The 227,509-nt window shown below is 64.6% G+C and carries 208 protein-coding genes and 5 tRNA genes (2 of these 213 cut by a window edge); 139 read left to right on the forward strand and 74 right to left on the reverse strand.

The window, feature by feature from the left end; genetic code table 11:
• Positions 1 to 786, reverse strand: partial view of a LacI family DNA-binding transcriptional regulator gene (locus C8C99_RS05310; protein WP_056638434.1) — the 5' portion only. The gene continues 252 nt to the left of window position 1, outside the view; 786 of the gene's 1,038 nt are visible here — the first part of the coding sequence; its start codon is at positions 784 to 786; its stop codon lies beyond the left edge, outside the window.
• Between the two features lie 221 nt (positions 787 to 1,007).
• On the opposite strand from C8C99_RS05310, the gene kdgD reads away from it, so the two are divergent.
• The 3 genes from kdgD to gudD all read left to right on the forward strand — a co-directional run bounded on the left by kdgD (position 1,008) and on the right by gudD (position 4,392).
• Positions 1,008 to 1,919, forward strand: a complete 912-nt coding sequence (kdgD, locus tag C8C99_RS05315) for a 5-dehydro-4-deoxyglucarate dehydratase (protein ID WP_108625162.1) — start codon at positions 1,008 to 1,010, stop codon at positions 1,917 to 1,919.
• 96 nt (positions 1,920 to 2,015) lie between these two features.
• Entirely contained in the window at positions 2,016 to 2,990 is a 975-nt protein-coding gene (locus tag C8C99_RS05320) for a tripartite tricarboxylate transporter substrate binding protein (protein WP_056642690.1), read from the forward strand.
• 49 nt (positions 2,991 to 3,039) lie between these two features.
• On the forward strand, positions 3,040 to 4,392 hold the full coding sequence (gudD, locus tag C8C99_RS05325) for a glucarate dehydratase (protein ID WP_056642675.1): 1,353 nt from the start codon (positions 3,040 to 3,042) through the stop codon (positions 4,390 to 4,392).
• 104 nt (positions 4,393 to 4,496) lie between these two features.
• Here gudD and C8C99_RS05330 read toward each other — a convergent pair whose 3' ends face one another.
• The gene (locus tag C8C99_RS05330; RefSeq protein ID WP_056642672.1) at positions 4,497 to 5,987 is read right to left on the reverse strand and encodes a sensor histidine kinase; all 1,491 of its coding nucleotides are present in this window, start codon (positions 5,985 to 5,987) and stop codon (positions 4,497 to 4,499) included.
• 45 nt (positions 5,988 to 6,032) lie between these two features.
• Complete coding sequence (gene ompR / locus C8C99_RS05335; protein ID WP_015014739.1) at positions 6,033 to 6,764, reverse strand: two-component system response regulator OmpR; 732 nt, start codon at positions 6,762 to 6,764, stop codon at positions 6,033 to 6,035.
• Positions 6,765 to 6,981: 217 nt separating this feature from the next.
• On the opposite strand from ompR, the gene C8C99_RS05340 reads away from it, so the two are divergent.
• Positions 6,982 to 7,695 (forward strand): SIMPL domain-containing protein, encoded by a 714-nt coding sequence (locus C8C99_RS05340; protein WP_108627051.1) that lies wholly within the window; start codon positions 6,982 to 6,984, stop codon positions 7,693 to 7,695.
• Positions 7,696 to 7,814: 119 nt separating this feature from the next.
• On the opposite strand, the gene C8C99_RS05345 is transcribed toward C8C99_RS05340, so the two are convergent.
• Positions 7,815 to 8,597, reverse strand: a complete 783-nt coding sequence (locus C8C99_RS05345; RefSeq protein WP_108625163.1) for a 3-hydroxybutyrate dehydrogenase — start codon at positions 8,595 to 8,597, stop codon at positions 7,815 to 7,817.
• 116 nt (positions 8,598 to 8,713) lie between these two features.
• Here C8C99_RS05345 and C8C99_RS05350 point away from each other — a divergent pair, with 116 nt between their 5' ends.
• The 5 genes from C8C99_RS05350 (at position 8,714) to rimO (ending at position 14,461) form a co-directional block, all read left to right on the forward strand.
• Positions 8,714 to 9,682, forward strand: coding sequence for an alpha/beta fold hydrolase (locus tag C8C99_RS05350; RefSeq protein WP_108625164.1), 969 nt, complete (start codon positions 8,714 to 8,716; stop codon positions 9,680 to 9,682).
• Positions 9,679 to 11,892 carry a bifunctional (p)ppGpp synthetase/guanosine-3',5'-bis(diphosphate) 3'-pyrophosphohydrolase gene (locus C8C99_RS05355; protein ID WP_108625165.1) on the forward strand — a complete coding sequence of 738 codons (2,214 nt, stop codon included), beginning with the start codon at positions 9,679 to 9,681 and terminating at the stop codon, positions 11,890 to 11,892. Before C8C99_RS05350 ends, C8C99_RS05355 begins: the two co-directional genes overlap by 4 nt.
• 112 nt (positions 11,893 to 12,004) lie before the next feature.
• Positions 12,005 to 12,081, forward strand: a tRNA-Val gene (locus tag C8C99_RS05360).
• Positions 12,082 to 12,343: 262 nt separating this feature from the next.
• A complete protein-coding gene (gene phaR, locus C8C99_RS05365) occupies positions 12,344 to 12,922 on the forward strand; it encodes a polyhydroxyalkanoate synthesis repressor PhaR (protein WP_233247163.1) in 579 nt (192 codons plus the stop codon).
• A gap of 147 nt (positions 12,923 to 13,069) precedes the next feature.
• Positions 13,070 to 14,461: a 30S ribosomal protein S12 methylthiotransferase RimO gene (rimO, locus tag C8C99_RS05370; RefSeq protein WP_108625167.1), complete on the forward strand. Its 1,392-nt coding sequence runs from the start codon at positions 13,070 to 13,072 to the stop codon at positions 14,459 to 14,461.
• Positions 14,462 to 14,600: 139 nt separating this feature from the next.
• On the opposite strand, the gene efp is transcribed toward rimO, so the two are convergent.
• The 3 genes from efp to C8C99_RS05385 form a co-directional block, all read right to left on the reverse strand.
• Entirely contained in the window at positions 14,601 to 15,155 is a 555-nt protein-coding gene (gene efp, locus C8C99_RS05375; protein ID WP_056642658.1) for an elongation factor P, read from the reverse strand.
• Between the two features lie 140 nt (positions 15,156 to 15,295).
• Positions 15,296 to 16,438 (reverse strand): elongation factor P maturation arginine rhamnosyltransferase EarP, encoded by a 1,143-nt coding sequence (earP, locus tag C8C99_RS05380; RefSeq protein WP_108627052.1) that lies wholly within the window; start codon positions 16,436 to 16,438, stop codon positions 15,296 to 15,298.
• Between the two features lie 2 nt (positions 16,439 to 16,440).
• The gene (locus tag C8C99_RS05385) at positions 16,441 to 17,343 is read right to left on the reverse strand and encodes a LysR family transcriptional regulator (RefSeq protein WP_108625168.1); all 903 of its coding nucleotides are present in this window, start codon (positions 17,341 to 17,343) and stop codon (positions 16,441 to 16,443) included.
• 149 nt (positions 17,344 to 17,492) lie between these two features.
• Between C8C99_RS05385 and C8C99_RS05390 the strand changes: the two genes are divergently transcribed.
• The 11 genes from C8C99_RS05390 (at position 17,493) to C8C99_RS05440 (ending at position 28,429) form a co-directional block, all read left to right on the forward strand.
• Positions 17,493 to 18,698 carry a CaiB/BaiF CoA-transferase family protein gene (locus tag C8C99_RS05390; RefSeq protein ID WP_108625169.1) on the forward strand — a complete coding sequence of 402 codons (1,206 nt, stop codon included), beginning with the start codon at positions 17,493 to 17,495 and terminating at the stop codon, positions 18,696 to 18,698.
• Positions 18,695 to 19,675 (forward strand): hydroxymethylglutaryl-CoA lyase, encoded by a 981-nt coding sequence (locus tag C8C99_RS05395; RefSeq protein ID WP_108625170.1) that lies wholly within the window; start codon positions 18,695 to 18,697, stop codon positions 19,673 to 19,675. Before C8C99_RS05390 ends, C8C99_RS05395 begins: the two co-directional genes overlap by 4 nt.
• Positions 19,676 to 19,720: 45 nt before the next feature.
• Entirely contained in the window at positions 19,721 to 20,701 is a 981-nt protein-coding gene (locus tag C8C99_RS05400; RefSeq protein ID WP_108625171.1) for a tripartite tricarboxylate transporter substrate binding protein, read from the forward strand.
• Positions 20,702 to 20,780: 79 nt separating this feature from the next.
• Complete coding sequence (locus C8C99_RS05405; RefSeq protein ID WP_108625172.1) at positions 20,781 to 21,761, forward strand: tripartite tricarboxylate transporter substrate binding protein; 981 nt, start codon at positions 20,781 to 20,783, stop codon at positions 21,759 to 21,761.
• Between the two features lie 114 nt (positions 21,762 to 21,875).
• A complete protein-coding gene (gene uvrC, locus C8C99_RS05410; RefSeq protein WP_108627053.1) occupies positions 21,876 to 23,873 on the forward strand; it encodes an excinuclease ABC subunit UvrC in 1,998 nt (665 codons plus the stop codon).
• Between the two features lie 45 nt (positions 23,874 to 23,918).
• The gene (gene pgsA, locus C8C99_RS05415) at positions 23,919 to 24,485 is read left to right on the forward strand and encodes a CDP-diacylglycerol--glycerol-3-phosphate 3-phosphatidyltransferase (RefSeq protein ID WP_108625173.1); all 567 of its coding nucleotides are present in this window, start codon (positions 23,919 to 23,921) and stop codon (positions 24,483 to 24,485) included.
• 70 nt (positions 24,486 to 24,555) lie between these two features.
• Positions 24,556 to 25,650: a tartrate dehydrogenase gene (locus C8C99_RS05420; protein ID WP_108625174.1), complete on the forward strand. Its 1,095-nt coding sequence runs from the start codon at positions 24,556 to 24,558 to the stop codon at positions 25,648 to 25,650.
• 301 nt (positions 25,651 to 25,951) lie between these two features.
• Positions 25,952 to 26,224, forward strand: coding sequence for an HU family DNA-binding protein (locus C8C99_RS05425; protein WP_008906675.1), 273 nt, complete (start codon positions 25,952 to 25,954; stop codon positions 26,222 to 26,224).
• Positions 26,225 to 26,239: 15 nt separating this feature from the next.
• Positions 26,240 to 26,315 (forward strand) — tRNA-Val (locus C8C99_RS05430).
• A 60-nt stretch (positions 26,316 to 26,375) separates the two neighbouring features.
• Complete coding sequence (locus C8C99_RS05435; RefSeq protein WP_108625175.1) at positions 26,376 to 28,304, forward strand: SurA N-terminal domain-containing protein; 1,929 nt, start codon at positions 26,376 to 26,378, stop codon at positions 28,302 to 28,304.
• A 49-nt stretch (positions 28,305 to 28,353) separates the two neighbouring features.
• Positions 28,354 to 28,429 (forward strand) — tRNA-His (locus tag C8C99_RS05440).
• Between the two features lie 517 nt (positions 28,430 to 28,946).
• On the opposite strand, the gene C8C99_RS05450 is transcribed toward C8C99_RS05440, so the two are convergent.
• Positions 28,947 to 29,023, reverse strand: a tRNA-Arg gene (locus C8C99_RS05450).
• Positions 29,024 to 29,214: 191 nt separating this feature from the next.
• Between C8C99_RS05450 and ybaL the strand changes: the two genes are divergently transcribed.
• Entirely contained in the window at positions 29,215 to 30,954 is a 1,740-nt protein-coding gene (ybaL, locus tag C8C99_RS05455) for a YbaL family putative K(+) efflux transporter (RefSeq protein WP_108625176.1), read from the forward strand.
• A gap of 192 nt (positions 30,955 to 31,146) precedes the next feature.
• On the opposite strand, the gene C8C99_RS05460 is transcribed toward ybaL, so the two are convergent.
• The 4 genes from C8C99_RS05460 to C8C99_RS05475 all read right to left on the reverse strand — a co-directional run bounded on the left by C8C99_RS05460 (position 31,147) and on the right by C8C99_RS05475 (position 36,718).
• On the reverse strand, positions 31,147 to 33,018 hold the full coding sequence (locus C8C99_RS05460) for a M14 family metallocarboxypeptidase (RefSeq protein WP_108625177.1): 1,872 nt from the start codon (positions 33,016 to 33,018) through the stop codon (positions 31,147 to 31,149).
• Between the two features lie 131 nt (positions 33,019 to 33,149).
• Entirely contained in the window at positions 33,150 to 34,244 is a 1,095-nt protein-coding gene (locus C8C99_RS05465) for an endonuclease/exonuclease/phosphatase family protein (RefSeq protein WP_233247164.1), read from the reverse strand.
• Positions 34,245 to 34,290: 46 nt separating this feature from the next.
• Positions 34,291 to 34,995, reverse strand: a complete 705-nt coding sequence (locus C8C99_RS05470; protein WP_108625178.1) for a nucleoside-diphosphate sugar epimerase — start codon at positions 34,993 to 34,995, stop codon at positions 34,291 to 34,293.
• Positions 34,907 to 36,718, reverse strand: coding sequence for a DEAD/DEAH box helicase (locus C8C99_RS05475; RefSeq protein ID WP_108625179.1), 1,812 nt, complete (start codon positions 36,716 to 36,718; stop codon positions 34,907 to 34,909). The genes C8C99_RS05470 and C8C99_RS05475 overlap by 89 nt, the downstream gene beginning before the upstream one ends.
• 299 nt (positions 36,719 to 37,017) lie before the next feature.
• Here C8C99_RS05475 and ettA point away from each other — a divergent pair, with 299 nt between their 5' ends.
• Both ettA and C8C99_RS05485 read left to right on the forward strand, forming a co-directional pair.
• Positions 37,018 to 38,679, forward strand: coding sequence for an energy-dependent translational throttle protein EttA (ettA, locus tag C8C99_RS05480; RefSeq protein WP_108625180.1), 1,662 nt, complete (start codon positions 37,018 to 37,020; stop codon positions 38,677 to 38,679).
• A 59-nt stretch (positions 38,680 to 38,738) separates the two neighbouring features.
• Positions 38,739 to 41,249: a DUF1631 family protein gene (locus tag C8C99_RS05485; protein ID WP_108625181.1), complete on the forward strand. Its 2,511-nt coding sequence runs from the start codon at positions 38,739 to 38,741 to the stop codon at positions 41,247 to 41,249.
• 94 nt (positions 41,250 to 41,343) lie between these two features.
• Here the strand turns inward: C8C99_RS05485 and C8C99_RS05490 are convergent, their stop codons facing one another.
• The 15 genes from C8C99_RS05490 to C8C99_RS05560 form a co-directional block, all read right to left on the reverse strand.
• Positions 41,344 to 42,732 (reverse strand): TAXI family TRAP transporter solute-binding subunit, encoded by a 1,389-nt coding sequence (locus tag C8C99_RS05490; RefSeq protein WP_108625182.1) that lies wholly within the window; start codon positions 42,730 to 42,732, stop codon positions 41,344 to 41,346.
• Positions 42,733 to 42,961: 229 nt separating this feature from the next.
• Positions 42,962 to 43,369 (reverse strand): EF-hand domain-containing protein, encoded by a 408-nt coding sequence (locus tag C8C99_RS05495; RefSeq protein WP_233247165.1) that lies wholly within the window; start codon positions 43,367 to 43,369, stop codon positions 42,962 to 42,964.
• 99 nt (positions 43,370 to 43,468) lie between these two features.
• Positions 43,469 to 44,266: a lectin gene (locus C8C99_RS05500; protein ID WP_108625184.1), complete on the reverse strand. Its 798-nt coding sequence runs from the start codon at positions 44,264 to 44,266 to the stop codon at positions 43,469 to 43,471.
• Positions 44,267 to 44,639: 373 nt separating this feature from the next.
• The gene (locus tag C8C99_RS24350; protein WP_108625185.1) at positions 44,640 to 46,229 is read right to left on the reverse strand and encodes a methyl-accepting chemotaxis protein; all 1,590 of its coding nucleotides are present in this window, start codon (positions 46,227 to 46,229) and stop codon (positions 44,640 to 44,642) included.
• A 281-nt stretch (positions 46,230 to 46,510) separates the two neighbouring features.
• The gene (locus tag C8C99_RS05510) at positions 46,511 to 47,518 is read right to left on the reverse strand and encodes a P1 family peptidase (RefSeq protein ID WP_108625186.1); all 1,008 of its coding nucleotides are present in this window, start codon (positions 47,516 to 47,518) and stop codon (positions 46,511 to 46,513) included.
• Between the two features lie 144 nt (positions 47,519 to 47,662).
• A complete protein-coding gene (locus C8C99_RS05515) occupies positions 47,663 to 48,019 on the reverse strand; it encodes a copper-binding protein (protein WP_108625187.1) in 357 nt (118 codons plus the stop codon).
• On the reverse strand, positions 48,016 to 48,564 hold the full coding sequence (locus C8C99_RS05520) for a DUF411 domain-containing protein (protein WP_108625188.1): 549 nt from the start codon (positions 48,562 to 48,564) through the stop codon (positions 48,016 to 48,018). Before C8C99_RS05520 ends, C8C99_RS05515 begins: the two co-directional genes overlap by 4 nt.
• Before the next feature lie 16 nt (positions 48,565 to 48,580).
• The gene (locus C8C99_RS05525) at positions 48,581 to 49,078 is read right to left on the reverse strand and encodes a plastocyanin/azurin family copper-binding protein (RefSeq protein ID WP_108625189.1); all 498 of its coding nucleotides are present in this window, start codon (positions 49,076 to 49,078) and stop codon (positions 48,581 to 48,583) included.
• A gap of 14 nt (positions 49,079 to 49,092) precedes the next feature.
• Complete coding sequence (locus tag C8C99_RS05530) at positions 49,093 to 50,475, reverse strand: multicopper oxidase family protein (protein WP_108625190.1); 1,383 nt, start codon at positions 50,473 to 50,475, stop codon at positions 49,093 to 49,095.
• A gap of 1 nt (position 50,476) precedes the next feature.
• Positions 50,477 to 51,904 (reverse strand): TolC family protein, encoded by a 1,428-nt coding sequence (locus C8C99_RS05535; RefSeq protein WP_108625191.1) that lies wholly within the window; start codon positions 51,902 to 51,904, stop codon positions 50,477 to 50,479.
• A complete protein-coding gene (locus tag C8C99_RS05540; protein ID WP_108625192.1) occupies positions 51,901 to 52,332 on the reverse strand; it encodes a hypothetical protein in 432 nt (143 codons plus the stop codon). The genes C8C99_RS05535 and C8C99_RS05540 overlap by 4 nt, the downstream gene beginning before the upstream one ends.
• Before the next feature lie 105 nt (positions 52,333 to 52,437).
• Positions 52,438 to 52,890, reverse strand: coding sequence for a hypothetical protein (locus C8C99_RS05545; RefSeq protein WP_108625193.1), 453 nt, complete (start codon positions 52,888 to 52,890; stop codon positions 52,438 to 52,440).
• Positions 52,891 to 53,001: 111 nt separating this feature from the next.
• Positions 53,002 to 53,640, reverse strand: coding sequence for a YitT family protein (locus tag C8C99_RS05550; protein ID WP_056645840.1), 639 nt, complete (start codon positions 53,638 to 53,640; stop codon positions 53,002 to 53,004).
• 183 nt (positions 53,641 to 53,823) lie between these two features.
• Complete coding sequence (locus tag C8C99_RS24025; RefSeq protein ID WP_199226328.1) at positions 53,824 to 54,705, reverse strand: DUF3703 domain-containing protein; 882 nt, start codon at positions 54,703 to 54,705, stop codon at positions 53,824 to 53,826.
• Between the two features lie 3 nt (positions 54,706 to 54,708).
• On the reverse strand, positions 54,709 to 55,380 hold the full coding sequence (locus tag C8C99_RS05560) for a cation transporter (RefSeq protein WP_199226330.1): 672 nt from the start codon (positions 55,378 to 55,380) through the stop codon (positions 54,709 to 54,711).
• Between the two features lie 73 nt (positions 55,381 to 55,453).
• Here C8C99_RS05560 and C8C99_RS05565 point away from each other — a divergent pair, with 73 nt between their 5' ends.
• The 4 genes from C8C99_RS05565 (at position 55,454) to C8C99_RS05580 (ending at position 58,628) form a co-directional block, all read left to right on the forward strand.
• Positions 55,454 to 55,918 carry a Cd(II)/Pb(II)-responsive transcriptional regulator gene (locus C8C99_RS05565; RefSeq protein WP_108627056.1) on the forward strand — a complete coding sequence of 155 codons (465 nt, stop codon included), beginning with the start codon at positions 55,454 to 55,456 and terminating at the stop codon, positions 55,916 to 55,918.
• A gap of 157 nt (positions 55,919 to 56,075) precedes the next feature.
• Complete coding sequence (locus C8C99_RS05570) at positions 56,076 to 56,876, forward strand: ABC transporter permease (protein WP_108625194.1); 801 nt, start codon at positions 56,076 to 56,078, stop codon at positions 56,874 to 56,876.
• 40 nt (positions 56,877 to 56,916) lie between these two features.
• Positions 56,917 to 57,942, forward strand: coding sequence for an MlaD family protein (locus C8C99_RS05575; protein ID WP_369867094.1), 1,026 nt, complete (start codon positions 56,917 to 56,919; stop codon positions 57,940 to 57,942).
• Entirely contained in the window at positions 57,939 to 58,628 is a 690-nt protein-coding gene (locus C8C99_RS05580; RefSeq protein WP_369867095.1) for a hypothetical protein, read from the forward strand. Before C8C99_RS05575 ends, C8C99_RS05580 begins: the two co-directional genes overlap by 4 nt.
• Positions 58,629 to 58,772: 144 nt before the next feature.
• Here C8C99_RS05580 and C8C99_RS05585 read toward each other — a convergent pair whose 3' ends face one another.
• The 5 genes from C8C99_RS05585 to C8C99_RS05605 all read right to left on the reverse strand — a co-directional run bounded on the left by C8C99_RS05585 (position 58,773) and on the right by C8C99_RS05605 (position 61,639).
• Complete coding sequence (locus C8C99_RS05585; protein WP_108625197.1) at positions 58,773 to 59,150, reverse strand: hypothetical protein; 378 nt, start codon at positions 59,148 to 59,150, stop codon at positions 58,773 to 58,775.
• Between the two features lie 158 nt (positions 59,151 to 59,308).
• Complete coding sequence (locus tag C8C99_RS05590; protein ID WP_108625198.1) at positions 59,309 to 59,494, reverse strand: hypothetical protein; 186 nt, start codon at positions 59,492 to 59,494, stop codon at positions 59,309 to 59,311.
• A 585-nt stretch (positions 59,495 to 60,079) separates the two neighbouring features.
• A tRNA-Ser gene (locus C8C99_RS05595) sits at positions 60,080 to 60,169 on the reverse strand.
• Positions 60,170 to 60,254: 85 nt separating this feature from the next.
• On the reverse strand, positions 60,255 to 61,172 hold the full coding sequence (locus C8C99_RS05600) for an SPFH domain-containing protein (protein ID WP_108625199.1): 918 nt from the start codon (positions 61,170 to 61,172) through the stop codon (positions 60,255 to 60,257).
• Positions 61,173 to 61,213: 41 nt separating this feature from the next.
• Positions 61,214 to 61,639, reverse strand: a complete 426-nt coding sequence (locus tag C8C99_RS05605) for an NfeD family protein (RefSeq protein ID WP_056645827.1) — start codon at positions 61,637 to 61,639, stop codon at positions 61,214 to 61,216.
• A gap of 146 nt (positions 61,640 to 61,785) precedes the next feature.
• Between C8C99_RS05605 and C8C99_RS05610 the strand changes: the two genes are divergently transcribed.
• The gene (locus tag C8C99_RS05610) at positions 61,786 to 64,152 is read left to right on the forward strand and encodes an arginine/lysine/ornithine decarboxylase (protein ID WP_056645824.1); all 2,367 of its coding nucleotides are present in this window, start codon (positions 61,786 to 61,788) and stop codon (positions 64,150 to 64,152) included.
• A 177-nt stretch (positions 64,153 to 64,329) separates the two neighbouring features.
• Positions 64,330 to 64,890, forward strand: a complete 561-nt coding sequence (locus C8C99_RS05615; protein WP_056645821.1) for a fasciclin domain-containing protein — start codon at positions 64,330 to 64,332, stop codon at positions 64,888 to 64,890.
• A gap of 81 nt (positions 64,891 to 64,971) precedes the next feature.
• Here the strand turns inward: C8C99_RS05615 and C8C99_RS05620 are convergent, their stop codons facing one another.
• On the reverse strand, positions 64,972 to 65,835 hold the full coding sequence (locus C8C99_RS05620; RefSeq protein ID WP_056645818.1) for a DNA ligase: 864 nt from the start codon (positions 65,833 to 65,835) through the stop codon (positions 64,972 to 64,974).
• 95 nt (positions 65,836 to 65,930) lie between these two features.
• Complete coding sequence (gene fabI, locus C8C99_RS05625; protein WP_108625200.1) at positions 65,931 to 66,731, reverse strand: enoyl-ACP reductase FabI; 801 nt, start codon at positions 66,729 to 66,731, stop codon at positions 65,931 to 65,933.
• A 104-nt stretch (positions 66,732 to 66,835) separates the two neighbouring features.
• On the opposite strand from fabI, the gene C8C99_RS05630 reads away from it, so the two are divergent.
• From C8C99_RS05630 to C8C99_RS05645, 4 genes are read left to right on the forward strand one after another with little or no spacing between them, the layout of a single operon-like run.
• Positions 66,836 to 68,662: an extracellular solute-binding protein gene (locus tag C8C99_RS05630; RefSeq protein ID WP_108625201.1), complete on the forward strand. Its 1,827-nt coding sequence runs from the start codon at positions 66,836 to 66,838 to the stop codon at positions 68,660 to 68,662.
• Between the two features lie 18 nt (positions 68,663 to 68,680).
• A complete protein-coding gene (locus C8C99_RS05635) occupies positions 68,681 to 69,712 on the forward strand; it encodes a microcin C ABC transporter permease YejB (protein WP_108625202.1) in 1,032 nt (343 codons plus the stop codon).
• A 13-nt stretch (positions 69,713 to 69,725) separates the two neighbouring features.
• Positions 69,726 to 70,781 (forward strand): ABC transporter permease, encoded by a 1,056-nt coding sequence (locus C8C99_RS05640; RefSeq protein ID WP_199226331.1) that lies wholly within the window; start codon positions 69,726 to 69,728, stop codon positions 70,779 to 70,781.
• An 11-nt stretch (positions 70,782 to 70,792) separates the two neighbouring features.
• Entirely contained in the window at positions 70,793 to 72,409 is a 1,617-nt protein-coding gene (locus C8C99_RS05645) for an ABC transporter ATP-binding protein (protein WP_108627057.1), read from the forward strand.
• 139 nt (positions 72,410 to 72,548) lie between these two features.
• Here the strand turns inward: C8C99_RS05645 and C8C99_RS05650 are convergent, their stop codons facing one another.
• Positions 72,549 to 73,151: a lipocalin family protein gene (locus C8C99_RS05650; protein ID WP_108625204.1), complete on the reverse strand. Its 603-nt coding sequence runs from the start codon at positions 73,149 to 73,151 to the stop codon at positions 72,549 to 72,551.
• Positions 73,152 to 73,398: 247 nt separating this feature from the next.
• Between C8C99_RS05650 and C8C99_RS05655 the strand changes: the two genes are divergently transcribed.
• Positions 73,399 to 74,028, forward strand: a complete 630-nt coding sequence (locus C8C99_RS05655; protein ID WP_199226333.1) for a hypothetical protein — start codon at positions 73,399 to 73,401, stop codon at positions 74,026 to 74,028.
• A 132-nt stretch (positions 74,029 to 74,160) separates the two neighbouring features.
• The gene (locus C8C99_RS05660) at positions 74,161 to 75,321 is read left to right on the forward strand and encodes a DUF4382 domain-containing protein (RefSeq protein ID WP_108625205.1); all 1,161 of its coding nucleotides are present in this window, start codon (positions 74,161 to 74,163) and stop codon (positions 75,319 to 75,321) included.
• 323 nt (positions 75,322 to 75,644) lie between these two features.
• Here C8C99_RS05660 and C8C99_RS05665 read toward each other — a convergent pair whose 3' ends face one another.
• The gene (locus tag C8C99_RS05665) at positions 75,645 to 76,538 is read right to left on the reverse strand and encodes a LysR family transcriptional regulator (RefSeq protein ID WP_108625206.1); all 894 of its coding nucleotides are present in this window, start codon (positions 76,536 to 76,538) and stop codon (positions 75,645 to 75,647) included.
• Between the two features lie 106 nt (positions 76,539 to 76,644).
• Here C8C99_RS05665 and C8C99_RS05670 point away from each other — a divergent pair, with 106 nt between their 5' ends.
• From C8C99_RS05670 to C8C99_RS05685, 4 genes are all read left to right on the forward strand, one after another.
• The gene (locus C8C99_RS05670; protein WP_108625207.1) at positions 76,645 to 78,009 is read left to right on the forward strand and encodes an acyclic terpene utilization AtuA family protein; all 1,365 of its coding nucleotides are present in this window, start codon (positions 76,645 to 76,647) and stop codon (positions 78,007 to 78,009) included.
• 20 nt (positions 78,010 to 78,029) lie between these two features.
• Positions 78,030 to 78,392 (forward strand): hypothetical protein, encoded by a 363-nt coding sequence (locus C8C99_RS05675; protein ID WP_108627058.1) that lies wholly within the window; start codon positions 78,030 to 78,032, stop codon positions 78,390 to 78,392.
• Positions 78,393 to 78,436: 44 nt separating this feature from the next.
• A complete protein-coding gene (locus C8C99_RS05680) occupies positions 78,437 to 79,429 on the forward strand; it encodes a tripartite tricarboxylate transporter substrate binding protein (protein WP_108625208.1) in 993 nt (330 codons plus the stop codon).
• Between the two features lie 195 nt (positions 79,430 to 79,624).
• Positions 79,625 to 81,745 carry an alpha/beta hydrolase domain-containing protein gene (locus C8C99_RS05685; protein ID WP_108625209.1) on the forward strand — a complete coding sequence of 707 codons (2,121 nt, stop codon included), beginning with the start codon at positions 79,625 to 79,627 and terminating at the stop codon, positions 81,743 to 81,745.
• A 179-nt stretch (positions 81,746 to 81,924) separates the two neighbouring features.
• Here the strand turns inward: C8C99_RS05685 and C8C99_RS05690 are convergent, their stop codons facing one another.
• Positions 81,925 to 82,818, reverse strand: a complete 894-nt coding sequence (locus C8C99_RS05690) for a LysR family transcriptional regulator (RefSeq protein WP_108625210.1) — start codon at positions 82,816 to 82,818, stop codon at positions 81,925 to 81,927.
• 137 nt (positions 82,819 to 82,955) lie between these two features.
• On the opposite strand from C8C99_RS05690, the gene C8C99_RS05695 reads away from it, so the two are divergent.
• From C8C99_RS05695 to C8C99_RS05710, 4 genes are all read left to right on the forward strand, one after another.
• Positions 82,956 to 83,822 carry an MBL fold metallo-hydrolase gene (locus C8C99_RS05695; RefSeq protein WP_108625211.1) on the forward strand — a complete coding sequence of 289 codons (867 nt, stop codon included), beginning with the start codon at positions 82,956 to 82,958 and terminating at the stop codon, positions 83,820 to 83,822.
• Positions 83,823 to 83,884: 62 nt separating this feature from the next.
• Positions 83,885 to 84,331: a nuclear transport factor 2 family protein gene (locus C8C99_RS05700; RefSeq protein ID WP_108625212.1), complete on the forward strand. Its 447-nt coding sequence runs from the start codon at positions 83,885 to 83,887 to the stop codon at positions 84,329 to 84,331.
• 32 nt (positions 84,332 to 84,363) lie between these two features.
• Positions 84,364 to 84,648, forward strand: a complete 285-nt coding sequence (locus C8C99_RS05705; RefSeq protein WP_108625213.1) for a hypothetical protein — start codon at positions 84,364 to 84,366, stop codon at positions 84,646 to 84,648.
• A gap of 3 nt (positions 84,649 to 84,651) precedes the next feature.
• Positions 84,652 to 85,308 (forward strand): DsbA family protein, encoded by a 657-nt coding sequence (locus C8C99_RS05710; protein WP_108625214.1) that lies wholly within the window; start codon positions 84,652 to 84,654, stop codon positions 85,306 to 85,308.
• A 66-nt stretch (positions 85,309 to 85,374) separates the two neighbouring features.
• On the opposite strand, the gene C8C99_RS05715 is transcribed toward C8C99_RS05710, so the two are convergent.
• The 3 genes from C8C99_RS05715 to C8C99_RS05725 all read right to left on the reverse strand — a co-directional run bounded on the left by C8C99_RS05715 (position 85,375) and on the right by C8C99_RS05725 (position 87,592).
• Positions 85,375 to 85,941: an ATP-binding protein gene (locus C8C99_RS05715; protein WP_108627059.1), complete on the reverse strand. Its 567-nt coding sequence runs from the start codon at positions 85,939 to 85,941 to the stop codon at positions 85,375 to 85,377.
• Positions 85,942 to 86,169: 228 nt separating this feature from the next.
• Entirely contained in the window at positions 86,170 to 87,120 is a 951-nt protein-coding gene (locus C8C99_RS05720; protein WP_108625215.1) for an NAD(P)/FAD-dependent oxidoreductase, read from the reverse strand.
• Positions 87,092 to 87,592 carry an Rrf2 family transcriptional regulator gene (locus C8C99_RS05725; protein WP_108625216.1) on the reverse strand — a complete coding sequence of 167 codons (501 nt, stop codon included), beginning with the start codon at positions 87,590 to 87,592 and terminating at the stop codon, positions 87,092 to 87,094. The genes C8C99_RS05720 and C8C99_RS05725 overlap by 29 nt, the downstream gene beginning before the upstream one ends.
• Positions 87,593 to 87,785: 193 nt before the next feature.
• Between C8C99_RS05725 and C8C99_RS05730 the strand changes: the two genes are divergently transcribed.
• The 25 genes from C8C99_RS05730 (at position 87,786) to C8C99_RS05855 (ending at position 117,642) form a co-directional block, all read left to right on the forward strand.
• Positions 87,786 to 88,523: a class I SAM-dependent methyltransferase gene (locus tag C8C99_RS05730; RefSeq protein WP_108625217.1), complete on the forward strand. Its 738-nt coding sequence runs from the start codon at positions 87,786 to 87,788 to the stop codon at positions 88,521 to 88,523.
• Between the two features lie 373 nt (positions 88,524 to 88,896).
• Entirely contained in the window at positions 88,897 to 89,670 is a 774-nt protein-coding gene (locus C8C99_RS05735) for a cold shock domain-containing protein (protein WP_108625218.1), read from the forward strand.
• A 177-nt stretch (positions 89,671 to 89,847) separates the two neighbouring features.
• Positions 89,848 to 91,092 carry an ROK family protein gene (locus C8C99_RS05740; RefSeq protein ID WP_369867102.1) on the forward strand — a complete coding sequence of 415 codons (1,245 nt, stop codon included), beginning with the start codon at positions 89,848 to 89,850 and terminating at the stop codon, positions 91,090 to 91,092.
• Entirely contained in the window at positions 91,089 to 92,579 is a 1,491-nt protein-coding gene (locus tag C8C99_RS05745) for a sugar ABC transporter ATP-binding protein (protein ID WP_108625219.1), read from the forward strand. The genes C8C99_RS05740 and C8C99_RS05745 overlap by 4 nt, the downstream gene beginning before the upstream one ends.
• Positions 92,560 to 93,621 carry an ABC transporter permease gene (locus C8C99_RS05750; RefSeq protein ID WP_199226335.1) on the forward strand — a complete coding sequence of 354 codons (1,062 nt, stop codon included), beginning with the start codon at positions 92,560 to 92,562 and terminating at the stop codon, positions 93,619 to 93,621. Before C8C99_RS05745 ends, C8C99_RS05750 begins: the two co-directional genes overlap by 20 nt.
• 193 nt (positions 93,622 to 93,814) lie before the next feature.
• On the forward strand, positions 93,815 to 94,795 hold the full coding sequence (locus C8C99_RS05755; protein ID WP_108625220.1) for a substrate-binding domain-containing protein: 981 nt from the start codon (positions 93,815 to 93,817) through the stop codon (positions 94,793 to 94,795).
• A 172-nt stretch (positions 94,796 to 94,967) separates the two neighbouring features.
• Positions 94,968 to 95,978: a sugar phosphate isomerase/epimerase gene (locus tag C8C99_RS05765; RefSeq protein ID WP_108625221.1), complete on the forward strand. Its 1,011-nt coding sequence runs from the start codon at positions 94,968 to 94,970 to the stop codon at positions 95,976 to 95,978.
• Positions 95,979 to 96,033: 55 nt separating this feature from the next.
• A complete protein-coding gene (locus C8C99_RS05770) occupies positions 96,034 to 97,197 on the forward strand; it encodes a Gfo/Idh/MocA family protein (RefSeq protein ID WP_108625222.1) in 1,164 nt (387 codons plus the stop codon).
• A gap of 708 nt (positions 97,198 to 97,905) precedes the next feature.
• Complete coding sequence (locus tag C8C99_RS05775) at positions 97,906 to 98,757, forward strand: type II secretion system protein (RefSeq protein ID WP_056645753.1); 852 nt, start codon at positions 97,906 to 97,908, stop codon at positions 98,755 to 98,757.
• A 22-nt stretch (positions 98,758 to 98,779) separates the two neighbouring features.
• A complete protein-coding gene (locus C8C99_RS05780) occupies positions 98,780 to 99,607 on the forward strand; it encodes a type II secretion system protein (protein ID WP_108625223.1) in 828 nt (275 codons plus the stop codon).
• Positions 99,608 to 99,670: 63 nt separating this feature from the next.
• Entirely contained in the window at positions 99,671 to 100,594 is a 924-nt protein-coding gene (locus C8C99_RS05785; RefSeq protein ID WP_056645750.1) for a type II secretion system protein, read from the forward strand.
• Positions 100,595 to 101,098 (forward strand): hypothetical protein, encoded by a 504-nt coding sequence (locus C8C99_RS05790; RefSeq protein WP_056645747.1) that lies wholly within the window; start codon positions 100,595 to 100,597, stop codon positions 101,096 to 101,098. It abuts the gene before it with no gap.
• Complete coding sequence (locus C8C99_RS05795; protein ID WP_056645744.1) at positions 101,095 to 102,408, forward strand: hypothetical protein; 1,314 nt, start codon at positions 101,095 to 101,097, stop codon at positions 102,406 to 102,408. The genes C8C99_RS05790 and C8C99_RS05795 overlap by 4 nt, the downstream gene beginning before the upstream one ends.
• Positions 102,405 to 102,992, forward strand: coding sequence for a hypothetical protein (locus C8C99_RS05800; RefSeq protein WP_056645741.1), 588 nt, complete (start codon positions 102,405 to 102,407; stop codon positions 102,990 to 102,992). The genes C8C99_RS05795 and C8C99_RS05800 overlap by 4 nt, the downstream gene beginning before the upstream one ends.
• A gap of 133 nt (positions 102,993 to 103,125) precedes the next feature.
• Positions 103,126 to 104,922: a pilus (MSHA type) biogenesis protein MshL gene (gene mshL / locus C8C99_RS05805; protein ID WP_108625224.1), complete on the forward strand. Its 1,797-nt coding sequence runs from the start codon at positions 103,126 to 103,128 to the stop codon at positions 104,920 to 104,922.
• Positions 104,923 to 104,948: 26 nt separating this feature from the next.
• The gene (locus C8C99_RS05810; protein ID WP_158274162.1) at positions 104,949 to 105,962 is read left to right on the forward strand and encodes a M48 family metallopeptidase; all 1,014 of its coding nucleotides are present in this window, start codon (positions 104,949 to 104,951) and stop codon (positions 105,960 to 105,962) included.
• Complete coding sequence (locus C8C99_RS05815; protein ID WP_108625226.1) at positions 105,959 to 107,455, forward strand: ExeA family protein; 1,497 nt, start codon at positions 105,959 to 105,961, stop codon at positions 107,453 to 107,455. Before C8C99_RS05810 ends, C8C99_RS05815 begins: the two co-directional genes overlap by 4 nt.
• Positions 107,439 to 109,184, forward strand: a complete 1,746-nt coding sequence (locus tag C8C99_RS05820; protein WP_108625227.1) for a GspE/PulE family protein — start codon at positions 107,439 to 107,441, stop codon at positions 109,182 to 109,184. The genes C8C99_RS05815 and C8C99_RS05820 overlap by 17 nt, the downstream gene beginning before the upstream one ends.
• 22 nt (positions 109,185 to 109,206) lie before the next feature.
• Entirely contained in the window at positions 109,207 to 110,478 is a 1,272-nt protein-coding gene (locus tag C8C99_RS05825; protein WP_056645735.1) for a type II secretion system F family protein, read from the forward strand.
• A gap of 125 nt (positions 110,479 to 110,603) precedes the next feature.
• Positions 110,604 to 111,215 carry a hypothetical protein gene (locus tag C8C99_RS23805; RefSeq protein WP_146186014.1) on the forward strand — a complete coding sequence of 204 codons (612 nt, stop codon included), beginning with the start codon at positions 110,604 to 110,606 and terminating at the stop codon, positions 111,213 to 111,215.
• Positions 111,215 to 112,000, forward strand: coding sequence for a prepilin-type N-terminal cleavage/methylation domain-containing protein (locus C8C99_RS05835; protein WP_108625228.1), 786 nt, complete (start codon positions 111,215 to 111,217; stop codon positions 111,998 to 112,000). Before C8C99_RS23805 ends, C8C99_RS05835 begins: the two co-directional genes overlap by 1 nt.
• 22 nt (positions 112,001 to 112,022) lie before the next feature.
• Positions 112,023 to 114,350 carry a hypothetical protein gene (locus tag C8C99_RS05840; protein ID WP_233247167.1) on the forward strand — a complete coding sequence of 776 codons (2,328 nt, stop codon included), beginning with the start codon at positions 112,023 to 112,025 and terminating at the stop codon, positions 114,348 to 114,350.
• Positions 114,347 to 115,576: a type II secretion system protein gene (locus C8C99_RS05845; protein WP_108625230.1), complete on the forward strand. Its 1,230-nt coding sequence runs from the start codon at positions 114,347 to 114,349 to the stop codon at positions 115,574 to 115,576. Before C8C99_RS05840 ends, C8C99_RS05845 begins: the two co-directional genes overlap by 4 nt.
• Positions 115,573 to 116,883: a type II secretion system protein gene (locus C8C99_RS05850; protein WP_056645721.1), complete on the forward strand. Its 1,311-nt coding sequence runs from the start codon at positions 115,573 to 115,575 to the stop codon at positions 116,881 to 116,883. Before C8C99_RS05845 ends, C8C99_RS05850 begins: the two co-directional genes overlap by 4 nt.
• 27 nt (positions 116,884 to 116,910) lie before the next feature.
• Positions 116,911 to 117,642: a type II secretion system protein gene (locus C8C99_RS05855; protein WP_108625231.1), complete on the forward strand. Its 732-nt coding sequence runs from the start codon at positions 116,911 to 116,913 to the stop codon at positions 117,640 to 117,642.
• A gap of 81 nt (positions 117,643 to 117,723) precedes the next feature.
• Here the strand turns inward: C8C99_RS05855 and C8C99_RS05860 are convergent, their stop codons facing one another.
• Together C8C99_RS05860 and C8C99_RS05865 are read right to left on the reverse strand one after the other, a co-directional pair.
• The gene (locus C8C99_RS05860) at positions 117,724 to 118,077 is read right to left on the reverse strand and encodes a hypothetical protein (RefSeq protein ID WP_056645714.1); all 354 of its coding nucleotides are present in this window, start codon (positions 118,075 to 118,077) and stop codon (positions 117,724 to 117,726) included.
• Between the two features lie 261 nt (positions 118,078 to 118,338).
• Positions 118,339 to 119,805 carry a PLP-dependent aminotransferase family protein gene (locus C8C99_RS05865; RefSeq protein WP_056645713.1) on the reverse strand — a complete coding sequence of 489 codons (1,467 nt, stop codon included), beginning with the start codon at positions 119,803 to 119,805 and terminating at the stop codon, positions 118,339 to 118,341.
• A gap of 156 nt (positions 119,806 to 119,961) precedes the next feature.
• Here C8C99_RS05865 and C8C99_RS05870 point away from each other — a divergent pair, with 156 nt between their 5' ends.
• The 12 genes from C8C99_RS05870 (at position 119,962) to C8C99_RS05925 (ending at position 136,682) form a co-directional block, all read left to right on the forward strand.
• Positions 119,962 to 120,774: a c-type cytochrome gene (locus tag C8C99_RS05870; RefSeq protein ID WP_108625232.1), complete on the forward strand. Its 813-nt coding sequence runs from the start codon at positions 119,962 to 119,964 to the stop codon at positions 120,772 to 120,774.
• A gap of 14 nt (positions 120,775 to 120,788) precedes the next feature.
• Positions 120,789 to 122,069, forward strand: coding sequence for a cytochrome c (locus tag C8C99_RS05875; protein ID WP_108625233.1), 1,281 nt, complete (start codon positions 120,789 to 120,791; stop codon positions 122,067 to 122,069).
• Between the two features lie 60 nt (positions 122,070 to 122,129).
• Positions 122,130 to 122,531, forward strand: a complete 402-nt coding sequence (locus C8C99_RS05880; protein ID WP_056645705.1) for a thioredoxin family protein — start codon at positions 122,130 to 122,132, stop codon at positions 122,529 to 122,531.
• 201 nt (positions 122,532 to 122,732) lie between these two features.
• Positions 122,733 to 126,083 carry a DEAD/DEAH box helicase gene (locus tag C8C99_RS05885; RefSeq protein WP_108625234.1) on the forward strand — a complete coding sequence of 1,117 codons (3,351 nt, stop codon included), beginning with the start codon at positions 122,733 to 122,735 and terminating at the stop codon, positions 126,081 to 126,083.
• Between the two features lie 276 nt (positions 126,084 to 126,359).
• Complete coding sequence (rimP, locus tag C8C99_RS05890; protein WP_056645699.1) at positions 126,360 to 126,956, forward strand: ribosome maturation factor RimP; 597 nt, start codon at positions 126,360 to 126,362, stop codon at positions 126,954 to 126,956.
• A 79-nt stretch (positions 126,957 to 127,035) separates the two neighbouring features.
• On the forward strand, positions 127,036 to 128,520 hold the full coding sequence (gene nusA, locus C8C99_RS05895; protein WP_056645696.1) for a transcription termination factor NusA: 1,485 nt from the start codon (positions 127,036 to 127,038) through the stop codon (positions 128,518 to 128,520).
• A 24-nt stretch (positions 128,521 to 128,544) separates the two neighbouring features.
• On the forward strand, positions 128,545 to 131,418 hold the full coding sequence (gene infB / locus C8C99_RS05900; RefSeq protein WP_056645692.1) for a translation initiation factor IF-2: 2,874 nt from the start codon (positions 128,545 to 128,547) through the stop codon (positions 131,416 to 131,418).
• A gap of 32 nt (positions 131,419 to 131,450) precedes the next feature.
• Positions 131,451 to 131,822, forward strand: coding sequence for a 30S ribosome-binding factor RbfA (gene rbfA, locus C8C99_RS05905; RefSeq protein WP_056645684.1), 372 nt, complete (start codon positions 131,451 to 131,453; stop codon positions 131,820 to 131,822).
• A 3-nt stretch (positions 131,823 to 131,825) separates the two neighbouring features.
• Entirely contained in the window at positions 131,826 to 132,827 is a 1,002-nt protein-coding gene (gene truB, locus C8C99_RS05910) for a tRNA pseudouridine(55) synthase TruB (RefSeq protein WP_056645678.1), read from the forward strand.
• Entirely contained in the window at positions 132,824 to 134,647 is a 1,824-nt protein-coding gene (gene typA / locus C8C99_RS05915; RefSeq protein ID WP_056645675.1) for a translational GTPase TypA, read from the forward strand. The genes truB and typA overlap by 4 nt, the downstream gene beginning before the upstream one ends.
• 68 nt (positions 134,648 to 134,715) lie before the next feature.
• The gene (locus C8C99_RS05920) at positions 134,716 to 135,591 is read left to right on the forward strand and encodes a DMT family transporter (protein ID WP_108625235.1); all 876 of its coding nucleotides are present in this window, start codon (positions 134,716 to 134,718) and stop codon (positions 135,589 to 135,591) included.
• Positions 135,588 to 136,682, forward strand: a complete 1,095-nt coding sequence (locus C8C99_RS05925) for an enoyl-CoA hydratase/isomerase family protein (RefSeq protein WP_108625236.1) — start codon at positions 135,588 to 135,590, stop codon at positions 136,680 to 136,682. The genes C8C99_RS05920 and C8C99_RS05925 overlap by 4 nt, the downstream gene beginning before the upstream one ends.
• Before the next feature lie 40 nt (positions 136,683 to 136,722).
• Here the strand turns inward: C8C99_RS05925 and C8C99_RS05930 are convergent, their stop codons facing one another.
• The 4 genes from C8C99_RS05930 to smpB form a co-directional block, all read right to left on the reverse strand.
• Positions 136,723 to 137,616: an anti-sigma factor gene (locus C8C99_RS05930; protein WP_108625237.1), complete on the reverse strand. Its 894-nt coding sequence runs from the start codon at positions 137,614 to 137,616 to the stop codon at positions 136,723 to 136,725.
• A gap of 26 nt (positions 137,617 to 137,642) precedes the next feature.
• The gene (locus C8C99_RS05935; protein WP_056645657.1) at positions 137,643 to 138,194 is read right to left on the reverse strand and encodes a sigma-70 family RNA polymerase sigma factor; all 552 of its coding nucleotides are present in this window, start codon (positions 138,192 to 138,194) and stop codon (positions 137,643 to 137,645) included.
• A 34-nt stretch (positions 138,195 to 138,228) separates the two neighbouring features.
• Complete coding sequence (locus C8C99_RS05940) at positions 138,229 to 138,594, reverse strand: hypothetical protein (protein WP_056645654.1); 366 nt, start codon at positions 138,592 to 138,594, stop codon at positions 138,229 to 138,231.
• 200 nt (positions 138,595 to 138,794) lie between these two features.
• The gene (gene smpB / locus C8C99_RS05945; protein WP_056645651.1) at positions 138,795 to 139,268 is read right to left on the reverse strand and encodes an SsrA-binding protein SmpB; all 474 of its coding nucleotides are present in this window, start codon (positions 139,266 to 139,268) and stop codon (positions 138,795 to 138,797) included.
• A gap of 130 nt (positions 139,269 to 139,398) precedes the next feature.
• On the opposite strand from smpB, the gene C8C99_RS05950 reads away from it, so the two are divergent.
• A complete protein-coding gene (locus C8C99_RS05950) occupies positions 139,399 to 139,839 on the forward strand; it encodes a type II toxin-antitoxin system RatA family toxin (RefSeq protein WP_056645647.1) in 441 nt (146 codons plus the stop codon).
• Positions 139,832 to 140,197, forward strand: a complete 366-nt coding sequence (locus tag C8C99_RS05955; RefSeq protein WP_108625238.1) for an RnfH family protein — start codon at positions 139,832 to 139,834, stop codon at positions 140,195 to 140,197. Before C8C99_RS05950 ends, C8C99_RS05955 begins: the two co-directional genes overlap by 8 nt.
• Before the next feature lie 42 nt (positions 140,198 to 140,239).
• Here C8C99_RS05955 and C8C99_RS05960 read toward each other — a convergent pair whose 3' ends face one another.
• On the reverse strand, positions 140,240 to 140,776 hold the full coding sequence (locus tag C8C99_RS05960; protein WP_056645641.1) for a DUF4124 domain-containing protein: 537 nt from the start codon (positions 140,774 to 140,776) through the stop codon (positions 140,240 to 140,242).
• Positions 140,777 to 140,884: 108 nt separating this feature from the next.
• On the opposite strand from C8C99_RS05960, the gene guaB reads away from it, so the two are divergent.
• The 7 genes from guaB to C8C99_RS05995 all read left to right on the forward strand — a co-directional run bounded on the left by guaB (position 140,885) and on the right by C8C99_RS05995 (position 147,246).
• Positions 140,885 to 142,360 (forward strand): IMP dehydrogenase, encoded by a 1,476-nt coding sequence (guaB, locus tag C8C99_RS05965; protein WP_056645638.1) that lies wholly within the window; start codon positions 140,885 to 140,887, stop codon positions 142,358 to 142,360.
• 109 nt (positions 142,361 to 142,469) lie between these two features.
• A complete protein-coding gene (locus C8C99_RS05970) occupies positions 142,470 to 142,760 on the forward strand; it encodes a type II toxin-antitoxin system Phd/YefM family antitoxin (protein WP_056645636.1) in 291 nt (96 codons plus the stop codon).
• Positions 142,757 to 143,191, forward strand: coding sequence for a type II toxin-antitoxin system VapC family toxin (locus C8C99_RS05975; RefSeq protein WP_056645632.1), 435 nt, complete (start codon positions 142,757 to 142,759; stop codon positions 143,189 to 143,191). Before C8C99_RS05970 ends, C8C99_RS05975 begins: the two co-directional genes overlap by 4 nt.
• A gap of 12 nt (positions 143,192 to 143,203) precedes the next feature.
• Positions 143,204 to 144,823 (forward strand): glutamine-hydrolyzing GMP synthase, encoded by a 1,620-nt coding sequence (guaA, locus tag C8C99_RS05980; protein WP_056645629.1) that lies wholly within the window; start codon positions 143,204 to 143,206, stop codon positions 144,821 to 144,823.
• Positions 144,824 to 145,124: 301 nt separating this feature from the next.
• Complete coding sequence (locus C8C99_RS05985; protein ID WP_108625239.1) at positions 145,125 to 146,381, forward strand: site-specific integrase; 1,257 nt, start codon at positions 145,125 to 145,127, stop codon at positions 146,379 to 146,381.
• Positions 146,382 to 146,441: 60 nt separating this feature from the next.
• A complete protein-coding gene (locus C8C99_RS05990; RefSeq protein WP_108625240.1) occupies positions 146,442 to 146,717 on the forward strand; it encodes a hypothetical protein in 276 nt (91 codons plus the stop codon).
• A 4-nt stretch (positions 146,718 to 146,721) separates the two neighbouring features.
• A complete protein-coding gene (locus tag C8C99_RS05995) occupies positions 146,722 to 147,246 on the forward strand; it encodes an AlpA family transcriptional regulator (RefSeq protein WP_108625241.1) in 525 nt (174 codons plus the stop codon).
• Positions 147,247 to 147,264: 18 nt separating this feature from the next.
• Here the strand turns inward: C8C99_RS05995 and C8C99_RS06000 are convergent, their stop codons facing one another.
• Complete coding sequence (locus tag C8C99_RS06000; RefSeq protein ID WP_233247315.1) at positions 147,265 to 147,639, reverse strand: AlpA family transcriptional regulator; 375 nt, start codon at positions 147,637 to 147,639, stop codon at positions 147,265 to 147,267.
• Between the two features lie 573 nt (positions 147,640 to 148,212).
• Between C8C99_RS06000 and C8C99_RS06005 the strand changes: the two genes are divergently transcribed.
• From C8C99_RS06005 to C8C99_RS06020, 4 genes are all read left to right on the forward strand, one after another.
• Complete coding sequence (locus C8C99_RS06005) at positions 148,213 to 148,782, forward strand: hypothetical protein (RefSeq protein WP_108625242.1); 570 nt, start codon at positions 148,213 to 148,215, stop codon at positions 148,780 to 148,782.
• Between the two features lie 77 nt (positions 148,783 to 148,859).
• Positions 148,860 to 149,699: a competence protein CoiA gene (locus tag C8C99_RS06010; protein WP_108625243.1), complete on the forward strand. Its 840-nt coding sequence runs from the start codon at positions 148,860 to 148,862 to the stop codon at positions 149,697 to 149,699.
• Between the two features lie 336 nt (positions 149,700 to 150,035).
• The gene (locus C8C99_RS06015) at positions 150,036 to 151,967 is read left to right on the forward strand and encodes an ATP-dependent endonuclease (RefSeq protein WP_108625244.1); all 1,932 of its coding nucleotides are present in this window, start codon (positions 150,036 to 150,038) and stop codon (positions 151,965 to 151,967) included.
• Positions 151,964 to 153,883: a UvrD-helicase domain-containing protein gene (locus C8C99_RS06020; protein ID WP_108625245.1), complete on the forward strand. Its 1,920-nt coding sequence runs from the start codon at positions 151,964 to 151,966 to the stop codon at positions 153,881 to 153,883. Before C8C99_RS06015 ends, C8C99_RS06020 begins: the two co-directional genes overlap by 4 nt.
• 84 nt (positions 153,884 to 153,967) lie before the next feature.
• Here C8C99_RS06020 and C8C99_RS06025 read toward each other — a convergent pair whose 3' ends face one another.
• Entirely contained in the window at positions 153,968 to 154,882 is a 915-nt protein-coding gene (locus tag C8C99_RS06025; protein WP_108625246.1) for a bacteriophage abortive infection AbiH family protein, read from the reverse strand.
• Positions 154,883 to 154,889: 7 nt separating this feature from the next.
• Positions 154,890 to 156,125 (reverse strand): hypothetical protein, encoded by a 1,236-nt coding sequence (locus C8C99_RS06030; RefSeq protein ID WP_146186015.1) that lies wholly within the window; start codon positions 156,123 to 156,125, stop codon positions 154,890 to 154,892.
• Positions 156,126 to 156,320: 195 nt separating this feature from the next.
• Between C8C99_RS06030 and C8C99_RS06035 the strand changes: the two genes are divergently transcribed.
• The 3 genes from C8C99_RS06035 to C8C99_RS06045 all read left to right on the forward strand — a co-directional run bounded on the left by C8C99_RS06035 (position 156,321) and on the right by C8C99_RS06045 (position 159,546).
• Positions 156,321 to 157,148 carry a DUF932 domain-containing protein gene (locus C8C99_RS06035; RefSeq protein WP_108625248.1) on the forward strand — a complete coding sequence of 276 codons (828 nt, stop codon included), beginning with the start codon at positions 156,321 to 156,323 and terminating at the stop codon, positions 157,146 to 157,148.
• A gap of 66 nt (positions 157,149 to 157,214) precedes the next feature.
• Positions 157,215 to 159,272, forward strand: a complete 2,058-nt coding sequence (locus C8C99_RS06040) for a ParB/RepB/Spo0J family partition protein (RefSeq protein ID WP_108625249.1) — start codon at positions 157,215 to 157,217, stop codon at positions 159,270 to 159,272.
• Positions 159,273 to 159,333: 61 nt separating this feature from the next.
• Positions 159,334 to 159,546, forward strand: a complete 213-nt coding sequence (locus C8C99_RS06045) for a hypothetical protein (protein WP_046543538.1) — start codon at positions 159,334 to 159,336, stop codon at positions 159,544 to 159,546.
• A gap of 168 nt (positions 159,547 to 159,714) precedes the next feature.
• Here C8C99_RS06045 and C8C99_RS06050 read toward each other — a convergent pair whose 3' ends face one another.
• Entirely contained in the window at positions 159,715 to 160,383 is a 669-nt protein-coding gene (locus C8C99_RS06050) for a hypothetical protein (protein ID WP_061289688.1), read from the reverse strand.
• 901 nt (positions 160,384 to 161,284) lie between these two features.
• Here C8C99_RS06050 and C8C99_RS06065 point away from each other — a divergent pair.
• Positions 161,285 to 161,599, forward strand: coding sequence for a DUF736 domain-containing protein (locus tag C8C99_RS06065; RefSeq protein WP_108625250.1), 315 nt, complete (start codon positions 161,285 to 161,287; stop codon positions 161,597 to 161,599).
• 395 nt (positions 161,600 to 161,994) lie between these two features.
• Here the strand turns inward: C8C99_RS06065 and C8C99_RS06070 are convergent, their stop codons facing one another.
• Both C8C99_RS06070 and C8C99_RS24315 read right to left on the reverse strand, forming a co-directional pair.
• On the reverse strand, positions 161,995 to 162,288 hold the full coding sequence (locus C8C99_RS06070; RefSeq protein ID WP_108625251.1) for a helix-turn-helix domain-containing protein: 294 nt from the start codon (positions 162,286 to 162,288) through the stop codon (positions 161,995 to 161,997).
• 66 nt (positions 162,289 to 162,354) lie between these two features.
• Entirely contained in the window at positions 162,355 to 162,477 is a 123-nt protein-coding gene (locus C8C99_RS24315) for a hypothetical protein (RefSeq protein WP_255411681.1), read from the reverse strand.
• A gap of 34 nt (positions 162,478 to 162,511) precedes the next feature.
• Between C8C99_RS24315 and C8C99_RS06075 the strand changes: the two genes are divergently transcribed.
• The 9 genes from C8C99_RS06075 (at position 162,512) to C8C99_RS06125 (ending at position 169,999) form a co-directional block, all read left to right on the forward strand.
• Complete coding sequence (locus tag C8C99_RS06075) at positions 162,512 to 162,859, forward strand: DUF2958 domain-containing protein (protein ID WP_108625252.1); 348 nt, start codon at positions 162,512 to 162,514, stop codon at positions 162,857 to 162,859.
• Positions 162,860 to 163,204: 345 nt separating this feature from the next.
• On the forward strand, positions 163,205 to 163,999 hold the full coding sequence (locus C8C99_RS06080) for a DNA -binding domain-containing protein (RefSeq protein ID WP_108625253.1): 795 nt from the start codon (positions 163,205 to 163,207) through the stop codon (positions 163,997 to 163,999).
• Between the two features lie 83 nt (positions 164,000 to 164,082).
• Positions 164,083 to 164,373, forward strand: coding sequence for an AlpA family transcriptional regulator (locus tag C8C99_RS06085; RefSeq protein ID WP_108627063.1), 291 nt, complete (start codon positions 164,083 to 164,085; stop codon positions 164,371 to 164,373).
• 26 nt (positions 164,374 to 164,399) lie between these two features.
• Complete coding sequence (locus C8C99_RS06090) at positions 164,400 to 165,233, forward strand: replication initiator protein A (RefSeq protein WP_046543531.1); 834 nt, start codon at positions 164,400 to 164,402, stop codon at positions 165,231 to 165,233.
• Positions 165,234 to 165,501: 268 nt separating this feature from the next.
• On the forward strand, positions 165,502 to 166,140 hold the full coding sequence (parA, locus tag C8C99_RS06100; protein WP_108625255.1) for a ParA family partition ATPase: 639 nt from the start codon (positions 165,502 to 165,504) through the stop codon (positions 166,138 to 166,140).
• A complete protein-coding gene (locus C8C99_RS06105) occupies positions 166,137 to 166,421 on the forward strand; it encodes a chromosome partitioning protein ParB (protein ID WP_108625256.1) in 285 nt (94 codons plus the stop codon). The genes parA and C8C99_RS06105 overlap by 4 nt, the downstream gene beginning before the upstream one ends.
• The gene (locus C8C99_RS06110) at positions 166,418 to 166,975 is read left to right on the forward strand and encodes a DUF2840 domain-containing protein (protein WP_108625257.1); all 558 of its coding nucleotides are present in this window, start codon (positions 166,418 to 166,420) and stop codon (positions 166,973 to 166,975) included. Before C8C99_RS06105 ends, C8C99_RS06110 begins: the two co-directional genes overlap by 4 nt.
• On the forward strand, positions 166,972 to 167,568 hold the full coding sequence (locus C8C99_RS06115; protein WP_108625258.1) for a S26 family signal peptidase: 597 nt from the start codon (positions 166,972 to 166,974) through the stop codon (positions 167,566 to 167,568). The genes C8C99_RS06110 and C8C99_RS06115 overlap by 4 nt, the downstream gene beginning before the upstream one ends.
• Before the next feature lie 448 nt (positions 167,569 to 168,016).
• Entirely contained in the window at positions 168,017 to 169,999 is a 1,983-nt protein-coding gene (locus C8C99_RS06125) for a relaxase/mobilization nuclease and DUF3363 domain-containing protein (RefSeq protein ID WP_108625259.1), read from the forward strand.
• Between the two features lie 47 nt (positions 170,000 to 170,046).
• On the opposite strand, the gene C8C99_RS06130 is transcribed toward C8C99_RS06125, so the two are convergent.
• The 7 genes from C8C99_RS06130 to C8C99_RS06160 are packed head-to-tail and all read right to left on the reverse strand — an operon-like array spanning position 170,047 to position 177,577.
• Entirely contained in the window at positions 170,047 to 170,835 is a 789-nt protein-coding gene (locus C8C99_RS06130; RefSeq protein ID WP_015014605.1) for an enoyl-CoA hydratase/isomerase family protein, read from the reverse strand.
• Positions 170,836 to 170,868: 33 nt separating this feature from the next.
• Entirely contained in the window at positions 170,869 to 171,651 is a 783-nt protein-coding gene (locus C8C99_RS06135) for an SDR family NAD(P)-dependent oxidoreductase (protein WP_015014604.1), read from the reverse strand.
• Between the two features lie 30 nt (positions 171,652 to 171,681).
• Positions 171,682 to 172,482, reverse strand: coding sequence for an enoyl-CoA hydratase/isomerase family protein (locus C8C99_RS06140; protein WP_043565471.1), 801 nt, complete (start codon positions 172,480 to 172,482; stop codon positions 171,682 to 171,684).
• A complete protein-coding gene (locus tag C8C99_RS06145; RefSeq protein ID WP_015014602.1) occupies positions 172,479 to 173,660 on the reverse strand; it encodes a thiolase family protein in 1,182 nt (393 codons plus the stop codon). Before C8C99_RS06145 ends, C8C99_RS06140 begins: the two co-directional genes overlap by 4 nt.
• Before the next feature lie 28 nt (positions 173,661 to 173,688).
• Complete coding sequence (locus tag C8C99_RS06150; protein WP_015014601.1) at positions 173,689 to 175,356, reverse strand: long-chain fatty acid--CoA ligase; 1,668 nt, start codon at positions 175,354 to 175,356, stop codon at positions 173,689 to 173,691.
• Positions 175,353 to 176,429: a CaiB/BaiF CoA-transferase family protein gene (locus tag C8C99_RS06155; RefSeq protein WP_015014600.1), complete on the reverse strand. Its 1,077-nt coding sequence runs from the start codon at positions 176,427 to 176,429 to the stop codon at positions 175,353 to 175,355. The genes C8C99_RS06150 and C8C99_RS06155 overlap by 4 nt, the downstream gene beginning before the upstream one ends.
• 2 nt (positions 176,430 to 176,431) lie before the next feature.
• Positions 176,432 to 177,577: an acyl-CoA dehydrogenase family protein gene (locus tag C8C99_RS06160; RefSeq protein WP_015014599.1), complete on the reverse strand. Its 1,146-nt coding sequence runs from the start codon at positions 177,575 to 177,577 to the stop codon at positions 176,432 to 176,434.
• A gap of 194 nt (positions 177,578 to 177,771) precedes the next feature.
• On the opposite strand from C8C99_RS06160, the gene C8C99_RS06165 reads away from it, so the two are divergent.
• Positions 177,772 to 178,812, forward strand: coding sequence for an AraC family transcriptional regulator (locus tag C8C99_RS06165; RefSeq protein WP_015014598.1), 1,041 nt, complete (start codon positions 177,772 to 177,774; stop codon positions 178,810 to 178,812).
• A gap of 335 nt (positions 178,813 to 179,147) precedes the next feature.
• Positions 179,148 to 180,197, forward strand: a complete 1,050-nt coding sequence (locus C8C99_RS06170) for an MBL fold metallo-hydrolase (protein ID WP_015014597.1) — start codon at positions 179,148 to 179,150, stop codon at positions 180,195 to 180,197.
• A 188-nt stretch (positions 180,198 to 180,385) separates the two neighbouring features.
• On the opposite strand, the gene C8C99_RS06175 is transcribed toward C8C99_RS06170, so the two are convergent.
• Positions 180,386 to 180,817 carry a hypothetical protein gene (locus C8C99_RS06175; protein WP_051022544.1) on the reverse strand — a complete coding sequence of 144 codons (432 nt, stop codon included), beginning with the start codon at positions 180,815 to 180,817 and terminating at the stop codon, positions 180,386 to 180,388.
• A 113-nt stretch (positions 180,818 to 180,930) separates the two neighbouring features.
• Here C8C99_RS06175 and C8C99_RS06180 point away from each other — a divergent pair, with 113 nt between their 5' ends.
• The 26 genes from C8C99_RS06180 to C8C99_RS06305 all read left to right on the forward strand — a co-directional run bounded on the left by C8C99_RS06180 (position 180,931) and on the right by C8C99_RS06305 (position 210,054).
• Complete coding sequence (locus tag C8C99_RS06180) at positions 180,931 to 182,298, forward strand: MFS transporter (protein ID WP_012436225.1); 1,368 nt, start codon at positions 180,931 to 180,933, stop codon at positions 182,296 to 182,298.
• Positions 182,299 to 182,322: 24 nt separating this feature from the next.
• Positions 182,323 to 184,104 (forward strand): acyl-CoA dehydrogenase, encoded by a 1,782-nt coding sequence (locus tag C8C99_RS06185; protein ID WP_108625260.1) that lies wholly within the window; start codon positions 182,323 to 182,325, stop codon positions 184,102 to 184,104.
• A gap of 24 nt (positions 184,105 to 184,128) precedes the next feature.
• On the forward strand, positions 184,129 to 184,878 hold the full coding sequence (locus tag C8C99_RS06190; RefSeq protein ID WP_015014594.1) for an electron transfer flavoprotein subunit beta/FixA family protein: 750 nt from the start codon (positions 184,129 to 184,131) through the stop codon (positions 184,876 to 184,878).
• Complete coding sequence (locus C8C99_RS06195; RefSeq protein ID WP_015014593.1) at positions 184,879 to 185,811, forward strand: electron transfer flavoprotein subunit alpha/FixB family protein; 933 nt, start codon at positions 184,879 to 184,881, stop codon at positions 185,809 to 185,811.
• A gap of 17 nt (positions 185,812 to 185,828) precedes the next feature.
• Entirely contained in the window at positions 185,829 to 186,743 is a 915-nt protein-coding gene (locus tag C8C99_RS06200) for a LysR family transcriptional regulator (RefSeq protein WP_015014592.1), read from the forward strand.
• 25 nt (positions 186,744 to 186,768) lie between these two features.
• The gene (locus C8C99_RS06205) at positions 186,769 to 186,999 is read left to right on the forward strand and encodes an EexN family lipoprotein (RefSeq protein ID WP_015014591.1); all 231 of its coding nucleotides are present in this window, start codon (positions 186,769 to 186,771) and stop codon (positions 186,997 to 186,999) included.
• A 217-nt stretch (positions 187,000 to 187,216) separates the two neighbouring features.
• On the forward strand, positions 187,217 to 189,217 hold the full coding sequence (locus C8C99_RS06210) for a conjugal transfer protein TraG (RefSeq protein WP_015014590.1): 2,001 nt from the start codon (positions 187,217 to 187,219) through the stop codon (positions 189,215 to 189,217).
• Positions 189,214 to 189,678 carry a ribbon-helix-helix protein, CopG family gene (locus C8C99_RS06215; protein WP_015014589.1) on the forward strand — a complete coding sequence of 155 codons (465 nt, stop codon included), beginning with the start codon at positions 189,214 to 189,216 and terminating at the stop codon, positions 189,676 to 189,678. The genes C8C99_RS06210 and C8C99_RS06215 overlap by 4 nt, the downstream gene beginning before the upstream one ends.
• Positions 189,675 to 190,712: a P-type conjugative transfer ATPase TrbB gene (gene trbB / locus C8C99_RS06220; RefSeq protein WP_015014588.1), complete on the forward strand. Its 1,038-nt coding sequence runs from the start codon at positions 189,675 to 189,677 to the stop codon at positions 190,710 to 190,712. The genes C8C99_RS06215 and trbB overlap by 4 nt, the downstream gene beginning before the upstream one ends.
• Positions 190,709 to 191,092, forward strand: coding sequence for a TrbC/VirB2 family protein (locus C8C99_RS06225; protein WP_043565466.1), 384 nt, complete (start codon positions 190,709 to 190,711; stop codon positions 191,090 to 191,092). The genes trbB and C8C99_RS06225 overlap by 4 nt, the downstream gene beginning before the upstream one ends.
• On the forward strand, positions 191,089 to 191,385 hold the full coding sequence (locus C8C99_RS06230) for a VirB3 family type IV secretion system protein (protein WP_015014586.1): 297 nt from the start codon (positions 191,089 to 191,091) through the stop codon (positions 191,383 to 191,385). Before C8C99_RS06225 ends, C8C99_RS06230 begins: the two co-directional genes overlap by 4 nt.
• A 10-nt stretch (positions 191,386 to 191,395) precedes the next feature.
• Complete coding sequence (gene trbE, locus C8C99_RS06235; protein WP_015014585.1) at positions 191,396 to 193,834, forward strand: conjugal transfer protein TrbE; 2,439 nt, start codon at positions 191,396 to 191,398, stop codon at positions 193,832 to 193,834.
• Positions 193,831 to 194,559, forward strand: a complete 729-nt coding sequence (gene trbJ / locus C8C99_RS06240; RefSeq protein ID WP_015014584.1) for a P-type conjugative transfer protein TrbJ — start codon at positions 193,831 to 193,833, stop codon at positions 194,557 to 194,559. Before trbE ends, trbJ begins: the two co-directional genes overlap by 4 nt.
• A gap of 12 nt (positions 194,560 to 194,571) precedes the next feature.
• Positions 194,572 to 195,915 carry a P-type conjugative transfer protein TrbL gene (trbL, locus tag C8C99_RS06245; RefSeq protein ID WP_015014583.1) on the forward strand — a complete coding sequence of 448 codons (1,344 nt, stop codon included), beginning with the start codon at positions 194,572 to 194,574 and terminating at the stop codon, positions 195,913 to 195,915.
• An 18-nt stretch (positions 195,916 to 195,933) separates the two neighbouring features.
• On the forward strand, positions 195,934 to 196,638 hold the full coding sequence (gene trbF / locus C8C99_RS06250) for a conjugal transfer protein TrbF (RefSeq protein WP_015014582.1): 705 nt from the start codon (positions 195,934 to 195,936) through the stop codon (positions 196,636 to 196,638).
• Positions 196,635 to 197,627: a P-type conjugative transfer protein TrbG gene (gene trbG / locus C8C99_RS06255; RefSeq protein ID WP_015014581.1), complete on the forward strand. Its 993-nt coding sequence runs from the start codon at positions 196,635 to 196,637 to the stop codon at positions 197,625 to 197,627. Before trbF ends, trbG begins: the two co-directional genes overlap by 4 nt.
• Before the next feature lie 2 nt (positions 197,628 to 197,629).
• On the forward strand, positions 197,630 to 198,892 hold the full coding sequence (locus tag C8C99_RS06260) for a TrbI/VirB10 family protein (RefSeq protein ID WP_015014580.1): 1,263 nt from the start codon (positions 197,630 to 197,632) through the stop codon (positions 198,890 to 198,892).
• Entirely contained in the window at positions 198,889 to 199,167 is a 279-nt protein-coding gene (locus tag C8C99_RS06265; protein WP_015014579.1) for a DUF2274 domain-containing protein, read from the forward strand. Before C8C99_RS06260 ends, C8C99_RS06265 begins: the two co-directional genes overlap by 4 nt.
• Before the next feature lie 255 nt (positions 199,168 to 199,422).
• Complete coding sequence (locus tag C8C99_RS06270) at positions 199,423 to 200,634, forward strand: ABC-three component system protein (protein ID WP_015014578.1); 1,212 nt, start codon at positions 199,423 to 199,425, stop codon at positions 200,632 to 200,634.
• Between the two features lie 2 nt (positions 200,635 to 200,636).
• Positions 200,637 to 201,131, forward strand: a complete 495-nt coding sequence (locus C8C99_RS06275) for a three component ABC system middle component (protein ID WP_043565464.1) — start codon at positions 200,637 to 200,639, stop codon at positions 201,129 to 201,131.
• On the forward strand, positions 201,131 to 203,113 hold the full coding sequence (locus tag C8C99_RS06280) for a DUF3732 domain-containing protein (RefSeq protein WP_015014576.1): 1,983 nt from the start codon (positions 201,131 to 201,133) through the stop codon (positions 203,111 to 203,113). Before C8C99_RS06275 ends, C8C99_RS06280 begins: the two co-directional genes overlap by 1 nt.
• Before the next feature lie 282 nt (positions 203,114 to 203,395).
• Complete coding sequence (locus C8C99_RS06285; protein WP_142145392.1) at positions 203,396 to 204,421, forward strand: hypothetical protein; 1,026 nt, start codon at positions 203,396 to 203,398, stop codon at positions 204,419 to 204,421.
• A 46-nt stretch (positions 204,422 to 204,467) separates the two neighbouring features.
• Positions 204,468 to 206,192 carry a hypothetical protein gene (locus tag C8C99_RS06290; RefSeq protein ID WP_015014574.1) on the forward strand — a complete coding sequence of 575 codons (1,725 nt, stop codon included), beginning with the start codon at positions 204,468 to 204,470 and terminating at the stop codon, positions 206,190 to 206,192.
• 28 nt (positions 206,193 to 206,220) lie between these two features.
• Positions 206,221 to 207,990, forward strand: coding sequence for a hypothetical protein (locus C8C99_RS06295; protein ID WP_015014573.1), 1,770 nt, complete (start codon positions 206,221 to 206,223; stop codon positions 207,988 to 207,990).
• A 417-nt stretch (positions 207,991 to 208,407) separates the two neighbouring features.
• Positions 208,408 to 208,878, forward strand: a complete 471-nt coding sequence (locus C8C99_RS23810; protein ID WP_056645626.1) for a 2'-5' RNA ligase family protein — start codon at positions 208,408 to 208,410, stop codon at positions 208,876 to 208,878.
• A gap of 105 nt (positions 208,879 to 208,983) precedes the next feature.
• Positions 208,984 to 210,054, forward strand: a complete 1,071-nt coding sequence (locus C8C99_RS06305; protein WP_108625262.1) for a DUF6352 family protein — start codon at positions 208,984 to 208,986, stop codon at positions 210,052 to 210,054.
• A gap of 106 nt (positions 210,055 to 210,160) precedes the next feature.
• Here the strand turns inward: C8C99_RS06305 and putA are convergent, their stop codons facing one another.
• Positions 210,161 to 213,907, reverse strand: a complete 3,747-nt coding sequence (putA, locus tag C8C99_RS06310; RefSeq protein WP_056645620.1) for a trifunctional transcriptional regulator/proline dehydrogenase/L-glutamate gamma-semialdehyde dehydrogenase — start codon at positions 213,905 to 213,907, stop codon at positions 210,161 to 210,163.
• Positions 213,908 to 214,046: 139 nt separating this feature from the next.
• Between putA and C8C99_RS06315 the strand changes: the two genes are divergently transcribed.
• From C8C99_RS06315 to rlmD, 3 genes are all read left to right on the forward strand, one after another.
• Complete coding sequence (locus C8C99_RS06315) at positions 214,047 to 214,520, forward strand: Lrp/AsnC ligand binding domain-containing protein (protein WP_056645619.1); 474 nt, start codon at positions 214,047 to 214,049, stop codon at positions 214,518 to 214,520.
• An 89-nt stretch (positions 214,521 to 214,609) separates the two neighbouring features.
• Complete coding sequence (locus tag C8C99_RS06320; RefSeq protein WP_199226337.1) at positions 214,610 to 214,903, forward strand: hypothetical protein; 294 nt, start codon at positions 214,610 to 214,612, stop codon at positions 214,901 to 214,903.
• Between the two features lie 59 nt (positions 214,904 to 214,962).
• A complete protein-coding gene (gene rlmD, locus C8C99_RS06325) occupies positions 214,963 to 216,426 on the forward strand; it encodes a 23S rRNA (uracil(1939)-C(5))-methyltransferase RlmD (protein WP_108625263.1) in 1,464 nt (487 codons plus the stop codon).
• A 71-nt stretch (positions 216,427 to 216,497) separates the two neighbouring features.
• Here rlmD and C8C99_RS06330 read toward each other — a convergent pair whose 3' ends face one another.
• Positions 216,498 to 216,872: a hypothetical protein gene (locus tag C8C99_RS06330; protein WP_108625264.1), complete on the reverse strand. Its 375-nt coding sequence runs from the start codon at positions 216,870 to 216,872 to the stop codon at positions 216,498 to 216,500.
• 113 nt (positions 216,873 to 216,985) lie between these two features.
• Entirely contained in the window at positions 216,986 to 217,681 is a 696-nt protein-coding gene (locus C8C99_RS06335) for a Bax inhibitor-1/YccA family protein (RefSeq protein ID WP_015014565.1), read from the reverse strand.
• A gap of 222 nt (positions 217,682 to 217,903) precedes the next feature.
• Between C8C99_RS06335 and C8C99_RS06340 the strand changes: the two genes are divergently transcribed.
• Positions 217,904 to 218,311: a heme-binding protein gene (locus C8C99_RS06340; RefSeq protein WP_108625265.1), complete on the forward strand. Its 408-nt coding sequence runs from the start codon at positions 217,904 to 217,906 to the stop codon at positions 218,309 to 218,311.
• Between the two features lie 251 nt (positions 218,312 to 218,562).
• On the opposite strand, the gene hemP is transcribed toward C8C99_RS06340, so the two are convergent.
• The 9 genes from hemP to C8C99_RS06385 all read right to left on the reverse strand — a co-directional run bounded on the left by hemP (position 218,563) and on the right by C8C99_RS06385 (position 226,245).
• The gene (gene hemP, locus C8C99_RS06345; protein WP_199226339.1) at positions 218,563 to 218,787 is read right to left on the reverse strand and encodes a hemin uptake protein HemP; all 225 of its coding nucleotides are present in this window, start codon (positions 218,785 to 218,787) and stop codon (positions 218,563 to 218,565) included.
• A gap of 260 nt (positions 218,788 to 219,047) precedes the next feature.
• Complete coding sequence (locus C8C99_RS06350; RefSeq protein WP_015014562.1) at positions 219,048 to 219,461, reverse strand: biopolymer transporter ExbD; 414 nt, start codon at positions 219,459 to 219,461, stop codon at positions 219,048 to 219,050.
• A 3-nt stretch (positions 219,462 to 219,464) separates the two neighbouring features.
• Positions 219,465 to 220,181 (reverse strand): MotA/TolQ/ExbB proton channel family protein, encoded by a 717-nt coding sequence (locus C8C99_RS06355; RefSeq protein ID WP_015014561.1) that lies wholly within the window; start codon positions 220,179 to 220,181, stop codon positions 219,465 to 219,467.
• 25 nt (positions 220,182 to 220,206) lie between these two features.
• Entirely contained in the window at positions 220,207 to 220,896 is a 690-nt protein-coding gene (locus C8C99_RS06360) for an energy transducer TonB (RefSeq protein ID WP_056063828.1), read from the reverse strand.
• A 104-nt stretch (positions 220,897 to 221,000) separates the two neighbouring features.
• Positions 221,001 to 221,273, reverse strand: a complete 273-nt coding sequence (locus C8C99_RS06365) for a bacterioferritin-associated ferredoxin (RefSeq protein ID WP_015014559.1) — start codon at positions 221,271 to 221,273, stop codon at positions 221,001 to 221,003.
• A gap of 136 nt (positions 221,274 to 221,409) precedes the next feature.
• Positions 221,410 to 222,552 (reverse strand): alpha-hydroxy acid oxidase, encoded by a 1,143-nt coding sequence (locus C8C99_RS06370; protein ID WP_108625267.1) that lies wholly within the window; start codon positions 222,550 to 222,552, stop codon positions 221,410 to 221,412.
• A gap of 120 nt (positions 222,553 to 222,672) precedes the next feature.
• Positions 222,673 to 223,365, reverse strand: a complete 693-nt coding sequence (locus C8C99_RS06375; protein WP_108625268.1) for a Fe2+-dependent dioxygenase — start codon at positions 223,363 to 223,365, stop codon at positions 222,673 to 222,675.
• A 66-nt stretch (positions 223,366 to 223,431) separates the two neighbouring features.
• Positions 223,432 to 225,654, reverse strand: coding sequence for a TonB-dependent siderophore receptor (locus C8C99_RS06380; protein WP_108625269.1), 2,223 nt, complete (start codon positions 225,652 to 225,654; stop codon positions 223,432 to 223,434).
• A 270-nt stretch (positions 225,655 to 225,924) separates the two neighbouring features.
• Positions 225,925 to 226,245 carry an SWIB/MDM2 domain-containing protein gene (locus C8C99_RS06385; protein WP_015014555.1) on the reverse strand — a complete coding sequence of 107 codons (321 nt, stop codon included), beginning with the start codon at positions 226,243 to 226,245 and terminating at the stop codon, positions 225,925 to 225,927.
• Between the two features lie 443 nt (positions 226,246 to 226,688).
• Between C8C99_RS06385 and rraA the strand changes: the two genes are divergently transcribed.
• Positions 226,689 to 227,210 carry a ribonuclease E activity regulator RraA gene (rraA, locus tag C8C99_RS06390; RefSeq protein WP_056645595.1) on the forward strand — a complete coding sequence of 174 codons (522 nt, stop codon included), beginning with the start codon at positions 226,689 to 226,691 and terminating at the stop codon, positions 227,208 to 227,210.
• Positions 227,211 to 227,279: 69 nt separating this feature from the next.
• On the opposite strand, the gene C8C99_RS06395 is transcribed toward rraA, so the two are convergent.
• Positions 227,280 to 227,509 carry the 3' portion of a DMT family transporter gene (locus C8C99_RS06395; protein ID WP_233247317.1) on the reverse strand. It continues 682 nt past the right edge of the window, so 230 of the gene's 912 nt are visible here — the last part of the coding sequence; the start codon falls outside the window, past its right edge; its stop codon occupies positions 227,280 to 227,282.

The following is a 227,509-nucleotide window of genomic DNA, read 5'->3' on the forward strand; positions in this document are numbered from 1 at the left end:
GTCCGAACTGCAGAACACCGCGTCGATGTCGGGCACATCGGCCAGCAGCGCAGCCAGCCCCGCGCGGCCGTCTGCATGGGTGGTGGGCGATTTGCCCAGCCGCACGGCGGGCGGGCGCAGGCCCAGGCGCAGGGCGGCCGCTTCAAAACCCTGGGCTCGTCGCGCGGCGCGTTCGTCACCGCCACTGAGCAACGCCAACCGCTGCCGCCCCTTGACAAACAGGTGCTCGCACACGGCGGCGCCCAGCGCTTCGTGGCGCAGGCCCACCAGCATGTCGATGGGGGTGTCGGTGAAGTCCCAGGTTTCCACCACGGGAATGCCCGAGGCCATCAGCAGCCGCCGCCCATCGGGCGAGTGCATGACCCCCGTGAGCACGATTCCGTCGGGCCGCCGTCCGACGATCGCGCGCAGCAGTTCGTCTTCGCGTGAATGCGCGTAGCCCACCTGGCCCACCATGACCTGAAAGCCGCGCTGCTCCAGCGCATCGGTGAGGGCCTGCACCATTTCACCGAACAGCGGCCCTGTGAGTGTTGGCACCAGTGCGGTGACCACGTGGCTGCGTGCCGAACGCAGCCCGCCCGCCACCAGGTTGGGCACGTAGCCCAGGGCAGACACCGCTTCCTGAACACGTTCCCGCGTCCGCTCAGACACCTGCTGCGGCGTGTTGATGGCGCGCGAGACCGTGATCATCGACACGCCTGCCCGTTCGGCTACTTCGCGCAGCGTGACGGCAGGGCGATCACGGCCGGTGAGCGGGGCGGGGCGGGCCGGGTCAGAAGCGTGCATGGGGGTGGAGTCTAAAGGGGTAACGCGCCCGGTCGGTGTTGCTTGCAACGCCGCGCAAGGTCTGTGAGGCAGGAGATTGTTGAATAAGGGTTTTTCCTATGTTGTCTGATGATGTTAACGTTAACATTTGCGTATTCCGCTGACATTTTGCCGATTCAGGTCATAAACATCCAGCTTGTACGACCTTTTGCTTTCTTCCTAACCACCGCCTGCTTTTCACCATGACCCCGCAAGAACTCAAAACCATCATGGGCTCCGGCCTGCTCTCGTTCCCCATCACCGACTTCGACGAGCAGGGCAACTTCCGCCCCAAGACCTACATCGAGCGCCTGGAGTGGCTGGCCCCCTATGGCGCCAGCGCCCTGTTTGCCGCCGGCGGCACGGGCGAATACTTCTCGCTCTCGGGCCCCGAGTACAGCGAGGTCATCAAGACGGCGGTGGAGACCTGCCGGGGCAAGGTGCCCATCATTGCCGGTGCCGGTGGCCCCACCCGCACGGCCATTGCCCATGCGCAAGAGGCCGAGCGCCTGGGTGCCCACGGCATCCTGCTGCTGCCGCACTACCTGACCGAAGCCGGGCAGGAAGGCCTGATCGAGCATGTGGCCCAGGTTTGCAACAGCGTGAAGTTCGGTGTGATCGTCTACAACCGTGACCGCACCAAGCTCACGGCCGAGTCCCTGGCCATCCTGGCCGAGCGTTGTCCGAACCTGGTGGGGTTCAAGGATGGTGTGGGCAATATCGAGACCATGTCGTCCATCTACATGAAGCTGGGGGACCGTTTCTCGTACCTGGGCGGCCTGCCCACGGCCGAGGTGTATGCAGCCGCCTACAAGGCGCTGGGCACGCCGGTGTATTCGTCAGCCGTCTTCAACTTCATTCCGAAGACCGCGATGGAGTTCTACCAGGCGGTGGCGAGTGACGACACGGCCACGCAGCACCGGCTGCTCAAGTCGTTCTTCATGCCGTACCTGGCCATCCGCAACCGGGTAGAGGGCTATGGGGTGTCGATCATCAAGGCGGGTGCGCGCATCGTGGGCCATGACGGTGGGCCGGTGCGGGCGCCGCTGGTGGACCTCAAGCCCAGCGAGATGGAAGAGCTCAAGGCGCTGATTGACAAGCTCGGGCCGCAGTAACGACGGGCCACACCCCCCGCAGAAATCCAAGGATCGAGGCCCCGCAAGAGGGCCACCGACCGCCACCCATTACCTCCGGAGACTTTCACCATGTTCATGAAGAAATTGCTGCTGGTTGCCAGCGCCTGCAGTCTGGCCTTGGCCGCATCGGCCCAGACCGGCACCCCTGCCGCTTGGCCTGAAAAGCCTGTCACGATCGTTGTTCCCTTCCCTGCAGGCGGTTCCACCGACATGGTGGCCCGTGCCATGGCCGTGAACATGGGTGACAAGCTGGGCCAGAACTTCGTGGTGGACAACCGCCCCGGTGCCACGGGCACGCTGGGGGCCGGCATGGTCAAACGCGCGCCGGCCGATGGCTACACGCTGCTGGTGTCTTCACTCGGTGCCTTCGTCGTGGCGCCGCACCTGCTGAAGACCGTGCCGTACGACGCGCTCAAGGATTTCGACTACATCACCGTGCCCGTGCAGGCACCCAATGTGCTGGTGGCAGCCCCGGGCCAGAAGGCGCGCACCGTGAAGGAGGTGATCGCCCAGCTCAAGGCCAACCCGGGCAAGGTGAGTTTTGCGAGCTCGGGCAATGGTTCGTCGGACCACCTCTCGGCCGAAGTGTTCTGGCAGCAAAGCGGCACTGAGGGCCTGCACATCCCCTACAAGGGCGGCGCACCGGCCATCAACGACCTGCTGGGCGGGCAGGTGGAGTTCTCGTTCCAGAACGTGAACGCGGTGCTGCAGCACATCCGTGCGGGCAAGCTGCATGCCATTGCCGTCACCGGCGACAAGCGCAGCCCCGTGCTGCCCGACGTGCCCACCCTGGCCGAGGCTGGCGTGGCCGGTGCCGAGGTGTACTCGTGGCAGGGCATGGCCGCGCCCAAGGGCCTGCCGCCAGCAATCAAGAAGAAGCTGTCGGACGCCGCTATCGCCGCCATCAACGACCCTGCCGTGAAAAAGCGCATGCTGGACCAGGGCCTGGAGATTGTGGGCAGCACGCCCGAAGCCTTCACTGCCTACCAAGCGCGCGAATTCGCCCGTTGGAAGACCGTGATCGAAACCCGAAAGATCACCGCTGATTGAGTTCTACCAGGGGCGCCTTTGTGTTCCCCATTCTCGTTTCCCGAACACCATGACCAACTCTTCCCATCCTTCTGCCACCAGCACCCCCCTCATCACCGAGCTGCGCGTGGTGCCCGTGGCGGGCCACGACAGCATGCTCATGAACCTGAGCGGCGCGCACGGCCCGTTCTTCACACGCAACCTGCTCATCTTGCGTGACAGCGCAGGCAACACCGGGGTGGGCGAGGTACCTGGCGGCGAGAAGATCCGCCAGACCATCGAGGACGCGCGCCCGTTGATCGTGGGCCAGCCCGTGGGCCACCACAACGCCGTGCTCAATGCCATGCGCGCCCAGTTTGCCGACCGCGATGCGGGCGGGCGCGGCCTGCAGACCTTTGACCTGCGCATCACCATCCATGCCGTGACGGCGGTGGAATCGGCCTTTCTCGATCTGCTGGGCCAGCACCTGGGCGTGCCCGTGGCCGCGCTGCTGGGCGACGGCGTGCAGCGCACCTCGGTGCAGATGCTGGGCTACCTGTTCTATGTGGGCGACCGTACCCAAACCGACCTGGCCTACCGCACCGAGCCTGGCGCCGACAACGACTGGTTCCGCCTGCGCAACGAAAAGGCCATGAATGCCGAGGGCATCGTGCGCCTGGCCGAGGCCGCGTACCAGCGCTACGGCTTTGCAGACTTCAAGCTCAAGGGCGGTGTGCTGCGGGGCGAGGAAGAGGTCGAGGCCATCCGCGCGCTGCACGAGCGTTTCCCAGACGCGCGCGTGACGCTGGACCCCAACGGTGGCTGGCTGCTGAAAGATGCCATCCGCATCACGCGCGACCTGCATGGCGTGATGGCCTATGCCGAAGACCCCTGCGGCGCCGAAGGCGTGTTCTCGGGCCGTGAGGTGATGGCCGAGTTCCGCCGCGCCACGGGCCTGCCCACCGCTACCAACATGGTGGCCACAGACTGGCGCGAAATGGCGCACAGCCTGGCCCTGCAGTCGGTGGACATCCCTCTGGCTGACCCGCACTTTTGGACCATGGCGGGGTCGGTGCGCGTGGCGCAGATGTGCCAGGCCTTTGGCCTGACCTGGGGCTCGCATTCCAACAACCACTTCGACGTGTCGCTGGCCATGTTCACCCACGTGGGCGCCGCCGCCCCGGGCCGCGTGACGGCCATCGACACGCACTGGATCTGGCAGGACGGCGAGCGTCTGACCAAACAGCCGTTCCAGATCAAGAATGGTTTCATTGACCTGCCCCAAAAGCCCGGCTTGGGCGTGGAACTGGACATGGACGAGGTGGAGCGCGCGCACCGCCTGTATTTGCAGCATGGCCTGGGCGCACGCGACGATGCGATGGCAATGCAGTACCTGATTCCAGGCTGGAAGTTCAACAACAAGTCGCCCTGTATGGTGCGTTGAAGCCGGGCACCGCGTGACCGAGGCCGCCCTGCGGTACCGAGGTCCGGCAAAAAAAAGCCCTCCAGTGGAGGGCTTTTTGCATGGCCCGGGGCCGGGTATTTGTATTACGCCACCCGGTCCTCCGCCCGCCGCCGGGGCAGCTGGCGCTTGACGGAGGGCCGTTGCAGGCGCTGCTTGGGGTCCGTGCCTTCTGGCAGGCTGGTGGCACGCTGCAGTTGCAGGTGGGCTACCAGGCCGCCGGTGCTGGAGTTGGCCAGCGCAAAAATGCCGCCCATGCGCTGCACCGTCTTGTCCACAATCGACAGCCCCAGGCCCGCACCCGCCGCTGCAGTGCGCGCCGAGTCGCCTCGGAAGAACGGCTTGGTGAGGTTGGACAGTTGCTCGGGCGGCACGCCAGGCCCATGGTCGCGCAGCTTGATGAGCACCCAGTTCTCGCGGCTTTTGGCTGCAATGTCCACGTTGGTGATGCCCGTGTCATTGTTCTTGCCATAGCGCCTGGCGTTTTCCAGCAGGTTGGAGATCACCCGCGCCAGTTCCACTTCGTCCGCCAGCACGTTCAGGTCTTCAGGCACCGCCATGGTGATCTGCAGCTCGCGGTGGTCTTGCACCGCGTACACACACGATGACACCACCGCATGCAGGTTCACAGGCGTGAGCGTCACGTGGTCGGGCCGTGCGTAGTCCAGGAACTTGTCGATGGTGGCGTCGAGCTGAACGATGTCGGCCACCATGTGCTCGCGGGCCACTTCGTCGGTCACGCTCATCTCGGTTTCGAGCCGCAGGCGCGCCAGGGGCGTGCGCAAGTCGTGCGAAATGCCTGCCAGCATCACGGCGCGGTCCTGCTCCAGCTTGGCCAGCTTTTGGGCCATGCGGTTGAAGCCGATGTTCACCTCGCGGATTTCGCTGGTCACCACTTCTTCGTCGAGGTGGCTGGCAGCAAAGTCACCGTCTTTGACCCGGTTGGCCGCATACGACAGCTGCTTGAGCGGGCGGTTGATGAGCCGCGCAATCGCAGCGGCACCGGCCAGCGACAGCGCGGCGGCCGTGATCAGCCAGATCAGCCAGGTGCGCCCGCCCGCCGGGCTGAAGCGCGAACGATCCATCAGCAGCCAGTTGGGGTCGCCATTGATGTTGAAGCCGACCCACAGGCCGTTTTCTCCGTTCACGCTTTGCGCCACGATGGTGTCCGGGCCCAGGCGCATGGTCAGCTCGTCGGTCAGGCGGTTGCCCAGGGCCGTCGGGTCGAGCAGTGCGTATTTGTCCTTGGGCTCGCGCGGCAGGATGCGGACCCCTTCCTGGTCGGCCATGGTCTTGATCAGCGACACGCGCGCGATGGCGTCGGAGTGCACCAGCGCCGCGCGGCTCAGGTTGACCAGCGACGCAATCTGCTGTGCTGTCTGCAGCGTGCGCGGTTCAAACTCCAGCGCGCGCAGGGTCTGCAGCCACGCCAGGATGCTGCCCACCAGCAGCAGCGCGAGCAAAAAGAACGTGCGCCAGAAAAGGTTCAGACCCACGCGCGCACGTTGTTCCCGTGCCCGCCGAATGGCCTCCAGCGGGGCGGGGCTGGTAGCGTCGGAGGGGGCGGTGACAGACATTCGGGACGAAGATCTGGGCTTGCCCTCGGTGTTGGCCATGGGCTATCAGCTCGTTCCGTCCGGCACAAACACGTAGCCCACACCCCAGACGGTCTGGATGTAGCGGGGCGCTGCGGCGTCCACTTCCACCAGCTTGCGCAGGCGCGAGACCTGCACGTCCAGGCTGCGGTCAAAGGGCTCGAACTCGCGGCCGCGTGCCAGCAGCGCCAGCTTTTCGCGCGACAGGGGCTGGCGCGGGTGGCGCACCAGGGCCTTGAGCATGGCGAATTCGCCAGTGGTCAGGGGCAGCTCTTCGCCGTTGCGCTGCAGCGCGCGCGTGCCCAGGTCGAAGGTGAAGGGGCCAAAGGTGACGACTTCGTTGTCGCCCGAGGGGGCGCCCGGGGCTTCTTGAGCGGGGCGGCGGCGCAGCACGGCGTGGATGCGGGCGAGCAGCTCGCGGGGGTTGAAGGGCTTGCCCAGGTAGTCGTCGGCACCCACTTCGAGGCCCACGATGCGGTCCACGTCCTCGCCCTTGGCGGTGAGCATGATGATGGGGGTGCGGTCATTGGCAGCGCGCAGGCGGCGGCAGATCGACAGACCGTCTTCGCCGGGCATCATCAGGTCCAGCACGATGATGTCCACCGTTTCGCGCAGCAGCAGGCGGTTGAGGGCCTTGCCGTCTTCGGCAACCATGACTTCAAAACCCTCTTGGGTGAGGTAGCGGCGCAGCAGGTCGCGGATGCGGGCGTCGTCGTCCACTACCAGAACTTTGTCGGTGCGATTGGGTGTTGTGGCCATGTTGATCTCAAGTCCAATTTGTAACAGAGCCAATTCTGACCAGTTGGAACGCCGAAGTTCGGGTTTGAGGGCCGGGTTTGACCAACTGTTACAAGTTTTGCCCAGCTTCGCACCTCGTGCGACAGGGCTTTGTCAAGGGCGTAGCGCACTGCGGTTAAGGTGGTGCCCCGCACCCCTGGCAACCGGGGCGTGCACCGATGACAAGGACCGCGTGATGATGAAAAATACTACCAAATTGATAGCTATATGCTCAATGATTACCTGCGCTAGCGGCGTTTTTGCCCAAAATGCACCCGCCCCTGAGCTGCGCAACGTGGTGCAGCTGTCGGCCACGGGCACGGTGGAGGTGCAGCAAGACCTGCTGGTGCTCAACCTTGCCACCAGCAAGGAGGCCGCCGATGCCGCTACCGTACAAACCCAACTCAAGCAGGCGCTGGATGCTGCACTGACCGAGGCAAAGCGCAATGCGCAGCCCGGACAGCTGGACGTGCGCACCGGTCCGTTCGGGCTTTACCCACGCTACGGCAAGGACGGCAAGATCAACGGCTGGCAGGGACGTGCCGAACTGGTGCTGGAGGGGCGTGACTTTGCACGCATCACGGCCACTGCCGGCAAGATTCAGACCCTGACCATCAGCCAGGTCGCGTTTGGCCTGTCGCGCGAAGCACGCGCCAAGGTGGAGTCCGAGGCACAGACCCAGGCCATCGAGCAGTTCAAGGCCCGTGCGGCCGAGCTGGCCAAGGGTTTTGGATTTGCCAACTACAGCCTGCGCGAAGTGGCCGTGAACAGCAATGAGATGTCGCCCGGCCCTCGGCCCCGCATGATGGCCGCCGAGGCCAAGGCGGCGTCTTTTTCAGACTCTGCCGTGCCGGTCGAAGCGGGCAAGGCCCAGGTCACGGTGAACGTGTCGGGCTCGGTGCAGATGCGCTGAGGCCCCTGCGCCACTGGGTGAGGCCTGTTTGAAGTAAAAATGGCTGCAAGCGCTAGTGCAATAAGCGCTGGCAGCTATCAAAAATAGAGCTAAATGCTCTGTGCCGGCTCCGCGCAGGCTTACTGCGCAGCCCAGCCCCCGTCCATGTTCCAGGCCACACCGCGCACGTTGTTGGCCGCGGGGGAGCAGAAGAACACGGCCAGTTCGCCCAGCTCTTCGGGCGTGGTGAACTGCATCGAAGGCTCCTTCTCGCCCAGCAGCAGCTTCTTGGCCTCTTCGTTCGAGATGCCGTGTTCGGCGGCCTTGGCGTCCACCTGCTTTTGAACCAGCGGCGTCAGCACCCAGCCGGGGCAGATGGCGTTGCAGGTCACACCGGTGGCGGCGTTTTCCAGCGCGGTGACCTTGGTCAGGCCCACGATGCCGTGCTTGGCGGCTACATAGGCGGACTTCTGGGCCGAGCCCACCAGCCCGTGTACCGACGCCACATTGATGATGCGGCCCCAGTTGGCGCTCTTCATCGCGGGCAGGGCCAGGCGCGAGGTGTGGAAGGCGCTGGTCAGGTTGATGGCGATGATGGCGTCCCAGCGTTCGACGGGGAAGTTCTCGACATTGGCCACATGCTGGATGCCTGCGTTGTTGACCAGGATGTCCACGCGGCCGAACTGGCTGGCGCTGTACTTCATCATGTCTTCGATGTCGGCCGCCCGGCTCATGTCGGCGCCGTGATAGGCCACCTGGGCGCCCGCGGCCTCACCGGCGGCCAGTACTTCGGCACGGGGGCCATCCACATCGCCAAAGCCGTTAAGCACGATGTTGGCACCCTGGCGCGCCAGGGCCTTGGCGATGCCAAGACCAATGCCGCTGGTGGAGCCGGTGACGAGGGCAGTTTTGCCTTTCAGCATGGGAGTCTCTCCGAATGAATTACGATGCGACGACAAGAAAAAGTCGGCACTCAAGGGCAAGCGATGGGTGCCAACGACCACAGCATTATCGAGCGCTGCCCCCGGATTTCGCACCCATGATTGAACCTACGCTGAACTACGTACTGTGCCCAGGCCCCGCGGCCGCGCCGGAGACTCCAGACCGCGCACCCGCTCCCGCACAGCAGCACCGCATGGCGTACTGGGAGTGGAATGCCACCGGCAACCCGGCGCACCCGCACGTCATCGTCTGCGTGCATGGCCTGTCGCGCCAGGGGCGGGATTTCGATACCTTGGCCCGCGTGCTGAGCCAGCATGCCCGGGTGGTCTGCCCCGACGTGGCGGGCCGAGGCCGCAGCGATTGGCTGGCCGACCCCATGGGCTACCAGATTCCCCAATACGCGGCGGACATGCTGGCATTGCTGGCGCAGTTGCACCAGCAAGCCCCCATCACCACGCTGGACTGGGTGGGCACGAGCATGGGCGGGCTCATCGGCATGGGCATCACCGGCCAGCCGGGCCTGCCCTTGCCGGTGCCTGTGCGCCGGCTGGTGTTGAACGATGTGGGGCCTGTCATCCAGTGGCAGGCGCTGCAGCGCATCGGGCAGTATCTGGGGCAGCCCGCACGTTTTGGTTCGCTGCAGCAGGCGGCCGACGCGATGTGGGCCATCTCCACCAGCTTTGGCCCCCACACGCCCGCCCAGTGGCTGGACTTGTCGCGCGCCATGGTGCGCGAGCTGCCCCAGTCCGCCGGAGGAGGCCTCACATTGCACTACGACCCGGCGATTGCCGTGCCGTTCAAGACGCTGACGCAGGAGGCTGCGGCGGCGGGCGAGGCGGCGCTGTGGCAGCTGTATGACCACATCACGGCCCAGACGCTGCTGTTGCGTGGTGCGCAGTCCGACCTGCTCTCGCGCGAGACGGCGCAGGCCATGGCGCAGCGCGGGCCCCATGCCCAGGTGGTGGAGTTTGAGGGTGTGGGCCACGCGCCCACGCTGGTGGCGCCCGACCAGGTCGCCGCAGTCGCGGATTTCCTGCTGACGGCAGAAGGCGCTGTGGCCGGATGAAAACCAACCCTCCTGCGCCAGCGTCTCTCACCCCCCAGACCGACGCCGTCCCCCAGCTCATCGCAGCCACGGCGCACACCCTGCCGGAGCAGGTGAACGCACTGGCGCGCGCACGCGCGTTTGCCGAACCCCTGATGGCGGGCGAGACGCTCGACTCTGGCGAGAACACGCTGGCCCACGCCGATGCGGTGGCCGCCATCCTCAAGGGCATTGGCGGCTCCGAAGCCATGCAGGCGGCCAGCTATCTGGTGCATGCCTGCATCCACCTGAACAAACCCGAAGAAGTCATCGCCAAGGCGTTTGGTGCCAACTTTGCCGCGCTGGCGGTGGAGACCACCAAGCTGATGCGCGTGCAGCAGCAGGCCCGCGCGGCCGCACCGCTGGACGACCCAGCCGTGCAGACGGAGAACGTGCGCAAGATGCTGCTGGCGTTCTCGCGCGACCTGCGTGTGGTGATGCTGCGTCTGGCCTCGCGCTTGCAGACGCTGCGTTTTCATGCGGCCAGCAAACGCCCCGTGTCGCCCAGCCTGGCGCGCGAGTCGCTGCAGGTGTTTGCGCCGCTGGCCAACCGCCTGGGTATCTGGCAGGTGAAGTGGGAGCTGGAGGATCTGTCCTTCCGCTTTCTGGAGCCCGACACCTACAAGGAAGTGGCCCGCCTGCTTGACGAAAAGCGCGGCGAGCGCGAGGTCTACATGGAGCATCTGCGCGCGCGGCTCGAATCCGACCTGCGCGCCCGCAGCATCAGCGCCACTGTGGCGGGCCGCCCCAAGCACATCTACAGCATCGTCAAGAAGATGCGCGGCAAGTCGCTCAACTTCGACCAGGTGTTCGACATCCGCGCGCTGCGCGTGGTGGTGCCCACAGTGAAGGACTGCTACGCCGCTCTGAGCTGGGTGCACGAGCAGTTCAAGCCCATCGTGGAGGAGTTTGACGACTACATCGCCAAGCCCAAACCGAACGGCTACCAGTCGCTGCACACCATCGTGCGGGACGACAACGGCAAGCCCATCGAGATCCAGATCCGCACCCAGGCCATGCACGAACACGCCGAGCACGGCGTTGCAGCGCACTGGGCCTACAAGGAGGCGGGCGCCAAAGGTTATGCGGGTGTGTCTGCGACGGGCGAGTACGACGCCAAGATCGCCGTGCTGCGCCAGCTGCTGGCGTGGGAACGGGACCTGGCAGGCGCATTGCCCAACCGGGGCTTGTTCGAGGACCGCATCTACGTGTTGACCCCTGATGCGGCTGTGGTAGAGCTGCCCCAGGGCGCCACCCCGGTGGACTTTGCGTACTCGGTGCACACCAGCCTGGGCCACCGCTGCCGGGGCGCCAAGGTCGATGGCGTGATGGTGCCGCTCAACACGCCCCTGCAGAACGGGCAGACGGTCGAAATCTCCACCGTCAAGGAAGGGCGCCCCTCGCGCGACTGGCTCAATGCCGAGCTGGGTTATCTCACCAGCAACCGTGCCAAGGCCAAGGTGCGTGCCTGGTTCAACGCCCAGGCCACGCACGAGACGGTGGCGCGGGGCCGCGAGGCGGTGGAGAAGCTGCTGCAGCGCGAGGGCAAGACCGCCATCAAGCTCGACGACCTCGCCGTGCAGCTCGGCTTCAAGTCGGCCGACGCATTGTTTGAAGTGGTGGGCAAGGACGAGTTTTCGCTGCGCAATATCGAAACGGTGCTGCGCCCGCCCGAGCCCGTGCTGCAGCCCGACGACTACCTGCTGCTCAAGAAAACGCGCACCAACGATGCAGCCCCCAAGGGCGGTGTGCTGGTGGTGGGGATCGATTCGTTGATGACGCAACTGGCCAAATGCTGCAAGCCCGCGCCGCCGGACACCATCCGCGGCTTTGTCACGCGCGGCAAGGGGGTGAGCGTGCACCGTGCCGACTGCAGCAACTTCCGCGAGATGGCGGCACGCAATGGCGAGCGCGTGATCGAGGTGGAGTGGGGCGTGCCCAAGCCTTCGGCGTCGGCGGCGGTGTACCCGGTAGACGTGGCGGTGGAGGCTGCTGATCGCCAGGGCCTGCTGCGCGACATCTCGGAAGTGTTTGCCCGCGAAAAAACCAATGTGATCGGCGTGCAGACCCAGTCCGTCAAAGGCACGGCCTGGATGACCTTCACGGTGGAGGTGTCTGATTCAGGCAGGCTGAACAAAGTGCTGGGCATCGTGGCCGGGGTGCAGGGCGTTCGGTCGGCCCGCCGCCGTTGAGAGGCGGACGGGCGGGATCCGCGGGCCCGCGCCTTGGCGCTTTGTGTGATTTGTCGCGCGATGGCCCCGAGTGGCTGATTTTTATGGCTATAATCGTGGTCTTGATAACGACAGGCGCGTAGCTCAGCTGGTTAGAGCACCACCTTGACATGGTGGGGGTCGTTGGTTCGAGTCCAATCGCGCCTACCAAGTTTTTGTCTGAAAGAAACCAGCTTTCGGTACCAAAAAAAACTTGGCAACAACACCTCTATCGGTGTTCACGCAGCAAGCCACCGCAAGGTGGCTTTTTCGTTTCTGCTTCTTTCTTCCCTTGCCAGGGGCTGCTGGAGGTGTTGTGCGCTAAAGGCCGCACGGCATACGGCGTCTCACGCATCAGTCGCCCACGCGACACTTTGATGCCCGGCATCATCAGGGTATTCCTTTGCCGCTGCGGCGCGGCAGTCTCCCTAGAATGTGCTGCACTGCAATACATGGGTTTGAGCCCGAGGAGTTCGTTGTGTCCGAACCGAAAAGCGCTGTGTCCAAGTCGGCCCAGCGCGTCATCAAGAAGTACCCCAATCGCCGTCTGTACGACACAGACACCTCCACCTACATCACGCTGGCCGAGGTGCGCCAGTTGGTGATGGACCACCAGAACGTAGTGGTGCGCGACGCCAAGACGGGCGAAGACCTCACGCGCAGCATCCTGCTGCAGATCATTCTGGAAGAAGAGGCCGGCGGTGCGCCCATGTTCACCGAAGCGGTGCTGGCCAACATCATCAGGTTCTATGGCCATGCCATGCAGGGTTTCATGGGCGCGTACCTGGAGAAGAACGTTCAGGCATTCACTGACGTGCAAACCAAGCTGGCCGAGCAGTCGCAAAGCGTGACGCCCGAGATGTGGGCGCAGTTCATGAACCTGCAGTCGCCCATGCTCAAGGGCATGATGGGCAACTACGTCGAGCAATCGCAATCCATGCTCACGCAGATGCAGGAGCAGATGCAAAAGCAGACCGAGCAGATGTTGGGCGCGTTTGGCATCAAGCGATGACCCGCTGAGTGGCCCGCGCGGCGGAGTGGCCCTTGCGCGTGGCTAGCTGGCCTGGGTAGTGCCCGTTTCAAGGTTGCACAGGGGCAAATAGGGCGCTGAATCGGCAGCGCCACCCGCTCCACGCCGGAACTGGGACAATAGGGGGATATGAGCGAAGCAATTGCCCCCACCAAAACACCCAAAGTCGGATTTGTCAGCCTGGGCTGCCCCAAGGCGTTGACCGATTCGGAACTGATCCTCACGCAGCTGAGCGCCGAGGGTTACGAAACCTCCAAGACCTTCCAGGGTGCGGACCTGGTCATCGTCAACACCTGCGGCTTCATTGATGATGCCGTGAAAGAAAGCCTGGACACCATTGGCGAAGCCCTGGCCGAGAATGGCAAGGTCATCGTCACCGGCTGCCTGGGTGCCCGCGCCGGCGAAGATGGCGGCAACATGGTGCGCCAGATGCATCCCAGTGTGCTGGCCGTCACAGGCCCCCACGCCACGCAGGAAGTGATGGACGCCGTCCACCTGAACCTGCCCAAGCCCCACGACCCATTCATCGATCTGGTGCCCGGCAGTTTTGGCATTGCGGGCATCAAGCTCACGCCCAAGCACTACGCCTACCTCAAGATCAGCGAGGGCTGTAACCACCGCTGCACCTTCTGCATCATCCCTTCGATGCGCGGCGACCTGGTGTCGCGCCCTATCGGCGATGTGCTCAGCGAGGCCAAGGCCTTGTTTGAAGGTGGCGTGAAAGAGCTGCTGGTCATCAGCCAGGACACCTCGGCCTATGGCGTGGACGTGAAGTACCGCACCGGCTTCTGGGACGGCAAGCCCGTCAAGACCCGCATGCTGGAGCTGGTGCAGACGCTGGGCGAGATTGCCGAGCCCTACGGCGCCTGGGTGCGCCTGCACTATGTGTACCCCTACCCGAGCGTGGACGAAGTGATCCCGCTCATGGCCACGGGCAAGGTGCTGCCTTATCTGGATGTGCCCTTCCAGCACAGCCACCCTGACGTGCTCAAGCGCATGAAGCGCCCCGCCAGCGGCGAGCGCAACCTGGAGCGCATTCTGCGCTGGCGCGAGGCCTGTCCTGAACTGGTCATCCGCAGCACCTTCATTGCGGGCTTTCCGGGCGAGACCGAAGAAGAGTTCCAGCACCTGCTCGACTTTGTGCGCGAGGCGCAGATCGACCGCGCAGGTTGCTTTGCCTACAGCGATGTGACCGGCGCCGCCGCCAACGAGCTGCCCGGCATGCTGCCGATGGAAGTGCGCGAAGAGCGTCGCGCGCGCTTCATGGCGGTGGCCGAAGAGGTGTCGATTGCCAAGCTGCAGCGCCGCGTGGGCGCCACCATGCAGGTGCTGGTGGACCACGCTCCCGCCCTGGGCCGCAAAGGGGGGGTGGGCCGCACCTATGCCGACGCGCCCGAGATCGACGGCACCGTGCAGTTGTTGCCGCCCGAGAAGATCAGCAAGACCATGAAGGTGGGTGAGTTCACCAAGGCGCGCATCGTCGGCGTGCAGGGGCACGACTTGGTGGCGCAGCCCATTTGATTGCTATCTAATTAATAGCAATACGCCCATGGCGCACTAGCGCATGGGCTTGAAACCATCAAAAAAGGCTTCCCGAGGGAAGCCTTTTTCTTTTGGGTGATCTCCTGCGAGGGAGATGGGCTGTAAGCCCTTGCTGCCCTTAGACGCGCTTGCGGTATTCGCCGGTGCGGGTGTCGATTTCGATCTTGTCGCCTTGGCTGACGAACAGGGGCACAGGCACTTCAAAGCCGGTGGCGATCTTGGCGGGCTTGAGCACCTTGCCGGACGTGTCGCCCTTGACGGCGGGTTCCGTCCAGGTGATTTCGCGCTCGACGCTGGTGGGCAGTTCGACCGAGATGGCCTTGCCGTCGTAGAACACCACTTCAACGGTCATGCCGTCTTCCAGGTAGTTCAGCGAGTCGCCCATGTTTTCGGCTTCCACTTCGTACTGGTTGTACTCGGTGTCCATGCACACGTACATGGGGTCGGCGAAGTAGGAGTAGGTGCACTCCTTCTTGTCCAGGATCACGTTGTCGATCTTGTCGTCGGCCTTGAACACGACTTCGGTGCCGAAGTTGCCGATCAGGCTCTTGAGCTTCATGCGCACGGTGGCTGCACCGCGGCCGCCGCGGGCGTATTCGGTCTTCAGGACCACCATGGGGTCCTTGCCGTGCATGATGACGTTGCCGGCGCGGATTTCTTGAGCGATTTTCATAGCAAGTTGCTTGGGTTGGGGCCGCTCAACGCGCGGGCTGACAAACCACCTGGTTTGCACGCCGATGCATGTTCTGCGGCGAAAGTGCGCGGGGCGCGGGCACTGACATGCCGCACCTGATTTGCGCAAAGCCTCGGATTTTACCGTTTTTCGGCGACAAAGCCCAAAAGTTGCGCCACAAGGTTGTCTTGCGTCAGCAGGCGTGCACGGGCCGCCCGGGTGCAGCGCGTCCACTCGGCCAGGGTGTTGTCGTCGGGCCATTGCAGCGGCGCGGCGTCCAGCCCGTTCCAGGTGGCGTGGAATCGCCGCAGCGACTCAGGGGCTTGCAGCCAGTCCAGAAAGGCCCAGAGCTTGTCGTGGTGGGCGTTGTCATGCTGGGGGTAGATGTGCCACACAAACGCCTGCCCGGCCCACAGTGCGCGCACCAGAGAGTCCTCGCCCCGCACGGCGTTGAAGTCGCAGGCCCACAGCATCTCGTCAAACGCCGCCTGGGGCCGGTGGGGAAGGAAGGACATGGACAGCAGCCCCTGCTGGCCGTGCAGGGGTTGTCGCTCCTGATCGCCCTGGGTCTCGGCCAAGGCGGCCCGCACTGCGGCGGCCGGGCGGCCGGGCGTGACCAGCAACTGGGTGGGCCGCAATGCGCATTGGCGCAGCAGGTCGGCCAGCGCGGGGGGCTCGTAGCAAAACAGCGACACCCAGCGCGTGCCCGGTGTCTCGTCGCCCATGCCAAACTGGGCCCGGTGCTCCGCGCGCCATGCGCTGCGATCAAACGCCTCGCGCTGCTCCATCAAGTGGGGCTCGCGCAGCAGGCCGCCGGTGCCGGCGGTAAAGCCGGGGTAGAAGAACCAGCGCGTCCACCCCGACGCCGGGCCCGACAGGATGGGCGAGGGCAGGCGGTGAGTGCGCTCCACGTAGGCCTCGGCAGACAGGTATTCCAGGTTGATCCAGACAGGTTTTGGGCATTTTTGGCCAGAAGCGCTAGTGGAATATGCGCTATATGCTATGAATTCGGGAGCAATGTCGCAGCCGAACGCCTCCACCATCACGTCGGGTGGCGGTTCGTTCGGGCCCGGCGGTGGCGTGCCCCAGCGTTTTACTTCCACACCGGGGCAGCCCTCCGGGGTCATCCATTCCAGCGCCGATGCATCGTCCACCCACAGGCGCACGCGGTGCCCCAGGCCCGCCAGCTGCGCCACCAGGCGCCAGCACACGCCGATGTCGCCAAAGTTGTCGATCACGCGGCAGAACACGTCCCATTGCAGGGCGGCGAGGGGGCGGTGCATGGTCATGGGGCGGGCGCGGGTGGTTGCGCGCGCAAATGGTCCACCAGCAGCTGCGCCACGCTGGAGAGGGATTCTTCCGAGCGTACGCACAGCATCAGTTGTCGGTGCGCCCACGGCTCGTTCAGCGTGACCACGCGGATGGGCTGCGAGCCCTTGTACAGCGCGGCGCTGCCACGCGGCATCACGCCCACGCCCAGGCCGGCGGCCACCATCAGGCAAAGCGCGTCGTAGCTGGTGACCTGCATGCGCAGCCGTAGCTGCAGGCCGGCCTCGGAGGCCGCGCGGGTCAGCTGGTTGTTGATGGCGCTGCCCGGGTGTGCGCCCACAAAGTCGTAGGGCAGGGCGTCGGCCAGCCGGGCCGACTTGCGCCGTGCCAGCGCATGGCCCGTGGGCACCACCAGCACCAGCTCGTCGGTGCGATAGGGCAGCTGCACCACGCGGTCGCCGTACTGGCCCTGGTTCAGGATGCCCACATCGGCTGCGTTCTCGGCCACGGACTGGGCGATGGCCGTGCTGATCTGCTCCTGCAGCCGCACGTCCACCTGCGGGTGCAGCGCCATGAAGCTCTGTAGCTGCGCCGGCAAGAACTGCGTGATGGCCGAGATGTTGGCCACCACCCGCACATGGCCGCGCACGCCCGCTCCGTAGTCGCGCATCTGGCTGGCAATGCCGTCCAGGTCGTTGAGCACACCACGCGCCAGGTTCAGCAGCGCATAGGCGGCAGCCGTGGGCTCGGTGCCCTTGTTGCTGCGGGTGAACAGCGCCACACGCAGCGCGTCTTCCAGGTCGGCCAGGCGGCGGCTCACAGCCGATGCGGCGATGTGCTCGCGCGCAGCAGCGGCGGCGATGGTGCTTTCTTCCATCACGGCCACAAACAGGCGCAGGGAGACGGGGTCGAGTTTCATGGAGGCCTGATGGTAACAAGCGCAGCCACTGCCATGCCGGTTTGCGATGGCATCTTGTTGCTTGAGCGATTTACGGCCCCGCGCGCCCTGCGCATCATTCGCCCCGAGCCACCCCAGCGTGGGGCTGGCCGCAGGAGACAACCCCACCCATGGATTCCATTGCTTCCCCCGCCGCACTGCAAGGCGTGCGTGTCATCGAAATGGGCCAGCTCATTGCCGGGCCGTTCTGCGGCAAGACGCTGGGCGAGTTTGGCGCCGACGTGATCAAGATCGAAGCCCCCGAAACGGGCGACCCCCTGCGCAACTGGCGCCTGATCAAGGAAGGCACTTCCGTCTGGTGGCAGGTGCAGTCGCGCAACAAGCGCTCGGTGGCGCTGGACCTGCGCCAGAAGGAAGGCCAGGACATCGCCCGCCAGCTGATTGCCGAGGCCGATGTGCTGGTCGAGAACTTCCGCCCCGGCACGCTGGAAGGCTGGGGCATGTCGCCTGAGGAGTTGCACCAACTCAACCCCGGCCTGGTGATGCTGCGCATTTCCGGCTACGGCCAGACGGGCCCCTACCGCGACCTGCCAGGCTTTGGCGCCATTGGCGAGGCCATGGGCGGCCTGCGCCACCTGACCGGCGAGCCCGGCCGCGTGCCGGTGCGTGTGGGCGTGTCGATTGGCGACACGCTGGCGGCGCTGCACGGCACCATCGGCGTGCTCACGGCGCTGTACCACCGCAAGGTCAACGGTGGCAAAGGCCAGGTGATTGACGTGGCGCTGCACGAGGCGGTGTTCAATGTGATGGAAAGCCTGATCCCCGAATACAGCGCCTTTGGCGCGGTGCGTGAGGCCGCAGGCAGTGCGCTGCCGGGCATTGCCCCCAGCAACGCCTACCCCTGCACGGACGGCTGGGTGCTGGTGGCAGGCAATGGCGACAGCATTTTCAAGCGGCTGATGGATGCGATTGGCCGGCCTGACCTGGGTGCTGCGCCGGACCTGGCCAACAACACCGGCCGCGTGGCCCGCGTGGAAGAGATCGATGCGGCGATTGGTGCCTGGAGCGCGCAGCGCACCGTGCAGCAGGTGCTGGATGCATTGGGCGCCGCCCGCGTGCCCGCTGGCAAGGTCTACACCGCCAAGGATATTGCCGAAGACCCGCACTACCGTGCCCGCGACATGCTGCTGACCCAGCAGACGCGTGACGGCTACAGCGTGGAGGTGCCGGGCATCGTGCCCAAACTCTCGGCCACGCCGGGCACCATCCGCAGCAGCGCGCCGCACCTGGGTGACGACACCGATGCGGTGCTGGCAGAAATGGGGCTCAATGCCGAGCAGATTGCGTTGCTGCGCAGCAAAGGAGTGGTGCAATGAACGTACCCAGCACCGTTTGGCAAGGCGCAGGCCGCCGCATCCACATGCAGGAAGTGGGCCTGCGCGACGGACTGCAGATGGAGAAGACCTTTGTTTCCACCGAAGACAAGATCGCGCTGTGCAATGCGCTGTCGGCGGCAGGGCTGTCCAAGATCGAAGTGACCTCATTCACATCGCCCACCGCCATCCCCGCGCTGAAAGACGCCGAGATCGTGATGCGCGAGATCACGCGCCGCCCTGGCACGGTCTACACGGCGCTGGTGCCCAACTTGCGCGGGGCAGAGCGTGCCATCGAGTCGCGCACGGACGAGCTGAACCTGGTCATGTCCGTCAGTGCCACCCATAACCTGGCCAACCTGCGCATGACGCAGGAGCAGTCGTTTGCGGCACTGGCGCAGGTGGTGGCCCTGGCGCAGGGCGCCAACGTGGCAGTGAACGTGTCGCTGTCGTGCGTGTTCGGCTGCCCCATGGAAGGCGATGTACCCGAGGCCAATGTGTTTGGCTGGGTGCAGCGTTTTGTGGACCTGGGCGTGCGCGGCATCACGCTGTGCGACACCACGGGCATGGCCTACCCCACGCAGGTGCACCAGCTCACGGCGGCAGCCCGCGCGCGCTGGCCGGGGGTGGAGTTCACCCTGCATTTCCACAACACGCGGGGCATGGGGCTGGCCAATGTGCTGGCGGCCATCGACGGGGGTGCTGACCGGTTCGATGCGTCGCTGGGTGGCCTGGGCGGTTGCCCCTACGCGCCGGGCGCCAGCGGCAATGTGTGCAGCGAAGAGATCGTGCACGCGCTGGCGCTGATGGGTTATGACACGGGCGTGGACCTGGCCCGGTTGGTGGCCGCCGCGCAGCAGTTGCCTGCGCTCATCGGCCACGACATTCCGAGCCAGATCGCCAAGGCGGGGCCGCGCTTGACGCTGCACCCGGTGCCTGCCGATTTCGATGCCATCCGCGAAAGAGCGCTGTCCCGCTGAAAGCGGGCGCGCCTGCATCCCCCATCACCACAGGAGACAAAAACCATGAGCTTCCCCGCCCCACTGTCACGCCGCCTCTTCACCGCTGCCGTGTTGTGCTCTGCCGCCTTCGCGGCGGGCGCGCAGGACAAATACCCGTCCAAACCCATCACCGTGGTCGTGCCCCAGGCTGCGGGCGGTGCCAACGACGCTATTGCGCGTGTGGTGGCGCAAAAGCTCGGCGAGCAACTGGGCCAGAGCGTGATCGTGGAAAACCGCCCTGGAGCCGGCGGCACGCTGGCCACGGGCACCACCGCCCGCGCGCGCAACGATGGTTATACCCTGCTGCTGACGGCCGACAGTGCCCATGTGATTGGCCCTGCGCTTTACAAGAACCCTGGCTTTGATCCCGTCAAGGACTTCACGCCGGTGGCGCCTGTGGCCACGGCGGGGTATGTGCTGGTTGCGCATCCGTCCTTCCCGGGCAACACAGTGGCGGACCTGGTGTCGCTGGCCAAGGCCAGCCCCGGCAAGTATTCGATTGCCTCTGCGGGCAATGGCACGCTGAACCATCTGATTGGCGAAATGCTGCAAAAAGCCGCAGGCATCCAGCTGCAGCACATTCCCTACAAGGGCTCGGCCGCAGCTGCCACCGACGTGGTAGGCGGTCAGGTGCCGCTGTCGGTGCAAAGCCTGCCGTCGGCCATTGCGTTCATTAAGGCCGGCAAGCTCAAGGTGCTGGGCGTGGTCAATGAAAAGCGCGTGGCGGCTCTGCCCGACGCTCCCACCATTGGCGAGACGATCAAGGGCTTTGGCCAGGCGCCCTGGTATGCGCTGTTTGCTCCGGCGGGCACACCCGCGCCCATCGTCGCGCAACTGCAGGCCGAGGTGGCCCGCGCGCTGGAGCACAAGGATGTGGTCGAGAAACTGGCCACTGTGGGCTGCGAGCCCTTCAAGGGCACGGCAGCGCAACTGGCGGCGCTGGTGCAGTCCGACCTGCCCAAGTGGAGCCGCGTGGTCAAGGACACGGGCGCCACGGTGGATTGAGCCGTGCGCCGCTGTCTGCCCCTGCTGCCTTTTTGACATTCAGACTTTTCACAACAACGACAACGGAGATATCGCTTTCATGAAAACCACCCGCAAGCAGTTCACCACCCTGGCCCTGGCCGCACTGGCCACGGGCTTCATCGGCCACGCAGCTGCGCAGGGCGCCTACCCCACCAAGAACGTCACCATGGTGGTGCCCACCGCCGCCGGCGGCACCACCGACCTGTCGGCCCGCATGTTGGCGCAGGCCCTGGCGCCGGTGCTGGGCCAGTCGGTCATCGTGGACAACAAGGGCGGTGGCAATGGCAACATTGCGGCCAGTGCGGTCAAGCGGGCCGAGGCTGATGGGTACACGCTGCTGATGCAGTACTCGGGCTACCACGTCATCTCGCCCCACATCACCAAACAGAAGCAATGGGAGCAGAGCGACTTCCAGCCCGTGGCCAATGTGATCTCGGCGCCGCAGATCATCGTGGTGCGGGCCGACCTGCCGGTGAAGACGCTGCCCGAGTTAATTGCCTACGCCAAGGCCAACCCCGGCAAGCTCAACTACGCCTCGTCAGGCAACGGCTCGCTGCAGCATGTGACGGGTGCCATGCTGGAGCAGCAGGGTGCCATCAAGATGGTCCATGTGCCCTACAAGGGCACAGGCCCCGCGCTGCAGGACCTGCTGGGCGGCCAGGTGGACCTGACCTTTGGCACCGCGCCGCCCTTCATGCCCCACATCGCCAGCGGCAAGCTGCGTGTGCTGGCCGTGACGGGCAAGCAGCGCCTGCCCAGCCTGCCCGATGTGCCCACCACCGCTGAGGCGGGCTACCCCAAGGTCGATGCCACCTCGTGGTTTGCGGTGTTTGCCCCGGCCGGCGTGCCCAAGGCCGTGGTGGACAAGCTCACGGCCGATATCCGCACCGTGGTGCAGAACGCGGCCTTCCAGCAGAAGGCGCAGGAGCAGGGCGCCACGGCCGACTACCAGACCCCGGCACAACTGGGCGATAAGGTGAAGGCGGATCTGGCCAACTGGGCGCAGGTGGTGAAGACCTCGAAGATCGAGGCGGAGTGACCGAGGGGCGGTGTTTTTGATCAAAATGGCTGCCAGCGCTAGTTGAATAAGCGCTGGCAGCTATTTATTTGATAGTGAATGGGGCAGGCCGCGCCCGAGGCCACAATACGCGCCATGTCCCATTCCGAAGAACTCCTCGCGCAGGTGGCTGCGCTGCCTGCGCTGCCGGGCGTGTACCGCTATTTCGACGCGCAGGATGCGCTGCTGTACGTGGGCAAGGCGCTCAACCTCAAGCGCCGGGTGTCCAGCTACTTCCAGAAGAACCATGGCGGCACCCGCATCGGCCACATGGTCAGCAAGATCGTGCGCATGGAGACCACGGTGGTGCGCTCCGAGGCCGAGGCATTGCTGCTAGAGAACAACCTCATCAAGACGTTGAACCCCAAGTTCAACATCCTGTTCCGCGACGACAAGAGCTACCCCTATCTGAAGATCACCGGCACGCCGGGCGCGCACACACGGGGCGATGCGCCGGGGCAGGTGTTTCCGCGCATGGCTTACTACCGGGGCGCGGTCGATAAAAAGCACCGCTACTTCGGTCCATACCCCAGCGCCTGGGCCGTCAAGGAAACCATCCAGTTGCTGCAAAAGGTCTTCCGGCTGCGCACCTGCGAAGACACGGTGTTTGCCAATCGCACACGGCCCTGTCTGCTGTACCAGATCAAGCGCTGCACCGGGCCCTGCGTGGACCTGATTTCGCCCGAGGCCTATGCCGCTGACGTGTCGCACGCCGAGGCGCTGCTGCGCGGCGAAACGCAGGAGCTGCTGCAGGCGCTGGAGGTGCGCATGATGGCGCATTCGGACAAGCTCGAATTTGAGCAGGCGGCCGAGGTGCGCAACCAGATCCAGGCGCTGTCGCGCGTGCTGCACCAGCAGTCCATCGAGACGGTGGATGACAAGGATGTGGACATCCTGGCTGTGCGTGTGCAAGGCGGCCGCGCCTGCGTGAACCTGGCCATGGTGCGCGGTGGCCGCCACCTGGGCGACCGGCCGTACTTTCCGGTGCACGTCGAAGATGCGGCGGCGGTGTTTGAGGAAGAGGGTGGCGATGGCGCAGACGAGGCGGTGGCCACCCCGTCTCGCCCCGCGCGCCCGGTGGAGGCGCTGGTACTCGAAGCCTTCATCGCCCAGCACTACATTGGCGTGCCCGTGCCGCCGTTGCTGGTGACCAGCGTGCCCGTGGACAAAGCATTGCTCGACGCGCTGACCGAACAAAGTGGCCTGCGTGTGAACGCCATCCACCAGCCCCGCGAACAGCGCCGTGCCTGGCTCGACATGGCGCAGAAGAACGCTGACCTGCAACTGGCGCGGCTGCTGGCCGAAGAAGGCTCGCAGCAGGCCCGCACGCGGGCGCTGGCCGAGGCGCTGGATTTGCCGCCCGAAGACCTGGAGCAGCTCACCATCGAGTGTTTCGACATCTCGCACACGGCGGGCGAATCCACCCAGGCGTCGTGTGTGGTGTTCCATCACCACAAGATGCAGAGCAGCGAATACCGCCGCTACAAGATCGAGGGTATCACCGGCGGCGATGACTACGCCGCCATGCGCCAGGTGCTCACACGCCGCTACAGCAAAGTGGTGGAGGCGCAGCGTGAGGAGGGGGGCATCGACTTTGCCGCACCCGACGCGGAAGCAGGCGCGTCCACCCGCAAAGGGGTTGCCCGCCTGCCCGACCTGGTGCTCATCGACGGCGGCAAGGGCCAGGTGGGCGTGGCGCGCGAGGTGTTCACCGCGCTGGGGCTGGACCTGACCCGCATCGTGGGGGTGGAGAAGGGCGAAGGCCGCAAGGTGGGCCTGGAAGAACTGGTGTTTGCCGATGGCCGTGAGAAGGTGTACCTGGGCAAGGACTCTGCGGCACTGATGCTGGTGGCGCAGATCCGCGACGAGGCGCACCGCTTTGCCATCACGGGCATGCGCGCGGCACGCGCCAAGGTGCGTGTGGGCGGCGGGCAGCTCGAAGAAATTGCGGGGGTGGGCCCCAAGAAGCGCGCGCGGTTGCTGCAACGTTTTGGCGGGGTGCGGGGGGTGGCGTCCGCGAGTGTGGAAGACCTGGCCACCGTGGATGGCATCTCGCGTGAGTTGGCAGAAGAAATTTACAAGGCCTTGAGATAAGCCCCATGTGCCGTTCCACGGCCGTGCCGTGACACAATCGCCGCCATGTTCTGGACTATCCCCACCTTGATGACCTGGACGCGCATCGTCGCGATACCTTTGATCGTGGGGGTGTTCTACGCGCCGCTGGACCCGGCCATGCGCAACCTCATTGCCACCGTGATGTTCGTGGTGTTTGCCGCCACCGATTGGCTGGATGGCTATCTGGCCCGCAAGCTCAACCAGACCTCGTCCTTCGGCGCCTTCCTCGACCCCGTGGCCGACAAGTTTCTGGTCTGTGCATCGCTGCTGGTGCTGGTGCACCTGCAGCGTGCCGATGTGTTTGTAGCGCTCATCATCATCGGCCGCGAGATTGCGATCTCGGCCCTGCGCGAGTGGATGGCGCAGATCGGCGCGAGCAAGAGCGTGGCCGTGCACATGATTGGCAAGGTCAAGACCACGGTGCAGATGCTGGCCATCCCCTTCCTGCTGTACGACGGACGCCTGTTTGGCGTGATCGATACCGGCGTGTGGGGCACCTGGCTCATCTGGGCCTCGGCCGTGCTCACCGTCTGGTCGATGGTGTACTACCTGCAGAAGGCGTTGCCCGAGATCCGGGCGCGCGTCAAATAGTTCTCAAGTCTTTGATGCCTAAGGCGCTTGATAGATCAGCGCAGGCAGCTATATTTTCAGGAGCATCTGAATGGCGAAGCATCGCATTGCAGTCATTGCCGGTGATGGCATTGGCAAAGAGGTCATGCCCGAGGGGCTGCGTGTGCTGGACGAGGCTGCGCGCAAGTTTGGCATTGACCTGCACTTCGACCACTTCGACTTTTCGAGCTGGGACTATTACGAAAAGCACGGCAAGATGCTGCCCGACAACTGGAAGGACCAGATCGGCGGCCACGAGGCGATTTACTTCGGCGCCGTGGGCTGGCCCGAAAAGATTGCCGACCATGTCTCGCTCTGGGGCTCGCTGCTGCTGTTCCGCCGCGAGTTCGACCAGTACATCAACTTGCGCCCCGCGCGCCTCATGCCCGGCGTGATTGCGCCTGTGGTGCGCCGCGACGGCAGCCCGCGCCTGCCCGGCGAGATCGACATGCTGATCGTGCGCGAGAACACCGAAGGCGAATACTCCAGCATCGGTGGTCGCATGTACGAAGGCACGCCGCGAGAGATCGTGATGCAGGAGACGGTGATGTCGCGCCATGGCGTGGATCGCGTGCTGAAGTTTGCGTTTGAACTGGCCCAGTCACGGCCCAAGAAGCACCTGACCAGCGCCACCAAATCCAACGGCATCGCCATCACCATGCCCTACTGGGACGAGCGCGTGGCCGAGATGGCCAAGGCCTACCCCGATGTGAAGGTGGACAAGTTCCACATCGACATCCTCACAGCCCACTTCGTGCAGCGGCCCGACTTCTTCGATGTGGTGGTGGCCAGCAACCTGTTTGGTGACATCCTTTCGGATCTGGGCCCGGCTTGCACCGGCACCATCGGCATCGCGCCCAGCGCCAATCTGAACCCCACGCGCACCATGCCGTCGCTGTTTGAGCCGGTCCATGGCTCGGCGCCTGACATTGCAGGCAAGGGCATTGCCAACCCCATCGGGCAAATCTGGTGCGGCGCCATGATGCTGGACTTCCTGGGGTACCGCGCTGCGCACGATGCCATGCTGGCTGCGATTGAGGCCGTATTGCAACCCGGTAGTGGTGCTCCGCGCACCCCGGACTTGGGTGGCACGGGCACCACGCAGGAGGTGGGAAAAGCCATCGCGCAGGCGCTCGCGGCCCGTTGAGTACGGCTGGCTGCGGGGTGTCAATACGGAATGCTGCCGATACGGCGTGTTTGAGACAAAAACCCCCGCCAAGCCCTGTCGCAGCGTGAAATACGACTAGAATTCAAAACAACGCTGACGCAAAACAGCGTGTTGTATTGACACTCTGAAACTCGATGGCTTTAATCTGATGCAGCAGCCACTGCTGTGTATGCCAGTCATTCCCCCGCCTGTTTTTCACCAGCCCACGGCTGTGCTTTCAGGCGTGTGAAGACCAGATATCCGCGAGACATTCCATTAACTCTTTTCCGAGAGGCTTCTTGTGAACAAAACCGAATTGATCGAGCACATCGCTACCAACGCCGACATCTCCAAGGCCGCTGCTGCGCGTGCCCTGGAATCCACGATCGAGGCTGTCAAGAAGACTCTCAAGAAGGGCGGCACTGTGTCGCTGGTCGGTTTCGGTACCTTCGCTGTGGGCAAGCGTGCTGCCCGCACCGGTCGCAATCCCCGCACTGGCGCTACGATTAAAATCAAAGCTGCTAAAGTTCCGAAGTTCCGTCCTGGCAAGGCATTGAAAGATGCCTTGAACTGAGGATCAGTTTAGGTGGGGTCCTTAGCTCAGTTGGTAGAGCGGCTCCTTTACACGGAGTAGGTCGGCGGTTCGAGACCGTCAGGACCCACCATCACCGAACAAAGGCGAACGCAAGTTCGCCTTTTGTTTTTTGCCTTCTGAAAGATCGACCATGTTTGAATCCATCCGCAAGCACTCCAAGATCGTGATGATCTTCTTGTTCTTGCTGATCATTCCTTCGTTTGTGCTGGTGGGCATTGACCGCAACTACTTCTCTGAAAAGAGCCCGGTGGTGGCACGTGTCGATGGCAACAACATCAACCAGACGGACTGGGACAATGCCCATCGCATGGAGACGGATCGCATTCGTGCCCAGTCTCCCTCGGTCGATCCCAAGTTGCTGGACTCGCCCAGTGCCCGCTATGCCACCCTGGAGCGTCTGGTGCGTGATCGCGTGCTGGCGGCCGCTGCGCAGAAGATGCACCTCGTGACCAGCGATACCCGTCTGGCCCGCAGCCTGCAGGAAATCCCAGCAATTGCCGGACTCAAGCGAGCCGACGGTACGCTGGACGCCGATGCCTACCGCGCCCTGGTCGCCGCACAAGGCCTCACGCCCGAAGGGTTTGAGGCCAATGTGCGCCGCGACATCTCGGTGAACCAGGTGATGGGTGGCGTGATGAGCACCGCGTTCGGTTCTGATGCGCAGGTCAAACTTGCACTGGATGCTTTGTACGAGCGCCGCGAGATCCAGGTCGCCCGTTTCAATGCCGCCGACTTTGCGGGCAAGGTCACTCCCTCGGAGGCAGACCTCGAGGCTTACTACAAGGCGCATCCCGCCCAGTTCCAGCAACTGGAGCAGGCAGCCATCGAATACGTGGTGCTGGACCTGGACAGCGTACGGGCATCCATCACCCTGGGTGAAGACGACCTGCGCACCTATTACAAGGAGAACGTGGCCCGCATGATGGCGAAGGAAGAGCGCCGCGCTAGCCACATCCTTGTGAATGCCGCCAAGGACGCACCTGCTGCAGACCGTGAAAAGGCCAAGGCCCGCGCCACCGAACTGCTGGCCCAGGTGCGTAAGGCACCCGGCAGCTTTGCCGAGGTGGCCAAGAAATCTTCCGACGACAAGGGGTCTGCAGTGGCGGGCGGTGACCTGAACTTCTTTGCCCGGGGCGCCATGGTCAAGCCATTCGAAGAAGCTGCTTTTGCGCTGAAAAAAGGCGAGATCAGTGACCTGGTGGAATCCGAGTTCGGCTATCACATCATCCAGCTCACCGACATCAAGACACCCCGCCAACCCACGTTCGAAGAACTGCGTCCCACCCTGGAGGCAGAACTCAAGCAGCAGCAGGCACAGCGCAAGTTTGCCGAGGTGGCAGAGTCTTTCACCAACGGGGTGTACGAACAGGCCGATAGCCTGCAGCCCGTGGCAGGCAAGCTCAAGCTCAAGATCCAGACCGCCAAGGGCGTGACGCGAACTCCCGCTGCAGGCGCCAAGGGGCCTTTGGCCAATGCCAAGTTCCTCGAAGCACTCTTTGCCACAGACTCTCTGCAAAACAAGCGCAACACCGAGGCCGTGGAAGTAGGCCCCAGCCAGATGGCTGCTGGCCGTGTGACCACTTATACCCCCGCGCTCACACTGCCTTATGACGAAGTGAAGACCCGTGTCCGCACCTTGTACGTGGCCGAAAAGTCTGCCGAACTCGCCCGCAAGGAAGGTGAGGCCAAGCTCGCTGCGTGGAAGGCCGCTCCGTCGTCCGCCACAGGCCTGGCAGCAGCCACGGAAGTATCGCGCGAGCAAACCCAGAACCTGCCACGCGCGCTGATTGACGCAGCCCTGCGGGCGCCCACCGACGCGCTGCCAGGCTGGACAGGTGTGGATCTGGGGGCGGCTGGTTATGCTGTGGTCAAGGTCACCCGCGTGGTGCCGCGCCAGGTCCCTGATGCACAGCGCGCGCAGCAAGAGCGTCAGCAATACGTGCAGTGGCTGGCGACTGCCGAGGGACTGGCTTACTACGAACTGCTCAAGCAGCGCTTCAAGGTGCAGATCAAGGCACCCCGTCCCGAAGCTGTGACGACGGTGACTGCAGAAAATTAAGCGATTTGACGTCCGGGGGTAAAAAACCGGGCTATAATGCAAAGCTACGGTGGCTGTAGCTCAGTTGGTAGAGTCCAGGATTGTGATTCCTGTTGTCGTGGGTTCGAGCCCCATCAGCCACCCCAAACAGTAAAGCGCTGCAGCAGAAATGCTGCAGCGCTTTTTGCTTTTCAGCGCGTGGTTTTGCCTGTGTCTATCTCCTAGGTTGTATTGCGCCGCAGTGGATTGTTTCTTATCCATTGCTCCGTCGTCTGCGCACCAGGGGCTCGCAGGGCGCATACTGCATGCACTACCTTTCGGGAGAATTTTTGATGAGCCTTGTGATTCGCGACGCGTCGCCCAGTGAAAAACGCGGCAACGCCATGTCTGCGGCCCTGGCCAAAGAGCAACTGCAGTATGCGGTCTAGATCGTGCGCGAGGTATTGCCGCAAAGTGCGGGGGACGCCGCACTGATCGGCGCCGTCACGCAGGCCATTGCCATGAATTACGCCGCTGTACCACAGCCGAACCGTTGAGGGGTCGCGCAACGCGGTGCCTAGGTCGTTATCAGTCCAACGTGAGCGCGTCGCCAGGCTGTTCCACTCTGGCGGGCAGAGGCCTGGATTGGATGAGCGCGGAATTGGAGAGCTGCTGCCATGCGGCTGGCCTGCCCGGAGGGACTCGAACCCCCGACCTATAGCTTAGAAGGCTATTGCTCTATCCAGTTGAGCTACGGGCAGATTGATGTTGGGCAACTGTGTTGCCTGGCTTGCGGAGTGTCCGCAACTGCATGGTGCAGGGCGCCAATCATACCCGCCCTGGCCATCGCCCCTCGCGGCGCAGGTAGTTCGATTTCGGGGCCTGGTATGGCGATGCGGTTATAACTGGGCCATCCGCTTTGTTGCCCGCCGCCTCACTGGAGCACTTGCCCATGCCACACAGCGTCACGCTGATCCACACCATTGCTGCCGCCCTCGGCTTGGCGTTGGTGTTGGGTTTTCTGGCGGCCCGTCTGCGGCTGCCGGCGCTGGTGGGGTATCTGCTGGCGGGGGTGGCCATTGGACCGTTCACTCCCGGTTTTGTCGCGGATGCGGCCCTGGCCAGCCAGCTGGCGGAGATCGGCGTGATGCTGCTGATGTTTGGCGTGGGCCTGCATTTTTCGTGGGGCGACTTGCTGGCGGTGCGCAAGATTGCCGTGCCGGGTGCGGTTGTCCAGATGATCGTGGCGACATCTCTGGGCATGGCGCTGGCCACGTGGTGGGGCTGGGGCGCGGGTGGGGCCCTGGTGTTTGGCCTCGCACTGTCGGTGGCCAGCACGGTGGTGCTGCTGCGTGCGCTGGAGACCCTGGGCATTCTGGATAGCTACACCGGGCGCATTGCGGTGGGCTGGCTGGTGGTGGAGGACTTGGCCATGGTGCTGGTACTGGTGCTGCTGCCACCGCTGGGGGGATGGCTGGGCGGCAGCGCGGGGGCAGACCTGGATGCTGCGCAGCTCTGGCGCACGCTGGGGTGGACTCTGCTGCAGGTCGGCGGGTTTGTGGCGCTGATGCTGCTGGTGGGGCGCAGGCTGTTTCCTTGGCTGCTATGGCAAGTGGCACGCACCGGATCGCGTGAGCTGTTCACGCTGTGCGTGGTGGCCGCGGCGGTGGGCATAGCGTTTGGATCGGCCGCGCTGTTTGGTGTGTCGTTTGCGCTGGGGGCCTTCTTTGCAGGCATGGTCATGCGCGAGTCCGAGTTCAGCCACCGTGCGGCGCACGAGTCTCTGCCCTTGCGCGATGCCTTTGCGGTGCTGTTTTTTGTGTCGGTCGGCATGCTGTTCAACCCTGCGGTCTTGTGGGAGCGGCCGCTGCAGGTGCTGGCGGTGGTCGTCATCATCATGCTGGGCAAGACGGTGGCCGCTGCCGGCCTGGTGCTGGCGTTCCGGTATCCACTCAACACGGCGCTCACCGTGTCAGCCAGCCTCGCGCAGATCGGTGAGTTTTCATTCATTCTGGTTGCGCTGGGCTCCTCTTTGGGACTGCTGCCGCCAGAGGGTGCCAGCCTGGTGTTGGCGGGGGCTCTGTTCTCCATGGCGCTCAACCCGTTGTTGTTCCGTGCCATCGCCCCGTTGCAAGACTGGCTGCGTGCCCGGTCCGCGTTGGCCAGGCGGTTGGAGCAGCGCGATGACCCTTTGGCCGAACTCCCGACGAGCACTGATTCGCGCTACCTCGCGCGGCAGGTGGTGCTGGTGGGGTATGGCCGGGTAGGGCGGCGCGTGGCGGCAACGCTGGCGGCCAATGACATTCCGTTTGTGGTGGCGGAGCAGAACCGAGAGCTGGTGGAGGCTTTGCGGGCCGATGGCGTGGCGGCCGTGTTTGGTGATGCGGTGGAGCCGGCCGTGCTGATCCAGGCGCACATTGCGCGGGCCGCCATGCTGGTGGTGGCTACACCGGACGCACTGCAGGTGCGCCAGATGATCGAGACGGCGCAGACCCTGAACCCGGGCATCGACATCGCGGTGCGCAGCCACAACGAGGACGAGGCCCAGCGGCTGGTGCAGGAGTTCAGCCATGCCCAGGTGTTCCTGGCGGAAGATGCCCTGGCCCAGGCGATGTCACGCCATGTGCTGGAGCGCGCAAGGGATCGGCAGGCGCTTGCCACCCGGCCAGCACCCCTGCATGGACCGGCATGATTTGAAGAGAATCTGCCTCTTGTGCTAGAAAAATATGCCTGAATAGCTATCTAATTGATAGCGACCTGGCGCCCGCAGTTGCAGGTGCGTTGCCCGTTCTCGGTGGCGTACACGCGGGGTGTCTCCATCTGGCCCAATGGAGGAGCGACTCCCAACCCCTGGGTCATGCAGGGGTGTGCTGCAAGCCCTTGATCAATCCGTTTCTTCAAACACCAGTGATGGCACCGCCATCACACGGGCGCTCTGGCCCAACTCCTGGATGAGGTGGTTGGCAAAGTAGCTGTTCTGCGTGTCGGGCTCCAGCGCAGCCACGGCCAGGTTGGCACGCGGCTGGTTCAGGGGCACATAGAAGCTGCCAGCAGGCGCGTCGATGGCGCTGCGCAGGGTGGACACCTGCACGCGCACGATGTCGCTGCTACCGGCAATGGTGCCGATCACGTCCTGGCGGTTGCCAGCTTCGCGCGCGGTTTCGCGGTAGCTCTCTGCCAGCACGGAGCCGGGCTCTGCCACCCGCATGACCTGGATGCCCAGCTGGCGCAGGCGTTCCACGGCCGCACCTGCGTCCGCCGACAGCCAGTAGCCGCAAGGTCGCGCACGTACCTTGGTGTTGCGCAGCGTCAGCGATGAGTTCCAGTCCACGCGGATGCTGCGGTCGGCGCCCGTCTCGGGGTCCAGAAAATCAAGGTCGCGCTGGGTGGGCGTGGCCTCGGCTTCGATGACCACCTGGTCGCGGCAGGCCAGCGCACTCACGTCACGGGCCACGAACGAGCGCACCTGCTCCAGGTTGGCGGCGCGTTCGGCGGTGGTGCGCAGGGCGCTGGCGATGGCGGTGACCTGCGCATGCACGCGGCGCTGGATGTGCATGCGGCCAATGCCCACGCCACGGGTCTCGATCAGCAGGCTGACCGTGTTCTTCAGGCCGTGGACGTTGCGCCCCGTGTCGGGCTGGGTGCCGCCCATGGAGATGCGCTTGTCCTGCAGGTTGGTCGAGGTGGTGTAGTACCAGTCACTCGTCAGGCCCTGGGCCTTGAGGGCGGTCACCATGGGCTGGTGAAACCACTCCTGTGACGCCTTGGTGAGGAACTCGGGGTAGTTGGCGGTGGTGGTGTATTGCAGCAGCGCGTCGTAGCGCTGGATGGCGTTGAACTTCTGCAGATAGCGGCCCACCACGGTGTATTCGTGGGCGTCCACGACCAGGATGGGCCGGTAGTCATTGATGACCTGCGCCACGGCACGGGCCTCGGGGGTGTTGAGCAACAGGTGGTCGCGGTTCATGTCCACGCCATTGGCCGTGACGCGGGTCGCTACCTCGGCGCCATCGGGGTTAGCGCGGGGCACCACCACCACGTTGATGCGGTCCAGCAGCGGCTCAAGCAGGCCCTGGGCCAGTTCGCGGCTGAGGACCAGCAGGGCTTCGCTGCCGGCAGGTTCGTCGCCATGCTGCTGCCCGATCAGCACAACGGTGGGGCGCCCGCTCTTGTCCAGGCTGGCGGGGTCGGTGCCAGCGGCACGGGTCAGCAGCAGCCCCTGGATGGGCTCACCGCGCTGCGAGGTGCCGACTTGCAGCAACTGCGTGCGTGTGCCGCCACGGGGCACGGCGTCGGTCAGGGCGCGCAGCCATTGGCCCAGCTCGGCATTGGTGGTGAATGCCCTGCGGTCAGCACCCAGGCCTGGCGTGCTGTAGACCACCGACGGGTTGGGGAACCGTGCGGCCACTGCATCGCCATAGGGCGGCGCCATGGGCGCTTCGTCGCGCACCACCAGGGGGGCGGAGGGGGGCAGGGGGCTGGCCACCACGGCAGAGCGGGGTGGCGGTACCTGCGCCGGCGTCTGCTGCCCCAGAGGCGCGGGCACCACCGTGCCTTGCTGTACGCGCGGCAGCGGCGCGGGGGCGCTGCGCTGCTGGGCTGTGGGGTTGGATGGCCAAGGGGGCAGCGGGGTGCTGCCGCAGGCGGTCAGCAACAGCGCAGCCAGCGTAGCCGGGGCAGCACAGCGCGTGATCCTGAGTACGTGACGGGGGAGCAGGGCGGCGTCGGCGCTGCGCTGGAAATTGTGCTGGGTCATGGTGTGGCTGCCAAGGAGAGCCCCTGGGACGGGGCGAGTGGGGCGCTTTGTACGTGGATGTTACCTGTGCGCACCCACCCATTCCTGTCAGCGTACATCCCGTTGCAAACCGGGGAGACCATCAAAAGGCTCTAAGGCCGAGTAGCGCTGTGGATGCCCGCGGAGGCATCGGGGGGCGAGGGCGGTGGGCCTGGGGGCAGCGAAGGGCTGGGCAGCTTTAGGCGCAGCAGGGCGCGCACAAAGCCATGGTCCGAGCGTGTGCGGTCCCGTCCTTCGTGCAGGTGGTCGTTGAAGTAATCCACGCGGTGCACGTCGCCCACGCTGTTGCGGCCATTCGGCAGAAACTCTTCGCTGACAAGGATCTGGTCCAGCACATAGGGCGCGCCCTGGTGGACGTGCGAGTAGGCCACGTCCTTCTTCAGGGCCGCGTCGCCCTGCAGGTCGTAGGCATTGAACAGGGCTACGTCGCGGGCAGACCGGTCATAGGCAATGTCGGTGGTGGCGCAGATCAGCTGCGTGGTGACGCTGTCGGGGGTGTCGTTGAAGTCACCCAGAACCACCAGTGGCACGCTGGTCCGGTGCAGCAGATCGATCACCAGGCAACGCAGGGCCATGGCCTCGGCGCCGCGCATGATCAGCGAGCGCAGTGACGCCAGCGCCACCACTTTGCGGTCATCCCGGTCCTCGGTGGGCTGGCCCTGTGCATCCTGCAGAAACTTGGGGCGCTTGGATTTGAGGTGGGCGGTGAGGACGTTGACGGTCTGGCCATGCTTCATCCGCAACGTGGCCACCAGCGGCGGGCGCTCGAAGCGCGTGTGCTGGCCAATGCCAGGCACGTCCACCTGAAATCCTGGGGGAAAGTCGGCAAAGGACTGCATGGCCTCGACCTTGAGCCGCGTGGCCAGCCCTACCCGGGGTGTGCCCTGCGCGCCGTGCTGGGTGCCATCGTTTTCAGCACCCGGCACAGTCACAAAGTCATAGCGCAAGCCGCTGCGACCCAGCGCCCCTTTGAAAGCGGCATCGTCCCAGACCTCCTGCACGGCCAGCACGTCCGCGTTCAGAGCCCGAAAGCGCTCGCCCAGCCAGGTGATCTTGCGTTCAAACTCGGTCTGGCTGTAAGGGTCTTGGTTTTCGTAGAACAGACGTCCAGGATTGGCCAGGTTGAGCACATTGCAGGTGGCCACCATCAGGGTGTCCAGCGGCTGGGAAGGTTCGTTGGGGCGCATGAAGGGCGGGCAGCATCGGCAAGGTCGCGAAGGCTGCAGCCTCGAATCAACCGGCCTGCAGCGCCTGGCCGGACAGCACTTGCAGCCCGGGTCGGCCCGACTGTACGGCATCGACCAGCGCACGGGCCACGTCAGCACCCGGGCGGGCACGGTAGTTGGCGGGCAGGATCGGATTGAGCCACTGAAAGAGCCTGAGCGACAGGGACTCTGCGGGCCGGTGGGCCTGCTGCAGCGCCCGGCGTTCGCCCATCAGCAGGGACGGGCGTGCGATGACGAGCGTCTCAAAACCCAGCTGTTGCAGGTCGCGCTCCACCTCGCCCTTGACGCGGTTGTAAAAGATGCGCGACTGCGCATGGGCGCCCATGGCGGTGACCACGCCGCAGCGGGTGGCGCCAGCAGCGCGCGCCGCGCGGGCGGTGGCCATGACGGCGTCGTAGTCCACCGCGCGAAACGCACTTTGACTGCCAGCGGCAGCCATGGTGGTGCCGAGGGTGATGTACACGTCATCCACCGGCGGCAAGGCGGGCAGCGCCGCAAAATCCACCGCGTGCAGTTGCACGCGGGGATGGCTCAATGCGGGTGCTCGCCGCCCCTTGGCATACAGCACATGGATGGCAGATCCCACTGCGCCCACAGCATTGGCCGGGGGCGCCTTGCGCGTATCAGCGGTTGAAAGAGCCGCGAGGACCGCCTGGCCCACGAGACCCGTTGCCCCGGCCACCACCGCCACCCGCGCCTGATCCACCGCCATAGCCGCCACCTCCAGAGTTGCGATAACCGCCACCACCACCACGGCGACCGCCGCCGCCCATGCTGTCTACGCTGGTGCGCATCGGGTCAGGCTGACCACCCGCCGAGTGGCCCGAGTGGCGGTTGCCGGGATTGCTGTGGCCCGAGTGTGTACCCAGGTGGGCGTTGGCACGTGGAGGTTGCGAGTCGTCGTAGCGATTGCCGCCACCGCCGCCTTCGTACCCACCGCCGCCGGAGCGACCGCGGGCTGGAGCCTGGCCGCCAGCACGTGCGCCGCCGCCCTGGCCACCGCCACCGGCACGGCCACCACGCGGGCCATTGCCGCCGCCACTGGTTGCTGCACCGCCACCGGCACGCCCGCCACGGCCACCGCCGCCATTGCCACCACCGGCTGGGCGGGGACCGCGTTCGCCGCCACCGTTGCCAGCACCCTGGCCGGCCTTGTTGGTGCGGATGCGTTCCATCATTTCGCTGCGGGCTGCCTTGGCGGCCGCCTGCATCACGTCACGGCTCGGGGGCTTGCCAGCGCCGCCCCAGATGGTCTGGCGACCCATGGCGATGGGCTCGGCCTTCTCGCCTGGCTCGGGGCCAAAGCCTTCGATGACTTGCACCGGAATCTGCTGCTTGGTGAAGCGCTCGATGTCCATCATGAAGCCTTCCTCGTCCATGCAGACCAGGCTCACGGCTTCGCCCGTGGCGCCTGCGCGGCCCGTGCGGCCGATGCGGTGCACGTAGTCTTCGGAGACGTTGGGGATTTCGTAGTTGACGACGTGCGGCAGGTCATCAATGTCGATGCCGCGCGCAGCGATGTCGGTGGCCACCAGGGCGCGAATCTCGCCGCTCTTGAAGCCTGCCAATGCCTGCGTGCGGGCGCTCTGGCTCTTGTTGCCGTGCAGGGCCATGGCCTGCACGCCATTCTTGGTGAGGAATTCGGCCACATTGTTGGCGCCGAACTTGGTGCGCGTGAACACGAGCACCTGGCTCCAGTTGTGTTGCTGGATGATGTGCAGCAGCACCTGCTTTTTCTTGCCGCGGCCCACGGGGTGGATCACCTGCGAGATGCGCTGCACCGTGGTGTTGCGCGGCGTGACCTGGATGCTTTGGGGGTTCTTGAGCAGGGTATTGGCCAGCTCGCGGATTTCGTCGCTGAAAGTGGCCGAGAACAGCAGGCTTTGCTTGTCTTTGGGCACGAGAGCCAGGACCTTCTTCACGTCATGGATGAAGCCCATGTCCAGCATGCGGTCGGCTTCGTCCAGCACCAGCACCTGCACGGTGGACAGGTCCAGGAAGCCCTGCTGCTGCAGGTCCAGCAGGCGGCCAGGGGTAGCCACCAGGATGTCCACGCCGCGCTTGATGCGGTCGATCTGCGGGTTCATGCCCACACCGCCGAAGACCACGGTGGAGTTGATATCGAGGTACTTGCCGTACTCGCGCACGGACTCTTCGACCTGGGCAGCGAGTTCGCGGGTGGGGGTCAGCACCAGGGCGCGGATGCCTTTGCCGCCAAACTTGTTCTTGGGCGCCGTGCCTTGCGAGAGGCGGTGCAGCATGGGCAGGGTGAACGCAGCGGTCTTGCCGGTGCCAGTCTGCGCGCCAGCCAGAAGGTCGTGACCTTCCAAAACAGCGGGAATGGCCTGGGCCTGAATGGGCGTGGGGGTTTCATAGCCCGTTTCGTGCACGGCCTTCAGGATGGCAGGAGCCAGGTTCAGTTCGTCAAATGTCATGTCGTTGGATGCGCCCGTCCGGGGCGCTGGGTATCCGCCTGTCGTGCAACCGGGAGGTTGCTGAGCCAGTCTCAGGCTGATGAGGTTCAGGATTGGGAGCCCGGAAGCGTGGCTTCCTTCGTCCCCAGCAGTGTGCTGATGTGGCGGGCAACTGGAGCCCACAACGAAGGGTATTGTCGCATGGACCGATAATCCAGGGTTTGAGAGCGCGTTCAGCGTCTTTTGGGATCGCACAAAATGACCCGCTGAACCCGCTCTGATGCAGATTTCCTGCCCACCATCGCAAGCTAGAACCCTCCATGGCCCAATACGTTTATTCGATGAATCGCGTCTCCAAGACCGTGCCGCCCAAGCGGCAGATCTTGAAGGACATCTCCCTGAGCTTCTTCCCGGGCGCCAAGATTGGCGTGCTGGGTCTGAACGGCTCGGGCAAATCCACGCTGCTGAAGATCATGGCGGGCGTGGACAAGGAGATCGAGGGCGAAGCCATCCCGATGCCGGGCATCAAGATCGGCTACCTGCCGCAGGAGCCACAGCTCAACAACGAGCACACGGTGCGCGAAAGCGTGGAAGAGGCCATGGGCGAGGTGTTTGCCGCCAAGGCCAAGCTCGAAGAGGTGTACGCCGCCTACGCCGAGCCCGATGCCGACTTTGACGCCCTTGCTGCAGAGCAGGCGCGCCTGGAAGCCATCATCGCCACCGCTGGCACTGACTCCGAACACCAGCTCGAAATCGCTGCCGACGCGCTGCGCCTGCCCCCGTGGGATGCCAAGGTTGGCCTGCTGTCGGGTGGCGAAAAGCGCCGCATTGCGCTGTGCCGCCTGCTGCTGTCCAAGCCCGACATGCTGCTGCTCGACGAACCCACCAACCACTTGGACGCCGAGTCCGTGGACTGGCTGGAGCAGTTCCTGCACCGCTTTCCTGGCACCGTGGTGGCCATCACCCACGATCGCTATTTCCTGGACAACGCGGCCGAGTGGATCCTGGAACTGGACCGGGGCTACGGTCACCCCTACAAGGGCAACTACAGCACCTGGCTGGACCAGAAGCAGGCCCGCCTGGAGTCCGAAAACAAGGGCGAGGAAGCCCGCGCCAAGGCCCTGAAGAAGGAACTGGAGTGGGTGCGCCAGAACGCCAAGGGCCGCCAGGCCAAGAGCAAGGCGCGTATCGCCCGCTTCGAGGAACTGAGCGACTACGAATACCAAAAGCGCAACGAGACGCAGGAAATCTTCATTCCTGTGGCCGACCGCCTGGGCACCCAGGTCATCGAGTTCCACAATGTCACCAAGTCATTTGGCGATCGCGTGCTGATCGACAACCTGTCCATGACCATCCCGGCAGGCGCCATCGTCGGCATCATCGGCCCGAACGGGGCTGGTAAATCGACGCTGTTCAAGCTCATCGCGGGCCGCGAGCAGCCTGACAGCGGTGAAGTCGTGATTGGCTCGACCGTGAAGATGGCTTTTGTGGACCAGCACCGCGATGCCCTGTCGGACGACAAGACCGTGTGGGAAGACATCTCCGGTGGCCTGGACATGATCAACATCGGCAAGTTCACCATGGCCAGCCGGGCCTACGCCGGGCGCTTCAACTTCAATGGCGGCGACCAGCAAAAGAAGGTGGGCATGCTGTCGGGTGGTGAGCGCGGTCGCCTGCACCTGGCCAAGACGCTGATCGCTGGCGGCAACGTATTGCTGCTGGACGAGCCCTCGAACGACCTGGACGTGGAAACCCTGCGTGCACTGGAAGACGCTTTGCTCGAATATGCGGGCACAGTGTTGGTAATCAGCCACGATCGCTGGTTCCTGGACCGGATCGCCACACACATCCTGGCCGCCGAGGGTGACAGCCAATGGACGTTCTTTGACGGCAATTACCAAGAGTACGAAGCCGACAAGAAGAAGCGCCTGGGTGAAGAAGGTGCAAAGCCCAAGCGGATGCGTTTCAAGGCCCTCAAATAAGAGCCGAGGTCAAGTAGGATTGCATCTGGAAACCTCTTGCCCGATTTCTCCTCCCCACCATGTCCCTGCCCGCATCGCGTCTGAGAGTTGTTTTTCGCGCCTGCGTTGTCAACGCCGTTCGCGGGGGCGAGGCCCTGATGGGGCAGCTGGTCAAGGTCACCCAGACCGCCTTGACCAGCGAGGAGTCGAGTAGCCGCAATGTTCAGCAGCGCAATGTGCTGAGCGACGCGCTGCACCTGCTCAAGGAGCACGAGGCGGCGCTGATCAAGGGCTACCCCATGGCCCTGCTCGAGATCTTTGCCGAAGGCCCCGCGGCGACCAAGGGCCGCAGCTCGGCCGACGATACCGGCATGGATTTTGGCGAGCTTTCGCTCATGGACGAAAGCGAAATGCAGGCCCAAGTGGAGCTGTCCAAGGCGCAGCAATCGGCCCTGCACGCCACCGACGCCGTGCTGGCAGAACTCAACACGCTGGTGAGCGCTGCGCAAGGCTTGCGCAGCGTGCAACCCGAGCGCAACCCCCTGCGACCCGAGAGCTACATCCGTGCGCTGCAGCAGGTGGTGGGTGAGACCGGCGTCTCGGCCGAAGTCCGCCAGCTGTGGATGCAGCACATGCGCGACCTGATGGGCAAACTGCTGGCTGAAGAATACAAAAAGACTTCCCAGAGCTTGCGCGATCATGGTGTGCAGCCTGTGGGCTACGCGGTGGCGGGCAGCCCTTCGGGGGCCTCGCGTGGTGCAGGAGGGCCTGGCACGGGTTACGGTGGGTCCGGCTATGGTGGCCCGGGCACGGGTTATGGCGGCGGTTATTCCGGGTATGGCCCGTCGATGAACGCGCCCATGGGCGACTACGGCAACACGGGCTACGGGCGCGGCATGGGCCCCGGCACGGGCTGGAGCGGTGAGTCCCAGCAAGGTGCCATAGGCTCCCTGGATGCCGCCGAAGAGGCATTGCTCACCGTGGGCATCCTGCGCCAGATGCTGGCGGGCGGTGATCCGTTTGCACCCCAGGTCTATGGGGCGGTGCCCGCCCAGGCAGTGGTTATGCCCGTGGACCCCCGCGCGGGCGCAGCCAGCGCCCAATCGTCGCTGGCGGGGGGCTACTACCCCTCGGGCGCGGCGGCGGAGGCCGCGGAAGACATGGCCCAGCTGGAGCGCTTGGTGGGGCGTCTGGCCGGTGGCGGCGCGGTCAGCCATTCGGGTTCGTTGCCCGTGCCGCTGGCGGGTTGGCGCAGGCCTGGCGTGTCGCCGGTGGTTTATGCGACCATGCCCATGGAGGCCGCAACCCAGTCCACTGCCATGGCGGTGGAGGTGGTGGGGCGCATGATGGCCAACATCGCACAGGACGCCCGTTTGCTGGCCCCCGTGCAGCAGGCCGTCAAGAGCCTGGAGCCCGCGCTCAAGCAGCTGGTGCACCACGACGGCCGGTTTTTTACCGACAGCAATCACCCAGCACGCCGCCTGCTTGACGAGCTGACACAGCGCAGCCTGGCTTTCACCGCCGAGACAGAGCCCGGCTTCAGTGGTTTCATGCGGCTGGTGACCGAGGCCGTGGGCCATCTGTCGGCCCACGAAGTCAAGGACGCGGGGCCCTTTGACACCGTGCTCAAGGCGCTGCAGTCCGCCTGGGATACCCAGGAGCAAAGAGTCAAGGCCCAGCAGGAGGCCGAGCAGAAAGCGAAACTGCAGGCCGAGCAGCGGGAGCTGCTGGCAGAGAAAGTTGCTGCCGATATCCGCAAGCTGCCCGATGTGGAGCGGGTACCCACGGATGTGCTGGATTTTGCAGCGGGCCCCTGGGCCGACGTGGTCGCGCTGGCGCATGTGATGCGCAGCGATGACAGCCAGGACGATGACCCGAGCGGGTACCTGGCGCTGGTCCCGGTGCTGCTGTGGACTGCACAGCCCGACCTCACGCGCCAGGAGACCGACCGGCTCAACGAGGCCATCCCCGGCTTGCTGGCCAAGCTGCGCAAGGGCCTCAAGACCATCAATTACCCTCCCTTGCAGACCAGTGCGTTCTTGCAGCGGCTGGTGGCATTGCACCAGGCGGCTTTTGAAAAGTCCGCAGCACCCCCCACGGCAGAGTCTGAAGCGGTGACGGCTGCGCCAGAGCTGTCTGAATCGTCCGAGGCATCGGTGTCCGCACCGCAGGACAGTGCCCAGGCACCGCTGGATGCTCCCGATCCCTACGCCGACTTTGTCATCGGGGCGTGGGTGGAACTGGTGACCAACGGCCGGGTAGTGCGTACCCAGCTCACCTGGGCCAGCCCGCACCGCACCCTGTTTTTGTTCACTGCGCCCGACGCCAGCACCCAGTCCATGACCCGCCGCATGCGCGACAAGCTGGCGGCTGAAGGCTCGCTGCGCGTGGTGCCTGCCTTGCCCCCCCGGCCCGCCAAGCCAGTGGCTCGCGCCTCGGGTTCGGCAGAAGCGGGTGCCGCAGATCGCCGGTCGTCCGATGGGCGGTCGGGCTCCAGCTCCAGGGCAGCACCACTTTCCAGGTCCGCACCGCTGTCCAAATCAGCGTCCCTGGCCCCGTCTTCGGGTTCCAAGTCCTCTAAAAATCGCTGAGCGCCAGGATCTCCACTGGCGGCTGCCCGCGCCGCACGGCGCAGGCCGTTCCATCGGCTTTGTGCACTGCCCGCTGCGGGGTGGTGCCTGGGCTCTATGCCTCTGTACCCGGCAAATCCCCGCCCGTGGCACCTGGATGGGCAGTGCTGCCGCTGGCCTCTGACGCGCGCAACAGCTTCTTGCGCACCAGATGGATGTGGTTGCGCAGCGCATACAGTTCATCGGCGTACGACAGAGGCACGCTCACTTTTTCGGCCTGGGCTTCCAGGCCATCCAGGGTGCGCAGCAGGGTTGCAGGGTCGCTTTTGCCCATCTCCAGGTCGTTTTCGATCTCGCGCAGGCGGCCATACCAGCGGAACACCCGTGACCGCACCCGGAACTGGTAGAGCGGCGGCACAATGCGCGACAGGGGCAGCATGATCGCCAGCAAGATACCCAGCACCAGCCACATGCGCTCGATCAGGTTGGCCAGCCAGAAGGGCAGATAGCGCTGCAGTATGGGCACCGGCTCGTTCATGGCGCGGTCGCCCTCCTTGGCAATCGGCAGCTCGCTGCCCCGCGTGTTGGGGAACTCCCGCGCCCGGTTGAACCAGCCGGCGCCGCTGTGCAGCTTTTGGGCGTTCTGGGCAAACAGGGTGAGCAGGGCGGGGTGCGTGCCGTCGCGCGCCAGCAGGGATGTGGTGGTGGCCACGAGCCGGACATCGCGCTGGGGCACGTTGGCCGCAAGGTCCACCACGCCGCGCGGCAGCGTCACGGGCGTGAGGAATGGAAACCGCCGCGCGTAGGCCTCGTGCTGCGCAAAATCCAGCAGTTGCACGCCGGGTGTCTGCAGCAGCATCTGCACCATCAGCGATTCGGGCGCAGACGCAAACACCAGGGCGTCGAGCCGGCCCGCCAAAAACTCTACCGTTGCGGGCGTCTGTTCCAGGCGAGACAGCTTGACCGTACCGGGCTCCACCTTGTTGGCCTGCAGCAGGCGCTCCATCAGCGTGGGCACGCCGCTGCCCTCCGACCCGACATTGACCCGCCAGCCGCGCAGCTGCCGCAGGCTATCGAGCCGGGGTGCGTTGTGCATGCGCTCTGCCGCGTCGGTGCGGTAAAACAGCCACAGCGGCTCCACAAACAGGCTGCCCAGCGATACGAGGTTGTCCGGGTCATCGGGCTGCAATTCAGCCGTACCACCCTGCACAAAGGCCACATCAGCCTGGCCGTCGCGCAGCAGCTGCAGGTTGTGCGACGAGCCCTCGCTGGGCAGCAACACCACGTCGATCCCATCGACGGCCAGTGCCTTCTGGTACCGCTTGCCAAACTCCTCATAGGCACTTTGTGCGGGGCCGGTGGCCAAGGTCACGGTCTTGGGCGGATTGGGGTTGAGCCACCAATAGGCCAGCACCAGCAGCCCGACCGCCAGGAAGGCGAGGGGGCCCGCCGACACAATCAGATCGCGCAGGGTGAGAAAGGTGTTGCGAAAGGCCTGGGGCATGGGGGATGGACGAACGGAGAGAAAACAGGGCGAAAGCGGGCGGCGGCATGCCAGGATGGGGCGACAGCGCAAACGGGTGGTTTCGGCGCCCTATCGCGCAATCAGCGATTGCCGGTGGATTATCCAGGCAGGCACTGCGGCGACGCGCACCCGCGCTTGGCATCACGCATTGGTAATCGCCCCGGCCTTGGATAACGGGACGACGGGAGCCGCCGACCAACCAGGGTGTCTACTGCGGCATGCGCTTGCGCTGGCGCTCGTAGGCCATGCATTCCTGCCGTGAGAGCATATCGTTCTGGTCCACATCCGCCGCCTCGAAGTAGGCCATGCGCGCCTGCACCACCTCTGTAAACGACAGCTTTCCGTCACCGTCCTTGTCGGCTGCGGCCAGCCGCCTCAGCTGGCCTTTACCGATTCGCGGCAACTGGCTGAGGTAGGAGAGATGGACGTAGCCCTCTGCATCGGGCCCCAGGCTGTGCCAGCCCTGCACGATGTCCTGGTGAAACTCGTCCAGCGACACGTTGCCGTCGTGATTGAGGTCGGCCGCCGCGCAGATGGCCTGCAGCCGGTGGGTGAGGGTTGAGGCCACCGGTTGGTGGGCTTTGGCAGGGCGGGGTGGCGTGGTAGGTGACGACACGGGGGTATCGGCCGCGGTGGCGGTGGGTGTCGCCGTTGCCAGTACTAAGGCGCAAGCACCTGCGCAAATCGAGTGGAGGGCTTTTTGCATACGGGCTCCTTACCACCACCAGCGTTGGCTGGGGCTGCGGTTGCAAGGCCACACCATCGTGTGCGCCCCAGGGCGGACCTGGCCTGCATCCACATCCAGGCATTTGCCAGTGAGTTGGCTCACGATTTGTCCACCCCGGGTGGACCAGTTCTGGCTGCGCGAGCCCGAGCAGGGCCACAGCACCACCCGTGCGCCATCCCGTGGGTCGCCGCGGTCCACGTCCACGCACAGATCGCGCACCCGGATTTCGCCACCGCGCCCCACCGCAAAACGCTGGGACGCCGTGCCGTTGCATTCGTACACCTGCAGGGTGGTGCCGGGCTGGAACTTGCCGCCCCGCACGTCTAGGCACAGGCGGCCATCCACTCGGATCTCACGACCCCAGTCGCCGCCCTGTCCGGGGTAGTCAGGGTACTCGGGGCGCCGGTCGTCGTCGTGACGGTTGTGGTTGGCCAGCAAGGCAATGCCGGCAATGGCGGCCACGGCCGCTGCTGCAGCGCCGGCATTGGAGCCGCTGTTGTTACCAGAGACGTAGGTGCGCGTGATCCTGAAGCGACCACCGCAGCCGCCGTTGGTCCACAACTCGCGGTTGGTGAGGTCGTAGCCCCAGGTCCGGTTGAAGCGGCACGCTCCCTGGGTTTGTTCCACCAGGTCCACCTGGGTCACGTCGTCCGCCAGGCGGTAGGAGGTGTAGCCACCACTGGACTGCAAATCCACCCACTGGTCCTGCGCCTGCGCTGGCAATATGCCCACGAGCAAGGGCAGGCACAGCAGCCACGCACGTTTCTGAAGCGTCTGGTCTCTCATGGGTTCGCTCTCCTTGTTCCGATCTGGGGCTGCAGGGACGAGGGTGGGGCAGTCGGACCCAGCTTCTGGGCACTGTCCACGATCTGCATCATAGGGCGGTCAGCCGCCATCAGTCCGATGACCACTCACATCATCAAAACATCAAAATGGCCCACACGCTCTCACTGGTGCTGATTGCCGAGGGTGTCTAGGCGCGGGATCAGATGGGACGTTCTGATCGCGCGGGGTGCGCACCAAGCCCCGGACTGCGGGGCTGGGCGCGCCATGCCCTTGGGGGACGTGCTGGCGCAGCTTCGCGCGGCACAGTCCCTCCGCCAACCGCAACGCCATCAGAATCTATTCCGGTCTTCACCGGTTCTTCGGTGACTCCAGGTCACTTGATCAGCAATGCGGACCCGCTGCCGTGAATTCGAAAGACCGCCACCGCATTCACAAGGTCATCGGCCTGCCCGCGAAGGCTGGCCGCTGCGGCAGCCATCTCTTCCACCAGGGCCGCGTTTTGCTGTGTGGCCTGGTCCATCAGCGTGACGGCCTCGCCCACCTGCGTGACCCCCGAGCTTTGTTCGGAGCTGGCAGCGCTGATCTCGCCCATGATGTGCGTCACATTGCGGATGCTGGTCACTACCTCGGTCATGGTGTGGCCTGCCTTGTCCACAAGGGCCGTGCCATGCTCCACGCGGCCCACACTTTCGGTGATCAGTTGCTTGATCTCCTTGGCGGCGGCGGCACTGCGCTGGGCCAGGTTGCGCACCTCACTGGCCACCACGGCAAAACCCCGGCCCTGCTCGCCCGCGCGGGCGGCTTCCACTGCGGCATTCAGCGCAAGGATGTTGGTCTGGAACGCAATGCCGTCGATCACACTGATGATGTCATTGATCTTGCGGCTGGAGTCGTTGATGTCCTTCATGGTGGCGACCACCATGGCCACCACTTCGCCCCCTTGCTGTGCGACGGTTGAGGCCGAATGCGCGAGCCGGTTCGCGTTGATCGCGTTGTCCGCGTTCTGCTTCACGGTCGAACCCAGCTGTTCCATCGATGCCGCAGTTTGCTGCAGCGCACTGGCCTGCTGCTCGGTGCGCATTGACAGGTTCTGGTTGCCCTGCGCGATCTCGGCGCTGGCGGTCGATACGCTCTCCGATCCCTGGCGTACTCCTGCCACCAGGTTGGACAGACTCCGCCGCATGGCTTCCATCGAGGCAACGACCGAAGCGATCTCGTCCTTGCCTTGGGCCACCAGCGGGTTGGCCAGGTTGCCCCGCGCAAACTCCTGCGTCGCCTGGCTTGCCTCGCTCAGCGGCCGGACGATGGAACGCGTGGTGGCCACGCCCAGCACACAGGCAAACACCACCATGGTGATGCTGAGCAGGATCAGCTGAAACCGCAGCGATTCAAACTGATGCATCGATTCCTGACTGGCACGTTTGCTGATGGCGTCGCTCTCGGTCAGGAAGGCCTCGATGCCCGTCACCAGTTTGGTCAGCAGGGGGCGGCATTCTTCGTTGATTTTCTTGATGGCCGCATCCTTTTCTCCCAGGCTCCCCAGCCGGGTGATCTCCAGCGCCACAGGGCCATAGGCCGCCTCGGTGTTCTTGATTTCGGCCAGCAGCTTGTTCAGGGGAGCGGTTTCCGGGGGGCCGGCCTTGAGGGCCTCTTCCACTCCCTGGAGTGCCTTGCCCATGCCTTCATGTGCTACCCCAATGCGCCGGGTTTCCGCCTCAGCATCTTCCTTGGAGCCCGCGATCACCAGGTTGCGTGCAGACACGGCCCGAGCATTGGCCGCGTCAAGGACCCGGTTGCCCAGGCTTTTGATCACGTTCAGGTGATTGACCTGGTTGTCCAGGCTCTCCTGCGTCATGGACTCTCCACGGATGCCCATGATGGCTACCAGGATCAGTGCACAGGTCAGGACCACATAGCCAATGCCAAGACGCGTCTTGATGCTCAGGTTTTGCAGGAGATTCATGCAATGGGCCCTTCAGATGGTGACAACGATGATGCGCTTTTGTGGGCTAAAGCGCCATGTTTTCTATCTTTTGTGAGCAAGTAGCCACACGCGCTCAGGTAGCGCGGGGCGCCACGGCGCGTCACGACCCTTGATCCTGGGCTGCTTTTCCGCACCGTCAAGGTTTTTTTGACTGCGCAGGGCAGTGCTTCGTACGCCGCCCGCTGGGTTGCCGGATGCCGTTGCTGAGAGCCTGGAGTGCCTTCAGTGCATTGGGGCAGTGCAGCGCCACCCGGTGGGCCTTAGCCCAGTTCAGCAGCGGATGGCAGGTACAAGCCCTCTGCCGTGGTGATGGCCCGTGCAGCCCGTGCCGCCCGCGCTGTGGCAATGGCCGTGGCCTCGGCTGCCATGGTGGCCAGCACCATCATGCCCAGGCTCTTGCCCGCGCGGCCGGTGCCCAGGCTGAACAGGGTGTCGCCATCGGACATGGTGTGCACCGGGTTGATGCTGCGTGCCAGGCCATCGTGCGCTGCTACGGCCAGGCGATGGGCCTGCACCTTGGTGATGACCGCGTCGGTGGCGACCACGCCGATGGTGGTGTTGGTGCCCGCCAGCAGGGGCTGGGGCGGGTCGCCGCGTAGCAGGGCGCGGCGTGTGTCGCGCAGACGCAGGCCGTCGTCGGTGCGGGCTCCGGCAATGACTTTTGCAGTGTCCGGGTCGATCACGTCACCCAGCGCATTGCAGGCGATGAGCGCTCCCACCGTGACGCCATCCACGGTGACAGAGGCGGTGCCGATGCCTCCCTTCATGGCACGCTGGATGCCGAAGATCTTGCCCAGGGCCGCGCCGGTGCCTGCGCCTACGTTTCCTTCGGCCGGGTCAGCGGTGGATGCAGCATCGCACGCGGCATAGCCTGCAGCGGCGTCGGGGCGGATGCGCATGTCGCCCACCAGCAGGTCGAACAGCACGGCGGCGGGCACGATGGGCAGGCGGCCCACAGCCACGTCAAACCCCACGCCGCGCTCTTCGAGCCAGCGCACGGCGCCGGTGGCGGAATCCAGCCCCCAGGCGCTGCCACCCGCGAGCATGATGGCGTGCACCTTGTCCACCAGGTTGGAGGGGTGGAGCAAATCGGTCTCGCGCGTGCCAGGGGCTGCCCCTCGCACATCCACCCCAGCCACGGCACCCTCGCGGGTGATGATGACGGTGCAGCCCGTGGGGCGGCGGGTTTCGGTGAAGTGGCCGACCTCGATGCCGGCCACGCGGGTGATGCTGCCAGCATCGCCAGCCAGAACTTGTTGAGAACTCATGGCCGGTGATTATGGTGTCCTGCCGCCCCTGCAGGCCCGCGTGTGCTCAAGGCGACGCTGAATAGGGTTGCGCAATGCGGCGAGCCAGGGATGCGCCGTGCGCGGGGTACTGGTTCCCCGCCGCCTGCCGCCTCGGCGCTGTGGTCAGGGCGCCTTTTCGATCCGAGTGACCTGGTAGGTGCCGTTGACCCGCTCTGCGCGAAAGCGCACCTTGTCACCCGCTTTGAGGTCGCCCAGCACGCTGGCATCCGACACGCGGAACACCATGGACATGGCGGGCATGTCCAGGTTCTTGATTTCGCCGTGGCGCAGGCTGACGCGCAGGGTGCGCGGGTCCCAGCGGGTGATTTCGCCCTCGCTCAGCTCCGCCGACGGCACCGCGGGGGCTGCATGGTGGCCACTGTGGCTGTCGGAGGCTGCAGCGGCGGGGGCTTGCGCCAGCGCGGGCGCCGCGCCCAGGGCGAGCAGGGCGGCGGCCAGGGAGATGGAGATCAATTTCATGTGGATGCCTTCTTGTGGTAACTCTTGAAGATGCGGGTGCTGCCGTCGTGGGCCACCAGCAGCACGTCATAGGGGTCGCGACGGTCGCCATACACGGCGCCATCCATGCCCGGTGAGCCCACAGGCATGCCTGGCACCGTGAGGCCCAGGGCTTTGGGTTTTTGCTGCAGCAGGGCGCGCACGTCGCTGGCGGGCACGTGGCCTTCCACCAGGTAGCCGCCCACCAGCGCGGTGTGGCATGAGCCCAGCTTTTGCGGCAGTCCCAGGCGCGCGCGCACGGCGTTGTTGCCGGTGTCGTGGATGGTGACGCTGAAGCCGTTGGCCTCCATGTGGGCGATCCAGTCGTGGCAGCAGCCGCAGTTCGGGTCTTTCCAGACCTCAACCGGCGTGGCAGTGGTTGTGGCCGCGCGGGACAGTTGCGGCGCCAGGGCGAGGGCCGCGCCCGCGCCCAGCCAGGGCAGGGCTTTGGCGAGCCACTGGCGGCGCGAAGGGAGGGTGGCGGCGTAGGCGGACGCGGATGCTGATCGGTGCTGGCGAGTGGTCATGGCGTTTCTCCTGGCGTTATTTGTTGCGGGGCAACACGGTGATGGTCCCGGTCATGCCAGCCTGGTAGTGGCCGGGGATGAGGCAGGCAAAGTCAAAGTTGCCCGCGCGGTTGAAGTGCCACACGATGTCGCCGGCCTTGCCTGCCGCGACATGGGCCATGTAGGGTGCGTCGTGTTCCATGCCGGGGTGCTTTCTCATCAGCTCGGCGTGCTGCTCCAGTTCGGCCTGGGTGCCGATCACGATCTCGTGCAGCACCTGGCCCCGGTTGGTCGCGCGCAGCCGCACGGTGTCGCCTTCGCGCACTTCGATGTGGCTGGGTGAAAAGCGCATGTCGTCGCCCATGCGCACGGTGATGGTGCGGCGCACGGCCTTGGCATCGCCTGCAATGCCCCAGTCCTTCTGCTCCTTGACCACCGGGGCTGCGGTGGCGTGGTGGGGCATGTTTTCATGCCCAAAAGCGGTGAATGCGCCAGTGCATATTGCGCATGCTGCTATAAATTTGATAGTTTTCATGGTGATCGTTGGTTTCAGTGTTGATGGCCGCTCGCTGCGGGCTTGCGTGCGCTGGCGGCGGCAGGGGCGGTGCCCGGGATGTCCGTGCGTGCGGGGCGTGGGGTGCTGGCGGGCGCACCCTGCCACTCAAAGGCCTGGGTGCCTGTCGGCTGCTTGAAGGCGCCGGGGTCGATGTAGCTGCCTGCGGGCTGGTCGGCGCGCACCTTGAGGGTGGTGAACATGCCGCCCATCTCCAGCGGGCCAAAGGGGCCGGTGCCGGTCATCATCGGGAAGGTGTTGTCGGGCAGCGGCATCTCCATGGCACCCATGTCGGCCATGCCGCGCTCGCCCATCACCATGTAGTCGGGCACGATCTTCTGGATCTTGCCGACCAGGCCCCGATGGTCCACGCCGATCATGCTGGGCACGCTGTGGCCCATCGCGCCCATGGTGTGGTGGCTCTTGTGGCAGTGCAAGGCCCAGTCGCCCGGCTCGTCGGCAATGAACTCCACCTGCCGCATCTGGCCCACGGCGATGTCGGTAGTCACCTCGGGCCAGCGCGCGCTGTGGGGCACGGGGCCGCCGTCGGTACCGGTCACTTCGAATTCGTGCCCGTGCATGTGGATGGGGTGGTTGGTCATGGTGAGGTTGCCCACGCGGATGCGCACCCGCTCGCCCTGCCGCGCCACCAGCGGGCTGATGGAAGGGAACACGCGGCTGTTCCAGCACCAGATGTTGTGGTCCAGCATGGTGTTGACCTTGGGGGTCATGCTGCCGGGCTCCACGTCAAAGGCGTTGAGCAGGAAGGCGTAGTCGCGCTGCACCTTGGCGATCTGCGGGTGACTGCCCTTGGGGTGGGTGATCCACAGGCCCATCATGCCCATGGCCATCTGCACCATCTCGTCGGCATGGGGGTGGTACATGAAGGTGCCGGGGCGGCGCGCCACGAACTCGTACACAAACGTCTTGCCCGGCTGGATGGCGGGCTGGGTAAGGCCACCCACGCCGTCCATGCCATTGGGCAGGCGCTGGCCGTGCCAGTGGATGGTGGTGTGTTCGGGCAGTCGGTTCGTCACGAAGATGCGCACGCGGTCGCCCTCGACCACCTCGATGGTCGGGCCGGGGCTCTGTCCGTTGTAGCCCCACATGTTCACCATGAAGCCGGGCGCCACCTCGCGGACCACGGGCTCGGCCACCAGGTGGAACTCCTTGACACCCGCATTCATGCGCCAGGGGGCGGTCCAGCCGTTCAGGGTGACCACCGGGTTGTAGGGGCGGCCCGTGGGCGGGTGCAGCGGGGGGGCGGTGTCGGCGCTGGACTGCATGGCGGGTTCGGGCAGCGCGGCCAGGGCCACGCGGCTGACGGAGGCTGCGGCCACGGCCGTGGCGGCGCCAGAAAAGAAATTGCGGCGGTTCATGTCAGTGGCCTTGTGGGGTGCTGGAGGCTGCGGCGCCGGAGGTGAGGCCCTGCAGGGCACCTGGCGAGGTACCCGTCAAAGTAAGTTGCAGGTCGGTCTCGGCCAGCCAGAAATCGCGCTGCGCTTCGATGGCATTGGCCACGGCCTGCGTGCTGTTGCGAGCTTCGGCCAGCATGTCCCACACGCTGGCCAGCATGCCGTTGTAGCGCAGCGTGGTTTCGTCGCTGATGAGCTGGCGCAGGGGCACGACCTCGGCCTGCTGCTGGCGCGCCAGGTCGAGGGCGGTGCGGTAGGTGAGCCAGGCGGCGCGTATCTCGCTGCGGGCGCGCACGGCGGTGTCTTGCAGTTGGGCGGCACTTTGCTCCACCTGGGCCTGCGCACGGGTGCGGGCTGCGCCGCCCCTGTCAAACAGAGGCAGCGGCAGCTCGATCTCCCAACCGCGCTTCACGTCGCTGCTGCCGGTGTCGCGCTCGGTGGTGGTGTTGCGGCTGTAGGCCAGGCCGATGTCGCCAAACACGGCGCCTGCACGGCTCCAGCCCTGGCGCACTGCCTGGGTGTCGAGCTGGCGGCGGGCGGCCTGCACATCCAGCCGCTCACGCAGGGCGGTGGCTTCGATGCCGTCGGCGGGCAAGGCGGTGGCGGGCAAGGGGGGCAGCTGTGCTGCCAGCTGGTATTGCGCCTGCGCGCCCCACACGCCCAGGCGCCAGTTCAGGTCTTCGCGGGCGGTGGCGGCGGCCAGGCGGGCGCGGGCGCGCTGGCTGTTGGCCTCGTGCAGCACGGCTTGCTCGCGGGCCTGCTGCAGGCGGCTCCAGTTGCCCACCTGCGCCATGCGGCGTGCCAGCTCGGCTCCCACCTCGGCGGCTTCGACCATGCGGTCGTGCGTGGCAGCCACCTGCTCGGCAGCCACGGCGCGCAGCCAGGCGCGGCGGGTGTCTGCGGCGAGTTGCGCCACGTCCTGTGCGGCTTGCAGCGTGGCAATCTGCAGGCGCTCGGTCTCGTGCTGGGTGCGCCAGGGCAGGGTGATGAGGTCCATCAGGCCAAAGGCCAGAGTGCGTTCGATCTCGCGCTCCTGGCTGGTGGTGAAGCGCCCCAGGGTCAGGTGCGGGTTGGGCAGCGTGATGGCCTGCACGCGCTCGGCATCGGCCACGCCCAGAGCGGCCAGCCGGGCTTGCAGGCCGGGGTTGTTGAGCAGGGCAATGCGCACGGCGGCGTCCTGCGTGAGGGGCTGGGCCAGCCAGCCATTGATGGACTGCTGCGCCTGTGCCCGGGCGGCGGGATCGGTGGCGGGCAGGGCAGCCTGGGGCACCCCGGCGGTACGGCCTGCCGTGAGTGCGGCCACGTCGCTGCGCAGGCCATCAGGCGATACGCTGGCGCAGCCTGCCAGCAGGGCGGCAGCGGCCAGCACGGAGAAACAGCGTGCACCGGTCATGGCTGGCCTTTCTGCAGAGGGTGGGGGCGGGGTGCGGCTCCATGGCCCCCATGGTTGCCATGCTGCATTCCCTGGTGCAGGGGGGGCTGAGGTACTGCTGTGGCCGTTGCGGGCGCAGAACTGGGGGCGGCGGTGGCGCTTTGTGCTTCCCAGGCCACGATGTCTGCGTGGCCGCGCGGGAACGCACCCACAGCCTCATGCGCCTGGCGCCAGGCCTGGGGTGTGGGCAAGGTGTCCACCAGCGGAGGCTGTTGCGGCATCGCCGCGTACGTCAGGGGCGCTGTGGCTGCGTCGGCGCGGGCCGCGTCAAGGGCGGATGGGCTCTGGGCTTGCGCCAGCAAGGGGAACAACAGGGTAAGGCATGCCAGTCGCGTCGGCCACAACTGCGAGGGCGACGGCGAAGACAGAAAAACGGCGGGGGCGCGCATGGCGATCTCCAGACAGCGAACGAACAAAACATGGCGCTGCCGCCCTGACGGCCCCGTTGCTGGGGGCCGCTGGGGCCGTGGCAGACGCACTTTGGGCGTCGAAGGTCAGGCGATGGGTGGTTTGACGACCTGCGCCGCAGGGACGCTGTCAAACTGCGCGGAGGCGAGAGGGAGCAGGGCTCCCGCTGAAAGAGGGATGGGGGTCAGCGACGCGGGCAGACCCAGCATGGCCGAGTGGCAGATTTCGCAGGCCGAGCAACTGGCGCTGTGGTGGTCGTGGTCGGCGCCGCCGGTGCTCGCGTCCTGGCAGGCTGTTGCGTGGCTGGCGGCGGCTTCATCGGAGTGGTGGTCATGGTGGCCGTCATGACCACCATGGGCGCCTCCCCCGGCTTGCTCATCGTGGCCGGAAGCCGCCTGGTGGTCCTGGTGCAGGGCCGTGGTCTGGTGCGCGGGGCCTGCTGGCAGCAGCGGTGCCACGATGCCTGCTGCCATGGCGGTGCCCGTCAGGCCCCGAAGGACCAGCACCACCATCAGCAGGAAGAAAAAGCCGCGACGCATCCTGCAATGATACGGCGCGTGGGCGAAGGTTCCCCCTGCGCAGCCAGCGGGGGCTGGCAGGTGCCGTTGCACAACCCGGGGACGAGCGTTTTGTGTGCCGCGCTACGCTGGCTACACCGCCATGTAGCGGCCCGGCCGGTGGTTCATGGCCAGCACCAGGTTGAGAGCTACGGCACCCGCAATGGACCAAGCCACACGCAGGGGCTCCACTGTCCACAGCGCCAGCAGCACGATGCAGCAGTCCACGGCCATCTGCACCTTGCCCGCGCGCCAGCCATAGCGGTCTTGCAGGTACAGCGCCGCAATGCCCACACCACCCAGGCTGCAGCGGTGGCGGAACAGCACCAGAAACCCCGTGCCGGTGATGAGCCCGCCCGCAATGGCCGCATACAGCGGCTGCAACTGCGCAAACTGCAGCAGTTGCGACTGCAGCTCGGTCAGCAGCGACAGCAGCAGCACGGCGAGAAAGGTCTTGACCGTGAAGGCCCGGCCTAGCTTGCGCAGTGCCAGCCAGTAAAACGGCAGGTTGAGCACAAAGAAGATCTTGCCAAAGCCGATGCCTGTGGCGTAGTGCAGCAAAAACGCCAGCCCCGCCGTGCCACCCGTGAGCAACCCCGCGCTGGTGAAAAACGCCACCCCCACCGAGATCAGCAACACCCCGGTGAAGATGGCCACGGCGTCTTCCGTCAGGCTGTGGGGCACGACCAGGGGGGCAGGCGCTGCAGGGGCGGTAGGGGCTCGGGAGGACATGGGCAGAGTGCAGGGGAATAGAGGCGGGGCGTGCCGCCCCCAGGGCAAACAGGCGCGCGCAAGCGATGGATTGAACCACGCAAGCTCTATGCCGGCCTTGTCGTGCGTCAAATGGCGGGTAGCGGGCTGCCAGGCACACAGCAGCCATCGACTCCTGAATTGATAGCTGTCAGGGCATGAAAATCAAGCGCTACCGCCACTTTTTTGCCCAATTTTGGGCGGAGGCAGGCTGGCAGCCGCCATCGCTTCGTTGATCAACCGTGTGACGCGCGGCTGCGGCGCCATGGGCACCAGGGCACTCACCCGTGCCCGGCCGGTGTTGCCGATGGGCAGCCGCGCCAGTGTGTGCCCCAGCGGCACCAGGGCCAGCCGCAGCCTCTGTCCACCGGCCTCGCGCATGTCCCGCAACTGCAGTGCGTAGCGCAGCATGGCCGTGTGCGACCGCCAATGCAGGGACAGCGTGGTCTGCCCCAGCACATGCGCGGCCTCTAACCAGCGCCAGCGGGTGGCAGAGGGCGCGCCGGCGTCGCTCGCAAACGCTGCCAACAGGTGGTCGAATGCGCGCTGCGTGTGCAAGGGGTCAGCCATGGGCTCCGCCGCGTGGCGCGCCGCCAGTTGGCGCCAGCGCCGTTGTCGGTGCCGGTAGAACACCTGGGCAAACGCCGCGCTCAGGGGCGTCATCAGCCAGGGCAGGTGGCGCGCGACCACGTCAATGTCGTCGGTGTAGAGCGTGCGACCACTAGGCAACGGCTGCAGCGTGATGCGGTGGTCCCAGCGCCGCATCAGCGTGCCCTCGCCGTTATCGCGCAGCGTGGGCCAGGCGCCGGCCTGCGCGGGGGGCTCGACGGAGATGCGCACGGTTTGGGTGCCCAGGGGCAGCAACCCCAGCAGCCGCATCTGCAACGGCAGATCCCCGGGAGACCAGTGGGTGGGCCAGGGTGCGCCGCCGGGGCGCTTGAACCGCACCAGCGGCGCCGTGATGTGGCGGAACACTGCAGTGCTTTGCAGTTGCGCAGCCACCCATTCGGGCGGTGCATTGAGCGGGGTGGACAGGCGTACGCGCATGGATCAGTGCCCGTGGGCTGCGGGGGCGCCTGCGGTGCTGGCCAGCTCTTGCCGTGCGTGGCGGATCACGCTCCAGCCGCCGCTGATGGCCAGGCCCGCCATGACGGCCGCCACCACCAGGTCGGGCCACGCCGTGCCCGTGCCCAGCACCCCCAGCGCGGCCGCCATCACGGCCAGGTTGCCCAGCGCGTCGTTGCGGGTGCACAGCCACACGCCGCGCATGTTGGCATCGCCCTCGCGCCAGGCGTAGAGCAGGGCGGCCACACCCAGGTTGGCCGCCAGCGCCAGCAGGCCCACGCCACCCATGGTGAAGGGCTCGGGCGGCACCCCTTGCCACACCCCCCAGGCCACCCGGCCGATCACGAACACGCCAAATGCCAGCATGCTGGCCCCTTTGAGCAGCGCGGCGCGTGCCCGCCAGGTCAGCGCCATGGCCAGCACCCACAGCGACAGGCCGTAGTTGGCCGCGTCGCCCAGAAAGTCGATGGCGTCGGCCAGCAGCGACGCCGAGCCCGACTGGGTGCCCGCGCCCAGCTCCACCACAAACATGGCGGCGTTGACGATGAGCGCAATCCACAGGATGCGGCGGTAGCGCGGGTCTGCGCTGGCGGGGGCGTCGTGGCTGTGGCCGGGGGCGCTGTGGTCGTGGGGGCCGTGATGGCAATGGGCGGACATGGTGTTTTCTCCTGGCGGTTTTTGATAGCGATGGCATCATTAGAAACCTTGAAGTCACTTGAAGGTCAAGCCCATGGACCCCCACGCTGCACAGTTCCGTATCGGCGAGGCCGCCCAGCAGTCCGGCGTGTCGGCCGCCAACATCCGGTATTACGAAAAAGAGGGGCTGCTGCCGCCCGGCGCGCGCGGCGACAACAGCTACCGCCTGTACAGCAGCGCCGACGTGCACCAGCTGCGTTTCATCCGCCTGTGCCGCGCCATGGACATGTCACTGGACGAGGTCAGGACCTTGCTGGCGCTGGACTGGGACAGCAAGACGGACTGCCATGCCGCCTGCGATACGCTGGATGCACACCTGGTGCATGTGCGCACCCGCCTGGCCGAGCTGCAGGCGCTGGAGGCCGACCTGCAGGCACTGCGCAGCCGCTGCGATGGCGCGGACGCCACCTGCCACATCATCGAAGCGCTGCATGCGCGGGCTGACGCGCAGCCTGTGGGCGCCGTCGCCATGCCCAGCCAGGGCAAGCGCCATGTGTGAGCAGTTGTTGTTCGACGTGGCGGTGTGGGTGCTATTTGCTATTTAATTGATAGCTTCTCAGGCATATCCTTCTAGCGCTACCGCCCAAAAATGGCCCAACTATCTCCCGAAGCCTGCCATGGGCTGCCCTAGCGCATGCCCCCGCTATGATCCGCCCATGATCTCGCGCCTTCCCGGCCTCTCCCTGCCCGAACGTGTGTGGAACACGGCGCGGCGCTGGGCGGTGGCCTGGTGGCGCATCCTGTATCTGGGCGCGGTGGTGCTGGTGCTGGTGTTGTCGCCGTCCAGCTACGGCAAGGGCACCCGCCGCGCGCTGGCCCGGCACCTGTACCTGGACACCGCGCCAGTGCTGCTGGGCTTCACGGTGCTGGCGGCGCTCATCAGCCTGGTGCTCACGCGCATTGTGGTGGTCACGGCGCTGAGTTATGGCCTGTCGCGCTACGCGCTGGAGATGGTGATCCGCGTGCTGGTGCTGGAGCTGATCCCGCTCACGGCCGCCTTGTTTGTGGCCATGCGCTGCACCATCCCCAACGGCTCGCAGCTCGCGCACTTGCGGCTCACTGGCCGGTTCGATGCGCTGCGCCGCCAGGGCGCCGACCCGGTGCGCATTGAACTGCTGCCCCGCGTGATTGCCGGGGTGTTTGCCTGCGTCACGCTGGCTGCGCTCAGTTGCGTGGTGGCGCTGGTGCTGGCCTACCTGGGGGTGTACGGCTTCAACACCGCGGGCCTGTCCAGCTACACGCGCATGTTCGGCCAGGTGTTTTCGCCCAGCGTGACCATGGTGTTTGTGCTCAAGACCCTGTTCTTCAGCCTGGCCGTGGCGCTGATTCCCATGGCGGCTGGCCTGTATGACAGCGGTGAGCGCACGCAGCCCGACTCGGAACTGGGCGGCCTGGCCCGCATGTTTGCGGTGCTGCTGTTGATCGAGGTGGCCTCGCTCATGGGCAACTATTACTGACGGCCCGCGCCGGTCGTACCTACCCGCATAACCCCACGACATGAACGACCACCCTCCCAACCCATCGCATGGCCCCACTGCGCCTCCTGCCGGGACGGATATGCCTCCGGTCGAGACCCTGCGCCCGGTGGCCTATCTGGAACTCAAGGCTGCCGCACTGCTCCTGTTCACCCTGGCCCTCATCGTGGGCTCGGGCCTGTACCTGCTGTATGCGCGCGGCGCTTTCGAGCCCACACAGACGCTGGTGCTGACGGCCGATGACTCCGAAGGCGTGGTGGTGGGCATGGACATGACCTTCTCGGGCTTCCCCATTGGCCGCGTGCGGCGCATCGAGCTGGCCGAATCGGGCAATGCCCGCATCCTGGTGGACGTGCCCCGCAAGGACGCGCACTGGCTGCGCCAGTCCAGCGTGTTCACGCTGGTGCGGGGCCTGGTGGGGGGCACCAACATCCGGGCGTACTCCGGCATCCTGACCGACCCCGCGCTGCCCGATGGCGCGGTGCGGCCCGTGTTGCGCGGCGACGCAACGGCGGAGATCCCGCAGCTCATGGCCACCGCGCGCGAGCTGCTGACCAACCTGAACGCCCTGACATCGCCCGACGCCGCGCTGGGCAGCACCCTGACCAACGTCAAGGCCCTCACCGAGCGCCTCAACGGCCCAGGTGGCGCTCTGGGCGTGCTGATGGGCAACGAAGCGGACGCGAAAAGGATCGTGGCCACCCTGGAGCGCACCAACGCGCTGCTGGCGCGGCTGGACGGCATGGCCGCCCGCGCAGACAAGCAGGTGTTTGGCAGCGAGGGCAACAAGGACGCGCTGGTGCCCGAAGTGCGCGCCACCGTGGCACAGCTCAATGGCCTGCTGGCCGACACCCGCACCAGCCTGAAGAAGGTGGATGCGGTGCTGGTGGAGGCCCAGGCCATCGGTGCTAATGCCCGCGAAGCCACTACCGACCTGGGCGCGCTGCGTGCTGAGGTCGAAAGCAATCTGCGCAAGGGGGAAAGCCTGGTCAACGAGATCAACCGCAAATGGCCCTTTGCACGCGACACGGAGCTGAAGCTGCCATGAACCCCTCCGCTGTACCTCGCTCTCGGGCCGCGTTGCGGCTCCTTTCCGTTGGCTGTGCCTTCGCGTTGGTTGCGTGTTCCAGCCAACCCCCGGTGCCCGACTGGCAGATGAACGCCCAGGGCGCGTCCCAGAAGGCCATCGAGGCCTACCTGTCTGGCAATGCGCGCGTGGAAAAGCTCGAATGGGACCGGGCCCGCGCCGAAGTAGCGCGCACGGGCCGCCCCGATCTGCTCGCCCGCCTGGAGCTGATGCGCTGCGCCGCCCAGGTGGCGAGTCTGGTGGCTGAGCCCTGCGAGCGCTTTGAGGCCTTGCGGGCCGACGCCGCCGCCCCCGAGCAGGCCTACGCCGACTATCTGGCGGGCCGCGTTCAAGCCGGCCAGGTGGCACTGCTGCCACCGGCGCAGCGTGCAGCGGCAACGTCAGGGGATGCGACCAGCCTGGCAGGCATTGCTGATCCACTGTCGCGGTTGGTGGCAGCGGGCATGCTGCTGCAGATGGGGCACGCCAGTCCTGCCGTGATCGCCACGGCCACCGGTACCGCGTCCGCACAGGGCTGGCGCAGGCCGCTGATGGCGTGGTTGTTGCTGCAGGTGCAAAGGGCAGAAGCTGCCGGGGACACGGCGGCGGCCGCTGCGCTACGCCGCCGCGTGGCTGTGGTGGAGCAATCGGGAGTGCTGCCGCGCTAGGGCGGCCGGGCGCTTCGTGCCGGTTGGGTGCGGGTGATGGGCGGGACGCCCATAAGAAAAAGTGACGTTCAACCCCGGCCTGCAAGGGTGCCGCAGGTCAGCCCGAGGCCGCAAGCGCGCTCTTTGCCACTGGCCGTGGGTTCATCAGCGCAGGCGCGCCTGCAGCTGGGTTTCGATGTTGTCGCGCTCCATCGCAAACTGCTGGGGGCTGATTTCATTCGACTCCAGCTTGCGCGCTACGGACAGCAGCAGCACGGTGTTCTCGAGACGGGTGTCCTGCTGCAGCGAGGGCGGCAGGGCCGTCAGGCGGTCGAAGCTTTGCTTGTACAACTCGCTCCAGCTCATGGCACCTGCCTGGGCCTGGGCCGTGGCACTGTCGTACCAACGCGAGAATTCATCCAAGGCGTTGTCGCGGGGGCTGGAGCAGCCCACCACAGCGGCCAACAACACCATCGAGCCCCACAATTTTGGGTAGTGAATCAAGGAAAAACGGTTTGCAGAGATGCGAAAACGTGTGGTCACGATCGTCCTCCATTCCAGAATGCCACCGAAAACACCCGGTGTGCAGCGTCGAATGGTACTCCGATGCTATGCTTTTTGCTACTGTGTTGCTGTTTGGACCCACACACGCTGCAGCGCAGCGCCAATCCCTTTGAAAGGCATTACCGGAGCGCTACCGATCAGCGGTCCAGAAAGCTCGTGGACAAAATCTGATCCAGCCCCGTGAGCCCATGCGACATGGAGTCCACAGACTGCACAGCCACATCCGGCATCAGCAGCGACACCGCTGCCAGCACTGCCAGCACCACAGTCCCGATGAACGCGACCAATGCGCGCGCTCCCGGCGGTAAGGAATGGCGTTTCATGGTGAAGTCCTTTTCAGCAAAAAAAGGTGAGGGGCCGCAATGACCTCCCAGCGCAACCTCAATGGCTGCTGGCTAGGATTTCAGCAAAGTGCCGCAGTTCCGCGTGTAAGACAAGTGCCATACCAGCGCTCTATGGGCAACTGTTACGGCCTGTTGCCTTTACAAACCTGATGGAAACGTTCCTGTCGCTGCGTCTGCTGGGGGGCCGTGCAGAACCTGAGGATCTAAGCGGATGCAGCCTGGCGTCATGGACCCTCAGCGTGCTCTATTTGCTCGCTTCAGAGTTGGTGGATGCCCATCGAACGGCGGTGCATAGGGGCACACATGGCTGCCTACCGCAGCGCCGCCGTCTTCCACATTCCGACGCACACCAATGTCACTGGATCGGGGTCGCTAGGCCCCAGCAGATGCCAATGGGCTCAAGACCGCATCAGAGTGCGCAGGACCTCGGGGATGTTTGGTCGCCGGCGTGCCGGGCCGAGCGTTCAATGAACGCCCTTCAGCGCGCAGCTGGGGCGCATGGGCGTACAACAGGCAAACCCACAACAAAAAACCCAGGTGACCGAAATCACCTGGGTTGATATGTGGCGGAGAGGGCGGGATTCGAACCCGCGGTGGGGATTAGCCCACACACGCTTTCCAGGCGTGCGACTTAAACCGCTCATCCACCTCTCCGAAGCCCTCGATTATAGCCACAGGATTGGGGGCATTCAGGTCGTAGATCCGCGTCCCCTGAAAATTTCTATCGACTGGCGTCCCATCAGCCCGCTTTCTGCGATGTCTGCACCATCTTCATTGCCGAACCGATCAACGCCGACACCTCGGTCATATTGCTGGGCACGATGAGGGTGGTGGTGGCGTCTGACGCGACCTGGCTGTAAGCGTCCACGGCCCTTTCGGCCACCTTGAGCTGCACCGCCTGCTCGCCGCCGGGCTGGCGGATGGCGGCGGCCACGCGTTCGATGGCCTGGGCGTTGGCGTCGGCCACGGCCTTGATGGATTCGGCCTCGCCCTGGGCCTTGTTGATGACGGCCTGCTTTTCGCCCTCGGAGCGGGCGATGAAGGCCTCACGCTCGCCTGTGGCGATATTGATCTGCTCCTGGCGGCGGCCTTCGGAGGCGGCGATCAGTGCGCGTTTTTCCCGTTCTGCAGTGATCTGGGCCTGCATGGCGTGCAGGATTTCCTTGGGTGGAGTCAGGTCCTTGATCTCGTAGCGCAGCACCTTCACACCCCAGTTCAGTGCAGCTTCGTCGATGGCCTGCACCACCTGCGCGTTGATGATGTCGCGCTCTTCAAAGGTCTTGTCGAGTTCGAGCTTGCCGATGACCGAGCGCAGCGAGGTCTGCGCCAGCTGGGTCACGGCCGTGATGTAGTTGCTGGAGCCGTAGCTGGCGCGCATCGGGTCGGTGACCTGAAAGTACAGGATGCCATCCACCTGCAGCTGCGTGTTGTCGCGCGTGATGCAGACCTGGCTGGGCACATCGAGCGGAATTTCCTTCAGGCTGTGCTTGTAGGCGACCTTGTCCACGAAGGGAATCAGAAAGTTCAGCCCCGGGGTCAGCGTACCCGCATATTTGCCCAGGCGTTCCTTGACCCAGGCGTTTTGCTGGGGCACGACCTTGACCGAGCGGGCGATGAAGATCACGGCAATGATCAGGAGGACGATGGCAATTTCCATGAGAAGCCTTTCTGGGAGGTTCGGTAAAGGATCTGCGTTGCTTACAGCGGGTCCACCAGCAGGCGATTGCCCACCAGTTCAGCGACACGGTGCATGCCGGTCGAGGGGGTGACCCCAGGGCGGTGGATGGCGGTCCATTGGGCGCCCCGGTACTTCACGGTGGTGGTGCCGTCGGGGTTCCAGCTCTCGATGTGGATGGTTTCGCCCACATCCATGTTCACACTGCGGTCCGCGCGTGCCGACGGGTCGCCAGGGCGTTTTTTCCGCAGCAAGTAGCAGGCCACGACGGCCCCGCCGCCCACGATGGCGGCCGACACCATCTGCAGCGCGGACGCCAGGCCTAGATGGGCGGCCAGGGCGGCGGCGACCAGCCCCAGGGCCACCATCAGCAGATAGAACGTGCCGGTGAGCAGTTCTGCCACGACCACGGCCCCCGCTGCCAGCCACCAGATGGTGGATGCCTCCATGTCGAACCTCCTCGTGTGGTTGTGTTTGTTGCACCACATTCTGGGTCAAAAGAATGGCAGTTCAAAGGCGCGTCAACGTTATTCCTTACACTTCGCGCCTATTTCGTTTTTTGGCCGGGCAGGCCACGGCTCCCTGGAGGCTGCGCATGAAGTTTCGCTTTCCCATCATCATCATCGATGAAGACTATCGTTCCGAGAACACCTCGGGGCTTGGCATTCGTGCGCTCGCGCAGGCCATCGAGGCCGAGGGCTTCGAAGTGGTCGGTGTCACCAGCTATGGCGATCTCTCGCAGTTTGCCCAGCAGCAAAGCCGTGCCAGTGCTTTCATCTTGTCCATCGACGATGAAGAGTTCACCGTGGGCGAGGGGCTGGACCCCATCGTGCTGAGCCTGCGCAACTTCATTGGCGAGGTGCGGCGCAAGAACACCGAAGTGCCCATCTATGTGCACGGCGAGACCAAGACCAGCCGCCACCTGCCCAACGACATCCTGCGCGAGCTGCACGGCTTTATCCACATGTTCGAGGACACCCCCGAATTCGTGGCGCGCCACATCATCCGCGAAGCCAAGAGCTACCTCGAAAGCGTGCAGCCGCCGTTCTTCAAGGCGCTGCTGGACTACGCCGAAGACGGCTCGTACAGCTGGCATTGCCCCGGCCACTCGGGTGGCGTGGCCTTCTTGAAGAGCCCCGTGGGCCAGATGTACCACCAGTTCTATGGCGAGAACATGCTGCGTGCCGACGTGTGCAATGCGGTGGAAGAACTGGGCCAGCTGCTGGACCACAACGGCGCCATCGGCGAGAGCGAGCGCAATGCGGCGCGCATCTTCAACGCCGACCACTGCTTCTTCGTGACCAACGGCACTTCCACCTCCAACAAGATGGTGTGGCACCACACCGTCGCCCCGGGCGACGTGGTGGTGGTGGACCGCAACTGTCACAAGTCCATCCTGCACAGCATCATCATGACCGGCGCCATCCCCGTGTTCATGAAGCCCACGCGCAACCACTTCGGCATCATCGGGCCCATCCCCCAGAGCGAGTTCGAGCCCAAGGCCATCGAGGCCAAGATCAAGGCCAACCCCTTGCTCAAGGGCGTGGACGCCAAGAAGGTCAAGCCGCGCGTGCTGACGCTGACGCAGTCCACCTACGACGGGGTGCTCTACAACACCGAGACCATCAAGGGCATGCTCGATGGCTACGTGGACAACCTGCACTTTGACGAGGCCTGGCTGCCGCACGCGGCTTTCCACCCGTTCTATGGCAGCTACCACGCCATGGGCAAGAAGCGCACGCGCCCCAAGCATTCGGTGACGTACGCCACGCAGTCCATCCACAAGCTGCTGGCCGGCATCAGCCAGGCATCACATGTGCTGGTGCAGGACTCGCAGACCACCAAGCTCGACCGCCACCTGTTCAACGAGGCGTACCTGATGCACACCAGCACCAGCCCTCAGTACAGCATCATCGCCAGCTGCGATGTGGCCGCCGCGATGATGGAACCGCCCGGCGGCACCGCGCTGGTGGAAGAAAGCATTCTCGAAGCCCTGGACTTCCGCCGTGCCATGCGCCAGGTGGAGGAGGAGTTCGGCAAGAACGACTGGTGGTTCAAGGTCTGGGGCCCTGAGAAGCTCACCGACGAAGGCATTGGCCGTGCGGAGGACTGGATCATCCGCAGCGACAGCAAGAGCAAGAAGGGCAGCAAGTGGCACGGCTTCGGCCAGCTGGCCGACGGCTTCAACATGCTGGACCCGATCAAGTCCACCATCGTCACGCCCGGCCTGAGCCTGGACGGCAAGTTCGACAAGACCGGCATCCCCGCATCGATCGTGACCAAATACCTCGCCGAGCACGGTGTGGTGGTGGAGAAGACGGGCCTGTACAGCTTCTTCATCATGTTCACCATCGGCATCACCAAGGGCCGCTGGAACACGCTGCTGACTGCGCTGCAGCAGTTCAAGGACGACTACGAGAAGAACCAGCCCATGTGGCGCATCCTTCCCGAGTTCTGCCAGCAGCACAAGCGGTACGAGCGCATGGGCCTCAAGGACCTGTGCCAGCACGTGCACGAGATGTACGCCAAGTACGACATTGCACGCCTGACCACTGAGATGTACCTGTCGGACCTCACGCCGTCCATGAAGCCCTCGGACGCGTATGCACACATCGCGCACCGCACGACCGAGCGTGTGGAGATCGACCACCTGGAAGGCCGCATCACCGTGGGCCTGGTCACGCCGTACCCGCCGGGCATTCCGCTGTTGATTCCGGGCGAAGTGTTCAACAAGAAGATCGTGGATTACCTCAAGTTCGCGCGCGAATTCGCCAAGCTGTGCCCCGGCTTCGAGACCGACATCCACGGCCTGGTAGAAGTGGAAGACGAGAACGGCCAAGTGCGCTACTACGCCGACTGCGTGGCAGAGCAAGGCAAGCCCGGCAAGAACCCCAAGCCGCTGGCAACTGCCAAGAACCTGGTACAGGTGGGCGACGACGGTCCCTACGGACGCAACGTGTAAGCACTGCCTTCGCGCTGGTGCATGGGTGCACCAGCGTCTCGAAAATCGCTCCCCCGGCACGACTGGCGGAGCGATTTTTTTTGCGCTTGAATCCGCAGCGGGAGTGGGGCCGTATTGACTGTCAGCCGCGTGATTCTCATGCGGTGACTGTCTTCACAACCCCCTCAGGAGATTTTCATGACCCTTCGATTCAATGCCCGCCTGGCCACCATCGCTCTGACTGCTGCCATGGCGGCTGCCGCAATGCCTGCCATGGCGCAGGTCATGGTGGGTGGTGCGCCCATGCTGGCCAGCAAGGACATCATCGACAACGCTGTGAACTCCAAGGACCACACCACGCTGGTGGCAGCGGTCAAGGCGGCAGGCCTGGTAGAGACGCTCAAGGGCCCCGGTCCGTTCACCGTGTTTGCGCCCACCAATGCGGCATTTGCCGCCCTGCCGGCCGGCACGGTGGACACGCTGCTCAAGCCCGAGAGCAAGCCCACGCTGACCAAGGTGCTCACCTACCACGTGGTGGCTGGCAAGTACGACGCTGCCGCGTTGTCGAAGATGATTGCCGATGGCAAAGGCATGGCCAGCCTCAAGACGGTGGCGGGTGGCACCCTCATGGCCAAGGCCAGCGGCAATGCCATCATGGTGACGGACGAAAAGGGCGGTACAGCGACGGTGACGATTGCCGACGTCTACCAGTCCAACGGTGTGATCCACGTGGTGGACAAGGTGTTGTTGCCCAACTGATGAGCGAGGCAGCCCGCCCGCCTGCGATGTTGTATGGGCGGGCTGTAGGGGGTGAAGCCGCCGGGGGCGGTGGCTGTCCCGTCAGCGGGTGGGCGGCATGTCGTCCCGCACGCGCACAAAGCTCGCGAAGCGCGGCACCCCGCTGTCGTGGGTGCCCCTGAAGCGGTAGGTCACCCAGCTGCCCACGGGCGGCGGGTGGTCGCGCTCCGCATCGGTCAACCCTGCGCCCAGCCGGAACCGTTGGCCCGAAGGCATCTCCACCACCAGGGCGCCCAGCCGCCCGGAGTGGCGGCCCTGGCCGGGCAAGTGGGCGACCACGCGGGCTTCGGCGTCTTCGTGCGTCTTGACCTTGATGAGGTCGTCACTGCGGCCTGCGCGGTACATCGATGCGCCCCGGTGCAGCATCAGTCCTTCGCCACCCGCACGCACGGTGCGCAGCAGCAGCTTTTGCAAAGCGGCGTCGCTGGCCACGCGCTGCTGTGACACGGCCTGCACCCATGGCTGGTTCAGCGACTCTACGAGCTTGTTCAGTGCGGGCAGGCGCTGGTCAAACGTGCCGCCATGCGAGGGCAGGTCAAACACCATGAAGCGCATCTCGCGCCAGGCGGCATCGTCCGGCTGCTGCTGGCGCACGGTGGACTGGGCATGGCTGAACCGGCCGCGTCCTGCCCACAGCTCGCCGTCCATGGGCGTGTCGGGCCAGCCGGCGGTGAACCAGGCCGGTGCCGCCACGGTTTCACCACCCCGCGTGTGCAGCGTGTGGCCGTCCCAATAGCCGCGCACGCCATCGTATTTCTCGCTCACCCAGTAGTCCGCAAGGCGCATGCCGGGGTGGTACACATTGGCCAGCAACAGGGCCGGTGCATCGGCGGCCCAGGCCTGGGGTGTGGTCAGTGCGGCCAGGGGCGCGAGGCCCAGCCAAGCCAGGCAGTGTCTGCGGAGCATGATGGATGTGCTATCAAAAAAATAGCTTCTAGCGCATGTTCTATCAGCGCTAGAAGCCTGTTTTGTGCAAAAAGGCTGTGAGCCCGTTGCTCGGATTACACCTGGTCGGCGCTCAGGCCAGCGGTCTGGCTGAAGCCGCCGTCCACATAGGTGATCTCGGCCGTCATGCCCGATGCCAGGTCCGACAGCAGGAAGGCCGCCACATTGCCCACGTCTTCAATCGTGACGTTGCGGCGCAGGGGCGAAGCATCGGCCACGCGGCTGAGCAGTTTGCCAAAGTCCTTGATGCCGCTGGCAGCCAGCGTCTTGATGGGGCCTGCGCTGATGCCGTTGGCGCGGATGCTGCGGCCGTCTTCGGTGCGGCCCACGGCCTCGGCCAGGTAGCGCACGCTGGCTTCCAGGCTGGCCTTGGCCAGGCCCATGGTGTTGTAGTTGGGTATGGAGCGCAGCGCGCCCAGGTACGACAGTGTCAGCAGCGACGCCTTGTCGTTCAGGTAGGGCAGGGCCGCCTTGGCCATGGCCGGGAAGCTGTAGGCGCTGATGTCGTGCGCGATGCGAAAGCCTTCGCGGCTCAGGCCGTCCAGAAAGTTGCCCGCAATCGCCTCGCGGGGTGCAAAGCCGATGCTGTGCACGAAGCCGTCAAACTTCGCCCAGGTCTGCGACAGGTCCGCAAACATGCGCTCGATCTGCTCGTCGCTGCCCACGTCGCAATCAAAGATCAGCTTCGAGTCGAACTCGGCTGCAAAGTCGGTGATGCGGTCCTTGAAGCGCTCGCCCACGTAGCTGAACGCCAGCTCGGCACCTTGCTCGTGGCAGGCCTTGGCAATGCCGTAGGCGATGGAGCGGTTGGACAGCACGCCCGTGATGAGCAGCTTCTTGCCGGACAGAAAACCCATGTGAAATCTCCTTGTGGAATAGCGGAATGCAGGCTTGGTGCCCGGTGCATGTGGATATGCGGCTTCGGCTGCAAGCCCCTGCGAACGTAGTGCAGAATTGTCGCATGCGGTTTTGGCTGGCTTTGTTGCTGATGGGGTGTGCTGTTCCAGCGTGGGCAGCGCATGCGTATGCCTTGTGGGGCGCGCCGCGCTATCCGGCGGGCTTTTCGCATTTCGACTATGTGAATCCCGATGCCCCCAAGGGCGGTGAATTGCGGCTGGTCAGCAACCTGCGCGTCTCCACTTTTGACAAGTACAACCCGTTCACCATCAAGGGCAACGCACCGGCTTACCTGTCGTCGCTGATGTTCGACTCGCTGCTGGTGGGCTCCATGGACGAGACCGCAACCGGCTACGGCCTGCTCGCCGAGGACGTGGAGGTCGCCCCCGACGGACTGTCTGCCACCTTCCGGCTACGGCCTGAGGCGCGCTTTCACAATGGCAAGCCGGTGCTGGCCCAGGACGTGAAGCACAGCTACGAAACGCTGGTAGGCCCCTTCACCTCGCCCTCTTACAAGACCTTGCTGATCGAGGTGGCGGGCGTGGATGTGATCAACGACCGCACCGTGCGCTACCGCTTCAAGCAGCCCAACCGGGAGCTTCCCATCACTGTGGGGGGCTTGCCGGTGTTCAGCCGCGACTGGGGCGTGGAAAACGGCAAGGCCAAGCCTTTTGACCAGGTGGTGATGGACATCCCCATCGGCAGCGGCCCCTACAAGATCGGGCCTGTGCGGTTTGGCAAGGACATCACCTATGTGCGCGACCCGCAGTACTGGGCGCGCGACCTCAATGTACGCAGGGGCACGGCCAACTTCGACCGCATCCTGGTCAAGATCTACAAGGACAACACCGCGCGTCTGGAGGCCCTGAAGGCGGGCGAGTTCGACCTCATGCGGTTCTTCAGTGCGGGCGACTGGGCCCGCCGCGTCACGGGCAAGAAGTTCGACACTGGCGAGCTGGTCAAGGGCGAGTTCAAGCACAAGCTGCCATCGGGCTTTCAGAGCTACGTGCTCAACACCCGCCGCCCGCTGCTGCAGGATGCGCGTGTGCGGGAGGCGCTGGGCCTGGCGATGGACTATGAGTGGATGAACCGCCAGATGTTCTACGGCGCCTACCAGCGCGTGAACGGCCTGTTTGGCAACACAGCCTGCGAAACCAGGGGCAGCCCGTCGCCCGAAGAACTCGCGCTGATGGAGCCCTACCGCAAAGACATTCCTGCGGCTGCGTTTGGCCCCATGACCATGCCCCCCCGCACCGACGGCGATTCGTCACTGCGTGCCAACCTGCGCCGCGCACAGGCTTTGCTGAAAGAGGCAGGCTGGGAGGTGCGCGATGGCGCACTGCGCAACGCGAAGGGTGAGGCCATGGAGCTGGAATACATGGACAGCAACGAAGGCGGTGTTCGCACCATCACCCCCTGGATACGCAACCTCGAAAAGATCGGTGTCACGCTGCGATTCCGCTCCGTGGACTTTGCGCTGTACCAGCAGCGGCTGCAGAAGTTTGACTTTGACATCACCTCGCTCGCGTTCCAGGGCACCAACAATCCGGGGCAGGAATTCGCCGACATGTTCGGCAGCCAGGCGGCCGATGTGGAGGACTCCGGCAACTTCGCAGGTGTCAAAAATCCGGCGGTGGACGCCATGATCAAAGCCATGACGTCGGCCAAAACGGAGGCCCAGTTGCTGCCTGCCTGCCACGCGCTGGAGCGCATGATTGCGCACAGCCACTACCTCATTCCGCAGTGGACGGCGGCCACGCACCGCATGGCCTACAACGCCTGGCGCCTGGCCAAGCCTGCAGCGGTGCCGCCGTATTCGAGCGGCGAAGGCTGGGTTATCGACACCTGGTGGGCGCGCATGCCGCCACAGACCGCGCCCGACAAAAAATAACCACCCGCCAGCCCGCCCATGTTTGCCTACATCCTCAAGCGCGTGTTGCTGATGCTGCCCACCTTGCTGGGCGTTCTGTTGCTGACCTTCGTGGTGATCCAGTTCGTGCCGGGCGGCCCCGTGGAGCAGTACATGGCCGAAGCCAAGGCCGGCGTGGGCGGCGGGGGGGCTGAAGGCGGCGGCCTGAGCTACCGGGGCGCGCAGGGCGTGGACCCCAAGCGGCTGGAGCAGATCAAGGCCTTGTACGGCTTTGACAAGCCTGCGCATGAACGCTTCATCCAGATGCTGGGCCAGTTCGCGCGTTTTGATCTGGGCAAGAGCTTTTTTCAGAACAAGGACGTGTGGCAACTGGTGGCAGAGAAGCTGCCGGTCTCCATCAGCCTGGGCCTCTGGACCTTCTTCATCAGCTACCTCGTCGCCGTGCCGCTGGGCGTGGCCAAAGCGGTACGGGCCGGGTCGCGGTTTGACCTGGTGACCACGCTGCTCATCCTGCTGGGCTACGCCATCCCGGGCTTTGTGCTGGGCGTGGCGCTGCTGGTCATTTTTGGCGGGCAGTTGCAGTGGTTTCCGCTGCGGGGGCTTACGTCGGCCAACTGGGACGAGCTGACCTGGGGCGCGCGCATCGTGGACTACTTGTGGCACATCACGCTGCCGGTCATTGCCATGGTGCTGGGCAGCTTTGCCGTGACGGCCATGCTGACCAAGAACGCGTTCCTCGAAGAGATCCGCAAGCAGTATGTGCTCACGGCCCGTGCCAAGGGCCTGAGCGAGCGCCAGGTGCTGTGGAAGCATGTGTTTCGCAATGCGCTCATCCCCATCATCACCGGCTTTCCGGCCGCCTTCATCGGGGCGTTCTTTGCGGGGTCGCTGCTCATCGAGACCCTGTTCTCGCTCGACGGCCTGGGCCTGCTCAGCTACGAGAGCGTGATCCGCCGCGACTACCCGGTGGTGCTGGGCACGCTGTATTTGTTCACGCTGATCGGGCTGGTCACCAAGCTCATCAGCGACCTTTGTTATGTGTGGGTGGACCCGCGCGTGAAGTTTGACTAGCCCGAACGCACCGATGGCCCCGATGAGTCCTGCTGCTACCCCGATTTCACTCTCCCCGTCCCGCCGTGCCTGGCTGCGCTTCAAGCGCAACCGCCTGGGGTACTGGAGCCTGCTGATCTTCTGCGCCCTGGTGCTGGTGAGCCTGTGCGCCGAGCTGGTCAGCAATGACAAGCCACTCATCGTGCGCTACGAAGGGCAGACGTACTTCCCCATGCTCAAGGACTACCCCGAGAAGACCTTTGGGGGTGACTTCGAGACCCCCACGGACTACCTGGACCCCTTCATCAAGGAGCGTCTCTCCGCGGGCAGCAATTGGGCGCTGTACACCTTGAACCCCTACGGTCCCAACACGCTCAACTACTTTGCCAAGGCGCCCAACCCCTCGGCCCCCACGGGCGACAACTGGCTGGGCACGGACGACCGGGGACGCGACCTGCTGGCGCAGTTGCTGTACGGCTTCCGCGTGAGCGTGCTGTTTGGCCTGGCACTCACCACCACGGGCGTGCTGCTGGGCGTGATCACCGGGGCCATTCAGGGCTTCTTTGGCGGCAAGACCGACCTGGCGTTCCAGCGCTTCATTGAGATCTGGGGCTCCATGCCCGAGCTGTACCTGCTCATCATCTTCAGCGCGGTGTTTGCGCCCAGCATTGCGCTACTGCTCATCTTGCTGAGCCTGTTTGGCTGGATGGGCCTGTCGGACTATGTGCGGGCCGAGTTCCTGCGCAATCGCCAGCTGGACTACGTGAAGGCAGCCCGCGCCCTGGGCGTGAGCAACAGCCAGATCATCTGGCGCCACATCCTGCCCAACAGCCTCACGCCGGTGGTCACGTTCCTGCCGTTTCGCATGAGCGGGGCCATCCTGGCGCTGACCTCGCTCGATTTTCTGGGCCTGGGGGTACCGCCGGGCACGCCCTCGCTGGGCGAGTTGCTCAGCCAGGGCAAGAACAGCATTGATGCGTGGTGGATCTCCCTGTCCACCTTTGGCGTGCTGGTGGTCACCTTGTTGTTGCTGACCTTCATGGGGGACGCGCTGCGCGATGCCCTCGACCCGCGAAAGGCAGACCAGTGACCGCCACGGCCATGACTCCTTTGTTGCAGGTGCAGGACCTGCATGTGCGCTTCGGCTCCAAAGAGGTGGTGCGCGGCGTCAACTTCACGTTGGCCGCAGGCGAAAAGCTCGCGCTGGTGGGCGAGTCCGGCTCGGGCAAGACCATCACCGCCCTGAGCTTGTTGCGCCTGGCGGGCAATGCCGCCATCACCGGCCAGGCCCTGCTGCAAGGGCGGGGCGACCTGCTGGCGATGACCGAGCGCGAGATGCGCGGCGTGCGCGGGGGCGATATCGCCATGGTGTTCCAGGAGCCCATGACCGCGCTCAACCCGCTGATGACAATTGGCCAGCAGATTGCCGAGATCCTGCTGCTCAAGAAGGGCCTCACCGGTGCCCAGTGCGCGCAAGCCGCCATCGATCTGCTGGCGCAAACCGGCATCCCCGAGCCTGCGCGTCGCGCCAACAGCTTTCCGCACCAGCTCAGCGGCGGCCAGCGCCAGCGCGCCATGATCGCCATGGCCCTGGCCAGCAGCCCCAAGCTCTTGCTGGCCGACGAGCCCACCACCGCGCTCGATGTGACCCTGCGCGGCCAGATCCTGGACTTGTTGAGCGACCTGCAGCGCCAGACCGGCATGGCCGTGCTGCTGATCACGCACGACCTGAACCTGGTGCGCCGCTTCGCCGATCGCGTGGCGGTGATGGAGCAGGGCGTGCTGGTAGAGCAGGGGCCGGTGGCCGAGGTCTTCGGCGCACCCCAGCATGCCTACACCCGCCGCCTGATCGCCAGCCAGCCGCGCCGCGACGTGATCGAGTCCGACCCGCCCTCAGGCACCGCGCCCGTGGTGCAGACGCAAGACCTGCGCGTGGTCTACCCCACGCCGCTGCCGGGCATCAAGGGCTGGTTCCAAAAGGGCGAGTTTGTGGCGGTGCAGGGCGCCACCTTGCAATTGCTGCCCGGCCAGACGCTGGGCGTGGTGGGCGAATCCGGCTCGGGCAAGTCCACGCTGGCCCAGGCCATCCTGGGACTGCTGCCCTCGACGGGGCAACTGCAGGTGGGGGGGCAGGCGTGGCAGCAGCCCGCCATGCGCAACACGCCCACCAACCAGCAGCTGCGTCGTCGGGTGCAGGTGGTGTTCCAGGACCCGTTTTCGTCCCTGTCCCCGCGCCTCACGGTCGAAGAGATCGTGGGCGAGGGCCTGAAGGTGCATGAACCCGCGCTCACCGTGGCCCAGCGCCGCGCGCGTGTCGAGGCTGCGCTGGAAGAGGTGGGCCTTACCGAGGCGCAGTACCCGCGCCTGCTGGAACGCTATCCGCACGAGTTTTCGGGCGGCCAGCGCCAGCGCCTGGCCATTGCACGCGCCCTCATCGTGCAGCCCCAGGTGCTGGTGCTCGACGAGCCCACCAGCGCGCTCGATGTGACCATCCAGCAGCAGGTGCTGGGCCTGCTGCAGCGGCTGCAGAAAGAGAAGGGCCTGAGCTACCTGCTGATTACCCACGATGTGGATGTGATCCGCGCCATGGCGCACGATGTGGTGGTGATGAAGGATGGCGCCGTGCTGGAAGGCGGCAGCGTGGCCGATGTGCTCGATGCGCCCCAGCACCCCTACACCCAGCGGCTGGTAGCGGCAGCCACTGTGCCTGGTGGGTAAATTTCGATCCAAATCTGCTGCAGGCGCTAGTGAAATATGCGTCGAATGCTATCAAATTTGATTGTTCGGCACCGTCGGCAACGCCGTGATGCCCCTGCACCTCGTCTCCCTGATGCGGGCACGCCCCGCCGTGCGCCGCTCAGGTCCTGACGGCTGCACGGCGCGCATGCTGCTCCGCGGCGGGCTGTGCCCAGACGATCTTGCTCACATCCACCCCCAGGGCCTGTGCGCGCTCCATCAGGTGCTCGCGCACATGCCAGGGCAGGGTGGGGGTGCGTGACAACACCCACACATAGTCGGTGCTGGAGCCCACCACCATGGCCCACTGGTAGTTTTCGTCCAGCGCCACCACGTTGTAGCCGCCATAGAACGGCCCGAAGAACGACACCTTGAGGGCGGCACGGTCTGGGCTGCCCACAAACTCGGCGCGACCCTCGGCCTCTTTCCACTGCTTGCGCACCGGGTCGTACCCCCGGTTCACCACCTTGATGGTGTTGTCGGCGTTGCGGCTGTAGGTGGCGGTGGTGAGGGACAGGCCCCGCTCGAACGAGTTTTCGATCCGGGCGACCTCGTGCCAGTGCCCCGCGTAGCGATCCACATCAAAGCCTGCCACGGGCTGGATGCCCTCCGGCGTGCGAGGGGTGGAGCAGGCCGAAAGCACCAGCAGGGCCACCATGGCGGTGGCGCCTCCGACCAGCAGGCGCCAGTGGGCGCGGGGCAGCAGGCTGCGTCGTGAGTGCATGGGGTTCTCCTGAAGGGTAAAAATGAGACGCCTTGGCCTCAGGCAGGGGGAAGGCGCTGGCTGGCACAGTGCCCGGCCGGTGTCTCAATGTAGGCAGAGGCAACGCCGCCGTTTGTAGGTGGGTGCTGGCAACCGGTGTCGGCGTAGGTGGGCGCAAGCGTCGGGCCCATGTCCCAACCAATCCGCCTGTGCGGTTGCGTACCTTGCGCCGCCGTGAAAAGATGCCCCCACCCCTTCAGGAGTTGCCATGTCCCTTCCCGTACCTTCACGCTTGCCTGGGGCGCGGGCCCCGTCTGCAGAGGGGCTGGCCTTTGACATTGCCGCGCTGTACCGGCGCGCGCATGGGCAGGTGGTTACGCCGGGTACCGTGGTCACGGCCCTGCATCTGGGGCACGAACGCAGCCTCATGGCCACTGGGCAAGATCCTGCGTCACCCTCGGTGGTGTTGGAGCTTGCCCTGGGTAGTGCACAAACTGCGCGCGACTTTTTTCGCAAGGCACTCCCCACGCCGCTGGAGCTGGAAACCGCCATCGCCTGGGTGGAGGACGAGGTCCATGCCGCTCACCGACGCCACCATGACTGGGTGGCCGACAACGTCGCCGTGGTGACCTGTTCCACAGACCCTTCCCTCCACGAGGTGGCGACCTTGGCGGGAATCGCCCAGGGGCCCACGCGGGTGCTGCCGCTGGACGCGATGGAGCGGCTGTTCAATCGCCTGGCCGCCGTAGCGCAGGGTCGCCCTGCGGCGCACGAGGGATTGCCCGAGCGCGCGGACTTTGCGGCCACCGTGCTGGTCCTGCGCGAGCTCATGCATCACATGCCTTTTGCGGCCGTGGTGTTGCTGGAGGCCGACAGCCTGCCATCTGCTCCCGGGTGAGGGGTGTTCAACAGCCAACGGTTTGGGCTTCGTCCTACAGGTCGGTCGCGAAGAGTTGCCTACATTCGCGGATGTGAATATTTCACATTTCATGTGATCCCACTTGGCAACATCTTCTGAAAGAGGCTCCCCATGACCGCGTACCCCTGTGTTCGAACTTTTCTTGGTGTCATTGCCTTGGCAGGACTGGCTGCTTGTGGAGGCGGTGGCGGTGGTGGGGATGCAGGGGGGACGGGCACCTTGCGCATGGCCCTCACCGATGCACCCAGCTGCGGGTACTCTGCCGTCAATGTCACGGTGGAAAAAGTCCGGGTCCACCAGAGCAGCAGTGCTGCAGAGACCGACGCAGGATGGTCCGAGATTGTGCTGAGTCCGGCGCGCCGCGTGGATCTGCTGACCCTGACCAACGGTGTCCTGATGGAGCTGGGCCAGGTGCCGTTGCCCACCGGCAAGTACACGCAAATGCGGCTGGTGCTGGCCAGCAACTCGGGTGCCAACCCGCTGGCGAACTCCGTAGTCCCCACGGGCCAGGCAGAAACCGCGTTGAAGACGCCCAGCGGCCAGCAGTCCGGGGTCAAGGCGAACGTGAACATCGACATTGCCGCCAACAAGATGGCGGACTTCGTGCTCGATTTCGATGCCTGTAAATCCGTGGTGTCGGCGGGCGCCTCCGGTCAGTACCTCCTCAAGCCCGTGGTGTCGGTTATCCCGCGCTATATCTCGGGGGTGCAAGGCTATGTGGAGCCCGGGGTGGGGGCCAGCGTGTCCTTGCAGTTCAACGGTGAACTGGTCCGTGCCACAACGCCTGACAGCACCGGCAAGTTCTTGCTCCAGCCCGTGGCACCGGGCAACTACACGCTGGTTGTGGCAGGTGCAGGCCGCACCACCACGGTCATCGCCGGGGTGCCGGTGGTTGCTGAAACGGTCACGCCTGTGGGCACCAGCACGGCGCCACTGAGCATCCCGCAATCGCCTGTGGCAACGCTGCAGGGCACAGCGCCTCTGGATACCCAGGTGCGGGTGCTGCAGTCGCTCACGTCCGTGGGTACGATCGAAGTGGCCGGCCGGGGTGTGGATGGAGTGACCGGGACGTACAGCTTTGCCGTACCCACGCTCGCACCGCGCGTCGCACCTTATGCTGCACCCCCCAGCGGCCTGACCTTTGCGGCCGATACGGCAGCGGCTGGTCGGTATTCCGTGCAAGCGCGCCTGGCAGGTTTTGCAGACAAGACCCAGACGCCGCCTGTGCTGAACGCAGGGGACGTGCAAACCGTAGACTTCCGCTTCCCTTGAGTGAAGACAGCCCCTTGGGCCAGACCGTCACGCGGTGGGGCCCGAGGCGTTTTCTCTGGTGAAGGCTGCGCAGCCGCTGCCCTCACCACCCAGCCCTGTCGGCGATGCATCGCTGTCAGGGCTGATCTTTTTGGTGAGCGCCGACGCGCCGCAGGCTGTTCGAAAAAAAAGCTGCCCGAGGGGGTGGGGCGAAATCGGCCGATGAGCGTGGAGCGTGGCCGCCCCGGCTGCTTGCATGGGCACGAGTCCGTGCGGCGCGTCCGAGGTGCCCACTCCTTCGTGTGCGCTCCCACCTGACCCCCTGCGAGATCGCCAACAGGCTCTCAGGGTCTGAGCTTCATCACCAGCGCATACAGCGCCTGCGCCGCCATCGACAGGCTTTCGTCCCGCCGTCGCACCAGATAGATCTGGCGCGTCAGCCCCGGCAGCGACAGCGGCCGCGTGACCAGCCCCGGCTGGTCAAAGTGGAACAGCGTGAGCGCAGGCACCACGCTGATACCCAGCCCCGCGCGCACCATGCCCATCACGGTGGCCAGCTGCTCCACCTCCATCAGCGTGTGCATGGCCTGCGGGTGCAGGGCGGCCTCCAGGTACTGGCGCACGCTGCTGGTGCGCGCCAAGTGGATGAAGGGCCATGCGGCCAGGTCCTGCGCGGTGATGGTCTTGCGGCGGCGGGCGAGCGTGTGGTCGGCCGGGCACACCAGATAGAAGTCGTCGCTGCAAAAGGGCTCGGCCTGCAGTGCGGGCGTGTCGGCGCGGATGGCGGCCAGCGCAAAGTCCGCATGGCCGCTGGCCACGCGGTCGATGCAGGGCTCGGACAACACATCGGCAATGTCGATCTCGATGCCCGGGTGGGCCGCGCTGTACTGCGCCAGCACGCCCGGCAGCCAGCCTGCCGCGAGCGACGGCAGCAGCGCCACGGCCACACGCCCGCGCTGCAGCGTGGCGGCGTCGCGCACGGCGGCCAGGGCGGTGGTGATTTCGGCGCGGATGCGGCGGGCCGACTCCAGAAAATTCTGCCCCTCGGGGGTCAGGTCCACATGCCGTGTGCTGCGGTCAAACAGGCGCAGGCCCAGGTCGTCCTCCAGCGCGCGGATGAGGGCGCTGAATGCGGGCTGCGACAGGTGGCACAACGTAGCGGCGCGCGTGAAGCTGCGTTGCTCGGCCAGCGCGAGGAAGGCGTCGAGCTGGCGGCTGGAGAGGTGGGGGGCGCTCATGCAGGACTGGTGTAATTCATCTGATTTTCAGATGGATTCATCGTAACAATCGATTTCACAGAATACCGCCATGTTCCTACATTCATGGTCAGGAGACAACGGATTCATGCCGAACGACCAAAAAACCAAACTGCTGGTGGGCTGCGCCGCCGGCTTCTCGGGCGACCGCACCGACGCGGCCTTGCCCGTGGTGCAGGCGCTCATCGCCAGCGGCCAGCCTGCGGTGCTCATCTTCGAGACCCTGGCTGAGCGCACGCTGGCCCTGGCCCAGCTGGCGCGCCGCACCGACCCCGATGCCGGTTATGAACCCCTGTTGGTGGACCTGCTGCGCCCCGTGCTGGCGCAGTGCCTGGCGCACGGCGTGCGCATCGTCAGCAACTTTGGCGCGGCCAACCCGCACGGCGCCGCGCGCCGCATCCACGCGCTGGCGGCTGAGCTGGGCCTGGCCCGTCCGCGCATTGCTGTGCTGCAGGGCGACGACCTGAGCGGCCCTGAACACCGCGCGCTGCTGCAGGGCGCGCTGGGCAGCGCGATGCCCACCGAGCCCATCGTCAGCGCCAATGCCTACATCGGCGCGCAGGTCATTGCCGATGCGCTGCGCGCCGGTGCCGACATCGTGGTCTGTGGCCGTGTGGCCGACCCATCACTGGTGCTGGGCCCGGCGCTGGCGCACTACGACTGGGCGCTGGACGACTGGGACCGGCTGGCCCGCGCCACCATGGCCGGGCATTTGCTGGAATGCGGCGCACAGGTCACAGGCGGCTACTTTGCCGACCCTGGCTATAAGGATGTGCCGGGCCTGGCGCACCTGGGCTACCCGATTGCCGAGATCGACGCCAATGGCCACTGCACCATCACCAAGCCTCCGAGCACGGGCGGCTGCATCACCGAACGCACGGTGAAGGAACAGCTGCTGTACGAGCTGCACGACCCGGCGGCCTACCTCACGCCCGACGTGGTGGCCGACATCACCACCGCCCGCGTGACCACCGTAGGCACCGATACCGTGAGGCTGGAAGGCGTGCAGGGCCACGCGCGGCCTGCCACGCTCAAGGTCAACGTGTGTTTTGAATCCGGCTGGTTTGCCGAGGGCGAAATCTCCTACGCCGGCCCGCGTGCCGAAGCCCGCGCACGGCTGGCGGGCGAGGTGCTGCGCGAGCGCTTGCAGGGCCTGGGCCCGTTGCGCATCGACCTGATTGGCGTCACCAGCATTTTTGGCGACGACACCAGCCGCTGGCTGGATACACCCGCCCACAGCAACGACGAAGCAAGCGATGTGCGCCTGCGCGTGGCCCTGCAACACCGAGGCCACGCCAGCGCCCAGCGCCTGGTGCGAGAGGTGACTGCGCTCTACACCTGCGGCCCCGCAGGGGGCGGCGGCGTGCGCACGGCGATGCGGCCGCGCCTGGGCACCGTGTCGTGCCTGGTGCCGCGCGAGGCGGTGGCCGTTTACTTCGAGATGGTGGATTGAGGACTCAAGCCATGACCACTATGCACCCTACCGTCACTGTTCCCTTGTATCGCCTGGCCCACAGCCGCACCGGCGACAAAGGCAACCGTTCCAACATCAGCGTCATCGCCTGGCACCCCGCGCTGTGGGATGTGCTGGTCGATCAGGTCACCGAAGCCGCCGTGGCGCAGCAGTTTGCGCAGCGCCGCCCGCGCCAGGTCACGCGCTACCTGCTGCCGCAACTGCAGGCCATGAACATCGTGCTGGACGACGTGCTCGACGGCGGCGTGAACGATTCGCTCAACCTCGACAGCCACGGCAAGGCGTTGAGCTACCTGCTGCTCGATATGCCTATCACTGTGCCCGCCAATCTGGCGCCGCATTTTGGCGGTCCCACGGCCTAGACCTCCCCTTTCGCTTTTCATCCATACCAACACCAGGAGACAACATGACCCATTCATCCCCCCGCCGCGCTCTGCTCGCCACTGCCGCCGTGCTGGCGCTGGGCGCACTACACGCCCCCGCTGCGCTGGCCCAGGCAGCCGGTGCCTACCCCGCCAAGGCCATCACCTTCGTCGTGCCCTTTGCTGCAGGCAGCGCCACCGACCAGCTGGCCCGCGCGCTGGGCCAGTCGATCACCAACGACACCAAGCAGCCCGTGGTCATCGACAACAAGGCGGGCGCCAGCGGCATGATCGCCGCGTCGGCCGTGGCCAAGTCGGCGGCCGATGGCTACAGCGTGCTCATCACCACCAACACCACCCACGCCGCCAACGAGCACCTGTACAAAAAACTCTCGTACGACCCGGTGAAGGACTTTGCACCCGTCACCGGTCTGGGTAAGGGCGGCCAGGTGCTGGTGGTCAACGCCAGCGCGCCGTACAAGAACGTGGGCGAGCTGCTGGCCTTTGCCAAAAAGAACCCCGGCAAGCTCAGCTTTGGCAGCGGCAGCTCATCGAGCCGCATGGCGGGCGAAATGCTCAAGCAGCTGGCGGGCGTGGACATCCTGCACGTGCCCTACAAGAGCAACCCGCTCGCCATCACCGACCTGCTGGGCGGGCAGATCGACCTGATGATCACCGATACCTCCACCGGCGTGCCGCAGGTCAAGGCGGGCAAGCTGCGCGCGCTGGGCTACTCCACGCAAAAGCGCAGCAACCAGCTGCCTGACGTGCCCACCATCGACGAGGCGGGCGTGAAGGGCTACGACATGGGCTACTGGTTTGCGGCCTACGTGCCAGCCAACACGCCCGCGCCCGTGGTGGCGCGCCTCAACGAGCTGCTCTTGGCCGCCACCAAGAGCGCGGCGGCCAAGAGCTTCTACGACAACGCCGGCTCCGAAGCCTGGACCACCACGCCCGATGAACTCGCCAAGTTCCAGTCCGCCGAAACCCAGAAGTGGGGCAAGGTGATCAAGGCCGCAGGTATCGAGGCCGAATAAGCCACCGGCCCACCCACAGGCTCACCAACCAGGCCCACCCACCGGGCCGTTTCATTCCCGTTTTGCTTCTCTCAGCCTGCCTTGGTTGGCAGGTCTGGGCGAAGCCTTGCCCGCGCGCAGCGCAACAGACGCTGCCGTTTTGTTCCAGAGCCGTTTCAGCGGCCCGCACCACCACCATCCAAGGAGACAGACACCATGAAACCTCTTCGTGCATTCGGAAAACTCGCGCTGACGGCCGCCGCCGCAGCCGCCATCACCGCCTGCGGGGGCTCCAGCAACGATGCGTCCAAGGGCCCGGCCCTCAAGCTGGCCATCACCGCCACCGAGGCCTTCCCCGGCACCTACGGCGAAGTGGGTGAATATGAGCGCGTGACCGGCACCATCAGTGGCGAGGTGGACCCCAAGGACCCCAAGAACGCCGTCATCCAGGACCTGGCGCTGGCGCCCACCAACGCCAACGGCATGGTCGAGTACCAGGCCGACTTCGTCATGCTCAAGCCCAAGAACATGGCCAAAGCCAGCGGCGTGCTGCGCTACGACGCACCCAACCGCGGCAACATCCTCACCATGCTCAACCCCACGGCCACGCCCAGCGATGCGGTGTATCTGGAGCGCGGTTACGTGATGCTCTATTCCGCCTGGCAGGGCGACGTGCCCAAGAGCACCGCCGCGCGCCTGACGGTGACCGTGCCCGTGGCGAAGAACAAGGATGGCAGCAGCATCACCGGCCCCTACCGTGCCGAGCTGGTGCCCGCGGCCGCCAGCCCTGCCATGACGCTGCCCGGCGGCGTGTTCAACGGCACCATGATTCCGTACGAGCCCGCCAGCCTGGACAACACCCAGCCCGGCTACTCGCTCACCCGCCGCGCCAACGAGACCGATGCACGCGTGCCCGTGCCTGCCAGCGACTGGAAGTTCGCCACCTGCGACACGGGCACCAATGCCTTCCCCGGCACGCCCAGCGCCACCAGCGTGTGCCTGAAGGGCGGGTTCGACCCGGCCTATCTGTACGAGCTGGTCTATGTCGCCAAAGACCCCAAAGTGATGGGCGTGGGTCTGGCCGCGTTGCGCGACACGGTGAGCTTCTTCCGCAGCAAGGCGGCCGATTCCAGCGGCACCCCCAACCCGCTCGCAGGCCGCATCACACACACGCTGGGGCAGGGCACCTCGCAGTCTGGCAACGCCATGAAGACCTTTCTGCACCTGGGCTTCAACCAGGCGCTGGATGGCGGCAAGGTGTTTGACGGCATGTACGCCCACGTGGCGGCACGCCAGACCAACATCAACACGCGCTTTGCCGTGCCCGGTGGCGGCGGTGGCCTGCGCACCGACCACACCGCCTTCGGCCAGACGGCACCGCGCGGGCTGGACAAGGACTACATGGACGACATCAGCGGCCGCCAGGGCGGCGTGATGAAGCGCTGCGCCGCCACCAACACCTGCCCCAAGTTCTTCCTGGGCCTGTCGGGCACTGAGTTCTGGCAGCTGCAAGGCTCACCCGTGCTGACCGACGCCAACGGCACCAAGGACCTGGCGCAGCCCGACAACGCCCGCATCTACTACTACGCCAGCACCCAGCACGGCGGGGCAGGGGGCACGGCCAGCATTGCCTATGCACCCACGCGCGCCACGTACCCCACGGGCACGGTGGTGCAGTTCAACGACAGCTTCCGCGCGCTGTTCCTCAACCTGGAAGACTGGGTGGTGCGCGGCACGCAGCCACCCGCCAGCCAGGTGCCCAAGCTGGCCGACGGCACGCTGGTGCGGCCTGAGGCACTGGCCTTCCCGGCCATGAAGGGGCTGACCTGGGCGGTGGGCGGCGTGCAGACGCCCATTCCGGACTTCAGCTATCGGGGCCTGTACAACAACTTCCCGCTGTTCGACTTTGGCCCGCAGTACATCCCACAGGACGAGGCCGGCATTGCCACCGTGCTGCCCCCGCGCAACCTGGGCCGCGACTACGCCATCCTCGTGCCGCAGGTCGATGCCTCCACAGGCCTCACCCGCACAGGCATCCGCAGCGTGGAGGCGCGTGCGCCGCTGGGCACCAGCATCGAGTTCAACTACGTGGCCACGCCCGGCATCACCGATTTGGCCAACCTCACGGGCAGCTTCATCCCCTTCCACAAGACGCGCGCCGCGCGGCTGGCAGCGGGCGACGCACGTCCTTCGCTGGAGGAACTGTATGGAACGCAGGACGGCTATGTGGCTGCGGTGACGCAAGCCGCGAATGACCTGGTGGCGCAGCGCCTGCTGCTGCAGCGCGATGCTGACCTGCAGATTGCGCGCGCCAAGGCCGCTGCCGTGCTGCCCTGATGTGAAGTGACGTGACGGCACGCACGGCCGCGTGCCGTGCTGTCCCCTGAAGGCCCCCAAGCCCTTTCTGACAAGGGTTGGGGGCATTTTTTTTAGCCAAGGTGGCCGGATGCGCTGGAACAACATGCCTGAGTAGCTATCAAAAGCGTAGTAGCTGTGTGTGGCCTGGCCAGCCACCCTCACCAAGGCACCCCCGCAAACCGCTCCACCAAAAAGTCCAGCAACGCTCGCACCGCAGGCGACAAATGTCTGCGCGACGGGTACAGCGCATAGATCGTCATCACCGGCAAGTCCCACTGTGGCAGCACGGCCTGCAGCTCGCCGCTGTGCAAATACGGGTTGACCAGATACGTCGGCTGCATCGCAATGCCGCCGCCCGCCAGCGCTGCGCGCATCAGCGTGGTGGCCTCGTTGGCGCTGAAATGGCCGCTCACGCCCACGCGCTCCACCACCTCGCCGCGCGTCAGCTGCCACACGCTTTTGCCAAAGTTGGCATAGCTCAGGCAGCGGTGCTGCGCCAGGTCGGCGGGTTGCTGCGGCACGCCGTGCACGGCCAGGTAGGCGGGCGATGCCACCAGTACCGAATCACACCGCGCCAGCGGCCGGCCGATGAGCAGCGGGTCGGGCTCGGCGCTGATGCGGATGGCCAGGTCGATGCGCTTTTCGACCAGGTTTAGCGAGCCCTCGCTCGCGTCCAGGTCGATCTTGAGCTGGGGGTGCTGCGCCAGAAAATCCGCAATCGCCGCACCCATCTGCGCAAACGCAAATGACACGCTGCAGGTCAGCCGCAGCTGGCCGCGCAATGCGCCCTCGGTGGTGGTGGCGGTTTCTTCTTGGAGGTCTTGCGACAACGCCAGCATCTGCTGACAGCGGCGCAGCGCGTGCTCGCCCGCGTCGGTCAGCGTCACGCTGCGGGTGGTGCGCTGCAGCAGCCGCGCCTGCAGCCACTGCTCCATCTCGCCCACGTAGCGCGTGACCATGGCACGCGACATGTCCAGTTTGTCGGCCGTGGCACTGAAGCTGCCGCTGGTGGCGACTTCGGCAAACACATGCATGGCGGTCAGGCGGTCCATAACGTGAAAGTTTTTGGGTTATTTGATCGAATGGTGAAACAAATATGCGCGAATTATAGGGTTTATTAGATCGATTGGCGCAAATAAACTTCATCCCGTCCTCTGCACAACCTCTCAAAACCCCTGGAGAAACCACCATGTTCCGCACCACCCTCATCGCCGCCACCCTCGCTGTTGCCTTCACCGGCGCCCAGGCTGCCCAGCCCCTGCAGGTCAAGGTCTACAACGCCGACGGCAACAGCTTCAACGTCAACTCCACGCTGGTCTATGGCGACAAAGAAGCCATGGTGATCGACGCAGGCTTTACCCGTGCCGACGCGCTGCGCATTGCCGCCAACGTGCTCGACAGCGGCAAAGAGTTGAAGACCATTTATGTGAGTCAGGCCGACCCCGACTACTACTTTGGCGTCGAGACGCTGAAAGAAATCTTCCCCCAAGCCGACGTGGTGACCACGCCCGCCGTGCTGGAGAAGATCAACGCCAAGCTCGCCGGCAAGCTCGCCTTCTGGGGCCCCAAGATGGGCGCCAACGCGCCGCGTACGCCCGTGCTGCCCAAAGCCCTCAGCAGCAGCACGCTGAGCGTGGACGGCCAGACGGTGGAGATCCGTGGCACCACGGGCCCGCTGGCGCACCGCCCCTATGCGTGGATTCCTTCCATCAAGGCCGTGGTCGGCAACATCGGCGTGTTCGGCACCAACATGCATGTGTGGACGGCCGACACCCAGACCGTGGCAGAGCGCAGCGCCTGGGTGGCTCAGCTCGACGAAATGGCCGCCCTGCAGCCCACCGTGGTGGTACCGGGCCACATGCCCGCAGGCACGGCGCTGGACGCCAGCAACGTGACCTACACCAAGAGCTACCTGCAGGCGTTCGAGAAAAACGCCGCCGCTACCAAGACAAGCGCCGAACTCATCGACGCGATGAAGAAGGCCTACCCCGCAGCGCCCATGGGCCTGTCGCTGGACATCGGCGCCAAGGTCAACAAGGGTGAGATGAAGTGGTAAGCAGCCCCCTGAATGGCCGCACACAACGTTTTCCCACCCCTGTACTCACCCAAGGAGTTCCCATGAAGCCCGTCAAGACCTTGCTCGTTGCCGCATCGCTCGTGGCAGCCTTTGCGTCCGCCAGCGCCTTTGCCCAGACCACCAACAAAGACATCGTGGTGGCCGGCATGAAGGGCCTGTTCATCACGCGCGACGCGTCGGTCATCGACAAGTACTGGTCGCCCGGCTACATCCAGCACAACCCCGCCGTGCCCAATGGCGCCGAGGTGCTGCGCGGATGGATCAAAAGCCTGCCGCCCGACTTCAAGTACGAGCCGGGCATGGTGGTGGCCGAGGGCGACCTGGTCATGATGCATGGCCGCTACTCGGGCATGGGCCCCAAGCCCATGGTCGGGGTGGACATCTTCCGCCTGTCCGGTGGCAAGATCGTCGAGCACTGGGACGTGCTGCAGCAAGAGGTCACCCCCACCGCCAGCGGCAACCCCATGTTCACCCAGCCTGCCAAATAAACCCGAACCTCCTACGGAAGGAGCACCAGATCATGATCGCCATCCACCCCCTTCACCAGGTCCTGCAGCACCTGCACGCCGGGCGCTGGAACGCGGCGCACGATCTGGTGCAGCACGACGGCTCCATGCTCGCCGCCTGGCTGCACGGCATCTTGCACTTGCAAGAGGGCGACCTGGAAGACGCCGAAAACTGGTACGACCGCGCCGCCCGCCACTTCCGCAGCCGAGGCACGCTGGCCCAAGAAATTGCAGCGTTTGAAGCCGCACTGGCCGCCTCTACACCGCCTGATTCTGAAGATTCTGAAGAGAGACCCTGACCCATGCCCTCCACGCCCCCCGTCACCGTGACGTACCTGTTCGACCCCCTGTGCGGCTGGTGCTACGCCGCTGCGCCCGTGCTGGCCCGCTTGCAGGCCACGCCCGGCGTGCAGGTGGCGCTGGCGCCCACCGGCCTGTTTGCAGGCGCCGGCGCCCGGCCCATGGACGCGCAATTTGCCGCCTACGCCTGGGCCAACGACCAGCGCATCGCGCAGCTCACCGGCCAGCCGTTCAGCCAGGCCTACCGCGAACAGGTGCTGGCCCAACCCGCTGGGCGTTTTGACTCAGGCCCCGCCACGCTGGCCCTCACCGCCGTGGCGCAGACCGAGCCCGCACGCGAGCTGGAGGCACTGCAGGCGTTTCAGCGTGCACGCTACGTGGACGGGTGCGACACCACAGCGCCCACCGTGCTGGCCGATGTGCTGGGCACCCTGGGCCTGCATGCTGCTGCAGCGCTGGTGCGCGAACCCACCGATGCCCTGCGCTCCGCCATGCTGCAGCGCGTGGCAGCCGCCCGTGCCGACATGCAAGCCCTGGGCGCACAAGGCGTGCCACAACTGGCAGTGGGCGACGCCGCCACCGGCCGCCGCCGCGTGCTGGGCGGCCAGGCCCTGTACGGCAACTTTGATGCGCTGTTGCAGCAGGTGACCCAGGCCTGAGCGGCGCGACCGCCGCAGCGCCGGGCCGCTGCGGCAGATCGCAGCCTGGCCTGCGCCATGTCTTCTTCAAGCCCTGTGGTCTGCCACGGGCACCCACACTACGCTGCGGTTCGCGCACTCCACTTCGTCCGGCGGCTGCCACAGGTCGCTGGCCAGTTCAAAGATGTGCGGTGGCACCACCATCGAAAACGTTGCGCCCTGCTCAGCATTGCGCCGCAACACACGCTCGCGCCGCACCTCGCGCGATGCGTCCAGCACATACACCACCATGACATCGGCCCATGGCCCCATGCGGGCGTAAAACGCATCGCGCTGGTGCTGCTGGATCAGGCCCACCTCCAGCACTACATCGCCACCCGTGTTCAGCACGGCCTCGGCCGTCTTCCAGATCTGCGCCAGACAGCGCAGCGTGCGGGGCACGTACCAGGCCATGACGTCCGAAGTATCGGGTCGGTCGGCTGAAAACAGCGTGGCCATCCAGTCGTCCAGGTTTAGCGGGACGGCGCGGTGCTGCTGCACCAGCTGGCGGGCAAAGGTGGACTTGCCTGCGCCCACGGGGCCGATGACCAGGTGAATGCGAGGGCCTGTGCGGGCAACGGCTGCGACGGCGGCGTGGCTTGAAGCGGTGTGCATGAGAAAGGGCTCCCAAAAAAGCAAAAAGCCCTCCCTGCAAGCAGAGAGAGCTTTCCATGCGATAGACGAAAAAAAGCCCTCGACAGTGGTGGAGGGCTTTGCGGTTCGCTCCGATCTCAAGGATCAGATGTGAGGTGGGCAGTGTAGGCGGCCGGTACGGGCTGCGTCAATCTGGCGCTGTTCCTGTACGCAAAGGTCTGGAACAGCGCCCTTGGCCCTGCACAACTTTCAGCCGCCAAACACCAGCGCCTGGTGCGCCCCCACACCCGCCAGCACCCCTTCGGCCGATGCCAGCGTGGCGTTGTGCCGCATCAGCGTCAGGTCGCCAGCGGCATACACGCCGGGCACGGTGGTCATCTTGTTGGCGTCGGTGCCGATGTACGGGCCCATCGGCCCATCGTCGAACGCGCAGCCCAGTTGCTCGGCCAGCGGGCTGGCGGGGCGGGTGGTGGCGGCCACATACAGCGCAGCCAGCGGCACCACGCGCGCATCACCGCCACTGGTGGCATGCAGCCGCACGGCCTGCAGCGCCTGGCCCGGGCCCTCCAGCGCGGCGATGGGTGCTGGCTCGATGGCAATGCCCAGCGCCAACAGCCGCTCGCGCTCGGCGCTCTCCAGCGTGATGTCGCCATTCAGAAAGAGGGTGGTCCGGCCCCAGTCGGCAATCAGCTGCGCGTGCATGGCGGAGCCTGACGAGTGGTACAGCACGCCCAGCCGCTGGCCCGCAAACTCATAACCGTGGCAATACGGGCAGTGCAGCACCGATGCGCCCCAGCGCTCGCGCAGGCCCGCAATCTCGGGCAGACCATCTTGCACGCCAAAGGCCAGCACCAGCTTGTGGGCCTCCATGGTGGCGCCATCGTCCAGCACCACTTCAAACCCGTTCTCGGGTGACCCCGCACTGTGCTGCGGTGTGGCAGACACGGCAGTGCCCTGCCGCAGCGTCACCGTGGGGTAGGCCGCCAGCTTGCGCCGCGCCTGCTCGATCATTGCCAGCGGCGGCTCGCCGTCTTGCCCGAAGAAACCGTGCGACGCCGCCGCAAACCGGTTGCGCGGCTGGCCTGCGTCCACCACGCACACCCGCCGCCGGGCGCGCGCCAGCTGCATCGCGGCCGACAGGCCCGCAAAGCTGCCGCCCACCACGATCACGTCAAACGCCTGGGTGCTTGTCGTTGTCATCACTGCTACTGCCGTCGCCATGCTCAATCTCCTTGTGCCCGTGGCACCCGGCCACCATGCGTTCATGAAACTCGGCCGACAGCTGCGCCAGCGTCACCGCACCCAGCCGCGCCAGCAGCGCCTCTTCGGCCGCCTGGTAGGCGTCGGTCAGCGCGCGGTTCACCGCTTGTTCGACGATGCAGCCGGGGCTCTCCACCCTGTTGCCCACCGCCAGCAGCGTGGGCGCGCCCAGTGCCTCGTAGATGTCGCGCAGCGTGATGTCGGTGAGCGGGCACGACAGCACCCACCCGCCGCCATGCCCCTTGGCCGATGTGACAAAGCCCGCATAGCGCAGCCCCGCCATCAGGCGGCGCACCACCACCGGGTTGGTCTGCATGGCCTGCGCCATCGCCTCAGACGTGGCGGGCCCCTCCATCTCTGCCATATGCAGCAGCGCGTGGAGAACGTTGGAAAGTCGGCTGTCTCGTTTCATGCAACATTAAAAGTTGCGTGATGTTAACATGCACCGAAAAGCCGCGCTTGGCGTACAGGTTGCTATTAATTGAGTAGCTGCTACCGCGTATTGCACTAGCGCTTGCGGCCCATTTGACTCAAAAAATGTGTCCATGGGCCGCCATGCCCCAGTGAGGCCCGCTCGCCAGCACCACCGTCACACCACCTGCCCCATGACCCACCCCCACACCCCGTCCGCCTTCACCGACCCCGCCGCCGTCGCCCGATACGCCGAAGGCCCCCGCCGCAACGTGCCCGGCTACGACAGCCTGCTGCGCATGTCGCGCATCCTGCTGGCCGAGCGCGTGCCCGCCAATGGCCGCGTGCTGGTGGTGGGCGCAGGCGGTGGGCTGGAGCTGGAAGACATGGCGCTGGCACACCCCGGCTGGCGGTTTGACGGCGTGGACCCCAGCCAGCCCATGCTGGGCCTGGCGGCGCAGCGGCTGCAAAGCGCGGGCGTGGCAGGCGACCGCGTGGCGCTGCACCACGGCTACGTGCAGAGCGCACCGGCCGGGCCGTTTGATGGCGCCACGTGCCTGCTGACTTTTCACTTTGTGCCGCGCGAGGAGCGCGTGCCCATGCTGGAGGAGATCCGGCGGCGGTTGAAGCCCGGCGCGCCGCTGGTGGTGGCGCATCTGAGCGTGGCGGATGGGGCAGGCCCTGGCGGTGAGGGCGAGACAGGGGAGCGCGATCTGTGGCTGTCGCGCTATGCCGCTTTTCAGGTGGCGTCCGGCGTGCCGCCGGAGCATGCTGCCAGGGCGCGGGACAAGGTGGCTGCGGAGCTGGCGGTGTTGATGCCGGAGGAGGATGAGGCTGTGCTTCGCGAGGCGGGGTTTGGCGATGTGCGGATGTTTTATATGGGGTTTGTGTTTAGGGGGTGGGTGGGGTTGTCGGACCTGGAGTATCAATAGCGAAAATCGGGCTCAGTGAGATCCGTTTTTGCCGACGATTTCAAGTCCGACAGCCTCCACGTTTTGCTGGCAATGGTAGTTGCCTTGCTAAAGTTCCGACCTGCCTGGGCGCGAGCGCATTGCCTATGACCCACTTCAGAAAAGGAACCATGGTCATTGAAATCTACATCTCGAACTGAGTGAGGTATGCACACCCAAGTTCAAGTGGCGGTTGATCGTCACGTCAATATCTAGGTCATTTCCATCCTGGGCTGAAATTCGTCTTTGGACGAACAGACACAGTAGCGCGTTGCGCTTCACCTCCAGCAATCAACCTGGTTTCAATCGTTAACTGCGAACCCCACGGGCAACCATCCCCCAACTTTTGAGAGCTATGCAAGGAAAAATCAAAACATTTACCAGGGAAAAGGGCTTTGGCTTCATCAAGGGGGATGACGACAAGGACTATTTTTTTCACATCAATTCGTTTGTGCACTCGCCTCCCGAGGTATTGGGTGATGGGAGCGTTGTTTCCTTCGATCCGGTGCCCACCCCGAAGGGTTATCGGGCCGAACGCTGCAAGGTAGTTGAGCTGGTATCCATGGGTTATGAGGGACCAGGTTACCTTGAGATTCTGATTTCCAAGACTGACACCATCAGAGGGTGGGAGCTGATTGAAGTCAGCGATTGGTTCATCTGCTCAATGACGACCAAGGACAAGCTCGCCGCAGAAGATCACATCAAGTTTCGGGCTGCATCGGTTGGTGGCAATGCTCTCATTGATTTTCGCTGCGAGCGCGAAACCGAGAGCGAGGGGAACTATAAGTACTCGGTCTTCACTTGTTACGGACGCCCAGCGTTCGCAGCAAGAAGGCGTGTAGGCGGTACTCTGGATGTGACTAACAGACTCACCATTAATATGCTGGCGCAGCGGCTGAAGCAGCAGCTCACCGATGAGCGCACTATGAATCTTCGCCAAATCAAAAGGATGTGGACAGTGCTGTCGGTCAGCATGATCGCATTGATATTCGTGCTTGGCTATTTGGGATATCTGGGATTTGCTGCCGCGATCTGCGTGGCCCTGCTTATCTACGGAGCTTCTTTTGCGCGGAATCGCCGCGATACCACCGGATGGCTGGCTAAGGTTCCTAAAGTCGACGCGTCGTAACCGACCGTTTAGCGGCAAGCCCAAGCTTAGTGATTAGCGCTCCACGGTCGGATATCTCAACTTTCACCTAAATTAGGTCAAAGTTCAGTCTTGCCCGGCCAAAGTAGACCGCATAGCATCCCTGTCAAGCACCCACTCCCATGAGGTGCTGCACAAAAACATGACAGGAGACAAGCCTTGCCATCCACCCGCTGGAGTCACTGCGGCGCCGAAGATCTGGGCGTCTTGCAGACCATCTTCTGGTCCGCAGGTGCGTCGCGCAATGCGCTGGCGCAGCGCCTGGCCTATTCCAAGAGCAAGGCCAACGCCATGGTCGCGGCGCTGCTGGACGAAGGCCTGCTCGACGAGGTGGGCCTGCAGGAATCTTCTGGCGGCCGGCGGGCCGAGACCCTTCGATTGAGCGAAACCCTGGGCGTGGTGATTGGTGCCGACCTGGGCGCGACCAGCATGCAAATCGCCGTCATGCGGCCCGACATGACGGTGCTGGCGCGGCACCGCGAGCCCATTGATGTGCGCCAGGGGCCGGGCGTGATCCTGGCGCGGGTGCGGGGGCTGATGCGCGAGCTGTTGGCGCGCTGCGGGCTGGCCCCCAGCCAGGTGATTGCCATTGGCATGGGCGTGCCGGGGCCGGTGGATTTTGAAAGCGGGCAGCTCGTCAACCCGCCGCTGATGCCCGACTGGGACGGCTTTTCGATCCGCGACTACCTGCGCGAGGCGTTTGCCGCGCCGGTGTTTGTGGACAACGATGTGAACCTGATGGCGCTGGGCGAGATGTACCGGCTGCAGCGCAATCTGCCCAACTTTCTGGTCATCAAGGTGGGCACGGGCATTGGCTGCGGCATCGTGTGCCACGGGCAGGTGTACCGGGGCGCCAATGGCTCGGCGGGGGACGTGGGCCACATCTGTGTGGACCAGCACGGCCCGCGCTGCCACTGCGGCAACCAGGGCTGTGTGGAGGCCATGGCCGCAGCGCCCGCCATGGCGCGTATGGCCATCGAGGCCGCGCAGCGCGGCGAAAGCGCGCTGCTGGCCGAGCGGCTGCAAAGCACGGGCACGCTGACCATTGAAGACGTGGCCCAGGCCAGCCGCACGGGCGATGTGGCGGCCAACGCCATCATCCAGCGCGCGGGCAGCCTGGTGGGGCAGATGCTGGCGTCCATCGTCAACTTCTTCAACCCGTCGCATGTGTTCATTGCGGGGCGGGTGACGGACATGGGGCCGCTGTTCCTCGCGTCAGTGCGGCAGAGCGTGTACCACCGGTCGTTGGCGCTGTCTACGCGGCACCTGGAGATTCAATACGCGCCGCTGGCCGACGATGCGGGCGTGGTGGGTGCGGGGGTGCTGGCGATGCAGGAGAGCCTGTCGCGTGCGGGCTCTGTGGCGGGTGCGGGCACAGGCGCTGGTGTGGGGGCTGTGCGATGAGCGTGGCCGTCGAGTTCCGGAACGTGACCAAGGAGTTTGGCCCGGTGCGCGTGCTGCACGGGGTGGACTTTGCGCTGCAGCCGGGCCGCGTGTACGGCCTGCTGGGCGAAAACGGCGCGGGCAAGTCCACGCTGATGAAAATTCTGGCGGGTTACGAGAGCCAGACCACCGGCGAGGTGGTGGTGGACGGCGCGGTACGCGCCCCGGGCGGCGGATCGCGCGCGGCCGAGGCGCAGGGCATTGTGTTGATCCACCAGGAGTTCAACCTGGCGGACGACCTGACGATTGCGCAGAACATCTTTCTGGGCCATGAGATCAAGCGCGGGCTCTTTCTGGATGACAAGGCGATGCGCGAGAAGACGCGCGAGGCGCTTGCCAAAGTGGGCCTGCCGCTGGACCCCGACACGCGGGTGCGAAAGCTCATCGTGGCCGAAAAACAGCTGGTGGAGATTGCCCGCGCGCTGGCCCGCAATGCGCGCCTGCTCATCATGGACGAGCCCACCGCTACGCTGACCCCCGGCGAAACAGAGCGCCTGTTTGCGCTGATGGCCGGGCTGAAGGCCGCAGGCGTGACCATCATCTACATATCGCACAAGCTCGACGAGGTGGAGCGCGCCACCGACGAGGTGGTGGTGATGCGCGATGGCCTGCTGGTGGCGCGCGAGCCCACGGCCAGTGTGACGCGGCGGCAGATGGCCAACCTGATGGTGGGGCGTGAGCTGGCGGACTTGTTTCCGCCCAAGCTGCCTGCGCCGGAGGGGGGCGCACCGGCCATCCAAGTGCGCGGCCTCACGGTGCCGGGCTGGGCGGAAGAAATTGGCTTTGAGGTGCGGCGCGGCGAGATTCTGGGGTTTGCAGGCTTGGTGGGGGCGGGACGCACTGAGCTGTTTGAAGGCTTGCTGGGCCTGCGCCCGCGCACGGCGGGCACGGTGGAGATAGCGGGCCAGCCCGTGCAGCTGAAAAGCCCGCGCGATGCTGCGCGCCATGGCCTGACGTACCTGAGCGAAGACCGCAAGGGCAAGGGCCTGCATGTGCACTTTGGCCTGCGGCCCAACCTGACGCTGATGGCGCTGGAGCGCTACGCCAAGCCTTGGCTTGACCCGGCCGCCGAGCAGGCTGCGCTGCGCGATGCGGTGCAGGAGTTCGGCATTCGCACCGGCTCACTCGATGTGCGCGCGTCGTCGCTATCGGGCGGCAATCAGCAAAAGCTGGCGCTGGCCAAGGTGCTGCACCCCGGCCCCAGCGTGGTGGTGCTGGACGAGCCCACGCGCGGCGTGGACGTGGGCGCCAAGCGCGAGATCTATCACCTGGTGCAACGCCTGGCAGAGCAGGGGCTTGCGGTGGTGGTGATTTCGTCTGAACTGATGGAGCTGATTGGCCTGTGCCACCGCGTGGCGGTGATGCGCGCCGGGCGGCTGCAGACCACGCTGCAAGCACCGCATTTGACCGAAGAGGAGTTGATCGCCCATGCCACAGGCACCCGTTAACGTACCGGCTGAAAACGCCGCAGCCCCGCAGGCAGGCGGCAGCCGCCATGCTGCCGCCACCGCTGCGGGAGCCACGGGCGTCAGCGCCTGGTGGGGCAAGCTGCACGGCCTGGGCCCGGTCATTGGTCTGGTGCTGCTGTGCATTGCGGGCACGCTGCTCAACAGCAACTTCGCCACGTATGACAACGTGATGAACGTGCTCACCCGCACGGCCTTCATCGGCATCATCGCGGTGGGCATGTGCTTCGTCATCATCTCGGGCGGCATCGATTTGTCGGTGGGGTCGATGGCGGCGCTGATCGCGGGCTCGGTCATCCTGTTCATGAACGCGATGGCGCCCGTGCTGGGCTCGCCCATGGCGGCCGTGGTGGTGGGCATGCTGCTGGCGGTGGTGCTGGGCGCGGTGTTCGGGCTGGTGCATGGGCTGCTTATCACCAAGGGGCGCATCGAGCCCTTCATCGTGACGCTGGGCACGCTGGGCATCTTCCGCGCGTATCTCACGTACTTCTCCAACGGCGGCGCGATCACGCTGGAGAACGACCTGTCGGACCTCTACAGCCCGGTGTATTACGCCAACCTGCTGGGTGTGCCGATTCCGGTCTGGGTCTTCTTGCTGGTGGCTGTCATCGGAGGTGTGATCCTGAATCGCACAGCCTATGGCCGCTATGTGCAGGCCATCGGCTCCAACGAGCAGGTGGCGCAGTACGCGGCGGTGGATGTGCACAAGATGAAGATCCTCACGTACATGCTGCTGGGTGTGTGCGTGGGCATCGCCACGCTGCTGTACGTGCCGCGCCTGGGCTCGGCATCGCCCACCACAGGGCTGCTGTGGGAGCTGGAGGCGATTGCCGCTGTCATCGTGGGCGGCACCGTGTTGAAGGGCGGGGCGGGCAGCATCACCGGCACGGTGGTGGGCGCGATCCTGCTCTCGGTCATCAGCAACATCCTCAACCTCACCAGCATCATCAGCGTGTACCTGAATGCGGCGGTGCAGGGGTTCGTGATCATTGCGGTGGCCTTCATGCAAAGGGGCAAGCGGTGACGGAGTGGCCGGAACAACTCTCCTGGCGTTGTTGCTGTGTCTTGCCGTGCTACTCGCACTGTCTGCGACACAGCGCCTAGCCAGGACCGCTTCGCTGAGTTTTCCAGCCACTCTTTGCGTGCATTTGTTTTTCAAGGTGTTCCCCAGCCGGCCAGCTTCCATGGCCATATTCCAAAGCAACAGGAGACAACGCATGAACAGCCAACTTTCTTCATTCACCCGCCGCCTGGCCTTGTCGGCCGTGGGCGCGGCCGCGCTCGCATTGGCCGCCCCCGCCATGGCGCAGGCCAACAAGACGGTGGTGGGAGTGGCCATTCCATCGGCCACGCACGGCTTCACGGGCGGCATCGTGTACTGGGCCAACCAGGCCAAGAAGGATCTGGAGAAGGCCCACCCCGGCCTGCAGGTGATCGTGAAGACCGCAGGCGGCGCGCCCGAGCAGGCCAACCAGCTGCAGGATTTGGTCACGGTGAACAAGATCAACGCGCTCGTCATCTTCCCGTTTGAATCGGCCGCGCTGACCAAGCCCGTGGCGCAGCTCAAGGCCAAGGGCGTGTACGTGACGGTGGTGGACCGGGGCCTGACCGACACCAGCGCGCAGGACGCGTATGTGGCGGGTGACAACACCGCGTTCGGCAAGATTCCGGCCGAGTACATCGCCAAGGCGCTGGGCGGCAAGGGCAACGTGGTGGCCATGCGCGGCATTGCGACCACGCTGGACAACGAGCGCATGGATGCGTTCAACAGCGTGCTGAAGAACCACCCCGGCATCAAGCTGCTGGACGCCAAGTACGCCAACTGGAACCGCGACGATGCCTTCAAGGTGATGCAGGACTATCTGACCCGCTTCCCGCAGATCGATGCGGTGTGGGCGGCCGACGACGACATGGCCGTGGGCGTGCTCAAGGCCATCGAACAAGCCAAGCGCAAGGACATCAAGCTGGTGTTCGGCGGCGCGGGCGCCAAGGGCATGATCAAGACGCTGATGGACGGCAGCAACCCTCTTATCCAGGCCAATGTGTCGTACAGCCCCAAGTTCATCTACGACTCGATCAAGCTCACGGCCGAGGCGCGCATCAAGGGCGAGAAGCTGCCGGCCAACACCATCATTCCGTCGGTGCTGATCACCAAGGAAACGGCGAAGGACTTTTACTTCCCCGATTCGCCGTTTTGATTCGGACAACCCCCTGAGTCGCTTCGCGCCTTCCCCCTTCTCTCGAACTACTGCGTAGTTCGGGAAGGGGGACACCGCCAGCGCGGCGGAGCGGCCCTTGCGCGGCGGTCCTGGCCTAGGCCACGCGAGAACGACCACCTTAGCCCTAACTGCCAATCGCCCTGGAGTCCCCATGCCAAGACCCGTCACCCTCTTCACTGGCCAGTGGGCCGACCTGCCTTTGGCTGAACTCGCGCCCTTGGCCAAAAGCATGGGCTACGACGGCCTGGAACTGGCCTGCTGGGGCGATCATTTCAACGTGCAAGAGGCGCTGTCGTCGCCCCAGTACGTCAAAGACAAACACGCACTGCTGGCCCAGCATGGCCTGCAGTGTTTTGCCATCGGCAACCACCTGGTGGGCCAGGCCGTGTGCGATCTGATTGACGAGCGCCACCAATCCATCCTGCCGCCGCATGTGTGGGGCAACGGTGAACCCGAGGGCGTGCGCCAGCGCGCAGCGGCCGAGCTGGCCGATACGGCGCGCGCGGCCGCAGCGTTCGGCGTGAAGACGGTCACGGGCTTCACGGGCTCGTCGGTGTGGCATTCGATCTATGCCTTCCCGCCCACCACGCAGGACTATTGGGACAAGGGCTTTGCCGACTTCGCCAAACGCTTCGGCCCCATCCTCGATGTGTTCGAGCAGCACGATATCAACTTTGCGCTCGAAGTGCACCCCACCGAGATCGCGTTCGACATCGCCTCGGCCGAGCGCGCGATTGCGGCGGTGGGAGGCAACAAACGCTTCGGCTTCAATTACGACCCGAGCCACCTGGCCTACCAGGGCGTGGACTACATCAAGTTCATCCGCCAGTTTGGCAATCGCATCTACAACGCCCACATGAAGGACGTGTGGTGGGGCAAGGGCGACGGCACGGTGGGCGTGTTCGGCGGGCACACCAGCTTTGGCGACGCGCGGCGGAACTGGGACTTTCGCAGCGTGGGGCGCGGGATGATCGATTTCGAATCCATCATCGTTGCGCTCAACGACACCGGCTACCAGGGCCCGCTCTCGGTGGAGTGGGAAGACAGCCGCATGGACCGTGTGCACGGTGCGACCGAGAGCGCGGCGTTCTGCAAGCGGCTGGATTTCAAGCCCGCCGCCGGTGCGTTTGACGCCGTCTTTGTGCGCGACAAGCAGGCCTAGCCGCTGCCCATTTCTGAACCCCATAACAACAACACAGCGAGCAAAGGCGTTTCGTATGTCCAGTCCCCAAAAGCTCCGCTACGCCATGGTCGGTGGCGGCCACGGCGCGTTCATCGGCGCGGTGCACCGCAAGGCGATGGCGCTCGACGGCCAGTTCGAGCTGGTGGCCGGCGCGCTGTCATCCTCGCCCGAGCGGGCCCGCGCATCGGGCGCCGAGCTGGGCCTGGCAGACGACCGCAACCACGGCAGTTGGCAGGACCTGCTGGCCGACGAGCTGCGCCGCTCCGCGCATGAGCGCATCGACCTGGTGAGCATCGTCACCCCCAACCATGTGCACCACCCGGTGGCGCTGGCGTTTGTGCAGGCGGGCTTTCATGTGGTGTGCGACAAGCCGCTGGTGCACACCAGCGTGCAGGCCGACGAGCTGGTGGCGGCCGTGAAAAAGGCAGGCACCGTGTTCGGCGTGACCTACAACTACACCGGCTACCCCATGGTGCGCGAGGCGCGGCACCTGGTGCACAGCGGTGCGCTGGGCACACTGCGCAAGATCACCATCGAATACAACCAGGGCTGGCTGGCCACGGCGGTGGAAGAGGGCGGCGCCAACAAACAGGCCGACTGGCGGCTGGACCCGGCGCGCAGCGGCAGCGCAGGCACGCTGGGCGACATCGGGTCACACGCCGAGAACCTGGCCGCCACCGTCACCGGCCAGCACCCCGCCTGGGTGTGCGCCGACCTCACCACCTTTGGCGCCGGGCGCAGGCTGGACGACGACGCCCAGCTGCTGCTGCGCTACGACAGCGGCGCGCGTGGCTTCATCGTGGCGTCGCAGGTGGCGGGGGGGCTGGAGAACGACCTGCGCCTGCAGGTGTCGGGCACGCTGGGCACCATCACCTGGCGGCAGGAAGAACCCAACCAGCTCATCCACTCCCCCGTGGACGGCCCGCGCCGCATCCTCACGCGCGGCTCACCCTGGCTCAGCCCGGCCGCGCTGCGCGCAGGGCGCATTCCGGCGGGCCACCCGGAGGCCTTCATCGAAGCGTTCGCCAACGTCTACCTGGGAGTGGCCGCCGACATCCGCGCACGGCAGGCAGGCACGGCGGCCGACCCACTGCACGCCGACTACCCGCGCGTGGAAGACGGCGCACGCGGCGTGCGCTTCATCGAGCGGGTGGTGGCGTCAGCGGCCAGTGAGCAGAAGTGGACGGCGGTCGTCTGAGCCGCAGTAGTTGCCGGCCCCAAAAATCGCCGCGCGGTCGCGCGCGCTAGCTGCTCGCACGCCCCACTGAAGTTGGGGTTACGTGCTGGGCGGCACGCGCCGTTGAACACGGTGTGGGTTCGACGCAGTCCATTGCAAGCGCGCGGCTTGCGGGGGCATGCCGTGTCGGCGTCTCGTCCGCAGCGCAGCCTGATCCTGACGCCTGGTGGGTCAAGGCCTTCGAGCGCATCAAAAGCAGCCTTCCGCAGAGGCGCGCAACAACGTCTGCGCGTCCGGTGCATGCAATGGCCTCCGATGAGGCAGCAGGCCAGTAGCCAACCGATTTTTTACCTAGCAAAAACCCTCAAAAGTCCTGATTTTTTAAATAGCAAATTCCTATTGAAATCTGCGACTAATTGTTTGTTTTTGTTGCTGTTGTGTCACTAATACATACGCACTATGGCTATGCGGGATCACTTGCGCGATGCTTGCGCACCGTTTTTTGAAAACAGTCAGTAAACAAAATTTGGCAATAAGTCATTGATTTGTATGAAGAATCGATGCGAAAAATTTGGCATCGATCGCTACAAATCGGAGGCTGCAGACGTTCGCAGCGTGGCGGTCAGAGGGTGCGAAACGCGCCTTTTGTTGGTGTCATTTTTTAATTGTTTACTTTCGTTACGTTTAGTAGTCTGCGCGCTCACTCTTTTTTCAACGCCTGAGGAAATCATGCGATCACTTTTCCCCGTCCTGCCTGCTCGGCGCACGCGCTGTTCTCCCGGTACCCGAGCGACGCAGGGTGGTTTTACCCTTGTGGAATTGGCCGTTGTGCTGGCGGTTATCGGCCTGATCATCGGCGCCGTGGCCATCGGCAAGGACGTGCAGCGCAACGCCGAGTACACCAAGATCAAGAACAAGTTCGTTGACCAGTGGGAGCAGGCGTACAACCAGTACTACCAGCGCACCGGCGTGGTGGTGGGTGACAGCCAGACCTCACCGCGCATCATGGTGAACGGAGCCGCGTATGTGGCTGGCGGCACCAACCCCACGTCGGGCGGAGACATGAGCGCTGCGGCGCTGCCTCCGCCAGTCTGTGCACATGCACCCGAAGCCGATGCAGTCATTCGTGACGCTGCAAATGCCTTTGTTGCGAACACCAATGATTTGCGCCAGTACATGACGCGGGCGGGCATCCGCATGCCCCCGGGGCGTGCAGAGGGGCAAGAGGACCTGTTTGTGTACACCGACACCAACGGTTCACCCCAGGAAATCCAGGTGTGCTTTCAGTGGAACCGACCGAGCAGCGCCGAAGGCGCGGGCAACGTGATGGTGATTGCTGGCCTCACCCCTGATCTGGCCCGCATGCTGGACCAGATGATCGACGGCAAGCCCGATGCGCAGGAAGGTCGCTTTCGTCTGAGAGGGGTGGCCAACGGAACGCCCAATGGACCCGGTGTTGAGTGGTCTGCCAACAACTCCTATGGCCGTGGAGCCGCTGCCACCACTGCCACCGGCGCTGGCAACACCCGCGATGAAGAACAGGTCATCACCCTGACCGCCATCTACAAGATGAACCAGTAATCAGGGCGAGGAAAACAACATCATGAACCAAGTATTCAAGAACCTGACCCGCCGCCCGCGCTCCGTGCGCCAGCAGGGTTTCACGCTGGTTGAGCTGGCGGTTGTGCTGGCGGTTATCGGCCTGATCATCGGTGCCGTGGCCATCGGCAAGGACGTGCAGCGCAACGCCGAGTACACCAAGATCAAGAACAAGTTCGTTGACCAGTGGGAGCAGGCGTACAACCAGTATTACCAGCGCGCTGGTGTGGTGCTGGGTGATAGCCAGACTGCGCCCCAGAACATGGTCAACGGTGAGCAATTTGTCGGGGGGGGCGCGCGGTCCGGCCGCAACATGACAACCGTCACGCCTCCTGGCGCCATCTGCGACAAGTCCCTTGGCCAGGGCATGACGGCCCGCGCTGGTGATCGCACCGATCTGCGTACGTTGATGACCCGGGTGGGTGTGCGCATGCCTCCGGGCCGTGCCGAAGGGCTGGAAGACCGCTACGTCTATCTCGACACCAACGGCAACCCCCAGGAAGTACAGGTGTGCTTCCAGTGGAATGTGCCTTTGTCGAGTGGCTCTGCTGCGAATGCGGTGGGTGACGGTGCAGGCAACGTGATGATTATCACGGGTCTGACGCCTGATCTGGCCCGCGCGCTGGATCAAATGATCGATGGCAAGCCCGATGAGCGCGAGGGGCGCTTCCGCCGCCAAGGTGTGCTGAACAACGCCGGTGGCACCACCCCCAATGCCCCTGGACAGGAATGGCAGGCTTCCAATCGCGACCAGTTCGGTACCAGCAATGACCGTGCCTTTGACGAGGACCAAATTGCCATCGTCACGGCCATTTATCGCATGAATCAGTGATGCGGCGCGAGCTTCTCACTCCTTGACTCTTTACGTAACTTATTCCCCTCGTCGGAGGTTTCAATGACAAAGATGCAATCGTTTCGCAGGTTGGGCCGCAAGGTCCAGCAGGGTTTCACGCTGGTAGAGCTGGCCATTGTGCTGGCCGTGATCGGCTTGATCATTGGTGCCGTGGCCATTGCCAAGGATGTGCAGCGCAACGCTGAATACCAGAAGGCCGTCAACAAATTTGCTTACCAGTGGAAGATGGCGTACGACCAGTACTACCAGCGCACGGGTGTGGTGGTGGGTGACTGCCAGCAAGCGCCGACCTACATGGTGGATGGCTCTGAAACCTCGATCAACAACGGGAGCGCCTGCACGCGAGCAGGCTCCATGGCCGTTCCAGGCATTCCCGCCAGCTTCACGGACCGTGGTCGCAAGATCTGCTCGGGCCAGGGCTATGCGGCGAACACGGTGGGCGCAGGCGACACCACACTGGCGTCGGTGAATCTGCGCGAGCTGATGACCCGCGCTGGTGTGCGCATGCCCCCTGGCCGGGGCGAAGGGCATGAAGACCGCTTCCTCTACATCGACTCCAACGGCAACCCGGCCGAACTGCAAGTGTGCTTCCAGTTCAATGATGCAGGCGTCGCAAGCGGGGCAGGCAATGTGATGGTGATTCGTGGCCTGACGCCTGACCTGGCACGGTTCATGGACCAGGTGATTGACGGCAAGCCCGACTCCCGCGAAGGCCGTTTCCGCATCCAGGGCCGCCCCCAGCAGACCGCATCCACCGAAGCCAATGCACCGGGCACCCAGTGGGAGGCCAACAACACGCAAGGCGTTGCTATCAACGTAGGTGGCAACAGCACTCAAATGAACACGAGCGATGCGCGCTCGCCGGTGGTCAATGCCGCAGGGAATGCGGGTGGCACAGCCGGGGGCCGCACGTTTGACGAAGACCAGGTCATCTTGCTGACCGCCCACTGGATCATGGAGCAGTAATTGAACGGCACCCGTACGCTCAAGCTGGCCTGCCTGGCGCTGGCCACTGCCCTGCTCGGCGGTGGAGCCTGGTTGGCGCAGCGCGGTCTCAAGCAACTGGCTTGGGAGCGCCAGCAATTCGCTCAGTTGCAGCAGGGGCTTGAAAGCGCCCGCAGCCTTGTGCCTGAAGTGCAGCGGCGCGAGCAACTGGTGCGTTCTATCAAAGACGTTTCGCAGCAGGTGGAGCGCATGGGCTTTGACCCTTCCCAATGGGGTGAACGCAGGCTGCGCCGGGCCGTAGCCCCGGCGACGCGGGTCGAGGCTGCCCAATTTCTGGGTGAGCTGGGCCGCGGCGGTGCGGGGCAGATCTTCGTGGCCGATGTGTTCGACATCGCCACGGTGTCTCCCGAGGCCAGCCTGTTTCATCCGCCCATGCCTGGTGACATGGGGCTGTTGCTTGGTGTCACGGGCACGCTGCACTTCCAGACGGCGTCTGTCTCCCCATCGCCCAAGGTGACTCCATGAGTGCAGAACACGTGTATCGCATCGCCAGCTCCGGCTGGCTGCACTGCCACGGGCATCAGGTGGAAGAGGTTCCGGCCTGGCCCCGCCTGACGCACAGCGCGCTGGTCGTGTTGGACCTGGACGATGTCTATACCGACGTCTGGCGTTTTGAGGGCAAGACCGAATACGCTGCCGCCCTGGTGGAAAAACGGGTGCGCACGCAGGGTCTCGTCGAGGGAGCCGCCCACGTGGTGGTGCATCGCTTGGTCAAGCTGCCCGGTGGCTTTCAGGTTTTCTTCTCGGCCATATCACTGGATCTGTGGCAGCGCTGCACGCAGTGGGCCAAAGAGCAGGATGACCATTGCCTGGTGATGATGGCAGGGGGGCTGCTCTGCGATGGCGTGAGCTCTGGCAATGCGCGCGTGATGCTGACGCAGCGGCGGCTGATGTGCTTCGTGCAATCCGAAGAAGGCATGGTCTTCGGCTCCACCCAGGCACTGGGGTCTGGTCCTTCCGCCATGGCCAGCGCAGCCCAGGTACTGACCAGCAACCACGGTGCGTTGTTGACGCGGTTGGGGGCAGAAGCGGTGGAGTGGGGCACGCTGTGGTCCACCCAGCCGGCGGACGTGGACACCTGCGTGGCTGCTGTCCGCAATGTGGCGGGTGGATCGCCGGTGGTCATGCATGCGCAAGAGATGACTCTGGCCTCAGAGCGTGTACACACGGTTCTGCCACAGCTGGCGCGTCAGTCGGCAGGCCGTCACGCGCTGAACCCTAGCCTGGAGCGGGTGGCATGGCGTGCAGAGCGCTGGGTGGCCCCCATCACAGTGGTGACGGCGCTCGTAGGTGTCGTCCTGGCCATTGCGGGTGTGCTCGTCGGTCAGCTGGCTGACCAGCAGCGCAGCGCAGGGCAGGGCCAGCGCGCTGAAATGGAGGCGCTGCAAAGTCGCATCCAGGCGGTGTCGTTGGTGGAGGCACCACAGAAGCTTTTGCCTGTGGCCGAGTTCTCGCGCACGCTGGACGAGGGCGCACGCCATGACCCGGTGGCGTTCATGGCCGTCTTGAAGGCCGCGTCCAACAAGGACATTCGTATCCAGCGCGTACGCCTGGAAACCACGGGTTCATTGGGCAGTGCCCAACCTCGCGGCCGAGCCTTCCGCGTGGACGGCGTGGTCGCGCCCGGAGCCTCGGCTTCGGTGACGCGATGGGTGTCGCAGATGGCCGCTGCCGGCTGGACGCTCAAGGCCGTGGACCCCACCTACACGCTGCCCGGCGCCTTCTCGTATGAGTTGGTGGCCAGCGCAGCTGCTCCAGGAAATGTGAAACCATGAAATACGCGGCTTTACTTCTCAATGGGCTCGCCATTTTGCTGCTGGGTTGGGGGCTGTACGGCGTGTTCCAGCTCACCCAGGCACGCACCCCGTCGATGCGCCCGTTGACCATTGAATTGACGCCTTTGCCGGCTGCGCTGCGCACCGATCAGGCACGCGTGACCGAAGCCTTTGGCGCCATGGCCCGCATTCAGGCCCAGACGGCTACCGCTGGTACCGATCCTCAGCGGCTGATCGCGCTCCCGCTGCCAGGCAGCGACGTGGTGGGCAGTGTGCAGATGCCTCGCCGTTCCTTGTCATTGCACCTGGATGACCTGGCTTCCGAAAGGCAGTCGGTGGTGATTGACGGCCAGTTGGCCCGCCAGGGGGCTCGCCTGGAGGGGGGCGGGCGTGTGGTGCAGGTTCGCCCGAGCGAAGCAGTGGTCACCGAGCGCCTGGGGCGCCAGACGCTGACATTGCCTCAGGGCGACCTGCGGGTAGGCACGCTGCGGTGGCCCGATGGCTCCCTGGCGAGCGTCAATACCCAGGAGTTTCGCGCCGGCCTGCCGGGGGGCCAACCGGCCCCCATCAAGAGCCTGCCATGACCACGAAGACCCGCTTGAAGCAGGTGCGCAGCTTGGCTGCACGGTGCGATGAGCACGTTGCATTGCGTGCTCTTGCCGGCTTCTCCTCATGACTATTTCAAGAAATCACGCTAGTAGCGCCAAGGACAGCGACATGAACAATCCTCCGTTTTTCAAGCCTTTGGCGCTGGTATGTGCCGCTCTGGTGCTGGCTGGGTGCGCCAGTTCGTCGCCCCGCAGCGCCTCCAGCCTGCCCCCGCCAGACACCAAGGCGGCAGACCAGATGCGCGAGCATGCAGCGCAAGAGGCGCAGCGCCTGCTGGTACATCAGCAGATGCTGTTGGCCGAGATCAACAAGACCGCTGCTCCCCCGGTCATTGCGCCGATGGCTCCGGTGTTTGATCCGCTGGAGGGCAAGTTGATCAACGTGGCCATGTCCAGGGCAAGCATCAGCCAGATCCTGAGCGCCTTTGCCGACGCCGGGAATCTGAACCTGATCGTGGACCCCAACGTGCTGAAGGGTGGTCAGCTTGCCGACATGCACCTGCGCCAGGTGACCCTGCGCGAAGGTTTCAACGAGGTGCTGCGTACCTATGACGTGGCGGGGGAGTTCCGGGGCAACACCCTGCGGGTGAACCTGACCGAGGAAAAATTCTTCGCGCTGAACTTCCTGAACACCAAGACCAGTATCCAGATGGGCTCTGGCGGCAACGTGTTTGGCAGCAGCAATTCGGGCAGTGGGGGTGGAAGCGGCAGTGGTAGCAGTGGTGGAGGCGGTTCGGGTGCCCAGCAGGGTAGCCTGACCATGGCGGGTTCCGGCGGCGGCAGCACCGATCCGTACCAGGAAATCGAAACGGCCCTCAAGTCGGTGTTGGGTGATGCGAACCAAGACCGCCTGGCCCAGCAGCAAATGCAGCAGCAGAACCTGAGCATGACGACGCCAGGCTCTACTCCACCGGCCTGGATCGGCGGGGTCAACCCGACGCGTCCGGCCCAGTTGCCGCAGGCGCCCCTGGCCACGATGAATGAAGACAGTGGTTTCACACTGAACAAGATGACAGGTACGCTGTATGTGAAGGCTCGTCCTTCCAAAATGCGCGCCGTTGAGAAGATGCTGGCACAGGTGCACAAGGTGCTGGGCAAGCAGGTGTACGTGGAGGCGCAACTCATTGACGTCCAGCTGTCGGACAACTTCGAGTTTGGTGTGGACTGGACTTCCTTGCGCAGCCGTCTGGCCGCGGGATTTGGCTCATCGCCCATGCAGCTGGGCGGCAGTTCGGGCTCGTTGCCCAATGCTGGCACCGGCTACCCGTCGCGAGCCATCTCCATTCCCGCAGCGCTGATTGGCAGCGTGGCTGGGCCCGCGCTGGGCGTGTCCTACCAGGGCAGCAACTACGGCATCGTGATCAACGCGCTGCGCTCCTTTGGCAACCTGAAGGTGCTGTCCAACCCCAATGTGCAAGTGCGTAACGGCACGCCCGCATTGCTGTCGGTGGGCACCAGCTCTCGCTATGTCTCTCAGTCTGCATCCACGCAGACGGTGCCTGGCGGCGGAGCGTCCACCACCTCGTCGAGCGTGCAGACCGACACCGTGTTCTCCGGTGTCATGGTGGGCGTGCTCCCCATGGTGCGCGACGATGGCCGCATCGAACTGCTGCTCAATCCCATGCAGAGCGATGTGGACCCAGCCAGCCTGCAACTGGTGGCGGTGGGCGGGGACAACCTGGTCTCACTGCCCAAGGTGAGCTACAAGGGGCTGACCACCACCCTGAACGTGGGAGACGGTGACGTGGTGGTGGTGGGTGGTTTGATCGACCAGCGCAGTTCCAACAACGACCGTGGTGCGCCTGGTGTATCCGACGTGCCGCTGCTGGGCAAGTTGTTCGGCAATGAGAACAAGGTGCACGGCAGCCGTGAACTGGTGATCGTGTTGCGGGTGCGTGTGCTATGAGCCTCATTCACGATGCGCTGAAATCCATGGATGCGCCTCAAAATTCCCAGCCTGCCATGGCCAAGGCTCCCAAGGCGGCGGTGCGTGGCCGTCCTGCGTGGCTGGACGCCATGCTGGCTTTTGCCATCGTGTTGGGTGCGGGCATTCTGGGATGGTTTGTGTGGCAAACCCAGATGAAGCCGAAGGCGGACCCTCTGCCCATGGCTGCTGCACCGACTCCCGCTCCCGCGCCGGCCCCTGTGGTGGTGACGCCTGCCGTCACAGAGACTGCCGCGCCAGGAACTGCTTCTGCCATGCCAGCGCCGGCCGCAACGGCCGTTGCTGCGGCCGTACCTGCACCTGCAACGGCGGCAGTACCTGCTGATGTGACGGCAACTGCTGGCGGTGCCCCTGCGCCCGTGGCTGTGTCGGCCCCCGCAGTGGCCGTCGTGGCTGCTGGTACGCCTTCGCCGTCGCCATCCACGGCTCCCATGGCCGCGCCCGCTCCAGTTGCAGCGGTTGCTATGGAGCCTGCCAGCCCGAAGTCGGTAGTGGTTGCGAGCCAGCGCAGTGACGCCGCCACGGCAGCGGCTCCCGCAGCGACCCGCCCTGGCCAGACGCGGCAGGCGCGCAGCATGAGCCGTTCCAATGCCGCTGCTGCCTCCGCACCCGCGTCAGCGCCAGTGGTGGATGACACACCGGTGGAACTGCGCTTCGCCCGTTTCGTTGCTGCCATGAAAGAGTCTCGCGGGGCAGATGCTGAACGCGAGTTGGCCGCGCTGAAGGAGCGACTGCCTGCAGGATCGTTGGGGCTCTTGCGTGCGCAGGCCTGGTTTGACCTGCGTGCCGGGCGTGATGCGGCGGCGGCCGATGGCTACCGCGCCATTCTTGATCGCATGCCCGGGGATGAGGAGGCCTCCATCAATCTCGCCAGCATCCAGTCTCGCCAGCAAAAGCCAGAAGAAGCCCGGGCCACGCTGGATGCTTCCTTGCGTCTGCAGCCGGATTCCGCTGCGCTGCGAGCCGCCCTGGCACAGTTCACTCCCGCTGCCCGGCAATGACAGCCAGTTCCATCTATGCCACGCTGGGGTTGTCACGCAACCCGTTTCCGCCTACGCCGGACGCGGGTTCGTACTTCTTCACGCCGCGGCTGGAGGAGGACTTTGCGGAGATCGTGCACTGCATCGAAGCCCGCAAGGGTTTCGTCCTGCTGACCGGAGAGGTGGGGCTGGGTAAAAGCACGCTGGTGCGGCGTCTGCTGGATACGCTCAGTGGCAAGAACTGCCATTCGGCGCTCATCCTGAATACCTTTTTGCAAGACAGCGCTCTGCTGTCCGCCGTACAAACGGATTTTGGCCTGCTCCCTTCGGATTCCGTGGAGCAGGGGCTGGCGCGACTGACCGAATTCTTGATCGCAGGGCACCAGGCGGGCGACATCAACCTGCTGGTGATTGACGATGCGCAGAACCTGAGCGTGGAATCGCTGGAGCTGGTGCGCTTGCTGTGCAACCTGGAAACCGGGCAGGAAAAGCTCCTGCAAATCCTGTTGGTGGGGCAGCCCGAGCTGGAAGAGACCCTGGCGACGCCTGAGCTGCGCCAGCTCAAGAGCCGCATCATCAAACACGCTCGCCTGTCAGGCTTGCAAAAGGACGAGATCACCCGCTATTTCGATTTCCGCGTCAACGCGGCCGGAGCGGAAGGGCGCCTGTTCATAGAGCCTGATGCTGCAGACGTCTTGCACCGGGCCACACAAGGCAATCTCCGACGCATCCATCTGGTGCTGGATCGCTGCCTGTACGGGTTGGCCAGCACGCGGGCGTCCGTGGTCACGTCTGCGCTCGTCCAGCGTGCCGTAGCCGATTTGCCCGCTCTGGGGGAAGAGGCCACGGCGGTAGCCAGAGTGACTGGTGGCCATCGCGGTCGCAAGGCGTGGGTTCTGGCAGGCCTGTTGGCTGGAACCTCGGCCACGGTCGCGCTCGCCGGCTGGGGGTTGGTGTCCCAGCCAACGGAGCACCCCACGCCCGTGGCCGCAGAGGCGGCGGCAGTCCGCGCGCCAGAGCCTGCCCGCTCATCTGTGACCATCGAGCCTCCGGCATTGCCGCCGGGCGCGGGTTCCGTTGCTGCGACTGCGATGGAGCCGATCCCATTGAAGGGGACGCCGCCGTCTGGCCAGGCCTGCGAAAGCCAGCTGAAAGCTGCTGCAACGGCCGATGAAGTGGTGCACATCTATCGCCTGCCCGAGGGCATGGCAGACAGCCTGAAACCCACCGCCCGCCTGTGTCGCTTCAATGTGGACAAGGAGTCCTGGGTTGCGTGGCTGGGGCGTAACAACGCACGCCATATCCAGGCCGCTGAGCAGGCCACGCGCAAGGTGCAAGGCAAGCTCAAGAGCATGGGCCTGTTGGACAAACGTGAGCCTGATGACGGCTTTTTTGGTTCGAAGACTGGAGAGGCGTTCGCCCGCTTTCAACAGCAGCAGGGCCTACCCCCGACGGGCAAGCCTGACGAACTGACTTTCTTACTTCTGGAGCATCAGGATGCATCCCCCCGCTGAATCATTGCTGGAGGCCTCGGGCCAGTTGCAGCCCACTGGCGCCACGGCGGAAGATCGCCTGGCGGTGCTGCGCGACAAGAGTCCTTCGTTGGGCGCTGCCTTGGTCAAAGCAGGCTTGGTGTCTGCAGTCGCCATCGACTACGTGCTGCAAAAGCAGAAAATCGAAAAGGTGCCCATGGGCAACCTGCTGGTGGAGCTTGGCTTTGCGAGCGCCAACGAGGTGGCTCGCCAGCTCGCCGGCCAGCGCGGGCTGCGCTTTGTCAATGCCGACGAAATGCCTGAGCCCGACACCGCAGTGGCGGGTATCTTCAACCGCTCGTTGTGCCTGACCTACGGCTTCTTGCCGGTGCGGGAAAACGACGAAGGCCTGATCGAGGTGGTGTTGGGTGACGCGCAGCCTGACACGGTGACGGAACTCGTGCAGCGCAAGCTGGGCAAAGGGTGCCATTTTTTCCAGGGCGAGTTCGACAGTGTTGCCCAGGCCATTCAGCAGCACTACTACTTTGCCGAGCATCCACCCGCACGCCTGATCGAGAGCGAAGTCCGCAAGCTCGAAGCCGACGTTGACCGTGCTTACAGCCCCGCGCGATTGCTGGAGCACATGCTTCACCTGGCCTTGCGCGAACGGGCGACCGACATCCACCTGGCCCCCACTGCGCGCAGCCGTTCCGTGCTGCTGCGTGTGGACGGCGTGTTGCGGCCGGTGTTTGCGCTCTCTCCCGCCCTTGACCGCCTGGTGGTGTTCGTCAAGCTGCAGGCCGATATGGATGCCAGCGAGCAGCGCTTGCCCCAGGACGGCAGTTTTACGGCCCAGGTGATGGAGTGCAACTTCACCATCCGCGTATCGACGCTGATCTCCGAATTTGGTGAGCGCATGGTGATGCGCCTTCTGCCTGAGCGCAGCAACCTGGACAAGTTGGCGGATCTGGGCTTTCTCGAAGAGGATGTCGCGGTCATGGCCAAGGCGTTTTCGCGCCCGCACGGCCTCATCCTGATCACGGGCCCCACCGGCTCCGGCAAGAGCACTACGCTGCACGCTGCACTGCGCATGCAGCCTCTGATCGAGCGCAATGTTTTGACCGTGGAAGACCCCGTGGAGTACCGCGTTCCCGTCGCTTGTCAGACCGAAGTGAACCGCCGCGCCGGATACGAGTTTGCCAACGCGATGCGGCACTTTTTGCGGCATGACCCGGACATCATCCTGGTGGGTGAAATCCGCGACTCCGAGACCGCGCGCGCTGCGCTCGACGCATCGTCCACCGGCCATCTGGTGCTGTCCACATTGCACGTGGGCAGCATTTTCGGTGTCATGCCTCGCCTTAAGCTGCTGGGTGTGGACGCCGAGACAATTGCCGAGAACCTGGTTGCAGTCATCAACCAGCGGCTGGTGCGCCGCGTCTGCCCGCATTGCGCCAAACCGCGCCTTGCGACCGATGATGAGCGCCGCTGGCTTGGACAGGGCGCCGCCGGTGAAATGGTGCAGGTGTTTCACGGCGTGGGCTGCCACCACTGCCGCGACACAGGGTATCTGGGGCGACTGCCTGTGTACGAAATGCTGATCGTCAACCGCGATCTGGCCGATGCCATCGCCTCGGACGCCACGCGTGCCGAAATGCGGCAACGTGCGCTGGCTGCGGGCATGCGTCCGATTCTGACTCTGGCGCGGCATCGGGTGCTGGCGGGCGAGACCACCATGGACGAAATTCTCCGCACGGTGGGCGAGGACTGAGCCGCTCCGGCGGAAGCATTGCATGGCCAATCTCAACACTTACTACTACCGCGTGCTGTTGCCCCACGGCAGCGTGCGCTCGGGCCTGTTGCGCCTGGCGGTCAAGCGCGATTTGTCTGCCCGCATGCGGCTTGAAGCCGATACCGATGGCACGGTGATCAGCCTCTGGCGCTTTCCTGCCTGGCTGTCTGTGGTGGCTGATGCGCTGATGCATCTGTTCCGTCAGCAGGTGCGCAGCGAAGACCTTGCTGGCTTTCTGCGTGACCTGGGCCTGATGATGCGCGCTGGAGTGCCCGCACTCGACGCACTGACCACCTTGGTGGAAGAGAGCCACAGCGCCGGCAACGCTGCCATCGCAGCGGTGGCCCGCAACATGCGGGACGACCTGAACGCGGGGGTGGGAATGACCGAGGCTTTCAACCGCCACCCCAACATATTTCCCGAGACGGTGCGCAACCTGGTGTCCATCGGCGACCAGACCGGCACGTTGGACCGCATGCTGGGCGAAGCTGCCGAGCACGTCGAGCGCATGATCAACATCCGGCGCGACATCAAGACGGCATTGATCTACCCCGCGTTCGTGTTTGCCTCCATCATCGGTGTGGCGATCTTCTGGATCTACTACGTGGTACCCAACATGGCACGGCTGTTCAAGCAGCTGCAGGCCAAGCTGCCGCCAATCACGGAAGGTCTGGTGGCATTCGCGGACCTGCTGTCCACCCATCTTCCCTGGGTGCTGCTGGTCACGACCATCGTGGTGTCGATCGGGGTCATTGCGTTCAGGCGTTCCGAGCGCTTCCAGCTCGCCACGTACACCCTCTTGCACCGCCTGCCCATCGCCCGCACGTTGCTGGTTTCCTCGGGCATGGCGCACATCACGGAGCACCTTTCGATCCTGGTGCGCGCGGGGGTGGACATGGTGTCGAGTCTGCGCGTGCTGGGCCGTGCAACCAAGAACCGGTACTACCGCACGCGCCTCATCCATGTGGCGGAATCCGTATCGCGTGGGGAGTCGGTGTCATCGTCGATGCGGCGCGTAGGCGGGTTTCCCGCGATGGCTGTACGGATGATCTCCGTCGGCGAAGAGTCCGGTAGCCTGGACCAGCAGCTCTCGCATCTGGCGACGGACTATCGCAAGCGCCTGGAGGTGCTGGTGAAGTCGCTGGCAGAAATCCTCAAGCCCTTGATCATCCTGATTGCTGGAGGCTTGTTCCTGTTCCTGATTGTTGCGCTGTTGCTGCCTGTGTACGACCTGGTGCGGCAGTCGGTCAACCAAAGCATGGGGGGAGGGTGAATGCGCGGCATGGTGACGTCCATCACGCCTCGTGGTTCACGGGGTGTGCATTTGTGCAGACTCACGCAGGTTGAGCCTTGTCCATCGCTGGCCGAGGTCTGCCTGTCGGTGCGGGTGGGGTTGCAATGAAAAAGCCCGTGTTGATTGGCGGTGGTCTGGCCGTGCTGGTGCTCGTTATCGTGTTCTTCGCCGGATGGACGGCGGGAGGGGGGGGCGGCGCACATTCAGTGGCACCGCCTCCACCGTCGGTAGCGGCGCCGCCATCCCGCCAGGAGGGCGCTGCCAGCATTGCCTCCCGTTCTGCCGATGCCGCCGCGTCGTCCGCGCAGCCCCTGTCCGCAGGGGGCTCTACCGCAACCTCGTCGGCTGCACTTTCACCGGATGACCGTCGCAAGCGTCTGGCACAGGTGCGTTCGGATATCACGGCAATGATGTCCAGCGGAGCGCTCAGTTCGCCCGAGAAAGCCCTGGCACTCATCAATGAGCTCGAGCAGCTGTCGCCAGGAAACACCGATCCGCGCTACTTTCAGACGCTTCGGAACATGCTGGAGAGCACCTCCAAGATCCAGGCGCTCAACACGGAGCTGCAGCGGATTTCGGGCAGTTCCAAGCCCGAAGACCTTGTGCGTCGCCAGGAGGTATTGAGTCAGTTGCAGCAGATCAGTACGCGCATCAGTGCAGATGCTGCAGATCTGCAGTCCACCGTGCGACGGCCGGCTGCAGCGGGGAAACCGTGATGATGGGGGGACCCTTGTTGCGGGCCTGTGCTCGTATGCCCAGATTGCAGGCGGGCTTTTCCTTGATCGAGCTGAGTGTTGCGCTGGTGGTGGCGGGCCTTTTGTCGTGGGCATCCTTCAGCGCGTACGAAACCGTCTCTGCACAGCAGCAGCTTGAAAGAGGGCGGGCGCAGGCGCAACAGTTGCAATCGATCTTGCGCGCTTTTGCGCTTCGCTACGGGCGCCTCCCTTGCCCCGACGTGGGTGCCGTGGCGAATGGCTATGAGTCGCTGACGGCTGGAGAGTGTTCCACTGGCAATCAGTTGGGCTGGTTTCCGTACGTCAGTCTGGGGTTGGAGATTCCGACGCTGGAGCACCGTGCACGCTATGCCGTGTTTCGTGCAGCCAATGCAGATCCATTGCTGGACGCGGATCTGGCGGTCTCCAAGGAGCGCAACGGAGATTCCGTCAGCGATGCCAACTACCTGGACGTCACGGACTTGATCGCTGCGCTGGTGAATGCGGCCGCCCTTCCCCTGTCTACCGGTCGTGCCTATCTCACGGGAGATGGAGGCGCTGCCGGGGCCATTGATTGCGCGTCCAACGCTGTAATGCCGGCGGCTTATTGGGTGGTGGTTCCGTTGCAAGACAGGGACAACGATGGTAGCCGCCTCGATCCTCCCCATACGAGCAGCAGCCTGTGTGCAGCCAGTCCTTCTGCCCCACTGAGGTTTGCTTCGGATGACGTGGTGGTGGCCGAGTCGCCCGCACAGTTGGCAGGCTGGCTGCGCGTGAGTTTGCCGTAGCCGCATTCGAGACCCATAGCTCATGTTCATGCAGATACTTGCCTTTGCTCACCTGGCTGGAAGGCCCTCGCAGGAGGTGCCAGGTCCTGGTGTGGACGCTTTCGAATTGCACGGGCTGCATTCTGGGCAGAAGTGCTCGCTTGCGGTCACTGGCACTCGATGCAGCAGGGGTGTTTCGCGCTCAAGCTCGCGCGGCTTTGGGATGGTGCAGGTGCTGCTGCTCATTGCCGTGCTGGCTGGGCTCGCGACCATGGGTTACCTTCAATGGCGTGAGCGTTCTGCGGTGGAGTCTTCTCGCCAGGAGCGGCAGGCGCTGGCCCAGGCGGACCGCGCCATCGTCACGTTTGCCACCGTCATGCGGCGTTTGCCTTGTCCAGACACCAACCGCGATGGCGTGGAAGACTGCGGCGCAGGCGACCAGAAGGGCTGGCTGCCTTCGGTGTCGCTGCGATTGGCCGGGGCCGACCCCGGTGTCGATGTGGGGCAGTTGCGTTACCTTGTGCAGCGAGGCGGCGGAGCGAACGATCTGACCGTGCTGGACGACGCATGGCGACCTCTGGAATACGACACCACAGGCAAGACCTATGCGTCCATGCGTGCGACCACCGCGACGGGGGGAGACTATCAGGCGGACATCCTCACGTTAGCGGACCTTTGTCAGCGCCTGGACGAGGGCCGCAAGACACCATATGCGGCTGGTATGGCGGAGGTGAGATCCACTCCCGTTCGCACAACAGCGTACGCGCTCGTTCATCCGGGTAACGACGATGCGGACGGGAATGGATCACTGTTCGATGGAGCGAATGCCTCTGCCGACAGTGCCGTGGAAGACCCCACCCGTCGGCCATTGCTCTCGCGATACAACGATATCGTGCTGGAACGTTCTTACGCGAGCCTGCTTGCCGGGCTGCACTGCGCTCCCCTGATCGACTCCATCAATACCGTGGCATTGGCGCACGATGTAGTGCTCCAGGTGGATGACCTCAAGACCGGCAACATCGCTGCGGCAAAGCAAGCCATCGTTTTCGCTGCCCTGGGTGCGGCGATCACAGCGGCAGATATGACGGGCACGATCCTGGGGGGTATTGCAGATGCGGGCAATGCTGCTGTGGAGTGGGCGATTTGCGCGGCGACCCTGGGGCTGGCGGTGAACGCCTGTGCGGCGGCGCCACAACACACTGCGGCCGTAGCGCTGACCGGGGGAGTGCTGTACGCCAACGGCGTTTCGGTGGGGCTGAATGTTGTGGCTGCTGTGATGGCGGGCAATGCGCTGGCGCTGGCGGACAGCTCGGTGGACGCGTCCACGCTCACATGCCCGTCCACCGACTACACGCAAGCACTCGCGGCTGCGAAGAAGGAATGGGACGACGCTGTGGCAGACCGCAACACGCTCATCACAAAAATCAACGACAAAACCAACGAGCTGAATGCAGCCAATGTTGCGCGTGCCAATGCGATCAACAATCTGGTGGCGCAGGTGCGCGCAGGAGGTACCTCCACCAGCATCGACTCCCGCATACAGCCCGTCCTGGATGCAGCAACCAACTGGGAGTCGAGCAATTTCTCCTTGACCGCCGCCACAATGCGCCGCGACAACTATCAGACGGCGGTAACCCAGTGGACCAATCAAGTGGCTACCTACGCCAACATGCTGGCCAACCGCACCGCGATGATCTCCCAGCTCAATGCCGATATTGCGACGCTGGATGCACAAATTGCCGCTGCGACCGACCCGGCGGTGAAGGCGGCGCTGCAGAAGCAAAGGCTGGAGAAGACCTCGCAGTTGACCCTTCTGAACGACCCTGTTGCCTTGCAAGCGGAGTACGACAAGGCGGTGACCGAACGGAACAACGCGCAAAGCAACCTCACTGCAGCTCAGACTGATCTATCGGCCGCGCAGGCAAGCGTCGGATCTGCGCAAACGAGTTTTCAGACAGCCTATTCCAACTTGCGCAATGCGGGGCGGTACACCATTTTTGTAGGTGGGGTGGCCACATGGGTTGGATGCACCACCACGTCTTCTGGCGTCTGCCAGTCGGGTGACGTAGTGACATCTGGGGGTATTCAGGCGGCGTTGGTGGATCTCTTCGGTGGTTCGTCGGTCAGCCCGGACCCTGATGCCAAGTACCTGAAACCTATCAAGCTGCAGAGGGAGCTCAATGCCCTGCAGAGCCAGCTTGGCGAGGCCAACAAGCGGGTGACCGATGCCAAAAACATATATGACCAACTCAAGACACAGGCTGACAACCCTCCTCCTTGCAACATCACTGGCAAGGGTGTGACACCCATGCCCCCGAGCGCAGCGTTGGACATTCTCATCAAGGTGGACGAGAAGGGGGGTACGCGATGAGGTACTCCCTGAAAAAAAAGAGCGGCTTCTCCTTGGTGGAGTTGGCCGTCGTGATGGCGATCATTGGCATCGTCGGCCTCTTCGTATGGCGATGGGTGGCGTCCACCCGTGAGCCGATGCAGCGGCCTGCCATGCTGCGGCAGTTGGGAGAGGCTCAGGCGGCGGTCGAGGGTTTTGTACTGGCCCACCACCGGTTGCCATGCCCGTCGGCCAACACCGGTGGGAGCGAGGCTTGCGGCGATGCCACGGCGGTGAGATTGCCCTGGAGAAGCCTGGGGCTGAGCAGCAACTTCGGACTATTTCACTATGGCGTGAACCGGGGGGCGGGACTTGACCTGGCCGCCGCACCCGCTGCGGCCGTGTCGCCAGACCTGAACATCGACTTCACGGGCATGCCGGTGATACCGACTTACCCCACGTTCTCGCCGCCGATTGCAGCGTCAGCCACAGTCACCGCTGCGGCTGCCCGGGCACAAGCAGCCATCACCGCAGCCAGCGCTCGCCGTGCGGTGGTCAACGGGCTGGATTGGTGCCGGGTGCTGCGCAGCTTCGCTGCCAACTCGGCAGTGGCCGGCACACTCACTGCTGGCAATGTGTCTGACAGCATGCCGGTGGCTTACGTGCTGGTACATCCGGGCGAGAACAACCAGTTTGACGGCAACAACGCGGTGGGCGCCAGCGCGACCTGGCGTTTTGATTTTCCGGGCCGGCCCCAGGATGCGAACTACGACGACTTGACTCTGGCCGTAGGCCCCGCCGATCTTGATGCACGCATTGGCTGCGTGGGGCGGCTGAGCGAGATGCAGGCCACAGCGCAAGGTGCTTATGCGGCGTACGACAGTGCGCGCGTGATGCAGGAATATTGGTCTTTGCGGGTGTTTGACATCACGGCGGCGGAGTCAGCGGTGCAGTCCGCCGAATCCGGTGTCGCCACGGCGGCTTTGGCCCTGGCTGTGGCAACTGCCAGCGGTGTGATCAGTATCGCGTCGGCCGCCAATTCAGAGGGCGTTACCGCGTTTGTAGTGGGCATCGCTGCTGCCAACTTGGTCGTGGCCATTGCGCAAACCGTGTACGCAGCCAAAGCGCTCGATGAAGCGAAGGCCGCGCTACAGGTGGCCAAGGAGAAACAAGCTGCCACCGATGCCTATGCTGCGCAGATTTATGACACGTTCACGCAAACATTGGCCAACGCCACCAAGTTGGATGTGAAGGGACTCAACCCATGAAGCGCCGCATGCAGGGATTCACCCTGGTCGAGATTTCGGTCATCTTGCTGGCACTGGGTTTGATACTGCCAGGGGCCATCGTTTTCTGGCAACTGTCGGAGCGCCAGCGCGTCACCACGGTGCAGGTGGATGCGCAACAGCAAACACGCGATGCCTTGGTGGGTTATTTGCACTCGAACTATCGCCTGCCTTGCCCGGCAGCTGATACGGCAGGGGTCGAGTCCTGCACGGAGGGTGCGGGCTTGCGCCAGGTGGGCTTCGTGCCCTGGCGCACGCTGGGTCTTCCCCGTCCCGAGGCCGGTGCTCTGCGCTACGGTGTTTACAGAGAGCCCTCCGCCACCGCGCATGAGGACCGGGATCTGGCGACCGCCGTGGATCGCATGAACCCGCTGCGCGTGCGCACGCCCAATCCCAAGCCACAGAACCAGGATGCGCCCAACGACAAGGCACCACCGATCCCTTCGGTGTCCACGGTCCAGTTGGGGATGACCCAGTCCGGCAACGATGCAGCCCCCTTGAACCCGGCATGCAACCCGTCAAACAGTCCGCCTTGCCCCCTGGGAGTGGCGAGGGCTGTCAATCTTGTGGATGTCTGCCTCGCGCTCAACACGGCGAACGACGCGCTGGTAGCGCCTGCCGGGCGGCTGGCCGCCAAGATGCTGGGAACCCGGCGTTCCGTGGCCTTTGCCCTTGCTGCGCCCGGCATGCTGGATGCTGATGGAGACGGAAAAGCGTTCGACGGCGCGAACGCCACGGCCAGTTCAGCCGACCCGACCTTTGAGGCTCCTGGCAAACCGGTGACCGATGCCTATGACGACTCGGTGGTGGCACCCAGCCATGCAGAGCTGTTTGGCGAACTGCACTGTGGTGCCGCCTTGTCCGCCATATCGCACGCGCATTTCAACGCCGCCACCGGGGCGTTTGTGATGGAGCGGGCCTTGTACGACTACCGCGATCAACTGTTTGTGGCCGTCAAGCTGGCCGAGGCCAATGAGGCGGCAGCCTTTGCAGGGGTTGCCGGTGCAGCGGCGGGCGCTTTGGGCGCGGCCAAGGAGATGGTGTCAGCAGTGGCCGATACGACGATGAGTGCAGGCGCCCGGGCCGTGCAGATAGGGCTGGCCGCAGCCGGCATTGTGGCGGCTGCCGTGGGCGTGGGGCTGTCGATTGTGACCACGGGGCTGGCAACCGCGGCACTGATCGAGGCAAAGCAGGTGCACTCGGACTTCGCCACGCGAACCACTGCCATGACGGAACTGGCCATCTCCATCAACAACAACACGCTGAAGGCGGACGCCATTGGCTACTGATACTTTTTGCTCAAAGAGCGACACACCATGACAACGAAACCCACAAACCATTGCGCGCCGTCCGCGGGGCGGCAGCGCGGTTTTTCGCTTCTTGAACTGAGCATTGCCCTGGTGGTGATTGGCCTTGTGCTGGGCGCGGTGGCGGTAGGCCGGGACTTGCAGCGATCTGCGGCAAATCAACGCCTTTCCACCGACTTCATTCAGGGCTGGCAGCTGGCCTACGAGGCGTTTTTTAACGGCGTCGGCTACCCACCGGGGGACAACCCCACCAACCCCACAGGGCGCATCAATGGCAACAGCGCCACTCCCGGTACAGAGCTGTGTGGCAACACAATGATCAATGCGTTCTTGGCCGCCGGCATTCGGCTGCCATCGGGACGCACCGAGGGTCAGCAAGACCGTTATGTGTACCTGGACAGCAACGGCAACCCCCAGGAAGTGCAGGTGTGTTTCCAAAGCGTGAATTGGGCGGAGCCCGATACCACGGTGGGCAACTACGTGACGCGGCCCCGTAACGTGATGGTGATTCGCGGCACCACGTTCTCGCTGGCAGCTGCGTTGGACCAGCAGATCGATGGCAACAGCGACGCGCGTTTTGGCCGGCTCCGGGACGTTTCGCTCGCGAACGACACCACGGCCAACACGCCGGGGAAAATCTGGCCCATCGACGACCGCATGGCGTTTGGCAGCACTACGCCCACGTCGCTCGATGAGTCGCAAGTGGCCATCACCACTGCCTTGTTCAAGATGATGCGTTGATGCCCGGTCAGTGCGCCAAGGGCGCAGGGCTTGTGAGCTTCTGCACCCCCTTGCCGCCCTGGGCTCACTCTGGTTGCGGGGTCACACCCCGGCCAGCTGAAACCGCTGGTCAAAATTCATCTTGCCCAGCACGCGCAGCGCCGCGTTGCGGGTGGCGTTGTCCACCTTGCTGATGTCCAGGCTGTAGCGCTTGGCGGTGGACACCACGTCCACGCTCTGCTGGCCCCATTGCACGGCCACCAGCAGGGCGGGGCGGTGGCCGGTCTCGGCACTGCCGACGGACACGCCGCGTTGCTCGGGGCGGAGCATGAATTCCAGGCGGGGCGTGCGCACCAGGGTCAGGCGGTTGGCCCCCTGGGGCCCGAGGGCAAAAGACACGACCCAGTCGTCTTCGTCTTCGACCATGAGGAACGGGACCGGCTGGTGTGAGGCCATGGTGTGGGAGAGGAGGGTGGTGCGCGGGACCGGCTGAGCCGCCCGGTATGGGCGGCGATCAGTATGCCGAGGCGTGTGTGCGGTGGGGGCGGTAGGAACCCGGAGTTGGGTGCAACCAACGCAGGCGCCGCGCGTCAGTTTGGAGAAAGCTGGATTTGGTGGCGGGTGGTGGTGCCGTGGCGGAGTGTTTTTGGAGTCTCTCATGCCGGTTTTTTCGCCAAATTGCCGGAATGTGCTTGTGGAAAAAAGCCAGAAAGCTCCTTATTTAATAGCAATCTGCTCACTGATTTCTCCGCGTGCCAGCCGGGCGGCCAGTAGGCCGACAGCGCGCAGCGCTGGCTCCAGCCGCCCCTGCGCCGGATGTCCATAGTTGATGCGCACGCAGTGCGCAAACCGCTGGTCAGCCGAGAAGATCTGCCCCGGCGCCAGGCTGATGCCCTGCTGCAGTGCCAAGCGATGCAACTCCAGCGCGTTCACCTGGGGCGGCAGTTCCACCCACAGAAAGTACCCGCCCTCGGGCCGCGACACGCGGGTGCCTGGCGGGAAATGCTGGGCCACGGCCGCCAGGGCAATCGCCTGTTGTTGCTCCAGGCTGCGGCGCAGGGCGCGCAGGTGCCGGTCATACCCGCCTTGGGTCAGGTATTCAGACAGCGCCTGCTGCGATGGCGTGGCGGCCGATAGCGTGGTCATGAGCTTGAGCCGCTGCACGGCTGTGGCTTGGCGGCCCGCCGCCACCCAGCCCACGCGGTAGCCGGGGGCCAGGCTCTTGCTGAACGAGCTGCAGTGCATCACCAACCCCGCGCCATCAAACGCCTTGGCTGGGGGCGGGCGCTGGGGGCCAAAGTGCAGCTCGCCATACACATCGTCTTCGATCAGCGGCACGCCGTGGCGGGCGAGCAAGGCGACCAGTTCGCGCTTTTTGCCCTCGGGCATCAGGCTGCCCAGCGGGTTCTGAAAGCTGGGCATGAGCCAGCAGGCCTTGATGGGCTGGTGAGGTAGCTGGCGCTCCAGCGCCTCGGCGAGCGCCGCCAGGTCGATGCCATCGCGCGGGTGGGTGGCGATTTCCAGCGCCTGCAGGTTCAGCCGCTCCAGGGCCTGCAGCGCGGCGTAGAAGGTGGGCGATTCGACCACCACCACGTCGCCCGGCTGGGTGACGGCCTCCAAGCAGAGGTTGAGCGCCTCCATCGCGCCGTTGGTGATGATGATTTCTTCCACGTCCATAGCCATGCCGTGCACGCCGTAGCGCAGCGCGATCTGCTGGCGCAGGCGCTCGTCGCCGGGCGGCAGGCTTTGCACGATGGTCCAGGGGTCCAGCTTGCGCATGCCGCTGCCCAGGCAGCGTGCCAGACGCTCCAACGGAAACAGCTCCAGCCCCGGAAAGGCCGAGCCCAGTGGCACCAGATCGCGGTCGCGTGCCAGGCCCAGCACCTCGAACACCAGATCGCTGATCGCCACCCCGGTGGATGTGGCCGCAGGCTGCGAGGGCTGGGGCTCTGCCGGGCGGGCCTCGGCGGAGGGGGGGCGGGCGCTGACGTAGTAGCCCGAGCGCGGGCGCGCATGGATCAGCCCCTGGGCCTCCAGCAGGTAGTACGCCTCGAACACGGTGGAAGGGCTGATCCCCCGCGTGCGGCTGGCCTCGCGCACCGAGGGCACGCGGTCGCCGGGGCGCAGGGCGCCGCTATGGATGAGCTGGGCGATGGCGTCAGCGTGGCGTTCGTAGCGTTTCATGGGAGCAAAGCAAACTGATCTGTATTTTTAATCTAAATCTGAATCTGTACTGTTTTTAGGGTCGAGCGTAGAGTGGCGGACTGTGTGGGCGCACGCCTTGCGTGATGGGCCGTTGTGGGCCGCCCCAGCGTTTCTTTGCCGGACAAAAAGATCCCCATGACCGATTGCCTGCGCAGCCTGCTGCGCCCCGTTCTCTGCCTGCCTGCGGCCGCTGCCTTGTTGGCGCTGGCCCTGAGCGCCGGTGCTGTGGCCCAGACGGTGCCTGCCAGCACCACCTCTGCAACCCCGGTGGCCACTGCATCCACTGCGGCCGCGGTGCCCGTGTCTTCCATGTCTTCACGCGTGCTGGCCTGCACCGCCTGCCACGGCAAGGAAGGGCGAGCGACGCCCGATGGCTACTTTCCGCGCATTGCGGGCAAGCCAGCGGGCTATCTGGCCAACCAGCTGCTCAACTTTCGGGACGGGCGGCGCAGTTACCCGCAGATGGGTTACTTGATCGAGCACCTGACGGACGACTACCTGCGCGAGATGGCCGGGCACTTTGCTGCGCTCGACCTGCCTTACCCACCCCCGCCGCCACCCCAGGCGCCGCCCGCCGTGCTGGAGCAAGGCCGCAGGCTGGTACAGGTGGGCGATGCGGCCCGCAACATCCCTGCCTGCGTGGCCTGCCACGGTGCGGCCATGACGGGTGTGGTGCCGTCCATCCCCGGCCTGCTGGGCCTGCCGCGTGACTACCTCAACAGCCAGCTGGGTGCCTGGAAGACCGGCCAGCGCCGTGCGCATCGGCCCGACTGCATGGCCGACATTGCGCGCCAGCTCACGCCCGACGATGTGAGCGCTGTCTCGGCCTGGCTGGCCGCGCAGCCGGTGGCAGCAGGGGGCAAGCCTGCCCGCACATTGCCTGCCGCGATGCCCGCCCGCTGCGGTGGTGTGGCCGAAGTGCCCGTGGCCGCTGCGGCTGCACGCTGAGAAGGGATGCACCGATGAAACGCATCCTCTGGACCCTTTCTTCCGTTCTGGCCGCCTTGGGCATTGCAGCAGCAATGCTGATCAGCCTGAACCTGCGTGGCGAAGAGCCGCTGCCCGCCACCGAGACGCTCCAATCCACGCCTGCACTGGTGCAGCGCGGCGAATACCTGGCCCGCGTGGGCAACTGCATGGCCTGCCACACGACCCAGGGTGGCGCGCCGTTTGCGGGCGGTCGCGGCATCGAGACGCCTTTTGGCGTGGTGCACAGCTCCAACCTCACGCCCGACAAGGCGCAAGGCATTGGCAGCTGGACCTCGGCCGAGTTCTGGCGCGCCATGCACCATGGCCGCGGCAAGGACGGGCGGCTGCTGTACCCAGCCTTCCCGTACCCCAACTACACCCAGGTGGCGCGCGAGGACTCGGACGCCATCTTTGCCTATCTGCAAAGCCTGCCGGCTGCGCCAGATGCCAACCGCGCCCATGCGCTGCGCTTTCCGTACAACACGCAGGTGGCATTGGCGGTATGGCGTGCTCTGTTCTTCGCACCCGGGGCGCCCGCGGCCGAACCCACGCAGACGGCCGAATACAACCGGGGCGCCTATCTGGTCAACGGCCTGGGCCACTGCACCGCCTGCCACACGCCGCGCAATGCCCTGGGCGCCACGTCGGACGCCAAGGCCTTCACCGGCGGCCTGATCCCGGTGCAGAACTGGTATGCCCCCGCGCTCAATGCGGCGCACGAGGCGGGCGTGAAGGACTGGCGTACCGATGACGTGGTGGCCTTGCTGAAAACCGGCGTGGCCCCGCAGGGCTCCGTGCTGGGCCCCATGGCCGAGGTGGTATTCCGCAGCACGCAGTACCTGAGCAACGCCGATGCGCGCGCCATGGCCGTCTACCTGCAGGCCCTGCCGCAGCAGGACCGCAAGGCGCCAGCCACCGCGGCCCCGCCCCCCGCCAGCGCGATGGCGCGGGGCGGCAAGGTGTACGAGCAGCAATGCGCCCAGTGCCATGGCGACCGGGGGCAGGGCGAGCCCGGCGCATTTCCGGCGCTGGCGGGCAACCGCGCCGTCACGCTGGCCGACCCCACCAACCTGGTGCGCGTGGTGCTGCAGGGCGGCTACCTGCCCGCCACGGCAGGCAATCCGCGTCCGCACGGCATGCCGCCGTTTCAGCAGACGCTGTCGGGCGAAGAAGTGGCGGCGGTGACCACGTTTGTGCGCAACAGCTGGGGCAATCAGGCGCCGGGTGTGGGTACCATCGAGGTCTATCGCGCGCGTGAGCGGCGCGGCATGTAGCGCTGGGCCTGGGGCCTGCGCCCGCCGCACTGCAGCGCGGTCCTTCCAGGAGCCCTTTTGATGTCCAGTCCCGCTGCACTGCCAGAACCGACCCCCACGAGCCATGGTGCCGCCACGCCCAGCGGCTGGTGGGCCGTGTGCCTGTGTGCAGCGTGGTGTGGCACCTGCGGCATCTACCGCCCCTTGTTCGACGAATTGGCCCGTGCGCACCCGGACGTGCGGTTTGAATGGGTGGACATCGAAGATGAGTCCGATCTGGTCGGTGACCTGGACGTGGAAACCTTTCCTACTCTGCTGATTGCCGACGGCGAGCGGGCCCTGTTCCTGGGTCCGCTGTTGCCGCAGGCGCCGGTGCTGACACGGTTATTGACCAGTCTGCAGGCGGCAGCGCCCGGTGGTGCGGGGGCGGGGGGCGACGCCCAGGGTGTTTTCGAGCGCGTGCGTGCAGCGCGCGGCGGCTAGTGGGCGGTCTTGCGGGCTGGTAGCGGTCGTTACCGTAGCACCGCCAATTGCTTGAATGCTCTTTATTTGATAGCTGATGGCGCATGATCCACTAGCGCTACAGCCACTTTTTGCTCGAAATCCGTGTCCACACCCTGCCCACCCTGGTTCCCGCTCAATTCACTGCAGGCCCAGTGCGACAAGGGCGCGTGGGAGCGAGGCATGGAGCTGTACCGCCAGGCAGACGTGGTGCGCGTGGGTATCCGGCAGCCAGCGGAGGGCCGCTGGGCTCTGGCGGGTGAAGTGCAGGGCAGCTCGCCCCACCCGTACGAGGTGTCCGTACAACTGGTGCTTGCGCCCAACGGCCAGGTCAAGCAATGGTCGGGCGACTGCAGCTGCCCCGTGGGGGCAGATTGCAAACACGCTGTGGCCCTGACCCTGGAGGCCGCGCACCGCGACCCGGCGCAGGGCCCGTCGTCCACGCGGGCTGCCGATGCGCTCAAGGCCATGCAGGAGCGCAAAGAGGCCCTGGCGCGCGCCGAGGCCGAGGCCCGCCTTCTGCATTGGCTGCAGGAGTGGGACCGGGCCCTGGGCGTTGCCGTGCCGCAAGATCCGGTCGCACGGCCGGGGCGGCCCGAGTGTTATCTCTATCTGGTCTCTACCGTAGGGCGGGCGCGCACCAGCGTGCCGCAGTTGCAGCTGGAGGCCGTGGTGTCGTACCCCAAGCTCACGGGCGGCTGGGCCAAGCCGCAGCAGATCCGCACCCAGCCCGCGCCCGGCCAGGCCGTGTACGACCGCGCCAGCGATGCCGACCGCCAGGTGCTGCAGCTGCTGCGCGCCATGCCGCGCAGCGTGGGGTACTACTCGGCCTACAGCGTCGCGCCCATCGGGGTGCTGGAGGGCGCGGTGGGCCTGCTGGCGCTGGAGCAGGCAGCGGCCACGGGCCGCCTGTTTGTGGATGCGGGTGGGTCTACCGTGGGTGCGCCTTTGCAATGGGGCGATGCGCTGCCGATCACGTGGGCGTGGCAGGCATCCACGCCCGCGCAAGGCAGCGAGGCTGTCTGGGGGCTACAGGCACGGCTGCCGGGCGACACTGCGGTTCTTTGCGACAACCACCCGCCCTTGTACCTGGACGCCGTCCAGGGCGTTTGCGGCCCGGTGCACGCCGAGGGCCTGAGCCCGGCCCAGGTGGCCATGCTGCTCAAGGCACCCGCGCTCACTGCTGCGGCGCTGCAAAAGCACCATGCCGAGGTGGTGCGCCGCATTGGCGGCGTGTTGCCGTTGCCTCCGGCGCTGGGCCTTCTCACGCAGGTGCGGGGCGTGAAACCCGTGGCGCGCTTGCATTTGGCCCCGTCACCTGCAAACAAGGTGGCCGAAATGGGGCTCATCACTGCGCAATTGCGGTTTGACTACCAGGGCCATGTGGGCTGGTGGGCGGGACAGGATCTGGCGGTGCTGGTGCGCGGTGCCGACGGCGGCCAGGTGCTGCTGCAGCGCGATGCGGTGGCTGAACGCCATGCCATCGAGCGCCTGGAAGGTCTGGGCCTTCTGGCCACGGACGACGGCCTGTTCGGCATCCCCGGCGAGCGCCCGCAGGACGACTGGATGCACTGGGCGGACGACGGCTTTGCAGCGCTGCGCGACGCGGGGTTGGATGTCACGCTGGACCCGGCGCTGCAGGGCTGGGTGCAGCACGCCGACCGGCTGGATGTGGTGCTGCAGCCTGGGGGTGACGATGCGGCCACATCGCCCTGGTTTGCGCTGTCGCTGGGCATGGAGATCAATGGCGTGCGCCACAACATCCTGCGCTGGCTGCCCGACCTGATTGCTGCCGCCGCAGCCCAGCCGCTGGACCCTGCGACGGGCCTGCCCCAGCTGCCTGCGCATGTCTACATGGCCTCTTTGACCGGCCCTGGCTTTGTGCGCCTGCCCACCGATGCGCTACGGCCCTGGATGGCCGCGCTGCTCGATCTGGCGGGCGACCGCGCGCGTGATTTCAACGCCGACAGCCTCAAGCTTTCGCGCCTGGACGCCCTGCGTACCAGTACTGCGCTGGGCGAGGGCGCGGTGTGGCAAGGCGCCGCTGCCTTGCACGACATGGTGGCCCAGCTGCGGGGCGCCAGCGCCTTGCCCGAGGTGCCGCTGCCCGCCAGCGTGCGCGCCACGCTGCGCCCGTACCAGCAGCAGGGTCTGAACTGGCTGCAGTTTTTGCGGGCCCACGGCCTGGCCGGTGTGCTGGCCGACGACATGGGCCTGGGCAAAACGCTGCAGACCCTGGCGCACATCCAGGTCGAAAAAGACGCGGGGCGGCTGACTACCCCCGCACTGGTCATCGCACCCGTGAGCCTGATGGGCAACTGGCAGCGCGAGGCCGCCCGCTTTTGCCCGGGCCTGCGGTGTCTGGTGCTGCATGGCGCGGGGCGGCATGAAGTGGCCGATGAAGTCACCGCGCACGACCTGGTCATCGCGCCGTACTCGCTGCTGCAGCGCGACCGAGACCGCTGGCTGGTGCACCCGTGGCACCTGGTGGTGCTGGACGAAGCCCAGAACATCAAGAACGCCAGCAGCCAGGCCGCGCAGGTGGTGGGCGAGCTGCAGGCGCGACACCGGCTGTGCCTGTCGGGCACCCCCATGGAAAACCACCTGGGCGAGATCTGGAGCCTGTTCCACTTCTTGATGCCGGGCTTTCTGGGCAGCGCGACGCGCTTCAAGGAGGTGTTTCGCACCCCCATTGAAAAGCAGGGCGACGGCGCGCGCATGGCGCAACTGCGTGCGCGCATCACGCCCTTCATGCTGCGGCGCACCAAGGCCCTGGTGGCGGGGGAGCTTCCGCCCAAGGTGGAATCGGTCATGCCCGTGGAGCTGACGGGCGCGCAGGCCGACCTGTACGAAACCATCCGTCTGGGTATGGAAAAGACCGTGCGCGAGGCGTTGCAGTCCAAGGGGCTGGCGCAATCGCAGATCACGATCCTGGACGCACTGCTCAAGCTGCGGCAGGTGTGCTGCCACCCGCAGCTGGTGCCGCTGGAGGCTGCTGCCAAGGTCAAGACGTCGGCCAAGCTCGGCCACTTGATGGCACTGCTGCCCGAAATGCTGGCCGAGGGGCGTCGTGTTTTGCTTTTCTCACAGTTCACCAGCATGCTCACGCTGATCGAGGCCGAGCTGAAGGCGCGCAACCTGCCCTGGGTCAAGCTCACAGGGCAAAGTGTCAAGCGCGACGCGATCATCGAGCAGTTCACCAGCGGGCAGGTGCCCCTGTTCCTCATCAGCCTCAAGGCGGGCGGGGTGGGGCTGAACCTGCCGCAGGCCGACACCGTGATCCATTTCGACCCCTGGTGGAACCCGGCGGTAGAGGACCAGGCCACCGACCGCGCCCACCGCATCGGCCAGACGCAAAGCCTGTGGGTGATCAAGCTGGTGGCGCAGGGCACGATTGAAGAAAAGATCCTGGCGCTGCAGGAGCGCAAGGCCGAACTGGCAGACAGCCTGTACAGCGGCGCGGCCGCTCGCAAGGAGCCGCTCTTTACCGAAACCGATCTGGCAGAGCTACTGCAGCCGCTATCAGTGTCATAGCGGCTGGCGCGCTCCGGGCCAGCGGGAGATGCAGATTTGGCACGCGGCCGCCCGGCAGGCTGCATGAACACTGGCTTGGGCAGGTTGACAACAGTTTTCGCGGTCCTCGCCTTTGCAAATCAACACTTTACAGGCTACAATACGATTCTCACGACCAAACGGGCGGGTACCAACCGCCCGTTTTTTTTGGTCGAACGCTTTTGGAGCTCGAAGCTGTCGGGGAAGAGTCTCCGGGGGTTATCGGGTTTTTTGTTTTTCCGGGATTGAACTGAACACGTGGCATTGCAGCAAGTCGTTGAACAAATTGTGGCGGGCCTGGGGTATGACCTGGTGGAGATCGAGCGCTCTGCCGGTGGCCTGTTGCGCGTCACCATCGACTTGCCTTGGGTGCAGCCTGCCGCTGATGCGCCCCAGCCCCTGATCGAGCAGTTCGTGACGGTCGAGGATTGCGAGAAGGTCACCCGCCAGCTGCAGTTTGCGCTGGAGGTCGATGGCGTCGAGTACAAGCGCCTCGAAGTGTCATCCCCCGGTATCGACCGGCCTCTGCGCCACGAGCAAGACTTCGTGCGTTTCGAGGGCTCGGTCATCGACATCACCCTGAAGGCGCCCATCGGCGCCGCAGCAGCGGGAGGGCAGGTCAACGCCACCCGCAAGAAATTTCGCGGCACGCTGGAGCGGGCCGAGGCTGGTGGCTGGCAGATCGTCTGGAGCGACGAGCCGCCGGTCAAGCCAGGTCAAAGAGTCAGCAAGAAACGCGTGCCAGCCCCTTTGCAGGCGATGGGCTTTACCCTGGACGAGTGCCGTGATGTGCGCCTGGCGCCCATCGTGGACTTCAAGGGGCGCGCAGGCAAGGCCGGGGCGGCACCCGCCTGATTTGCTGCTGAAAATTGTGGGGTGGGTGGCCGCAGCGCGCAGCCCCGCCCTCGGGTGATTGAAATAGGAGAGTCGTCGCATGAATCGCGAATTGTTGATGTTGGTTGAGGCCATTTCGCGCGAAAAGAACGTGGAGCGTGATGTGGTCTTGGGCGCCGTGGAGTCGGCCCTGGCCCAGGCTACCAAGAAGCTGTACCAGGGCGAGGTGGACATTCGTGTGTCCGTCGATCGCGACAGCGGCAACTACGAGACTTTCCGTCGCTGGCTGGTCGTGCCCGACGATGCCGGCCTGCAAAACCCTGAAGCCGAAGAACTGCTCATGGATGCGCGCGACCGCATCCCCGACATCGAAGTCGGTGAGTACATCGAGGAAGGCGTCGAGTCCGTGCCCATCGGGCGCATCGGCGCCATGGCCGCCAAGCAGGTCATCCTCCAGAAGATCCGTGACGCCGAGCGCGAAATGTTGCTCAACGACTTCATGTCGCGCGGCGAAAAGATCTTCACCGGTACCGTCAAGCGCATGGACAAGGGCGACATCATTGTCGAGTCCGGCCGCGTGGAAGGTCGTCTGCGTCGCAACGAAATGATCCCCAAGGAAAACCTGCGCAGCGGCGACCGCGTGCGGGCCATGATCATGGAAGTCGACCTCACGCTGCGTGGCGCACCCATCATCCTGTCGCGTTCGGCGCCCGAGTTCATGATCGAGCTCTTCCGCAACGAAGTGCCCGAGATCGAGCAAGGCCTGCTGGAGATCAAGTCCTGCGCCCGTGACCCCGGCTCGCGCGCCAAGATCGCCGTGCTGTCGCACGACAAGCGTGTGGACCCCATCGGCACTTGCGTCGGCGTGCGCGGCACCCGTGTGAATGCGGTCACCAACGAGCTCGCTGGCGAGCGCGTGGACATCGTGCTGTGGTCGGAAGACCCGGCACAGTTCGTGATTGGTGCACTGGCCCCGGCCAACGTGTCCTCTATCGTGGTCGATGAAGAAAAGCACGCCATGGACGTGGTGGTGGACGAGGAAAACCTTGCCATCGCCATTGGCCGTGGTGGTCAGAACGTGCGCCTGGCGTCCGACCTGACCGGCTGGAAGATCAACATCATGGACGCCGCCGAAAGCGCGCAAAAGCAGGCCAACGAGACCGACACTGCCCGCAAGTTGTTCATGGAAAAGCTGGATGTGGACGAGGAAATCGCCGACATCCTGATCTCCGAAGGTTTCAACAGCCTCGAAGAAGTGGCCTACGTGCCGCTGCAGGAGATGCTGGAGATCGAAAGCTTCGACGAAGACACCGTCAACGAGCTGCGTGCCCGCGCCAAGGACGCGCTGCTCACCATGGAAATCGCCCGTGAGGAAAGCGTGGAAGAGGTCTCCCAGGACCTGCGCGACCTCGAAGGCCTCACCCCCGAGCTGATTGCCAAGTTGGCTGAAGGCGGTGTGCACACACGTGACGACCTGGCCGATCTGGCCATTGATGAACTGACCGACCTGACCGGACAGTCTGCAGAAGAAGCCAAGGCCTTGATCATGAAGGCGCGCGAACACTGGTTCGCGGGGCAAGAGTAAAGGTCAGGGAGGCACGAACCACATATGTCCAGTAACACTGTCGCCGAGTTCGCCACCGAACTCAAAAAATCGCCTGAAACCCTGCTCGACCAGCTCAAGGCTGCGGGCGTGGGCAAGGCTGCCCCCTCTGACGCGTTGACCGAGTCGGACAAGCAAAAGCTGCTGGCCTACCTGCAGGCCAGCCATGGCACGAGCTCTGCCGATCGCAAGAAGATCACGCTGGTCAAGAAGTCCACCAGCGAAATCAAGCAGGCCGATGCCACGGGCAAGGCCCGTACCATCCAGGTGGAAGTGCGCAAGAAGCGCACGTTCATCCAGCGCGATGAAGGTGCCGAGGCCTCTGCCGAGTCGCACGCACCTGCCGCAGCGGAAGAACCTGCCGTGTCGAGTGAGGACCTCGAACTGTCCCGCCGCGAGGAAGAAGCTCGCCGCCAGGCCGAGCTGATCCGTCGCCAGGAGGCCGAGCTGGCTGAGAAGCGCGCGGAGCGCGAGGCCCGCGAAAAGCGTGAGCGCGAAGCTGAAGAGCGCGCTGCCGCCTACGCTGCCCAGGAAGCCGAGAAGAAGGCCCAGGCTTCTGCCGTCAAGCAGGAAGCCACCCGCGAACAGGCTGCTGAAGCTGCTGCGCGCAATGCCGCACAGACTGAAGCCCGCGAGAAGGCCGCTGCCGAATCCAAGGCGCGTGCCGACGAGGAAACCGCGCGCGCAGCCGATCTGGACGCTCGCCGTCGCAAGGCCGAGGCCGAGGCTGCCGCCATCCGCTCCATGATGGCCACGCCCAAGAAGGCGGTCATGGTTGCGAAGAAGCCCGAGGAACCCAAGCCAGTGGCCAAGCCCGCTGCGGTGGGTGACGCCAAGAAGGGCACGTTGCACAAGCCGGCTGTCGGTACGGGCGTGGCGCGCGCAGGGGCTCCCGCCGCTGCCGGGGCCGGCGCAGGTGCGCCCGGCGCGGGCAAGGAAGTCAAATCGGCCAAGCTGTCTTCCAGCTGGGCCAATGACACGGCCAAGAAGAAGGAAATCAAGACCCGCGGCGACAGCAGCGGCGGTGTCGGTCGCAACAACTGGCGTGGTGGCCCCCGTGGCCGCCGTGGCGACAACCGCGACCACCGTGATGATCACCAGCAGGCTGCACCGGCCGAGGCGCGCATCATCGAAGTGCATGTGCCCGAGACCATCACCGTGGCCGAGCTGGCGCACAAGATGTCGATCAAGGCGTCCGAGGTCATCAAGGCGTTGATGAAGATGGGTCAGATGGTCACCATCAACCAGCCTCTGGACCAGGACACTGCCATGATCGTGGTGGAAGAAATGGGCCACAAGGCGGTGGTGGCAGCGCTGGACGATCCAGAAGCCTTCACCGACGAAGATTCGGGCCAGAAGGACGCCGAACTGTTGCCACGCGCTCCGGTGGTCACGGTCATGGGCCACGTGGACCATGGCAAGACCTCGCTGCTGGACTACATCCGCCGCGCGAAGGTGGCTGCGGGCGAAGCCGGCGGTATCACGCAGCACATTGGTGCCTATCACGTGGAAACGCCACGCGGCATGGTGTCCTTCCTCGACACCCCCGGTCACGAGGCCTTCACGGCCATGCGTGCCCGTGGTGCCCAGGCGACCGACATCGTGATCCTGGTGGTGGCTGCCGATGACGGCGTCATGCCCCAGACCAAGGAAGCCATCAAGCACGCCAAGGCGGCGGGTGTTCCTATCGTGGTGGCGATCACCAAGGCCGACAAGCCCGATGCCAACCCCGACCGCGTCAAGCAGGAACTGGTGGTGGAAGAGGTGGTGCCTGAAGAATACGGTGGCGATTCGCCGTTCGTGCCTGTGTCTTCCAAGACCGGCATGGGCATCGACACGCTGCTGGAGCAGGTGCTGCTGCAGGCCGAAGTGCTGGAACTCAAGGCGCCGGTCGACTCGCTGGCCAAGGGCCTGGTGATTGAAGCGCAACTGGACAAGGGACGCGGCCCGGTGGCCACGGTGCTGGTGCAGTCCGGCACGCTCAAGGTGGGCGATGTGGTGCTGGCCGGCCAGACCTTTGGTCGTGTGCGCGCCATGCTGGACGAAAACGGCCGCGTGGCCAAGACGGCCGGTCCTTCGATCCCCGTGGAAATCCAGGGCCTGACCGAAGTGCCGCAGGCAGGTGACGAGTTCATGGTGCTGACGGACGAGCGCCGTGCCCGCGAAATCGCCACCTACCGCGCTGGCAAGTTCCGCAACACCAAGCTGGCCAAGCAGCAGGCTGCGAAGCTGGAGAACATGTTCGCCGACATGACGGCGGGCGAGGTCAAGACCCTGCCCATCATCGTCAAGGCCGACGTGCAAGGTTCGCAGGAAGCGCTGTCGCAGTCGTTGCTCAAGCTCTCGACCGACGAGATCAAGGTCCAGCTGGTGTATGCCGGTGTGGGCGGTATCAGCGAGTCCGACATCAACCTGGCCATTGCCTCCAAGGCCATCGTGATCGGTTTCAACGTGCGTGCCGATGCCGGTGCGCGCAAGACGGCCGAGAGCAACGGTGTGGACCTGCACTACTACAGCATCATCTATGACGCTGTGGACGAGCTCAAGGTCGCCATGTCCGGCATGCTGGCACCCGAGCAGCGCGAGGAAGTCATCGGCACGGCCGAGATCCGCACGGTGTTCGTCGCCACGAAGATCGGCACGATTGCTGGTTCGTACATCACCTCGGGCATGGTCCACCGCAACGCACGCTTCCGTCTGCTGCGCGACAACGTGGTGGTCTACACGGGCGAAGTCGATTCGGTCAAGCGTCTCAAGGACGATGTCAAGGAAGTCAAGGAAGGCTTCGAGTGCGGTATCAAGCTCAAGAACTACAACGACATCAAGGAAGGCGATCAACTCGAATTCTTTGATATCAAGGAAATCGCACGCACGCTGTAAAGCGGGGCGACGACGAGAGCGACGACTACGACATGGCTGCGAAGAAATCTGCCACCCCCAACCGCGCCTTCAAGGTGGCCGATCAGATCCAGCGCGATCTGACGGAACTGATCGCGCGCGAGTTGAAAGACCCGCGCGTGGGCATGGTGACGCTGCAGGGCGTGGAGGTGACCCCCGACTACGCCCACGCCAAGGTGTTCTTCAGCCTGCTGACGGGCGACCCTGTGGAAACCCAGGCGGCGCTCAACCAGGCGGCGGGATTCCTGCGCAATGGTCTGTTCAAGCGTCTGCACATCCACACCGTGCCTACGCTGCACTTCGTGTTCGACCGCACCTCCGAGCGTGCGGCCGACATGAACGCCTTGATTGCCAAGGCCGTTTCTTCGCGCGCGAAAGAGGACTAGTCCATGAACGCGCCACGCACCAGGGTGCAGCGGCGCCCTGTGCATGGGGTGTTGCTGCTCGATAAACCGCTCGGCCTGTCGAGCAATGACGCCTTGCAAAAGGCGAAATGGCTGCTGCGCGCCGAGAAGGCGGGCCACACCGGCACGCTGGACCCGCTGGCCTCCGGGGTATTGCCCCTGTGTTTTGGGGCGGCTACCAAGTTCAGCCAGCTGCAACTGAACGCACCGAAAACCTATGAAGCCGTGGCGCTGCTGGGTGTCACCACCACCACCGGCGACGCCGAGGGCGACGTGGTGGAGCGGCGTGAGGTGCTGCCTGAGCAGGCGACTCCAGAGCGCCTGGCGGCTGTGCAACGGCAGTTCACCGGCCCCATTCGCCAGGTGCCGCCCATGCACAGCGCGCTCAAAAAGGACGGCAAGGCGCTGTACGAATATGCGCGCGCCGGTGTCACGGTGGAGCGCGAGGCGCGCGACGTGGTCATTCATGACCTTAAACTTACGCTGGTGCAGACCGATCATGCGCAGACAGCTATCAAAATAATAGTAACCTGCAGCAAGGGCACTTACATTCGCACCTTGGGTGAGGACATTGGTGCGGCACTGGGTTGTGGCGCGCACCTGACCTTTTTGCGCCGCATCGATACCGGGGGCCTTGGCGTGGAGCGCTGCATCTCGCTGGCGCAGCTGGAGGCCTTGCCCGAGGCGGAACGCGTTGCCTGTCTGGAAGCACCTGAATCCCTGCTGGCACAACACGTGCGTGTCACGCTGAACAGCGAGAATGCAGTCCGGTTCCTGTCGGGCGTGCGGCGTCGCGGCAACTGGCCCGATGCCAGTGCCGTGGCGGTGTTTGGCGAGAATCCCCCGGCGCTGCTGGGGGTGGGCCACATCGTGGGCGGGGAGCTGGTGCCGGACAGGCTCCTGAGTCCGCTGGAAATTCAACAAATTTTGGAAGGCACGCCGCATTCCGCGCCAACAGCGCACAGCGGCACATTGGAAAAACTATGACTAAACAAATCCGCAACATCGCCATCATTGCCCACGTTGACCATGGCAAAACCACCATGGTTGACCAGCTGCTGCGCCAGTCCGGCACTTTTGCCGACCACGAAAAGGTCGTCGATACCGTGATGGACAACAACGCGATCGAAAAGGAACGCGGCATCACCATCCTGGCCAAGAACTGCGCCGTGAGCTGGAAGGGTACGCACATCAACATCGTGGACACCCCCGGCCACGCGGACTTCGGCGGCGAAGTGGAACGTGCCCTGTCCATGGTGGACAGCGTGGTGCTGCTGATCGATGCGCAAGAAGGCCCCATGCCCCAGACGCGTTTCGTGACCAAGAAGGCCCTGGCCCTGGGCCTGCGCCCCATCCTGGTGGTGAACAAGGTGGACAAGCCCGGTGCCAACCCCGACAAGGTTGTGAACGCTGCGTTCGACCTGTTCGACAAGCTGGGCGCCACCGACGAGCAACTCGACTTCCCCGTGGTGTACGCCTCGGGCATCAACGGCTGGTCGTCGCTGGAAGAAGGCGCGCCTGGCGAGCAGTGGGGCCCCGACATGTCGGCCCTGTTCGACACCATCCTCTCGCACGTGCCACCGAACACGGGTGACGCCAACGCCCCGCTGCAGCTGCAGATCTCGGCGCTGGATTTCTCCACCTTCGTGGGCCGCATCGGCGTGGGCCGTATCAGCCAAGGCACCCTCAAGCCCATGATGGACGTGGTCGTCATGGAAGGTCCTGATGGCAAGGCCGTCAAGGGCCGCGTGAATCAGGTGCTGACGTTCCAAGGTCTGGATCGCATGCAGACGCCCCTGGCAGGCCCTGGCGACATCGTGCTGATCAACGGCATTGAAGACATCGGCATCGGCGTGACTGTGACCGACCCTGCCAACCCCGCGCCGCTGCCCATGCTCAAGGTGGACGAGCCCACGCTGACCATGAACTTCTGCGTGAACACCTCGCCGCTGGCAGGTCGTGAAGGCAAGTTCGTGACCAGCCGCCAGATCTGGGACCGCCTGCAGAAGGAACTGCAGCACAACGTGGCCCTGCGCGTGAACGAGACCGACGAAGAAGGCATCTTCGAAGTGATGGGCCGTGGTGAACTGCACCTGACCATCCTCTTGGAAAACATGCGCCGCGAAGGCTACGAACTGGCTGTGTCCAAGCCCCGCGTGGTGTTCAAGGACATCGACGGCGTCAAGCACGAGCCTATCGAGCTGGTGACGGCCGACATCGAAGAAGGCCACCAGGGCGGCGTGATGCAGGCCCTGGGCGAGCGCAAGGGCGAGTTGGTGAACATGGAGTCCGACGGCCGTGGCCGCGTGCGCCTGGAATACCGCATCCCGGCCCGTGGCCTGATCGGTTTCACCAACGAGTTCCTGAACCTGACGCGTGGTTCGGGCCTGATCTCCAACATCTTCGACAGCTACGAGCCGCACAAGGGCGACATCGGTGGCCGCAAGAACGGTGTGCTGATCTCCATGGACGACGGTGAAATTTTCACCTACGCCCTGGGAAAGCTGGATGACCGTGGCCGCATGTTCGTGAAGGCGAACGACCCCGTGTATGAAGGCATGATCGTCGGCATCCACAGCCGCGACAACGACCTGGTGGTGAACGCCACGCGCACCAAGCAGCTGACCAACTTCCGCGTATCCGGCAAGGAAGACGCGATCAAGATCACGCCTCCGATCGACCTCACGCTCGAATACGGCGTGGAATTCATCGAAGACGACGAACTGGTCGAGATCACGCCCAAGTCCGTGCGCCTGCGCAAGCGCCACCTGACCGAAAACGAGCGCAAGCGCGCTTCCCGGTCCTGATGGGCTGAGCGTCCCCGGAAGGGCCACTGCTGCGCAGTGGCCTTTTTTCCGTCTGCAACCCGAAATCAATGTTGAAACTCACGCATTCCCGCGCTGTGCTGCTGATGGTGGCGGTCACTTTGATGTGGTCGATCGCCGGCGTAGTCACGCGCCATCTGGAGCACGCATCGAGCTTTGAGGTGACCTTCTGGCGCAGTTTCTTCACGCTGCTGTCGCTGTTGGTCATCCTGCCCGTGCTGCAGGGCCGGGCGATGTTTGCCTCCATGCGCCATGGCGGCCGAGCGGTGTGGATCTCCGGCGTGTGCTGGAGCGTGATGTTCACGGCGTTCATGGTGGCGCTGGTGCTCATGCCGGTGGCCAATGTGCTGGTCACCATGGCGGTGGGGCCGCTGCTCACCGCGCTGTTTGCGCGGGTGTTCATTGGCCATCACATTGCCCCGCGCACCTGGGCAGCGATTGGGGTGGCGGGCCTTGGCATCGCGTGGATGTATGGTTCGCAGATGGCAGGCCTGCCGCTGGCGGGCACGCTGGTGGCGCTGTGCGTGCCGGTGGCTGCAGCCGTGAACTGGACGGTGGTGCAGCATTCGCAGCGCCACGGGCATGCGGTGGACCTGGTGCCGGCGGTGCTGGTGGGTGCGGTGATTTCGGTGGTGGCCACACTGCCGTTGGCGCTGCCTTTTCAGGCGTCGGCCCATGACCTGGGTCTGCTGGCGCTGCTGGGCGTGGTGCAATTGGCCATCCCTTGTGTGCTGGCCGTGCGCTGCGGGCGTGTGCTGAAGGCGCCCGAGATGGCGCTGCTCGGTCTGCTGGAGGTGATTTTCGGCATCTTGCTGGCATGGCTGGGCGCGGGCGAAAAGCCCGGCACGGCGGTGCTGACGGGGGGCGCGCTGGTGATCGGTGCGCTGGTTTTCAATGAACTGTTGGGTTGGAAGGAACAAAAATGACGGAGACGGTCGTGTCGGAAGTGTTGAGCGAAGTGCGAGGCCAGGTGGGCTTCATTACCCTGAATCGCCCGCGTGCGCTCAATGCCCTGTCGCTGGGCATGGTGCGTGACCTGATGGGCATCCTGCTGGCCTGGCAGAACGATGCCCGGGTGCTGGCCGTGGCGATTCGCGGCAGCAACAAGGAAGGCCCGTTTGGCGCCTTTTGCGCAGGCGGTGATATCCGCTTTCTGCACCAGGCGGGCAGCCAGGGCAATCCGTTGATCGAGGATTTCTTCACCGAGGAGTACGCGCTCAATCACCTGATCCACAACTATCCCAAGCCCTACATCGCTTTCATGGACGGCATCGTGATGGGCGGCGGCATGGGCATCAGCCAGGGCGCAGCGCTGCGCGTGGTGACCGAACGCACGAAGATGGCCATGCCCGAGACGGCCATTGGCCTCTTCCCGGACGTGGGCGGTGGGTACTTTCTGAGCCGTTGCCCCGGCCGTGTGGGCGAGTGGCTGGCGCTGACGGGCGACACCATCGGCGCTGCCGACGCCATCGCCTACCAGCTGGCCGATGGCTGCCTGCCCTCAGACCGGCAGGCGGCGGTGTGGGAGGCTCTGGCCACACAAAGCTTTGCGGATGGCGCAGCCATCAAGACCTATATTGCTTCTCAATTTGTAGCGGCTCAGGCAAGCGGTTCTAGCGCTTTGGCAGATATTGACCAATATTTTGCTCTGCCAACCGTCGGTGACATCGTGCAGGCACTCGAAGCCTCCGACAGCGACTGGGCACGCGCCACGGCGGCCACGCTGCGCAAGCGTTCGCCGCTGATGCTGCATGTGGTGCTGGAGCAGATCCGCCGTGCCCGTGCAATGGGCCTGGCCGACGACCTGCGCATGGAGCGCGACATGGTGCGCCACTGCTTCTTCCTGCGCCCTGGGCAGAGTGAGACGGTGGAGGGCATTCGTGCCCTGGCCGTGGACAAAGACCATGCACCCCAATGGAATCCTGGCCGCATTGAAGACGTGACGCCGGATATGGTCACGCCCTTCTTTGCCAGTCCCTGGCCTGCGCACGCGCACCCTCTGGCCAGCCTGGCCTGATCGGCGAACGTCGTCACCGGGCGGAGCCCCTGGCGGCGCGTCAGGGGTTCAACTGTTGGTAGACGAAGGTGGCCAGGGTCAGCAGCTCGGGGCGCGACAGCTGCCCGCTCAGCGCATAGCCAAAGCCTGCATCCGTCCAGTAAAAGCCAGGCACCGGGCCTTCCTGGGTGAACTGGAACGCAGTGGTGGGTGCTGCGGTGGGTGCTACCGGCTTGGCCTTGTTATCGTTGGCCGGGTGGGTCGGTACGGGCGCCAGGGCGCCCAGGTACAGCGTGATGCGCTGGCCGGTGCTGTTCTGGTACATGAACTGTGCACGCACGCCGGTGTCGCCGGGCAACAACCGGCCGCCCACCAGCTCGTAGCCTTGCGCGCCCAGCGCGGGCACTTTGAGAGGGCGATCCAGCCGCTTGGACAGCCATTGCACCAGGTGGTCTTGCTGGGCGGCTGTGACCTCAACCGGGTGACGCACTTCGGGTTGGTACACCGCGTGGGCGACCGAGGCCTGTTGGGCGAAGCGCTGCGCCGGTCCGGCAACCGCCTGCATGGTGCCTGGGCCTGCCGCGATGGTTTTGCCGGACATCCCCGCGGGCCACTGGCTGCGTCCTGTCCAGCCCAGCACAAAGGCCAGCAGCACCGAAGCGGCCATCCCACCCCAACGCCACCACTGCGTGTGTTGCTCTCGTCGATCTGTAGCACGCAACGCAGCGGCCAGCATGGCGTCGGGAACAGGGGCGTGGAGCAGGTCCTGATGCAGGGCGTGCAGCCGTTGCCGCTGCGCCTGCCAGTGAGACATGGTGGCCTGAGCCGCCTCGTTGCCCCGCAGTTGCTCACGCAGCGCCTGGGCCTGCGCCGGCGGCAACTGGCCGTCCACAAGGGCATGCCAGGCGCTGGTTTCGTCAGCGCGTGGTGGGGGGGCAGGGCGGGTCGTGTCCATGGTGGAGGAGGATCGGGGTCTGGGGACTATTTGAGGCGGCGCAGTGCAGGCGCTGTGCCTGCTGCTGGGCCTGCCGGGGCGCCTTGTGCAGCCTGGGCGGGGCCCTGCGTGGGCTCACGGTCCATCAGTGCGCGCAGGCGCATGCGGGCCCGCGAGAGACGTGACATGACGGTGCCCACCGGAACGCCGAGGATGCGCGCAGTGTCTTCGTAGCTCATGTCCTCCATGGCGACCAGCAGCAGTACGGCCCGCTGGTCTGCGGGCAGGCGCTGCAGGCAGCGCTCCAGGTCCAGCGCATCGTCTGAGGGCTCGCGGGCCCCGGGCAACTGGTCCTGAACGTCATCGATATCCACTGGCGCCAGCGCGGGCTGCGCGCGGCGCTGGTTGTGGTGCAGGTTGTGCATGAGCGTGAACAGCCATGCGCGCAGGTCAGTGCCGGTGCGCCACAGCAGCCATTTGCTGCAGGCCCGCTCCAGTGTGTCCTGCACTAGGTCGTCGGCGGCCCAGGCGTCCCCTGTCAACACCCGCGCGTAGCGGCGAAGGCCCGGCAGCTGTTCGATGACCTGGGTGCGGTTCATGCAGTGCGGAGCCTGTGCGGCTTTGAACGGGTTCTCAGGGCCGAGCGGTGTGCCAGACCTGGTTCACGCCATCACCCGTTTTGTCGCCGGGCTTGGTGTCCTTGATCCAGTAGTACAGGGGCTTGCCCTTGTAGGCCAGCTGGGTCTTGCCGTCGTCGCGGGTGATGACGCTGTAGTCGCCGCTGGGGGCCTTGCTGGCCATGAGCGGCGGCCAGTTGGTGGCGCAGGGGCCGTTGCACACCGATTTGCCGCTGCCCGTAGCGTCGCGGTCGAACGTGTAAAGCGTCATGCCGCCTGCGCCGACGAGTACGCCGTCCATGGTTTTCACGGGGCTGTCGGCCGCCATGGTGGAGCAGCCGGCAATGGCCAGGAACGCAGCAATGGAAAGGATCTTTTTCATGGTTTCTCCAGGTAGAAGAGGGATTGCAGATAACGGCACATACCGCCTTGCACCTCCACAAACACAAGGGCGCGGAGGTTTATTCCACCACGCATGAAAAAAAGTCGCTTGCATCAAAACTGGCGCGGCTCCAACCAGCGCCCCCGCGAAAGGGCCGGAAGCGTCCCTCTTTGGGGGCAGGTGCGTAGCACCTCCGGGGACTAACGATTCCTGCTCTTCATGGCGCGCTCCACTTCGCGCTTGCCTTCGCGGTCCTTGATGGTGTCGCGCTTGTCATGCTCTGCCTTGCCCTTGGCCAGTGCGATCTCGCATTTCACAAAGCCATTCTTCCAGTGCAGGTTGATGGGCACCAGGGTGTAGCCCTTTTGCTCGACCTTGCCAATCAGGCGCTTGATGTCATCCTTTTTGAGCAGCAGCTTCTTGGTGCGGGCCGATTCCGGGTTGACGTGGGTGGAGGCCGTCTTGAGCGGGAGGATCAGGCAGCCGAGCAGATACAGTTCGCCATCGCGGATCAGCACATAGCCGTCGGTAAGCTGGACTTTCCCCTCGCGCAGCGCCTTGACCTCCCAGCCGTGCAGCACCATGCCCGCCTCGTGGCGCTCTTCGAAGAAGTAGTTGTAGGCCGCCTTTTTGTTGTCGGCAATGCGGGAGGTGGGATCGGGTTTTTTGGCCATGTAGTTCAGATGCGGCGCCCTGCGGGAGATAAAAGATCTCCCTACATACAATTGTGGCCGTTCAGAGACCCGTGATTCTAGTTTCCCCGGCCCGCCTTTCTCGTCTGAAAGCCCCGCGCCTGCTGCCTGCATGAAAACCGTCCACAAGTCCGTCCTCATTTGGTACAGCCCCGAAGAGATGTTTGCCCTGGTCACCGGGGTGGAGCATTACCCCCAGTTCCTGCCCTGGTGCGACCGCGCTGCCGTGCTGGAGCAGACCAGTGACGGCATGACCGCTGAAGTAGGCATTGCGTTCAGCGGCATCCGTCAGACCTTTGTCACGCGCAACACCCATGAAGCGGGTAAGCGCGTACAGATGCATCTGGTGAACGGACCGTTTTCACGGCTGGATGGAGACTGGCACTTTCATGCCGTCGGGGACGGCACGCAGCGTGCGTGCAAGGTGGAACTGCTGCTGAACTACGGGTTTGACAGCGCTGCATTGGCCACGCTGGTGGGGCCGGTGTTCGACCGCATTGCAGGCAGCATGGTGGACGCTTTCGTCAAGCGCGCGGAGCAGGTCTATGGCTGAGGGTGGGGCGGGTGCCTCAAAGACACTCACGATTACCGTCGTCGTCTGTCTGGGCCCGCGCGAGGTACGTGAGCGGACCCTGGATCTGCCGGTGGGCTCCACGGTGGCGGATGCCCTGCGCGCCAGCTGCGCCATTGCCGGGCCGCCCATGCCGGAGGCCGAGGGCACGCAAGCATTGGGTATTTGGGGTCGCCCCGCCCGGTTGGATGCAGTATTGCAACCGCTGGACCGCGTGGAAATCTACCGATCTTTGAAAGTGGACCCCAAGGTGGCACGCCGGGAGCGTTTTGCCCGCCAGGGGGCGCGCACCACCGGGCTTTTTGCGCGCCGCCGACCGGGGGGCAAGTCCGGCTATTGATGAGGCTGTGCTGATCCGCCCAAGGGCGGAGCAGCATGCCACTTAGCGCACGCAGTCGCTCGCAACGATGTCGTCGATGCGTTTGGCCTCGGCCGCGCGGGCGGGGCCGTCCAGGAAGATTTTTTCGCCTTGCGCATTGGCTTGCGTGATGGGCTTTCCGGCATCAAACGCTGCCTTGGCCGCGCGTGCACGTGTGCAGTTGTCGGCCTTGGCTTTGGCGATCTTTTCGTCCTCGGCCTTTTTCTTGGCGGCCTCGGCGGCCTCTGCCTGGGCCTTCTTCTCTTCCAGCTCCTTGTCCTTGCCGGCCCCCGGGGCGCTGGCTGCGGCCTTGGGGACTGCGGCTACTGCTGGCGTTGCACCCGCAGCCGCGTCGGAGGCAGCTGGCGCAGCAGGGGCTGCCGCACGTGCCGCACGGTTGCCGCCCGGCTGCTTCAGGATGCTTTTTTCGGGAATATCGGGCGGTGGTGGGCGATCGCTGAAGACCTTGCGTCCGTCTTTGTCCGTCCACTGCCATTGCGCCGCCGCGCCCATGGCCCAGGTGCAGGCCACGGCCAGCAGGAGAAGCTTGTGCATTTTCATGCGGACAAGTTTATCCATGTGATTCCCCCCCCGCCAGTGCGTTGCATAGGGGTGGGCGCGTTTTTGCCACACGCGGCGCGGGTACAATCCGTTTTTTGGAGCTTTCTCATGCGCCTTCTTGGAAAAGCGCTCACCTTCGACGATGTGTTGCTGGTGCCAGCGTACTCCCAGGTCCTGCCCAAGGACACGTCCCTCGCGACGAAACTCTCCCGCAATATCCAGCTGAACCTGCCGCTCGTGTCCGCCGCCATGGACACTGTGACTGAAGCACGTCTGGCCATCGCCATCGCCCAGGAGGGCGGCATTGGCATCGTGCACAAGAACCTCACCGCGCAAGAGCAGGCCGCCCATGTGGCCAAGGTCAAGCGCTATGAGTCCGGCGTGCTGCGCGACCCTGTGGTCATCACCCCTGAGCACACCGTGCTGCAGGTGCTGCAGCTGTCCGAGCAACTGGGCATTTCGGGCTTCCCCGTGTGCGACGGTGGCAAGGTGGTCGGCATCGTCACGGGACGCGATCTGCGCTTTGAGACTCGCTATGACGTCAAGGTCCACCAGATCATGACCCCGCGCGAGAAGCTCATCACGGTCAATGAAAAAGAGGGCACGACGCCTGCTCAGGCCAAGGCGCTGCTCAACAAGCACAAGCTCGAACGCATCTTGGTCGTGAACGACGCCTTCGAGCTCAAGGGCCTGATCACGGTGAAGGACATCACCAAGCAAACCAGCTTCCCCAACGCCGCGCGCGATGCCGCTGGCCGCCTGCGCGTGGGTGCAGCGGTAGGTGTGGGCGAGGGCACCGAAGAACGCGTCGAAGCCCTCGTTAAGGCGGGTGTCGATGCCATCGTGGTGGATACGGCCCACGGCCACAGCAAGGGCGTGATCGACCGCGTGCGCTGGGTCAAGCAGAACTACCCGCAGATCGATGTGATCGGCGGCAACATCGCCACCGGCGCGGCCGCACTGGCGCTGGTCGAGGCTGGTGCTGATGCGGTCAAGGTTGGTATCGGCCCCGGCTCCATCTGCACCACCCGCATCGTGGCGGGCGTGGGCGTGCCCCAGATCATGGCGATCGACAGCGTGGCCACGGCCCTCAAGGGCACAGGCGTGCCGCTGATCGCTGACGGCGGCATCCGCTACAGCGGCGACATCGCCAAGGCCCTGGCTGCAGGTGCAGGCACGGTGATGATGGGCGGCATGTTTGCGGGCACCGAAGAAGCTCCCGGCGAGGTCATCCTGTTCCAGGGTCGCAGCTACAAGAGCTACCGCGGCATGGGCAGCATCGGCGCCATGCAACAGGGCAGCGCTGACCGCTACTTCCAGGAGTCCAGCACCGGCAACCCGAATGCCGACAAGCTCGTTCCAGAAGGTATCGAAGGCCGCGTGCCCTACAAGGGCTCGATGGTTTCCATCGTTTACCAGATGGCAGGCGGTGTGCGTGCCTCCATGGGTTATTGCGGCTGCGCCACCATCGAGGACATGAACAACAAGGCCGAGTTCGTCGAGATCACCACCGCCGGTATCCGCGAAAGCCATGTGCACGATGTGCAGATTACCAAGGAAGCGCCTAACTATCGCGCTGACTGATCGTTGTTGATCTAATCTGGCCTGATTGAAAAAATCTGGTCAGACTGATATAGTCTGGTCTGAATTCATTGTTCAGGCCAGACTTTTCTTTTTTGGGGTCCGCGTTTCCATGCAGTCCGTTGGTATCTACGAAGCCAAGAGCCGGTTCTCCGCCCTGATCGAGCTGGTCGAGCAGGGTGAAGAAGTGCGCATCACCCGCCACGGCAAAGAGGTGGTGCGCATGCTGCCCGTGCGTCGCCGGCCCGTGATCACCGACGAGCAGATCGCCCGCGAGCTGGGGCAGATTGACGCGCTGCATGCCACGGTTCGCCCCGCAGTCGGGGCGAACCCTACCGATACTTTGCGCTCCGCAGGCGAGGCCTTGGATGCCTTGCGCCGCAAGGGCCGGAGCACTGCATGACCGCCTTTGTCCTCGACGCCTCCGTCACCGCCGCCTGGCTGCTGCCCGACGCGGCCAGCGAACACACCCGCCGCCTGTACACCCTGATCCGCCGCGACGAGGTCGAACCCCAGGCCCCCAACCTGTGGCACTGGGAGTGCCACAACATCCTTGCCAGTGGCGTGCACAGTGGCCGTATCCCCGCAGCGTCCGTTGAAGGCTTGTGGGGCGTGCTCGAAGCCATCCGACATCGGGTGGAACTGCATGAGCTTGCACCTGCCCAGCACAAGGCCGTGCTGGACGTGGCATTGGAAACGGGCCTGCCTACTTTTGACGCCGCCTACCTGTGGCTCGCGCGCTCGCTGCGCCTTCCGCTGGCTACCTTCGACACTCAGCAGATCGCTGCCGCACGGCGCAGCGGTGTACCCCTTCTCGACCTTTCCAGCCTCTGACGGACCACCACCATGCAACACCAGAAAATCCTCATCCTCGATTTCGGCTCGCAAGTCACCCAGCTCATCGCGCGTCGCGTGCGTGAGGCCAACGTGTACTGCGAAGTGCACCCCTGTGACGTGACGGACGAGTGGGTGCGTGACTACGCCAAGGACGGTTCGCTCAAGGGCATCATTCTTTCGGGCAGCCACGCCAGTGTGTACGAGGACACCACCGACAAGGCCCCTCAGGCCGTGTTTGAACTGGGACTGCCCGTGCTGGGCATCTGCTATGGCATGCAGACCATGGCGCACCAGCTGGGCGGCAAGGTCGAAGGCGGCCACAAGCGCGAGTTCGGCTTTGCCGCCGTGCGCGCACGCGGTCACACAGCCTTGCTCAAGGACATTGCCGACTTCACCACCCCCGAAGGCCACGGCATGCTGAACGTGTGGATGAGCCACGGCGACAAGGTCACTGAGCTGCCCCCGGGCTTCAAGCTCATGGCCAGCACCGAGAGCTGCCCCATCGCCGGCATGGCCGACGAAGACCGCCGCTTCTATGCCGTGCAGTTCCACCCCGAAGTCACGCACACCGTGCAGGGCCGGGCGCTGCTGGATCGTTTTGTGCTCGGCATTTGTGGCACCTCGCCCGACTGGGTCATGCGCGACCACATCGCCGAGGCCGTCGAGCAGATCCGCCAGCAGGTGGGCGATGAGGAAGTGATCCTGGGTCTGTCGGGCGGTGTGGATTCGTCCGTTGCCGCAGCTCTGATCCACCGCGCCATCGGCGACCAGCTCACCTGCGTGTTTGTGGACCACGGCCTGCTGCGCCTGAACGAAGGCGACATGGTCATGGACATGTTCGTGGGCAAGCTGCACGCCAAGGTCATCCGCGTGGACGCCAGCGACCTGTTCTTGGGCAAGCTGGCAGGAGTCAGCGAGCCCGAACAAAAGCGCAAGATCATCGGTGGCCTGTTCGTGGATGTGTTCAAGGCCGAAGCCGCCAAGCTCAAGGCGGCAGGCAATGGCGCCAAGGGAGCCACGTTCCTGGCCCAGGGCACCATCTACCCCGACGTGATCGAATCCGGTGGCGCCAAGAGCAAGAAGGCCGTCACCATCAAGAGTCACCACAATGTGGGCGGCCTGCCCGAGCAGCTGGGCCTCAAGCTGCTGGAGCCGCTGCGCGACCTGTTCAAGGACGAAGTGCGCGAGCTTGGCGTGGCCCTGGGCTTGCCGCCCGAGATGGTCTACCGCCATCCCTTCCCCGGCCCCGGCTTGGGCGTGCGCATCTTGGGTGAAGTGAAGAAGGAATACGCCGACCTGTTGCGCCGCGCCGACGCGATCTTCATCGAAGAGTTGCGCAACTTTGTGGACGAGGCCAGCGGCAAGACTTGGTACGACCTCACCAGCCAGGCCTTCACCGTGTTCCTGCCCGTCAAGAGCGTGGGCGTGATGGGCGACGGCCGCACCTACGACTACGTGGTGGCCCTGCGCGCCGTGCAGACCAGCGATTTCATGACCGCCGACTGGGCCGAGCTGCCGTACGCGCTGCTTAAGAAGGTGTCGGGCCGCATCATCAACGAGGTGCGTGGCATCAACCGCGTGACCTACGACGTGAGCAGCAAGCCGCCAGCGACGATTGAGTGGGAATGAAATCAGGTCCTTCGGGGACTATTGCCACCTATCGAAAATCCGACGTAACGTATTGATTTCAAAGGAAATACGTCACGAAAGCTATCGGTGACTATCGCCGGGCAGCGAAACGGATTGACGGTAGAGGTGACGGTAGAAACCGGAGGCCGGATTAAGACCTCCTTGTTGACTATCGAGACCAAATCGGTCTTTGACGGTAAATCACTCCTCTGGAAAGCTTGTTTCATGCGGCTTTCCAGGCATCAGCAGGTCTCCTGACCCCTGACGGTAAAAGCCGTCATGAACAGGAGGAAAAACCTCGATGCTTACCGACACCGCACTGCGCAATTTGAAGCCTAAGTCCTTGACTTATAAGGCTTCTGACCGGGATGGGATGTACGTGACGGTATCGCCCACCGGTACCGTCACCTTCCGCTTCGATTACCGTCTCAACGGGCGCCGCGAGACCCTGACCATCGGCCGCTACGGACCGGCGGGGATTTCGCTGGCGATGGCCCGTGAAAAGCTGCTGGACGCGAAGAAGGCCGTCGCCCAGGGCAAGTCTCCGGCGTACGAGAAACAGCGCGAGAAGCGCCGCCTGACCGCCGCCAAGAACTTTGGCGACATGACAGCCCAATGGCTGGCCGGCGCCCGGATGGCCGACAGCACGCGAGCGATGCGCAAGAGCATCGTTGATCGGGACATCCTGCCGGCGTTCCAGAACCGCCTGCTCAACGAAATCACCGCCGATGACTTGCGCGCCTTGTGCGGCAAGGTGAAGGGGAGGGGCGCCCCGGCCACCGCGGTGCATGTCCGCGACATCGTGAAGCAGGTCTATGCCTTCGCCATCCTGCATGGGGAGAAGGTGGACAACCCCGCGGCCGACGTGGGCGCGGCCTCAATTGCGACCTTCGTACCCAAGGACCGTGCCTTGTCGCCGTTGGAGATCCGTTTGATGTCGCGGCAGATGGAGTCGGTGGCCACGTATCCAACCATCCGTCTGGCGCTGCGCATGATCCTGCTGACGCTCGTGCGCAAGAGCGAGCTGATCGAGGCCACCTGGGACGAGGTTGATTTCGCGAACGCGACCTGGACCATTCCGAAGCAGCGGATGAAGGGGCGCAATCCGCATGTGGTCTACCTGTCGCGCCAGGCGCTGGACATCCTGGTGGCACTGCACACCTGCGCGGCTGGCTCGAAATTCGTGCTGCCGTCCCGATACGACTCCGACCGTTGCATGTCTCACGCGACCCTCAACCGGGTCACTCAGATCGTGGCGCAGCGGGCCAAGGCCGCAGGCCTGCCTCTGGAGCCGTTCACCGTCCACGATCTGCGCCGCACGGGCTCGACGCTGCTCAACGAGATCGGGTTCAACCGCGACTGGATTGAGAAGTGCCTTGCGCACGAGGAGGGGCGTTCCTCGCGCTCGATCTACAACAAGGCCGAGTACGCCGAGCAGCGGCGCCACATGCTGCAGGAGTGGGCCAGCATGGTCGATGCCTGGATTGACGGGCAGACCTATGTGCCAAAACTGATGCCGGACAACGTCGTCGTGCCGGTGTTGAGTGCGTTGGCCTGAAGCAGTGCCAAGGTTGTCACTTGACAACCTTGGCAATCATTCCCATACTGGAGACTGTTGATGGCCCGTTCCTCTCATCCGAAGAAAGAGGTCGAGGAAGCACTCAGGCATGCCGAAGGGCAGGGTTGGCGCGTGGAAGTCGGCGGCAGCCATGCCTGGGGGCGGATTTACTGCCCGTACAACGACGCGGAATGCCGTTGCGGCGAGTTCTGTATCACTAGCGTGTGGAGCACGCCGAAGAACCCAGGGAACCACGCACGCGCCTTGCGGCGGGTCGTGGACAACTGCACGACGCACCGCACGCAGCAGGAGGCGGCCGACGATGCCGAGGAATAGCGCGATGGAATACACCTTCACCTTGAAATACCAGCTCGCTGATGATGACCGTGACCCGGATGGGCTGGTCGAGCGCTTGGGCGAAGCTGGCTGCGACGATGCCCTGGTCGGCATCGGGCAGCCAGGGCGGCTCGCGCTGGAGTTCACTCGCGAGGCGGACAGTGCGGACGCGGCCGTGCGCAGCGCGCTGGCGGACGTGCGGTGTGCCGCACCGTCGGCCAGTCTGATCGAGGTCGCGCCGGATCTGGTTGGGCTGACCGATGTGGCCGACATCGTGGGCGTGTCGCGGCAGAACATGCGCAAGCTGATGCTGGCCCATCCCGGCAGCTTCCCGACGCCGGTGCATGAGGGCACTGCGTCGATCTGGCACTTGGCAGATGTGTTGGCCTGGCTGCAGGCCAAGGGCAACTACTCGCTGGCCAAGGACGTTCTGGAGGTGGCGCGCGCGGCCTTGCAGGTCAATGTGGCCAAGGAGGGGCGGCGCCTATCGCGCTCGGCTTCCAAGGAGTTGGAAGCTCTTGTTGGATGAGGGGGTCCGTCGTCGGCCTCATTCCTGACCGGAACCCGCCCGAACAGGGCGGGTTTTTCGTAGGTGGACATCCGGCTTACCCGCGCTGATGCGAGGAGCTTGCTTGCGCTCCTCAATCCAGGCCTCCACTTCGGCCAGGTCCCATACCACGCAGCGCGGCGTCAGATTGAAGCGCCGGGGGAACTCGCCGCGGCGCTCCATTTCGTAGATGGTCGTTTCGGCCAACGGGACGATTTGCCGCAGCTCATGGCGGCGGATGGTGCGGCGGAAGGGCAGAACGCCGTGCTTCGGGAACTGCGGGAGATCGCCGTAGGCGCTTGAGCCAGGCAGCGGGAGGGCTGCGGGCTGCGGGCGTATCTGAGCGGCGTTGTCTCGGCCGATTTTCCCTGACAGGTTTTTTTCCACGTCGAACTCCGTGAGTGTTCGGCGACGCATGACTCGCCATCGCCTGAAGGTATGGTGGCTTTCATTGGCTATCGGGGAAACTCACAGGAGCGTAGATGGGCGTACTGAGGACCGACGGTCCCCGAGATTGACTACAAGGGTGTTCCGAAGGTCACGCCAGGAACAGAGAGTTGCGGACTTGAGCTTGTAGATGTGTACTTGTGGGTGTTCCGTCGTGCGTTAGAAGAGAAAGAACTCGCCCCCGAACTTTGGCAGCTAGTCGAGCCACAAATGCGACGCGGGAGAACCGATGAGATTTCTCTTGCCGCCATCGAAAGGCGCTGGACTCGTTGGTTCGAGGAACTGCCTGAGCCTACTGAAATGCAAATGGTGCGAGGACGCGAACTGACAGCCCTGCATGAAGCTCGTCGCCTTCAAGGTATGCAGAGCTCACAGTGAGCTTTGCTAACGGGCCGTGTCGTTAATGGTGGGTGGTTGCGCTGGCAACAGGGCTTATGCCGAACTGGCGCAAACTGTCGGGATGACGGTCAAAAATCAGAAGGCGAGAGCCGAGGAGCCATCGTGAGTGATTGGGAGTTTCTCTACGAAATGCGCGAGCGCGGCTACAGCGCCGAGGATATCGCTGAAGCCGCGAGTTCTGGGGTTGCCCCTTGGGAATGGCAATACGTCGACAGAGAGTGGGCCGACGAGCAGCTCGAAAACGTGCTCAAGGAGGATGCTCGCTCAATCCAGCCTGTTGGAAGCAGAGACGGCTTTCCGTTCAGCATCGTGGAACAGGCGGAAATCTTCCGAGATCTAGTTGACTGCGCGGCACGGCATTTTGCGAACACTGGGCGATACCTACAGGTGTGGGGCGAACTCGGAGAAATCTACGCTGAGATCAAGTTTGGGCTTCGCCGCCACGCGACCCATGCGCCGGGATCGGACGGAACGATTGGTGGCAAGCTTGTCGAAGTGAAGACCATCTCGCCAGAGAAAACCAGCGACCGTGCATCGGTCAAAAGTCAAGGTAACTTCGAGCAGTTGCTTATCGTCCGCATTGATCGCGACTTCCAGTTTCGAGGGAAGCTTTTCGACCGTAGTGAGCTGAAGGGCGGTGCAGGCAAGCTTCTCCACGGGCGGCTTGCCTGATGCACGGGCCGAGCAAGCAATAAAGCAGTGAGCACCTCGACCAGTTGCCCGACGGGGCCTCACCTCATGGAGGATCAATGCAATTCGCATTAGTCGAGGGTGTGAGGCGCGAGGCGTTCCCGAGCGGCAGAGGCGTGTGCCCTCAGTGTGGCCGGGGATCTATCGCCAAATGCGGGCCGCGCATCATTCACCACTGGGCACATGAAGGACGCCGAGATTGCGACTCTTGGTGGGAGAACGAAACGGAGTGGCACCGGCACTGGAAAAGCCAGTTTCCAAAAGACTGGCTCGAAGTCTCGCACGTGGCTCCCGACGGCGAAATCCATCGCGCCGACATCAAGACGCCAAACGGTATCGTCATTGAGGTGCAGCATTCGGCGATGACTGACGCCGAGCGTCTGTCTCGCGAGATGTTTTATCAAAACCTAGTGTGGGTCATTGATGGTCGAGGCTTCCGCGACAACTTCGACATCTACCACCTGTTGCCCGATCCTTCCTCCGAGGTCGCTTCAGATCTCGTGTGGGAAAAGGCGAGCAGGCCCATGCAAGGCGCAGCGCGCGGCATCTTCTATCGCTTCACGGAATGTCTGGCTGAGGATCCCTCTGTAACACGGGCAGCGATCAGGGGAGGATGGATCCACGGGATTGCTGAGATTGAAGAGGAGGTCAATGCTGCCTATCGTGGACATCACCAGTATGACTGGGTGAGGCCTCGGCGGACCTGGCTGGATGCAGTCTGCCCCGTCTACATCGACTTCGGCGCTGATCGGGACTACCTCGCGCGTCTTGAGGTCTACGACGAAACGGGCCTGCGGTGTATCCGTCTGATCTCGAAACGGAAGTTCGTCTTTGATGCAATGCACGAGCGGCTGGCAACGGCCATCGGCACGCGCTACTTTCCACTGCCGAAGGCCTGACCCAGGCCGGAAGCGTCCATCAGGGCAACTGCCGCCTACGGTTCTCGCAAGTGGCGCGGTCGGGACGCGCATCGCTCCAGTTCTTGAACTGTTCCCCAACTCGCCTGAGCGGCTCAACCAAGCCGCACATTGACGCCCGAGGAGGGGCGGCACAAAACGGGTCACGATTCCATCCCCAGTGAAAAAAATTCCAAGTTCAGTGAAAGCCGACAATTGCGCGGCATCGGCTGTGTCGCTACGCGCCGATGCAAACTTCTCAGCGCATTTTGTTACATTGCCTCTCACTGTGGTTCGACATGGGGCACACAAAGAATGCAATTCAAGGAGGGGACATAGATGCATCTACAGCGAATCCGTGCGCAGAATTTCCGCGCCTTCGGCGATGGCAAAACTGCGCCGCACCTTGACTGGACTTTGTCGCCGGGTTTGAACATCCTGATCGGCGAGAACGACGCGGGCAAAACCGCTGTCGTCGATGCCATTCGCCACATCCTGTGGACCACGAGCTACGAGTTTGTGCGACTGTTCGAACAGGATTTTCACATTCATGGTGACACCCGCGCCCAGTCGATGTTTATCGAAGCCACTCTGGTTGACCTGAACGCTGACCAGGAAGCTGCGGTGCTTGAATGGCTCACATACGAAGCCGATGGAAGCCGCAGCCTCGTGTTGCATCTGCAGGCGCGGTGGATACCCCCGAAGGAAAACAAGCGTGGGCGTGTGGACGTCGTCACGCGAGCTTGCCGCGACGGCATAGGTCCTGAGATTGGCAATGTCGTGCGAGAGCTCGTACGAGCCACCTACTTGCGCCCACTCCGCGACGCAGAGGCCGAGTTGAAGCCCGCGCGCCAATCCCGGCTGTCACAGATTCTCGGTGCGCACAAGAGCATCGCCGGCCAGGAGAAAAACGACTTCGAGGAGGCAGATCCAGCCAAGATTCCAGAGAACCTTGTCGGCCTGATGGCCTTCACCCAGCACTACCTGGGAAAGCATCCGGTCATCAAGGGCGTCCAGGACGACATCAACAACAACTATCTCGGTAAGTTCGCGTTCGCTGGTGACAAGCTCGAATCACGTATCCAGATTGCACCCGACCTCGGACTGCAGCCCATTCTTGAGAAGTTCGAGTTGGGACTGTTGCCGTCGGACGGCATCAATTCCGATGAGCGATGCGGACGGGGCCTGGGCTACAACAATGCGCTCTTCATGGCCACTGAGCTGGTTCTGCTCCGTGATGGTGACGAACTCGCCCTCCTGCTTATCGAGGAGCCCGAGGCCCACCTTCACCCGCAGTTGCAGGAGCGAGTCCAGGAGCTGCTGGAACAGAGCGCGAACAAGCCGCTAGATGGCAAGCGCCCGGTTCAGGTCGTGATGACCACGCACAGCCCCTCGCTGGCCGCCGGCGCCGACATCGCCTCAATGACCCTAGTGCACCGGGCGCAGCTATATAGCCTTGCGCACGAGATGACGAAGCTAAAAAAGAACGACTACGAATTTCTGCGTCGATTCTTGGACGCCACCAAGGCGAATCTGTTCTTCGCCAGGGGCGTCGCCGTCGTAGAAGGTCCAGCTGAGGCGCTGCTGCTTCCTGCTCTGGCCAAGGCCTGCGGAATGTCGTTCTCGAAACACGGATTAGCAGTGGTCAATGTTGGCGGCATCGGTCTGTACCACTATGCCCGCATTCTTCAGCGTGCGAAGGAAGACGAGGTCATTCCAATTCCAGTGGCCTGTCTGACTGACCGCGACGTCGTCCCGGACGCGGCCAATGATTACATCGACAAGCCAAAGAACGGCAACAAGCGTTTCGACGCTGACTACTCCCCCGAGGAGCTGGCGGCTTTGGTGAAAGCGAAGGTTGATCGCGCGGCCGGCGGGAAGACCATCGTCTGCGTGTCGGACCGGTGGACCTTCGAATATGACTTGGCGCGCTACGGCTGCGGCGAATTGATGTTCATGGCGATTCAGCTGGCCGTGAAGGCTGATGCCAAGGGCGAGCGGCTCGACGAGGCGGACGAACTGCTCGCTATGGCCGCGGCGCATGACGAGTGGGAGGCGCTCAGCAAGGCCGGTCACACCGAGGACGCGCTCGCCGCCCTCATTTACAAGCCCCTGGCAACTCGTAAGGCCTCGAAAGCAGTGGCTGCGCAGTACGCCGCCCACCTGATTGAGACGGGAAACTACGGCAAGGATGCCGCGCTCTTCGAGAAGTTGCCGCCCTACCTGAAGGACGCGCTGAACTGGCTGACCGGGAAGGCCGGCGCGGCATGACCATCCCATTGATTACGCCGGAAGACCTGGCCGAGCTTCAGTTCCTCACTCCCGACCTAGACTTCACCGATGCCGAACGACAAGCCGTCTTGCTCGCGGCCGGCCCCAGCGACGTTAACGCCGCACCTGGTAGCGGCAAGACCACCGTTCTCGCCGCCAAGCTCCTGCTCCTCGCTCGCCAGTGGCCGCACGACAGGCGCGGCATCTGCGTTCTGAGCCACACGAACGTTGCGCGGGAGGAGATTGAACGGCGCCTTGGAGCCACTGCAGTCGGCGCGAGACTCCTGACTTACCCGCACTTCATCGGGACCATTCACGGGTTCGTAGATCGCTTTCTTGCGCTACCGGCACTGCGCAGCCTTGGGCTCACAGTCGATGTCATAGACGACGACATTTTTGCCAAGAAGGCCATCGCTCGGGCGATGAAGAAGCCTTCCCTGTGGGGTTGGGCGCAGAACGACGAAGGGGTCAAACCGCTGGTGGGCGGGCTGGTCTACAGAGGCGCGGACCTTGTGCTGGACAGCGAGGGAGGGACGCTTCCCAAGACCACCGCGAAGAGCTATCCACTGCTCACGGAAATCAAGGAACAGCTGACAAGCGAGGGAGTCTTTCGGTACGCGGACATGTTCGCGTTCGCAGAAATGCTGCTCACGAACTTCCCCGACATCAAGGTGCAGCTCTCGCGTAGGTTCCCGCTGGTCTACCTGGATGAGATGCAGGACACCTCCTGGGAACAGGAAGCCTTGCTCGCGCGGCTGTTCGACGAGTCGGTGGTTGTCCAGCGATACGGCGACCTCAATCAGCGCATCCTCGTCGGCAAGGGCGACTTTGCTCAGTTGAGCTTCCCCAGAGAGGGCGCGCTTCCGATAAGCACCAGCAAGAGATTTGGACCTGAGATTGCCGCCGCGGTGTCGGGCGTGCGTGTGGGTGGAAACGCCGTTGTAGGTACCGCGGCGGATGTTCACCCGCCCACATTGATGACGTACACGACCGAGCGAGTAGGCGATGTGCTCAATCGTTTCGGCAATCTGGTACTAGACCGATTCAACGACGAGCAGCTTCGCCGTGGGCACATCAAGGCGCTCTGTACCCGCAAGCAGGGCGACGCCAAGCAGCAGACACCCGGACGAACGCTGCTGGACTATTGGCCTGCCTACCTTGAGCAGTCCAAGGGTAATGGCGGACGTTCCGAGCGTTTGTGGTCGCTACTGAGCCAGTCGGCTGAACTGCGGGTTGGCGGCATCTCCATGCACTCACGCGCGGCCGACGCGAAGCGGGCCGTCGTGCTGGTGCTCCGTGCAGCGGACTCGCCCCACATCAAAGGGCTGCGCGACGGGTCTCAGCTTTTCAGACGTCTGGCTGATGCTGGCCAAGATGTGAAGGGCATTCGTCGGCTATGCAGGGAGTTGGCAACCGCTTCAAACCTGGGTGCTGCCGAAGCCGGGCGCGCCAAGGCAGTCGAGTTGTTCACCCAATACCTTCATCCGCTGCTGCCTGTCGGCATGTCCACCGCGAAGTTTCAGGCCCTGCCTGTGTTCCAGGCACCAGAAATGCAGCCTGAACAAGAAGCCAACCAGCGGGCATGCCAAGTTAAGCGTGGCGACCGGTTGGTTGAGATCGAGATTGGCACCGTGGCGTCAATGAAGGGTGAAACCCACCTTGCTACCCTGGTTCTGGAGTCGCTCGGGCACCCCAGCCGCCGCTTCGATCTGGCAGAGGCTCTGCCGGTGCTGGCGGGCCTCAAGTTGCGTGACCCCAAAATGTCCGAGTCCATCCTTTCGCAGTTCCGCAACCTTTACGTGGGCATGTCCAGACCGACGAGCTTTCTGTGCTTGGCGGTCAATCAAACACGGGTCTCGGCCGACTGCATCGTGGCGCTACAAGGTAAGGGATGGGTCGTAGAGACTTTGGCCTAGATTTCGACCTCCCGAGCGATGCAGCATTGCTGTGCAGCATGACCGCGTAGTGATCACCATACGGTAGTCAGGTGTGGCCTCGCCTTACTGTGCCTGCTTGTAGTCGCTCCAAAGAACGGCCGCAGCTCGCTGAGCATCAACCCCAAGCGTGACCAGTCGACCGTATTTCATTGATCGCTCCTGCTCCGAGCGGCAAGCAACATACCAATGGGCGGCGGCAACGCTGGGCACCCGCAGCAGTGCCTGAACATAAGGAATGTCTACATCGGACAAAGAATGCCCCAGTACATGCACTGTCTCGACTGCGCCGAGCTGGTCAAAGAACGGTTGATGTTCGCGAATTAAGCGCTCTGATGGTTTGAATGTCCTGGAGAAGTAGTCGTCCAGGATGTCGTGGGCTTCCATCAACCGTGTGTCGATGTCCTCGATGTCGGGCCGATCATTGAGGGATCGGCGTTGCGTCGGATTCCACCCATGCCCCAGGATCAACTCGCTGTCCTGCATCCTGGCCTCGCCATGGATGTGCAGTACATGGGCGTCAGGCACGGCGTAAAGGTCGCCAAGCGTCGAGGTGTAGTTAAAGGTCAGGAAGGCGGCATTCGCGTCGATGCTTCGCAAGTGCTGTGTCGCTGTGCCAGATGTCGGAATCACCAATGATCGTATCCACTCGCCGAACCGCGCCCTGAGTTCGGTCGAAAGTCGTTGCACCACCAGATCGACCTCATACTGAAAGTCATGGTGCCCGGCATCACTCCAGTCCTCGGCGCTATAAGACGGCATGAATTGGTCGAGATCGTCGATGATGCTGTCCACGTCGATGTCAGCCAACGCGGATTCAAGATCGCTCCAGTCCTCGTCAGCCGGAAGATACCTGTCGACGGCATCGAACAGGTCCCGGTCGCGCTGCCGTACGTATTCCTTGAACCGAGCGTAGCTCGAAGGAATCCCATGCCATAGGTCGAACCCGTTTCCAATGACATAGAGCTTGGTGGGTTGCATTGGCAGCTTATTTCTTCTTGGCGAGACGTTGGAACTGGGTGGCGGCGAACGCTGAGGAAACCTTCAGCGAGTCCTTGTATTCCGGGTAGCTGGAAACAATGTCGCAGAAGTAGTTGTGATATGCGGCGAGCCACGCGAACTTTGAAAAGACCGCTGGGACTGCCGTATAGGCATTCAGCGCCGATTCGATCTGCTTCTTGTGCAGGCGAAGGGATTTGGCATCGAGATACTCTCGATCATCACCCTCAATAATGCACTCCGTCAGATAGTTCAGGAAATAGCGACCGTCAGGGCCTTTCAGTACATGCCTGAGTTGAGGTGCAATCTCACCGGAGTAGTAAGTGAGGTGCTTGTCCACCAGCTTCATCGTGTTGTCGCACAGGACGACGACAGGGTTGACGGCTACTTTGCTCTCAAGGCGATACGCCTCCAGCAACGCCGCACCATACACACTGTTCTCGTCCATGAACAACTGGTCTACAGCCAGGCCACCGCGGATGAAGAAGCCATTCAACGCCATCTGAAACTGATATTCGTTGATAGCCCAAAGAATGAATCCGAATTCGGACTCCATGTCGTCGCTGAACCGGGGGTGGGCCAGCACCACGTTGTCAGTGAATGATTTGAAGTAGAGCATTGAATCATCGGTGCTCTTCTTGATCTGGGCGATGCTCCTGGCGAGAATCTTGTGAAAACTCTCAAGTAGCTCGTCCGCGCTACCGTCCTTGTAGCTGGCGCGAATCCTTTCCGAGAAGCCCAGGACATCCAGAAAGGCGCAATAGGAAAGCCGATGCACCGGCTTACCAGCGGAGAAGTAGTCTGACTTCCCTTTGTTCTGCTTTTTGGTGGTTTTCATCATCGAATCGAAAGTACTGCTGTTGGTGTTGCAAGCATAGCGTTCGTTTCGCGGAGGTCGTTTAATTCGCGTAGAAATTCGGACGTCCCCGGCCAAGAGCGCATGGCCGGTCGCGCTGTCGTGCTGCGCATCGAACCCCCTGCGGGGTTTCGCCCCTGTCGAGCTTCCATCGTCCCCTCGCGCTGCTCGGCTGACGCCTCCGGCCCGGATTTCCAGATCCAGGCCTGCGCGCTTCGCTTGCCGTGCGGTCGGCACACAGGGATGGCCGTTGCCTTGTTCAGCCGTCTTCCCTGACTCCATCACCTTGCTCGCGACTGTAGCCCGCGCCCGTGCGCCATCAAGGCGCGCAGGGCCGAGTCCTCGGCTGCGCCTGCGGGCCGCACCCACCCTGCGCTTGTTTCCTTGACGGCGTCCGTTCGCGCGCTCCTGACCGTCGCGGGCGATGAACTCAGGAAAGACGGTGGCAACGAGGCCAACCGGGTTCTTCGTGCCGACCGCACCGAACAGCCGAAAGGCTGGGCTTCGAATCTAGGAATCCGGTGTGCGGTTTCTTCAATAGCCAACTTTGTCAGGAGAAAGACCATGCAACTCGCATCCCGTTTCGCTTCCTATTCCCCGGCATTGCGCAGCGACTCCCCGCTGTCCGATGACCAGATTCGCAGGGTGGCCCCGTCCATCTTCGCGGGCGCCCCGCACGAAAGCCGCTCCGAGCGGTACGCCTACATCCCCACGGTGGCGGTGCTGACCGAGCTTCGCAAGGAAGGGTTTCAGCCCTTCATGGTGACGCAAACCCGCGTGCGCAACGAAGGCAAGCGCGAGCACACGAAACACATGCTGCGCCTGCGCCATGCCAGCCAGATCAACGGTGCAGAGGCCAACGAAATCATTCTGCTGAACTCGCACGACGGCACCAGCAGCTACCAGATGCTGGCGGGCCAGTTCCGATTCGTTTGCAGCAATGGCCTTGTCTGCGGCGACACCGTGGCCGATGTGCGGGTGCCGCACAAGGGCGACGTGGCGGGCCAGATCATCGAAGGCGCCTTCGAGGTGCTGCACGGTTTTGACCGCGTGAAGGAGTCGCGCGACCTGATGCGCGGCGTCACCTTGGACGATGGTGAATCGCAGGTGTTCGCCCGCGCCGCGCTGGCCCTCAAGTACGACGATCCGACCAAGCCCGCGCCCATCACGGAATCGCAAATCCTGATGCCGCGCCGCTTCGACGACCGCCGCCCCGACCTGTGGAGTGTGTTCAACCGCACGCAGGAGAACCTGACCAAGGGCGGATTGTCCGGCCGTGCTGCCAATGGCCGCAGGCAGCAGACCCGCCCCGTGCAGGGCATCGATTCCGACATTCGCCTGAACCGCGCCCTGTGGCTGCTGGCCGATGGCATGCGCCAGTTGAAGGCTTGAACCGTTACCCCCGCCGGAGGGGCGGTTCCCCTCCATTCCCTTGTTTCGCTCGATTGGAGATTCACCATGAACGCCGTTACCACCACCGAAGCCCAAGCCGTCCACACCGCAGCCAGCAGCGCCGCCAACGTGCTGCAAGCTGCCGACCCGAGCAAGCACATGATCCTGGTGCCGCTGTCGCGGCTGGTGCTGCGCCCCACGGGCCGCAACGTGCGCAAGACCGTCCCGCGCATGTCCATCCCCGAACTGGCCGCAAGCATCCAGCGCGTGGGCCTGCTGCAAAACCTGATCGTGATTCCCACCTCCGATGGCGTGCACTACGAGGTGGTGGCCGGTGGCCGACGCCTCGCGGCCCTCAAGCTGCTGGCGAAAAAGCACCGCATCGCCAAGGATTGGCAGGTGCCTTGTCTGCAAGTGGCCGATGGCATGGCCCGCACAGCCAGTCTCACCGAGAACGTGCAGCGCGAAGCCATGCACCCGGCTGACCAGTTTGAAGCCTTCGCGGCGCTGGTGGCTGAGGGCCGGCCCATCGAAGACATTGCGGCGGATTTCTCTGTCACGCCGCTGGTGGTGCAGCGCCGCTTAAAGCTGGCGAACGTCTCGCCCCGGCTGATGGACAATTACCGCGCCGATGCCGTCACGCTCGATCAGTTGATGGCTCTGGCCATCACCGACGATCACGCAGCGCAGGAGGCCGCGTTCTACGATGCGCCTCAGTGGCAGCGCAGTCCATCCACGCTGCGCGAGCGCCTGACCGAGCGCGAGATTGGGGCCTCGCATGCGCTGGTGCGCTTCGTCGGGCTGGACGCCTACGAAGCCGAAGGCGGTGGCATCCGCCGCGACCTGCTCGCAGAGGGCGATGCGGGCGTGTACGTGTCCGACACCGTGCTGCTGGAAACGCTGGTGCGTGAGAAACTGACCGGCATTGCCGACACTATCCGCACCGAGGGCTGGGCCTGGGTGGATGCCACCCCCGCCATGACCCATGCCGACCTGCAAGCCTTCCAGCGTGCTCCGAGGGAACGGCGCACGCCGAACAAGCGCGAGGCACAGCGCATCGAGAAGCTGCAAGCCAAGATGCAGGGCATCGGCGAAGCCGTGGATGCCGCGATGGACGCCGACGACGAGGACAAGGCCGAAGCCTTGGAGGAGGAGGGCGAACGCTTGGGCGAGCAGTTGCAGGCGCTGGAAGATGGCTTGCTGGGCTACGGCGCGAACGTCCGCGCCGCCGCCGGCGCCATCGTCACCATCGACCGCAATGGGGAGGCCGTGATTCATCGCGGGCTGCTGCGCGAGGCCGAGGCCAAGGCGTTGCGCACGCTGGAAAAGCTGCGCCAAGGTTTTGCCGATGGTGAAGGTGCGAACGTCGAGGACGGCGAGACAGCAGAAGAAGCCCAAGCTCCCGCCGTGTCCGACCGGCTGGCGCAACGCCTGAGCGCGCACCGCACCGCCGCGCTGCAAATCGAAGTCACCCGGCATCCGCAAGTGGCGCTGGCCGCGCTGGTGCATGGCATGGTGCAGAGCGTCTTGCAGGATCGCCGCTATGGCTCCAGCCGCGACGCTCTGCCGCTGGGTGTTCGCTTCACGGTGCAAGACCGGCTGGAAGGCATTGCCCCGGATTGGCCGGATTCGCCCGCCGCCGTGGCGCTGCGCGAGGTGCAGCAGGCATGGGGCGACAAGCTGCCCGAGGACAGCGCCGCACTGTTCTCCGCGCTGCTGGCGATGGAGCAAGGCGAGCTGGTCCAACTGCTGGCCGTGTGCGTGGCGGGGGCGGTGGACGTGGTAACCCCGCGCGCCACGCCGCACCAGCCCGGCGCGGAACTGGCGCAGGCCGTGGGCCTCGACATGGCCGCATGGTGGAAGCCGAGCGCGGAAGGCTACTTCAAGCACGTTCCGAAGGCCGCGATCCTGCAAGCCGTGGGTGAGTTCGCGCCGGATCACGTCAACCGGCTGGGCAAGCTCAAGAAGGCTGACATTGCCAGCGAAGCCGAGCGGCTGGCCGGTGGCACGGGCTGGATGCCTGCCATCTTCAAGGCCAAGGGGCCGCAGGAGGCCGCATCGGAGGAAGGCCCGGAAGAAGCCCCCGCCGTGGTGGATGAAGCGGCCGAAGCGTTGGCCGCTTGACCCTCGATACAGACCAACGCCCCGGCCCCGGCCGGGGCGTTGGCTTGCAAGAGCCAGACCCATGCCTACCACCGACACTACGAGCCGCCCGCGGATGGCGGCGATCTATGCACCGGGCACGGTGCGCGCCCGCCGCTGGCACGGCGCGGGCGATGTGCGCGGCTACCGTCCACCCTCGGGCTGGACGGCCCGCGCCGACCTCACGGACGTTCACCCCATCACGGGCCGCGCCCTGGCGCGGGCCGTGTGGTGGATCATCGAGACGAAGGAATGACGCCAGCACCCGGCCCAGGCCGTTCCGACCTGGGCCGGGTGGATTCAAAAAGCCGGGCGCGGTCGTGGCCGCGCCCGGCTTTGAACCCCGAAGACCAGCCAGAACGCCGCAGCCTTCGCTACCGCCTCGGTTGCGGCGTTGGCGCATCGGTCGATGGCGAGGGCACGATCACACCTTGATCGGGCCAAACATTCCCGTGTAGATCAGGGTTTCCCAAACCTTCTTGATTCCCTGTCCGGTTTCCTGGCTCACAAACAGCGACGACCTTGCGCCGTGAGGGGCGCCCAGGAAATACGAACGCATCGACTCCCAGGTCTCCGCGACCTGTGACCAGGTCCAGCACGGAACTTCTTTCTCCAAGATCAGGGGCACAGCGATAGCCAGGGGGATCATCTTATCCATCGGCAACGGCTCTTCCCAGTTGCACTTGACCAGGATCGGGGTTGCCTCCGCGCTGTAGAACTGCACATCCAGCTTCTCTGCCGTGATGTACGCGGCGTGGTGGCGAGGCAGGGCCAGCACGGAATCCAGGACCTTCTGGCCATCGCCATAGGGGCAGGTGATGAATCCGTGGGCGAAGTACCGCGTGTGATCGAGGCCCTTGTAGCCGCAGCGATCGCTGGGGGTGGTAACGGGATGGCGGTCATCGTGATTGCGTACCAGCGGGTGCCATGAGGGGTATCGGTCAACTACCGGCCCGAGTTCAGTCACGATGTCTTCTAGCGCCCTTTTGCTCCGGAGGCGCTGCGATTCGTCCGCATCCCGAGGGCGGGGGACAAGGTACTTCTCCACCTCTTCGTATCCTGCTTGTGCTGCTTCATCTGCTCGGAACGCCATGATTCACCTCGTTTTGCTGTGTTGTGCGTGAATTTATTATATTACGCATGAAATGTCAATATTGTGCGTAAGTTGATTGATTCATGGTGGTTGGCGGTTCGTAGTTCGACAACCATGAGCGTGCCGGCGCAACGCGCCGTCGGGCTCTCGGGCTGCGCCCCGTGCCGACTTCGCTGTCACGGCCATTCGGCGTCCATCCCTCACGCCTTCGCGCCTGCGGCGCTGCGCGCTTCGCTTGCCTCCGGGGGACAGTCCCGCGGACTCTCCCCGCCGCGCATGGCTTAGCGCCCCTCGATACCGCCGAACCGGCATGCGCCGGATCGGCCGTGCAGCGCCCCGCTGCGATGGACGGGGCGCTGGCGAACACGCCGGCGCTTGCTGCGGCAGGTTGTGCAAATGCGTGCTGTCCTCAACGCTGGCGGTTCCTGCCCATCAAGTCGCGAAGGACGATTGACGCCAGTTCACGTCATCCCTGCCCGGCATCGCCATGGAGTTTCCACGCTACGCCTCAAGACCGGCGCCGCAAGGTGCAGCGGGGGCGTTCTCGCCTGTCGTCGGGGGGGTGACCTGGCCCGCGTTAGTGGGCGAGCCGGCGCAGCCTTCGTGCGGGGATGCCGAGCCGGCCCCGTCTCCTTGCGGTGCGGTTCGGCCCAAAGCGTCCTTGTGTTGTTGTGAATCCTGGTGGTGGCGCGGCTGCGCCTCGGGCTTCATGGCTGCAACCGTCCGGCGAAAACAATTTCCCCTCCGCTGCGCAGATTCCTCGCGCGACAAATTCTTTTCGCCTCCCGGCTCTCCACTGCGTTTCGACCGCAAGCGGTGCAGCCCGCCCGTCCCCCGCCGGCCGGATCACAACAAGGACGCGATGGGCGCGAACCTTGTTCCACCGTAAGGAGAAATCATCATGGCCAACATCGGCAGCTTCACCGCAGACAAAGACGGCTTCACCGGCACGCTTCGCACCCTGACGCTCAACGTCAAGGTCAAGCTGGTTCCCAACGACAAGGGCGACAACGAAAAGGCCCCCGACTTCCGCCTGCAGGCGGCCAGTCACGACATCGGCGCGGCGTGGAAGAAGACCAGCGAGGCCGGGCGGGAGTACGTCTCCGTGACCCTCGACGATCCTTCGTTCCCGGCCACGGTCTACGCCCGCCTGATCGAAGGCGAGAACGGCACGCACGACCTGATCTGGTCGCGCAGCAAGCCCCAGGCGGCGTGACCGCCGCCCGCAGTGCCCCGCCACACGGCGGGGCACTGCGCTGTCAATTCGTCCCGAACGCGGCAGCAACAGGCCGTGGCCCATGGCGGGCCGCGTCTTCCGGTTCTTCCTGGCTTTCCTGGTCTTCCTATCCAGAGGTAGCGTCTGCAGTGGCTGTCTGGGCCTGGCGTGTCGGCGCGGTGCGCCGCCGGGCTTTGCGGGCTGCGCCCCGTGCCGTCTATGCCGTCACGGCCATTCGGCTCCAATCCCTCACGCCTTCGCGCCTGCAGCGCTGCGCGCTTCGCTTGCCTCCGGGGGAAAGCCCTGCGGGCTATCCCCGCCGCGCAGGCTTGGCGCCCCTGGAACACCGCCGATCCGGCTGAGCCGGATCGGCCATGCCGGCGCAGGCGCGCACGCTAGGGCGTGCCACCCTTCTTCGTCACCGTCTCCAGCTCCTGTCGCACCTGCGCCAGCAGCTGGTCGGCCTGCCGCAGGTCCTTACCGGCATAGGCCAGCGTCAGCAGCGTGAGCGGATGGACCTCCATGACCTCACACAGCTCGGCCAGCTTGTTCAGCGTCGGGCTTTTCATGTCACGCTCCAGCGTGCTCATATAGGTGCGGCTGGAGACGTCGGAGAACGCCTCCTGGCTCAATCCACGCGCTTTCCTGATGGTCTTCAGTGCCTCCGACAATGTATGTTTCGCTGCCAACCCTGGATCTCCCCAAAATCCAAGATGACAGTTGATTGCGCCCTATAGGGCTACAATCTATAGTGTTCATTCATGCCGGCTTGCCGCTTTTGTGCTTTTACGGAAATCCGCATCCACGGCTTCGCACAGAAGCGCAAAGCCGCTTGCGTGTTTTTCCTCCAATCCGTCGATACGCTTCTGTGCTTTCACGCTTCGGCGGTTTTGTGCGAATGAGGGGCAAACCGTGGACCGACTCATCACCGAGGACGAGCGCAGGCAACTGCTGGAGCACGGCGCGGTTCGCGCTGCCGGCCAGGCCATCGACCCGCAGCCCGTCGTACGACTCTTCACCCCGGACGCGCACGCCACCTGGCTGCTGGCTTCGCTGAACCCGGCCGACGCCGACACGGCCTACGGCCTGATCGACCTGGGGATCGGCATGCCCGAGCTGGGAGAGATCAAGCTGTCCGACCTCGCGTCCATCGTCGGGCCGCGCCGCCAGCCTGTGATGCGGGATCGGTATTTCCGGGCGGCGCGCACGCTATCGGAGTACACCCGACTGGCCCAGGAGAATGGCTCCATCCTCGATTGAGCCGTTCGCGCCACGGCCAAACCGGGCGCATTGAGGCTATTTCGGTCTTGTTCCAGACTTGTCAGGTCTTAGTCGGCACTGTTGCACCAAACCGGTGCCACTCTGGCGAAACCGGCCATGACGCGGCGCGCGCCATGGGGCACGGTGGATGGTGCAGGAGGCGGCATTTCCTCGCGCGCCACCGTCGCATTCAGACGATCCGCACAACAGACGGTATTGCTTTTCGTCTTGACACGCAAGTTACTAATCTACCAGCTTATTCACGATTGGATGCTGGTTCGATGCGGTGACGTTGGCGTGCGAAACCCGTGACGGCTTTCCTGCGATTCCAGGGGAGCTTGCGTCATGGCCGAGCCGCACCACCTTGCGCACTGGTATCCAACGGCGGCGTATCTCTACGTCCCGTACCTGGATGCGCTCGCACTGGCCTGGGAGTACCTGCGCCGCCATCCGGATTACCGGCTCGACTGGCTGCGCCACCATCGCCGGCAGCCCACATACCAGGCCGCACAGCACGCGGCGCACCGCTGGGGCCTGCGCCTGCTGGAAGACCCGGCCCTGGATGCGCGCGATGCGCATCCGGCCTGGCTGCCTGGCCACGATGCCGTGGTGCAGCTCTACCCGGACGCCGATCCGCCGCCCGATGCGGCGGCCTTCGCGTTCTGGCGCATTCCCGGTCACAAGCAGCTACTGCATGACGGCAAAGGGCTGGCGCTGATCGCGCGCGGCCCCGGCTACTGCGCGCGCTTCGCGCTGGCGCCCGGCCTGGAGGACGGCATGGCGGTCGCCTATGCCCATCGTGGTGGTGGCGGCGGAGGTCGCGGCAGCGCTGCACCTGCACGCGACCCGGCATCGACGCATGCTGCAAGGCCCCGGCCACCGCCCGCCGCCATGTTGGAGTTGCATACCCTGCAAGCACTCGACGCGACCCTGGCGGGCGCGTCCTTGCGCGAGGTGGCCGAGGATCTGTTCGGTGCCGACGCCGTGGCGGCCGACTGGCACGCCGATGGCGACCTGCGCGCTCGCGTGCGCCGCCTCGTGCGGCGCGGCAATGCGCTGATGCGCGGCGGCTATCGCCGCCTAGCACAGCTCCCGCCGCTTGAGAAGGGACGTTTTGATGGGGACGCAAAACGTCCCTGAGCAGCGGAGCTTCGTTTTCTGAGACTGCCTCCATCCGGTTGCGCTGTGTGGCCGGAGCTTTGAAAGCTATGGAGGTACACCCCATGCGTCCTGCCCCCCTGCGGCCTGCCGCCGCTCCCGTAACTGCTTCGACCGCTGCTGCGCAGCCGCAGCGCTATCTCACCAACGACGAAGCCGCCGACTACCTGCGCCTGTCGCCGCGCACGCTGGAGAAGCAGCGCGTGCTGGGTGGCGGCCCCAAGTTCCGCAAGTTCGGCCGCCGCGTGATGTACGCCGTGGCCGACCTCGACGCCTGGGCCGCCGAGCGCAGCTTCGACAGCACCTCCGATCCCGAGTACGCCGAGCACCATGCGGCGGACAGCCGTGCGCGCTGATCTCTGGCGCGCGGGTGGCCTTCGCCATGTCCAGCCCTCCAGGGGCAGTCAGGCAAGAACGCGAACAGCTCGACCTGTTCCGCGCCTTGCCGGGCGACATGGCGCCGCGCGACAGCCAGGACCTGATGGCCTTTCCATTCTTCTCGCTGGCGAAGTCGCGGCGCACGGCGCCGATCGACTTCCAGGCCAGCGGCGTGACGATCCGCGTGGAGGGCACGCAAGAGCACGGCATCGCCACGATCTGGGATGCGGACGTGCTGATCTGGGCGGCCAGCCAGATCGTGGAGGCGCGCGATGCGGGCTTGCGCCCGTCGCGGCTGATGCAGGCCACGCCCTACGAGATCCTGCGCTTCATCGGGCGCGGTACGTCGCTGCGCGACTACCAGCGCCTCAAGGCGGCCCTGGATCGCCTGCAGTCCACCACGGTGGCCACGTCCATCCGCGAGACCACGGGAAGGCGTCTGCACCGCTTCTCGTGGATCAACGAGTGGAAGGAGCTGGCCGACGTCCGCGGCACGCCGCTGGGCATCGAGCTGATCCTGCCGGACTGGTTCTATGGCGGCGTGCTGGATTCGGCACTGGTGCTGACCATCGATGCGGGGTATTTCCGGCTGACGGGTGGCATCGAGCGCTGGCTGTACCGCCTGGTGCGCAAGCACGGCGGGCACCAGCCCGGCGGCTGGCAGTTCGACTTCCGTCACCTGCACCGCAAGTCGGGCAGCACAGCGAAGCCCTACGACTTCGCCTGCGACCTGCGCGCGCTGGTGGCGCGGCAGTCGCTGCCCGGCTACGTCCTGGGCATCGAGCGGATGGACGGGGCCGAGCTGCTGACGTTCCGCCCGGTGCGTCCCGTGCCGTAGACGGCACGGGGATAAACGGTGCGAAGCCTGTGGACGGGCTCGTGCTATCAGGCGTGCCAGGTCTCGTGCTATCAGGCGTGGGACTATCGTGCTATCAGGCGTGTCCATCGCCCGCCAAGCCAATGCTGGCGCGGGTTTCGGCCTCCCTTAACTTCCCTAACTTAAATGCTCTAACTTTTAGTAGAAGCGCCGCACCTCGGTGGACAACCGCCGCGCGGCCACAAATGCAGCGGCAACAGCCGGGCTTTCTAACGCGGAGGGCCAGGCCATGATCGTCGCGCTGCTTAACCAGAAAGGCGGCGTGGGCAAGACCACACTCGCCACCCACATCGCCGGCGAGCTGGCGATGCGCGGCCAGCACGTCGTGCTGCTGGACGCCGATCCGCAAGGTTCATCGCTGGACTGGACGCAGCGCCGCAGCCAACAAGGCTTGCCACGGCTGTTCAGCGCCGTGGGCCTTGCACGCGAAACCCTGCATCAGGAAGCGCCAGAACTCGCCAGGCGGGCCGATCACGTCATCATCGATGGGCCACCCAGGATCGCAGCGCTGGCGCGCTCTGCGCTCTTGGCGGCCGAGCGGGTGCTGATCCCGGTGCAGCCCAGTCCCTACGACCTGTGGGCCAGCGCCGAGATGGTGGCGCTGATCCGCGAGGCGCAGGTGTTCCGGCCTGCGCTGCGCACGGCCTTCGTCATCAACCGGCGCGTCAGTACCACCGTGATCGGGCGCGAAGCGCGCGGTGCGCTGGCCGATCAGCCGCTTCCTGCGCTGCGCGCGGAAGTGCATCAGCGCATCGTGTTCGCCGACAGCGTGGCCGCTGGCCGGCTTGCACGCGAGACGGCGCCGGACAGCGCCGCCGCCCGCGAAATCACCGCGCTGGTGGACGAACTGCTGCGGTGGACGCCATGACTGAGAAGCCGCCAACCAGCAACAAACGTGCGGCCAAGCGCGTCGGCATCGGCGCGCGTCCGCCCGCGAATCCGCACGCCGAGGCGTGGATTCGCCAAGGTAGCGCCGACGACCTCCAGAAAGGCGATGTCTACACGGCTCGCCTCACCCTCGACATTACGCCCGCCATGCGCTCGCGCATCAAGGTCTCGGCCTTCACGCAAGGCGTGACGGTGGCCGACCTGCTGCGTGGCCTGCTGGAGCGGGAGTTTCCTGAACAACGCAGGGAGAACACACCATGACCGCATCCACTTCGCCGGCCTGCGAGCCTGCCGCTGACGCGGCCACGGCTGCGCCACAGCCATCATTCATCGCGCCTTGCGGCCAGCCGGCCCGCGCGCCGCTGACGCGCGTGGCGCTGGCCTACATCGAGGCCCGTTTCAAGCTCTACCTGCGCTTCGGTGAACCCGCGCGCACGCACCAGCTCGACCGCTGGCGGCGCAGCGCGTTGTTCTTGCCGGGCGCGCTGTTCTGCCGCATCCGCTGGCAAGCCAACGACTACGGAACCGTGCGCTGGCAGCTCATGGTGATGCAGGCCTGCACGCCGCTGGACGACGCGCAGCGCATCGCCGGCGTGCAGCAAGGCGCGCGCCTGCTGCTGCACGCCGAGGGCGAGGGGCAAGTGCGCGCCGTGCTGGAGCGCATCGACGCCATCGAGGCGCTGGGCATCGCGCCTGTCGCCGCCTCGCCCGCGTACTGGCGCACGCTCGCCAACCGGCTCGCCGCGCACCTGCCGCTGCCCGAATACACCGCCGAGCGGCATGCCGCCTGGCTGGCTGGGAGGGCGCTGCCATGACCGCCGTTTCCACCATTGGCTCGCCGCGTCCTCGCTCGCGCACCCGCTCACGTCGGCGCGCTCGCATCGTGCTCGCAGGCTTCGCCGCCTGCGGCCTCGCTGCGCTAGCCTGGGCGTCCTTCGTGCATCCGCTGCCGCGCCTGACCTACAACCCGTCCGACAGTGTGGCGGTCGGCTGGTATCGCGTCGATCCGCTCGATCCGCGCACCGGCTCGCTGCCACCGTCATTGCACGTCAGCAGCATCGTCCTGACCCGCTTGCCGGCCAATGCCGCCGCGCTGGCTGCGCAGCGCGGCTACCTGCCGACACGTGTGCCGCTGCTCAAGCGCGTGGGCGCCATCGCACCGCAGGAGGTTTGCATCGCGGGCGGCAGCGTCCGCATCGACGGCGTGCCTTCGGCCGCCGTGCTGCCTGCCGATCGGCTGGGCCGTCCGCTGCCATCTTGGCCGCAGTGCCGGCAGCTTCGGCCTGGCGAACTGTTCCTGCTCAGCGTGACCAACCCGGCGTCGTTCGACAGCCGGTATTTCGGGCCGATCAGCGCATCCGCCGTGATCGGCATCGCGCATCCGGTCTGGCTGGAGAAACGCCCGTGATGGCCACCGACTCGCTGCACGTCGCCGTGCATCTTGTCCTGCCATCGGACGTGTCGATCCGGTGGCATTCAACCTGTCGCCCCGCGTGCAGTGCAAGCGCCCATCCTGCGGCTTGGGCGCTGCACTTCACGCTGCTCTCTCACGTGCAGGCGTCTTGCCTCGAACGCGCCGGGCCGGTGGCCCTGGACGCGTTCGCCGGGGCGCTGGCTGCCTGCAGCGCAGCGCCACCGGGCCGCCGCTGCCGGGAGCGCGAGCGGGAGGCAAAGGCGGAAGGCAAGACAAAAGGGTGCGGCACCTGTCGGCCCGCAAAGCCAGTCTGCACATGGGGGTGGCGCGACACGCAGCGGCTTCGCCGCCGTGCCGCGTGAGGCGCGAAGCCCGCGCCGATGCGGGCATGTCCGCGTGCTTCGCACGCCCGGACACGCCAGAACTTGCAAGGAGCACAGCCATGACCGACCGCCGCGACGACGATTTCCGCATCCGTCCCAGCGCCCCGAAGAACCGGGGCCAGAGCTTCGTCTCCAAGGTACTCAAGCAGGCGGGCAAGGCCAGCAGCGGCAAGTCGGCGGTGCGCCGTCCTGGCGGCAGTAGCAAGAGTGCCGGCTCCGGCCAGCGGCCCGGCTCACGCTTGGGACGCGGCCACACGGCGGCGCGCTTCGCGGGGGCGAAGCTCACGTCCATGTCGCGGCGTGTGACCATCAAGACGCTGCTGCTCAATCAGCACCGAGCCAGCCCGCAGTCGCTTGCCAAGCACCTGCGCTATATCGAGCGCGATGGTGTGGGCCGCGATGGCGAGTCGGGCCAAGCCTACGGGCCGCAGACCGATGCCGCCGACCTCGATGCGTTCAAGGAACGCTGCGCCGACGACCGGCATCACTTCCGCTTCATCCTTTCGCCCGAAGATGGCGCGGAGCTGGAAGACCTGCGCACCTATACCCGGCACCTCATGGGTCGCATGGAGGCCGACCTTGGCACGGGCCTCGATTGGGTGGCCGTCAATCACTGGAACACCGACAACCCGCACACGCACATCGTCGTGCGCGGGCGCGACGACACCGGCAAAGACCTCATCATCGCGGGCGACTACATCGCCGATGGGTTCCGCCATCGCGCCGCCGAACTGGCGACCGAATGGCTGGGCCCGCGCACCGAGCTGGAGATCCAGCAGACCTTGCGGCGCGAGGTGGATCAGGAGCGGTGGACGAGCCTGGATCGCACCTTGAAGCGCGAGGCCGGCGACGATGGCATGGTGCATGTCGAACGGCTCAACGAACCCCGACTGCAACGCCAGCGTCTGCTGCTGATCGGCAGGTTGCAGCGTTTGCAGCGCCTGGGCCTGGCCGACGAGGCCCAGCCCGGCACGTGGACCGTCCACAACGATGCGGAAAAGACCCTGCGCGCCCTGGGCGAGCGCGGCGACATCATCCGCACCATGCAGCGGGCCATGCGCGGCGAGCCGCGCGAACTGGCGGTGTTCGAGCCTGGGGACGATGGCCGAACCATCCTCGGCCGCGTGGCCGCGAAGGGGCTGGCCGACGAACTGCACGACCGGGGCTATCTGGTCATCGACGGCGTGGACGGCATGGCCCACTACGTTGCGCTCAACGCCCGCGACGAGCTGGCGAACTATCCGACCGGCGCTGTGGTGGAGGCAAGGAGATCGGCTGACGTGCGCGCGGCCGACAAGAACATCGCCGCGTTGGCGAGCGATGGCCTGTACCGCACCGACCACCACCTTGCCATCGCGCAGGGTCAGGCCCTGCCCGGCCGCGATCCGCAGGAAGTGGTCGCGTCCCACGTCCGCCGGCTGGAAGCCTTGCGCCGTGCCGGTATCGTGGAACGGGTGGCCGAGGGGCTATGGAAGGTGCCGGGCGACCTGCCCGAGCAGGGCCGTCGCTACGATGCGCAGCGCCTGGGCGGCGTGGCGGTGGAGCTGAAATCGCACCTGCCCATCGAGCGGCAGGCCCGCGTGATCGGAGCCACCTGGCTCGACCAGCAGTTGATCGGCGGCGGCTCGGGCCTGGGCAACCTGGGCTTTGGCAGCGAGGTCAACCAGGCGATGCAGCAGCGCGCCGAATTCCTGGCCGAACAGGGGCTGGCAGAGCGGCGCGGGCAGCGCGTAATCCTCGCGCGCAATCTATTGGCGACACTACGCGATCGGGATGTGATTCGGGCTGCCAAGGATATTGCCACCGAAACCGGGCTGAAACACCGTCTGGCGGCCGATGGCCAGCGCGTGACCGGCATCTACCGACGCAGCCTCATGCTCGCCAGTGGCCGCTTTGCCATGCTCGATGATGGTATGGGGTTCAGCTTGGTGCCATGGACGCCTGTCATCGAACAACGACTCGGCATGCTGATTTCTGCGCAGGTACATGGTGGCACCGTATCCTGGCAAATCCGACGGCAGCAGGGTTTATCCGTTACCTGACGCCAGCAGCAATTAAGCACCCACCGACCGGATGCGTCTACAGCCGTTCAGCGTCCGGCAAACTGCGGGACTTGCTTTGCGACGAACGCGCGGACCGCTTCCAGCGAATCTGTGGTTTTCGAGGCTCGATTCATTTCGGCCGCCTCCAGCCTCAATGAGGTCGCCAGATCACTCTCGAAGGCAGCGAGTTGCAGGCGCTTGGCGCCCGCATAACCTTGCGTTGGTCCGACCGAAAATTGCACCGCCATACGCCGCGCTTCGTCCAGCAGGCTCTCGCCAGGAACCACTTTCTCGACCAATCCCCAGGCCAAGGCCTCGTCCGAACTGACTACGCGATTGGTCAAGATCATGTCTCGTGCGCGTCGTCCACCCACTGCGCGTGGAAGTAGCCAGCTGATGCCGAAATCCCCCGCGTATCCGAGGCCGGTATGGGCCGCCACAAACTTCGTCCCACTTGCGGCAATCAGGTAGTCAGAGACCAAGGCAAGCCCGAGACCGCCTCCGGCTACCGCGCCTTGTACAGCGCAGACTACCGGGAACGGCAGGCTGGCGAATTGAGGAATCATGCTTTCGGCCACTCTCAGTTCGTCATCGACCAAAGTAGACAACGCATCGCCCGCGGCCACCATTTCTTCGATGTCACCTCCGCAACTGAACATCCGGCCCTCACCGCGCAGCAGTAAAGCTCGAATCGAGCCATCGCGTTCGACATCTGCAATGACACCAGCGAGCACGTTTACGACCGACGTGCTCAACGCATTCATTTTTTTTGGCGAGTTGAGTGTTATGGTCGCGACGGCACCATTCTTTTCGAGAATTACCGGATTTCCAGGCATGCTGACGTTCCCTGATTGATCAAAATTTCAGCGTCAGCGCGGCGCCATGCGAATGGCACCATCCACACGAATGGACTCGGCATTCATGTAGCCGCAAGTAACGAGAAACTCGACGGCCTGCGCGAATTCATCGGGGTCGCCTAAACGCTTGGGAAAGGGCACGCTGGCCGCCAGCGCCTGTTTGACGTTGTCCGGCAGGCCCAGCAGCAACGGTGTACCGAAGATCCCCGGCATGATGGTGTTGATCCGGATCCCTTCGTCCATCATGTCGCGCGCGATTGGCAGGGTCATGCCCACGATGGCTGCCTTGCTGGCCGCATAGCTGGCCTGGCCGACCTGGCCGTCCTGCGCGGCGGCCGAAGCGGTGTTGACGATGGCGCCGCGGTCGCCATCGGCCAGCGGCGCGAGCGTCAACATGCCCGCAGCTGACTTGGCGATGCAGCGGAAGGTGCCCACCAGGTTGATCTGAATGATGCGATTGAAACGATCTGCCGCGCATGGGCGGATTTCGCCGGTTTTCTTGTCGCGGCTGACAGTCTTGACGGCATCGGCAGTGCCGGCGCAGTTGACCAGAATGCGTTCCTGCCCAATGGCCGCGCGGGCCTTGGCGAAGGCGGCGTCCACCTGCTCCTCGGACATCACGTCCACATTGCAGTAAACGCCGCCGAGTTCGCTAGCCAACGCCTGGCCGACGGTTTCGTTCATGTCGAAGATGGCGACTTTGACGCCATGGCTGGCCAAACGCCGGGCCGTGGCGGCTCCCAGGCCGGAAGCGCCCCCGGTGATGACGGCAGAGATGTCGGAGTTCAGTTGCATGGTTTTTCCTCGATGGGTGAGAAACAGGCGCTATTGGCCGGTAAAGTTGGGTGTGCGCTTGCCTAGGAATGCCGCTTGCCCTTCCAGGTTGTCGGCCGAACGCAAAGCGACGAGGAAATTGCGCTTCTCATGCTCCAGGCCTTGCGCGAGCGGAGTTTCAAAGCTGGCCAGTGCCGCATCTTTCGCCAGCGCCACGGCCAGCGGCGAATTGGCTGCAATCCGGTTGGCCATCGCCAACGCCGTCGGCAGGGCCTGGCCATCAGCCGTCACTTCGGCGACCATGCCTGCATCGCAAGCCATGCGGGCGTCGATGAAATCGCCGGTCAGCAGCAGGGCCATGGCCTTGGACTTGCCGATAGCGTGGATCAGGCGCTGCGTGCCCCCGGCACCCGGAATGGCGCCCAGCTTGACTTCCGGCACACCGAAATTGGCGGACTCGCCAGCGATCGCGATGTCGCAGGCCAGCGCTAATTCTGTGCCGCCGCCCAGCGCGAGCTTTTCCACCGCTGCGATGACGGGCTTGGGGAAGCGCTCCAGTTCCGACCAAAAGTGGCCGCCTGCCGCCGCACGATCGCCCAGCAGCGGCTCGGCGCGCAGCGCATCGAAGGCCGTGATGTCGGCCCCGGCGCAGAACACGCCCTCGGCGCCGGTGATGATGACCGCGCGCACGGTATCGTCGTCGCGCAGTTGCACAAGCTGCGCACGCAGGCCATCGAATACCGCGCGGTTCAAGCTGTTCTTCGCGCGCGGGCGGTTGATGGTCAAGGTGGCGATGGCGCCATCGCGGCTGACGAGCACTTCGCTGGCTTCGCTCATGGTGGCCCCGCTCATCCAAGCCGCTCGATGATGGTGGCGTTGGCCGTGCCCGAGGCCTCGCAAATCGTCTGCAGGCCATAGCGGCCGCCCCGGCGCTCCAGCTCGCACAGCAGGTCAGTGAGCATGCGCGCGCCGGTAGAGCCCAGCGGATGGCCGATGGCTATCGAGCCGCCGTTGACGTTGAGGCGGTCGTCCAGGATGCCGAACTCCTGCTGAAACATCAGCGGCACGCCTCCGAAGGCCTCGTTGACTTCGAACAGATCGATATCGTCGAGGGTCAGACCCGATTCCTTCAGTGCCTTGCGGGTGGCGTCGAGCACAGCGGTGAACTGGATCACCGGGTCGGCGGCGGCCACGGCGGTGCTGACGAAGCGCGCACGCGGCTTCAGGCCGTGTTGCTTGGCGTAGGCACGGCTGGCGATCAGCAGCGCGGCGGCGCCGTCGCTGATCTGCGATGAGTTGGCGGCCGTGGTGGCGCCGTCGGCGGCAAACACGGCTTTCAGCGTGGCCATCTTCTCGGGGTTGGGGTCCGCGCGCACGCCCTCGTCGGCGGCGACGACCGGGCTGTCCGGATCGGCCGGATCCTCGGTCAGCCGCACCAGTTGATCCTTGACGCGGCCAGCCTGCGAGGCCTCGGTGGCCCGCCGATGGCTACGCACGGCGAAGGCATCCAGGGCCTCGCGCGTGAGGCCAAAGCGCTTGTTCATCAACTCCGAGGAAGCGCCCTGCGGTATCAGCGGGTTGTCCTGGTAGCGCGCCAGTTCGCTCGGGCTGTATTGCGCGCCAAGCGGCGCACCAGGCTTGAATGACGGCGGCATGGGCGCCTGCGACATCGACTCCACCCCGGCGCCGATGACCAACTGGTAGGCACCCGCTTGAATACCGTGCACAGCAAAGCTCACCGCCTGCTGGCCGGAGCCGCATTGCCGGTCGACCGTCACCGCCGGAACGGATTCGGGCAGCCCCGCCGCCAGCACGGCATGCCGGCCCAGGTTGCCGTGCTGCTGGTCCCACTGCAGCACGCAGCCGACGATCACATCGTCCAGATCGGCCGGGTTGATGCCGGAGTGCTCGACCAGTTGGCGCAGCGTCTCGCCCAACAAATCGACGGGATGCCATTTCTGCAGGCGCCCGCCGCGCTTGCCCACGGGGGTGCGCAGCGCACCGACGATGACGGGTTCATGGTCTTTCATGTTGTTCTCCTGGATAAAAAAGCCGGCGTCACTCGGCGTAGCGATCCGCGTGCTCGGCGCGTATACGCTTCTTGTCGAGCTTGCCGACGCTGGTCTTGGGGATGGCCTCGACGAACAGGACCTGATCCGGCAACTGCCACTTGGCGAAGGCGCTGGTCAGGTGTTCCTGCAGTTGTTCCTGGGTCGCCTGCTGGCCAGGCTTCAGCACCACCAGGGCCAGCGGCCTCTCCTGCCACTTCGGATGCGGAACGCCGACAACTGCGGCGTCGCGCACGGCGGGGTGACCCATGAGCAGGTTTTCCATGTCGATGGAAGAAATCCATTCGCCGCCGCTCTTGATCACGTCCTTGATGCGGTCGGTGACCTTGAGGTAGCCGTTCTCGTCCACCGTGCCGACATCGCCCGAGCGCCACCAGCCGCCTTCCAGGAAGCGGTCTGCGGAGTCGGGCATGTCGTGGTAGCTGGCCGTGATCCAGGGGCCGCGCACGCAGATCTCGCCTGCCGACTTTCCGTCATGCGGCAAGTCCTTGTCGTCGGCATCGACGATGCGGATGTCCACCCCGGTCAGCACCAGACCTTGCTTGCGCTTCAGGTTCCAGCGCTCTTCCTCGGTCAGGCGCTTCTTGAGCGTGGACTTGAGGCGGTTCATCGTCACCAGCGTCGTGGCTTCGGTGGCGCCGTAGCCATGCACCACCTCGGCACCGGTGAGTTTGTAGAAACCGATCATCATCGACAGCGGCGGCTCGGAGGCGCCGGACAGCATGCGCATGCGGCTGAAGTCCGGCTTGACCGGCATCGTCTCGATGTACTGCAGCATGGGCTGGAAGATGGCCGGTGCGCCGTTGGCGACCGTCACGCCCTCGGCGATCATGGCGTCAACCAGGGGCTTGGTGTCCTCGGCGACATAGCGGCCCGGCAGCACGATCTTGTCGCCCAGCAGCGTGGCGGCCTGCGGCAAGCCCCAGCATTGCCCGTGGAACATGGGGGTGATGAGCATCACACAGTCGTCCAGCGTCATGCCCAGATTGGTGGCCATGCCCGTGGAATGCATGTAGATGCCGCGGTGCGAGTAGTACACGCCCTTGGGCCTGCCCGTGGTGCCGGTGGTGTAGCAGGCGCTGTAGGCCGAGGTTTCGTCGATCTCGGGCCAGTCGATCTGGGTGTCGGCGGCGGCCAGCAGGTCTTCGTAGTGCAGCAGCGGTTTCAGCGTGGTCTTGATCTGGTCCAGCGGCTTGTCGGTCATGACAATCCAGCCCTTGATCTGGGGCGAATTCGCTGCGACGGATTCGGCAATGGGTAGTAATGACTCGTCCACGCAAACGTAGGACACCTTGCTGTGGTCGACCACGTAGCCCAGGTCCTCTGGGCCCAGGCGCAGATTCATCTGCAACATGACAGCACCCAGGCCGGGAATAGACCAGTACAGCTCGAAGTGACGTCGGCTGTTCCAGTCCAGGATGCCGACCCGGTCGCCGGGCTCGACACCGAGCGCGCGCAGCGCATTGGCGCTGCGGCAGACGCGCGCGTAGCAGTCGGCATAGGTGTAGCGATCCCAGCCGCCATCGGGTGTGCGGTAGACGATCTCCTGGTCCCCATGGGTGCGCGCGGCGTGCCGGATCAGCGTCGTGGTGTTGAGCTGGCGGTCGTTGCCCGTGGTGGACGGGCAGCCGCGGACGATGTGGGTGGTAGCAGTCATTTCTTTGTCTCCTGGGTGGTGGTTGCGTTGAGTGCCTGGAACCGTGGGGCCGGGGCCGCTTCGATGGCGCCGAAAGAGGTGGTCTGGTAGATGCCCCGTACCGCGTTGTGCGGATGCCGCACTGCCTCGGCCAGGCTGAGAACGGGTGCAAAGCAGGCGTCGCTGCCTTCAAGCAGCGCGCACCAGTGCGCCTGGGGCTGGGTGCGGATGAGGGCCGCGATGCGCTCCTTCAACGCCGGCCACGCCGCCGTGTCGTACTGGTCTGCAGGGTTCACGTCCGCCAGGCCCAACTTGGACAACAGCAATGCGTAGAACGGCGGCTCGATCGCGCCGAGGCTGATGAAGCCACCGTCGGCGCAGACGTACACGTCATAGAACGGCGAATCGTGGAACGGGCTCGGCTGTGCGCCGTCGATCTGCCCGTTGGCGCGAATCCAGTGCACCAGCGTGCCCAGCATGGCCACGATGTCCACGATGGCTGCGTCCACAACCCGGCCACGGCCGGTGGCCCGTGCATCGACCAGCGCGCAGGCGATGCCAAAAGCCATGCCTAGCGCCCCGGCACCGTCCCCGAGTACCGAGGGCGGCACGATGGGCGCCTGCCCCCTGTGCGCCGACAGCGACAGCAGGCCCGTCAGCGCGACGTAGTTCAGGTCGTGGCCCGCGGCCTGGGCAAGCGGCCCGTCCTGGCCCCAGCCCGTCATCCGGCCATAGACCAGTCGGGGATTGCGCGCCGCGCAATCTGCGGGGCCAAAGCCCAGCCGCTCCATCACCCCTGGGCGAAAGCCTTCGATTAGGGCGTCGGCCTGGGCAATCAGCTCCAGTGCGCGCGCCTTGCCACCTGGCGACTTCAGGTCGATGACCTCGACCTTCTTACCGCGGTGCAGCGGGTTCTCCACCGTCCCGCCCAGCCGCTGCGCCCCAGCAGCCTGCTCGGCCCGTGCCAGCGCGATCACCTCGGCGCCCATGTCGACCAGCATCCTGGCGGCCAGAGGGCCTGGACCGATGCCCTCAAACTCCACCACACGGACGCCGTGCAGCGGCAACTGCAGCGTGTGCGACGTGTGCGGCATGTTCACAGCTTCCTCGAAACCAGGTCTTTCAGGACCTCGTTGGCACCGCCGTAGATCTTCTGCACTCGCGAAGCGGCATACATCCGCGCGATCGGGTACTCGGCCATGTAGCCGTAGCCGCCGAACAATTGGAGACACTCGTCCACCACGCGGCACTGCTGTTCGGTGCACCACCACTTGGCCATGTAGGCGGCCTCGTTGTCGAGTGTGCCGTCCAGCAGTCGCTGGGTACAGTCGTTGACGAAGCTGCGCACCACATGCGCGATGGTCGCCATCTCGGCCAGCTTTTGGCGCGTTGTCTGCATGTCGAACAGAGGCGCGCCGAATATCTTGCGCTGCTTCGTGTATTCGATGGTGAGCTCCAACGCCCGGTCGATGACGGCCGCCGCCGGCACTGCAATGACCATGCGCTCGTAGGGCAACGCGCCCATTAGTTGCCCAAAGCCTTGGCCTTCAACGCCCCCCAGCAGTTGGTCGGCTGGAACGCGCACGCTGTCGAAGAAAAGCTCCGCCGTGTCCGAGGCCTGCATGCCGATCTTTTCAAGCAGGCGGCCCACACGAAAGCCTGGCAGGTTCTCGGTCTCCAATACGAACAGCGACACCCCTTTGCTGCCCGCGCCACTGGTGCGCGCCGCGACGATCAGCAGGTTTCCGGTGAAGCCGTTGGTGATGAAGGTCTTGGCGCCGTCGATCACGTAGTGGTCGCCGTCGCGCCGGGCCCGCGTGGAGATGGCCTTCAGATCCGAGCCGCAGCCCGGCTCGGTCATCGCGATTGCGGCCAGCATCTCGCCGTTCGTCACCTTGGGCAGCCAGCGCTGCTTTTGCGCTTCGGTGCCGAAGTCCAGGATGTAATGCGACGCGATGGTGTGCACCGCGATATTGACCGGCATCTCGGCCTTGGCCAGTTCGTCCTGCACCACCAGCTGGTAGGCGAGGCTAGCGCCGGCACCACCATAGGTCTCGGGCATCTCGGGCAGCAGAAAGCTCATCTCGCCGAACGGACGCCAGACCTCGCGCGGGATGTAGCCCTGGCGGCGCCATTCGTCGAGCCGGGGAGTAAATTCGGCGGCAACGTAGCGGCGCACCTGCTCGCGAAAGGCGTCGATCTCGCCGTCCATCCAGGCGTGGCGATACAGCTGTGGCAGCATGAGCGTGTCTCCTTGTATGTTGGCTTCTGACCCCGCGCCGGGCGTTCCGCACAGCGCCACTGCCGAAGTGCTTTGGGGGATGCGACAATCGTAATAATTGGCCCCTGCAAGGGCGATGGCGGATTGCCTCAATCAACTGACAAATAACTTCGTTCGGCCCGTGCGACCGGCGTTGACCCCTTCGATCACACGCCATGCTGCAACCCGTCTTTACTGCTCCTATCTTCGCCGTGCATGGCCTGCTGGACGGCGCGCGCGGCAAGGGGCTGGCCACGCAAGAATGGCTGGAGGGCGTGCTGGGGCGCGCAGGCATCAGCGAATCGCTACTGGATCTGGAGGATTCGCGCGTAACCGTGGAGCAGTTCAACGCGCTGTTTATCGCCGTCAAGGACAGCCTGAACGACGAGTGCCTGGGCTACCTGCATGGGCGGCCCATGCGCCCGGGCAGCTTCGCGCTAATGGTGCGCAGCGCGTTCACTGCCCATTCGTTGTCATACGCCCTGCGTCGCCTGAGCGAATCCTTCGCCCTGCTGCAGGACGACGTGGCGCTGGTGCCCGTGACCGAGGGCGCGCTGGGGGGCTTCGCGCTGGAGATGCGCGGCGGCGCGGGCGCACATGCCGAATTCCTTCACGCACATCTGCTGCGCGTGTTCTGGCGCTTGCTGCTGTGGCTGCACGGCGGCCGGCTGGTGCCGCAGCGATTCGACTTCAATTTTGCGCAGCCGCTCCATGCGATGAGCTACGGGCGCATCTTTTCCGGTACGCTGTGCTTCGGGCAGCCGCGCACGGCCGCCTGGTTCGACGCCGACGCCTTCAAACAGCCGGTGCGGCGCGATCGGGACGCGCTGCAGTCCTTCCTGCGCGCCACGCCGGGCAACGTGGTGGGTCCGCACCTGAACGAGCGCAGCGCCAGCGCGCGGGTCCGCATGGTGCTGCAGCGGGCCAGCCCCGAATGGCCCGACCTGGCCGTCACCGCGCAGCGCCTGCACATGTCGGTGAGCGCGTTGCAGCGGCACCTGGCCACCGAGGACACTTCCTTCCAGGCACTGAAGGACCAACTGCGGCGCGACATGGCGATCGTGCGCCTGACCAGCAGCGAAGCCTCGCTCATCGCCATCGCCGCCGACCTGGGCTTCACCGACAGCACCGCCTTCCAGCGCGCCTTCAAGGTCTGGACCGGCAGCGCGCCGGGAGCCTACCGCGCCCGCTCGCGCAGCGGGCAGCACCCTACATAGAGGCATTCGACCAATTCCGGCACGGCCACGAGGCTGTAGCCGACCACCGAGAAGATCGGCGCCTTCATAGCTGCCGGGCCTTGGCCCACATCGAGCGAGGCTCTCGTGCGCTCAAGAGACTGTTTGCAGCCCTTGAGGCAGTTGCACCGACGGCAGCGCAGCGACAGGCTGCGCCAGGAAGCAGATGTTTTCCGTCAGCCTATCGAGGTCATTCGTCATTGCCACCCGTTGAGGCTGACTTCTAAGCTTCCTAAGCTAAAACTGAACTCGCACTGCATAGGAGTGATGGCTGTGTGCCATTTGGAGCGGCACTGCCAGAATGTAAATCAAGCATCATGACCGACGCAGCCCCGGCACTCTCGTATCCGTTCTCGGATCTCCCACTCCCTGGCCAAGCCACGGAAATCAAGCCTGGTGTGCTGTGGCTGCGCATGCTGCTGCCGTTTTCCCTGGATCACATCAACCTCTGGGCATTGAGCGACGGTCCTGGTTGGGCGGTCGTGGACACGGGCATTCGCAGCGTGGACGTCAGGAACGCGTGGCTCGCCTTGCTCGCTCCGCAGGGGCCGCTAGCCGGCCGTCCCATCTCCCGTGTGATAGCGACGCACATGCACCCGGATCATGTGGGCATGGCGGGATGGTTGACACGTCGCTTCGAATGCGCGCTTTGGATGACACGAGACGAGTATTTGAGCTGTCGGGTGATGCTTGCCGATACGGGGCGGGAAGCGCCAGTCGATGGCGTTCGCTTCTATCGGAGGGCCGGATGGAGCGACACCGAGGTGGATGAGTACCGCACCCGGTTCGGTGACTTCGGTAAGATGATCCATCCATTGCCTGACAGCTTTGTGCGGCTCACGGATGGCCAGATGTTGCGGATCGGGGACCAGGAATGGGAAGTCATCGTCGGCACAGGACATTCCCCCGAGCACGCGTGCTTCTACTCGCGCGAACTGGATTTGCTGATATCGGGGGATCAGGTTCTTCCCAGGATCAGTTCCAATACCTCCGTGTACGCCACCGAGCCGCATGCGAATCCTCTGCAGGGCTGGCTCGATTCCATCGACCGGTTGATGCAACGCGTACCTGGGAGCGCCCTGATTCTGCCTGCCCACAACGAACCTTTCCATGGCCTGCACCTACGGTTGGAGCAACTGCGTGCGAGCACCGTCAGAGGCACCGACCGCGTCAGGCAACAACTTGTGCAGCCTCTGAGGGTCATCGACCTGGTTCGCGCCCTGTACCGTTCGTCCATTGTTGCGGAGCAAATGCACCTCAACCTCGCGACCGGAGAGACGCTCGCCCACCTAAACTATCTCGACCAGCGTGGGGAAATCGTGTCTGCAGAAGACGAAGACGGTGCAATGCGCTATCGGCTCGCCTGATGCACTAATTTGCCCTCAAGGATATAGAAGTAACCCAATCAAGCCTGTCATTGACTGGGTTCTTTGCTGATGTGTTTCGAGAGCAATGAGTCCTTGCACCAGCGCGTCGTGTACGGCCTCCAGTTCTTTGAACACCGTGTTGGCAAACCAATCCTGGCACGGCACCTTCCACAGATGCTCGACCGGGTTCAGCTCAAGGCTGGCAGAAACTCTAGGCGCATATTCTGTGGCACATCCAAGTGACCCGCGATGTGCCAACCCGCCTGATCCATGACCATCATGATGAACTCGACGGCATGGCGTCGCGCCATCTCGGCCAGGAACACCTGCATCGTCTCAGCGTTGGCCCAGGGCAGCACCAGAGAGTCAATCACGCCATCGTGCGTGCTGACGGCGGCGAAGGCGTACAGGGTCTGGCGTTGAGGCGTGCGCCGACGATGGGGCGTGAGCCCCTGGGCACCCAACACTGCCGGGGTGTTCCCAGCAGGCAGAAGCGCCCTTCGTGCTGGAATATCAGCCGCACGGGCGACCATATTCAGCTTGACGCCTGACCTCTTGGCGCACTTGAACAGTGCTCTCAGAAAGGGGCCGTTTGTCATTCGATCGGGGCGCTTCGTCATCGCGGCTCGCAGCACCGGCACCTAGGATTCCTTGTGTGCGCTGGACGACATGTAGCGGAGCGGCGATGACCGCCGCCCCACGATCCAGAGCCTAACCCAAAGGAGACAAACACGTGTGCCAAATCGACATGCAGAAGCTCGCCGACGACGCTCGCTTCAACCGCTTTCATGCCAAGGTGCTTCTGTGGTGCCTGTTGATTCTCATCATCGACGGCTATGACATCGCCGTGGTGGGCATCGCCCTGCCGTCCATCATGCAGCAGATGGGCGTGAACGCATCGACTGCCGGTTTCATGGCCAGTTCGGCCCTGTTCGGCATGATGTTCGGCGCCATGGTTCTGGGCACGCTGTCCGACCGGATTGGTCGGCGCTGGGCCCTCTCCATTGGCGTCATGCTGTTCAGCGTGTTCACCGCGGCCGCCGGATTCACCAAGGATCCCATCAGCTTCAGCGTGGTGCGCTTCATCGCGGGCCTGGGGATTGGCGGTGTGCTGCCGGTCATCGTGGCACAGATGGTCGAGTACTCGCCCAAGAAGATCCGCAGCCTGATGACGGCGCTGATGACTTCGGGCTACGCACTGGGCGGCATCCTGGCCGCGGTGCTCGGCAAGCAGCTGATCGGCGAGTACGGCTGGCAGGTCGTTTTCATCGCAGCGGGTGTGCCGGTCCTGCTGATTCCGTTCATCCTGAAGCTGGTGCCGGAATCAATGACCTACCTGATCTCGCGCAGCCGCAACGGCGAACTGGCCGAAGTGGCCCGTAATCTCCAGCCGGGAGTCAAGCACCCGGCGGACGCCCAGTTCGTCGTGCCCACCGCCGACCGCGTGGCGGGTGCGCCGGTCTCCCGGCTGTTCCAGGACGGGCGAGGCCCGAGCACGGTGCTGTTCTGGATCGCCTTCTTCTCGGGCCTGTTCATGGTCTATGCGCTCAGCAGCTGGCTGACCAAGCTGATGGCTATGGCTGGCTACAGCCTGGGGTCTGCCCTCAGCTTCGTGATCGCGCTGAACGTTGGCGCCATCATCGGTGCCGTGGGAGGCGGGTGGCTCGCCGACAAGTTCAACATCAAGTGGGTGCTGGTGGGGATGTATGCGCTGGGCGGCGTGCTGCTGTACCTGATGACGTTCCAGACCTCGACCGAGCTGCGTTATCTGATCATCGGCGCGGTCGGCGCCTGCACCACCGGCGCGCAATTGGTGGCCTATGCCTACTGCGGGCAGTTTTACCCGATGTCCATCCGCTCGACCGGCATCGGCATGGCCTCCGGCGTGGGGCGCCTGGGCGCGATCGCGGCGCCGCTGCTAATCGGCCAGATCGTTGCGCTTGAGCTGCCGCTGGAGCAGAACTTCCTGGTGATCGGGGCTTTCGGGATCATCGGCTCGATCGCCCTGGCGTTCATCAGGCATGGCGGCCCGGCGTCGGTGGGCCCGCAAGAGGCTGCACGCGAGTTGCGCCCGTCGCAACAGACGCCGCAAAACGCCTGATCGTAGCCATCAAGGAAATTCGCTGTGTCTGTCTACATAGCCCCCCTGCGCGAAATGCTGTTCGCCATGAAAGAGGTCGGCGGCCTGGACGCGATCTGCGCCCAGCCGGACCATGAAGAAACCACGCCCGACCTGGTCGAGGCCATCCTGCAGGAGGCGGCTAATTACGCCGCTGGCGTGCTGGATCCGCTCAACCACCCCGGCGACGTGCAGGGCGCGCGCTGGCACGATGGTCGGGTCACGCCCGCCGACGGCTTTCGCGAAGCCTGGGCCAGCTTCTGCGAGAACGGCTGGAACGGCATGCCCGCTGCCACCGAATGGGGCGGCCAGGGCCTGCCCACGCTGGTCTCCACCGCCGTGCTGGAGATGTGGAAGTCGTCCAACCTCGCGTTCAGCCTGTGCCAGATGCTCACGCTGGGCGCGGTGGAGGCCATTGCGCACCATGGCAGCGACGCACTCCAGCGCCGCTTCCTGGCACCCATGGTCGAGGGCCGCTGGACGGGCACCATGAACCTCACCGAGCCCCAGGCCGGCTCCGACCTGGCCGCGCTGCGCAGCCGTGCCGTACACGAGGGCGACCACTACCGCGTCAGCGGCAACAAGATCTTCATCACCTGGGGCGAGCACGACATGGCCGAGAACATCGTGCACCTGGTGCTGGCGCGCCTACCCGATGCGCCACCGGGGGTGAAAGGCATCTCGCTGTTCCTGTGCCCGAAGTACCTGGTCAACGACGATGGCACCCTGGGCGAACGCAACGACTTGGCCTGCACGTCGATTGAGCACAAGATGGGCATCCACGGCAGCCCCACGGCGTCGATGAGTTTTGGCGACAGCGGCGGCGCTATCGGCTACCTGGTCGGCGAGCCGCACCAGGGGCTGGCCTGCATGTTCACCATGATGAACCACGCGCGGCTGAACGTTGGCCTGGAAGGCGTGGGCATTTCCGAGCGCGCCTACCAGCGCGCACGCGCCTATGCGCTGGAGCGGGTGCAGGGCAAGCCGCTGATCAGCGGCAGCACCGCCATCGCAGGCCACCCGGACGTGCGGCGCATGCTGATGGACATGAAGGCCCGCACCGAGGCCATGCGCGCGCTGGCCTACTTCTGCGCCGGTCAGATGGACCGCGCCGCGGGCCACGCCGATGCGCAGGAGCGCGCGCAGGCGCAGGCCCTGGTCGGCCTGCTGATACCGGTGGTCAAAGGCTGGTGTACCGACAGCGCGCAGGGCATCACGTCCGACGGCGTGCAGGTGCATGGCGGCATGGGCTACGTCGAGGAAACCGGCGCCTCGCAGCACATGCGCGACGCGCGCATCACGACCATCTACGAAGGCACCACGGGCATCCAGGCCAACGACCTGATCGGCCGCAAGCTGGCACGCGAGGGCGGGCGCACGCTGAAGGCGCTGCTGGGCCGCATCGACGGCGATGCGCGCCGGTTGGTCGAATCGCCCGATGCAGTGCTGGCGCAGATCGGCCGCGCGTTGGCAGCCGCTGCCCAGGCGCTGGACGAAGCGGCCGACTGGCTGCTGGCCCACGACGGTCAACCCGCGCAGTGCGCGGCGGGCGCCGTGCCCTTCCTGCGGCTGGCGGGCACCGTGATCGGCGGCTGGCTGTCGGCGCGCATGGCCGAAGCCGCTACCGCGCAACTCGCGGCGGGCGCGGGCGATGCGGGCTTTCTCGGTACCAAGCGCGCCACAGCCAGCCATTACGCGGCGCATGTCCTGGTGCAGGCGCCGATGCTGCGCGACATCGTCACGGGCGGCGCCGCCAGCACGCTGGCCCTGGCGGACGATCAACTCTGAATGATCCTGAAAGGAAACCCTCCCATGAAAATCCTGGTTCCCGTCAAGCGGGTGGTTGACTACAACGTCAAGGTCCGCGTCAAGAGCGATGGCAGCGGCGTGGACATCGCCAATGTCAAGATGAGCATGAACCCCTTCGACGAGATTGCCGTCGAAGAGGCTGTGCGGCTCAGGGAGAAAGGCGCGGCAACGGAGATCGTCGCCGTCTCGTGCGGCGTGTCTCAATGCCAGGAGACGCTGCGCACCGCCATGGCCATCGGTGCCGACCGCGGCATCCTAGTCGAGACCAATGAAGAACTGCAGCCGCTGGCCGTGGCTAAGCTGCTCAAGGCCCTGATCGACAAGGAACAGCCCGGCCTCGTGATCCTGGGCAAGCAGGCCATCGACGACGACTGCAACCAGACCGGCCAGATGCTGGCGGCGCTGGCCGGTCTGCCGCAAGCCACCTTCGCCTCCAAGGTCGAGCTCGCCGGCGACAAGGCAGCCGTGACCCGCGAAGTGGACGGCGGCCTGGAAACCCTCAGCCTCACGCTGCCCGCGGTCATCACCGCCGACCTGCGCCTGAACGAACCGCGCTACGTCACCTTGCCCAACATCATGAAGGCCAAGAAAAAGCCGCTGGACACCATCAAGCCCGAAGACCTCGGCGTTCAAGTCGCCCCACGCCTGAAGACCCTGAAGGTGACCGAACCCGCCAAGCGCGGCGCCGGCGTGAAGGTGGCTGACGTGGCCGCCCTGGTCGAAAAACTCAAGAACGAAGCGAAGGTGATCTAAATGTCGGTACTCGTTATTGCTGAACACGACAACGCATCCATCAAGGGCGCAACCCTGAACACCGTGACGGCCGCAGCCGCTTGCGGTGGCGACGTGCACGTGCTGGTGGCCGGTGAAAACGCCGGTGCAGCCGCCCAGGCCGCAGCGCAAATCGCCGGCGTCGCCAAGGTCATCCACGCCGACGGCGCCAGCCTGAAGAACGGCCTGGCCGAGAACGTCGCCGCGCAAGTGCTGGCCATCGCCGGCAACTACAGCCACATCCTGTTCCCGGCCACGGCCGGCGGCAAGAACGTGGCCCCGCGCGTGGCCGCCAAGCTCGACGTCGCCCAGATCAGCGACATCACCAAGGTGGTGAGCGCCGACACCTTCGAACGCCCCATCTACGCCGGCAATGCCATCGCTACCGTGCAAAGCTGCGACGCCACCAAAGTCATCACCGTGCGCACCACCGGCTTCGACGCCACAGCGGCGACCGGAGGCAACGCAGCAGTGGAAACGCCAACCGCAGCGGCAGACACCGGCAAGAGCAGCTACGTGGGCAGCGAAATCGCCAAGAGCGACCGGCCCGAACTGACGGCGGCCAAGATCATCGTCTCCGGCGGCCGTGCGCTGGGCAGCAAGGAAAAATTCGACGAAGTCATCACCCCGCTGGCCGACAAGCTGGGCGCGGCCATCGGCGCGAGCCGCGCGGCGGTGGATGCGGGCTACGCGCCCAATGACCTGCAGGTGGGCCAGACCGGCAAGATCGTGGCGCCGCAGCTGTACGTGGCGGCGGGCATCTCGGGGGCGATCCAGCACCTGGCGGGCATGAAGGACTCCAAGGTGATCGTGGCGATCAACAAGGACCCGGAGGCGCCGATCTTCAGCGTGGCCGACTACGGGCTGGAGGCGGACCTGTTCGCGGCTGTGCCGGAACTCGTCAAGGCCTTTTAACTTGGATGAGATACACCATGGAGCTTCGGCATTTGCGTTGCTTTATAGCGGTGGCCGAAGAACTTCACTTTGGCCGCGCAGCGGAAAAGCTGCACATCGATCAGTCCCCTTTGTCGCGCACCATCAAGGAGATAGAGGAAGAGCTCGGGGCGCAACTGTTCACGCGAACCACGCGAAGCACCCGCCTGACCTTTGCCGGAATGGCATTCCTGGAGCGGGTGCCGCGAATCTTCGAAGCTCTGAAACAGGCGTGTGACGGCGTCAAGTCCGCCGCCAGTGGGTTTCAGGGACAGTTGCGCATCGCTTTGTCCGATGGCATCACGCCCTCGCGAATGCCGACGCTGCTGGCACGGAGCCGAGAGGAAGATCCAGAGATTGACATTCGGTTATTTGAGGTGCCGTTGGACCAACAGATCAAGGGTCTGCACGATGACCTGTATGACGTCGGCTTTTCGATGGCCGAAGAGGTGGGCGACGGCATTGTGGTCAGGCCTGCGTGGGAAGACGAGCTGATGGTGGCGGTCCCAGCTCGCCATCCTGTGCTGGCCCACAAGCACGTTCCGTTGGAAGAAGTGTTGCGCTATCCGCTGGCGCTATGCGATCCGGCGATATGCGAAGGCCATGCACGCCAAGTTGATCGCGTTTTGCAGCGCTACGAGCAACAGCCACTGATCGCCCAGCGCGTGGCGTCCTATGAGGTGATGATGACCTTAGTCTCCGCCGGATTGGCACTTGGTTTGGCGGGCGCCGCGCACATTGCATCCGGCCGTGGGCCAGGTGTTGTGGCCCGGCGCTTGGCGGGCAAGTCGCAGATGCTGGCCACGTATCTGCTGCACCGTGACGTGGAGCCCTCCGAAATGCTGGCTCGGTTCATCGCACGAGTGGACTCCATTGATTCGGCGGATGGCTCCAGCGCCGCCGAGGACTCCTGATCCACCTGCTGAAAGGACCCAAGCCATGCCCCGATTCCTGCCGCTGCTGATGGCCGCTGCACTGACAGCCTCCTGTGGGCCATCCCAACCGACGGAAACCGTGGACTTCCTCGTGGCCCATCCTGAGCGTCTCAAGGAAGTCCAGCGCCTGTGCAAGGAAGAGCGCGCGAAGGCCGGCGAAGAACTCTGCCGACGTGCCGCCGAGGCCGCGAATCGCCGCTTCTTCGGTGATCGGCCGGAGCAGAAGCCTCAATAGGGCACCCCTCCGTCGCGGCGCGGCGACGAAGGTCTCACTGTTACCTCATCACGCCGCAGCGCGCTCGCGCATGCGGCATTTTTATTGTCTTCGCCACAGCAATAAGTCTGGCTCTTTTGGCCTGAATCCCCGCCACAACGGTCTTTGACCGACCTGCACGCTCGCCTTGATCCTCGGCACTACGGCACGTTCCTGTGCCGTAGTGGGAGGTTGATCAATGCAAGGAACGAACGTGCTGTTCGGTCAGATTGCCGTTGTCTTCGGCATCGTGATCGCTGGCGTATGGAGCGCTACGCAATGGACGGCCGCCGCCCTGGGCTACCAGCTACGCCTGGGCTCGCCGTGGTTCGATTTCTTCGGCACGCCGGTCTATCACCCCTGGCGCCTGTTCGAGTGGTGGTTCTTCTTCGACGCCTACACGCCGCATGTCTTTGACGTGGGCGGTGCCATTGCCGCAGGCAGCGGCCTGATCGCGGTGGTGGTTGCCATCGGCATGTCGATCTGGCGCTCGCGCCAGTCCAAGCTGGTCACGACCTACGGGTCGGCTCGCTGGGCCAACGCGGAGGACATTTGCAAGGCGGGGCTTGACCAGCCTGCGGGCGTGTTCCTCGGCCAGCATCGCCAGCAGTACCTGCGACATGAAGGCCCGGAGCATGTTCTGACCTTCGCGCCTACCCGCTCGGGCAAAGGCGTGGGCCTGGTGGTTCCCACCTTGTTGAGCTGGCCTGCATCGGCCGTCATTCACGACATCAAGGGCGAGAACTGGAGCATCACCGCCGGCTGGCGCTCGCGCTTCTCGCATTGCCTGCTGTTCAACCCGACCGATGCGAAGTCGGCGGCCTACAACCCACTGCTGGAGGTGAGGCGCGGCGCGCACGAAGTGCGCGACGTGCAGAACATCGCAGACATTCTGGTCGATCCCGAAGGAGCACTGGAGCGGCGCAACCATTGGGAGAAGACCTCGCATGCGCTGCTGGTTGGGGCCATCCTGCACGTGCTCTACGCAGGCGAAGACAAGACGCTGCGCGGAGTCGCCAACTTCCTCAGCGACCCGGCCTGTCCCTTCGAGCTGACCCTGCATCGGATGATGACCACGCCGCACATCGGTGGTGGGCCGCATCTGGTGGTGGCATCGGCAGCGCGCGAAGTCCTGAACAAATCGGACAACGAGCGTTCCGGCGTGTTGAGCACCGCCATGTCATTCCTCGGCCTGTACCGCGACCCCACGGTGGCCGAAGTCACCTCGCGCTGCGACTGGCGCATTGCCGACCTGATCGCGGCCGAGCATCCGGTGTCGCTGTACCTGGTGGTGCCGCCTTCGGACATTTCGCGGACGAAACCGCTCATTCGCCTGATCCTCAACCAGATCGGGCGACGCCTCACCGAATCACTCGATGGCAGCGACGGCATCGAGCGCCGCCACAAGCTGCTGCTGATGCTTGACGAGTTCCCGGCGCTGGGGCGCCTGGATTTCTTCGAGACGGCGCTGGCCTTCATGGCGGGCTATGGCATCCGTAGCTTCCTGATCGCGCAGTCGCTCAATCAGATCGACAAAGCCTATGGCCAGAACCATTCCATCCTCGACAACTGCCATGTGCGCGTGACGTTCGCCACCAACGACGAGCGCACGGCCAAGCGGATTTCCGAAACCCTTGGCACTGCCACTGAGTTGCGCGCGCAGCGCAACTACGCGGGTCACCGGCTCGCCCCATGGCTGGGGCACTTGATGGTGTCGCGACAGGAGACCGCCCGACCTTTGCTGACGCCAGGCGAAGTGATGCAACTCCCGCCCGACGAGGCGGTGGTGATGGTTTCCAGCGTCGCGCCGATCAAGGCCAAGAAGGTGCGCTACTACTCTGACGCGAACTTCCAGCGGCGCGTGCTGCCGCCCCCTGTGCTCATTGCGGGGCGCTACGCCGACGTGCCTTCCTTACGGCCCGACGACTGGAGCGGGCTGACGGTTCCTCCCGTTCCGGTGGCGCCTGCAACCGAAGCCGTTGAAGGCTTCGCCTCTGCCGCTGACGACGGTGGCCCGCGTCGCCAACCCGAACTCTCCGAAGCCGTCGCCTACGACCCCGACCTGGTTGTGCCTGTCGCCGACCTCGGGCTGCTCGATGACGACGACATGCCGCTTCCCTTACCGCGCCAGCTCGATCCGACCCTGCAGCGCACGTCCCGGCTGGCATCCCTCGACCCTGACGACGGAATCGAGCTATGAGCCAGCACCGCTTGAATCTCTTCATCCAGCCCGAGCACGCCAAGCGGCTCGATGAGCTGGCTGCCAAGAAAGGCGTGTCCAAGTCCAGCATCGTTGCGGCGGCCTTGGCATCCTGGCTGTCGCCCGACGCGGCCGACCAGCGCGAGGCGGCGATTGCCAAGCGTCTGGATCGCCTGTCGCGCCACGCCGAGCGCCTGGAGCGCGACCAGAACATCCAGATCGAAACACTGGCCTTGTTCATCCGCTACTTCCTGACCGTGAGCACACCCGTGCCAGAGGCGCATCAGGACGCAGCGCGCGCTCAAGGCAAGGCGCGCTTCGAGCAGTTCGTGGAGCAGTTGGGCCGGCACCTGCTGCGCGGGCGCAGCCTGGTGCGCGACGTGGTGGACGAGCTGAATCCCGATCCGATGCGGACGGACGACGCGCCAACCCCGGCCGAAGCGCAGGAGCGCGCGTTATGAGCACCTCGGCTTCCTCCTTTACCGCCACGTCGCTGGATCGCCGCATCCAAATGCTGCGCACGGCGATGGGGCCGCTGATCGCCGCCGCGCTCGAAGACCCGGACGTGGTGGAAATCATGCTCAACCCGGATCGAACCTTGTGGATCGACCGGCTTTCATCGGGCCGTGCACCGATGGGCGTGGAGCTGTCCGAAGCGGACGGTGAACGGATCATCCGGCTGGTCGCGGCCCACGTCGGCGCCGAGGTACATCGCGGCCAGCCGCTCTTGACGGCAGAGCTGCCCGAGACGGGCGAACGCTTCGAGGGCATCTTGCCGCCCGCTGCTCCGGGGCCGGCCTTCGCCTTGCGAAAGCGCGCCGTGGGCGTGATCCCGCTGTCGCGTTATATCGAGGACGGAATGATGACCGCTGCACAGGCGGGCCTGCTGGTGCGTGCGGTGCGCGAGCGCCAGAACATTCTGATCGCGGGTGGAACGAGTACCGGCAAGACCACCTTGGCGAATGCCCTGCTGGCTGAGATCGCCGCCACCGGCGACCGCGTGCTGGTGCTCGAAGACACGGTGGAGCTGCAATGCGCGGCCCGCGACCACGTGCCGCTGCGCACGCGCCAGGGTGTCGTGTCCATGACCGAGCTGGTGCGCTCGTCCATGCGTCTGCGCCCGGATCGCGTGGTCGTCGGCGAGGTGCGCGGCGCCGAGGCGCTGGATCTCATCAAGGTGTGGGGCACCGGCCATCCGGGCGGCATTGCCACGATCCACGCCGGCTCCGCGCTGGGCGCATTGCTGCGCCTGGAGCAACTGATTCTCGAAGTGGCGGTGAATCCGCCCCGTGCGCTGATCGCGGAAGCGGTCAACGTGGTCATCCACATCGCCGGGCGCGGGCGCAAGCGCCGCATCGAGAGCATCGCCCGCGTCGTCGGCTTCGATGGCGTGGGCTACCAACTGGCGGATGCGCTGGAAGCGCCGTTTCCCGAGCTGCTGCCGCAGTCCGACCTTTCCTCCCTGTCCCTCAACCACCCTGGAGAACTGCCATGACGCAGATGATCGTTCCTGCTTTCCGTATTTCCGCAAATCCTCTTCGCCGGCCCGCACAGCTGGAGAGCCTGGCTCGCCCGGCCATGCAGGGCTTGATGCTCGCGGCGCTAATGCTGCTGCTCGCGGGCACCGCGCAGGCCGCGGGTTCCTCGATGCCCTGGGAAGGCCCGCTGCAATCCATCCTGGAGTCCATTCAGGGGCCGGTGGCCCGGATCATCGCGGTCATCATCATCATCGCCACGGGCCTGGCGCTGGCCTTCGGCGATACCTCGGGCGGCTTCCGCAAGCTGATCCAGATCGTCTTTGGCCTGTCCATCGCGTTCGCGGCTTCGAGCTTCTTCCTGTCGTTCTTCAGCTTCTCGGGTGGGGCCGTCGTATGAACACGGCCCACGATGGCGTGCAGGGGTTCGCTTCCGGCTTCGCCCCTGGTTTCGAGATTCCGCTGCATCGGTCTCTGACCGAGCCGATCCTGATGGGCGGTGCTCCGCGCACCGTGGCCATCACCAACGGCACCTTGGCCGCTGCCGTGGGCCTGGGCTTGCAGATGTGGATTCCGGGCATCGTGCTCTGGATCGTCGGCCATGCGCTGGCGGTCTGGGGCGCACGCGTCGATCCGCAGTTCATGCAGGTCTTCGCCCGCCACATCAAGCACCGGCCGCTGCTGGACGTGTGAGGGGAATGCCATGCTGAACCTTGCCGAATACCGCCAACGCCCGGCCTTGCTCGCTGACTGGCTGCCGTGGGCCGGGCTGGTCGCGCCGGGCGTCGTGCTGAACAAGGATGGCTCGTTCCAGCGCACGGCGCGCTTTCGGGGGCCAGACCTCGATAGCGCGACGCAGGGCGAGCTGATTTCTACGTCGGCGCGGCTGAACAACGCGCTGCGCCGGCTGGGTTCGGGCTGGGCGCTGTTCATCGAGGCCGAGCGCCGGCCCGCCGCCAACTACCCGCACTCGGAGTTTCCCGAGCCGCTGTCGTGGCTGGTGGACGAGGAGCGACGGGCCGCCTTTGAGGACTCGGGCAACCACTTCGAGAGCGGCTATCACCTGACGCTGGTGTACCTGCCGCCGGAGGAAGCCCGCGCCCGTGCGGCCGGAATGCTGTACGAGAACCGTCCGACCGAAGGCGTGGACTGGCGCGAGCGGCTGACTGCCTTCGTCGCGGAGACGGATCGCATCTTTGACCTGCTCGATGGCGTGATGCCGGAGATCGCCTGGCTCGACGACAGCCAGACGCTGACTTACCTGCATGCCACCGTGTCAACGCGACGCTACCGCGTGGACGTGCCCGAGGTGCCATTCCACCTCGATGCACTGCTGGCCGACGCGCCGCTGATCGGTGGCCTGGCACCGATGCTGGGCGACCAGCATCTGCGCGTGGCGACGGTACGGGGATTTCCGACCTCCACCTGGCCAGGGATGCTGGACGACCTCAACCGCCTCGGCTTTGCGTACCGCTGGAGTACGCGCTTTCTCTGCCTTGACAAAGCCGATGCGGAAAAAGAACTTGCCCGCCTGCGCCGCCAGTGGTTCGCCAAGCGCAAGAACGTCATCGCCTTGCTGCGCGAAACCATCTTTCAGCAGGAAAGCCCGCTGGTCGATACCGATGCCAGCAACAAATCCGCCGACGCCGATGCGGCCTTGCAGGAACTGGGCAGCGATCAAGTCGCCTTTGGCTACCTGACAGCAACCGTCACCGTCATGGACGCGGATGCCGCCGTGGCCGACGAGAAGCTGCGCATGGTGGAGCGCGTCATCCAGGGGCGTGGCTTCGTCACCATCCCCGAAACGCTCAACGCCGTGGATGCGTGGTTGTCGTCCATTCCGGGCCATGCCTACGCCAACGTCCGCCAGCCCATCGTCTCCACGTTGAACCTGGCGCACCTCATGCCGGTGTCCGCCGTATGGGCTGGCCCCGAGCGCAATGCCCACCTCGACGGCCCACCGCTGATCGTGACCCGCACGGAGGGCGCGACGCCGTTCCGGCTGGTCACCCACATCGGTGACGTGGGGCACACCTTGGTAGCCGGCCCGACCGGCATGGGCAAGTCGGTGCTGCTCGCCACACTGGCGATGCAGTTCCGCCGCTACCGTGGCTCGCGCATCTTCGTCTTTGACATGGGGCGCTCGATGCGCGCCACCATCCTGGGCCTGGGCGGCGAGCACTACGACCTTGGGATGGATGGCGACATCGCCTTCCAGCCGCTCGCCCGCATCGATCGTGAGGGCTACCGCACCTGGGCGGCCGAATGGATCGAAGGACGCCTGCGGCATGAGGGTGTGGCCGTCGGCCCCGATGAGAAGGTGGCCATCTGGTCGGCGCTCGGCAGTCTCGCCGGCGCGCCCGTGGAGCAGCGCACGATGACGGGGCTTTCCGTCCTGCTGCAATCGAACGCACTTCGGCAGGTGCTCGCGCCCTATGTGCTCGGTGGCGCACACGGCAAGCTGCTGGATGCGGATTCGGATCGCCTGGGAGCTGGTTCCGTGCAGTGCTTCGAGATGGAGGAACTGATGCACAGCAAGGCCGCTGTCATGGCCGTGCTCCATTACCTCTTTGCGCGCTTCGATGAACGCTTCGACGGTGCGCCGACGCTGCTGATCCTCGATGAGGCGTGGTTGTTCCTCGATGACCCGGTGTTCGCGGCACGCATCCGCCAGTGGTTGAAGACCCTGCGCAAGAAGAACGTCAGCGTCATCTTCGCCACGCAGAGCCTGGCGGACATCAAGGATTCGAGCATCGCGCCGGCCATCATCGAGAGCTGCGCGAGCCGCATCTTCCTGCCGAACCCGCAGGCGACCGAGCCGCAGATTCGAACGATCTACGAGGGCTTCGGCCTCAACAGCCGGCAGATCGAGATCGTCGCCACCGCGCAGCCCAAGCGCGACTACTACTACCAATCGCGCCTCGGCAATCGCCTGTTCGATCTCGACCTGGGCGCCGCGACCTTGGCCTTCGCGGGTGCGTCCACGCCGCAAGACCAGCGCGACATCGACGCGGTGCTTGCCGCCTCGCATTCCGATGCCTCTCCCTTCGCAGCCACCTGGCTGCGCCATCGCGGCCTGCATTGGGCCGCCGACCTGCTGTCCTCGTTCCCGTCCACCCACCTCCAGGAGAACCCATCATGAAAAAGCGTCTTGTCGCCGCCGCCGTCGCGGCCATGCTTTGCACCGCTACCGCCGTGCAGGCGCAGTGGGTCGTGATCGACCCCACGAACCTCGTGCAGAACACGCTGACCGCGATCCGCACGCTGGAGCAGATCAACAACCAGATCAAGCAGCTCCAGAACGAGGCGCAGATGCTCATCAACCAGGCGCGCAATCTGACGAGCTTGCCGTCCAGTGTGGTGGGCCAGTTGCGCACCAATCTGGCGACCACCCAGCGGCTGATCGCTCAGGCCAGGGGCCTGGCCTATGACGTGACGAATCTGGATCGGGAGTTCCGGCGCCTGTATCCGGAGCAATACGCTGCCACGGTGAGCGGCAATCAGATGTACCGCGACGCGCAGGAGCGCTGGAAGAACACGCTCAATGGCCTGCAGACCACCATGCAGATGCAGGCCCAGGCCTCGCAGAACCTGAGCGACGACGAAGGCGTGCTGGCCGACCTGGTGGGCAAGAGCCAGTCGGCCGTGGGCGCTTTGCAGGCGATGCAGGCCATGAACCAGTTGCTGGCCCTGCAAGCCAAGCAGTCCATACAGACGCAGCGGCTGCAGATCACGCAGGACCGCGCGGCCTCGCTGGAATTCGCGCGGCAGGCCGCCGCCGTGGAGCGTGGCCGCGAGGTAAACCGGCGCTTCGTGGGAACCGGTACGCCGTACACGCCGCAGCCCGTGAACTTCTACAGCCGTTGACGGAGCCGGGCCATGAACGACGTTTCGGTCATTGACCGCTTCCTCGACGTTTTCTCGCGCTACATCGACTCGGGCTTCGGCCTGCTGCAAGGCGAGGTGGCGTTCCTGACCGCAACGTTGATCGTCATCGACATGACGCTGGCCGGGCTGTTCTGGGCGATGGGGCATGCCACCGGCCAGGGCGAGGACGTGATCGCCAAACTGATCCGCAAGGTGCTGTACGTCGGTGCCTTCGCCTACATCATCGGCAACTTCAACATGCTGGCCAGCGTGGTGTTCCGCTCCTTCGCGGGCCTGGGCCTGACGGCCAGCGGCTCGACCCTGAGCATGGGCAACTTCCTGCAGCCGGGACGGTTGGCCAAGGCCGGTATCGACGCAGCGGCCCCGATCCTCGACCAGATCAAGGAGCTGTCGGGCTTCCCCGAGGTGTTCATCCACCTCGCGCCCATCGTCGTGCTGTTCTTCGCGTGGCTGGTGGTCATCGTCAGCTTCTTCGTGCTGGCGGTGCAACTCTTCGTCACGCTGATTGAGTTCAAGCTGACGACGCTGGCGGGCTTCGTGCTGGTGCCGTTCGCCCTGTGGAACAAGACGGCGTTCCTGGCTGAAAAGGTGCTGGGCAACGTGGTGTCCTCGGGCATCAAGGTGCTGGTGTTGGCCGTGATCGTGGGCATCGGCTCGGGGTTGTTCTCCGAGTTCAACATTCCGGCGGGCTCCGAGCCGTCTATCGACCGGGCGCTGGTCATCATGCTGGCCTCGTTGTCCCTGCTGGCCCTGGGCATCTTCGGGCCGGGCATTGCGACCGGGCTGGTGTCCGGTGGGCCGCAGCTCGGTGCAGGCGCGATGGCCGGTGCTGCCATCGGCGCAGCCGGAACCGCTGTTGCGGTTGGTGCCGCTGCTACGGGCGTCGGCAGCGCCGTGGCGGCCGGGGCACGCATGGCACCTGCCGCCGCCCGCTCGATGGCATCGACCGCCAGCAGCGCCCGGTCGGCGTACCAGGCGGGCTCCGCTTCGGCCGGTGGCGGCCTCAAGGGCGCCGCTGCTGGCGTGGGCAATGTGGCCAAGACCAGCGCGCAGGCGGCGGGGCAGAAGGTGGCCAATGGAGCGCGCTCGATGAAGGAGCGCATGGCAGCGGCTTTTCGACCCGATGACGCCGGATCGGCGTCGGGGGGCGGCGCCGCACAGGCCGTAAGCGAGTCTCCCGCCACAGCCACATCCACCGAACAACCCGCCTGGGCCAAGCGCCTGCATCGCAGGCAGCAGCTCACCCATGCCGCAACCACCGCCGCCCACACGCTGCGCGGCGGCGACGGCGGCAGCTCCAGCCAGGGGCCAAGCCTGCGTGATTCCGATTCCTGATCTTGAAGGAGAACTCCCATGCGATTCAAACGACCGCAGGTGCGCTACGCCGACACGCCGCAGCCTGCTACCCCGTACCAATCCGCCGCCCAGGTGTGGGACGACCGCATCGGCTCGGCCCGCGTGCAGGCGAGGAACTGGCGCTTCATGGCCTTTGGTTGCCTCACGCTGGCCGTGCTGATGGCGGGCGGGCTTGTCTGGCGCTCCGCGCAATCCATCGTCACCCCTTACGTCATTGAGGTGGACAACGCGGGCCAGGTGCGCGCTGTCGGCGAAGCCGCCACGCCGTACCGGCCCAGCGATGCGCAGATGGCCTACCACCTGGGCCGCTTCATCGGCCTGGTGCGCTCGCTGTCCATCGACCCGATCGTGGTGCGGCAGAACTGGCTCGATGCCTACGACTACACGACCGACAAGGGCGCCGTGGTGCTCAACGAGTACGCCCGCACCAATGACCCGTTCGCGCGCATCGGCAAGGAGTCGGTGACGGTGCAGATCACCAGCGTGACCCGCGCCAGCGACACGTCTTTCAACGTGCGCTGGACGGAGACGCGCTTTGTGAACGGTGCGCTGGATCGCACTGAACGCTGGAACGCCGTGGTGTCCATCGTGCAGCAGACGCCGCGCACCGAGCAGCGCGTGCGCAAGAACCCCCTGGGCATCTACGTCAACGGGCTGTCGTGGAGCCGCGAACTGGAAGGAAACGAAGGAGCAAAGCCATGAATGATCTTTTCCGTAAATCCGTCTTGCCGGTGATGCTGCTGGCTTCGACCGTGCTGTTCTCTGGCTGCGCTACGCAGGGCAAGCCGCCGCCGTCCATTTCGCTCGATGAACCGGTGCAGGCCCAGCCGCTGCCGGAGCCACCTGCACCGGTCGAAGTGGTGGCCGTGCCGCAGGTGCTGCCGATGCCGGCGCAGATGAAACCTGTGCCGGATGCCAAGCCCGCCGCAGAGCCCGCCGATGAAACCGTGCGCGTGTCCCGCGCCAACGCCGAGGCGCGCATTGCGCCGACACGCGAGGGCTACGTCAATGCGATCCAGGTGTGGCCCTTCACGGATGGCGCGCTGTATCAGGTCTATGCGGCCGTGGGCCGCGTGACCGTGATCGCGCTCCAACCGGGCGAGGAACTGGTGACGGTGGCGGCGGGCGATACGGTGCGCTGGATCGTCGGGGACACGTCCAGCGGCAGCGGCGATGCGCTGCGCGTCAATGTGATGGTCAAGCCGATCCGCTCGGGCCTCAAGACCAATCTGGTTGTCACCACCAGCCGACGCACCTACCTGCTGGAGCTGACCTCGACCGAGAAGACGTGGATGGCCTCGGTGTCCTGGGAGTATCCGAAGGACAAGATGCTGGCCCTGCAGCGCCAGGCGCAAGCGGCCAGCGCCGCCGCGCCGGTCGATGTCGGCTTGTCGCTGGAGAAGATCCGTTTCCGGTATGCGGTCAGCGGCAGCAATCCGCCGTGGAAGCCGCTGCGCGCCTTCGATGACGGGGAGAAGGTCTACATCCAGTTTCCGCCGGGCATCGCCCAGGGCGAGCTGCCGCCGCTGTTCGTGGTCGGCGCGCAGGGCGACGGGCAACTGGTGAACTACCGCTTCCGCTCGCCGTACTACATCGTGGATCGCCTGTTCGGCGCGGCCGAGCTGCGTCTGGGCGGAGACAAGGGCGACGTGGTGCGGATCGAGCGCACGGACGGCACGCGGAGGAACTGACCATGAGCCAGGACGATTCCCCTGATCTTGCGGCGCAGGCGGGCAAGGTTGCGCCCGAGGCGGTGGCGTTGCGCGCCCAGCCGCGCGCCGTCACGCGCCTGAATCGGCGCACCTTGGCCATGCTCATCGGCGGCCTGTCGGTCGCCGTGCTCGGGGCCACGATCTGGTCATTGCAGCCGTATCGGCGCGGCGCGGGCGAGCAGACCGAGCTTTACAACGTCGATCGCGTCTCGAAGTCCGAAGGGCTGGATGGCCTGCCTTCGGATTACTCCAAGCTGCCGCGAAAGGTGCCCGAGCTGGGGCCGCCGCTGCCGGGCGACCTGGGCCCGGCCATCGTGAAGGCACAGCAGCCGGTGACGCCGACGTATGCGCCGCCAGGCCACGACCCAGACGATGCTCGGCGCAAGGAAGCCGAAGCAGCCGCGGGTTCCTCGGTGTTCTTCCGTTCGGGCACTCCCGGCAAGACCGCAGCGCCAGCGACTGCGCAAGCGGCTGGCCCGGCATCGGCTTTGGCGGGCTTCGACCCGCTGGCCGCTGGCCCGGCCTCGACGGCGGCCCAGCCATCCGACCCCACCGCCGTGCAGAACCGGCAAGACCAGAAAGAGGCTTTCCTGAAAGGCGGTTCTACAGAAACCCGCAATTCCGGCAATCTGCAAATGCCGTCCTCGCCGTACCAGGTGATGGCCGGGACGGTGATCGCTGGGGCGCTGGTGACGGGCATCAAATCTGACCTGCCAGGCGACGTGATTGGCACGGTGACAGAGCCGGTGTATGACACGGCGACGGGGAAGTTCCTGCTGATCCCGCAGGGCTCGCGCCTCCTGGGCAAGTACAACAGCCAGGTGAGCTACGGGCAGAGCCGCGTGCAGGTGGTGTGGAGCCGCATCATCCTGCCGGACACGTCTTCGCTGAAGCTCGACAACCCCGCGGGCACTGACCCGGCCGGCTACTCCGGCCTGGAGGATGGCGTCGATTGGCACTGGGATCGCGTCTTTGCCGGTGCGGCGCTGACGACACTGCTGGGCGTGGGCGCAGAGCTAGCCGAGCCGGAGAACCGGCAGAACGGCAATCGCATCGTGATCGCTGGGCGTGACAGCGCGCAGGACAGCATCAATCAGGTGGGCCAGGAGATGACCCGGCGCAACATGAGCATTCAGCCGACGTTGACAGAGCGGCCGGGCCTGCCGGTGCGGATCATCGTCAACCGCGACCTGGTGTTGCGGCCGTACCAGCCTCTGTTCTTCAACCGGGGAACCGCGAGATGAACACCTCCAAGAAGCTGCGTCTTGGGCCGCTGCCCAAAACCGAGAGCACGAAGCTCACGTTCTCTTGTCCGACCAGCCTGAAGGCTGAACTCGATCGCTACGCCGCACTGCACGCGCAGACCTACGGCGAAGCGGTCGATGCGGTCACGCTGATCCCACACATGCTGGAGGCGTTCGTGGCCGGAGATCGAGGATTCCGGCGAGCGAACGTCAGGCGAAAAGCTTCCGTCGCCTATGCCAAATCGTCGCTCAGTGCTGGTGGTGTGCCGGAATGACTTCACCCGCTAACTTTCTATCGATGCCGCGGATAAGTTGAACTACATGCCCATCAACGCTTGTCCTATGGGGCTACTTGAACCTGGCAGCCCCATGCGTTGATATGCAAGGGCAGGGCTACATACCACGATCTGCAGCTTTTGAAAAAGGCTTTCTGGCACGGTTGCCCCAGCCTCGGGTACCAGGTAGATAACCACTTGCTTCTTGTAAGATGTAACAGGATTGGTTGGGGGGATTTCTATCGGGGGAACCGAATGGCGTCATCAAAAGCGAAAGGCCCATCCCGGACTAAGCGGAAGACCGAGGTTCCGGGGCAGGCATTAGGGTACAGCCTTCAATTTACGCGGCTCACTCATCTGTTGCTTCAAGCACCGGAGGGGAGCGTTTGCAGCCTCGAACTTCTTGACGATGTAGCGCAGGATGACGGTGCTGGTGCCGTCAAGCTGGTCCAAAGCAAGAGCGCGCTTACGGCCAATCCTGTCGCGGACCGCGCAAAGTCGCTATGGAAAACTCTTTCCAATTGGGTCGAGCTTGCGGCGACCCCAGGGTTCGAAGTAGAAAAAGCGATTTTCGAACTCTACGTTTCTCGTCCGGTCGAAGGAACGATCGTTGGGGGTTTCGCCCGAGCGAATACGCTGGAAAGCGCCCGAGCGGCCATTGCACAGGCACGGACTGAGCTGTGGGGGTGCCCTCCGGAGTTTGACCTGAAGCCGGGAGTCGCTGCGGAGATTTCTTCGTACGTCGAGAAGGTATTCACTGCCGATCAAAGTCTTTTGGAACGACTCATCTGCAATTTCCGACTGACCCTGGGCAGTGGCAGTCCCCAGGCTGATCTGGAAGCGCTCGTCCGAAGCCACCCCGTTTCACCCTCTAAGGTCCAGGACATCACCAATCACCTCTGCGGAGTGGTAAAGCGTCACATCGATCTATTGCTTGAGGTCGGAAAACCGGCTGTCATCGCGCGCGATGACTTCCATGGCTGGTACACGTCCTACGTCCAAAAGATTGACCGTCAGACAGTGCTTTCGAGTCGTGCTCCGGCTCCGTCGGAGGCGGTGTCGCGGGGATATCTCCCCGACAATTTCATCCGGCAACTGGACATCATTGGGTTGTCATTCGAAGAGATGCTCGGGGCTGCGAGCGACTACTTCATGGCCTCGTTCGACCGGACTGATTGGGCTGCCCGGGGCGAAGTTGACGAGACCTCCTTTGACGACCTGGACGGTGTCCTGAAGCGAGCGTGGAAGAACAAGCAGCGAACCTGTGGATTGAATCACGGTAGCAGATCCGAGCAGCATCAAGGGCAGGCACTGTACTTTGACTGCATGCAGTTCACTGCGCCAGTTCAGGCGATGTCGCCCCCGAGCCATTTCATCCCCGGTTGCTTCCATATGCTGGCCGACGACTTGCTCGTAGGCTGGCACCCGAACTATGAAGCACACCTGAAGCTCAAGAAGGTGGCGTGACGATGCTGGCAAGAGAGGCCCAAAACGTCCAAAACCCTGCGTTGGGTGCTGCGCTCGTATGGCGATTTTGTTGTGGATACGTCGAGGCTCATCGCGTCAACGCCCCGCCGCCGTTGCCGCTTCTCTTTCTTGTGCTGCCTATCATTCTGCATCAGGCGACCTCGGAATTTGTGAAGCGCACTTACAAGAGTTCGGGCTTGCGGGCGTTCGCCGCAAAGTTCGGAGATTCGTCAGTGTCCAAACAGGATCTGCTGATTCAGATCCATGACCGCTCAGTTCGATGGCGCAAGCTCAGCCTGCAATCCATCGAGCTCGCCGTCGCGGGAAGCCTGCTCAAACTCGCCGACAACGGCGAGGCCATTCCGCTGTCGAAAACCAAGGCGAGAGGGTTGTCAGACGAGGTAAAGCACCTCATGGACCTGGCGGAAAAACTCGGCGCCTGGTTCGGTGAACTCACAGTGCACGAGATCGTGACAACGCTGAAAGTGAAGCTCTAATGTTTTTTCAGATTCGAGGGATCGTGCTCTGGCCGCGCAATGGGAAATTTGAACCGCGGACGTTGAAGTTTGAGCTTGGGAAAGTCAATGTCATCAGTGGCGCCTCACGGACTGGAAAATCAGCAGTCATTCCTATCATCGATTACTGCCTCGGTTCCAGCACGTGCTCGATTCCTGTGAACACAATCCGCAAATACTGCGAGTGGTTTGGCGTCGTTGTAGCGACGGCTCAAGGTGAAAAGCTATTGGCTCGAAAGGAACCGGGGGCTCAGCGCAGCACCGACGAAATGTTTCTGTTGGAAGCCGAGAAGATATCCAAGATCCCCAATCGCCTCACCAAGAATACCAACGCTACTGCAGTCAAGAGATTGCTCGATGATCTAGCCAACCTCTCCAATCTGGACTTTTCAGGCGGGGAGGAGGCTTCAGGGTTCGACGGGCGCCCAGCTTTCCGTGATTTGGCTGCTTTCACGTTCCAACCCCAGAACGTGGTCGCCAATCCAGACGTCCTGTTCTTCAAGACCAACACTTACGAGCACCGGGAAAAGCTGAGAAAAATTTTCCCCTACGTGCTCGGTGCGGTCACTCCGACATTGATGGCGAAGCAGTTCGAGTTGAACCGCACTCGGCAAATCTTGCGTCGGAAAGAGAAGGAGCTTAAGGACGCGCAGGAAGTCTCGGCGCGGTGGCTTGCCGACTTGAGGTCCAAATTCAGCGAGGCTCAAGAACTTGGGCTGATTCCGAAGCTGGAGGAGGACATTTCTCGGGAGCAAATGATCGAGTTGCTTGAGGAAGTCATCACAAGAACCGACCTAACTTTGGCGGTCAGCACCACAACAATTTCGGAAGCGTTGCGCGAGCTGAACAGCCTGGAGGGCGAAGAGCGTGAAGTTTCCCGCGAACTCACCACCTTGCGCCATCGATTGGAAGAAATGAACAGGATGCGTGTCGGCGTCGAGCAGTACGAAGCTGCGCTCTCGGTGCAACGAGGTCGGTTGCAGCTGTCGAGTTGGCTGGTCTCGCATGCAAGCGATGAGTCGGATTGCCCCATGTGCGGCAGCCACACGGATTCGGCCAAACGAAAACTGCAGGTTCTAGCCCAGCGTCTGGAAGAGGTGGAGACGGCAGCGGGCGCAGACAAAGACAGAGAAGTGCCAGCAGCGTTCGATCGAGAGTTGCAGCGAGTCACAACAGATGTTGGGAATGCGACCGAACGTCTGCGCGCAGTTCAGATTCGCAAGCGAGCGCTGACGGGCAGATCGAAGGAAGCTAGTGAACAGCAATTTTCCGCGAAGCGTACGGAGCGTTTCATAGGAAATCTCGAGTCGTCACTGGGCCTCCATCGAAAATTGGGCAGCGACAGCGAGCTCGTCGAAGAGGTTCGAACGCTCAAGGAAACGGTATTGGCGCTGGAAGGAGAACTGCGCGGACAGGATGTCGAAGCTCGGAAGCGCCGAGCTCTGCGGACTGTCAACACCAATGCCGGAAAGCTCCTGCCGCATCTCGATATCGAGAATCCGAACGATCCCATCTCGCTGGAGACCAACGACCTGACCATTAAGGTACTTGGGTCTGAGCGGGATGACTATTTGTCGGAGATCGGAAGTGGGTCGAACTGGCTCTCCTATCACCTAGCCGTGCTGCTTTCTCTTCATCAGTTCTATCTGAGTCAAAAGAACAGTCCTGTCCCCGCGTTTCTCGTACTTGACCAACCGAGCCAAGTCTACTTTCCCAAGCACGTGGTCTCCAAGGACGTTGAGGTGGAAGAAGACCCCAAGGTGCGCGACGAAGACGTGGATGCCGTTCGCAAGGCGTTCGAAGTGATGGGTAGCGTCGTGCGTAGTGAAAAGGGGAGGCTCCAACTCATCGTTCTGGACCACGCATCAAGCGAAGTGTGGGGGGGCATCGACGAAGTCGTCGGCTTGCCGGAATGGCGTGGCGGAACCAAGCTAGTTCCAATGGAGTGGATTGATGAGGCTTAGCGCACGTCCTGCGCCCTTAATCATGAGTTTTATTTGCCCAGCCTGTGTTGGCGACGCGCTGCCCTTCTGAGGCAGGGTACATAGATGCCTGCGCAGTTCGTATACGGCCGCCGTAACGGCCAATGGACCCATATCCGGGACTTGGATCCGGCCATCCATCGCGGCAGGCTGTGCGGCTGTGTCTGCCACGGATGCGGCCGGGCACTCCAAGCCCACATGGGCGAGTCAAAGGCCTGGCACTTCCAGCACGATGTAGATGACGGAAACTGCAACCCGCAGCCGATGACACTCCTGCATGCTTTTGTACGCGATCGTCTGGCTGAGCGCCGCCAGCTCTGGCTGCCGGGAGGAGCGGTCGAGGTCGTTGCAGACGTGTGGGGCACTCGCAGAACGGAGTTCGTGGAGATCCAAGACCGGGTGTACGAGTTCAGCGAAGGCAAGTCAGAGCACCCCGTAGGTGATTTGCAACCGGACGTAGTGTTCACGATTCCAGGTCGGTGGGATCTCGCTCTCGAAGTTCGCAAGACCCACGCCGTCGATGCTGCTAAGGGCGAACGTCTGCGCTCTCTGTTCAAAGATGCCATCGAGTTTGACGTGTCGGACCTACCGGCGGCAGGCATTACGGAGTCTGAGCTCGATCAAGCTTTGAAAGAGCGTCACCGCTGGAAATGGGTGTCTTGGATGGAGCATCGCCAAGCTGAAACACGCTTCAGGAACCGGCTATCCTGGGAACTGAAGGAGTGGAGGGTCGACATCGGCTTCTTCACTCGGGCTATGCCGTATAAGCCGGTCGCGGCAGCCAAGCTACGGCAGGCACAAAAGCGTTTGGTGTGGGCAAAAGGCGAACTCGCAAGGATCAAGTTGGCCTGGAGTTCCAAGAGGGAACGAGCGGAGGCGCTTGGCGCGTTGGAACTTACCGATCGCTTCGCTGTAGCCTGCGCTGCGATGGAACTGCAGCCGGAGGACCTTCCCGTATTCTTCGCTCAGCGGGTACAGCTTGGCATGCAGCATCATCCCTACGCGTGGCAACTGCCCGTGTTCGCTGCCTTCGGCCTTGGTGACAAGGCTTTCGGTTCGGATGTGGTTGCGGCCTGGGCTGAAATCGCACTGCCTGACTGCGTGTGGTCCAAGCCTGATGAGCGGACTCGGAATGGTTTTAACCAGACGCGGGCTGCACTTCATGGCTACCTCGCGCAGTTGGTTGCCCAGGGGTTGTTGCTCTGGAATGGCAGGGCAAAAGCCGAGGACCAGGTGTTTCAGCCGGTCTTTGCGCGCCGCAGCGACTTCCTCGCATTCCTGTCCGAGTAGGGGCGGTTGTTCGACGCGAGTGTGCTGAAATTGAATTGGAGGAAGCGTGCTGCAAATTTCCACTGGAAAACTGTTTGCTAGACCCGTCGGTAGGGAAAACCTCCTGCGAGGCATGCTTTATACGAATGCCATCCTCGCTAGAGAGGAGGCTGTCGAAACAGTCGCAGGGCGACTGTCTGCGTCATCGAGCTATTCGATACGTCCAACGGTCTTGGTCTATGAGCTCACTGAGCGCATGGAAGCAGAAGAGCAGGGGCCGGGAGTGCTCGTCTCCTCGGGCGTCGAACCCTATCTTCAAGACTATTCTGTGGCAGTTTCATTTGCGTTGAATTGTGTTTGTACGCCCGACGTTGATCTGGCCCGGAGGCTGACGACGGGGCAGCGTGGATTGGCTACAAGGGTCGCTCCTCAAACGCTGGTCCACCGATTCTTCGATGGGGAGATCTGGTGCAAGCCGGATGAACTGACCTTTCTGGCAGAATTTCTTGGGAAGCTCATTGGCCTCCCTCGACATACCTTTTTAGGGGTCATGCGCGCGCTTCGGACGTACGTCAACGGAATGCATCGCATTGCTGATGATTTGGAACTGGCCTACACCTTACTCGTTGCGTCCGTAGAGTCACTGGCCCAGGACTTCGACGGTCATGAAAGCGACTGGGATTCGTTTGATGAGCGAAAGCGTAAGGCGGTCGATGAGGCGCTTTCTGGGGCAGAGGAAACGATTGCTCAACGTGTCAGGGAAGCCCTACTAAGAGTAGAGCATGTCGCACTGGCTCGGCGCTTCAGAGAGTTCGCAGTTGCCAATATCACGCCCGCGTATTTTCGTCAGACTTTCAGTGCTGGGAATGGCCTTCTGCTGGGTAGGTCGGACCTTGTGGAGGCGCTCGGTACGGCCTATCAATCGCGATCCAAGTACGTACATCAGCTCCGGCGGCTACCGGATGCCGTGACCCTGGGACATGGTCATGGCGAGATCGCAATCGAAGGTCGAACCACGCATCTGACCCTGCAGGGACTTTCGCGTTTGATGCGTAGTGTCATCATTGAGTTTGTTCTGCGCCAGCCTTCAGTGGAGCGTGAGCCGTATAACTATCACATGGAACGAAGCGGCGTTGTTCAAGTGCGCATGGCACCTCAGTTCTGGGTCGGTCGTGCCGAAGGTGACATCACGAAAGCAGGACGTGACAAGCTGGAGGGTTTTCTGCAGCAACTTGCATCTTGTCTTCTGAAGGAGCCCGATGCTGTCGTGACTGATTTGAGGCCTGTGCTGCGCGCTGCGTGTGAGTTTGTCCCGCGCCTGGAGAAACGCCTCAGATTGCCGTACTTGGCTTTGCATGCGTTGTTCAATATGCATGTTGCGAGACAGGATTTGGCCGAGATGTCTTCGGCAATCGAGGCGCTGATTCAAGAGGAGCTTGGAGAGCCTTCCTCGGAAGCGCTACTTGCTCACGCGGTCTCTGGACAAACTGTACCTTGGTCGTTGGAAGCCCATCGAGCGGCACTGAGCAACTACTTGCGTCGGCGTGCTGCCGCAAACGGTCTGAGGTTCCCGCGGCTGTTTGAGGCTGCGCTTGCCCTGGAGTTGGCCGAGCGACTTCGGGGCGTTGGCGACATGGAGGGATGTCGCGAAGTCGTTGCGCTAGCTGTGGAGAACCACCCCGGACATCCTGGGCTGTTGGAGGCCGAGACGAATTTGTTGCTCGCTTCTCCGATTCGTTGGCACGACATCATGCTGCCTGCCGCAGAAGATGCGCAGGCGCAGAGAGCCTGATCACTTTGAAAATCCTACAAAAAGAATCATGCCGTTTGACTATCTAGCAGCATTTCCCATCCCGGCTCATGCCTTGCCACCAAGGCTGCGTGGCCTGCTGGAACCTGTCGGCTTGTCGCCTAGCCAAGCTGTGGAGGTGGCCGCGATGCAGGAATCCGATGCGCATGTAGGGCAAGCTGAGCATCTGCATTTGCTGATGGCAGTGGTTCCCGGAGTGGAGGATGGCCCCATCGAAGTTCTTTCTGAGGCGGGCGATGGCGTGGTCGAGTTCTCTGTTCCTACCGGCGACATGCGTGGTTGCTCGACCGACTTTTCTCCGTCGATATCGGGTTATGACTACATCGTTGCGGCTTGGGGTGACAGCTCGTTCTACACCTTCAACCTAGCCGAGAAAGTCTGGATGACCCTTGGATTGACTCCCCGTTGTGTCGGCAACGATCAGCAACGCCTTGTCTACGATGACTTGGGGCTTCCGGAGTTCGGCGTGGCCGAGGGCGAGGTGTCCAGTGACTACCACTGGAACTTGAAGAGGTCGGTCAATTGGCACATGTCGAATGAATACCTTCGCCGCTACCTTTGGCTGCGTGGTGCGCGGGGTGTGCGAGCTTTCTACTATTCAGCCCAGTTGCAAGATCTACCTGAAGTACGCGCGATCATGGGAGGGGAGACTCATGTGAGCCGCAAGCCCGCTGACGGGATTGCTTGGTATGACTTGGATATCCGCGAGCACGAAGGTGGGCTTCTGGTCCAGCTCTGGGCTTCCGTCGAAGCGGTGATGCCGGAACTATGTCAAGAGCAGACTGCTGAGGGCATTCTGTGGCCTGGTGACGCGCAGGCCATGACTCACGCGCGTGCGAATGCCCTGCTGGGGGTGGATCCGGTCTACCTCCATGATCGATTCCTCCAGAAGTACGAACAGAGCACTTTCTACGACACGACTCCGACTCGTATTGGGGGACAGTGGTACTGCAGTCCGTCATATAGAGGGCAGTGGAGTTTCACCGAATGCCGTCGGGTCGGAAGAAATTTGATCCAAGTGCCAATGCGTGAGCTGTACAAGCCGAAGCCGGATCGCGAGGTCATTCACGCCCGATCATTTGCAGTCGATCCGGCCGACCTTGCCTATGCAGACCTGAACGAAGAGCATGTGGTTGCCAAGGTGCAGCGGCTGCTCGATGTGCTTCTACGATTGGGCGATGGTCTTTCCGCACTAGGCGTGACTGTGGGGCTGAACAAGTCGGCAGTAGAACTGACTGGTTTTGATCGTGCAGAGGTTGTGGCCAATGGTTGGATGGCCTATCCGACGCTCAGTCGGTTGGCCCAGGTCGCACCATTCGACCTGTCACAACAGATGTTCTTGGCTCGCTGCAAGAGTTTGCACGAGGTATGGCAACGCGTTCCAAATGGCTACCTCAAGTCATTGTTGGAGGGCGCCGGATGTCCGAGAACTGCTGTCAGGGATCTCGGAAGCCTCAAGCTGCTGCAGGCGCTTCTAAATGTCATCGAAAGACTGAATGCTCACGAGGAGGCAAGCGATGCCTTTGCCTCGGCGACAGAGCCGGAAGGTTGGCGCGACCGCAGTGAAGCCATGGCGCCCCTGTTCCTCAACAACGACCTTCGAATCGCCGACGCTCACGAAACCGTGGAGCAGTGCCTCGCGACCCTGCAGCGCCTTGGTTTCGACACAGCGAACGTCAACGCAGGCTACGGTCGGGCCCTCGATTTCGTCATGGACGGCGTCATCAATGCTCTGGAGACAGTGGCCGTAGCACTCGGTAAGCTGTTGAAGCTGCCGTAGACAGCCAATCAGCTGGCAAAGGACACTGCGTTTTGTGTATCCTATGTCCTGATTGACGATGGTGTCGCAAGAGTTGCTTCCCCGCGAATCGCTCCATTTCCCGCGTCAGCAAAAGATGTGCGGTGTTGACGGTAAGAGTGACGGTAAGGCCCCATGTTGATCACAGTCAATCCCTTTAACCACGCGGGTTTGGGCGTCTTGTTGATGATGGAGTGGGAGTGAGCAAGCGCTGATCGAAATACTGGTTATTTAGCCAGTATTGTTGCACAATGCGCCGGATCTTCCGGAGCTTTGTGTGCAATGTCCCAGCGTCACGATCTCTATTATTTTCTCTACCCTCCGCCGCTGGTTGCGGAGACGGCTAGGGAACTACTTCTGCGCGCCCAAGGGCCCCGTTGGCCGGGCAGAGCCGATCCAATGTCTTCGGATCGGCTGCACATCACCCTCCACGCCCTGGGGCGTTTTCTGAATGGCGTCCCTCGAGGGGTCATTGACTTGGCGCTGGCGGCGGGTAGCGCCATGGACTACGAACCGTTTGGGGTTCGCCTCAATGTGTTGCAGTCCCGGGGCGCCTTTGAAGCGGGGCCGATCCGTACCGTCGAGTTGGCGCCGCAAGCGGGCGCCGCGCGTGACTTGCGAGAGTTTCAACATGCGCTCGGCAACACAATGCGCCGCATGGGGTTTGCGGAAACCCAAATCCGCAGCCATTTCCAACCGCACATGACTTTGCACTACAAGCACAAACGCATCGACCGCATGGTTGTTGATCCTGTTGCGTGGACGGTGATGCAGTTTGCCTTGGTAGACAGCCTCTACGGCCTTAGCCGGCATGACGTGCTTGCGCGCTGGTCCTTGAAGGCGCGGCAGCAGGCGTTTCTTGACTGGTGATGTAGCGAAGCATGTGGATGCCCGTGCGCACTCGCTGTGCAGCAGCGTCGTGCGAAAGCTTCCGCGGCTACCATCCCCTTAAGGCATCTGCTTTCTCATTTCTTCATGACGACACCTCACGATTTCTGGCCCCGTAGTGGTTTCCAAACGCTGGACCACGACGCGCGTGGCTGGCTGATTCCCACCGATGAATACCTGCGTTGGCTCCTGGCCCGACCGGAGCTGGCGCTGGTGCCGGAGTCGTGCGCTGCTGAGATCGCGCTGCATGAGTCGCTGAAGGTGTCGCCCGCGCGGGTGGTCACCGCTACGGAGCTGGCTGCTTTGCAGGACGACGACGCCCGTGAGAACTACACCGTGTTCCTGCGCTTCCGTGATGGCCTGCTGGCGGCTGGCACGCTGGAGGCGTATTACCTGCAGCTCATGCGCGGTGGGGCGGTGAACGTGCCAGCCGTGTTCATCGACGCCGTGGTGCAGGCCCTGTTGCGCAATGTGCTGGATGACTGCAACGACGCCTTTGAGGCCCGCGCTGCCGAGATGCTGTTTCGGCCTCAGCGCATCACTTTGCAAGACGGGCAAATGCTGGCAGGCGACCGGGCGACGCTGGACATGCTCAATGAGACGGCGGGCCTGGGCGAGGTGGGGCGCTTGTTGCTGCAAAGCGGCGCACTGCAGCCCACGGCGCAGGTCAAGGTGCTATCGGCCGACAATCCGGCGCAATATTGGCAGGAGAGTGACCGCCACCACTTTCTGCTCGACCTGACCCACGAGCTGACGCAGGACCTGAGCCATGGCCTGACCTTCAAGATGACCCGTGCACGCTCAGGCCTGAAAGCCCTGGCCCGTGTGCTGGAGAGCTGGGTGGCGCATCTGCTGGGCGTGCAGGTGCAGATCGAGCCTGTGCACCAGGTCACCGACAGCGCGTGGCGCTGGCATGTGGGGCTGGATGTGGAGTCCACTGCCATCCTCAACGACCTGTACCAGGACCGCCCGGTGGAGGCCGAGCGCATGCAGCGCCTAGTGAGCCTGTTCACCCTGACCTTTGCCAACCCCGCCGAGATGCGTGCCGATGTGGTGGGCAAGCCGGTGTACCTGGGGCTCGCGACCAACGCGGAGGGCGTGGTGCGCATCAAACCACAGAACCTACTGCTCAATCTGCCGTTGGCATCTGTGTCCTGAATGCTATTGAATCAATAGCTGCTAGCGCTTTATCTGCAAGCGCTAGCGGCTGATTTGATTCAATTTTTCTGTGGTGAGGCCGGTGCTGAGCCCTTTGAACAGGTTCTTACCCAATCGTCATCAGGCTGGCGTTGCCCCCGGCTGCGGCGGTGTTCACGCTCAGGGCCCGTTCAATGAGCAGGCGCTCCAGCGGGATGTCCACCGCGCCGGGCGGCAGCGCTGTCACGCCCACGATAGGGCCGGGGCGCTGTGCCAGGGCGGTGCATACCGTCTGCAAGGCCGAGGCATCGCCGTGGTGCAGCACGGCGTCCAGTGCGACGGCAGCGTTGCCCAGAGCGTTGTCTTGTAGCGTGACCTGGGCCTGCACCTGCGTGGGCAGCTGGGCATGCAGGCTGGCCTGGGCGCTGGGCCACAGGGCGGTGCCCCCACTGGCGAGCACGGCGGCCGTCTGCACCAGCAGGTCGTCCGCGCTGGGGGCCAGGCACAGAACACGGGCGCGGGGGGCCAGGGTGTAGACATTGCGCTCGCCCGTGGGGCCGGGCAGGGTGCGGGCGGTGCCGCTCTGTGTTTCTCGCGCAAAACGCTGGCAGTGGCCCGCCAGGGCCAGGTTGCCCTGGTGGTGCGCCCATTGCTGCAAGGTGCCCAGCGAGGCCAGCTGGCGCTCGCGCCGCTCGGTGTCGGGCGGGCTGGTGCGGTCGGCCTCGGCCAAGCTGCGCGGCAGCGCATCGGCTGGACGCTGCGACAGCAGGCGCAGCAGGTACAGCGGCCCGCCGGCCTTGGGGCCCGTGCCCGACAGGCCTTCGCCACCAAAGGGCTGCACGCCCACCACGGCGCCGACCATGTTGCGGTTCACGTACACGTTGCCCGCATGGGCGCGGTGGACCACGCGGGCAATGGTTTCGTCGATGCGGGTGTGCACGCCTTGTGTGAGGCCGTAGCCGGTGGCATTGATCTGGTCCAGCAGCTGGTCCAGGTCGTTGCGCGCATAGCGCACCAAGTGCAGCACGGGGCCAAAGACTTCGCGCTGCAGCTCGCCGATGTGGTTCAGTTCGATCAGGGTAGGGGGCACAAAGGTGCCCGGTGCGCTGACTACGGAAACGTGATTCGGGTGCTGGAACACGCGATGGCCTTGGGCCTTGAATTTTTCGATGTGATGGGTGATGCCTGCCTGCGCCTCGGCGTCAATGACAGGGCCCACATCCACACGCAGCTCGGCAGGGTTGCCCACGCGCAGCTCACCCATGGCGCCTTGCAGCATCTCGACCACGCGGTCGGCGGCTTCTTCCTGCACGCACAGCACGCGCAGTGCCGAGCAGCGCTGGCCTGCGCTGTCAAAGGCGGACGACACCGCATCGCCCACCACCTGTTCCACCAGCGCGGACGAGTCCACGATCATCGCGTTCTGCCCACCCGTTTCGGCAATCAGCGGGATGGGGCGGCCTGCGGCATCCAGCCGCCCGGCCACCGTGCGCTGCAGGATGCGGGCGACTTCGGTGGAGCCCGTGAACATCACACCCATCACGCGCTCATCGCCAATCAGGCGCGCGCCCACGGTCTCGCCCTGGCCGGGCAGCAGTTGCACTGCTGCGCGGGGCACACCGGCCCGCCACAGCAGGCGCACAGCCTCGGCGGCGATCAGCGGGGTCTGCTCTGCCGGCTTGGCCAGCACGGGGTTGCCTGCGGCCAAAGCTGCGGCCACCTGGCCCATGAAGATGGCGAGAGGGAAGTTCCAGGGGCTGATGCAGGCCACGGGGCCCAGCGGGATGTGGGTGGCGTTGTCGAAGGTGCTTTGCACCTGTGCGGCGTAGTAGCGCAGGAAGTCCACGGCTTCGCGCACTTCCGCCACGGCGTTGCTGGCGCTCTTGCCGGCTTCGCGCATCAGCAGGCCCAGCAGGGGCTGCATGCGGGCTTCCAGCAGATTGGCTGTGCGTAGCAGCACGGCGGCGCGCTCTGCGGGCGGCGTGGCGGCCCAGGGGACTGCGGCGGCCTGGGCGTGGGCCAGGGCTTGGTCTACATCAGTGGTGGTGGCTTCTTGCACCTGGCCCACCACGTCGTTGTGGTTGGCGGGGTTGCGCACGGGTTGGGTGGGGCCTGCGGGCACCTCGGCGGCCAGCAGGGGCGCTGCCGTCCAGGCGTGGCTTGCCGTGGCTTGCAGGGTGGTGGCCAGCTCGGTCAGTGTGTTTTCGTTCGACAAGTCCAGCCCGCGTGAGTTGCTGCGGTAGGCGCCGTACAGCGCTGCTGGCAGCGGAATGCGCGGGTGGGGCAGGGCGGCAGTGCCTTCGGTGGCAGCTTGCTGGTCCACTACCTGCACGGGGCTTTTCACCAACTCATCCAGCGCAATGGTTTCGTCGGCAATGCGGTTCACGAACGAGGTGTTGGCGCCGTTCTCCAGCAGGCGACGAACTAGGTAGGCCAGCAGAGTTTCGTGCGTGCCCACTGGGGCGTAGATGCGGCACGGGCGGCCGAGTTTGCCCGCAGTGATAGCACCCACCACCTGCTCATACAGCGGCTCGCCCATGCCGTGCAGGCACTGAAACTCATACTGCCCCGCGAAGTAGTTGCTGCCTGCCAGTTGGTAGATGGTGGCTACTGTCTCGGCGTTGTGGGTGGCGAACTGGGGGTACACGGCCTCGGGTGCCGCCAGCAGCTTGCGTGCGCAGGCGATGTAAGAAATGTCGGTGTGCACCTTGCGGGTGTAGACGGGGTAGTCCTCCAGGCCATCGACCTGGGCGCGCTTGATTTCGCTGTCCCAGTACGCGCCTTTGACCAGGCGCACCATCAGGCGGCGCTGGGTGCGGCGGGCCAAGTCCACCACATAGTCGATGACGAAGGGGCAGCGCTTTTGGTAGGCCTGGATGACAAAGCCAATGCCGTTCCAGCCCGCCAGCGTGGGCTCGTGGCACAGGCGCTCCAGCAGGTCCAGCGACAGCTCCAACCGGTCGGTTTCTTCGGCGTCGATGTTCAGGCCGATGTCGTATTGCTTGGCCAGCGCCGTGAGGCGCAGCACCAGCGGGTACAGCTCGTCCATCACCCGACCAAACTGCGCGCGGCTGTAGCGCGGGTGCAGGGCCGAGAGCTTGATGGAGATGCCAGGCCCTTCGTAAATGCCGCGCCCGGCAGAGGCCTTGCCAATCGCGTGGATGGCCTGCTCGTAAGAGGCGTAGTAGTGCTTGGCATCTTCGCTGGTCAGCGCGGCCTCACCCAGCATGTCGTACGAATAGCGAAAGCCCTCGGTCTCCATGGTGCGGGCGTTGCGCAGGGCTTCGTCAATGGTTTCGCCGGTCACGAACTGCTCGCCCATCATGCGCATGGCCATGTCCACGCCCTTGCGGATCAGCGGCTCGCCGCCCTTGCCGATCAGGCGGCTGAGCGAGTTGCCCAGGCTGCTCTCGCTGTGGGTGGCCACCAGCTTGCCGGTAATCAGCAGGCCCCAGGTGGCGGCGTTGACGAACAGCGAAGGGCTCTTGCCCAGGTGGGCATCCCACTGGCCGTTGCTGATCTTGTCGCGGATGAGCGCGTCGCGTGTGGCCTTGTCGGGGATGCGCAGCAGGGCCTCGGCCAGGCACATCAGCGCCACGCCTTCTTGCGACGACAGCGAGAACTCCTGCAGCAGCCCCTGCACGATGCCCGCACGCCCAGCGCTGGCCTTTCGTTCGCGCAGTGCCTTGGCAATGCGCAGGGCCAGTTGCTCCGCCGCTGCGGCTTGATCGGCAGGCAGGCGGGCCTGGGCCAGCAGCGGGGCCAGGGCCTCGGGCTCGGGGCGGCGGGTGGCGGCGGTGATCGCGGCGCGCAGCGGGTTGGAGAGCGGTGTACGGGGCGCGAAGTCTGCAAACAGGGCGGAGGGCTGCGTCATGGCGGTGTCTTTCAGGTAGTGGGCGGGGCCCAACACAGGGGAAAGTGTTGGTTGGGCGCGTTATTGGCGATGATCCTTGGGTTGAAGATGAATAAATGGTCGAAAATTGGCATTGAAGCCGAATAAATATCTAAGCAACATGCAAACAGAACCCGATCTGGACCGGATTGACCGCAAGATTCTGTCAATCCTGCAGGAAGACGGCCGCATTGCCAACCTCAAGCTGGCCGAGGCGGTGGCCCTGTCGCCCACCGCCGTGCTGGCGCGCGTGCAGCGCCTCACGCGCGATGGCTTTATCCTGGGCTACGAGGCACGGCTCAATCCGCTCCAGCTGGGCGCGGGCATGCTGGTGTTTGTGGAGGTGCTGCTGGACCGCACCACCCCCAATGTGTTCGACCAGTTCAAGGCCGCTGTGCAGGTGCACCCCGAGATCATGGAATGCCACATGGTGGCGGGCGGGTTCGACTACCTGCTCAAAACCCGCTCGGCCGACATGAACGCCTACCGCGTGTTTGCGGGCAATGTGCTGTGGCAGCTGCCGGGCGTGCGCGAGACGCGCACCTATGCGGTGATGGAGGAGGTCAAGCACACCAACCATCTGTATCTGCGCTGACTGCACACCATGCACTACGCACCGGATTGGCGGTGTCTGCAGAAGCCCGCATAATTCCCAACAGATCTGCTTGCATGAGGAGCCACACCGTGACCGCTTTCCCCTATGCCGCTGCAGCCCTGGTGGCTGCCCTGTTCAACCAGACGGCCTCTGCGTCCTGCTACGTCGTCTATGGCCCCGACAAGGACATCGTGTACCGCGCCCCAGTGCCTCCGGTGGACATGTCGCGCGAGATCCATGAAACGCTGCCGCTGGTGGCGCCGGGCTCCACCCTGGTTTTTTCGCCGAGCAATTTTGGCTGCGAACTCACCATCAACAAGCTGCCGCTCACGGCGGTGTCCGCGCCCGGTGGCATGCGGCCTGCGCGCGCTGACCGGGGCTGAAACGGCCAGTACGCACGGGGCGCGGCCTGTGGGCATGCCGCGCCTGAGACAATCGGGGGATGAGCGAACCGAAAGAACTATCCCCCTCGTTTGAACCCACCGAGCAGAATTCCCAAAGTGACCTGCCCGAAGGCTGGCTGCATGTCCAGTCCATGGACCTTGACGCCCAGGGCGTGGCCCGCAAGCCCGATGGCAAGGTGGTCTTCATCGACGGTGCCCTGCCATTCGAGCTGGTCACCGCCAACACCCACCGCAAGAAGAACAACTGGGAGCAGGCCAGCCTGGTAGCGATCCACCGCGAATCGTCCCAGCGCGTGCGGCCGGACTGCCCCCACTTTGGCCTGCACGCAGGCGCCTGTGGCGGCTGCAAGATGCAGCACTTGCATGTAGGTGCCCAGGTCGCCGTCAAGCAGCGGGTGCTGGAGGACAACCTCTGGCACCTGGGCAAGGTCAAGGCCGAAACCATGCTGCGTCCCATCGAGGGGCCCGCTTGGGGCTACCGCTACCGTGCCCGCCTGGCCGTGCGCCACGTGATCAAGAAAGGCCAGGTGCTGGTGGGCTTTCATGAGCGCAAGAGCCGTTACATCGCCGACATGCAGACCTGCAAGATCCTGCCGCCGCATGTCGACGCGATGCTGATGCCGCTGCGTGCCCTGATTGCCAGCCTGGATGCGCGCGACACCTGCCCGCAGATCGAGCTGGCTTGCGGTGACACCGTGACCGCGCTGGTGCTGCGCCACCTGGAGCCGCTGAGCGCTGGCGACATCGCCCAGCTGCGCGCCTTTGCGGCGGAGCACCACGTGCGTTGGTGGCTGCAGCCCAAGGGACCGGACACCGTGAAGCTGCTGGACGAGGGCGGCGAGCGGCTGTCGTACGCACTGCCGGACTTTGGCATCACCATGCCGTTCAAGCCCACGGACTTCACCCAGGTGAACCCGCACATCAACCGTGTGCTGGTGAGCCGGGCGCTGCGCCTGCTGGATGTGCAACCGCACGAGCGCGTGATCGACTGGTTCTGCGGCCTGGGTAACTTTACGCTGCCGCTGGCCACGCAGGCCCGTGAGGTACTGGGCATTGAGGGCAGCGAGGCCCTGGTGGCCCGCTCGCGTGAGAACTATGCATTGAATCAGGCCCAGGCGCCGGACCATAAAGCGCTGGCAGCTACTGATTTTGTAGCGCGCAACCTCTTCGAGATGACGCCCGAGATGCTGGTTGCCGACGGCGCCGCCGACAAGTGGCTGGTGGACCCGCCACGCGAAGGGGCGTTTGCGCTGGCCAAGGCGCTGGCCGACATCGAGCAGGCCCGCATTGGCGCCGAGGGCGCTGGCCCGTTGCCCGCAGGGGCCGAGGGCTGGACACCCCCGAAGCGCATTGTGTACGTGAGCTGCAACCCGGCCACCCTGGCGCGCGACGCGGGGCTGTTGGTCCATCTGGCCGGCTACCGGTGCACGGCGGCGGGCATGATCAACATGTTCCCGCACACGGCCCACGTGGAGAGCATGGCGGTGTTCGAGCGCGTCTGAGAGGCCGTTAGAAAGATGGTGCGCGGAGGGTTCAGCCCTCCGTCCCGTCCCATCGTCCCCCGGGCGTCACGTCAGCTGCGGTTGCGGCTGGCGGCGGGGTCGCGGGGTTCGGTTTCGATGTCGGTCGCGCGTTCACTGCGTTCGGGCTTTTCCACCTTGCCCAGCACCGAGGGCGTGCCCTCGATCTTGTTCTCACGCATGTAGGCGTCCATGTCCTTCCAGCCTGCAAACACCGACGCCTTGGAGGCCTTGGGGTTGAGGGTGTAGCAGTCTTCCAGTCCCCGCAGTGCGTGGCGGCAGGCACCGCCAATGGCCTTGGCCTCAGAGTCGCGTTGCGCCACGCGGGGGTCAGGGCCGAGTCCCGGGATCTTGTCGCAGCCCGCAAGCAGCAGCAGGCCCGCCAGAACCATCAGGCGCAATGCGGTGGAGGGGCTTTTTGGATACATGTACTTGCATTATCGGCACACTGGCCGCGCTATTGAGGCCTGATCCAGGGGCGGGGCCCACAAAAAAGGCTCCCGAGGGAGCCTTTTGATGGAGGTCAAGGGACTGGCAGGGCTCAGTCGCGCTCGCCGCCCATGATGCCCAGCAGGGCCAGCAGGCTCTGGAACACATTGAAGATGTCCAGGTACAGGGCCAGCGTGGCGCTGATGTAGTTGGTTTCGCCGCCGTCCAGGATCTGCTTCAGGTCGTACAGCATGTAGGCGCTGAAGATGCCGATGGCCAGCATCGAGATGACCATCATGCCCACGCCGGAGCCCACGAACACGTTGATGATGCCGCCGACCATGAGCACCAGCGCGCCCACCATCAGCCACTTGCCCATGCCCGACAGGTCACGCTTGATGACGCTGGCCAGGCTGGCCATCACGAAGAACACACCGGCCGTGCCGGCGAAGGCCGTCATGATGAGATCGGTGCCGTTCTTGAAGCCCAGCACCATGCCGATCATGCGCGACAGCATCAGGCCCATGAAGAACGTGAAGGCCAGCAGCACTGGCACGCCAGCGGCCGAGCGCTTGGTCTTTTCGATGGCGAACATGAAGCCGAACGCGCCGCCCAGGAACACGATCAGGCCCAGGCCGCCCGTCAGCGAGCGGGTGATGCCGGTGGCCACGCCGATCCAGGCGCCCAGCACCGTGGGGATCATGCTCAGGGCCAGCAGCCAATACGTATTGCGAAGCACCTTGTGGCGCTCTTCCTGCGAGATGCCATAGCCCGCAGAGTGGCCCAGGGTGGTGACTTGGTCATTCATCTTGTGTCTCTCCTTGTTGGCCTGCACGACGCAGACACGACAAATTCTAGATGGTGACGCTTTTTTGCTTTCCAATGACCGCATCCGGTCGCCTACTTTTGGTAAGGATACTTTCACCCTGGCTGGGGGCAACGGCGCGGGGGATGCCGGTATGCTCAGTCCTCTTTGTGTGCCGGGTCGGCCTGTTTGGCCCGGCTTCCTCCCCATCTTTCGGATCTCTCCATGAAAACCAAGCACGAACTCGAACTGGCCGACGTCAAGGCCGTTGCCGCTGCCGCCGAAGCCGAAGCGCTCAAGAACAACTGGGCTGTGACCATCGCCGTCGTGGACGATGGCGGCCACCTGCTGTGGCTGCAGCGCCTGGACGGTGCAGCAGCGGTGTCGTCGCACATCGCGCCTTCCAAGGCCCGCACGGCCGCTCTGGGCCGCCGCGAAAGCAAGGTCTATGAGGACATCGTCAATGGTGGCCGCACGGCCTTCCTGAGCGCGCCCACCATCGACGGCCTGCTCGAGGGCGGCGTGCCGATCATGAAGGACGGCCAGTGCCTGGGTGCCGTGGGCGTGAGCGGCGTAAAGTCCACCGAAGATGCGCAGATCGCCCGCGCGGGCATTGCAGCCCTGGGCCTCTGATTCGGGTGCTCCCGGCAGGAATTACAGTTGCTCTCATTTTGATAGCTGTAAGCGCATATTCAACTAGCGCATGAGGCTGAAAACGCTTCAAAACTCATTGAAAGCATAAAAAAACCGGCCTGTGGGCCGGTTTTTTGTTGGTGGGGTCGGGGGCAGCAAAAAAAGCCTGGCTACGCGGGAGCAAACCCGTTGGCTGGCAAAAACGACCCTTGCGAGCTTGTTGCAAGCCCGGGAGTCGCCCCACGATGAAACTATTTGGTCAGGATGAGCTTGCCCAGCTTGGTGGCCTGCAGGCGGTACACCGATCCGTTGTGGCTGATGGCAACTGTCTTGTGGCCTTGCAGCAGTACGCTGCTGTCCAGCGCGGCGGTGGCGCTATGTGCGCCGGGCGACGGTGCCTCGCCGGATACCGAGGCGCCAGCGATATCAGCAGGCGCGATGCGGCGGAGCGGGGCGGAGGTCAGGGAGGCTTGCATGGAGGTTTCCTGGGTCATTGCAGTGCGTTTTGCTAATGATAACGATTCGCAATTACAAGTCAAGCGAACGGTGTGTTTCTTTTTGTTCCTGGGTCTGGCCTGCATCACGCGCAAGGCCGGGGCTTTGTGCGCTGCGGGCACCGGGTAAGCAGGCGATGAGCCCGCTGCAAACGTCAAACCTCTTTGGCGTCCGCTAGCGCGTCCCTCATGGGTAGGCTGACAGGACGCGCAGGGGGTTGCAGGTAGCTGTCGCCGTGCCTTTACTGCCCTTGTGGGTCCGTCACAAACCCGATCTTGCGCACCCCCGCGCGCTGCGCGGCGGCCATGGCTTGAGCCACGAATTCGTAGCGCACGTTCTTATCGCCACGGATGTGCAGGTCCGGCTGGGGCTCCTTGGCGGCCTCGGCTTGCAGGCGGGGGAAGAGTTCTTCTTCGGACACCTGCGATTCGTTCCAGAAGAACTTGCCATCGGCCGACACCGACAGGCGCACGGTTTCGGGTTTGACGTTCTCGGGCTGGTTGGTGGCGCGGGGCAGGTCCACGTTCACCGCGTGTTTCATCACCGGCACCGTGATGATGAAGATGATGAGCAGCACCAGCATGACGTCCACCAGGGGCGTCATGTTGATCTCGTTCATCACGTCATCGGTGTCGTCTTGGGTTCCAAAGGCCATGGCTTAGCTGCCTTTCTTCATGGGTAGTACCTTGCCCGGCTCGCCAGCGTTCACGCGGGCGCCGGTCACAAAGTAGGCGTGCAGGTCATGGGCAAAGCTGTTCAGGCCGTTCAGGATGGACTTGTTGCCGCGCACCAGCGCGTTGTAGCCCAGCACCGCCGGGATGGCCACGGCCAGGCCCAGGGCGGTCATGATCAGCGCCTCGCCGATGGGGCCGGCCACCTTGTCGATGGTGGATTGGCCCGATGTGCCGATGGCCAGCAGCGCATGGTAGATGCCCCACACGGTGCCAAACAGGCCGATGAACGGGGCGGTGGAGCCCACCGACGCCAGGATGGCCAGTCCCGAGGACAGGCGGGCGGTGAACTCGTCGATGCAGTTGCGCAGGCAGCGGGTCACCCAGTCGCTCACGTCCAGGCTGTCGTGCAGATGGGCCTTGGTATTGCGGTGGTGGGCGGTGGCTTCGCGGCCCTCCAGCGCCAGGTGGCGGAAGGGGTTGGTCGGGTCGGCGCCCAGCTTGGTCAGGCCAGCGGCAAAGTCTTCGCTGTGCCAGAAGTCCTGGGCGGCGCGGGCGTGTTTCTTGAACTTGATGATGTCCAGCGCCTTGATGAGGATGACGATCCACGAGGCCAGCGACATGGCCAGCAGCAGGATGGCGACGGCGCGGGTGACAAAGTCACCCTGGATCCAGACGTTGGCGATGCCGAATTGCGATTCCATGAAAACTCCCTGAGCGGTGATTGGTTTATTCGAGAACAAAGTTGACGGGGACGAGGTTCCACATGGCCTCGGGCACGCCGTTGCGTTTGCCGGGCACAAAGCGCCAGCGCATCACGGCGTCCTGGGCCTGGCGGTCCAGCCGGTCAAAGCCGCTGGACTTGTTGACCTCGACCTTCTGCGGCACGCCGTCGGTGCCGATGAGCACCCGCAGCACCACCTTGCCTTGCTCGCCCATGCGTTTGCTGATGGCGGGGTAGCTGGGCTTGGGGTTGTTGAGATAGGCCGCGTCGCTGGACGGCAGCTCGATCTTGGGCGGTGCAGGGGGTGCCGGTGGCGCAGGCGCGGGGGCCGGGGGCGCCACGGGCGCCTCAATGGGCGGCGCGGGCGGCTGGGGCGTGGTGATGCCCGTGGGGGCATTGGGCGCCGGCGTGGGGTCGGCAATGGCCACCGGCATCGGGGCCGGGCGGGGCGCGGCCTTGGGGGCGGGCTTGGGCGGTGGAGGAGGGGCCGGTGGCGGTGGGGTGACCTTGGGCGGGGCGGGTGGTGCGATGAATTCGCTGAGCAGCTCGGCCGGCACGATCACCTCTGCCGCCTTGCGCACCAGGCCGGATTGCAGGGCCCAGATGCCCGCCACATGCAGCGCCACCACGGAGCCGACGATCACGGCATTGCGGCTCACACCGCCTGGGGGGGCGAAACGATCAGGGTGAGACATAAAAAGAAAGGAAGGGCAACGCCGACCCAAAGCATAGGGCCGACGTTGCCGGGTAAACCCGGATTATTTGCGAAAGATCCACCAAGCCGATCCTGCGACCAGGATCAGGCTGCCTGCGAGGGTTGAGAGGAGTTCCATGACTTGCTTTCCAGGATGGAGCTGGCAAGCTGGATCGCCTGTGGCGCCGCGTCGTTGCGCAAGGCGGCTACCGGTTGCGAAGCACTGCACTGCGCCACCACGTCGCGGGCGCAGCTTTCGCAGCATCCGCATTGGGTGGCCACGCCCAGCTCGAACTGGATCTCATCGAAGCTCATGCCGGCACGGGCATGGCGGGCAATCTCACGGTCCGAAACCCGGCGGCAAACACAGACGATCATGGCGGCAGGCAGTGTGGCTGGCTGTTGAAAGGATGATTGAGATTATAAATACGAATCTATCGCATTTGCAATAAATCATTCCTGCCGACAGGGGGAAGGTGACACCTGCCTCTGGCGGGTTGCCGATACCCCGGGCTCACCCTCTGCCCGATGGGGCCCCGTCCTGCCCCTCCAGCAGCGCAGGTGCGGCCTCTGCCAGCGTGGCGCAGCCGGTCAGCGCCATGGCGACTTCCAGCTCGTCGCGCAGCAGGCGCAGCACGTGGGCCACGCCCGCCGCCCCTGCATTGGCCAGGCCCCACACGGCAGGGCGACCCACCAGCACGGCCGATGCGCCCAGCGCCATGGCCTTGAGCACGTCGGTGCCGCGCCGGATGCCGCCGTCCACCAGCACCGGTACCGCGCCGCCCACGGCCTGCACCACGCGAGGCAGGGCGGTGGCGGTGGCGGGGGCCGAGTCGAGCGTGCGCCCGCCGTGGTTGGACACGATGAGGCCCGCCGCGCCCACCGACACGGCCTGGCGCGCGTCGGCGGGGTGCAGCACGCCCTTGAGCAGCACTGGCAGCCGGGTGATGGACTGCAGCCACGCTATGTCGTCCCACGTGGGCGCATGGTGGAGCAGGCCGTCGAACAATGCGCTCTGGCCGGGGCTCAAGGGGGAAGAGACGGGTGCCTGCAGGCCCGCCAGGTTGACCGGGCCCACGCCGGGCGGCAGCCGAAAGCCCGCGCGCCGTTCGCGGTCGCGCACGCCGCTGGCGGGTGCATCCACCGTCAGCACGAGGGCCTCGTAGCCCGCTGCCTCGGCCCGCTGTACCAGCGCCTGGGTAAAGCCCCGGTCGTGCTGCAGATAGAGCTGGAACCACAGCGGGCCGCGCCCCGTGTCGGGCTGCACGGCCTCGGCAACGGCTTCGAGCACCACGCTGGCCTGGGTGCTGAGCACCACGCCCGCACCCAGCGCCGCCGCCGCGTAGGCCATGGCCAGTTCGCCATCGGGGTGCGCCAGGCGCTGGAAGGCCACGGGGGCGAGCAGGATGGGGTGCGCCAGCGTGCGGCCCAGCAGCGGCACGCGGGTGTGCCCACCCGCCAGCGACCGCAGCACGCGGGGCCACAGGGGCAGGGCGTCCCAGGCGCTGCGGTTGGCGCGCAGGCTGATCTCGTCGGCTGCGCCGCCGCTGAAGTAGGCCCAGGCGTTGTCGTCCAGCTGCGTGCGCGCGTGCTGCTCGTGGTCGGCCAGGGTGACCAGGCCCGGGGGGATGGTGTGGCGTGCAGGAAGTTGGGGCATACAAACAAAAATAGCACCTAGCGCTAGTGGATCATGCGCTGGATGCTATAAAAATAATAGTATTGTGCCGGTCATCTCATACCCAAGGTCGCTGCCGTGGGAGAGGGGGCCTGCGGTGCCTCACACATCGGCCCACATGCGCAGCAGGTTGTGGTACGTGCCCGACAGCGCGATGGCCGACGGGTCGGTGTCGCCGTGCGTCTGGCGCAGCTTGAGCAGGGCCATGTCCATGTCGAACAGCAACTGCCGCTGCTCCAGTCCGCGCACCATGCTTTCCACCCAGAAGAAGCTGCTCACGCGGTGGCCGCGTGTGACCGGCGCGACTTGGTGCACGGTGCTGCTGGGGTACAGGATCATGTCGCCCGCTGGCAGCTTGATGCGCTTCTCGCCCAGGGCTTCCGCAATCACCAGTTCGCCGCCGTCGTAGTCGCCGGGTGGCGTGAGGAACAGCGTGCACGACAGGTCGCTGCGTACCCAGCAGTTGTCGGCGCGCGAGTGCATGACGGCGCTGTCCACATGGTTGCCATAGTAGTTGGCGCCATCACCGTACTTGTTGAACAGCGGGTTGTAGATGCGGCGCGGCAGCGCGGCCGAAAAGAAGAGGGCGTTGCGATTCAACGCGGCCTTGACCAAACCCTGGAGCTGCGCGGACAGCTCGCTGGCCTGTGCCAGTTGCAGGTTGTTTTTCTGGTGCACCGCCTGGCCGCCCGCGCTGCGGGCGCCGTCCACCCAGGGTGCGTCGGCCGCCCAGAGCTTTTGCCGGAAGAACGCGACCTCGTCGGCGGTGAGAACGTCTTGGATGTGCAGGAACATGGAGCCATTGTGAACCGGCCCCGGGCGGTGCCGGGGCCGGTTCATTCGAGGGACTTCAGAGGTGCGTCAGAAGCGTGTCTTCAGCGTCAGCTGCACAGCGCGGGGAGCGCCGGGCGTGTAGAAGCCGCGGTACAGGCCTTCGGCGTACGTGCGGTCGAACAGGTTGCTCACGTTCAGCTTCAGCGAGGTCTTGTCGTCAAACGAGTACTCGGCCATGGCGTCTACCACCGCAAAGCCGCTGGCGTACACGGCACGCGAGCCTTCGGGGTTCTGCTTGGCGCGGTACGTCAGGCCGGCGCCCACACGCAGCTTGGATGTGACGGCGTAGGTGCTCCACACGCTGCCGCTGTGCTTGGGCGTGAGGCCGGGACGGTCACCCTGCACCTGTGCGCCGCCGCCGTTGGAGGCCAGCACCACGTTGCTCTTGTCGATCTTGGCCGACGGGATCCAGGTGTGGTTGAAGAACAGTTCCCACTTCGGCGTCAGGCGGCCCGCCAGGTTGAACTCCATGCCGGTGGCGTGGCGCTTGCCCGAGAGCAGTTCCTGCGCAGCAGCGGTGTCGGGGTCGGTGTTGCGCTCGTTGTATTTCTGGCTGTAGAAGGCGGCCACACCCAGCAGGGCGCGGCGCTCGAACAGCTCAAACTTGCCACCGACTTCGATGTTGCGGCTCTTTTCTGGGTCGGTGTTGGCGGCGCGCGCCGTGGTGGTGCCAGGGTTGCCAAACTGGTAGGTGTCGCCCGAGGTGTTGTACGAAGTGCCGTACGACACGTAGTACGAGGTCAGCTCGTCAGGCTGGAAGATCATGCCCAGGCGGGGGCTGAACAGGCTGTCGGAGCGCGAGTTGCTCAGGCTGCCTGCGGCGTTGTGGTACGCGGCGCGGAAGTTGTCGTAGCGCAGGCCTCCGACGAGCTTGAGCGTCTCGGTCAGCGACACGGTGTCCTGGAAGTACAGGCCCAGGTTGCGCGACGTGAACGTGTTCCACTGCACCGGCGCACGGCCGTCGGCCACCCAGGCGCCATCGTTGGGCGTGCCCACGGTGGTGGTGGGGCGTGTGGTGGTGTTGGCGTAGTTCTGGTTGCGCTTGGCGTCGTCGTCGTAATAGTCCACGCCAGTCAGCACGGCGTGCTTGCGGCCACCCCAGGTGTAGGTGTTGTTGTAATCGCTTTGCACCTGCAGCACATTGCTCTCGCCCACACGGCCCTTGGAGCCACGGGTCAGCACGGTGTTGCTGTTGATCTGGTCGAGCGTGATGGCGCTGTTCTGGAAGCCAATGGTGCTGGCCAGCAGGTCGCGCTCGTACTTGCCGTAGCGCAGGCGCGTGGTCAGCTCGCCGTTGTCGTCAAAGCGGTGGATGTGGCCCAGCGTGACGTATTGCGACGTGGTGTCGTTGTGGTCGCTGGCCAGGCCGTAGTACTTGCCGGCTTCCAGTGGCATGTTGATCTTGCCGTCGGCCAAGAGGCGCCAGGGGTGGTTGTAGAGCGGGCGGCCCTTGGATTCGAGGTAGTACAGGCCGATGGAGAACTCATCGCGCGTGCCGATGCCCCAGGCAAACGTGGGCGCAATGCCGCGCTTGTCCTGCTTGGCGCCGTAGTTGTCGTACTCCTGCACCATCGCGTTCAGGCGGAAGGCGGCGTTTTCGCCCGTCACCCAGTTGAAGTCGCCGGTGGCGCGGTGGTACTTGCCGGTGCCCAGCGTGTAGGCTGCTTCGTGCTGGTCGATCAGCAGCGGGTACTTGTTGACCTGGTTGACCACGCCGCCGGTCGAGCCCTTGCCGAACAGCATGGAGGCCGAGCCCTTGAGCACTTCGATACGGTCGTTGTTGAAGGTGTCGCGCTCGATCAGCGGGGCGTCCTTCATGCCGTCCACATAGATGTCGCCCGCCAGGCCCAGTGAGAAGCCGCGCAGGCGCACATCTTCTTCACCGGTCTCGCCGGACTGGAAGGTCACGCCCGCCGTGGTGCGCAGCACTTCGCGGAAGTCGTCCTGGTTGCGGTCGTTCATCAGCTTTTCGGTGAACACCGTCACGGACTGGGGGATGTCCTTGATGTCCTGCTTGCCCTTGCCCACGGTGGTCTTCTTGATGAGCAGGGTGTCCTTGCCCTGGACTTCGGCGGTTTCCTTCACCGTCACGGTAGACAAGGTGGTTTCTGGCGTGCTGGTCTGTGCCATGGCGCCCATCGAGGCAGCCAGCATCAGCGCGCCCAGCGGCAGCAGGGCCCTGTCGGACTGTGCGGCTTGCGAGGGCACAGCAGTGGGAGAAACAACAAATGCGGGAGAAGAACGCAGCATGCCGCTGCGGCGCTGGGCGCGAGATTTAGCCAAGAGGGCCTCCGTCAATAGGGGTGTGCAGGTGGCGCGCAGGGGCACCAAGAGCAGGCGAGAGGCAGTGGCTAGATCAACATGGCTGTGCGTCGTCGTGCAGCTTTATGTTACATCAAATGCGGGTCATTCTCATTTGCATTGATGCGAGCGCGCCACACTTCGGCAGGGTAGGGGCGTAAAAAAACCGGCAGAGCCGGTTCTTTTAGGGGTGCGACGCGGGTCGCAAAGCGCCAGGGCTTACTTGACGTGCTTGCCGATCAGGCCAGCCAGTTCAAACATGGAGACCTGGGGCTTGCCGAACAGCTCCTTGAGCTTGGCATCGGCGTTGATGTTGCGCTTGTTGGTGGCGTCCTGCAGGTTGTTGGCCTTGATGTAGACCCACAGCTTGCTGATGATCTCCGTGCGCGGCAGAGGTGCCGAGCCCACCACAGCGGCCAGCGCGGGGCTGGGCGTGAGCGCCTTCATGAATGCGGCGTTGGGGGTCCGCTTCTTGGCGGGTGCAGCGGCCTTCTTGGCTGCTGGGGCTGTGGTTGCCGGAGCTTTTTTTGCAGTTGCCATGTTGGGTTGTCCTTGTTGGGAATGAATTTTTACCAGCGAAAACGACGCTTTCCCACTGGCAGGCTGATGCTAATGGGAAAAAAACGCGTTTCCAAGGGAGAAACGGCTTTTTTTGCCTCGATTTGTAGCGGTGGCGCCGCGCAGCGTGCAGCAATGGGCCGCCAAGGCGCGCCAGGCTTGACAAAGGCGCCGTCGATGGACGGGTTTCAGGTGCAATGCGTGGGAGAACGTTCGGGGGGCTGCGATAGCTTCGCGACGGGAGTGACCGTGGCTGCATGACAATCCTTCAAAACCGATTTGCCGCAGAACGAACGCGATGCGCCTGCTGTTGGGTGCACCCATGGGCCGGTCGTTAGGTGTCTGGCGTGCTTGTATGTGCACCTGCCACTGTGGCAGGCTGGACTATGGACCTGTCTGGTTGACTGAAATGAAAGGATCTTGGAATGGCTGCAGCTTCGCTTCCCTCCCTCTCGGCGTTTGCCACCTGCGACTTTTGTGACGTCCACAAGGGCGACATCAGCGGCGCGTTCCGCGTGCTGCCCCCGGTGTTCCAGCACTTCGGTGGCGTTGCCTCGTTCGCTGGCCCCGTCGCCACCGTCAAATGCCACGAGGACAACACCCAGGTGAAGGCGGCCGTCGAGTCTCCCGGCGAGGGTCGGGTGCTGGTGGTGGATGGCGGCGGTTCGCTGCGCCGGGCCCTGGTGGGCGGCAACCTCGCGGCGGCAGCGGCCCGCAATGGTTGGGCCGGTATTGTGGTGGACGGCTGCGTGCGCGACGTGGCCGAGCTGAACGCAGAAGCCGTGGGCATCCGCGCCCTGGCGCTGATGCCCTTGCCCACCGAGCGCCGTGGCGAGGGGCAGCGCGACGTGACTGTGTTGATTCAGGGCGTGCCTGTGCGCCCTGGCGACTGGCTGTATGCCGATGCCGATGGCATCGTGGTCAGTGCGCAGCCCCTGCACGGCTGAACCCGGCCTTCTCTCGCCCCATCGAGTCTCCATGGCGAGCCGCTGAGAGGTGGTTGGCGGGGCGGCAGGTCAGCCGGCGTTGCCACGCCGCCGCCCCACGCGCACTGCCGCGCGCGAGGGCAGGGTGGCCAGCAACACGCTGGCCAGGGCGATGGCAAAGGCAACCAGTTGCATGCCCGTCAATGCCTCGCCCAAAAACAGCACGCCCACCAGCGCTGCACTCACGGGCAGCATGACCGAGAAGACGCCGCCCTGCGCTGCGGGCACGGCCTTGAGTCCGGTCATCCACAACCACACGG

The sequence above is a fragment of the Acidovorax sp. 107 genome (genome assembly GCF_003058055.1).
In the GTDB taxonomy this organism is placed as follows: domain Bacteria; phylum Pseudomonadota; class Gammaproteobacteria; order Burkholderiales; family Burkholderiaceae_C; genus Acidovorax.

Coding starts and splice junctions, on each gene's coding strand:
- kdgD (WP_108625162.1), top strand. CDS start 1,008: ATGACCCCGCAAGAACTCAAAACCATCATGGGCTCCGGCCTGCTCTCG.
- C8C99_RS05320 (WP_056642690.1), top strand. CDS start 2,016: ATGAAGAAATTGCTGCTGGTTGCCAGCGCCTGCAGTCTGGCCTTGGCC.
- gudD (WP_056642675.1), top strand. CDS start 3,040: ATGACCAACTCTTCCCATCCTTCTGCCACCAGCACCCCCCTCATCACC.
- C8C99_RS05330 (WP_056642672.1), bottom strand. CDS start 5,987: ATGTCTGTCACCGCCCCCTCCGACGCTACCAGCCCCGCCCCGCTGGAG.
- ompR (WP_015014739.1), bottom strand. CDS start 6,764: ATGGCCACAACACCCAATCGCACCGACAAAGTTCTGGTAGTGGACGAC.
- C8C99_RS05340 (WP_108627051.1), top strand. CDS start 6,982: ATGAAAAATACTACCAAATTGATAGCTATATGCTCAATGATTACCTGC.
- C8C99_RS05345 (WP_108625163.1), bottom strand. CDS start 8,597: ATGCTGAAAGGCAAAACTGCCCTCGTCACCGGCTCCACCAGCGGCATT.
- C8C99_RS05350 (WP_108625164.1), top strand. CDS start 8,714: ATGATTGAACCTACGCTGAACTACGTACTGTGCCCAGGCCCCGCGGCC.
- C8C99_RS05355 (WP_108625165.1), top strand. CDS start 9,679: ATGAAAACCAACCCTCCTGCGCCAGCGTCTCTCACCCCCCAGACCGAC.
- phaR (WP_233247163.1), top strand. CDS start 12,344: ATGTGCTGCACTGCAATACATGGGTTTGAGCCCGAGGAGTTCGTTGTG.
- rimO (WP_108625167.1), top strand. CDS start 13,070: ATGAGCGAAGCAATTGCCCCCACCAAAACACCCAAAGTCGGATTTGTC.
- efp (WP_056642658.1), bottom strand. CDS start 15,155: ATGAAAATCGCTCAAGAAATCCGCGCCGGCAACGTCATCATGCACGGC.
- earP (WP_108627052.1), bottom strand. CDS start 16,438: ATGCACCGCCCCCTCGCCGCCCTGCAATGGGACGTGTTCTGCCGCGTG.
- C8C99_RS05385 (WP_108625168.1), bottom strand. CDS start 17,343: ATGAAACTCGACCCCGTCTCCCTGCGCCTGTTTGTGGCCGTGATGGAA.
- C8C99_RS05390 (WP_108625169.1), top strand. CDS start 17,493: ATGGATTCCATTGCTTCCCCCGCCGCACTGCAAGGCGTGCGTGTCATC.
- C8C99_RS05395 (WP_108625170.1), top strand. CDS start 18,695: ATGAACGTACCCAGCACCGTTTGGCAAGGCGCAGGCCGCCGCATCCAC.
- C8C99_RS05400 (WP_108625171.1), top strand. CDS start 19,721: ATGAGCTTCCCCGCCCCACTGTCACGCCGCCTCTTCACCGCTGCCGTG.
- C8C99_RS05405 (WP_108625172.1), top strand. CDS start 20,781: ATGAAAACCACCCGCAAGCAGTTCACCACCCTGGCCCTGGCCGCACTG.
- uvrC (WP_108627053.1), top strand. CDS start 21,876: ATGTCCCATTCCGAAGAACTCCTCGCGCAGGTGGCTGCGCTGCCTGCG.
- pgsA (WP_108625173.1), top strand. CDS start 23,919: ATGTTCTGGACTATCCCCACCTTGATGACCTGGACGCGCATCGTCGCG.
- C8C99_RS05420 (WP_108625174.1), top strand. CDS start 24,556: ATGGCGAAGCATCGCATTGCAGTCATTGCCGGTGATGGCATTGGCAAA.
- C8C99_RS05435 (WP_108625175.1), top strand. CDS start 26,376: ATGTTTGAATCCATCCGCAAGCACTCCAAGATCGTGATGATCTTCTTG.
- ybaL (WP_108625176.1), top strand. CDS start 29,215: ATGCCACACAGCGTCACGCTGATCCACACCATTGCTGCCGCCCTCGGC.
- C8C99_RS05460 (WP_108625177.1), bottom strand. CDS start 33,018: ATGACCCAGCACAATTTCCAGCGCAGCGCCGACGCCGCCCTGCTCCCC.
- C8C99_RS05465 (WP_233247164.1), bottom strand. CDS start 34,244: ATGCGCCCCAACGAACCTTCCCAGCCGCTGGACACCCTGATGGTGGCC.
- C8C99_RS05470 (WP_108625178.1), bottom strand. CDS start 34,995: ATGGCGGTGGATCAGGCGCGGGTGGCGGTGGTGGCCGGGGCAACGGGT.
- C8C99_RS05475 (WP_108625179.1), bottom strand. CDS start 36,718: ATGACATTTGACGAACTGAACCTGGCTCCTGCCATCCTGAAGGCCGTG.
- ettA (WP_108625180.1), top strand. CDS start 37,018: ATGGCCCAATACGTTTATTCGATGAATCGCGTCTCCAAGACCGTGCCG.
- C8C99_RS05485 (WP_108625181.1), top strand. CDS start 38,739: ATGTCCCTGCCCGCATCGCGTCTGAGAGTTGTTTTTCGCGCCTGCGTT.
- C8C99_RS05490 (WP_108625182.1), bottom strand. CDS start 42,732: ATGCCCCAGGCCTTTCGCAACACCTTTCTCACCCTGCGCGATCTGATT.
- C8C99_RS05500 (WP_108625184.1), bottom strand. CDS start 44,266: ATGAGAGACCAGACGCTTCAGAAACGTGCGTGGCTGCTGTGCCTGCCC.
- C8C99_RS24350 (WP_108625185.1), bottom strand. CDS start 46,229: ATGAATCTCCTGCAAAACCTGAGCATCAAGACGCGTCTTGGCATTGGC.
- C8C99_RS05510 (WP_108625186.1), bottom strand. CDS start 47,518: ATGAGTTCTCAACAAGTTCTGGCTGGCGATGCTGGCAGCATCACCCGC.
- C8C99_RS05515 (WP_108625187.1), bottom strand. CDS start 48,019: ATGAAATTGATCTCCATCTCCCTGGCCGCCGCCCTGCTCGCCCTGGGC.
- C8C99_RS05520 (WP_108625188.1), bottom strand. CDS start 48,564: ATGACCACTCGCCAGCACCGATCAGCATCCGCGTCCGCCTACGCCGCC.
- C8C99_RS05525 (WP_108625189.1), bottom strand. CDS start 49,078: ATGAAAACTATCAAATTTATAGCAGCATGCGCAATATGCACTGGCGCA.
- C8C99_RS05530 (WP_108625190.1), bottom strand. CDS start 50,475: ATGAACCGCCGCAATTTCTTTTCTGGCGCCGCCACGGCCGTGGCCGCA.
- C8C99_RS05535 (WP_108625191.1), bottom strand. CDS start 51,904: ATGACCGGTGCACGCTGTTTCTCCGTGCTGGCCGCTGCCGCCCTGCTG.
- C8C99_RS05540 (WP_108625192.1), bottom strand. CDS start 52,332: ATGCGCGCCCCCGCCGTTTTTCTGTCTTCGCCGTCGCCCTCGCAGTTG.
- C8C99_RS05545 (WP_108625193.1), bottom strand. CDS start 52,890: ATGCGTCGCGGCTTTTTCTTCCTGCTGATGGTGGTGCTGGTCCTTCGG.
- C8C99_RS05550 (WP_056645840.1), bottom strand. CDS start 53,640: ATGTCCTCCCGAGCCCCTACCGCCCCTGCAGCGCCTGCCCCCCTGGTC.
- C8C99_RS24025 (WP_199226328.1), bottom strand. CDS start 54,705: ATGCGCGTACGCCTGTCCACCCCGCTCAATGCACCGCCCGAATGGGTG.
- C8C99_RS05560 (WP_199226330.1), bottom strand. CDS start 55,380: ATGTCCGCCCATTGCCATCACGGCCCCCACGACCACAGCGCCCCCGGC.
- C8C99_RS05565 (WP_108627056.1), top strand. CDS start 55,454: ATGGACCCCCACGCTGCACAGTTCCGTATCGGCGAGGCCGCCCAGCAG.
- C8C99_RS05570 (WP_108625194.1), top strand. CDS start 56,076: ATGATCTCGCGCCTTCCCGGCCTCTCCCTGCCCGAACGTGTGTGGAAC.
- C8C99_RS05575 (WP_369867094.1), top strand. CDS start 56,917: ATGAACGACCACCCTCCCAACCCATCGCATGGCCCCACTGCGCCTCCT.
- C8C99_RS05580 (WP_369867095.1), top strand. CDS start 57,939: ATGAACCCCTCCGCTGTACCTCGCTCTCGGGCCGCGTTGCGGCTCCTT.
- C8C99_RS05590 (WP_108625198.1), bottom strand. CDS start 59,494: ATGAAACGCCATTCCTTACCGCCGGGAGCGCGCGCATTGGTCGCGTTC.
- C8C99_RS05600 (WP_108625199.1), bottom strand. CDS start 61,172: ATGGAAATTGCCATCGTCCTCCTGATCATTGCCGTGATCTTCATCGCC.
- C8C99_RS05605 (WP_056645827.1), bottom strand. CDS start 61,639: ATGGAGGCATCCACCATCTGGTGGCTGGCAGCGGGGGCCGTGGTCGTG.
- C8C99_RS05610 (WP_056645824.1), top strand. CDS start 61,786: ATGAAGTTTCGCTTTCCCATCATCATCATCGATGAAGACTATCGTTCC.
- C8C99_RS05615 (WP_056645821.1), top strand. CDS start 64,330: ATGACCCTTCGATTCAATGCCCGCCTGGCCACCATCGCTCTGACTGCT.
- C8C99_RS05620 (WP_056645818.1), bottom strand. CDS start 65,835: ATGCTCCGCAGACACTGCCTGGCTTGGCTGGGCCTCGCGCCCCTGGCC.
- fabI (WP_108625200.1), bottom strand. CDS start 66,731: ATGGGTTTTCTGTCCGGCAAGAAGCTGCTCATCACGGGCGTGCTGTCC.
- C8C99_RS05630 (WP_108625201.1), top strand. CDS start 66,836: ATGCGGTTTTGGCTGGCTTTGTTGCTGATGGGGTGTGCTGTTCCAGCG.
- C8C99_RS05635 (WP_108625202.1), top strand. CDS start 68,681: ATGTTTGCCTACATCCTCAAGCGCGTGTTGCTGATGCTGCCCACCTTG.
- C8C99_RS05640 (WP_199226331.1), top strand. CDS start 69,726: ATGGCCCCGATGAGTCCTGCTGCTACCCCGATTTCACTCTCCCCGTCC.
- C8C99_RS05645 (WP_108627057.1), top strand. CDS start 70,793: ATGACTCCTTTGTTGCAGGTGCAGGACCTGCATGTGCGCTTCGGCTCC.
- C8C99_RS05650 (WP_108625204.1), bottom strand. CDS start 73,151: ATGCACTCACGACGCAGCCTGCTGCCCCGCGCCCACTGGCGCCTGCTG.
- C8C99_RS05655 (WP_199226333.1), top strand. CDS start 73,399: ATGTCCCTTCCCGTACCTTCACGCTTGCCTGGGGCGCGGGCCCCGTCT.
- C8C99_RS05660 (WP_108625205.1), top strand. CDS start 74,161: ATGACCGCGTACCCCTGTGTTCGAACTTTTCTTGGTGTCATTGCCTTG.
- C8C99_RS05665 (WP_108625206.1), bottom strand. CDS start 76,538: ATGAGCGCCCCCCACCTCTCCAGCCGCCAGCTCGACGCCTTCCTCGCG.
- C8C99_RS05670 (WP_108625207.1), top strand. CDS start 76,645: ATGCCGAACGACCAAAAAACCAAACTGCTGGTGGGCTGCGCCGCCGGC.
- C8C99_RS05675 (WP_108627058.1), top strand. CDS start 78,030: ATGCACCCTACCGTCACTGTTCCCTTGTATCGCCTGGCCCACAGCCGC.
- C8C99_RS05680 (WP_108625208.1), top strand. CDS start 78,437: ATGACCCATTCATCCCCCCGCCGCGCTCTGCTCGCCACTGCCGCCGTG.
- C8C99_RS05685 (WP_108625209.1), top strand. CDS start 79,625: ATGAAACCTCTTCGTGCATTCGGAAAACTCGCGCTGACGGCCGCCGCC.
- C8C99_RS05690 (WP_108625210.1), bottom strand. CDS start 82,818: ATGGACCGCCTGACCGCCATGCATGTGTTTGCCGAAGTCGCCACCAGC.
- C8C99_RS05695 (WP_108625211.1), top strand. CDS start 82,956: ATGTTCCGCACCACCCTCATCGCCGCCACCCTCGCTGTTGCCTTCACC.
- C8C99_RS05700 (WP_108625212.1), top strand. CDS start 83,885: ATGAAGCCCGTCAAGACCTTGCTCGTTGCCGCATCGCTCGTGGCAGCC.
- C8C99_RS05705 (WP_108625213.1), top strand. CDS start 84,364: ATGATCGCCATCCACCCCCTTCACCAGGTCCTGCAGCACCTGCACGCC.
- C8C99_RS05710 (WP_108625214.1), top strand. CDS start 84,652: ATGCCCTCCACGCCCCCCGTCACCGTGACGTACCTGTTCGACCCCCTG.
- C8C99_RS05715 (WP_108627059.1), bottom strand. CDS start 85,941: ATGCACACCGCTTCAAGCCACGCCGCCGTCGCAGCCGTTGCCCGCACA.
- C8C99_RS05720 (WP_108625215.1), bottom strand. CDS start 87,120: ATGACAACGACAAGCACCCAGGCGTTTGACGTGATCGTGGTGGGCGGC.
- C8C99_RS05725 (WP_108625216.1), bottom strand. CDS start 87,592: ATGAAACGAGACAGCCGACTTTCCAACGTTCTCCACGCGCTGCTGCAT.
- C8C99_RS05730 (WP_108625217.1), top strand. CDS start 87,786: ATGACCCACCCCCACACCCCGTCCGCCTTCACCGACCCCGCCGCCGTC.
- C8C99_RS05735 (WP_108625218.1), top strand. CDS start 88,897: ATGCAAGGAAAAATCAAAACATTTACCAGGGAAAAGGGCTTTGGCTTC.
- C8C99_RS05745 (WP_108625219.1), top strand. CDS start 91,089: ATGAGCGTGGCCGTCGAGTTCCGGAACGTGACCAAGGAGTTTGGCCCG.
- C8C99_RS05750 (WP_199226335.1), top strand. CDS start 92,560: ATGCCACAGGCACCCGTTAACGTACCGGCTGAAAACGCCGCAGCCCCG.
- C8C99_RS05755 (WP_108625220.1), top strand. CDS start 93,815: ATGAACAGCCAACTTTCTTCATTCACCCGCCGCCTGGCCTTGTCGGCC.
- C8C99_RS05765 (WP_108625221.1), top strand. CDS start 94,968: ATGCCAAGACCCGTCACCCTCTTCACTGGCCAGTGGGCCGACCTGCCT.
- C8C99_RS05770 (WP_108625222.1), top strand. CDS start 96,034: ATGTCCAGTCCCCAAAAGCTCCGCTACGCCATGGTCGGTGGCGGCCAC.
- C8C99_RS05775 (WP_056645753.1), top strand. CDS start 97,906: ATGCGATCACTTTTCCCCGTCCTGCCTGCTCGGCGCACGCGCTGTTCT.
- C8C99_RS05780 (WP_108625223.1), top strand. CDS start 98,780: ATGAACCAAGTATTCAAGAACCTGACCCGCCGCCCGCGCTCCGTGCGC.
- C8C99_RS05785 (WP_056645750.1), top strand. CDS start 99,671: ATGACAAAGATGCAATCGTTTCGCAGGTTGGGCCGCAAGGTCCAGCAG.
- C8C99_RS05795 (WP_056645744.1), top strand. CDS start 101,095: ATGAGTGCAGAACACGTGTATCGCATCGCCAGCTCCGGCTGGCTGCAC.
- C8C99_RS05800 (WP_056645741.1), top strand. CDS start 102,405: ATGAAATACGCGGCTTTACTTCTCAATGGGCTCGCCATTTTGCTGCTG.
- mshL (WP_108625224.1), top strand. CDS start 103,126: ATGAACAATCCTCCGTTTTTCAAGCCTTTGGCGCTGGTATGTGCCGCT.
- C8C99_RS05810 (WP_158274162.1), top strand. CDS start 104,949: ATGGATGCGCCTCAAAATTCCCAGCCTGCCATGGCCAAGGCTCCCAAG.
- C8C99_RS05815 (WP_108625226.1), top strand. CDS start 105,959: ATGACAGCCAGTTCCATCTATGCCACGCTGGGGTTGTCACGCAACCCG.
- C8C99_RS05820 (WP_108625227.1), top strand. CDS start 107,439: ATGCATCCCCCCGCTGAATCATTGCTGGAGGCCTCGGGCCAGTTGCAG.
- C8C99_RS05825 (WP_056645735.1), top strand. CDS start 109,207: ATGGCCAATCTCAACACTTACTACTACCGCGTGCTGTTGCCCCACGGC.
- C8C99_RS23805 (WP_146186014.1), top strand. CDS start 110,604: ATGAAAAAGCCCGTGTTGATTGGCGGTGGTCTGGCCGTGCTGGTGCTC.
- C8C99_RS05835 (WP_108625228.1), top strand. CDS start 111,215: ATGATGGGGGGACCCTTGTTGCGGGCCTGTGCTCGTATGCCCAGATTG.
- C8C99_RS05840 (WP_233247167.1), top strand. CDS start 112,023: ATGTTCATGCAGATACTTGCCTTTGCTCACCTGGCTGGAAGGCCCTCG.
- C8C99_RS05845 (WP_108625230.1), top strand. CDS start 114,347: ATGAGGTACTCCCTGAAAAAAAAGAGCGGCTTCTCCTTGGTGGAGTTG.
- C8C99_RS05850 (WP_056645721.1), top strand. CDS start 115,573: ATGAAGCGCCGCATGCAGGGATTCACCCTGGTCGAGATTTCGGTCATC.
- C8C99_RS05855 (WP_108625231.1), top strand. CDS start 116,911: ATGACAACGAAACCCACAAACCATTGCGCGCCGTCCGCGGGGCGGCAG.
- C8C99_RS05860 (WP_056645714.1), bottom strand. CDS start 118,077: ATGGCCTCACACCAGCCGGTCCCGTTCCTCATGGTCGAAGACGAAGAC.
- C8C99_RS05865 (WP_056645713.1), bottom strand. CDS start 119,805: ATGAAACGCTACGAACGCCACGCTGACGCCATCGCCCAGCTCATCCAT.
- C8C99_RS05870 (WP_108625232.1), top strand. CDS start 119,962: ATGACCGATTGCCTGCGCAGCCTGCTGCGCCCCGTTCTCTGCCTGCCT.
- C8C99_RS05875 (WP_108625233.1), top strand. CDS start 120,789: ATGAAACGCATCCTCTGGACCCTTTCTTCCGTTCTGGCCGCCTTGGGC.
- C8C99_RS05880 (WP_056645705.1), top strand. CDS start 122,130: ATGTCCAGTCCCGCTGCACTGCCAGAACCGACCCCCACGAGCCATGGT.
- C8C99_RS05885 (WP_108625234.1), top strand. CDS start 122,733: ATGGAGCTGTACCGCCAGGCAGACGTGGTGCGCGTGGGTATCCGGCAG.
- nusA (WP_056645696.1), top strand. CDS start 127,036: ATGAATCGCGAATTGTTGATGTTGGTTGAGGCCATTTCGCGCGAAAAG.
- infB (WP_056645692.1), top strand. CDS start 128,545: ATGTCCAGTAACACTGTCGCCGAGTTCGCCACCGAACTCAAAAAATCG.
- rbfA (WP_056645684.1), top strand. CDS start 131,451: ATGGCTGCGAAGAAATCTGCCACCCCCAACCGCGCCTTCAAGGTGGCC.
- truB (WP_056645678.1), top strand. CDS start 131,826: ATGAACGCGCCACGCACCAGGGTGCAGCGGCGCCCTGTGCATGGGGTG.
- typA (WP_056645675.1), top strand. CDS start 132,824: ATGACTAAACAAATCCGCAACATCGCCATCATTGCCCACGTTGACCAT.
- C8C99_RS05920 (WP_108625235.1), top strand. CDS start 134,716: ATGTTGAAACTCACGCATTCCCGCGCTGTGCTGCTGATGGTGGCGGTC.
- C8C99_RS05925 (WP_108625236.1), top strand. CDS start 135,588: ATGACGGAGACGGTCGTGTCGGAAGTGTTGAGCGAAGTGCGAGGCCAG.
- C8C99_RS05930 (WP_108625237.1), bottom strand. CDS start 137,616: ATGGACACGACCCGCCCTGCCCCCCCACCACGCGCTGACGAAACCAGC.
- C8C99_RS05935 (WP_056645657.1), bottom strand. CDS start 138,194: ATGAACCGCACCCAGGTCATCGAACAGCTGCCGGGCCTTCGCCGCTAC.
- C8C99_RS05940 (WP_056645654.1), bottom strand. CDS start 138,594: ATGAAAAAGATCCTTTCCATTGCTGCGTTCCTGGCCATTGCCGGCTGC.
- smpB (WP_056645651.1), bottom strand. CDS start 139,268: ATGGCCAAAAAACCCGATCCCACCTCCCGCATTGCCGACAACAAAAAG.
- C8C99_RS05950 (WP_056645647.1), top strand. CDS start 139,399: ATGAAAACCGTCCACAAGTCCGTCCTCATTTGGTACAGCCCCGAAGAG.
- C8C99_RS05955 (WP_108625238.1), top strand. CDS start 139,832: ATGGCTGAGGGTGGGGCGGGTGCCTCAAAGACACTCACGATTACCGTC.
- C8C99_RS05960 (WP_056645641.1), bottom strand. CDS start 140,776: ATGAAAATGCACAAGCTTCTCCTGCTGGCCGTGGCCTGCACCTGGGCC.
- guaB (WP_056645638.1), top strand. CDS start 140,885: ATGCGCCTTCTTGGAAAAGCGCTCACCTTCGACGATGTGTTGCTGGTG.
- C8C99_RS05970 (WP_056645636.1), top strand. CDS start 142,470: ATGCAGTCCGTTGGTATCTACGAAGCCAAGAGCCGGTTCTCCGCCCTG.
- C8C99_RS05975 (WP_056645632.1), top strand. CDS start 142,757: ATGACCGCCTTTGTCCTCGACGCCTCCGTCACCGCCGCCTGGCTGCTG.
- guaA (WP_056645629.1), top strand. CDS start 143,204: ATGCAACACCAGAAAATCCTCATCCTCGATTTCGGCTCGCAAGTCACC.
- C8C99_RS05985 (WP_108625239.1), top strand. CDS start 145,125: ATGCTTACCGACACCGCACTGCGCAATTTGAAGCCTAAGTCCTTGACT.
- C8C99_RS05990 (WP_108625240.1), top strand. CDS start 146,442: ATGGCCCGTTCCTCTCATCCGAAGAAAGAGGTCGAGGAAGCACTCAGG.
- C8C99_RS05995 (WP_108625241.1), top strand. CDS start 146,722: ATGGAATACACCTTCACCTTGAAATACCAGCTCGCTGATGATGACCGT.
- C8C99_RS06010 (WP_108625243.1), top strand. CDS start 148,860: ATGCAATTCGCATTAGTCGAGGGTGTGAGGCGCGAGGCGTTCCCGAGC.
- C8C99_RS06015 (WP_108625244.1), top strand. CDS start 150,036: ATGCATCTACAGCGAATCCGTGCGCAGAATTTCCGCGCCTTCGGCGAT.
- C8C99_RS06020 (WP_108625245.1), top strand. CDS start 151,964: ATGACCATCCCATTGATTACGCCGGAAGACCTGGCCGAGCTTCAGTTC.
- C8C99_RS06025 (WP_108625246.1), bottom strand. CDS start 154,882: ATGCAACCCACCAAGCTCTATGTCATTGGAAACGGGTTCGACCTATGG.
- C8C99_RS06035 (WP_108625248.1), top strand. CDS start 156,321: ATGCAACTCGCATCCCGTTTCGCTTCCTATTCCCCGGCATTGCGCAGC.
- C8C99_RS06040 (WP_108625249.1), top strand. CDS start 157,215: ATGAACGCCGTTACCACCACCGAAGCCCAAGCCGTCCACACCGCAGCC.
- C8C99_RS06045 (WP_046543538.1), top strand. CDS start 159,334: ATGCCTACCACCGACACTACGAGCCGCCCGCGGATGGCGGCGATCTAT.
- C8C99_RS06050 (WP_061289688.1), bottom strand. CDS start 160,383: ATGGCGTTCCGAGCAGATGAAGCAGCACAAGCAGGATACGAAGAGGTG.
- C8C99_RS06065 (WP_108625250.1), top strand. CDS start 161,285: ATGGCCAACATCGGCAGCTTCACCGCAGACAAAGACGGCTTCACCGGC.
- C8C99_RS06080 (WP_108625253.1), top strand. CDS start 163,205: ATGGCCGAGCCGCACCACCTTGCGCACTGGTATCCAACGGCGGCGTAT.
- C8C99_RS06085 (WP_108627063.1), top strand. CDS start 164,083: ATGCGTCCTGCCCCCCTGCGGCCTGCCGCCGCTCCCGTAACTGCTTCG.
- C8C99_RS06090 (WP_046543531.1), top strand. CDS start 164,400: ATGTCCAGCCCTCCAGGGGCAGTCAGGCAAGAACGCGAACAGCTCGAC.
- parA (WP_108625255.1), top strand. CDS start 165,502: ATGATCGTCGCGCTGCTTAACCAGAAAGGCGGCGTGGGCAAGACCACA.
- C8C99_RS06105 (WP_108625256.1), top strand. CDS start 166,137: ATGACTGAGAAGCCGCCAACCAGCAACAAACGTGCGGCCAAGCGCGTC.
- C8C99_RS06110 (WP_108625257.1), top strand. CDS start 166,418: ATGACCGCATCCACTTCGCCGGCCTGCGAGCCTGCCGCTGACGCGGCC.
- C8C99_RS06115 (WP_108625258.1), top strand. CDS start 166,972: ATGACCGCCGTTTCCACCATTGGCTCGCCGCGTCCTCGCTCGCGCACC.
- C8C99_RS06125 (WP_108625259.1), top strand. CDS start 168,017: ATGACCGACCGCCGCGACGACGATTTCCGCATCCGTCCCAGCGCCCCG.
- C8C99_RS06130 (WP_015014605.1), bottom strand. CDS start 170,835: ATGCCTGGAAATCCGGTAATTCTCGAAAAGAATGGTGCCGTCGCGACC.
- C8C99_RS06135 (WP_015014604.1), bottom strand. CDS start 171,651: ATGCAACTGAACTCCGACATCTCTGCCGTCATCACCGGGGGCGCTTCC.
- C8C99_RS06140 (WP_043565471.1), bottom strand. CDS start 172,482: ATGAGCGGGGCCACCATGAGCGAAGCCAGCGAAGTGCTCGTCAGCCGC.
- C8C99_RS06145 (WP_015014602.1), bottom strand. CDS start 173,660: ATGAAAGACCATGAACCCGTCATCGTCGGTGCGCTGCGCACCCCCGTG.
- C8C99_RS06150 (WP_015014601.1), bottom strand. CDS start 175,356: ATGACTGCTACCACCCACATCGTCCGCGGCTGCCCGTCCACCACGGGC.
- C8C99_RS06155 (WP_015014600.1), bottom strand. CDS start 176,429: ATGCCGCACACGTCGCACACGCTGCAGTTGCCGCTGCACGGCGTCCGT.
- C8C99_RS06160 (WP_015014599.1), bottom strand. CDS start 177,577: ATGCTGCCACAGCTGTATCGCCACGCCTGGATGGACGGCGAGATCGAC.
- C8C99_RS06165 (WP_015014598.1), top strand. CDS start 177,772: ATGCTGCAACCCGTCTTTACTGCTCCTATCTTCGCCGTGCATGGCCTG.
- C8C99_RS06170 (WP_015014597.1), top strand. CDS start 179,148: ATGACCGACGCAGCCCCGGCACTCTCGTATCCGTTCTCGGATCTCCCA.
- C8C99_RS06175 (WP_051022544.1), bottom strand. CDS start 180,817: ATGACGAAGCGCCCCGATCGAATGACAAACGGCCCCTTTCTGAGAGCA.
- C8C99_RS06190 (WP_015014594.1), top strand. CDS start 184,129: ATGAAAATCCTGGTTCCCGTCAAGCGGGTGGTTGACTACAACGTCAAG.
- C8C99_RS06195 (WP_015014593.1), top strand. CDS start 184,879: ATGTCGGTACTCGTTATTGCTGAACACGACAACGCATCCATCAAGGGC.
- C8C99_RS06200 (WP_015014592.1), top strand. CDS start 185,829: ATGGAGCTTCGGCATTTGCGTTGCTTTATAGCGGTGGCCGAAGAACTT.
- C8C99_RS06205 (WP_015014591.1), top strand. CDS start 186,769: ATGCCCCGATTCCTGCCGCTGCTGATGGCCGCTGCACTGACAGCCTCC.
- C8C99_RS06210 (WP_015014590.1), top strand. CDS start 187,217: ATGCAAGGAACGAACGTGCTGTTCGGTCAGATTGCCGTTGTCTTCGGC.
- C8C99_RS06215 (WP_015014589.1), top strand. CDS start 189,214: ATGAGCCAGCACCGCTTGAATCTCTTCATCCAGCCCGAGCACGCCAAG.
- trbB (WP_015014588.1), top strand. CDS start 189,675: ATGAGCACCTCGGCTTCCTCCTTTACCGCCACGTCGCTGGATCGCCGC.
- C8C99_RS06225 (WP_043565466.1), top strand. CDS start 190,709: ATGACGCAGATGATCGTTCCTGCTTTCCGTATTTCCGCAAATCCTCTT.
- C8C99_RS06230 (WP_015014586.1), top strand. CDS start 191,089: ATGAACACGGCCCACGATGGCGTGCAGGGGTTCGCTTCCGGCTTCGCC.
- trbE (WP_015014585.1), top strand. CDS start 191,396: ATGCTGAACCTTGCCGAATACCGCCAACGCCCGGCCTTGCTCGCTGAC.
- trbJ (WP_015014584.1), top strand. CDS start 193,831: ATGAAAAAGCGTCTTGTCGCCGCCGCCGTCGCGGCCATGCTTTGCACC.
- trbL (WP_015014583.1), top strand. CDS start 194,572: ATGAACGACGTTTCGGTCATTGACCGCTTCCTCGACGTTTTCTCGCGC.
- trbF (WP_015014582.1), top strand. CDS start 195,934: ATGCGATTCAAACGACCGCAGGTGCGCTACGCCGACACGCCGCAGCCT.
- trbG (WP_015014581.1), top strand. CDS start 196,635: ATGAATGATCTTTTCCGTAAATCCGTCTTGCCGGTGATGCTGCTGGCT.
- C8C99_RS06260 (WP_015014580.1), top strand. CDS start 197,630: ATGAGCCAGGACGATTCCCCTGATCTTGCGGCGCAGGCGGGCAAGGTT.
- C8C99_RS06265 (WP_015014579.1), top strand. CDS start 198,889: ATGAACACCTCCAAGAAGCTGCGTCTTGGGCCGCTGCCCAAAACCGAG.
- C8C99_RS06270 (WP_015014578.1), top strand. CDS start 199,423: ATGGCGTCATCAAAAGCGAAAGGCCCATCCCGGACTAAGCGGAAGACC.
- C8C99_RS06275 (WP_043565464.1), top strand. CDS start 200,637: ATGCTGGCAAGAGAGGCCCAAAACGTCCAAAACCCTGCGTTGGGTGCT.
- C8C99_RS06280 (WP_015014576.1), top strand. CDS start 201,131: ATGTTTTTTCAGATTCGAGGGATCGTGCTCTGGCCGCGCAATGGGAAA.
- C8C99_RS06285 (WP_142145392.1), top strand. CDS start 203,396: ATGACACTCCTGCATGCTTTTGTACGCGATCGTCTGGCTGAGCGCCGC.
- C8C99_RS06295 (WP_015014573.1), top strand. CDS start 206,221: ATGCCGTTTGACTATCTAGCAGCATTTCCCATCCCGGCTCATGCCTTG.
- C8C99_RS23810 (WP_056645626.1), top strand. CDS start 208,408: ATGTCTTCGGATCGGCTGCACATCACCCTCCACGCCCTGGGGCGTTTT.
- C8C99_RS06305 (WP_108625262.1), top strand. CDS start 208,984: ATGACGACACCTCACGATTTCTGGCCCCGTAGTGGTTTCCAAACGCTG.
- putA (WP_056645620.1), bottom strand. CDS start 213,907: ATGACGCAGCCCTCCGCCCTGTTTGCAGACTTCGCGCCCCGTACACCG.
- C8C99_RS06315 (WP_056645619.1), top strand. CDS start 214,047: ATGCAAACAGAACCCGATCTGGACCGGATTGACCGCAAGATTCTGTCA.
- rlmD (WP_108625263.1), top strand. CDS start 214,963: ATGAGCGAACCGAAAGAACTATCCCCCTCGTTTGAACCCACCGAGCAG.
- C8C99_RS06330 (WP_108625264.1), bottom strand. CDS start 216,872: ATGTATCCAAAAAGCCCCTCCACCGCATTGCGCCTGATGGTTCTGGCG.
- C8C99_RS06335 (WP_015014565.1), bottom strand. CDS start 217,681: ATGAATGACCAAGTCACCACCCTGGGCCACTCTGCGGGCTATGGCATC.
- C8C99_RS06340 (WP_108625265.1), top strand. CDS start 217,904: ATGAAAACCAAGCACGAACTCGAACTGGCCGACGTCAAGGCCGTTGCC.
- hemP (WP_199226339.1), bottom strand. CDS start 218,787: ATGCAAGCCTCCCTGACCTCCGCCCCGCTCCGCCGCATCGCGCCTGCT.
- C8C99_RS06350 (WP_015014562.1), bottom strand. CDS start 219,461: ATGGCCTTTGGAACCCAAGACGACACCGATGACGTGATGAACGAGATC.
- C8C99_RS06355 (WP_015014561.1), bottom strand. CDS start 220,181: ATGGAATCGCAATTCGGCATCGCCAACGTCTGGATCCAGGGTGACTTT.
- C8C99_RS06360 (WP_056063828.1), bottom strand. CDS start 220,896: ATGTCTCACCCTGATCGTTTCGCCCCCCCAGGCGGTGTGAGCCGCAAT.
- C8C99_RS06365 (WP_015014559.1), bottom strand. CDS start 221,273: ATGATCGTCTGTGTTTGCCGCCGGGTTTCGGACCGTGAGATTGCCCGC.
- C8C99_RS06370 (WP_108625267.1), bottom strand. CDS start 222,552: ATGCCCCAACTTCCTGCACGCCACACCATCCCCCCGGGCCTGGTCACC.
- C8C99_RS06375 (WP_108625268.1), bottom strand. CDS start 223,365: ATGTTCCTGCACATCCAAGACGTTCTCACCGCCGACGAGGTCGCGTTC.
- C8C99_RS06380 (WP_108625269.1), bottom strand. CDS start 225,654: ATGCTGCGTTCTTCTCCCGCATTTGTTGTTTCTCCCACTGCTGTGCCC.
- C8C99_RS06385 (WP_015014555.1), bottom strand. CDS start 226,245: ATGGCAACTGCAAAAAAAGCTCCGGCAACCACAGCCCCAGCAGCCAAG.
- rraA (WP_056645595.1), top strand. CDS start 226,689: ATGGCTGCAGCTTCGCTTCCCTCCCTCTCGGCGTTTGCCACCTGCGAC.